Origin of the sequence: Acidipropionibacterium thoenii DSM 20276 (assembly GCF_000423445.1) — a bacterium.
GTDB classification, from domain to species: domain Bacteria; phylum Actinomycetota; class Actinomycetes; order Propionibacteriales; family Propionibacteriaceae; genus Acidipropionibacterium; species Acidipropionibacterium thoenii.
The window spans coordinates 57,672-276,911 of the sequence record NZ_AUHZ01000005.1 but is presented as its reverse complement, the minus strand read 5'-3'; the positions used below and the strand labels follow the sequence as shown (position 1 = coordinate 276,911).

174 protein-coding genes, 2 tRNA genes, 13 pseudogenes and 2 riboswitches are annotated in these 219,240 nt (G+C 67.8%); of the genes and pseudogenes, 84 read left to right on the top strand and 105 right to left on the bottom strand.

From position 1 onward, the window contains the following. Window positions 1-201 (bottom strand): helix-turn-helix domain-containing protein (locus G554_RS17045; RefSeq protein ID WP_154654119.1); only part of this gene is annotated, 201 nt, incomplete at its 3' end. Between the two features lie 151 nt (window positions 202-352). After that, a complete protein-coding gene (locus tag G554_RS13955; protein WP_051232139.1) occupies window positions 353-928 on the bottom strand; it encodes a TetR/AcrR family transcriptional regulator in 576 nt (191 codons plus the stop codon). 55 nt (window positions 929-983) lie between these two features. On the opposite strand from G554_RS13955, the gene G554_RS18480 reads away from it, so the two are divergent. Together G554_RS18480 and G554_RS18475 are read left to right on the top strand one after the other, a co-directional pair. Next, a complete protein-coding gene (locus G554_RS18480; RefSeq protein WP_051232137.1) occupies window positions 984-1,304 on the top strand; it encodes an MFS transporter in 321 nt (106 codons plus the stop codon). Continuing rightward, the gene (locus G554_RS18475) at window positions 1,301-2,347 is read left to right on the top strand and encodes an MFS transporter (RefSeq protein WP_281167932.1); all 1,047 of its coding nucleotides are present in this window, start codon (window positions 1,301-1,303) and stop codon (window positions 2,345-2,347) included. The genes G554_RS18480 and G554_RS18475 overlap by 4 nt, the downstream gene beginning before the upstream one ends. 108 nt (window positions 2,348-2,455) lie before the next feature. Here G554_RS18475 and G554_RS13945 read toward each other — a convergent pair whose 3' ends face one another. Next, window positions 2,456-4,945, bottom strand: coding sequence for a glycoside hydrolase family 31 protein (locus G554_RS13945; protein WP_051232133.1), 2,490 nt, complete (start codon window positions 4,943-4,945; stop codon window positions 2,456-2,458). Window positions 4,946-5,031: 86 nt separating this feature from the next. Further along, complete coding sequence (locus G554_RS0101185; RefSeq protein ID WP_051232132.1) at window positions 5,032-5,754, bottom strand: MgtC/SapB family protein; 723 nt, start codon at window positions 5,752-5,754, stop codon at window positions 5,032-5,034. Between G554_RS0101185 and G554_RS0101180 the strand changes: the two genes are divergently transcribed. Then, window positions 5,753-6,055 (top strand): DivIVA domain-containing protein, encoded by a 303-nt coding sequence (locus tag G554_RS0101180; RefSeq protein ID WP_027586474.1) that lies wholly within the window; start codon window positions 5,753-5,755, stop codon window positions 6,053-6,055. The two genes, G554_RS0101185 and G554_RS0101180, sit on opposite strands and share 2 nt — an antisense overlap. A gap of 4 nt (window positions 6,056-6,059) precedes the next feature. Here the strand turns inward: G554_RS0101180 and G554_RS0101175 are convergent, their stop codons facing one another. From G554_RS0101175 to G554_RS0101160, 4 genes are all read right to left on the bottom strand, one after another. Beyond that, window positions 6,060-7,775 carry a glycoside hydrolase family 13 protein gene (locus G554_RS0101175; protein WP_027586473.1) on the bottom strand — a complete coding sequence of 572 codons (1,716 nt, stop codon included), beginning with the start codon at window positions 7,773-7,775 and terminating at the stop codon, window positions 6,060-6,062. Window positions 7,776-7,913: 138 nt separating this feature from the next. Continuing rightward, window positions 7,914-8,813, bottom strand: a complete 900-nt coding sequence (locus G554_RS0101170; protein WP_027586472.1) for a carbohydrate ABC transporter permease — start codon at window positions 8,811-8,813, stop codon at window positions 7,914-7,916. Next, a complete protein-coding gene (locus G554_RS0101165; RefSeq protein WP_027586471.1) occupies window positions 8,810-9,784 on the bottom strand; it encodes a carbohydrate ABC transporter permease in 975 nt (324 codons plus the stop codon). The genes G554_RS0101170 and G554_RS0101165 overlap by 4 nt, the downstream gene beginning before the upstream one ends. A 23-nt stretch (window positions 9,785-9,807) precedes the next feature. Then, window positions 9,808-11,043, bottom strand: coding sequence for an ABC transporter substrate-binding protein (locus tag G554_RS0101160; protein WP_245569903.1), 1,236 nt, complete (start codon window positions 11,041-11,043; stop codon window positions 9,808-9,810). Between the two features lie 238 nt (window positions 11,044-11,281). Here G554_RS0101160 and G554_RS0101155 point away from each other — a divergent pair, with 238 nt between their 5' ends. Next, window positions 11,282-12,556 carry an ROK family protein gene (locus G554_RS0101155; protein WP_027586469.1) on the top strand — a complete coding sequence of 425 codons (1,275 nt, stop codon included), beginning with the start codon at window positions 11,282-11,284 and terminating at the stop codon, window positions 12,554-12,556. Between the two features lie 12 nt (window positions 12,557-12,568). Here G554_RS0101155 and G554_RS0101150 read toward each other — a convergent pair whose 3' ends face one another. Next, window positions 12,569-14,464 carry an ABC transporter ATP-binding protein gene (locus G554_RS0101150; RefSeq protein ID WP_027586468.1) on the bottom strand — a complete coding sequence of 632 codons (1,896 nt, stop codon included), beginning with the start codon at window positions 14,462-14,464 and terminating at the stop codon, window positions 12,569-12,571. Further along, window positions 14,461-16,419, bottom strand: coding sequence for an ABC transporter ATP-binding protein (locus G554_RS13940; protein ID WP_211220380.1), 1,959 nt, complete (start codon window positions 16,417-16,419; stop codon window positions 14,461-14,463). Before G554_RS13940 ends, G554_RS0101150 begins: the two co-directional genes overlap by 4 nt. Window positions 16,420-16,665: 246 nt before the next feature. Between G554_RS13940 and G554_RS0101140 the strand changes: the two genes are divergently transcribed. The 5 genes and pseudogenes from G554_RS0101140 to G554_RS13925 all read left to right on the top strand — a co-directional run bounded on the left by G554_RS0101140 (window position 16,666) and on the right by G554_RS13925 (window position 21,681). Next, the gene (locus G554_RS0101140; protein WP_084648204.1) at window positions 16,666-17,136 is read left to right on the top strand and encodes a low molecular weight protein-tyrosine-phosphatase; all 471 of its coding nucleotides are present in this window, start codon (window positions 16,666-16,668) and stop codon (window positions 17,134-17,136) included. Window positions 17,137-17,172: 36 nt separating this feature from the next. Then, window positions 17,173-17,991: pseudogene (locus G554_RS13935) on the top strand (type 1 glutamine amidotransferase family protein); the annotation flags it as partial. Window positions 17,992-18,029: 38 nt separating this feature from the next. Then, window positions 18,030-18,725: a response regulator transcription factor gene (locus tag G554_RS0101130; RefSeq protein WP_281167935.1), complete on the top strand. Its 696-nt coding sequence runs from the start codon at window positions 18,030-18,032 to the stop codon at window positions 18,723-18,725. Window positions 18,726-18,775: 50 nt separating this feature from the next. Further along, window positions 18,776-20,161: a sensor histidine kinase gene (locus tag G554_RS13930; RefSeq protein ID WP_051232150.1), complete on the top strand. Its 1,386-nt coding sequence runs from the start codon at window positions 18,776-18,778 to the stop codon at window positions 20,159-20,161. Next, entirely contained in the window at window positions 20,158-21,681 is a 1,524-nt protein-coding gene (locus G554_RS13925; protein ID WP_071162123.1) for a YibE/F family protein, read from the top strand. The genes G554_RS13930 and G554_RS13925 overlap by 4 nt, the downstream gene beginning before the upstream one ends. Window positions 21,682-21,726: 45 nt before the next feature. On the opposite strand, the gene idi is transcribed toward G554_RS13925, so the two are convergent. Beyond that, the gene (gene idi / locus G554_RS0101115; RefSeq protein ID WP_027586465.1) at window positions 21,727-22,272 is read right to left on the bottom strand and encodes an isopentenyl-diphosphate Delta-isomerase; all 546 of its coding nucleotides are present in this window, start codon (window positions 22,270-22,272) and stop codon (window positions 21,727-21,729) included. A 321-nt stretch (window positions 22,273-22,593) separates the two neighbouring features. Here idi and G554_RS0101110 point away from each other — a divergent pair, with 321 nt between their 5' ends. Both G554_RS0101110 and G554_RS0101105 read left to right on the top strand, forming a co-directional pair. Beyond that, entirely contained in the window at window positions 22,594-23,799 is a 1,206-nt protein-coding gene (locus G554_RS0101110) for a MarP family serine protease (protein ID WP_027586464.1), read from the top strand. 54 nt (window positions 23,800-23,853) lie between these two features. Then, window positions 23,854-24,126: a YciI family protein gene (locus G554_RS0101105; protein ID WP_027586463.1), complete on the top strand. Its 273-nt coding sequence runs from the start codon at window positions 23,854-23,856 to the stop codon at window positions 24,124-24,126. A 97-nt stretch (window positions 24,127-24,223) separates the two neighbouring features. On the opposite strand, the gene G554_RS0101100 is transcribed toward G554_RS0101105, so the two are convergent. Continuing rightward, window positions 24,224-24,643, bottom strand: coding sequence for a thiol-disulfide oxidoreductase DCC family protein (locus G554_RS0101100; RefSeq protein ID WP_027586462.1), 420 nt, complete (start codon window positions 24,641-24,643; stop codon window positions 24,224-24,226). A gap of 200 nt (window positions 24,644-24,843) precedes the next feature. On the opposite strand from G554_RS0101100, the gene G554_RS0101095 reads away from it, so the two are divergent. From G554_RS0101095 to G554_RS13905, 7 genes and pseudogenes are all read left to right on the top strand, one after another. Further along, window positions 24,844-25,944, top strand: coding sequence for an NADH:flavin oxidoreductase/NADH oxidase (locus G554_RS0101095; RefSeq protein WP_027586461.1), 1,101 nt, complete (start codon window positions 24,844-24,846; stop codon window positions 25,942-25,944). 240 nt (window positions 25,945-26,184) lie between these two features. Then, a complete protein-coding gene (locus G554_RS13920) occupies window positions 26,185-27,090 on the top strand; it encodes an HAD-IA family hydrolase (RefSeq protein ID WP_051232128.1) in 906 nt (301 codons plus the stop codon). A gap of 182 nt (window positions 27,091-27,272) precedes the next feature. Next, window positions 27,273-27,611 (top strand): annotated as a pseudogene (locus tag G554_RS18615) (DUF2252 family protein); the annotation flags it as partial. Then, window positions 27,577-27,939 (top strand): annotated as a pseudogene (locus tag G554_RS18610) (DUF2252 family protein); the annotation flags it as partial. The pseudogenes G554_RS18615 and G554_RS18610, both read left to right, overlap by 35 nt. A gap of 34 nt (window positions 27,940-27,973) precedes the next feature. Beyond that, window positions 27,974-28,651 (top strand): annotated as a pseudogene (locus G554_RS18010) (DUF2252 family protein); the annotation flags it as partial. Between the two features lie 195 nt (window positions 28,652-28,846). Then, window positions 28,847-29,398 (top strand): HdeD family acid-resistance protein, encoded by a 552-nt coding sequence (locus G554_RS13910; RefSeq protein ID WP_036923886.1) that lies wholly within the window; start codon window positions 28,847-28,849, stop codon window positions 29,396-29,398. 44 nt (window positions 29,399-29,442) lie between these two features. Then, window positions 29,443-30,570, top strand: a complete 1,128-nt coding sequence (locus G554_RS13905) for a S1C family serine protease (RefSeq protein WP_036923884.1) — start codon at window positions 29,443-29,445, stop codon at window positions 30,568-30,570. A gap of 30 nt (window positions 30,571-30,600) precedes the next feature. Here the strand turns inward: G554_RS13905 and G554_RS0101070 are convergent, their stop codons facing one another. Beyond that, the gene (locus G554_RS0101070) at window positions 30,601-31,698 is read right to left on the bottom strand and encodes a hypothetical protein (protein ID WP_027586460.1); all 1,098 of its coding nucleotides are present in this window, start codon (window positions 31,696-31,698) and stop codon (window positions 30,601-30,603) included. Window positions 31,699-32,028: 330 nt separating this feature from the next. Between G554_RS0101070 and G554_RS0101065 the strand changes: the two genes are divergently transcribed. The 3 genes from G554_RS0101065 (at window position 32,029) to G554_RS0101055 (ending at window position 36,009) form a co-directional block, all read left to right on the top strand. Beyond that, on the top strand, window positions 32,029-32,559 hold the full coding sequence (locus tag G554_RS0101065; protein WP_027586459.1) for a Dps family protein: 531 nt from the start codon (window positions 32,029-32,031) through the stop codon (window positions 32,557-32,559). Window positions 32,560-32,821: 262 nt separating this feature from the next. Next, the gene (locus G554_RS0101060; protein ID WP_245569907.1) at window positions 32,822-35,386 is read left to right on the top strand and encodes a multicopper oxidase domain-containing protein; all 2,565 of its coding nucleotides are present in this window, start codon (window positions 32,822-32,824) and stop codon (window positions 35,384-35,386) included. Next, the gene (locus G554_RS0101055; RefSeq protein WP_051232126.1) at window positions 35,383-36,009 is read left to right on the top strand and encodes a helix-turn-helix transcriptional regulator; all 627 of its coding nucleotides are present in this window, start codon (window positions 35,383-35,385) and stop codon (window positions 36,007-36,009) included. The genes G554_RS0101060 and G554_RS0101055 overlap by 4 nt, the downstream gene beginning before the upstream one ends. 45 nt (window positions 36,010-36,054) lie before the next feature. Here the strand turns inward: G554_RS0101055 and G554_RS0101050 are convergent, their stop codons facing one another. After that, window positions 36,055-37,185 (bottom strand): 6-phosphofructokinase, encoded by a 1,131-nt coding sequence (locus G554_RS0101050; protein WP_027586456.1) that lies wholly within the window; start codon window positions 37,183-37,185, stop codon window positions 36,055-36,057. A gap of 154 nt (window positions 37,186-37,339) precedes the next feature. Here G554_RS0101050 and G554_RS13900 point away from each other — a divergent pair, with 154 nt between their 5' ends. Continuing rightward, the gene (locus G554_RS13900; RefSeq protein ID WP_084648200.1) at window positions 37,340-38,119 is read left to right on the top strand and encodes a hypothetical protein; all 780 of its coding nucleotides are present in this window, start codon (window positions 37,340-37,342) and stop codon (window positions 38,117-38,119) included. After that, window positions 38,113-38,553, top strand: a complete 441-nt coding sequence (locus G554_RS0101040; RefSeq protein WP_027586455.1) for a hypothetical protein — start codon at window positions 38,113-38,115, stop codon at window positions 38,551-38,553. Before G554_RS13900 ends, G554_RS0101040 begins: the two co-directional genes overlap by 7 nt. Window positions 38,554-38,557: 4 nt before the next feature. Here the strand turns inward: G554_RS0101040 and G554_RS0101035 are convergent, their stop codons facing one another. Further along, window positions 38,558-40,021, bottom strand: coding sequence for an NAD-dependent succinate-semialdehyde dehydrogenase (locus G554_RS0101035; protein WP_027586454.1), 1,464 nt, complete (start codon window positions 40,019-40,021; stop codon window positions 38,558-38,560). Between the two features lie 76 nt (window positions 40,022-40,097). Then, on the bottom strand, window positions 40,098-41,522 hold the full coding sequence (locus tag G554_RS0101030) for a phosphoglucomutase/phosphomannomutase family protein (protein ID WP_027586453.1): 1,425 nt from the start codon (window positions 41,520-41,522) through the stop codon (window positions 40,098-40,100). A gap of 273 nt (window positions 41,523-41,795) precedes the next feature. Here G554_RS0101030 and G554_RS13895 point away from each other — a divergent pair, with 273 nt between their 5' ends. Further along, entirely contained in the window at window positions 41,796-43,919 is a 2,124-nt protein-coding gene (locus G554_RS13895) for an acetate--CoA ligase family protein (RefSeq protein WP_161626449.1), read from the top strand. 174 nt (window positions 43,920-44,093) lie between these two features. Beyond that, the gene (locus G554_RS0101015; RefSeq protein ID WP_027586452.1) at window positions 44,094-44,369 is read left to right on the top strand and encodes an acylphosphatase; all 276 of its coding nucleotides are present in this window, start codon (window positions 44,094-44,096) and stop codon (window positions 44,367-44,369) included. A 26-nt stretch (window positions 44,370-44,395) separates the two neighbouring features. Here the strand turns inward: G554_RS0101015 and G554_RS0101010 are convergent, their stop codons facing one another. Further along, complete coding sequence (locus G554_RS0101010) at window positions 44,396-44,722, bottom strand: hypothetical protein (protein WP_027586451.1); 327 nt, start codon at window positions 44,720-44,722, stop codon at window positions 44,396-44,398. 48 nt (window positions 44,723-44,770) lie between these two features. Further along, window positions 44,771-45,085 carry a hypothetical protein gene (locus G554_RS0101005; RefSeq protein WP_161626448.1) on the bottom strand — a complete coding sequence of 105 codons (315 nt, stop codon included), beginning with the start codon at window positions 45,083-45,085 and terminating at the stop codon, window positions 44,771-44,773. Between the two features lie 260 nt (window positions 45,086-45,345). On the opposite strand from G554_RS0101005, the gene G554_RS13890 reads away from it, so the two are divergent. Both G554_RS13890 and G554_RS0100995 read left to right on the top strand, forming a co-directional pair. Then, window positions 45,346-46,707 carry a hemolysin family protein gene (locus G554_RS13890; protein WP_051232120.1) on the top strand — a complete coding sequence of 454 codons (1,362 nt, stop codon included), beginning with the start codon at window positions 45,346-45,348 and terminating at the stop codon, window positions 46,705-46,707. After that, window positions 46,704-47,765 (top strand): hemolysin family protein, encoded by a 1,062-nt coding sequence (locus G554_RS0100995; RefSeq protein WP_027586449.1) that lies wholly within the window; start codon window positions 46,704-46,706, stop codon window positions 47,763-47,765. The genes G554_RS13890 and G554_RS0100995 overlap by 4 nt, the downstream gene beginning before the upstream one ends. Window positions 47,766-47,862: 97 nt before the next feature. Here the strand turns inward: G554_RS0100995 and G554_RS0100990 are convergent, their stop codons facing one another. Further along, window positions 47,863-49,587, bottom strand: a complete 1,725-nt coding sequence (locus tag G554_RS0100990) for an NAD-dependent malic enzyme (protein ID WP_027586448.1) — start codon at window positions 49,585-49,587, stop codon at window positions 47,863-47,865. 290 nt (window positions 49,588-49,877) lie between these two features. Here G554_RS0100990 and nhaA point away from each other — a divergent pair, with 290 nt between their 5' ends. Next, window positions 49,878-51,083, top strand: coding sequence for a Na+/H+ antiporter NhaA (gene nhaA / locus G554_RS13885; protein WP_051232118.1), 1,206 nt, complete (start codon window positions 49,878-49,880; stop codon window positions 51,081-51,083). A gap of 70 nt (window positions 51,084-51,153) precedes the next feature. Then, window positions 51,154-51,918, top strand: coding sequence for a sulfite exporter TauE/SafE family protein (locus tag G554_RS0100980; RefSeq protein WP_161626447.1), 765 nt, complete (start codon window positions 51,154-51,156; stop codon window positions 51,916-51,918). A gap of 14 nt (window positions 51,919-51,932) precedes the next feature. Here G554_RS0100980 and G554_RS0100975 read toward each other — a convergent pair whose 3' ends face one another. Beyond that, window positions 51,933-54,467, bottom strand: a complete 2,535-nt coding sequence (locus G554_RS0100975; RefSeq protein WP_084648197.1) for a YhgE/Pip domain-containing protein — start codon at window positions 54,465-54,467, stop codon at window positions 51,933-51,935. Then, complete coding sequence (locus G554_RS13880) at window positions 54,467-57,367, bottom strand: MMPL family transporter (RefSeq protein WP_084648196.1); 2,901 nt, start codon at window positions 57,365-57,367, stop codon at window positions 54,467-54,469. The genes G554_RS0100975 and G554_RS13880 overlap by 1 nt, the downstream gene beginning before the upstream one ends. Window positions 57,368-57,504: 137 nt before the next feature. Here G554_RS13880 and G554_RS0100965 point away from each other — a divergent pair, with 137 nt between their 5' ends. Then, window positions 57,505-58,128, top strand: a complete 624-nt coding sequence (locus G554_RS0100965; protein WP_161626446.1) for a TetR/AcrR family transcriptional regulator — start codon at window positions 57,505-57,507, stop codon at window positions 58,126-58,128. A 74-nt stretch (window positions 58,129-58,202) separates the two neighbouring features. Here G554_RS0100965 and G554_RS0100960 read toward each other — a convergent pair whose 3' ends face one another. From G554_RS0100960 to galE, 4 genes are all read right to left on the bottom strand, one after another. Continuing rightward, window positions 58,203-58,892 (bottom strand): HAD family hydrolase, encoded by a 690-nt coding sequence (locus G554_RS0100960; RefSeq protein WP_027586444.1) that lies wholly within the window; start codon window positions 58,890-58,892, stop codon window positions 58,203-58,205. A 102-nt stretch (window positions 58,893-58,994) separates the two neighbouring features. After that, the gene (locus G554_RS0100955) at window positions 58,995-59,840 is read right to left on the bottom strand and encodes an aldo/keto reductase (protein WP_027586443.1); all 846 of its coding nucleotides are present in this window, start codon (window positions 59,838-59,840) and stop codon (window positions 58,995-58,997) included. Between the two features lie 113 nt (window positions 59,841-59,953). Continuing rightward, window positions 59,954-60,109, bottom strand: a complete 156-nt coding sequence (locus tag G554_RS17465) for a hypothetical protein (RefSeq protein ID WP_154654117.1) — start codon at window positions 60,107-60,109, stop codon at window positions 59,954-59,956. Window positions 60,110-60,155: 46 nt separating this feature from the next. Continuing rightward, a complete protein-coding gene (gene galE, locus G554_RS0100945) occupies window positions 60,156-61,145 on the bottom strand; it encodes a UDP-glucose 4-epimerase GalE (RefSeq protein ID WP_027586442.1) in 990 nt (329 codons plus the stop codon). A gap of 152 nt (window positions 61,146-61,297) precedes the next feature. On the opposite strand from galE, the gene G554_RS0100940 reads away from it, so the two are divergent. From G554_RS0100940 to G554_RS0100915, 6 genes are all read left to right on the top strand, one after another. Beyond that, window positions 61,298-62,719 carry a sensor histidine kinase gene (locus G554_RS0100940; protein WP_027586441.1) on the top strand — a complete coding sequence of 474 codons (1,422 nt, stop codon included), beginning with the start codon at window positions 61,298-61,300 and terminating at the stop codon, window positions 62,717-62,719. Window positions 62,720-62,994: 275 nt separating this feature from the next. After that, a complete protein-coding gene (locus tag G554_RS0100935; RefSeq protein WP_027586440.1) occupies window positions 62,995-63,651 on the top strand; it encodes a response regulator in 657 nt (218 codons plus the stop codon). Between the two features lie 138 nt (window positions 63,652-63,789). Next, window positions 63,790-64,806, top strand: coding sequence for an ATP-binding cassette domain-containing protein (locus tag G554_RS0100930; protein WP_027586439.1), 1,017 nt, complete (start codon window positions 63,790-63,792; stop codon window positions 64,804-64,806). Beyond that, window positions 64,806-67,310, top strand: coding sequence for an ABC transporter permease (locus G554_RS0100925; RefSeq protein WP_027586438.1), 2,505 nt, complete (start codon window positions 64,806-64,808; stop codon window positions 67,308-67,310). The genes G554_RS0100930 and G554_RS0100925 overlap by 1 nt, the downstream gene beginning before the upstream one ends. Window positions 67,311-67,447: 137 nt before the next feature. Continuing rightward, the gene (locus G554_RS13875; protein ID WP_051232112.1) at window positions 67,448-68,263 is read left to right on the top strand and encodes an RNA polymerase sigma factor; all 816 of its coding nucleotides are present in this window, start codon (window positions 67,448-67,450) and stop codon (window positions 68,261-68,263) included. A 48-nt stretch (window positions 68,264-68,311) separates the two neighbouring features. Further along, on the top strand, window positions 68,312-68,830 hold the full coding sequence (locus G554_RS0100915; protein ID WP_027586437.1) for a DUF3592 domain-containing protein: 519 nt from the start codon (window positions 68,312-68,314) through the stop codon (window positions 68,828-68,830). 10 nt (window positions 68,831-68,840) lie between these two features. Here G554_RS0100915 and G554_RS0100910 read toward each other — a convergent pair whose 3' ends face one another. The 4 genes and pseudogenes from G554_RS0100910 to G554_RS0100900 all read right to left on the bottom strand — a co-directional run bounded on the left by G554_RS0100910 (window position 68,841) and on the right by G554_RS0100900 (window position 73,170). Beyond that, window positions 68,841-69,236, bottom strand: a complete 396-nt coding sequence (locus G554_RS0100910; protein WP_027586436.1) for a hypothetical protein — start codon at window positions 69,234-69,236, stop codon at window positions 68,841-68,843. A gap of 47 nt (window positions 69,237-69,283) precedes the next feature. Next, complete coding sequence (locus G554_RS18210; RefSeq protein WP_036923990.1) at window positions 69,284-70,981, bottom strand: formate--tetrahydrofolate ligase; 1,698 nt, start codon at window positions 70,979-70,981, stop codon at window positions 69,284-69,286. A 381-nt stretch (window positions 70,982-71,362) separates the two neighbouring features. Next, window positions 71,363-72,073 (bottom strand): annotated as a pseudogene (locus G554_RS18205) (Gfo/Idh/MocA family protein); the annotation flags it as partial. A 209-nt stretch (window positions 72,074-72,282) separates the two neighbouring features. Then, window positions 72,283-73,170, bottom strand: a complete 888-nt coding sequence (locus tag G554_RS0100900; protein ID WP_027586434.1) for a fructose bisphosphate aldolase — start codon at window positions 73,168-73,170, stop codon at window positions 72,283-72,285. 186 nt (window positions 73,171-73,356) lie between these two features. Between G554_RS0100900 and G554_RS13870 the strand changes: the two are divergent. Further along, window positions 73,357-74,704: pseudogene (locus G554_RS13870) on the top strand (MFS transporter). A 237-nt stretch (window positions 74,705-74,941) separates the two neighbouring features. Next, window positions 74,942-75,955 (top strand): ketopantoate reductase family protein, encoded by a 1,014-nt coding sequence (locus tag G554_RS0100880; RefSeq protein WP_027586431.1) that lies wholly within the window; start codon window positions 74,942-74,944, stop codon window positions 75,953-75,955. Between the two features lie 139 nt (window positions 75,956-76,094). Here G554_RS0100880 and G554_RS18200 read toward each other — a convergent pair whose 3' ends face one another. The 12 genes and pseudogenes from G554_RS18200 to G554_RS18605 form a co-directional block, all read right to left on the bottom strand. Then, on the bottom strand, window positions 76,095-79,457 hold the full coding sequence (locus tag G554_RS18200; protein ID WP_051232110.1) for an AfsR/SARP family transcriptional regulator: 3,363 nt from the start codon (window positions 79,455-79,457) through the stop codon (window positions 76,095-76,097). Beyond that, a complete protein-coding gene (locus G554_RS0100870; protein WP_051232108.1) occupies window positions 79,454-79,897 on the bottom strand; it encodes a TadE/TadG family type IV pilus assembly protein in 444 nt (147 codons plus the stop codon). The genes G554_RS18200 and G554_RS0100870 overlap by 4 nt, the downstream gene beginning before the upstream one ends. 71 nt (window positions 79,898-79,968) lie before the next feature. Continuing rightward, window positions 79,969-80,295, bottom strand: coding sequence for a TadE/TadG family type IV pilus assembly protein (locus tag G554_RS0100865; protein ID WP_245569902.1), 327 nt, complete (start codon window positions 80,293-80,295; stop codon window positions 79,969-79,971). A 149-nt stretch (window positions 80,296-80,444) separates the two neighbouring features. After that, the gene (locus G554_RS17905) at window positions 80,445-80,690 is read right to left on the bottom strand and encodes a hypothetical protein (protein ID WP_036923876.1); all 246 of its coding nucleotides are present in this window, start codon (window positions 80,688-80,690) and stop codon (window positions 80,445-80,447) included. A gap of 201 nt (window positions 80,691-80,891) precedes the next feature. Next, the gene (locus tag G554_RS0100855) at window positions 80,892-81,797 is read right to left on the bottom strand and encodes a hypothetical protein (protein ID WP_027586427.1); all 906 of its coding nucleotides are present in this window, start codon (window positions 81,795-81,797) and stop codon (window positions 80,892-80,894) included. A 118-nt stretch (window positions 81,798-81,915) separates the two neighbouring features. Beyond that, window positions 81,916-82,797 (bottom strand): annotated as a pseudogene (locus G554_RS13860) (type II secretion system F family protein); the annotation flags it as partial. Then, a pseudogene (locus tag G554_RS13855) lies at window positions 82,788-83,678 on the bottom strand (ATPase, T2SS/T4P/T4SS family); the annotation flags it as partial. The pseudogenes G554_RS13855 and G554_RS13860, both read right to left, overlap by 10 nt. Window positions 83,679-83,934: 256 nt before the next feature. Then, a complete protein-coding gene (locus G554_RS0100840) occupies window positions 83,935-85,992 on the bottom strand; it encodes a hypothetical protein (RefSeq protein ID WP_027586426.1) in 2,058 nt (685 codons plus the stop codon). A 43-nt stretch (window positions 85,993-86,035) separates the two neighbouring features. Beyond that, a complete protein-coding gene (locus G554_RS0100835; protein ID WP_036923873.1) occupies window positions 86,036-87,064 on the bottom strand; it encodes a site-specific integrase in 1,029 nt (342 codons plus the stop codon). A 190-nt stretch (window positions 87,065-87,254) separates the two neighbouring features. Then, window positions 87,255-87,392, bottom strand: a complete 138-nt coding sequence (locus G554_RS17460; protein WP_154654114.1) for a hypothetical protein — start codon at window positions 87,390-87,392, stop codon at window positions 87,255-87,257. Then, a complete protein-coding gene (locus tag G554_RS17455) occupies window positions 87,389-87,838 on the bottom strand; it encodes a hypothetical protein (protein ID WP_154654113.1) in 450 nt (149 codons plus the stop codon). Before G554_RS17455 ends, G554_RS17460 begins: the two co-directional genes overlap by 4 nt. Before the next feature lie 516 nt (window positions 87,839-88,354). Next, complete coding sequence (locus G554_RS18605) at window positions 88,355-88,606, bottom strand: helix-turn-helix transcriptional regulator (protein ID WP_036923871.1); 252 nt, start codon at window positions 88,604-88,606, stop codon at window positions 88,355-88,357. Window positions 88,607-88,746: 140 nt separating this feature from the next. On the opposite strand from G554_RS18605, the gene G554_RS0100815 reads away from it, so the two are divergent. The 5 genes from G554_RS0100815 to G554_RS0100795 all read left to right on the top strand — a co-directional run bounded on the left by G554_RS0100815 (window position 88,747) and on the right by G554_RS0100795 (window position 95,923). After that, complete coding sequence (locus tag G554_RS0100815; protein WP_154654112.1) at window positions 88,747-89,352, top strand: hypothetical protein; 606 nt, start codon at window positions 88,747-88,749, stop codon at window positions 89,350-89,352. Beyond that, window positions 89,349-89,570, top strand: a complete 222-nt coding sequence (locus G554_RS0100810; RefSeq protein ID WP_027586421.1) for a hypothetical protein — start codon at window positions 89,349-89,351, stop codon at window positions 89,568-89,570. Before G554_RS0100815 ends, G554_RS0100810 begins: the two co-directional genes overlap by 4 nt. 160 nt (window positions 89,571-89,730) lie before the next feature. Beyond that, window positions 89,731-91,866 (top strand): site-specific DNA-methyltransferase, encoded by a 2,136-nt coding sequence (locus G554_RS18195; protein WP_027586420.1) that lies wholly within the window; start codon window positions 89,731-89,733, stop codon window positions 91,864-91,866. Beyond that, window positions 91,863-94,436, top strand: coding sequence for a DEAD/DEAH box helicase (locus G554_RS0100800; protein ID WP_027586419.1), 2,574 nt, complete (start codon window positions 91,863-91,865; stop codon window positions 94,434-94,436). The genes G554_RS18195 and G554_RS0100800 overlap by 4 nt, the downstream gene beginning before the upstream one ends. 8 nt (window positions 94,437-94,444) lie before the next feature. Next, window positions 94,445-95,923, top strand: coding sequence for an ApeA N-terminal domain 1-containing protein (locus tag G554_RS0100795; RefSeq protein WP_027586418.1), 1,479 nt, complete (start codon window positions 94,445-94,447; stop codon window positions 95,921-95,923). 34 nt (window positions 95,924-95,957) lie between these two features. On the opposite strand, the gene G554_RS17450 is transcribed toward G554_RS0100795, so the two are convergent. Further along, entirely contained in the window at window positions 95,958-96,425 is a 468-nt protein-coding gene (locus G554_RS17450; protein ID WP_154654111.1) for a DUF1643 domain-containing protein, read from the bottom strand. Between the two features lie 109 nt (window positions 96,426-96,534). Between G554_RS17450 and G554_RS13850 the strand changes: the two genes are divergently transcribed. Next, window positions 96,535-97,977 carry a hypothetical protein gene (locus tag G554_RS13850; protein ID WP_211220376.1) on the top strand — a complete coding sequence of 481 codons (1,443 nt, stop codon included), beginning with the start codon at window positions 96,535-96,537 and terminating at the stop codon, window positions 97,975-97,977. Window positions 97,978-97,987: 10 nt separating this feature from the next. Here G554_RS13850 and G554_RS0100785 read toward each other — a convergent pair whose 3' ends face one another. Then, window positions 97,988-98,734, bottom strand: a complete 747-nt coding sequence (locus G554_RS0100785; RefSeq protein WP_154654109.1) for a hypothetical protein — start codon at window positions 98,732-98,734, stop codon at window positions 97,988-97,990. Window positions 98,735-100,615: 1,881 nt separating this feature from the next. Between G554_RS0100785 and G554_RS13845 the strand changes: the two genes are divergently transcribed. After that, entirely contained in the window at window positions 100,616-101,020 is a 405-nt protein-coding gene (locus tag G554_RS13845) for a hypothetical protein (RefSeq protein WP_154654108.1), read from the top strand. Here G554_RS13845 and G554_RS17030 read toward each other — a convergent pair. Next, complete coding sequence (locus G554_RS17030) at window positions 101,017-101,736, bottom strand: TIGR02391 family protein (protein ID WP_084648193.1); 720 nt, start codon at window positions 101,734-101,736, stop codon at window positions 101,017-101,019. The genes G554_RS13845 and G554_RS17030 overlap by 4 nt on opposite strands. An 89-nt stretch (window positions 101,737-101,825) precedes the next feature. Here G554_RS17030 and G554_RS16515 point away from each other — a divergent pair, with 89 nt between their 5' ends. Beyond that, window positions 101,826-102,599, top strand: coding sequence for a hypothetical protein (locus G554_RS16515; protein ID WP_154654107.1), 774 nt, complete (start codon window positions 101,826-101,828; stop codon window positions 102,597-102,599). A 23-nt stretch (window positions 102,600-102,622) separates the two neighbouring features. Here the strand turns inward: G554_RS16515 and G554_RS13835 are convergent. From G554_RS13835 to G554_RS0100745, 4 genes and pseudogenes are all read right to left on the bottom strand, one after another. Then, window positions 102,623-103,240: pseudogene (locus tag G554_RS13835) on the bottom strand (secretion protein); the annotation flags it as partial. Window positions 103,241-103,482: 242 nt separating this feature from the next. Then, window positions 103,483-104,406 carry a CpaE/TadZ family protein gene (locus G554_RS13830; RefSeq protein ID WP_154654106.1) on the bottom strand — a complete coding sequence of 308 codons (924 nt, stop codon included), beginning with the start codon at window positions 104,404-104,406 and terminating at the stop codon, window positions 103,483-103,485. Next, window positions 104,406-104,978 (bottom strand): SAF domain-containing protein, encoded by a 573-nt coding sequence (locus tag G554_RS0100750; protein ID WP_051232100.1) that lies wholly within the window; start codon window positions 104,976-104,978, stop codon window positions 104,406-104,408. Before G554_RS0100750 ends, G554_RS13830 begins: the two co-directional genes overlap by 1 nt. A 349-nt stretch (window positions 104,979-105,327) precedes the next feature. Next, on the bottom strand, window positions 105,328-105,969 hold the full coding sequence (locus tag G554_RS0100745; protein WP_027586412.1) for a hypothetical protein: 642 nt from the start codon (window positions 105,967-105,969) through the stop codon (window positions 105,328-105,330). 297 nt (window positions 105,970-106,266) lie between these two features. Here G554_RS0100745 and G554_RS13825 point away from each other — a divergent pair, with 297 nt between their 5' ends. The 3 genes from G554_RS13825 (at window position 106,267) to fumC (ending at window position 109,985) form a co-directional block, all read left to right on the top strand. Next, entirely contained in the window at window positions 106,267-107,586 is a 1,320-nt protein-coding gene (locus G554_RS13825; protein ID WP_154654105.1) for a chloride channel protein, read from the top strand. A gap of 81 nt (window positions 107,587-107,667) precedes the next feature. Continuing rightward, window positions 107,668-108,528 carry a hypothetical protein gene (locus G554_RS0100735; RefSeq protein ID WP_154654104.1) on the top strand — a complete coding sequence of 287 codons (861 nt, stop codon included), beginning with the start codon at window positions 107,668-107,670 and terminating at the stop codon, window positions 108,526-108,528. Window positions 108,529-108,578: 50 nt separating this feature from the next. Next, window positions 108,579-109,985: a class II fumarate hydratase gene (gene fumC, locus G554_RS0100730; protein ID WP_027586410.1), complete on the top strand. Its 1,407-nt coding sequence runs from the start codon at window positions 108,579-108,581 to the stop codon at window positions 109,983-109,985. A 123-nt stretch (window positions 109,986-110,108) separates the two neighbouring features. Here the strand turns inward: fumC and G554_RS0100725 are convergent, their stop codons facing one another. Continuing rightward, on the bottom strand, window positions 110,109-110,792 hold the full coding sequence (locus G554_RS0100725; RefSeq protein ID WP_027586409.1) for a suppressor of fused domain protein: 684 nt from the start codon (window positions 110,790-110,792) through the stop codon (window positions 110,109-110,111). A gap of 209 nt (window positions 110,793-111,001) precedes the next feature. On the opposite strand from G554_RS0100725, the gene G554_RS0100720 reads away from it, so the two are divergent. Then, window positions 111,002-112,357: a C1 family peptidase gene (locus G554_RS0100720; protein ID WP_084648192.1), complete on the top strand. Its 1,356-nt coding sequence runs from the start codon at window positions 111,002-111,004 to the stop codon at window positions 112,355-112,357. A gap of 406 nt (window positions 112,358-112,763) precedes the next feature. Here the strand turns inward: G554_RS0100720 and pyrB are convergent, their stop codons facing one another. Together pyrB and groL are read right to left on the bottom strand one after the other, a co-directional pair. Then, on the bottom strand, window positions 112,764-113,810 hold the full coding sequence (gene pyrB, locus G554_RS13820) for an aspartate carbamoyltransferase (RefSeq protein WP_036923868.1): 1,047 nt from the start codon (window positions 113,808-113,810) through the stop codon (window positions 112,764-112,766). Between the two features lie 270 nt (window positions 113,811-114,080). Beyond that, complete coding sequence (gene groL, locus G554_RS0100710; protein ID WP_027586407.1) at window positions 114,081-115,721, bottom strand: chaperonin GroEL; 1,641 nt, start codon at window positions 115,719-115,721, stop codon at window positions 114,081-114,083. 356 nt (window positions 115,722-116,077) lie between these two features. On the opposite strand from groL, the gene G554_RS0100705 reads away from it, so the two are divergent. Together G554_RS0100705 and G554_RS0100700 are read left to right on the top strand one after the other, a co-directional pair. Continuing rightward, window positions 116,078-117,127 carry a tetratricopeptide repeat protein gene (locus G554_RS0100705; RefSeq protein ID WP_027586406.1) on the top strand — a complete coding sequence of 350 codons (1,050 nt, stop codon included), beginning with the start codon at window positions 116,078-116,080 and terminating at the stop codon, window positions 117,125-117,127. Window positions 117,128-117,263: 136 nt separating this feature from the next. Beyond that, window positions 117,264-118,613, top strand: coding sequence for an ATP-binding protein (locus G554_RS0100700; protein WP_036923866.1), 1,350 nt, complete (start codon window positions 117,264-117,266; stop codon window positions 118,611-118,613). A 19-nt stretch (window positions 118,614-118,632) separates the two neighbouring features. Here the strand turns inward: G554_RS0100700 and G554_RS13815 are convergent, their stop codons facing one another. Beyond that, window positions 118,633-118,968 (bottom strand): DUF3263 domain-containing protein, encoded by a 336-nt coding sequence (locus G554_RS13815; RefSeq protein ID WP_425393321.1) that lies wholly within the window; start codon window positions 118,966-118,968, stop codon window positions 118,633-118,635. An 82-nt stretch (window positions 118,969-119,050) separates the two neighbouring features. Here G554_RS13815 and manA (G554_RS0100690) point away from each other — a divergent pair, with 82 nt between their 5' ends. From manA (G554_RS0100690) to G554_RS13805, 3 genes are all read left to right on the top strand, one after another. Continuing rightward, window positions 119,051-120,277 carry a mannose-6-phosphate isomerase, class I gene (gene manA / locus G554_RS0100690; protein WP_027586403.1) on the top strand — a complete coding sequence of 409 codons (1,227 nt, stop codon included), beginning with the start codon at window positions 119,051-119,053 and terminating at the stop codon, window positions 120,275-120,277. A 523-nt stretch (window positions 120,278-120,800) separates the two neighbouring features. Then, window positions 120,801-121,265 carry an S-ribosylhomocysteine lyase gene (locus G554_RS0100685; protein ID WP_027586402.1) on the top strand — a complete coding sequence of 155 codons (465 nt, stop codon included), beginning with the start codon at window positions 120,801-120,803 and terminating at the stop codon, window positions 121,263-121,265. Between the two features lie 565 nt (window positions 121,266-121,830). After that, entirely contained in the window at window positions 121,831-121,971 is a 141-nt protein-coding gene (locus G554_RS13805; RefSeq protein WP_154654103.1) for a hypothetical protein, read from the top strand. A gap of 298 nt (window positions 121,972-122,269) precedes the next feature. Here G554_RS13805 and G554_RS0100675 read toward each other — a convergent pair. The 4 genes and pseudogenes from G554_RS0100675 to cobT all read right to left on the bottom strand — a co-directional run bounded on the left by G554_RS0100675 (window position 122,270) and on the right by cobT (window position 126,027). Next, a tRNA-Thr gene (locus G554_RS0100675) sits at window positions 122,270-122,345 on the bottom strand. Window positions 122,346-122,528: 183 nt separating this feature from the next. Further along, window positions 122,529-123,302, bottom strand: coding sequence for a helical backbone metal receptor (locus tag G554_RS0100670; protein WP_051232097.1), 774 nt, complete (start codon window positions 123,300-123,302; stop codon window positions 122,529-122,531). A gap of 66 nt (window positions 123,303-123,368) precedes the next feature. Continuing rightward, entirely contained in the window at window positions 123,369-124,208 is an 840-nt protein-coding gene (locus tag G554_RS0100665; protein ID WP_027586399.1) for an adenosylcobinamide-GDP ribazoletransferase, read from the bottom strand. A 68-nt stretch (window positions 124,209-124,276) separates the two neighbouring features. Continuing rightward, window positions 124,277-126,027: pseudogene (gene cobT, locus G554_RS16510) on the bottom strand (nicotinate-nucleotide--dimethylbenzimidazole phosphoribosyltransferase). 314 nt (window positions 126,028-126,341) lie between these two features. On the opposite strand from cobT, the gene G554_RS0100650 reads away from it, so the two are divergent. The 5 genes and pseudogenes from G554_RS0100650 to G554_RS13790 all read left to right on the top strand — a co-directional run bounded on the left by G554_RS0100650 (window position 126,342) and on the right by G554_RS13790 (window position 131,145). Next, window positions 126,342-127,091: a cobalt-precorrin-6A reductase gene (locus tag G554_RS0100650; protein WP_027586397.1), complete on the top strand. Its 750-nt coding sequence runs from the start codon at window positions 126,342-126,344 to the stop codon at window positions 127,089-127,091. Between the two features lie 604 nt (window positions 127,092-127,695). Continuing rightward, window positions 127,696-128,496 (top strand): ABC transporter substrate-binding protein, encoded by an 801-nt coding sequence (locus G554_RS0100645; RefSeq protein WP_245569901.1) that lies wholly within the window; start codon window positions 127,696-127,698, stop codon window positions 128,494-128,496. A 76-nt stretch (window positions 128,497-128,572) separates the two neighbouring features. Further along, window positions 128,573-129,295: pseudogene (locus tag G554_RS18600) on the top strand (ABC transporter ATP-binding protein); the annotation flags it as partial. 395 nt (window positions 129,296-129,690) lie between these two features. Next, window positions 129,691-130,407, top strand: coding sequence for an ABC transporter permease (locus G554_RS13795; protein ID WP_051232096.1), 717 nt, complete (start codon window positions 129,691-129,693; stop codon window positions 130,405-130,407). Window positions 130,408-130,410: 3 nt separating this feature from the next. Beyond that, entirely contained in the window at window positions 130,411-131,145 is a 735-nt protein-coding gene (locus tag G554_RS13790; RefSeq protein ID WP_051232094.1) for an ABC transporter permease, read from the top strand. Window positions 131,146-131,170: 25 nt separating this feature from the next. Here G554_RS13790 and cobA read toward each other — a convergent pair whose 3' ends face one another. Genes cobA through cobO form a run of 3 tightly spaced genes read right to left on the bottom strand, consistent with a single transcriptional unit; the run spans window position 131,171 to window position 135,251 of the window. Then, the gene (gene cobA / locus G554_RS0100625; protein WP_027586394.1) at window positions 131,171-131,962 is read right to left on the bottom strand and encodes a uroporphyrinogen-III C-methyltransferase; all 792 of its coding nucleotides are present in this window, start codon (window positions 131,960-131,962) and stop codon (window positions 131,171-131,173) included. Next, the gene (gene cobBC, locus G554_RS13785; RefSeq protein WP_051232092.1) at window positions 131,959-134,643 is read right to left on the bottom strand and encodes a bifunctional hydrogenobyrinic acid a,c-diamide synthase/histidinol phosphate aminotransferase CobBC; all 2,685 of its coding nucleotides are present in this window, start codon (window positions 134,641-134,643) and stop codon (window positions 131,959-131,961) included. The genes cobA and cobBC overlap by 4 nt, the downstream gene beginning before the upstream one ends. Next, window positions 134,637-135,251, bottom strand: coding sequence for a cob(I)yrinic acid a,c-diamide adenosyltransferase (gene cobO / locus G554_RS0100615; RefSeq protein ID WP_027586393.1), 615 nt, complete (start codon window positions 135,249-135,251; stop codon window positions 134,637-134,639). The genes cobBC and cobO overlap by 7 nt, the downstream gene beginning before the upstream one ends. Window positions 135,252-135,294: 43 nt before the next feature. Then, window positions 135,295-135,428, bottom strand: a riboswitch (cobalamin riboswitch). A gap of 99 nt (window positions 135,429-135,527) precedes the next feature. Between cobO and cbiT the strand changes: the two genes are divergently transcribed. Next, a complete protein-coding gene (gene cbiT / locus G554_RS0100610) occupies window positions 135,528-136,133 on the top strand; it encodes a precorrin-6Y C5,15-methyltransferase (decarboxylating) subunit CbiT (protein WP_027586392.1) in 606 nt (201 codons plus the stop codon). A gap of 36 nt (window positions 136,134-136,169) precedes the next feature. On the opposite strand, the gene G554_RS0100605 is transcribed toward cbiT, so the two are convergent. From G554_RS0100605 to G554_RS0100590, 4 genes are read right to left on the bottom strand one after another with little or no spacing between them, the layout of a single operon-like run. Further along, on the bottom strand, window positions 136,170-137,018 hold the full coding sequence (locus G554_RS0100605) for an energy-coupling factor ABC transporter ATP-binding protein (RefSeq protein WP_027586391.1): 849 nt from the start codon (window positions 137,016-137,018) through the stop codon (window positions 136,170-136,172). After that, the gene (gene cbiQ / locus G554_RS0100600; RefSeq protein ID WP_027586390.1) at window positions 137,015-137,818 is read right to left on the bottom strand and encodes a cobalt ECF transporter T component CbiQ; all 804 of its coding nucleotides are present in this window, start codon (window positions 137,816-137,818) and stop codon (window positions 137,015-137,017) included. Before cbiQ ends, G554_RS0100605 begins: the two co-directional genes overlap by 4 nt. Next, window positions 137,815-138,237, bottom strand: a complete 423-nt coding sequence (locus tag G554_RS13780; protein ID WP_051232090.1) for an energy-coupling factor ABC transporter substrate-binding protein — start codon at window positions 138,235-138,237, stop codon at window positions 137,815-137,817. The genes cbiQ and G554_RS13780 overlap by 4 nt, the downstream gene beginning before the upstream one ends. After that, window positions 138,230-138,940, bottom strand: coding sequence for an energy-coupling factor ABC transporter permease (locus G554_RS0100590; protein ID WP_027586389.1), 711 nt, complete (start codon window positions 138,938-138,940; stop codon window positions 138,230-138,232). Before G554_RS0100590 ends, G554_RS13780 begins: the two co-directional genes overlap by 8 nt. 344 nt (window positions 138,941-139,284) lie before the next feature. Here G554_RS0100590 and G554_RS0100585 point away from each other — a divergent pair, with 344 nt between their 5' ends. Continuing rightward, window positions 139,285-139,938 carry a precorrin-8X methylmutase gene (locus G554_RS0100585; RefSeq protein ID WP_027586388.1) on the top strand — a complete coding sequence of 218 codons (654 nt, stop codon included), beginning with the start codon at window positions 139,285-139,287 and terminating at the stop codon, window positions 139,936-139,938. Between the two features lie 246 nt (window positions 139,939-140,184). Here G554_RS0100585 and G554_RS0100580 read toward each other — a convergent pair whose 3' ends face one another. The 3 genes from G554_RS0100580 to ngcE all read right to left on the bottom strand — a co-directional run bounded on the left by G554_RS0100580 (window position 140,185) and on the right by ngcE (window position 143,646). Further along, window positions 140,185-141,078, bottom strand: coding sequence for a carbohydrate ABC transporter permease (locus G554_RS0100580; protein ID WP_027586387.1), 894 nt, complete (start codon window positions 141,076-141,078; stop codon window positions 140,185-140,187). Continuing rightward, a complete protein-coding gene (locus G554_RS0100575; RefSeq protein ID WP_027586386.1) occupies window positions 141,075-142,100 on the bottom strand; it encodes a carbohydrate ABC transporter permease in 1,026 nt (341 codons plus the stop codon). The genes G554_RS0100580 and G554_RS0100575 overlap by 4 nt, the downstream gene beginning before the upstream one ends. 130 nt (window positions 142,101-142,230) lie before the next feature. Next, a complete protein-coding gene (gene ngcE / locus G554_RS0100570; RefSeq protein ID WP_027586385.1) occupies window positions 142,231-143,646 on the bottom strand; it encodes an N-acetylglucosamine/diacetylchitobiose ABC transporter substrate-binding protein in 1,416 nt (471 codons plus the stop codon). A 417-nt stretch (window positions 143,647-144,063) separates the two neighbouring features. On the opposite strand from ngcE, the gene G554_RS0100565 reads away from it, so the two are divergent. Next, window positions 144,064-144,945 carry a patatin-like phospholipase family protein gene (locus G554_RS0100565; RefSeq protein WP_036923951.1) on the top strand — a complete coding sequence of 294 codons (882 nt, stop codon included), beginning with the start codon at window positions 144,064-144,066 and terminating at the stop codon, window positions 144,943-144,945. A gap of 3 nt (window positions 144,946-144,948) precedes the next feature. Here the strand turns inward: G554_RS0100565 and hisC are convergent, their stop codons facing one another. After that, entirely contained in the window at window positions 144,949-146,037 is a 1,089-nt protein-coding gene (gene hisC / locus G554_RS0100560) for a histidinol-phosphate transaminase (protein ID WP_084648189.1), read from the bottom strand. 272 nt (window positions 146,038-146,309) lie between these two features. Here hisC and G554_RS0100550 point away from each other — a divergent pair, with 272 nt between their 5' ends. The 5 genes from G554_RS0100550 to lplAB all read left to right on the top strand — a co-directional run bounded on the left by G554_RS0100550 (window position 146,310) and on the right by lplAB (window position 149,590). Next, window positions 146,310-146,714 carry a GntR family transcriptional regulator gene (locus G554_RS0100550; RefSeq protein ID WP_027586382.1) on the top strand — a complete coding sequence of 135 codons (405 nt, stop codon included), beginning with the start codon at window positions 146,310-146,312 and terminating at the stop codon, window positions 146,712-146,714. Next, a complete protein-coding gene (locus G554_RS17970; protein WP_071162121.1) occupies window positions 146,711-147,004 on the top strand; it encodes an ATP-binding cassette domain-containing protein in 294 nt (97 codons plus the stop codon). Before G554_RS0100550 ends, G554_RS17970 begins: the two co-directional genes overlap by 4 nt. 33 nt (window positions 147,005-147,037) lie before the next feature. Beyond that, a complete protein-coding gene (locus G554_RS16915) occupies window positions 147,038-147,673 on the top strand; it encodes an AAA family ATPase (RefSeq protein ID WP_071162120.1) in 636 nt (211 codons plus the stop codon). Further along, window positions 147,670-148,395, top strand: coding sequence for a hypothetical protein (locus G554_RS13770; RefSeq protein ID WP_051232088.1), 726 nt, complete (start codon window positions 147,670-147,672; stop codon window positions 148,393-148,395). The genes G554_RS16915 and G554_RS13770 overlap by 4 nt, the downstream gene beginning before the upstream one ends. A gap of 145 nt (window positions 148,396-148,540) precedes the next feature. Then, window positions 148,541-149,590, top strand: a complete 1,050-nt coding sequence (lplAB, locus tag G554_RS0100535; protein ID WP_027586381.1) for a lipoate-protein ligase LplAB — start codon at window positions 148,541-148,543, stop codon at window positions 149,588-149,590. A gap of 27 nt (window positions 149,591-149,617) precedes the next feature. Here lplAB and G554_RS0100530 read toward each other — a convergent pair whose 3' ends face one another. The 17 genes from G554_RS0100530 to G554_RS0100450 form a co-directional block, all read right to left on the bottom strand. Beyond that, window positions 149,618-151,639 carry an oxidoreductase gene (locus G554_RS0100530; RefSeq protein ID WP_036923858.1) on the bottom strand — a complete coding sequence of 674 codons (2,022 nt, stop codon included), beginning with the start codon at window positions 151,637-151,639 and terminating at the stop codon, window positions 149,618-149,620. Beyond that, window positions 151,639-152,538: an SDR family oxidoreductase gene (locus tag G554_RS13765; RefSeq protein WP_071162119.1), complete on the bottom strand. Its 900-nt coding sequence runs from the start codon at window positions 152,536-152,538 to the stop codon at window positions 151,639-151,641. Before G554_RS13765 ends, G554_RS0100530 begins: the two co-directional genes overlap by 1 nt. Window positions 152,539-152,669: 131 nt before the next feature. Further along, on the bottom strand, window positions 152,670-153,842 hold the full coding sequence (locus G554_RS13760) for an acyl-CoA dehydrogenase family protein (protein WP_036923945.1): 1,173 nt from the start codon (window positions 153,840-153,842) through the stop codon (window positions 152,670-152,672). Window positions 153,843-153,871: 29 nt separating this feature from the next. Next, window positions 153,872-157,039 carry a 3-phosphoshikimate 1-carboxyvinyltransferase gene (gene aroA, locus G554_RS0100515; RefSeq protein WP_027586379.1) on the bottom strand — a complete coding sequence of 1,056 codons (3,168 nt, stop codon included), beginning with the start codon at window positions 157,037-157,039 and terminating at the stop codon, window positions 153,872-153,874. A gap of 226 nt (window positions 157,040-157,265) precedes the next feature. Further along, window positions 157,266-158,312: a LacI family DNA-binding transcriptional regulator gene (locus G554_RS0100510; protein WP_027586378.1), complete on the bottom strand. Its 1,047-nt coding sequence runs from the start codon at window positions 158,310-158,312 to the stop codon at window positions 157,266-157,268. 3 nt (window positions 158,313-158,315) lie between these two features. Beyond that, window positions 158,316-158,762, bottom strand: a complete 447-nt coding sequence (locus tag G554_RS13755) for a hypothetical protein (RefSeq protein ID WP_051232086.1) — start codon at window positions 158,760-158,762, stop codon at window positions 158,316-158,318. Then, on the bottom strand, window positions 158,759-159,532 hold the full coding sequence (locus G554_RS0100500) for an HAD hydrolase family protein (protein ID WP_027586377.1): 774 nt from the start codon (window positions 159,530-159,532) through the stop codon (window positions 158,759-158,761). Before G554_RS0100500 ends, G554_RS13755 begins: the two co-directional genes overlap by 4 nt. Window positions 159,533-159,656: 124 nt before the next feature. Continuing rightward, window positions 159,657-160,514 carry a PTS system mannose/fructose/sorbose family transporter subunit IID gene (locus G554_RS0100495; RefSeq protein ID WP_027586376.1) on the bottom strand — a complete coding sequence of 286 codons (858 nt, stop codon included), beginning with the start codon at window positions 160,512-160,514 and terminating at the stop codon, window positions 159,657-159,659. A gap of 11 nt (window positions 160,515-160,525) precedes the next feature. Then, on the bottom strand, window positions 160,526-161,341 hold the full coding sequence (locus G554_RS0100490) for a PTS mannose/fructose/sorbose transporter subunit IIC (RefSeq protein WP_027586375.1): 816 nt from the start codon (window positions 161,339-161,341) through the stop codon (window positions 160,526-160,528). 16 nt (window positions 161,342-161,357) lie between these two features. Next, window positions 161,358-161,849 carry a PTS sugar transporter subunit IIB gene (locus tag G554_RS0100485; protein ID WP_027586374.1) on the bottom strand — a complete coding sequence of 164 codons (492 nt, stop codon included), beginning with the start codon at window positions 161,847-161,849 and terminating at the stop codon, window positions 161,358-161,360. Further along, window positions 161,849-162,286 carry a PTS sugar transporter subunit IIA gene (locus G554_RS0100480; protein WP_027586373.1) on the bottom strand — a complete coding sequence of 146 codons (438 nt, stop codon included), beginning with the start codon at window positions 162,284-162,286 and terminating at the stop codon, window positions 161,849-161,851. Before G554_RS0100480 ends, G554_RS0100485 begins: the two co-directional genes overlap by 1 nt. Before the next feature lie 500 nt (window positions 162,287-162,786). Continuing rightward, entirely contained in the window at window positions 162,787-163,830 is a 1,044-nt protein-coding gene (locus G554_RS0100475) for an NAD(P)H-dependent glycerol-3-phosphate dehydrogenase (protein ID WP_027586372.1), read from the bottom strand. Window positions 163,831-163,920: 90 nt separating this feature from the next. Then, entirely contained in the window at window positions 163,921-165,495 is a 1,575-nt protein-coding gene (locus tag G554_RS0100470; protein ID WP_027586371.1) for a xylulokinase, read from the bottom strand. Window positions 165,496-165,542: 47 nt separating this feature from the next. After that, window positions 165,543-166,040: a PTS sugar transporter subunit IIA gene (locus G554_RS0100465; RefSeq protein WP_245569900.1), complete on the bottom strand. Its 498-nt coding sequence runs from the start codon at window positions 166,038-166,040 to the stop codon at window positions 165,543-165,545. A 67-nt stretch (window positions 166,041-166,107) separates the two neighbouring features. Then, the gene (locus G554_RS0100460) at window positions 166,108-167,364 is read right to left on the bottom strand and encodes a PTS transporter subunit IIC (RefSeq protein WP_027586369.1); all 1,257 of its coding nucleotides are present in this window, start codon (window positions 167,362-167,364) and stop codon (window positions 166,108-166,110) included. A gap of 24 nt (window positions 167,365-167,388) precedes the next feature. Next, window positions 167,389-167,691 (bottom strand): PTS sugar transporter subunit IIB, encoded by a 303-nt coding sequence (locus G554_RS0100455; protein ID WP_027586368.1) that lies wholly within the window; start codon window positions 167,689-167,691, stop codon window positions 167,389-167,391. Window positions 167,692-167,697: 6 nt separating this feature from the next. Continuing rightward, window positions 167,698-168,756 carry an alcohol dehydrogenase catalytic domain-containing protein gene (locus tag G554_RS0100450; protein WP_027586367.1) on the bottom strand — a complete coding sequence of 353 codons (1,059 nt, stop codon included), beginning with the start codon at window positions 168,754-168,756 and terminating at the stop codon, window positions 167,698-167,700. A gap of 284 nt (window positions 168,757-169,040) precedes the next feature. Between G554_RS0100450 and G554_RS0100445 the strand changes: the two genes are divergently transcribed. The 5 genes from G554_RS0100445 to G554_RS0100425 all read left to right on the top strand — a co-directional run bounded on the left by G554_RS0100445 (window position 169,041) and on the right by G554_RS0100425 (window position 175,539). Further along, a complete protein-coding gene (locus G554_RS0100445; protein ID WP_027586366.1) occupies window positions 169,041-170,951 on the top strand; it encodes a BglG family transcription antiterminator in 1,911 nt (636 codons plus the stop codon). Between the two features lie 39 nt (window positions 170,952-170,990). Then, window positions 170,991-171,632 (top strand): class II aldolase/adducin family protein, encoded by a 642-nt coding sequence (locus G554_RS0100440; RefSeq protein WP_027586365.1) that lies wholly within the window; start codon window positions 170,991-170,993, stop codon window positions 171,630-171,632. A 228-nt stretch (window positions 171,633-171,860) separates the two neighbouring features. Then, complete coding sequence (locus G554_RS13750; protein ID WP_071162118.1) at window positions 171,861-173,078, top strand: pyridoxal phosphate-dependent aminotransferase; 1,218 nt, start codon at window positions 171,861-171,863, stop codon at window positions 173,076-173,078. A 418-nt stretch (window positions 173,079-173,496) separates the two neighbouring features. Beyond that, window positions 173,497-174,654: a hypothetical protein gene (locus G554_RS16505; protein ID WP_154654102.1), complete on the top strand. Its 1,158-nt coding sequence runs from the start codon at window positions 173,497-173,499 to the stop codon at window positions 174,652-174,654. 309 nt (window positions 174,655-174,963) lie between these two features. Beyond that, window positions 174,964-175,539 carry a hypothetical protein gene (locus G554_RS0100425; RefSeq protein WP_027586363.1) on the top strand — a complete coding sequence of 192 codons (576 nt, stop codon included), beginning with the start codon at window positions 174,964-174,966 and terminating at the stop codon, window positions 175,537-175,539. Between the two features lie 76 nt (window positions 175,540-175,615). On the opposite strand, the gene G554_RS0100420 is transcribed toward G554_RS0100425, so the two are convergent. The 3 genes from G554_RS0100420 to G554_RS18190 all read right to left on the bottom strand — a co-directional run bounded on the left by G554_RS0100420 (window position 175,616) and on the right by G554_RS18190 (window position 180,322). Beyond that, window positions 175,616-176,809: a cobalamin-independent methionine synthase II family protein gene (locus tag G554_RS0100420; protein WP_027586362.1), complete on the bottom strand. Its 1,194-nt coding sequence runs from the start codon at window positions 176,807-176,809 to the stop codon at window positions 175,616-175,618. A 123-nt stretch (window positions 176,810-176,932) separates the two neighbouring features. Beyond that, window positions 176,933-180,022, bottom strand: a complete 3,090-nt coding sequence (locus G554_RS13740) for a pyruvate carboxylase (protein WP_281167934.1) — start codon at window positions 180,020-180,022, stop codon at window positions 176,933-176,935. A 12-nt stretch (window positions 180,023-180,034) separates the two neighbouring features. Next, entirely contained in the window at window positions 180,035-180,322 is a 288-nt protein-coding gene (locus tag G554_RS18190) for a biotin carboxylase N-terminal domain-containing protein (protein WP_245569899.1), read from the bottom strand. A gap of 370 nt (window positions 180,323-180,692) precedes the next feature. Next, window positions 180,693-180,874, top strand: a riboswitch (cobalamin riboswitch). Window positions 180,875-181,029: 155 nt separating this feature from the next. Between G554_RS18190 and G554_RS0100410 the strand changes: the two genes are divergently transcribed. Next, a complete protein-coding gene (locus G554_RS0100410; protein WP_027586361.1) occupies window positions 181,030-181,992 on the top strand; it encodes an L-lactate dehydrogenase in 963 nt (320 codons plus the stop codon). Window positions 181,993-182,070: 78 nt separating this feature from the next. On the opposite strand, the gene G554_RS0100405 is transcribed toward G554_RS0100410, so the two are convergent. Further along, the gene (locus tag G554_RS0100405; protein WP_027586360.1) at window positions 182,071-183,027 is read right to left on the bottom strand and encodes an L-lactate dehydrogenase; all 957 of its coding nucleotides are present in this window, start codon (window positions 183,025-183,027) and stop codon (window positions 182,071-182,073) included. Between the two features lie 326 nt (window positions 183,028-183,353). On the opposite strand from G554_RS0100405, the gene G554_RS13735 reads away from it, so the two are divergent. Then, window positions 183,354-184,724, top strand: a complete 1,371-nt coding sequence (locus G554_RS13735; RefSeq protein WP_051232082.1) for an MFS transporter — start codon at window positions 183,354-183,356, stop codon at window positions 184,722-184,724. 95 nt (window positions 184,725-184,819) lie between these two features. Here G554_RS13735 and G554_RS0100395 read toward each other — a convergent pair. From G554_RS0100395 to G554_RS0100365, 7 genes are all read right to left on the bottom strand, one after another. Next, window positions 184,820-184,893, bottom strand: a tRNA-Ile gene (locus tag G554_RS0100395). Window positions 184,894-185,086: 193 nt separating this feature from the next. After that, on the bottom strand, window positions 185,087-185,917 hold the full coding sequence (locus G554_RS0100390) for an aldo/keto reductase (protein ID WP_027586359.1): 831 nt from the start codon (window positions 185,915-185,917) through the stop codon (window positions 185,087-185,089). Window positions 185,918-186,083: 166 nt separating this feature from the next. After that, window positions 186,084-187,070, bottom strand: coding sequence for a Gfo/Idh/MocA family protein (locus G554_RS0100385; protein WP_027586358.1), 987 nt, complete (start codon window positions 187,068-187,070; stop codon window positions 186,084-186,086). Window positions 187,071-187,177: 107 nt separating this feature from the next. Continuing rightward, window positions 187,178-187,852, bottom strand: coding sequence for a DUF3566 domain-containing protein (locus G554_RS18555; RefSeq protein WP_051232080.1), 675 nt, complete (start codon window positions 187,850-187,852; stop codon window positions 187,178-187,180). Continuing rightward, a complete protein-coding gene (gene gyrA, locus G554_RS0100375) occupies window positions 187,845-190,553 on the bottom strand; it encodes a DNA gyrase subunit A (protein ID WP_027586356.1) in 2,709 nt (902 codons plus the stop codon). The genes G554_RS18555 and gyrA overlap by 8 nt, the downstream gene beginning before the upstream one ends. Window positions 190,554-190,741: 188 nt before the next feature. Beyond that, complete coding sequence (gene gyrB / locus G554_RS0100370; RefSeq protein WP_027586355.1) at window positions 190,742-192,841, bottom strand: DNA topoisomerase (ATP-hydrolyzing) subunit B; 2,100 nt, start codon at window positions 192,839-192,841, stop codon at window positions 190,742-190,744. A gap of 399 nt (window positions 192,842-193,240) precedes the next feature. Next, the gene (locus tag G554_RS0100365; RefSeq protein WP_027586354.1) at window positions 193,241-194,206 is read right to left on the bottom strand and encodes an N-acetylglucosamine kinase; all 966 of its coding nucleotides are present in this window, start codon (window positions 194,204-194,206) and stop codon (window positions 193,241-193,243) included. Window positions 194,207-194,380: 174 nt separating this feature from the next. On the opposite strand from G554_RS0100365, the gene G554_RS13730 reads away from it, so the two are divergent. Continuing rightward, window positions 194,381-197,041 carry a glycoside hydrolase family 2 protein gene (locus tag G554_RS13730; RefSeq protein WP_051232078.1) on the top strand — a complete coding sequence of 887 codons (2,661 nt, stop codon included), beginning with the start codon at window positions 194,381-194,383 and terminating at the stop codon, window positions 197,039-197,041. Between the two features lie 115 nt (window positions 197,042-197,156). Here G554_RS13730 and manA (G554_RS0100355) read toward each other — a convergent pair whose 3' ends face one another. The 8 genes and pseudogenes from manA (G554_RS0100355) to dnaA all read right to left on the bottom strand — a co-directional run bounded on the left by manA (G554_RS0100355) (window position 197,157) and on the right by dnaA (window position 208,164). Further along, on the bottom strand, window positions 197,157-198,401 hold the full coding sequence (gene manA / locus G554_RS0100355) for a mannose-6-phosphate isomerase, class I (protein ID WP_027586353.1): 1,245 nt from the start codon (window positions 198,399-198,401) through the stop codon (window positions 197,157-197,159). A 77-nt stretch (window positions 198,402-198,478) separates the two neighbouring features. Further along, window positions 198,479-199,090, bottom strand: coding sequence for a DciA family protein (locus G554_RS0100350; RefSeq protein WP_027586352.1), 612 nt, complete (start codon window positions 199,088-199,090; stop codon window positions 198,479-198,481). A 193-nt stretch (window positions 199,091-199,283) separates the two neighbouring features. Continuing rightward, window positions 199,284-200,450, bottom strand: a pseudogene (recF, locus tag G554_RS13725) (DNA replication/repair protein RecF); the annotation flags it as partial. A 45-nt stretch (window positions 200,451-200,495) separates the two neighbouring features. Beyond that, complete coding sequence (locus G554_RS0100340) at window positions 200,496-201,140, bottom strand: DUF6226 family protein (protein ID WP_027586351.1); 645 nt, start codon at window positions 201,138-201,140, stop codon at window positions 200,496-200,498. Between the two features lie 161 nt (window positions 201,141-201,301). Then, entirely contained in the window at window positions 201,302-202,462 is a 1,161-nt protein-coding gene (gene dnaN / locus G554_RS0100335; protein ID WP_027586350.1) for a DNA polymerase III subunit beta, read from the bottom strand. A gap of 208 nt (window positions 202,463-202,670) precedes the next feature. Next, window positions 202,671-205,280: an ABC transporter permease gene (locus tag G554_RS0100330; protein ID WP_027586349.1), complete on the bottom strand. Its 2,610-nt coding sequence runs from the start codon at window positions 205,278-205,280 to the stop codon at window positions 202,671-202,673. Window positions 205,281-205,340: 60 nt separating this feature from the next. Then, on the bottom strand, window positions 205,341-206,198 hold the full coding sequence (locus G554_RS13720) for an ABC transporter ATP-binding protein (RefSeq protein ID WP_084648187.1): 858 nt from the start codon (window positions 206,196-206,198) through the stop codon (window positions 205,341-205,343). Window positions 206,199-206,718: 520 nt separating this feature from the next. Next, window positions 206,719-208,164: a chromosomal replication initiator protein DnaA gene (dnaA, locus tag G554_RS0100320; protein ID WP_027586348.1), complete on the bottom strand. Its 1,446-nt coding sequence runs from the start codon at window positions 208,162-208,164 to the stop codon at window positions 206,719-206,721. Window positions 208,165-208,628: 464 nt separating this feature from the next. Between dnaA and rpmH the strand changes: the two genes are divergently transcribed. The 8 genes and pseudogenes from rpmH (at window position 208,629) to G554_RS13700 (ending at window position 217,744) form a co-directional block, all read left to right on the top strand. Beyond that, window positions 208,629-208,763 carry a 50S ribosomal protein L34 gene (rpmH, locus tag G554_RS17020; protein WP_084648186.1) on the top strand — a complete coding sequence of 45 codons (135 nt, stop codon included), beginning with the start codon at window positions 208,629-208,631 and terminating at the stop codon, window positions 208,761-208,763. A gap of 23 nt (window positions 208,764-208,786) precedes the next feature. Continuing rightward, the gene (gene rnpA, locus G554_RS13715; protein ID WP_071162117.1) at window positions 208,787-209,272 is read left to right on the top strand and encodes a ribonuclease P protein component; all 486 of its coding nucleotides are present in this window, start codon (window positions 208,787-208,789) and stop codon (window positions 209,270-209,272) included. 4 nt (window positions 209,273-209,276) lie between these two features. Beyond that, window positions 209,277-209,525: pseudogene (gene yidD, locus G554_RS13710) on the top strand (membrane protein insertion efficiency factor YidD); the annotation flags it as partial. A gap of 324 nt (window positions 209,526-209,849) precedes the next feature. Next, window positions 209,850-210,935: a membrane protein insertase YidC gene (yidC, locus tag G554_RS0100305; protein WP_027586347.1), complete on the top strand. Its 1,086-nt coding sequence runs from the start codon at window positions 209,850-209,852 to the stop codon at window positions 210,933-210,935. Window positions 210,936-211,373: 438 nt separating this feature from the next. Next, complete coding sequence (locus G554_RS0100300) at window positions 211,374-211,925, top strand: Jag family protein (protein ID WP_027586346.1); 552 nt, start codon at window positions 211,374-211,376, stop codon at window positions 211,923-211,925. 892 nt (window positions 211,926-212,817) lie between these two features. Continuing rightward, the gene (gene rsmG, locus G554_RS0100295; RefSeq protein WP_027586345.1) at window positions 212,818-213,450 is read left to right on the top strand and encodes a 16S rRNA (guanine(527)-N(7))-methyltransferase RsmG; all 633 of its coding nucleotides are present in this window, start codon (window positions 212,818-212,820) and stop codon (window positions 213,448-213,450) included. 2,127 nt (window positions 213,451-215,577) lie between these two features. Beyond that, window positions 215,578-216,561 carry a ParA family protein gene (locus G554_RS13705; RefSeq protein ID WP_051232073.1) on the top strand — a complete coding sequence of 328 codons (984 nt, stop codon included), beginning with the start codon at window positions 215,578-215,580 and terminating at the stop codon, window positions 216,559-216,561. A 205-nt stretch (window positions 216,562-216,766) separates the two neighbouring features. Continuing rightward, window positions 216,767-217,744 carry a ParB/RepB/Spo0J family partition protein gene (locus G554_RS13700; protein WP_425393322.1) on the top strand — a complete coding sequence of 326 codons (978 nt, stop codon included), beginning with the start codon at window positions 216,767-216,769 and terminating at the stop codon, window positions 217,742-217,744. Between the two features lie 146 nt (window positions 217,745-217,890). Here the strand turns inward: G554_RS13700 and G554_RS17900 are convergent, their stop codons facing one another. Next, window positions 217,891-218,469: a DUF3817 domain-containing protein gene (locus tag G554_RS17900; RefSeq protein ID WP_051232069.1), complete on the bottom strand. Its 579-nt coding sequence runs from the start codon at window positions 218,467-218,469 to the stop codon at window positions 217,891-217,893. 4 nt (window positions 218,470-218,473) lie between these two features. Then, on the bottom strand, window positions 218,474-219,205 hold the full coding sequence (locus G554_RS13695) for a type 1 glutamine amidotransferase (protein ID WP_051232067.1): 732 nt from the start codon (window positions 219,203-219,205) through the stop codon (window positions 218,474-218,476). Window positions 219,206-219,240: the final 35 nt, after the last annotated feature.

Sequence of the window (219,240 nt, the reverse complement as noted above, 5' to 3'; positions counted from 1 at the left end):
CCGGTTCGGTGACGAGGTGGGCCTCGAACTACGGTCGATCAACGGCAGCCCTGCCCGGTACCTGTCGGCCCACCGCTTCACCGTCGCGGGCGAGCACTGGAACCGTTCCGCCGCCCGCCGCAACGACCAGCCCTGTTCCACGACGAGAACAGCAAGACGACGACGCCCTTCCGGTGTCAAGGGTGCGTTAGCGTGAGTCACGAAGACCTCCGTGGTCAGGAGAGTGAGTGTGGTAACCCATATCCTGCCCGGAGGTCTTCGCTACCTCACCCGTTCACAACCTCCCGGGGAAGTACACCTAGCGGGCTGCCGGACGCCGCCCTCGTCGCCACGACCGAGCACCTGGGCGCCGTCAGCCCAACGCCGCCAGTACCGCCCGCGAGTGCTCCCGGGCGAAGCCCCGGTCCAGAAGACCCTCCTCGGCAGCTGCGTACAGCGGCCCCACGATCCTCAGCCGCAGGTGGTCGATGTCGGTGTCGTCGGGCAGCTCACGCCGGCCCACGGCGCGACGCAGCGGTTCCTGCTCGCGGGCCACCTGGCCCTGCCAGAACCTCGTCCGGAAGACCTCCCCGAAGGCACGGTTCGTGATCGCCTGAGCCCTCAGCGACAGAAGCACTGCGCCGGCGTCGTCATGAATCAGGAAGTCAGTGAGGTTGGCACACATCTGCGTGACGTCACCGGGGAGGGAGCCGGTGTCGGGGAGGTCGAGTGTGAGCTCGGTGTCACGGATGACCACGTCCAGCAGAACAGCGTTCTTGTCGCGCCACCAGCGATAAATGGTCTGCTTGGCCACCCCGGCGCGTCGGGCGATCTCCTCGATGGTGGTCGCCTCGAGGCCGACGGCGACGACCAGATCATCCGCCTCCTGGAGGACGTTTCGACGCGCCTCCTCGCTTCGTCCATAGCGATTGCCGGTGTGCACGACCATGGCATGAGGATACCAAAACTAGACGCAACGTCGCGTCTAGATATACCTTGCGGTCATGCGTTCACTCCGCACCCTGGCCTTTCTGGTGGCCGGCTGCTTCTTCATGCTGAATCTCGACGGCACGATCGTCATCACAGCCCTGCCAGTGATGTCGCAGGATCTCGGGGTCACCACCGCCGAGTCCGGCTTGGTCGTCACCGCGTACCTGGTCGCGCTGGCGGCCTTCATCCCGCTCGGCGGCTGGCTGCTGTCCCGTATCGCGGCGAAGTGGTTGTTCACCGGCGCGGTGGCGCTGTTCACTCTGGCATCGCGGGGGCGTCGAGCCTGGCCGGGCTCGCCAGTTTCCGGGTCCTGCAGGGCATGGGCGGGGCGGTGATTCTTCCGGTCGGCCGACAGCTGGTGCTTCGCGACGCCCCGCTGGACAGGATCCAGGCACTGATCGCCTACATCGTGTGGCCCAGCCTCGTCGCCCCGGTGATCGCACCTCTGGCGGGCGGCCTGATCGTCACCCATCTCTCCTGGACCTGGATCTTCCTCATCAACGTACCCCTGGGCGTGGCCGCCTGCGTGGTCTCGCTGATGGTCGTGCCGGCCGAGAAGGAGCCCACCGACTCGAGGTTCGACCTGCCGGGATTCGTCATGTCGGCACTGGGCCTGGGCGGTGTCATCTGGACCGCCCACCTGCTGTCGGGCGGCTCCCTCACCCTCCTCACCGCCCTGTCGGGGGCGGCCTCGCTCGGGCTGTGCGCGATGACCGTCCACCACCTCCGGCGCACCGACCACCCGCTGGTCGACCTCGATGTCTTCCAGGATCTGGTGTTCGCCTGCTCCCAGGGCGGGCTGGTGGGCTTCGCGATGCTCGTCGCCGCGGTGCCCTTCCTGCTGCCGCTGCTCCTGCAGACCTCGTTCGGGTGGAGCCCGGTGACCGCGGGAGTGGTCGTGATGTTCGTCTTCGTGGGCAACATCGCGATCAAACCGTTCACCTCGCCCATCCTCAACCGCTTCGGCTACCGGAGGGTGCTGCATGCCTCCACCGCAGGTCTCATGGTCACCGGGATCGCAGTCTTCTGTCTGCCGTCCACCTTCCCCACCTGGATCCTGTGCACGATGGCACTGCTGACCGGAGTCGCCCGGTCCAACGGCCTCACCGCACTGTCGACGATCACCTTCGCCACCATCCCGGCGAACCAGCGCCGCGCGGCCAATGTCCTGGCCTCCCTCAGCCAGCAGGTCGGTGCCGCACTGGGAGTCGCGCTGGCAACGATGGGGCTGGCCCTGGGTGGCAGCCTCGCCCACAGTGCAACATCGCAGATCGCCTTCGTCGTCGCCGTCGTCGTGACCGCGCTGCCCACCGCACTCGGATGGCTGGTGCTCAGGCGACTTCCAGAGCACGCCGGAGATGAGCTACGCACCCACTGAGGCGGCACCGCTCTGGATTGCTGGCCAACTGTGACCAGGGCACTGGATGCGTGGCGTGGGCGCTGTTCCCCAGCCCGGCGGACAGCCGGGCCGGCGCCCGGCCGCAGCTCAGTGGCCCGACGACTCGGTGGTTGCCAGGATCTCGGTGAGGGCCGAGATCAGCTCGGGGCTCGCGGCGTCGTAGTCGTGCACCTCGTAGAGATGGCCCAGCGAGGACCGGCCCAGCGAGGTGATCGCCGCGAGCGCCGCCCGGCCGCGCTCGGCGACCAGCCGGTAGACCTCATCCTTGAGAATGAAGCCCGTCTGGGCATCGGCCAGCAGAGCCTCCACGGCGGCCAGCGAGTCCGGCTGACCGGTGGTCGTCAGCAGCCTCGAGCGGATCACCAACGGTCCGGCCGGCTGGCCGGCGGCCTCCCCGGCTCGCACCCGGACCGTCACCCGGCTCTCTGCCAGCTCGACGCCGGTCAGCTCACCGCCCTCGACCTCGAAGGTCGCCCCATCGGCCACCGAGAACCCCAGAAGTGTCAGGGTCCAGTCCCGCCGGTCGGCCAGATCGTCCTCGGCCGGAGTGATCCTCAGGACCCCGGCCTGGGCGTCCAGCTCGAGGACGGTCCGCTGCCACTCCCCGTCCGGGGTCTCCTCCTCCAGATCGAAGCGCCCCGACGCCCCGGCGGCCACCAGCACCTCCAGCTGCGGGAACAGCGTGCGAATATCCAACGACTCGCCGGGAGCCACCAACGGCAGGAAACCACCGGCCCGCAGCAGCACCGGTATCGACTCCAGACCCCGCCACATCCGGTAGCCCTGCCCACCGTCGTAGGACCGGCCGGTGACGATATCGGTCCAGCGACCCTCGGGCAGCCAGACATCGGCGTGCCCCTTCTGCAGCACCGGGGCATTGGGGCCGATGATCGGGGCCACCAGGAGCTGGGAGCCGAAGAGGAACTCGTCGATGATCTTGTAGGCCTGCGCCGAGTGGTCCTCGTAGTAGACCGGCTCGACGATGGAGCGTCCGTCGCGGTGGGCGCGCAGGTTCATGGCATTGAGGTAGGGCAGCATCCGGTGACGCAGCCGGAGATGCTCGATCATCGCCTGGCGTCCGGGCTGGGAGTACTTCCACGGCTCCTTGCCCGAGAACCGGGAGCTGCTGGAGTGCAGCCTCATGACCGGGGAGAAGACGCCGAACTCCACCCAGCGGGTCGCCAGCTCGTCGTTCTTGTAGCCCTCCATGTGCCCACCGATGTCGTGGCTCCACCAGCCGTAGCCGATATTGGCCCCGGCGGCGGTGAATCGCGGCTGGAAGGCCAGCGACTTCCAGGTGATCAGGGAGTCGCCGGAGAAGCCGACCGGGTAGCGGTGGGAGCCGGGCCCGGCGTAGCGGGAGAAGATCAGGCCGCGGTCCATCTGGGTCGCCGAGTCGACGTAGTGGCCGTGGTTGAGCACCCACAGCGGGTCCATCCCGGGGATCTTCGAGTAGGGCCCCGACTGCCAGTCGATCCACCAGAAGTCGGTGCCCATCTTCTCCAGGCCGCGGTGCAGCACGGAGAAGTAGGCATCCATGAAGGCCCGATCGGTGACGTCGAAGTCCACCGGATGGCCATCGGCAGGGCGCCCCAGTGCCTGACAGATGGCCGGGTAGGGCTCCTCGAAGGCCCGGATCCCGTCGGCCGGGTGGACGTTGAGGGTGGTCTTGAGGCCGCGGCGGTGCAGCTCGGCCTGGAACTGCTGCGGATCGGGGAAGAGCCCCCGGTCCCAGGTGTATCCGGTCCACCCCGAACCGAACTTCGGGTCGATATCGGTCAGATGCCAGTCCATGTCGATGACCGCGACCGAGAACGGCACCTTCTCGGCGTCGAACCGGTCCATCAGCTCCAGGTACTCGGCCTCGTCGTAACGGTGGTAGCGCGACCACCAGTTGCCCAACGCGAACCGCGGCAGCAGCGGCTGCGAACCGGAGATCGCGAACAGATCGCCGACGGTCTCGACGTGGTCGTGGCCCCCGGCGAACAGGTAGAGGTCCTGGGATCCGGGTTCGGCATGGCGGGCGGCCAGTCGGCCCTCGGCGTCGAAGACCATCGCCTTCGAGTCGTCGATGACGGCGTATCCCAGTTCGCTGACCACTCCGGGCTCCAGGTCCACCGGCCCATCGGCGACATCGAGGGTGCGAGCCGCCCCGCCCATATTGCCGTCCAGTTCCGGGAAGGGGTGTCCGGTCCTGGCGAGACGCCGGTGGGAGGGCAGCGACAGGTCCTGCTTGTAGCGCCACACCGAGTGGTAGTTGGAGATCCCGCCGCGGACCGCCGCGCTCAGCCCGTTGGTGGTGAAGGGGCCCCGGTCGTAGTCGAGCACGTAGTAGTCGGTGATGATCCGCAGGCCGGTGTCGGTCGGCAGGATCTGGTACTCGAAGGCAGACAGCTCGCGGTTCAGGGCGAAGGTGGTCGGCCGGTCCTCGAAGTGGCCGGAGGGAGACCACTCCAGCCGGATGACGCGCGGGGTCAGCGGGGTGAGCCGGTAGTGCTCGCCCTGCAACAGGGACGCGGCTGCCGAGTCCGGGGTCACGGCAGGACCGGCGGGTGAGACGGCATCTTCGACGCTCATGGGATGTTCTCCTAGCAGTTCGGTCTGACCGGAACGAGGTGACCCCACCACCCTATCGATGGGGCCCGTGGTGCCATCTCGGCGGCTCACTCGGTCTCCGGGTCCGCCACCACGTCCACCGACAGGACGCCCTCGGTGCCGGTGAGCCCGGCGACCAGCGTGGAGGTCTCGCGCGGACCCTTGAGCTCCAGTATCAGCCGGGCGTTGTCGGTGCCGGGCACCGCTCTGGGACTCGCCCGCGAGACCGACCATCCGGCGTCGGTGATCCGCGACAGCAGCTCCCTCAACAGACCGTGGCCATCCAGATATCTGACGTCCAGGTGGATCCTCACCGGCTCCCGGTTGAGGAGGCCGTCCTCGACGAGACCCAGCCCCAGGGTGATGACGAAGTGCAGGACGGTGACGACGACCGCCAGCAGCCACAACCCGGCACCGGCCGCCATCCCGATCGCCGAGGACTCCCAGACCGAGGCAGCGGTGGTGAGCCCGCGCACCCGAGAGTGCTGGGTCATGATGAGCCCGGCCCCCAGGAAGCCGACCCCGGAGACCACCTGGGCGGCCACCCGGGAGGGGTCGATCCGGATGTCGCCGCCCAGCAGCGGCACCAGGTCGAAGAATCCGTACTTGCCGACCTGCAGGAACAGTGCTGAGGAGACGCCGACGATGGCCTGGGTGCGGAGCCCGGCACCCTTACCGCGCAGGCTGCGCTCCAGGCCGACCAGTGCGGTGAGCACGAAGGCCAGCAGCAGCTCGGCCAGCTGGGTCCAGCCCTGCCCCAGTGCGATCTCAAGAGGATACTGGGTCACCATGTTCCCATTCTCGCGATCCAACCGGCCCCCGCGCCAGGTTTTCCCCGGACCGATCACCGTCGAGGAGATCCGCTCGGTCCGCTTCGCCAAGGGTGGCCGTTCGGACTACCGGGCAGAGCAGGTCGACGACTTCCTGGACGCGCTGGTCGCCACGGTGGCGGCCGGTGAGCCGATCGATCAGATGGTCCACCGGCCGAGGTTCAGGCTGTCGACGAGGTTCGACGGCGCCTATCTCGCAGACGACGTCGACGCCTTCATCGACAGCCTCCAGGGGCGTCCGGTGGCCCCCCGGCAGAACTGAGCGCTCAGTCCTGGCGAAGCCAGGCGGTGGTCGCCCCGGGCAGCAGCTGCTGACCGTCCTCGTCGGCCGCCAGGTGCCCGCTGGCGACCAGCAGCTCGCCGGTCGGAAGAGCGACGGCCTCGGCGCCGAAGTTGGTGAGGCACAGCCATCCGCCGGGACGCCGGAAGGCCAGCACATCGCCCTGGGACAGCGCGTCATCCCATTCCAGGCTCTCCGCCGCCTGACCGTCGCCGGTCACCAGGTCCGCGCGCACCGCCAGCGCTTTGCGGTACATGCTCAGAGTCGAGTCCGGATCGGCCTCCTCGGCCGCCACCGAGTCGGCGGCGAACCAGGCGGGCTGAGGAAGGTGCGCCCCGGCGGCTCCGAAGCCGAAGGAAGGGCCCTCGCTGGTCCAGGGGATCGGCACCCGGCAGCCGTCGCGGCCCAGACCGTCGTAGTCCTGGCGCCCGCCATGGAAGAAGGCCGGGTCCTGGCGCTGGTCGTCGCCGATCTCGGTGACCTCGTGAAGACCGAGCTCCTCGCCCTGATACAGGTAGGCGCTGCCGGGCAGGGCCAGCACGAAGAGCGTCGCCGCGCGGGCCCGACGCACCCCCAGATCCCGGTCGAGCTGGTCGGCGGGAGCCCCGGCCAGCATCCACTCCGCGCCCTGCTTGACCTTGCGGCCGTTCAGCGGGGCCAGCCCGTAGCGGGTGGCGTGCCGGGTGACGTCGTGATTGGACAGCACCCAGGTCGACGAGGACCCCGACAGCTCCTGCTGCTCCAGGTTCGTCGACACCACCCGGCGGAACTGGGCGGCGTCGAAGTCGGCCGTCAGCAGGTCGAAGTTGAAGGCCTGGCCGAGCGACTCGGGCCGGGCGTAGCGGGCCCGGCGGGCCGGATCGTCGAGCCAGGCCTCGGCCACCGCGGTGCGCGGGGGGTCGTACTCGTTGAACACCTCGCGCCACTCGGCGTAGATGTCCTGGACCTCGTCGCGGTCGATGGTCGGATGGGTCCCGTCGATCGGCATCGCTGCCAGCTCGGCGGCCGAGGGGAGCACCTCGGGCAGATCCTTGGCCAGTGAGTTGGCGACGTCGATCCGGAAGCCGTCGACCCCCCGGTCGGCCCAGAACCGCAGGGTCTTGAGGAAGTCGGCGTGGATCTCGGGATTGCTCCAGTTCCAGTCGGGCTGCTCGATGGCGAAGCTGTGCAGGTACCACTGGCCGTCGGGCACCCGGGTCCAGGCCGCCCCGCCGAAGGATCCCTTCCAGTCGGCCGGCGGGATCTCGCCGTGCTCGCCCAGTCCGTCACGGAAGATGTAGCGGTCGCGAGCCGGTGATCCCTTCTCGGAGGCCAGTGCCTCCTTGAACCAGGGATGCTGGTCCGAGGAGTGGTTCGGAACGATGTCGACGATCAGCCGGATACCGGCCTCATGCAGCTTGGTGCTCATCTCGTCGAACTCGTCGAGGGTGCCGATCCGCGGATCGACATTGCGGTAGTCGGCGACGTCGTAGCCCCCGTCGGCCAGTTCGGAGGGGTAGAAGGGGCTCAGCCAGACGGCGTCCACCCCCAGCTCCTTGAGGTAGTCGATGCGGGAGATGATGCCGGCCAGGTCGCCGATCCCGTCCCCGTTGGCGTCTGCGAATGAGCGCGGGTAGATCTGGTAGACCACGGCCTGACGCCACCAGTCCGGGGAGTCGGCGGGAATGCGGAACGGGGACTGTTCTGCCTGCGTGAGGGTCACGGTGCTCCTTCTGGGGTTCATTCGAGGATCAAATCAAATCTATCTCGGGTCGGATCTGGCGAGAGTCCGGCCCTCGCCCGCCGCCGGAACGCGACGGGCTCTGACCGGCCCCCGGGGGGGTGAGGGCGCCGTAGCACCTCAGCCCTTGACGGCTCCCTGGGTGACTCCCGACATCACCCAGCGCTGGGTGAAGATGTAGACGATGACGGCCGGGGCCATCGCCATCAGGTAGGAGGCGAAGGAGACGTTGTAGTTGTTGGCGAACTGCGTCTGGAAGATGTTCTGGCGCACCGGCAGCGACTGGTGGTCCGCATTGGAGATGATCAATGACGGCATCATGAAGTCGTTCCAGGCGTAGAGGAAGGCGAAGATGCCGACCGTGGCGCTCATCGGCGCCAGCAGCGGGAAGATCAGCTGCCAGAAGGTCTGCCAGGTGGTCGCGCCGTCGATGTGGGCGCTCTCCTCGAGCTCATGGGGAATCGAGCGCAGGAAGGTCGTGAACAGCAGCACGCTGAAGGCCAGCTGGAACATCGTCGCCAGGATGATGACCCCCAACGGGTTGTCCAGGTGGACCAGGCCGGTGAGCCGGACCTGAGGCAGCGCCACCACCGGGAAGGGGATGAACATCGCCGCCAGCACGTAGAAGAAGGTGTAGCGGAAGAACCGGCGGTCCCAGTTGCTGACGATCGCGTAGGAGGCGAAGGCCGCCAGGAAGATCGTCAGGAGCACCACACCGGCCGTGATGACGGCCGAGATCCCCAGGCCGACCGGGGTGTTGGTCATCGTCCAGGCCTGCTTGAAGCCCTCCACGCTGAAGGGGTGGGGCAGGCTGAAGGCCTTGCCGTCGACTGCCTGGCTGGTGGACTTGAAGGCCATCGAGACCGTCACGTAGAGCGGGATGAGGACGGTCAGGGTGCAGATCGCCAGGATGATGGTGACCGGCCAGTTGGGCCGCTGCAGGGTCGCCCGGTCGGCTCTCCTGCTGGACCTCGGCTTCTTACCCACCGCTACCGGCGGGACAACGGGGAGCGCGGTCATTTCTTGTTCCTTCCACGCATCAGAGACAGCTGGAGCAGTGAGACCAGCAGGGTGAAGATGAAGAACACCGTGGCATTGGCCATCTGGTAGGCGTAGTCGCCGTTGGTCAGGCCGTTGACGATGTTCATCGCGACGCTCATCGTCGAGGTGCCCGGGCCGCCGGCCGTCAGGCCGACGATGATGTCGTAGGCATTGAGGAAGCCCTTGAATCCCAGGATGGTGTTGATCACCACATAGCTGGACACCAGCGGCAGGGTGAGCTGCATCAACTGCTTGAACTTGCTCGCCCCGTCGATATCGGCGGCCTCGTAGATCACCTCGTCGACAGACATCAGCCCGGCGATGTAGATCAGCAGGGTGCCAGGGATCGCCTGCCAGGCGGTGACGACGACCACCGCGAGCCAGGCCAGGTCCGGATTGGTGAGGAGGCTCTCCTTGAGCAATCCGATCCCCAGCGCCTGACCGATGGCCGGGACGGCATTCGAGAAGACGAACTGGAAGACGTAGGCGATGACGATTCCCGAGATGACCATCGGGATGACGAAGATGGTCCGCATCGCCACCTTCGCCCGGATCCTGCCGGTCAGCCCGACCGCCAGCAGGAAGGACACGATGTTGACCACCACGACGGTCACCAGCGAGAAGCCGACGGTGAACAGGTAACTGGCACGGATCTGGGGATCGCTGAACATCGCGACGTAATTGGCCAGTCCGAGGAAACGCCAGTTGCCGACGCCGATGAAGTTGGTGAAGCTGTAGAAGATACCCATCACCGCAGGCAGCGGGATGGCCAGGGTGAAGACGATGAGGGTCGGAATGGTCATCCACCAGAAGACCGGCTCGACCTTGTGGTGCTTGCGTGCGAGCTGACCGGCATCCCGAGGACTCGAGGTGGAGGCCGCGGTCGGGGCCGAGCCGGCCCGACGAGGGGCCTCAGGCGATGGGGCCGCCGGCAGTGAGGTTGTAGCCATGACAGAACTCCTTGGTTTCCGCGCTACTGGCGACGGGCAAAGCGCGCCCAGTCCGCGTCGATGACGGCCAGGACGCCCTTGGGATCGGCGCCCAGGATCATGCTCTGGGCCAGGTTCGGGATCGGGATCGCCTGGGGAATGACATACGAGGGGCCGGCGTACATCTGGCCGCTCTGGTAGTAGGACTGCACTCCGGAGACCCGCGGATCGTTCTGGGCCGCGGAATCGGTCAGCGGCCCGTAGCCCAGCTGGGAGGCGTTGTAGGCGTCGATGATCCTGGGCTGGAAGAGGTAGCTCATGAAATCCTTGGCCGCCTGTTGATGGCTCGACTGCTCGGGGATCATGGCTGCCAGGTCGACATTGACCGCGACCTTGAGGTTCTTGGGGTCATTGGTCATCGGCAGCGGGAAGGTACCCAGCTGCGCCTTCGGATTGGTCTTGGCGATCTCGCTGAAGGCCCACGGGCCCTGCAGGTACATCGCACCCTTGCCCTGGGCCATCGCGGTGTTGCCATCGCCGTAGATCCGGGAGTTGGCATCGGCATTGCTGTAGGTCCTGGCCAGCACCATCATCTTCTGCATCCCCGGCAGGAAGTTCTTCTGGAAGGAGACCGCCGAGTCGGGGCCGACATCGGTGCCCTGGGCATCGAGTCCGTTGAAGAAGGACTTCAGATCCACCGAGCCGCCCGCCGCGTAGTCGAACCAGCCCTGGGAGACCGTCCAGGAGTCGAAGAAGGTGCCGTAGAAGGGGATGATGCCATGGGCCTTGAGGGTCTTGCAGACCTCGATCAGCTCGTCATAGGTCTGGGGGACCTCCAGGTTGTACCTGGCGAAGATCTGCTTGTTGTAGATCACCCCGGCAGCCATGATCGAGTAGGGCACCGCGCTGGTGCGGCCAGGGCACTCGCCGACGCCGTCGACCAGGGTCTTCACCGCAGGACGGACCCGCTTGGCCTCGGCGGTCTCGGACAGGTCGATGGTGGCGCAGTGGGTGACGTAGCGGGCCGCCTGGTTGTTGAAATTGGCCAGCAACAGGTCCGGCGGGTTGCCCCGGACGAAGCCGGCCGCCGTGGTGCCGATCCCGGAGGTGTCCATGACGACATGGACCTTCTTCTGGGAGGCGTTGTAGTCGTCGACGACCTTCTGCATGTAGGGGATCCCCTCACGCTTGTTGAAGGCGAAGACGATGCGCTGCTGACCGCTGGCGGAGCAGCCCGCCAGGGCTGTACCGGCCAGCGCTGCGGCAGCGACGACAGCCACCAGGCGCCTGATGCGAGAGGCGAGGGCACCGCGACCCCGGCGCCCCGTTGGCGAAACTGATGGTGCGTGGGGTGATGGCATTCGAACAGATGATGGTTGAGGCACGTTGAGGCCACTCCTGCCGACATCGATGGCGACACTTCTGCGATGAGTAGATTCAGTGACTAGATTCAGTCATCGAAGAAACTGATGTGCATTAGCATGCCTGATGTCATCACACAGCGCAAGGGGCAGATCGATGAGTGTCACCGAGGCGCCGGCCAAGCCGCCCGCCAGTACCCGGGCGGTGCTCGACTTCGCCTGGGATGCCGGGAAGTTCCGCGCCGATGACGCGATAGCCGCCACCGGCCTGACCCGTTCGACGGTGCTGGCCGCCCTCGACTCGCTCATCGACATCGGCCTGGTGGAGGAACTGCCCAATGGCCGGCAGGCCCCCGGTGCCAGGGTCGAGATGGCTCTGTCGACCGGTTCGCGCGGCGGATCGCGGTTGGGCAGGCCTGCCCGGCGCTTCCAGCTGCGCGCCGGGGCCGGGGTCGTCATCGGGGTGGACGCCGGCTGGGCTCACCTCACCACCATCGCCGCCGACCTCTCCGGCCACCAGCTGGCCCGCGAGGAGGTCGATGTCACCGAGGCCGACCGGGAGTCGCCTGATCGCCGCCGCGATCTCGTCCTCACCGCCATCGACGGGGTGCTGGCGACCGCCGGCAGAGCGGTGGACGAGGTCGTCTCGGTCGGGCTGGGGGTGCCCGCCCCGGTCAACGGGCAGGGCATCTCGCCGCCGCATCCGCTGCATTTCTGGGAGCACATGAACCCCGGCCTGCAGGCCACCCTGGACGAGCTCTTCCCGGCGGCGCGGGTGGAGAACGATGCCGCCCTGGCGACCATCGCCGAGGGTGCTGCCGGGGCAGCTCGCGGCTACCAGAACTTCGTCGCCGTGCTGGTGGGGCGCCGGCTCGGCGCGGCGGTCTTCCTGGAGGGCCAGATCGTGCGCGGAGCGCACGGGGCGGTCGGTGAGCTCGGCGGGCTCTCGCTGGTCGCAGGGATCGGCAACACCACCGGACTGGGCACCCGGGCCGAGGAGTGGGCCGCCACTGCCCTGGCAGAGGGCCGGATACCGGCCGACCATCCGTGGGCCGAGCTGGGCGCCGATGAGTTCACCGCTGAGAACCTGCTCGCCAGCGCCAGACTGGATGATCCGGTGACCGGTCCGCTGTTGACCGAGCTCGGGCTGACGCTGGGCAGGATCTGCAGCGTCCTGGCTCATTTCTATGATCCGGAGGCGATCGTGCTGTGCGGTGCGGTGACCGGTGCCCTCACCGAGGTGCTACGCATCGCCCGCTGGTACGCCGCCCAGGAGGCCCAGGTTCCGGCGCCGGCCATCCTGGTCTCCCAGCTGGGCGGCGACGTGGTGGCGATCGGCGGGCTGTCGGCCGCCCGCGACGCGGCACGCCAGATCGTGGTGCCCACCCTGCTGGCCCGCCAGCAGCAGGAGGCCCGGGCCTCCGGCGAGTGAGGCCGGGGCCCCTCAGGCCAGCGAGGCCTCCCATGCCCGGTGCAGGTCGGCATACCGGCCCCCGCGCAGTTGCAGTTCGGCCGGGGCACCGTCCTCGATGATCCGGCCGTGCTCCAGCACCAGCACCCGGTCGGCGATCTCGACCGTCGACAGCCGGTGGGCGATGATGATCGCCGTCCGGTCGGCCAGGATGGTGCGCAGCGCCCGCTGCACCAGCCGTTCCGAGGGGATGTCCAGGGAGGATGTCGCCTCGTCGAGAATGAGCACCGCCGGGTCGGCCAGGAAGGCGCGGGCGAAGGCCACCAGCTGACGCTGGCCGGCCGACAGCCGACCGCCCCGCTGGGAGACGTCGGTGTCGTAACCGTCGGGCAGCGCCCTGATGAACTCCTCGGCGCCGACGGTACGGGCGGCCTCCCGGATCTCGGCGCGGCTGGCATCGGGGCGTCCGAAGGCGATGTTGTCGGCGACGGTGCCGTTGAAGATGAAGTTCTCCTGGGTGACCATCGTGATGTTGCGGCGCAGATCGGCGTCACTGAGCCGCTCCAGCGAGGTCCCGTCCAGTTCGACCGACCCCGAGGTGGGGTCGTAGAACCTCGACAACAGCTTGGCGATCGTGGTCTTGCCCGCACCGGTGGTGCCCACCAGGGCCACCGTCTGGCCGGCCGGGATGTGCAGGTCCAGGTCCGGGAGCACCGGGCGCCCGGCGGCGTAGCTGAAGACCACATGGTCCAGGTCGACGCGACCCTGGGCGCGGCCATCGTCTGCCACCGCCACCGGATCGGAGGGTTCGGGGACGCCGGGCTGCTCGTCGAGCACCCCGGACAGCTTCTCCAGGGCCGAGGAGGCCGACTGAAAGGTGTTGTAGAACTCGCCGATCTGTCCCAGCGGCTCGAAGAACTGGCGCAGGTAGAGCAGGAAGGCGGCCAGCACGCCGACGGTCGCCCAGCCCCTGATGACGAACAACCCGCCGACCAGCAGGACCATCCCGATGGTGATGTTGCCGATCACCGCGATACCGGGCATGAAGATCGCGAACAGCCGGAAGGACCGCACGTTGATCCCCCGGTAGCGGTCCGACAGGCCGGTGAAGATCTCCTGGTTACGCGGTTCGCGCCGGTAGGACTGGACAGCCTTGATGCCGGTCATGGTCTCGACGAATTGCATGATCACCTGGGCCGAGGCGTTGCGCACCTTGCGGAAGGTGCGGCTGGACTCGCGGGCGAACCAACGGCCCAGCAGGGCCACGAAGATGATCGAGGTGAGGCAGATCAGGCCGAGCCGCCAGTCCATCACCAACAGCATGATGCTGGTGCCGACCAGGGTGAGGACCGCCGAGATGAGCCCGTCGAAGCCCTCCTCCATCAACTCCGCGATGGCGTCGACGTCATTGGTCATTCGGGAGACCACCCGCCCGGAGGTGTAGCGGTCGTGGAAGGAGACGTCGAGGCTCTGGAAGTGCCGGAACACCCGGCGTCGCAGTTCCAGCAGGAGGTCCTGGCCGATGCGTCCGGAGATCCTCAGGAAGGTGATCCTGGTGATCACCTGGATCACCAGGGCCGTCGCCATCGCCACCACGGTCTCGATGAGGTAGCGCGGCGAACCGCCTGCCATCAGCGGCGGGATGCCGTAGTCGATGCCGCGGCGGACCAGCCACGGGGAGGCCAGTCGAGCCATGTTCTCGACCAGCACCATCGCGATCAGCAGCCAGACCAGCGGCTTGTAGGGGCGCAGCAGATCCCACAGCAGGGCGCGGCTGCGCGCCTTGAGGAAGCCGGAGGCCCTCTGGGAGACCTCGGCGGCCTCCTCATTGGCGACGCCGCGCCAGGCCATCTCCTGATCGGCCTCGGTGGCACTGGTGGACGCCGCGCCGGGAGCCTTCTGGGCGGTCGAACCGGAGTTGTCACTCATCTCTGAGACTCCCATCCAGCAGTACTCGATCCAGCTGTCCTCGAACGGCCGGGGGTGGCATCGGCCATCGCGGCCTCGGCGTCGTAGTCGGCGCTCAGCAGCTCCCGGTACTCGGGAACGGTGGCCAGCAGTTCCGAGTGCGTGCCGACATGGGTGATGGTGCCCTGCTGGAGCATCGCCACCCGATCGGCCAGCAGCACCGTGGAGGCGCGGTGGGCCACCACGATCGCGGTCACCCCCACCAGCACCCGCCTGAGCGCCGCCTCGACCAGCGCCTCGGTCTCCATGTCCAGTGCCGACAAGGTGTCGTCGAGCACCAGGATCCGGGGTTGCACGATCACCGCCCGGGCCAGCGCCAGCCGCTGCCGCTGGCCGCCGGACAGGCTCATCCCCTGCTCCCCGATCCGGGTCTCCAGACCCCACGGCAGGTCGCGCACGAAACCGGCCTGGGCGGTGTCGATGGCCGACCAGATCTCATGGTCGGTGGCATCGGGGCGGCCGAGGGTGAGATTCTCCCGGACACTCATCGAGAACAGCGTGGCGTCCTCGAAGGCGGTGGCCACGATCGAGCGCAGGTTGACCACCTCCAGGTCGCGGATGTCGACCCCGTCGATCCGGATCGCCCCACCGGTGACATCGGCCAGCCGGGGCACCAGAGCGGTCAACGTCGTCTTCCCCGATCCGGTGCCCCCCACCAGGGCGACCGTCTGACCGGCCGGGATGTCCAGATCCAGGTGGTGCAGCACGTCGTCATCCCCATCGGGGTAGCGGAAGCTGACATCGTCGAAGGTCAGCCCGCCGGCCACCCGGTCGAGGTGCTCGGGGCCGTCGGTGATGGTCTCGGGGGAGTCGAAGATCTCGCAGATCCGGTCGGCGGCGGTCATCGCGTCCTGGGACATCGACAGCAGGAAGCCCAGCGAGGCGACCGGCCAGATGAGGCTCATCATCAAGGTGATGAAGGCCACCAGGGTGCCCAGCGACAGCCGGTGCTGGGAGGCTGCCAGGGCGCCCAGACCGAGCACCACGATGAGGGTCAGGCCCGGGATAGCCTCCAGGAATGTCCAGAACTGCGAGGTGAGCCGGACCCGGTCCATGCTGGTCCGGTAGAGGGTGGTGGATTTTCTGTCGAACCCCCGGTAGACGTGCTGGGAACGACCGAAGGCCTTGATGACGCGCAGGCCATGGACCGATTCCTCGACCACCGAGGCGACGTCGCCGTTCTGGTCCTGGATAGCCCGCGACAGCCTGGTGTAGCGACGCTGGTTGACCAGGCACAGTGCCGAGATCGGCAGCGCCGCGACGATGACGACCAGCCCCAGCGGCCAGTACATCCTCATCAGCAGGGTCGTGACGATGACGATCTGGAGGAAGTTCATCAACAGGAAGAGCATCCCGAAACCGAGGAATCGGCGCACTGTCGAGAGGTCGTTCATGATCCGGCTGAGCAGCTGGCCGGACTCCCACTGGGCATGGAACCCCAGCGGCAGGCGCTGAAGTTTCGCGTAGAGGTCCAGTCGGATGCCGGTCTCGGTGCCCAGCGTCGCGCGAGCCACCACCCAGCGGCGCCAGAACATGAACAGCGCCTCGACGATGCCGATCCCGATCGCCGCGGCACCGAGTGTGAACAGGCCGGGCCGGTCGGAGTGGGCGATCGGGCCATCGATGATCCGCCGGGTGATCAGCGGGGTGACGATTCCGGCCAGGGTGGAGGCCAGCGCGAAGACCACCATCAGCACGAACCGGGTGGCGTAGGGCTTGAGGTAGGGCCGGAACCTCAGCAGGTTGTCCATGTGATGGTCGAGCGAGTGCTGTGGCCGCGGGGCGACGGCAGGCTGACGGGTCAGGGCGTCACCGTAGAGAACGGCCACCTCGGTGCTGATCGGAACCGCGGAACCCGCGCTGGCCTGACCGCCGTCATGGGGCGCGGTCGGGGCGATGGGGGCACGAGAGGGCATGGCTGACTCCTGGTGGATCTACGGGTGGGGACCGGGCGGCGCACGGACGGGGCGCCGACGCTCAGGAGTGGTTACGCATGACCCCCACGCTATGCCCGATCGGCTCTCAGTGCCAGACGAGACCTCGCGGCCCACCACCCGAGGGGCTCCTCGGACCGGCGCCGGACCGTCGGTGCGGACCGCTACCCTCATCACTGTCAGTACCCTCGTCAGGGTTCGCAGAGTTGCCGACCGAGAGGCCCTCCGATGTCCACTCCCCCGTCCGTGATCTTCGTGTGCTGGGGCAATATCTGCCGCTCCCCGATGGCCGAGCGGGTGGCCCGCCGGTTCTTCGCCGACGCCGGCGTCCCGGCCGGTCTGAGCAGTGCCGGAGTGAGCGATGAGGAGGGTTTCGCCCCGATGGACCGCCGTGCCAAGGCGGTGCTGGAGGCCCACGGGTACGACGCCACGGGCCACCGCGCCCATCAGATCAGTGCCGCCGAGATCGCCGGGGCCGACCTGGTCATCGCCGCCGAACCGATGCACCTGACGATGCTGAGGAGGATGGCCCCCCATGCCACCAATCTGCGGCTGATCTGCGACTATGACCCGGCCAGGAAGCGCGGCACCGCGCTGCCGGACCCCTGGTACGGACCCGACCAGAAGTTCAGCGACACCCTCAACTCCATCGAGGCGGCGATGCCGGGGATCGTGGACGCCGTGAGGCGGTTGTCCTGAGAATCCCACCGACAGCGTGACCGATAGAGTTGGCCCATGAGTTTCTTCCTGGTGGGCGGCGGCTACGACGAGACTCCCGAGGGTGCCGTCGAGCACGAGATGGACGATGTCTACGACGCCTTCGTCGCCCAGGCCCGGCCCTTCGGGCCCTCGGCGCGGATCGGCGTGGTGGTGCCCGACAGCTCACCGCTGGCGAACCGGCAGGCCGAGTTGCTGGCCGGCATCGTCACCTCCCGCTGGCCCGAGGCGCAGATCCTCACCATCCACCTCGACGGCGCGGCCAGTACCCTGCCCGAGGACATCGACACCCTCGGCGGCATCATCGTCGGCGGCGGGCAGGTCGCCGACTACCTGGCCGGCCTCGGCCCGGCCGCCGAACAGCTCTCCCGGCTGGTGCGCGGCGGCGCCCCCTGGCTGGGATTCTCGGCCGGTGCGATGGTCACCGCCGTCACCGCACTGCAGGGCGGATGGAGACTCCAGGGCAGACAGGTGGCCCCCGAGATCCTCTCGGAGGGATTCGAGGAGCTGTCCCTGGTTCAAGGTCTCGGCCTGGTGAGCATCACCAGCCTGGCCCACAACGACACCTGCTCGGGCGACGGCCTGCTGATCTCGGCCCTGGAGGCCGGTCTGCTCAGTTCTGCAGTGGCCATCGACGAGGGCACCGCGCTGGTCGTCCAGCACTCCTCGGGCCGCACCCAGGTGATGGGTTCAGGGCTGGTGCGCTGGTTCACCAAGACCCCCCAGGGGGTTCAGGTGCGCTGCGAGCGCAGCCCCCACAAGGAGCTTCCGCCACCCCCGCCGGCACCGCGGTTCGAGGGTCTGGCGCGGGTGGCGGCCGCCGCCCGGGCCGCCCATGCCGAGCACGGTGAGTGAGGAGGTGGCAGGCTATGGCCATGCACATCCTGGTGGTGGACGACGACAGGGCAGTCCGCGAGTCCCTGGCCCGATCCCTGCACTACAGCGGGTACGAGGTCGACACCGCCAGTGACGGCGTCGAGGCCCTCGCCAAGCTCAGCTCGATCCACCCCGCCGCCGTCGTGATGGACGTCATGATGCCCAGGCTGGACGGCCTTGAGGCCACCCGGATGCTGCGTCAGAACGGCAACGACGTCCCCATCCTGATCCTCACCGCACGTGACGCCGTCGGCGACCGGGTCGACGGGCTCGACGCCGGTGCCGACGACTACATGGTCAAGCCCTTCGCCCTCGACGAACTGCTGGCCCGGCTGCGGGCGCTGACCCGGCGCTCCCGCTCCGAGTCCGAGATGGGCGAGGATGCCTCGGAGATCCTCACCTTCTCCGACCTGAGCCTGGACCCGCAGACCCGGGAGGTGAGCCGTTCGGGACGCCGGATCAGCCTCACCCGCACCGAGTTCGCGCTGCTCCAGGTCTTCCTGCAGAACCCGCGCAAGGTGCTGGAGCGCAGTTGGCTGCTCCATGAGGTGTGGGGTTTCGACTTCCCCACCACCGCCAACTCGCTGGAGGTCTACATCGGCTATCTGCGCCGCAAGACTGAGCAGGACGGCGAGCCGCGCCTCATCCACACCGTCCGCGGGGTGGGCTACGTGCTGCGGGAAGCGGCTCCGTGATCTCACGCTGGTGGCGTCGGCTGCTCGACTGGCAGCCACGCATTCCGCGCATCACGATGGGTCGCCGGGTCACCATCCTGGTGACCTTCAGCGTGGCAGTGGCCGTGCTGGCGACCAGCATGGCCGGCTACCTGATGACCCGGCTGTCGCTGTACTCCCAGCTGGACAACCAGCTCACCGCGCTGGCCCGTTACATGTCCACCCCGATCAGTAATGGCGCCAGCGATTTCGGCGAGCTCAACTCCGGGGCGCTCCAGGTCTCCGAGGTGACGGTCACCCTGGTGAGGGCCGACGGGTCGGTCCAGAACACTCCCGGGGCCGTCGTCACGGTACCGACCGGCCCCGAGGAGCTGGCCGTCGCCCGCACCCAGCAGGGCACCTCTGCGCGGACCATCACTGACTCCAGCGGGGTGCCGACCCGGATCGTCTCGGTGCCGCTGACCATCAACGGGGACGACTACGCCCTGGTGATGGGGCGCTCCCTGGACAGCACCGAGGCCACTCTGCACTCGTTGTGGCTGGTGCTGTTGGCGATCGGGCTTCTCGGCATCCTCATCACCGCGATCACCGGATACCTCGCGGCCCGCTCGGCGACCCAGCCGATCCTCGACCTCTCCCAGGCCGTCAAGAGAGTCACCCGGACCGACAAGCTGGACCCGATCCCGGTGCGTTCCTCCGACGAGCTGGGCCAGCTGGCCACCTCCTTCAACACCATGCTCTCCTCGCTGGCCAGCTCCCGGGACCGCCAGCGCCGACTGATCGCCGACGCCTCCCATGAACTGCGCACCCCGCTCACCTCGATGCGCACCAATGTCGAGCTGCTGCTGGCCGACCAGAAGACCGGGATGCTCCCGGAGACCGCCCGCGGCGAGATCCTCACCGACATCGCAGCCCAGTTGGGAGAGTTCTCCAGCCTGATCGGCGACCTGGTCCAGCTCTCCCGTGACGACGCCATGTCTCGCACCCCCGAACCCCTGGAGCTGTCGGAGGTGGTCACCAAGGCCGTCGAGCGGGCCCAACGCCGGGGCCCCGGCATCACCTTCGACGTCTCGCTGGCACCCCACCCGATGATGGGCGATCCCGCCACCCTGGAGAGAGCCGTCACGAATCTGCTGGACAACGCGGTGAAGTTCTCCCCTGCCGAGGGCACCGTGACCGTTCAGATGGTCGATGACAAGGTGATCGTCTGGGACCAGGGGCCCGGCATCGCCGAGGAGGATCTGCCGCACATCTTCGAGCGGTTCTACCGCTCCGACCGGTCCCGCAACACCCCGGGCACCGGGCTGGGACTGTCGATCGTGGCCCACACCGTCACCTCCCACAACGGCTGGATCAAGGCCTCCCGGGCGCCCGGCGGAGGAGCCATGTTCACGATGAGCCTGCCGGTCGTGGCCCCGCCGAAGTCCGAGGAGCATGACACCGCGGAGGCCGAATGAGCCACGTCCCAGATCGACACTCCCAGCCCCCGCACAGCGATGGCGGCCACTCCCACGGCGGTCATCTGAACTCCCGGACGGCTCCCGGTTCACCGGAGCTCGCCGCCCGGGAGCGATCGGCCCTGGGCCGGCTGCTGCTGGTGCTGGCACCACTGTTCCTGGCCACCGTGATCGGGATGATCGCGCTGTGGCCGCACGACGTCTCCTCCCATCTGCAGTCCGACACCGCCGCCTGGAACGCGCCGGGAGTCAGCATCGTGACCGGCACCATCGAGTCCGTGCACGAGGGATCCTGTCAGGGCACCGCCGGATCGACCGGGACGCCCAGCGGTGAGGTCTGCGCGGCGGCCGTCGTGCGGGTGGATGAGGGGGCCGACGCCGGTCGGACCACGACCATCCAGTTCACTGCCGCGGTGACCTCCTCGGGGATCAGGTCCGGCCAGGTGATCCGGATGTACAAGTCGCCGGTCCCGCAGACCGGCCAGAACGACTCGGCCACAACCGCGACCGGTGTCTACCAGTTCTACGAGTTCGAGCGGACCTGGCCGCTGATCGTGATCGCCATCGTCTTCGTGGCGGTGGTGGCGCTGGTGGCCCGGCGTCGTGGGGTGGCGGCCATCGTCAGCCTGGTGGTGGCCTTCATCGTCATCGCCAAGTTCATGCTGCCGGCCCTGCTGGTCGGCTCCCCGCCGGTGCTGGTGGGGCTGGTGGCCTGCTCGGCGATCATGTTCGTGGTGATCTACCTCACCCACGGGTTCTCGACGCGGACCACCACCGCCTTGTTGGGGACGCTGTTCGGGCTGCTGCTGTCGGCCGGACTGGGCTGGTGGGCGACCAGGGCCAGCCATCTCACCGGGGTGACCAGCGAGGACGACTTCATCATCACCGCCACCGCCCCGAACCTGGCGCTGTCCTCGGTGATCGTCTGCGCGATCATCGTGGCCGGACTGGGCGTCCTCAACGACGTCACCGTCACCCAGGCCTCCTCGGTGTGGGAGCTGGCCTCCTCGAGTACCAGTCGCCGCGATCTCTACCGCCGGGCGATGCGGATCGGGCGCGACCACATCGCCTCGAGCGTCTACACGATCGCCTTTGCCACCACTGGCGCGGCGATGTCGACCCTGGTGCTGCTGAGCATCTATGCCATGCCGCTCAGCGATGTGCTGCGTTCCGAGACCTTCTCCGAGGAGATCGTGCGGACCCTGATCGGCTCGATCGGTCTGGTGCTCGCCGTGCCGTTGACCACCGCGATCGGTGCGGTGCTGGCCTGGCGGACGATGCGCGAGGGTTCCGACCGCGAGGAGACGCCGCAGAGCGATCGGCAACGGCGGGCCGACGCCCGCGCCGGATCGGCACCCGCCCACCCTGTCGCCTCGGCCACACCGGCCGAGCCGGGCGATCGGGCAGTGACCGACCTGCCGGTCGTCGGGGACCCGTCCATCGGCCGGGCCCCCCGCCACAGAATGGTCGAGGAGGACTCGGACGCCGCCTTCCGGCGTCCCACCGACGACCGGGTCTGAGCCTGAGCACAGAGCTCCCCGCGCCCCGGCACCCGAACCCCACGATCAGGGCAGCTGGGAGCTGATGTCCTCGCCGAGTTGGCGGATCTGCAGCACCGACCAGGGGCTGAGCAGGGCCGGCATCGTCGTCACCGTGCGGTGCAGGTCCTTCCAGCCCACCCACGAGATCTCCTCGACCTCATCGGGGTCGGGGTAGAGCTCGACGATCTCCTCGGGATCGTCCAGGGTCGCCAGGTAGACCGGGCACAGCTCGTTCTCGACGATCCCGGAGGCATCGGTGGCCCGGTAGGAGAAATCGGGGATGACGCAGTTCAGCGAGTCCCGGTTGAGATCCAGTCCCAGCTCCTCGCGGACCCGGCGGACGATGGCGTCGGCGATCTTCTCGCCCGGGCGCGGATGACCACAACAGGAGTTCGTCCAGACCCCGGGCCAGCTCACCTTGCTGAGCGCCCGGCGGGTGATGAGCACCCGGCCGCCGACGTCGAAGATGTGGCAGGAGAAGGCCAGGTGGCGAGGGGTCGACCGGGTGTGGACCGCCAGGCGGGGGGCCTGGCCGATGGAGTGCCCTGCCTCGTCGAGGAGCACCACCATGTCATCGGGGTCGCCCGGGCGATCAGTATCGCCGGAGCGATCGGGGTCATCGACGGCCCTGACGACCTCCACCTCGGGGGCTGGTCCTGCGCCGGACTCGTTCGGGCTCGTCATACCCACAAAACTACATCATGTAGCATCACCTTTTCCGCCCCATCGGCGATCCTCACCCGGCCCCGCCACCGCCGGCTGTTCCGAGGACCCGAGCGCCATCCCGGGCTCACTCACAGCTGAGACCCAGCTCTTCACAGGAACGCATGTCACTCTGGAGGATGCCGCCCAGATCGCCTGGATGGTCTCGTCCGGCAGGAGGATGACGTCATGACCGGTTCCCTCGTACTCGACGGCTTCCTGATCCTCGTCCTGATCGGCCAGGCGGTTCAGGGCTACCGCCGCGGCGCGGTGGTCGGCGTCCTGGGTCTGGCGGGCCTGGTGCTGGGCGCCTGGGCCGGGCTGTGGTTCTCCGGGCGGATGTCCGGCTGGCTGGCCACCGAGGGGATCAGCGGCCTGGGCAGCGGGCTGATCCGTATCGGCGTCCTGCTGGCCGCCGCCGGTCTCGGCCAGGCGCTGGCCACTGGGATCGGCCGGCGTCTCATCCGAGCCAACCGGATTCCCACCCTGCGCGCCTTCGACTCCCTGGTGGGGGCCGTCGTCGGGGTGGTGGTCACGGCTCTGATGGCGACCGTCGTGGCCACCGCGGTGCGGCCCCTGGTCCAGCCGTCCTGGTCCAGGGCGATTGCCGAGTCCCAGGTGCTCGACACCACCGACCGTGTCATCCCCGACGCCGTCAACCGGGCCGCGGTGCGAGCCGTCGGGACCCTGGTCGACGGTTTCCCGAGGGTCTTCTCCGGGCTGGAGGTCGAACCGAACATCCCCACCGAGACCCCTGACGACTCGGTCACCGGTACCGCCGGGGTGCAGCGGGCGGCCAGCAGCATCGTCAAGGTGCGCGCCGTCTCGAGGCAGTGCTCGCAGTCCTCGGAGGGCAGCGGATGGGTGAGTGCCCGCGACCGGGTGGTCACCAATGCCCACGTGGTGGCCGGCTCGAACTCTGTCTCGGTGCAGGTCGGCGGACGAGGCCTGGCACGCCAGGCCACCGTGGTCGCCTACGATCCGGACCTCGATCTCGCGGTGCTGGAGGTGCCCGGTCTGGACGCCACCCCGCTGTCGATGTCCTCGGCACTGTCCGCCGGCGATCAGGCGGTCGTGGCCGGCTTCCCGTTGGACGGGCCCTACACCCTCTCGGCGGCGCGGGTACGGGGCACCATCGAGGCCCGCGGCGACAACATCTACTCCACCGCCACCGTCACCCGTCAGGTGATGGCGATCCGGGCCACCGTCGAGCCGGGAAACTCCGGAGGGCCTCTGCTGACCCCTGCCGGGACGGTGGCGGGCACCGTCTTCGCCCGCTCATCGACCGACTCCCAGACCGGCTATGTGCTCACCAATGCCGCCACTCGGGCGATGATCACCCAGGCGGCCACTGACACCACTGCGGCCTCGACCCAGGCCTGTGCAGTGAGCTGAGCCGGCTGCAGGGTTGGTCCTACCGTTCGGGCCGGAGTGGTCTACCATCACTTCATGGCTGTTTTCATCGTCGAAACCACCTATGTCCCCGAACTCAGCGAGAAGCGTCTGGCGGCGCGTCCGGCTCACCTGGAGAACCTCGACCTGATGCGCGAGCGCAAGCAGCTGGTCAACGCCGGCCCACTCAGCGACGGCTCCGGCGCGGTTCTCATCTACTCCGTTCCCGACCGCACCTTCCTGGACCGCTTGCTGGACGCGGATCCGTACCCCAAGGACGCCGTCAAGGTGGCCTCGGTCCGGGAGTGGAAGCCCAACTTCAGCATCTGACCCGCTGGCCCTCGGGTCAGCTGTCAGGGTCTGTACTCGCAGGGTGTCCGCCCGGTGGGGCCAGCACGCTGGTTCCACCGGGTCGGCCCCGCTGCGCTCACAGCCGGCAGGACTCCGATCCGCCCGGTAACCGGTACCTGTTGGCGGCCACCCACGCGTAGATCCGGCCCGCCAGCGGAGCGATCAGCGGTGCGGTGATGATCCGCCCCAGCCAGCTCCACGGCGCCTTCGCGCCCTCCAGAGCCTGGCCGATCGCCGCTGCCGCCCAGACCACGCTCCCGTCGCCCAGGACCAGGGGGATCTCGCACCGCGCCCGCGCGGCGTCGACCCCCAGGGCATCCAGATCGGCCTCGGTCATCGGAATCACCGCAGCGGTCGGGTGCGCCGTGGCGTCTCCTGCCGCCTGACCCCGACCCGCTGCCAGTATCTGCTGGAGAGCTCCCGCCACCCGGGTGCAGAACCCGCAGTCGGGGTCGTAGAGCAGGACTCCCTGCGGCGGCGGTGAGGTCAGGGTCATGTCTCCAGTCTGCAGTGCCCGCCCTCTCCCCCACCGATGCACGAAAGGTCGACGGCTGCAGTGGAAGATGGCTGCCACCGTCAACTTTCCCTGCATGGGTGACCGGAAGGTGATGGCCCCAGGCCAGCGGTGAACAGAACCGTGCCCAGCCGGCGTCAGCTCGGTGCTGCCTGGGTTGTCATTGGTGGTGAGATGGAAACATGACACGTCCTGTACTTTTCCAGCCGCTGGAACTCCGCGGCCTGACCCTTCCGAACCGAGCCTGGCTGCCGCCGATGTGCCAGTACTCCGTGGAGGCCCAGGACGGAGTGCCCGCCCAGTGGCACCTGCTGCACTACGGCTCCTTCGCGATCGGGGGCTTCGGTCTGATCATCGCCGAGGCCACTGCGGTGAACCCGGAAGGACGGATCAGCCCCTACGACACCGGGTTGTGGAACGGCGAGCAGGCCAGCGCCTGGCGCACCGTCACAGACGCCGTCCACGCGCTGGGCGGGCGGATCGGCGTCCAGCTCGGTCATGCCGGACGCAAGGCCTCGACCTCGCGCTGGTGGCCGGGATACCGCAACGAGGTCGTCCCGGCCTCCCAGGGTGGCTGGACCCCGGTCGGGCCGACCAGTCAGCCCGGTGACGGCAAGGAGTTCGTCGGCGAGGCGGTGCACGCCCTCACCGAGGACGAGATCCTGGCGATCATCGACGACTTCGCGGCAGCGGCCCGGCGAGCTGTCACGGCGGGCTTCGACGCGATCGAGATCCACAGCGCCCATGGCTACCTGCTGCACCAGTTCTACTCGCCGCTGTCCAACACCCGCACCGATGGCTGGGGCGGGGATCTGGACGGCCGGCTGAGGCTTCCGGTCGAGGTGGCCCGCGCGGTGCGGGCGGCGATTCCCGACGACATGCCCCTGCTGACCCGACTGTCGGTGACCGACTGGCGCCCCGACGGCTGGACGGTCGACGACTCGGTGGAGCTCACCCGGCGACTCAAGGAGGTCGGGGTGGATCTGCTGGACGCCTCCTCGGGAGGCAACTCCTCGGCCAGGATCCCGGTGGCACCGGGATACCAGGCCCCGATGGCCGCCCAGATCCGCTCGCAGGCTGACATCCCGGTCTCGGCGGTGGGGATGATCTGGGAGCCGCAGTTGGCCGACAGTCTGATCGCCGAGGGCAGTGTCGACGCCGTGCTGATCGGCCGGGGGGCGCTGCGCGACTCCAACTGGCCACTGCGCGCCGCTCATGAGCTCGGTCTTCCCAACGACCTGGCCCCCTGGCAGCCTCAGAGGTTCCGTGGCGCCTGGCAGTGAGACCGGGCCCGGCCGGCACCGGGAGGACGGCTCACAGAGGTGGAACTACACGGCTGGGATTTGTCCCCAGGCTGGGGACAAAGCTGTGGATAACTTCGGGAAGCCGTGTGCACAGTCCTCAGATCCGGATCATTTCCGCTAGTCAACAGCCTGTGTGCGGAGTGGACCCGGGATTCGCCAGCAGCTGGGACAATGGCGACATCCACAACTTCTCCACCACTGCTGCGCCCGGGAGCCGCCATGAACCTCGGATCTCTTGCCACCCAACGGTTCGACGCCGTGATCCTTGACCTCGACAACACCCTGGTCGACTCCCAGCAGGCCCTGCTCACCGCTTTCGGCACCTGGGCCAGGGAGTACGCCATCCCTGCCGATCAGCTCATCGGGAGGACAGGCTGGCGTACCCGCGACATCGTGGACGCCACCATTGACGAGCCCCGCCGGGCGGCGGCGACGGCCAGGATCGACGAGCTGGAGCTGACCACCACCGACGGCATCACGGCTGTCCCGGGCGCCGCCGACGCCCTGACCGCACTCCACGAGGTCGCCGCGGTCGCCACCTCCTCACGGCGTCCGGTGGCCCTGGCCAGGCTGACCGAGGCCGGACTCGAGCCGCCCCGGGTGCTGGTGAGCGGCGAGGACGTCGAGCGCGGCAAGCCCGAGCCCGATGCCTTCCTGCTGGCCGCCCGACGACTGGACGCCGATCCGGCCCGCTGCCTGGTCGTCGAGGACGCCCCGGCCGGGGTGGAGGCCGCCCGCCGGGCCGGTATGTCGGCCCTGGCACTGACCACCTCGACCCCGGCAGCCGAGCTGCCCGCCGACGCCGTCGTGGCCGATCTGTCCCAGGTCACCTTCAGAGTCGGGCAGGCCGGTGCCGGCCTGCTACCGGCGCCCGGCCGCGACGTTGCCAGGTTCCTGCGCAAGGACGGCAGGATCAGCCAGATGCCGACCAGGAAGGCTCCGCGGCTCACGGTTCTGGGGTTCGCCGCAGACCACCTCCCGGTCGGCATCCGGCTCACCGAACCCGAGGTCAACGCGCTGCTGCGGCCCTTGGACGATGACGTCGCCCTGCTGCGGCGTCACCTGGTCGATGAGGGCCTGGTGGGCCGCCCACAGCCTGGTGTCTACCTGCGCCCGAGGTCCTGACCGGAGGACCGGCTGGGGGGCGTCCCGAAGAGCGCGCTCCCGTGCCCCGGGCCAGCCGGTCGTCGTCCCCTGATGAGGATCCGCGGAAGCACTCACACCCCGAAGATCGCGACGATCCACATCCACCGACAATTCCCGACCGCTGGTTGATCACAACGACACAGCCGGCAGATGATCTGGCTATGAGGACACCTGAGAGGCCGGGACTCCAGCACACTGCCAGCTCATCCTTCGACGATCGCATCAAGCGGGGCCGGGCGGCGCGCGATCGTGCCGACTGGGCCGGTATCGCCCAGGTGAGCACCTCCCACCGTGACCCGATGGGCATCCTGACTCAGCAGAACGCGAACCGGGTGCAGTCCCTGGTGCCGCTGCGCACCGAGCGGATGAGCGTGAGCCCCTTCACCTTCTACCGGGGCACTGCGGCACTGATGGCCGCCGATCTCGCCCGGACCGCTGACAGCGGAATCCTGGTGGCCTCCTGCGGTGACGCCCACGTCAGCAACTTCGGCTTCTACGCCTCCCCCCCAGCGCAGCCTGGTGTTCGACCTCAACGACTTCGACGAGGCGGCCTGGGCGCCGTGGGAATGGGACCTCAAGAGGCTGGTCGCGAGCATCATCATCGCCGGCCAGGCCACCTCGCGGGACAAGGGTGTGGTGCGCAAGACGGCCGGCGAGACGATCACTGCCTATCTGGATGCGCTCCGCGGTGCGCTGGCGACCAGCCCCACCGAGCGCTACTTCGCCCACTTCGACGCCGAACAGCACACCCAGGGATTGGACAAGGGCTCCCGCGAGGTGCTGAAGGACGCCATTGGCGATGCCGAGAGGCGCACCGGGGACCGCGCCGTGAGGAAACCTCACCAGCGAGGGCGAGGACGGTCACCGGCGGTTCCTGGCGAGACCCCCGGTCCTCACCCCGATCGACAGGGCGACAGCCTCCCAGCTGACCGACGACCTGAAGCAGTACCGGGACTCGGCCAGCGAGGACATCCACCTGCTGATGGAGCACTACGGCCTGGCCGACATCGCGCAGCGGGTCGTGGGCGTGGGAAGCGTCGGCACCCGCTGCTACCTGGCACTGTTCGAGGACGGCGACGGCCACCACCTGATCCTCCAGGTGAAGGAAGCCATGCAGAGCGTGGTGCAGCAGTATGGCGGGATCGCCCAGCCCGACTCGCTGCAGGAGATCATCACCACCCGGGGCGAGGGCGCCAGAGTGGTCGGTCTGCAGCGCGTCCTGCAGGGGCTCTCCGACCCCTTCCTCGGTTACATCGACCGTGAGGAGCGGGGATACTACGTACGCCAGTTCCATGACATGAAGGGCAGCATCGAGATGGACACCCTCAAGGACAAGCCCTTCCGCCGGTACGGGGTCGCCTGCGGGCGGGTACTGGCCAGGGCTCATTCCCAGTCGCCCACCGCCGCCGAGATCCTCGGGTTCGCGGGACGGGGAGGCAAGCTCACCGAGGCCATCATGTCCTGGGCCGTCGACTACGCGAAGACCTCCCGAGCTGACTTCGATCTCTTCACGGCAACCGCCCAGCAGGCCGGAGCCTGAGTCCGCCGATCCCGAGCATCGTGCGCAGCACCTGTGCTGCCCGGTCGAGCTCCGATACGCTCATGGCAGGACCCCTGTTTGAATGGGCGTTTCGACACCCCCCCGAGAGGCTCCAGCCCCACTATGATCGGGAATCAATGGGGGCGTGCAGGACGTGCAGGAAATGTGCAGACCCGCCAACTGAAGGATGCAGAAATGTCGGAGTCATTCGTTACCGGTCTTGCCGAGAGCACTCGGCGATTCGTCGCCATCACGGGATTGGTGGCGGCGCTCGCCGGTGTGGCGATTCTGGTGTGGCCGGGTCACGCCTGGAAGGCGATCACAGTGGTGATGGCGATCTACGCGATCATCGCCGGAATCGTCTACGTCGTCGTGGCCGCGATGGGAAGGAGCCTGGGAACCGGCGGCCGCATCGGTCATGGGCTGCTCGGCCTGCTCTACATCGTTGCGGGGTGCGTCGCCTTCGGCCAGCTCAGTCAGACCGCGGGCTTCCTGGCGATCTTCATTGCCGTGATGATCGGCGTCATGTGGGTGATGGAAGGCTTCGTGGCGCTGTTCGTGGTGAGCACCGAGGGATCCTCCGCATGGACCATCATCTTCGCCATCATCTCCATTCTGGCCGGCCTCTCCTTGGTCACCAGCCCGGTGTGGGGTGCGGTGTTCCTGTGGTGGCTGCTCGGCCTCTCCCTGGTGGTCCTCGGCCTCCTCAACGCCTTCCGCGCGATTCTCTCCAAGCCAACGGCCTGAGGCACATTCAACTGTCCTGACTGGCCTCAGGAAAAGGAAGGGCCATGACCGGCACGAGTGATCCGCAGGGGAGACGCCCTCCTGCGTCCCCCAGGCGATTCGAGATCTCCTCGACCGCGCTGGCCGTGATGGCCGGACTACTGATCCTCTCCCTGATGGCCTCCGGGACGGCCCTGTGGATGGTCCTCTCGAACCGTTCCACGGCGGCTTCGACATCCCCCGCTGCGACGTCAGCGACCGATGCGGCCGAGTGCAACGCCGTGACGATCGCCGACACCGTGCTCCCCAGCGTCGTCACGATCCATCTCACCTCCTCCTCGGGCCAGTCCAGCAACGGCACGGGATCGTTCATCGACGAGAAGGGGAACATCCTCACCAACGACCACGTGATTGCCGCGGCCGCCAACGGCGCCACGATGACCGTGCTGCGCTCGGACGGCGTCCAGTCCCCTGCGCAGCTGGTGGGACGGGTCCCCCGACTGGATCCGGCGGTCATCAGGACCGATCCCGACAAGGACACGGTGATCGGCACCGGCACCTCCTCGACCCTCAACGTCGGTCAGTCGGTGGTCGCCCTCGGCGCCCCGCTGGGCCTGTCGGGGTCGGTGACCCGCGGCATCATCAGCGCGCTGGGTCGCCAGATGCCCCTTCCGGACGCCTCAGGGGAGCTGAGTGCCTACCTGTCCGACGTCATCCAGACCGATGCCGCGATCAACCCCGGCAACTCGGGGGGACCCCTGGTCGACTGCGACGGCCGCCTGATCGGCGTCAATACCGCGATCGCCACGGTTCCCACCGCCGAGGGAGCCAGCGGCGGGGGCAGCGTCGGACTGGGATTCGCGATCCCGGTCGACACCGCGATGGCGGTGGCCAAGGAGGTTCTCAGGACGGGTTCCTTCACCCCGGGCTCCCTCGGCATCTCGGTCGTCCCGCTCGACGAGAGTTCCGCGGCGAGTGCCCACGGCCTCTACGTCAATGCGGTGACCGCCAACGGTGCCGCGGCCCGGGCAGGGCTGAAGGTGGGCGATGTCATCACCGAGTTCGACGGTCAGAAGGCCCGATCCTTCGAGGACCTCGTCATCGCGACGGTGCGCAAGAGAGCCGGCGACGTCATCAAGGTCAGCTACACCAGGAACGGCCAGAGCCCGACTGTCGCTGTCCGGCTGACCTGATCGGTCCGCCGTCCCGCCTGACCGACCGGGTCAGCCGACCACCGGAGCCGCAGCGAGCGGGGTGCCGAGTCGCACCGCGATCACCGGGCGGAAGCGGTCATAGAGGACCACCACCAGGGTCAGCAGCAACAGGAAGAACGACCCGGCGGTGAGGAAGTAGGCCGGGCGGGTCGGCAGCAGGGTGTTCGCCACTATCACCAGGCCCAGGTTGATGAGGTACTGGATCACGAAGCCGATCACCAGCGGATGACCGCCGACACCGAGCCGGGCGAACAACAGCCCGATGAAGGAGTTGACGATGATCAGCGCCGTGACGCTCACAGTGATCTGCAGTGGCGTGGCGGTCACACTGGGAACGATATTGGCCAGCACCACCGACAGCAGCGCCACGATCGCGATCTTCTCCGCCAGCCAGGAGGTGAGGAGCCTGCCGCGCCTGACCTGCTCGCGCACCTCGTCGACCCCTTCGGGAAGCGGCCCGGCCATGAACTGCCAGCCGTGATCCGCCGGGTCCAGACGCGGTCGGAGGACGAACCAGAGGACCGCGAGCAGCACGATCAGGCCGATCAGCACCGTGGGGGCGAACCAGCTCACATCGCGCCAGGTATCGGTGAAGTCGAGCTGGAGGACGTGGATCCACAGCTCCTGAGGGATCTTGATGACCACCCAGATGGCGGCCGCCGCCAGGATCCAGAACCGGCGCGACCGGCTCTGCGGATTCCATCGGAGGCGGACCACCTCGTAGCAGATGAAGTAGTACTCGAAGGTGTTCGGGAAGACCAGCAGAAGCCATCGGTGGACGCCACCCGACAGTTCGAAGATGACGGTGCCGATCATCCGGTAGAAGTACAGGAAGCGGGCGATCTCGGCGGCCGGACGGTTGGTCCAGTTACGCATGATCGCCAGATAAGCCAGCGACAGGTAGTAGATGTCCAGAGCCTTGTCAAAGCTCTGGTAGTGGGTCAGGTCCAGACCGGTGAAGAGCTGGAACAGCGTCTGATCGATGCCGTCGAGCACCAGACAGGCCAGGATGCCGGGCAGCGGACACCTGGAGATGAGCAGCGGAAGCAACAGCCGGCCGGCCACCACCAGCCAGAAGATCGTCAGATCTGCGCCGCTCCCAGACATTCGGGGACATCTCCTCCGGGTTGGTGCCGGCCGTTGTGTGCGGGCCGAGCGAGATCACCAGGTACGATGCCACCCCGGCATCCCACCGGGGGCCGGGCCCATCAGGTGGCGTCCGGATGTGGCACCTGCCGGTATCCAGGGCAGCTGGCCGAGGAGGTCGCAGGAAAGCCCTCGTTCCCGAAAAACCAGCCGAGGAGCCCGCGGTACGGAATAGTGGGACCGGCCGATGCGTTCTACCTGAACGAGACGGAAAGCATGCCGACGTGCTCGCGCCCCTGTGGCGCCGAGCACCGAGGCTCCACATACGTTGAAGACATAAGGAGATCGTCAATGACTGAGCAGACCATCACCGTTCCGCAGCCCGCTGGTGACACCCGGACCAAGCTCGAGAACGCCGAGAAGGGTTTCGTGGCATCGAAGGAACTGAGCGACAGCCTCCAGGAGGTGCTCGTCGACTTCATCGCCCTGAGCCTGGTCGGCAAGCAGGCCCACTGGAACCTCGTGGGGCCGGGATTCCGCAGCCTGCACCTCAATCTCGACGAGGTCGTCGACATCGCCCGCGCGGGCTCCGATGACATCGCCGAGCGGATGCGCGCCCTGCACGCCACTCCGGACGGCCGTCCCTCGGTGGTCGCCGCCCGCACCTCCCTGCCGCAGTTCCCCCAGGGTGAGGTGAGCACCGATGACGCCATCAACCTGATGGTCGAGGCCATCGAGTCCACCACCGGCACGATGCGCGCCGTCCATGACGGAGTCGACGAGGCCGATCCGACCTCGGCCGACATCCTGCACGGCTACATCGAGAAGCTGGAGCAGCAGGCCTGGTTCGTGGGTGCCACTGCTCGCACCCCGAAGAACTGATCCTCAGCACACCGCTTCACAGCAGACACAGGGGCGTCGCCGGAGTTCATCTCCGGCGGCGCCCCTGTGCCGTCAGCGCACCGGGTCGGATGATATTTTCGATGAGTTGATCATCGAAAAAGGAAGTGCCGTGTCCCGTCCCTCCCCTCGCCGCGCCTGGCACCGCAAGGCCTCGCGCCCGGTCTCCTTCTGGTTGGTGGCCCTGGTCCCGGTTCTCCTCGCCGGACACTGGATCCCCCAGTCCCGCTGGCTGCTGGTGCACATGGTCGCCCTGGGAGTGGCCACCAACTCCATCCTGGTGTGGGGCCAGTACTTCACCGAGTCGATCCTCCACGAGCGGCTCCACGAGGCCGACAGACGCGTTCAGGTGGCTCGCATCGACTGCCTCAACCTCGGCGTGCTGGCCTGCTGCGTCGGCATGGTCGGCAGTTGGCCGTGGGTCGTGGTGGCCGGCGCCGCAGTGGTGGGCCTGACGCTGTGCTGGTACGCCCTGGACCTCGCAGGGCAGGTCCGCCGGGCGCTGCCAGGACGATTCGACGCCACCGTCCGGTTCTACTGCGCTGCCGCCTGTCTGCTGCCGGTCGGCGCGACCTTCGGCGCCATCATGGCCTTCTCCCCCACCGAACCCTGGCGGACCCGACTGCTGCTGGCCCACCAGGGTGTCAACATCCTCGGGTTCGTCGGGTTGACGGCGATCGGCACCCTGGTCACCCTGTGGCCCACCGTGCTGCGCACCCAGATGGCCCCAGCCCAGGACCGACACGGCCGGATCGCCCTGACGGTGATGTGCTGCGCCGTGCTGGTGGTGACCACCGGAGCCCTGGGGGGCTGGTGGTGGATGCAGGCCGCTGGTGTGCTCGCCGAGCTGGCCGGACTGGCGATCATCGGCCTCGACCTGGGGCGATGCGCGCTGCGCCGGCCGCCGCGGGACCTGCCCGGCTACTCGATGGCCGCGGCGTTGGGCTGGTTCGCGGTGTGGCTGTGCTGGCTGGCCTGGACACTGGTGACCCGACGCGGAGATCTCATCCAGGACGACCTCACCGCCCTCACGGTGCCGGTCGTGATGGGTTTCCTGATGCAGCTCCTGATCGGCGCGATGAGCTACCTGATGCCGATGGTGATGGGCGGTGGCCCCTCGATCGTGCGCGCCACCAATGCTCGGATGCACACCCTGGGAACCCTGCGGGTCACGCTCGTCAATGCCGGCCTGCTGATCTGGGTGTTCGGCTCGAGTGGCTCCACCCGCCGGATCGGCCTGGGGATCTCGGCCGTCGCGATGGCCGGGTTCCTGGCCGCGACGATGGCGATGGTGGCGACGGGGGTGCGTCTGCTGCGCGCCAAGGCGGCCGGCGAGACCGCCCCACCGGCACCCGCAGAGTGCGCGGATCACTCCGCAGACGGGGGTTCAGGCACCGCAGCCGGCACGACGGGCCGTCTGGGGAGTGATCCGCGCTCCGTCTCCCCGGCCCGGACCGCCCCCACCGATCGCCGGTCCTTCGTCGAGGCGGCAGTCGGGGCCGGCCTGGCCCTCGCCACGGTAGGAGTGGGCGGTCGGATCGCGGGGCATTCCGGTCAGAGCGGCTCCACGGCTGCCGCCCGGATCCGGCCGACCGGGCACACCACAACCATCGATGTCACCGCCAGGGACATGCACTACCATCCTGCGACCCTCTCGGTGCCGGCAGGAGACCGGTTGGTGGTGCGACTGTCCAATGCCGATCAGGGCCAGGTCCACGACCTGTACTTCGCCGGCGGAGCCCACTCCCCCCGGCTGCGCCCCGGCCAACGGGCCGAGGTCGACGCCGGTGTCATCACCGGCCCCACCCAGGGCTGGTGCACCCTGGTCGGCCACCGCTCGATGGGAATGGAGCTGGAGGTCCTCGTCGAGGGCTCCACCACCTCCGCCCGCTCGCCGGAGTCCTCCTCCGCGGTGGGACTGTCGCGCCGCAGGGTCGACCTCAGCCAACCTCCGGGCCGCGGGTTCAGCGTCCGCGATCCCCGGCTGCCGGCCCTGCCAGCCGGCCGCAGCCACCAGATGACGCTAACCGTGCGCGAATCAGTGCAGGAGGTGGCCCCGGCCACCACCATCGCCGCGATGACCTACAACGGCCGGGTGATGGGTCCGGTGATCCATGCGCGGATCGGCGACGCGATGGCTGTCCACCTGGTCAACCGGGGGACGATGGGCCACTCCATCGACTTCCACGCCGGCACCGTGGCCCCCGATCGGCCGATGCGCACGATCTCTCCGGGAACCTCCCTGGACTACCGCTTCACCCTGCCGCGCGCCGGGGTGTGGCTCTACCACTGCTCCACCATGCCGATGAGCTCCCACATCGCCTCGGGAATGTTCGGGGCAGTCATCGTGGAGCCCCATGACCTTCCCAGCGCCGACCGCCAGTACGTGCTCGTCCAGTCCGAGACCTACCTGGACGCCGCCAACGGGGTCGAGGTCAATGCCGACAAGATCGCAGCCGAGATGCCCGACCTCACGATGTTCAACGGACATGCCAACCAGTACGTCTTCACACCCCTGACAGCCAGGGTCGGCGAGCGGGTGAGGATCTGGGTGCTGGCCGCCGGCCCCAGCCGTGGCATCTCCTTCCATGTCGTGGGGGGCCAGTTCGACACGGTCTTCAAGGAGGGCGGCTACCTGTTGCGCCGTGACAACCCTGAGGGAGGTGGTGCGCAATCCCTGGATCTGGCCAGTGCGCAGGGAGGATTCGTCGAGCTGGAGTTCACCGAACCGGGCCGCTACACCTTCGTGAACCACTCCTTCGTGGAGATGGAGCGCGGCGCCCGCGGACTCATCGAGGTGACGCGATGATCGCCGGTGGCTCCTCGCAGCAGCCTGCCTCGGACCCAATCCCCTCGCACCGACTCACCGATCCCGGCGCCGACTCCGCCGCAGAGCGGGTCGTCGAGGCCCTGAGACGCCGGGGCGGGATGGCCTCGGCCCCCGAGATCGGTCACGACCTGGGGATCCACTCCTCGACCGCCCGGTTCCACCTGAACCACCTGGTGACCGCGGGCCGGGTGCAGGCAGGCCGGGAGAACCGGGCCTCCCGCGGCCGGCCACGGACCCTGTTCACCCTGGTGTCCGAGCCGACCGAGGGCCCGCGGTCCTATCAGCTGCTCGCCGAGGTGCTCGTCTCCCATCTGTCCCGGCAGCCCGACCCGGCCCGAGCGGCCGTTGAGGCCGGCAGGCAGTGGGGACGCCGCTTCGCCGGCCACGATGTCGTCTCTCTGCTCGAGGGCATCGGCTTCGCCCCGAGCACCGATCAGCAACGACCCGGCCGGATTGCGCTGGGGCACTGCCCCTTCATCGACCTGGCTGTCGAGCACCCGGAGGTGGTCTGTCCCCTTCACCGCGGCGTGGTGGAGGCCGTCGTCGGTCACCAGGTGAGACTCGAGGCCCACCCGGGAAGCACCTGCTTCGTGACGGCATAGGGCCTCTCGGCCACACCGCGGAGGAAGGGGCCGTCGCTGGCCGGATCAGCCGTCTCCGAGGTTGGTTCCGACCTCGCGGGCCGCCTCCACCCAGGGATGGTCGAGCGGCACGTACTTCACCTTGCCGCCGACCTCCTTGAGAGGGACGGTCCCGGTCCCGGTGCCCTTGGCGGCCACCATGATCCCGAACTCCCCGTCCTGGACCAGCTGAGCCCCCTTGGTGCCCAACCGGGTGGCCAGCAGCCGGTCCTGGGCGCACGGCGTCCCGCCGCGCTGGACGTAGCCGAGGATCGTGACCCGGGACTCCAGACCCGTGGCGGCCTCCAACTGGCTGGCCAGTTTGAAGGTGTTGTCGCGCATCGAGCGCTCCAGGTCCCGCTTCGCCTTCTTCGCCGCGGCCCTCGTGGAGGGGTTCCTGGTCTCGTCGACGAGCGCCTGGGCACCGGACAGGGCGAGTGCATCGGGCTCATCGCGGGCCCCCTCGGCCACCGCGATCACCGAGAAGGTCAACCCCTGCCTCCGACGCTTCTCCACCGCCTCGACGATCGAGTCGATGTGGTAGGGCACCTCGGGCAGCAGGATGACGTCGGCGCCACCGGCGATCCCCGATCCCAGCGCCAGCCAGCCCGCCCGGTGGCCCATGATCTCGGCCAGGATGATGCGGTGATGGGAGTGGGCGGTGGAGTGCAGCCGGTCGATCGCCTCGGTGGCGATCTCCAGGGCGGTCGAGAAGCCGAAGGAGTCGTCGGTGCCGACAATGTCGTTGTCGATGGTCTTGGGCAGGTGCACCACGTTGAGCCCGGCCTTGGAGAGCTTGTAGGCATTGCGGGCGGTGCCGCCACCACCCAGGGTGACCAGCGCGTCCAGCTCGAGCTTCTGGTAGTTCTCCACAATGGTGGGGATCATGTCGCGGGTCTCCCCGTCGACGACCATCCGGTTGACCTTGTCCCGGCTGGTGCCCAGGATCGTCCCGCCGATCGTCAGGATTCCGGACAGCGCCCGTCCGTCCAAGGTGATGTACCGGTTCTCGGCCAGGCCGCGCACGCCGTCCTGGAAACCGATGAGATCCATCTGGAATTCCCGGATGGCCGCCTTCCCGAACCCGCGGATGGCGGCGTTGAGGCCCGGGCAGTCACCTCCGGCAGTGAGAATGCCAACCTTCTTCTTCTTGGACATGGACTCCTCCTGAGTGTGTGGGCGTCATCCTGCCATGCCGGAGTCGCCGCGTCATGAGGACGTCGACGCCGCCCCCCATCCGATACTGCCGAGATAATTAAGAATAAAGTCTTAATCATCCGTCAGTTAAGTTGTCTGGCTTATCATGGTGCTCATGTACGGATGGGCCCTCACCATCGACCAGCGGCACAGCCGGATCTCCCCGGACGCCGTCCCCCGCCTGCTGGCGGCTCTGGCCGACCTGCCCGTCCTCGATCTGGGGCCCGAGGCCCCGCACCCGTCGGGAGTCGACGCACCGTCCCAGGAGCCGTTCCGCGCCCCCCGCTGGGATCTCCTGCCGGAGCGCACCGCAGGCGACGAGGTCCAGGCCTTCACCGCAGACCCGGCAACTCTGGTGGCTGCCACCTGGACGGTCTGCGGAGCGGGGCGATGGTGGTGCGGTATCGGGATGGGGCAGGTCGACACGCCCCTGCCGAGTTCCACCCGGGAGGCCACTGGAACCGCCTATCTCGCGGCCCGAGACGCGGTCACCGCCGCTAAGTCCAGCCTCGGGGGGATGGTGGTGCGCAGCGGCCCGCCGAGCCCCACATCGCCGTCGGCGGCAGCGACGCCCTGCGCCCAGCAGGTCCGCTTCATCCGGGCGATGGAGGTGGTCTCCGATCTGGCGGGTTCGACGACTCCAGCGGTTCGTGAGGTCTGCGCCCTCTACGATCGCGGTATGACCACTGCCCGGGCAGCGCAACAGGTGGGCGTCTCAGCTGCGGCGATCAGCCAGCGCCTTACCCGGGCGCGGTGGTCCTTCCTGCGCCGGACCCGGGAACTGGCCATCGACCTGGCCACCGAGGCCCTGGCCAGCATCGTCGCCGGATCGCCGCAGCAGTCTGCGTCGCCGGCCGAGCGGCCTTCTGCAGGTACCGCGGGCCGGTCATCATGATCAGCCACCTGCTCATCATCGCGGCACTGGCCATTCTGGCCGTTCCCGGCGGAGCCCCTGTGGTGCGGGCGATGTTCTGGGCGGCGACCCCGCAGGCGGAGCGGCCGGGATCGTTGTGGACGGCGATTCGTGGCACCGGTGCCCATCACGACGGGGTGCTGCGCGGTGGCCGTTGGATCGGCTACCTGGAGCGACTCGGCGTGATGACCGCCCTGCTCGCCGGTTATCCACCCGGCATCGCGGTGATCGCCGGGGTCAAGACCCTGGCCCGCTACGCCGAACTGCACTCCCTGCCCACCCCTGGCGCCGAGCTGGGTGCAGCCCGGCGCCAGTCCCTGGCCGCCATCGAGCAGTTCATCGTCGGCACCATGACCTCGTTCATCTGGGCAGTGCTGCTGACCCTGCTCGCACGGTGGCTGTGGACGCTCTGGTGAGTGATCAGAACGGGTTCGGCAGTGCCATGTAGATGGTCTCCAGGTACTCCTCGATCCCCTGGTAGGACCCCTCACGACCCAGCCCGGACTCCTTGACCCCGCCGAACGGCGCCGCCGGGTTGGAGAAGACGCCGACATTGGCGCCGATCATCCCGACCTCCAGCTCATCGCCCATCCGCTGGATGCGGTTGATGTCTCGGGTGTAGACATATCCGGCCAGCCCGACCGGCACGCTGTTGGCGATCTCCAGGGCCTGCTCCTCGGTGCCGAAGGTGGTGATCGGCGCGACCGGCCCGAAGATCTCATTCATCATCACATCGGCATCGGGGGCCACCCCGGAGATCACCGTCGGCGGGTAGTAGTACCCCTTGCCGGACCCGATCTCGCCGCCGAGCAGCACCGTGGCGCCCGCGGCCCGGGCCGACTCCACCAGGGAGTGCACATTGTCGCGGTCCTTGCCGGTGATCAACGGGCCGACCTCGGTGGCCTTGTCCATCGGGTCGCCGTAGCCCACCTTGGACATCCCGTCGGTGAGCTTCTCGGTGAACTCCGCGGCCACCGACTCGTGCACGATGAACCGGTTGGCGGCCACGCACACCTCACCGTTGTTGCGGATCTTGGCGGCCAGCGCCCCGCTCACCGCGGCATCAACATCAGCATCGTCGAAGACGATGAAGGGGGCATTGCCGCCCAGCTCCATCGAGGTGCGCAGGACATGCTCGCTGGCCTGCTTGAGCAGACCGCGTCCGACCGGCGTCGACCCTGTGAACGACACCTTGCGCAGCCGCGGATCGGCCAGGACCTTGTCCGTGACGCCGTGATCACGTCCGGTGATGACATTGAGGACGCCATCGGGCACCCCGGCCTCCTGCATCGCCTTGGCGAACAGCAGGGTGGTCAGCGGGGTATTGCTGGCCGGCCGGATCACCACCGTGCAGCCGGCCGCCAGCGCCGGGCCCGCCTTGCGGGTGGCCATCGCCAGCGGGAAGTTCCACGGAGTGATGAGCAGACAGGGCCCGACCGGGCGCTTCAACACCAGCTGTCGGAGCGAACCCTCGGGCAGGACGCCGTAGTCTCCGCGGATCCGCACCGCCTGCTCGGAGAACCAGCGGAGGAACTCGGCCCCGTAGGTCACCTCTCCGTAGGAGGTGGTCAGTGGCTTGCCCATCTCCAGGGTCATCAGCCGGGCGAAGTCATCGGCCCGCCTGGTGATGATCTCGAAGCCGCGACGCAGGATCTCGGCACGCTCACGCGGAGCGGTGGCAGCCCAGGAGTCCTGGGCGGCGACGGCGGCGTCCAGTGCCTCGACACCCTGGTCGGGACCGGCGTCGGCGATGGAGGTGAGCACATCCTCGGTGGCCGGATCGATGACGTCGAAGGTGCGGCCACCGTCGGCGTCGACCCAGCTACCGCCGATGAACAACTGTGAAGGTAGATCAGAAGGAAGCGAGCGGTCGAAAGTCGTCATGACCCCACGGTACGACCACTTGCGGCCCCGGGACAGTGCACCTCAGGAGTTCCGGTATCTGGTCTGCCCGATCGTCTCAGGCCAGGCCGTACTCGGCCACCACGGCGTCGATGCACCGCCTGGCCAGATCCGCATCGGGCATCTCGCAGAACACCCGCAGCAGCGGCTCGGTTCCGGAGAACCGGACGATCAGCCAGCCGCCGTTGTCGAAGTAGACCTTGATGCCGTCCATATCGGAGATGTGGTGGACCGGTACCTCGAACTCGGGCAGGTCCTGGTCGACGTAGATCCGCTGCTTGAGGGCCTCCTTGACCGCCGGATCGAAGGAGAAGTCGTCCTCCACCATCTCCAGGGAGCCGTAGCGCTCGACGATGTCGGCGTAGATCTGGGACAGCGGCTTGCCCTTCCTGGCGATCATCTCGACCAGCAGGGTGCCGGCGTAGACGCCGTCCTTGCCGGAGATGTGGCCCTTGACGGTGAGGCCGCCCGAGGACTCGCCGCCGATCACCGCGCCGGTCTCGGCCATCTTCGACGAGACCCATTTGAACCCGACCGGGACCTCGTAGCACTTCTGTCCGTGGGCCTCGGCGACCCGGTCCAGCAGGTGGGTGGTGGCCAGGTTGCGCACGCAGGGGCCCACCCAGCCCTTCTCCTCGAGCAGGTAGTTGTACAGCAGCACGAGGATCTGGTTGGGGTGCAGGAAGTTGCCGAGATCGTCGATGATGCCGAGCCGGTCGGCGTCCCCGTCGGTGGCGATCCCCAGGTCGGCGCCGCGCTCCACGACCACCCCGGCCAACGCCTTGAGGGTCTTGGAGTTGGGCGAGGGCAGCCGTCCGCCGAAGAGCGTGTCGCGGCGCTCATGGATGGTGTCGACATCGCACCGGGCGGTCAGCAGGATGGTCTGCAGACAGGTCTTGGAGACCCCGAACATCGGGTCGAGAACGACCTTGAGGTGGGCGTGCCGGATGACGTCCAGGTCGACCTGGTCGAGGATCGAGTCGATGTACCAGTTCATCGAGGTCTGGACCCTGATGAGTCCCTGCTCGACGGCCCGGTCGCGCGGCATCGTCCTGACATCGGCCTCGCTGAGCTGGTTGACATGATCCTGGAGGGGCCCGGTGACCTCCACCTCGGCGTCCCGGCCGCCCTCGGTGAAGACCTTGATGCCGTTGTAGACGGCGGGATTGTGGGAGGCCGTGACGGCCAGTCCGTAGGCGCAGCCCTTGTCGCGGACGGTCCACATGATCATCGGGGTGGGGGCCGGGCGGTCGATGAGCCGCACGTGGACATCATTTGCGGCCAGCACCTCGGCGGCCCACCATGCGAACTCCGGGGAGAGGAACCGCTGGTCGTAGCCGATGACGACGGGTCGGTCGGCCACCTTCTCGTGATGGATCCGGTCGGCCAGCCCCTGGGCGAGGCGCTGGACGTTGGTCTTGGTGAAGGTGTCGGCGATCACAGCTCGCCATCCGCCGGTACCGAACTCGATCTGATCAGCCATGTCAACGACGCTAGTCGCAGCCGCGCAGGTTGAGGTACGGCTGATCGCCGAGGTTGATCGACTCGTGCAACCCAGCTGAGCGATCGATCACGAATCGATCCGAACGGCCGGCCCATGGTCATTGGTCCGACCAAAACGGGACCCCGGAAATCGGCCCGGAAAACCCGATGTTAGTGTGCTGGCGACGCGGTCCTGCGAGCCCGCTGGCAACACTTTGACATGGAGGTCTTAGCAATGAGTGGCGAACTGGATTGTCTGTTCACTCCGCACCGCGTGGCGGTCGTGGGAGCGGGCACCAAGCCCACCAACCTCGGACACATGGTGGTCCGCAACCTGCTGAACGGGAACTTCGACGGGGTCGTCTACCCGATCAACCCCAAGCACGAGTCGATCGGCGGGGTGCCCGCCTTCCCGAGCGTCGGTCAGACCCCGGAGGCCCCCGATCTGGCCGTTCTGTGCGTCCCGGCGGTCGGCGTCCTCGACGTCGTCAAGCAGTGCGCCGAGGCCGGCGTCAAGGGAATCATCTGCATGGCGGCCGGGTTCCGCGAGGTCGGACCCGAGGGCCGTGCGATGGAGGACCAGGTCGTCGCCATCTGCCGCGCGAACGGCATGCGGCTGCTCGGGCCGAACTGCCTGGGTCTTCAGGTCCCCGGGCGCCGGCTCAACGCCACCTTCGCCGCCCACATGCCGGTGCCGGGCAATATCGCCCTGGTCTCCCAGTCCGGTGCGCTCACCGCGGCGATCATCGAGTGGGCCATCGGCAAGGGGATCGGCTTCTCCAAGCTGGTCACCCTGGGCAATGCCGCCGATGTCGAGCTGGCCGCCGTGCTCGACTACCTGGCCGATGACAAGGACACCCACTCCGCGGTGGTCTACGCCGAGTCGATCTCCGACGCCCAGGCCTTCACCGCCGCCGCCAAGCGGTTCACCGCCAGGAAGCCGCTGGTGATCTACAAGGCCGGCCGGTTCGCGGCATCCGCCAAGGCCGCCGTCTCCCACACCGGTGCGATGGCCGGCGCCGATGAGGTCTACAACGCCGCCTTCCAGCGGGTCGGCGCCACCCGGGTGCTGAGGATCTCCGACCTCTACCACACCATCGAGCTGCTCTCCGCCGACCGGATCGCCCACCAGCCGACGCTGGCCGTGGTCACCAATGCCGGGGGCCCCGGCGTGATGTCGGTCGATGCGCTGTCGGAGCGCGGCGGGAGACTGGCCGAGATCTCCCCGGCGACCCTCGATGCCCTCAATGAGGTGCTGCCGACCGCGTGGTCGCATGCCAACCCGATCGACGTGCTGGGCGACGCCCCCGCCGCCCGGTACGAGGCGGCCATCAATGCCGCGGTCACCGAGGAGGACGCCGACGCGGTGCTGGTGATCCTCACCCCCCAGGCGATGACCAATATCATCGGCTCCGCCGACGCCGTCATCGCCGCCGCCCACACCACCGACAAGCCGGTGCTGGCGGTGTGGATGGGCGGTGGCGCCGAGAACGAGAAGGCCATCAGGAAGCTCACCTCAGCCGGGATCCCCACCTTCGAGTTCCCCGAGAACGCGGTCGACGCCTTCGTCAATGGCACCGTCTCGCAGCGCCACGCCGACCAGGCTGCTGCTCCGGTCGCCGCGCAGACCGACGACCTCACCCCGGACCGGGAGCGCGCCGCCGCGCTGATCGCCTCGGTGCCCGAGACCGGCCTGCTGCCCGAGACCGAGTCCAAGGAACTGTTCGACGCCTACGGCATCCCGGTGGCGCTGCCGAGGCTGGCCACCTCCGCCGACCAGGCCGCCGCGCTGGCCGACGAGATGGGCTACCCGGTGGTCGCCAAGATCGCCTCCCCCGACATCACCCACAAGACCGACGTCGGCGGCGTGGTGGTCGGCCCGAAGAATGCCGAGCAGGTGAGGGCCGCCTTCGAGCGGATCGTCGCCAATGCCAGGGCCGCCAAGCCGCAGGCCCGCATCGACGGCGTCGTCATCGAGCAGATGGTCGGCGCCGGCAATGCCGAACTGATCCTCGGATCGACCCGCGACCCCTCCTTCGGCCAGACCATCATGGTCGCTGCCGGCGGCACCTCGGCCGAGATCCTCAAGGACTCCGCCCTGCAGCTGGCCCCGGTGGACGCCGCACTGGCCCGCGAGATGGTGGAGTCGCTGCGGATCTGGCCGCTCATCAAGGGCTACCGAGGCGCCGAGGGTGCCGACGTCGACGCCCTGGTGAAGGTCATCACCCGGTTCTCGACCCTGGTGGCCGAGCACCCGGAGATCACCGAGACCGAGATGAACCCGCTGACGGTCTCGCCCTCCGGTGCGATCGCCCTGGACGCCCGGGCCGTCATCGACCTGGATGCCCTGGCCGACCCGCCGGCCCGGTACTCGCATCTGGGGATCCTTCCCGAGTGAGGCGGGCCGAACTCGGCTGAACTCGACGCGACCCGGGCGGGCCCACCCGGAGGTGAGCATCTCACCGACGGATGGGCCCGTCCGGGGCTCGGCAGACCGCGACCGGCACCGCTGCCAGCGGCCGGTTCACCTCATCGGGACCGCAACCCGGGCTCGAGGGGGCACGATGGAGGAATGAGCACCGTTCACGTCCATGTCATCGTCCGCGGAAAGGTCCAAGGGGTCGGTTTCCGCTACTTCGTCCAGGAGACCGCCGAGGCGCTGGCCGTCTCCGGCACCGTCCGCAACTGCGCCGATGGCACCGTCAAGGCCGAGCTGGAAGGCCCCGACCAGGCTGTCCAGGCTGTCGTCGACCGGTTGAAGCAGGGCCCGCGGATGGCGCGGGTCGATGGTGTCGAGACCATCCCGGGAAAGGCCACCGGGGTCACCGGCTTCCAGGTGATCGGCTGAGACGAGGACGGTCGGCGGGCCGACCGTCAGTCGGACCCGGCGGCCGGAGCCGGCCAGCTCGCCGAGATGAACCGGCGGGCCTCGGCGACGTCGTCGCGGCTCAGGTCCTTGCGGTCCTTGCCGACCACCGAGGCGGTGATCGTGGCCACCAGATCCAGCAGGCGGGTCCGTTCCTGCTCGTGCATCCTCAGGTAGCCGCTCTCCTTGCCGGAGAGCTGGTGCCCGTCGGACAGCTTGTCGATGGTTTTCTGCAGTTGCACCAGCCACAGCTGAAGAGCTCGCAGCACCAGGGGCAGTTCAGCGGCCAGCGCCTCGCCCACCACCGCCCGGTCGACCTCGTAGTGATCCGTCATGTCTCTCACCGTAGCGGCCGATCGGCCGGAGCCTCCGGGTCGCCGGCCTCATACCGCGAACCGGGCCAGCGCCTGGGCGAACATCCCATCGGGAACCCGGAGGTCGGCACGGCGCCCGCGGACCTCGATGACCATGTCCATCTGGGACTCATTGACCAGCACGCTGGTGGTGATGCCACTGGCCACCTCCATCCGGATCACGGTGCCGCCCGGAGAGGTCCGGGAACTGCGATAGCGGTCGCGCACGAAGCGGTCGGCGTCCCGGGCCGATCCGGCGTCCACGGCGTCGATGGCCCCCCTGACCCGGGCCACCGCGACCGCCAGCACATCGACCACGCCGTCCCCCTCCGCCATGCTGCTCACCTTCCTCCCGGCCACTGCTCACTCAATCCTCACGCACAGCGCAACACCCGTCGACGGTGCCCGCCGCCCAGCACCGGTCGGCCCACGCACACCTCGGCTGTCACAACCTGCCCATACACTGACCTTCATCATGGACAGTGACAGTTGCAGCCGACAGTCGGCTGAACCTCCTCCCACCCACTCGCCCGCCGCAACCAGCTCGCCGGGGCCGCGACCGGCACGGCTGGATCCAGCACACTCCCGGCACTCAGGGGTCCGGCATGTGGCTTGAGATCGCGTTGCTGATGATCGGTGTCGCACTGACCGGTCTGACCGCAATCTTCGTCTCCTCCGAGTTCTCGCTGGTCGCCCTCGACCAGGCCGCTGTGGAGAACCACGCCGAGCGCGGCGACAGGTCGGCAGCCCGTGTGCTCACGGCGATGAAGTCGCTGTCCACCCAGCTGTCGGGCGCCCAGGTCGGCATCACCCTGACCACCATCCTGTTGGGCTACACCGCCCAGCAGGCCGCCGCCAGGCTGCTCACCGATGCCCTGGGGCATGCCGGCCTGGCCACCGCGCTGGCCACCTCGATCGGCGTCATCGTCGCCGCGGTCCTCATCAACCTGTTCTCGATGCTGTTCGGAGAACTGGTCCCCAAGAACATCGCGATGGCCCATCCGCTGCGCACCGGCGGCCAGGTGGCACCGGTCCAGATGGCCTTCACCGCCCTCTTCAGACCCCTCATCGCAGTGCTCAACGGCACCGCGAACTGGGTGCTGCACCGGATGGGTATCGAGCCCCAGGAGGAGATCTCCTCGGCCCGCTCGGCCTCCGAGCTGGCGGCGATGGTCCGCCACAGCGCCGATGAGGGCACCCTCGATGCCTCGGCGGCGACGCTGTTCACCCGATCCATCCACATCGAGGAACTCACCGCCGTCGACGTGATGACCGACCGCGGCCTGGTCCGGACCCTTCCCGAGCAGGCCACCGCCGCCGACGTCATCTCGCTGGCCGCCGAGACCGGCCACTCCCGGTTCCCGGTGCTGGGTGCCGGCACCGACGAGATCCTCGGTCTGGCCAGCGTCCGGCGGGCGGTCGGCGTCCCCTGGAAGAGACGCGCCGAGGTGCCGGTGATCTCCTCCTCCCTGCTCGACCCGGCCCCCCGGGTCCCCGAGACCCTCGAGCTGCCCCAGCTGCTGGTGCAGCTGCGCGACGAGGGCCTCCAGATGGCGGTGGTCGTCAACGAGTACGGCGGGGTCTCCGGCGTCGTCACGCTGGAGGACGCCGTCGAGGAGATCGTGGGCGATGTCGCCGATGAGCACGACCAGCGCCGCGCCGGGATCCGCTACCAACCCGACGGCGCCATCCTGGTACCCGGTCGGCTGCGCCCCGACGAGCTGGCCGACCGCACCGGCGTCAAGGTCCCCGAGGACGGCCGCTATGAGACCCTCGGCGGGCTGGTGATGTCGGTGCTGGGCAGGATCCCGGTGATCGGCGACGAGGTCTGGACTGACGACGACATCCAGATCGTCGTCACCCGGATGGTGGGACGCCGGGTCTCCCAGGTCCTGGTCCGGCCGGCACCCGAGGAGCCCTCCGGCACCGCCCACCGGTCCGCCAACGGCGCCCGGGAGGACTCATGAGTCCGCTGGCCGGCATCCTCATCACCATCGCCCTACTCGGCGTCAACGCCTTCTTCGTGGCCGGCGAGTTCGCCACCACCTCCTCCCGGCGCTCCCAGATCGAGCCGCTGCTGGAGGAGGGCAGACGCGGTTCGGCCAAGGCGATGTACGCCCTGGAGAACGTCTCCCACATGCTGTCGATCTGCCAGTTGGGGGTGACGGTGGCCTCCACCACCCTCGGTGCAGTCGCCGAGCCAGCGATCGCCCATCTGCTGGCCGACCCGCTGCACGCTCTGGGACTGCCCTCGCAGAGCGCCCACATCGTCGCCCTCGTGGTGGCCCTGATGCTGGTGGTCTTCCTCCACGTCGTCTTCGGGGAGATGGTGCCCAAGAACATCTCCCTGGCGATGCCCCCGCAGGCACTGCTGATCCTGGCCCCGCCGTTGGTGGTGATCGGGCGGGCCGCAGCCCCGGTGATCTACCTGATGGACCATGTCGCCGACTGGTTCGTGCGGCTGGCCGGCCTGGAGCCGCGCAGCGAGATCGCCGCCACCTTCACCGCCCAGGAGGTGGCCTCGATCGTCGAGCGCTCCGAGCAGGAAGGCAAGATCCACGACGAGCTCGGTCTGCTGAGCGGCTCCCTGGAGTTCACCGATCACACCGTCCGGGACGTCATGGTCGGCCTGGACAAGCTCGTGACCTTCTCGGTGGGCCAGACCCCGGCGCAGTTGGAGCATGAGGTCTCGGTCACCGGATTCTCGCGGTTCCCGGTCACCGAGGCCGGCGTCATCATCGGCTACCTGCATGTCAAGGATGTGCTCTACGCCACAGGGGTCGAGCACGACCAGCCGATCGGACGCGACAGGGTCCGGGAGATGGACCGGGTACCGGTCGGCGACGAGCTGGAGGACGCCATGCGCCAGATGCAGCGCACCGGCATCCACTGCGCAGAGGTGGTGGACACCGATCAGGGCGACCACTCGGGAACCACCGAACAGGTGATCGGCGTGCTGTTCCTGGAGGACATCCTCGAGGAACTGGTCGGCGAGGTCCAGGACTCCCTGCAACGCAGGTTCTGACCTCGGGCCGGTCACCGATCCCCCGTCGGGTGCCGGGACGGTGCCTGGCAGCAGGCTGCCGGTGGCCGAGCGACCACCGGGCGGGGTCGGGGACCCCTCAGGCCGCGATCACCCGCGGATACCGCGGCTGCCACATCGCGTCATAGATCGCCTGGACCGGGTTGGAGCCGAGATCGACGGTGGCCAGACCCTGGTTCTGGGCGGCCGCCACCACCGCCAGGGCCACCTTGGCCGAGATCGCCCTCAGGCTGGACATGCTGGGCAGCAGGGCCGCCCCCTTGGCGTGCGCATTGACGGTGGAGGCCAGTGCGGTGGCCGCCGCGGCGATCATCCCCTCCGAGATCCGGGAGGCCCGGCAGGCGATCGCCCCCAGCCCGATGCCGGGGAAGACCAGCGCATTGTTGGCCTGGGCGATCCGGTACCTGGTGCCGTCGAAGGAGACCGGGTCGAAGGGCGACCCGGTGGCGATCAGCGCCCTGCCCTTGGTCCAGGAGATCAGGTCGGAGGGGATGGCCTCCGCCTTCCTGGTCGGGTTGGACAGCGGCATGATGATCGGCCGGTCGCAGTAGCCGGCCATCTCGCGCACCAGCGGCTCGGTGAAGCTGCCGGCCTGGGCCGAGGAGCCGATCAGGATGGTCGGCTTGACGTTGCGGATGACATCGGCCAGCTCGTAGTGGCCCTTGATGTCGAGCTTCCAGCCCTTGAGCTCGGAGCTCGCACGGGCCCAGGGCTGCTGGAAGTCGCGCAGCTTCAGACCCTCGCGCAGCAGCCCGCGCGAACCCAGCCCCCAGAAGTGGCTGCGGGCCTCGTCGGCGTCCATCCCCTCCTCGACCATCACCCGGCGCAGCAGGGATGCGATCCCGATGCCGGCCGTACCGGCCCCGTGGACGACGATCCGATGCTCGGGCAATGGCGTCCCGGAGGCCTTGATGGCGGCCATCAGAGCAGCCACCACGACCGCTGCGGTGCCCTGGATGTCGTCATTGAAGGTGCAGTAGTCGTTGCGGTACTTGGCCAGGATTCGGGTGGCGTTGGCGGCGCCGAAATCCTCCCAGTGAATCATCGCCTTGGGGTAGAGCTTGTGCGCAGTGGTGACGAACTCCTCGATGAAGTCGTCATAACGCTCGCCACGCACCCGGGCATGGCGAGCTCCCAGGTAGGCCTCGTCGTTGAGCAGTTTGAGGTTGTCGGTGCCGGTGTCGAGCACGACCGGCATCACCCGGTGCGGATGAACTCCGGCAGCGGCGGTGTAGACGGCCAGCTTGCCGACCGTGATGGCGACCCCGCCCACCCCCTGGTCCCCGATCCCCAGGATGCCCTCGGAGTCGGTGACGACGATGAGGTCCAGGTCGTCGGGCTGGTGCCCCATCGCCGCCAGTGATCTCTCCACCGTCTCGGGCTCGTCGATCGACAGGAAGACGCCGCGCGGGCGCTGGTACCAGTGGGAGTACTCCTCGATCGCCTGGCCGATGGTCGGGGTGTAGACGATCGGCATCATCTCCTCGATGTGAGCGGCCAGCAGGGCGAAGTACAGCACCTCATTACGGTCGTGCATCGCATTGAGGAAGAGGTACTTGCTCAGCGAATCGGGCTGGGCCTGGTACTGCCGGTAGACCCTTTGCAGCTGGCCCTCCAGGCTCATCACCCCGGTCGGCAGCAGCCCCTCCAGGCCGAGCTCCTCGCGGGTGGTGCGGCTGAATGCCGAGCCCTGGTTGATGACCGGGCTGGCCAGCACCTGATAACCCCGGGCCATCACCTTGACGAACTCCCCGGACCCGTCGCTGCCGAATTGGAACTCGTTCGGTTGGAAACCGGTTGTCATAGCGCTCTCATCTCCGAAAGTCTGTGTTCCATCCGGCGGTGCGGCGATCGTCACCGACGGGTGGGGACGTACACCCGCCAGTCAACCACGGCCGGCCCGGCGGTGCTGGCGGGGGGCGATGATGGCACCGCCAGGGTGCTGCCCGTCGGCCGGCCGGTACCCCGGGTCATGGTGTCCGGAAGCTGTCCTGCCGGGCTCTGTTAGGGTGGCCCCGGTGCGTCGGGAAGTCTGGTCGACCGCCCCGGTTGCTCCGGGGTGCTGTCGACCGAGCTGTCCTGCCAGGAGCCCCGATGACCATCCCGATCCCCTCTCTCGCGGCACGGCTGCGCGTCCTGCTGTCCCGGGAGACCACCGGCGGGGTCCTGGTGATCTGCGCGGCCGGGTTCGGCCTGGTGCTGGCCAACTCGCCGGCACGCGACGGCTTCGGCCATCTGGCCGGCTCGTCGCTGGGCTCTCTCACCGTCGACCAGTGGGCCCAGGACGGCCTGCTGGCGCTGTTCTTCCTCACCGTAGGGTTGGACCTGATCCAGGAGATCCGGGTCGGGGGCCTGCGGGATCCGCGGCGCGCGGCGGTTCCGATCCTGGCGGCCTGCGGCGGGGTGGCGGCCCCGGCGCTGGTGTACTGCGCCGTGGTGGCCCCGGTGTCGGGAGCGCAGTTCGTGCACGGCTGGGCGATCCCCACCGCCACCGACATCGCCTTCGCCCTGACGGTTCTGGTGCTGGCCGGCCGGGGGCTGCCCGATGGGCTGCAGCGGGGCCTGCGGATCTTTCTGCTCACACTGGCGGTCGTCGATGATCTCATCGGGATACTGGTCATCGCGATCTTCTACTCCCATGCCATCGCACTACCGGCCCTGCTGGCTGCGGCGGCCTGTGTGGCGGTCTTCGGCTGGCTGGCTCGACGCCGTCGGATGGCCTGGTGGCTGATGGTGCCGGTGGCGGTGCTCGCCTGGTGGTTCATGTACCGCTCCGGGGTTCACGCCACGATCGCCGGGGTGGCCCTGGGCCTGGTGGTGCCGGCTGTCCGGCGCCCCGATGAGACCGTCTCGCGGGCCACCCGGACCAGTCAGCTCGTCCAGCCCTTCTCCAATGCGGTCGCGCTGCCGGTCTTCGCGCTCTTCGCCGCCGGGGTGCCGGTGCTGGGGACCGGGCGGTCGGGAGGATCGGGCCCGTTCAGCCACCCGGTGCTGTGGGCGGTGGTGGCGGCCCTGGTGATCGGTAAGCCGCTCGGGGTGCTGGCGGTCACTGCCGGCCTGAAGCGCTGGAGTCGGCTGGAGCTGCCTGAGGGGGTCACGATCCGCGACCTGCTGCCGGTCGCCCTGCTGTGCGGGATCGGCTTCACGGTGGCGATGCTCATCGCCGGGTTGTCCTTCGACGCGCAGCCACCGGACGGCGGCGACCTGGTCGATCAGGCGCGGATCGGCGTGCTGGCCGGATCGCTGATCTCCGCGCTGCTGGGCGGGGTCATGCTCCATCACGACTCCCGGCGCGGCTAGCCCGGCCTGCGGCGCGAGAGCCACCGGCCCCGAGCACGCCCACCGTATGCTGATCCGGGGAGAGTGGTTCATGGATATCTCGGTGGCCTCCGCGGCTCTGCTGTTCCTGGCCGGGGCGGCGGCCGGTCTGGTCGGCTACATCGCCGGGCTGGCCTCGCTCATCAGTTACCCGGCGCTGCTGGCTCTGGGCCTCAACCCGTTGGCCGCCAATGCCACCAACACCCTGGCCCAGGTCGGCGCCAGTGCAGGTGCCACCCTCAGAGCCGGCCGCCAGGTCGGCCAGGCGGGGGCCGCCAGGACACTCGAGCAGGTCGTCATCGCCGCGATCGGCGGGGCAGCCGGCGGGGCCCTGCTGGTGACCACCGGGGAGAGGGCCTTCGAGGCGCTGGCCCCCTGGCTCATCCTGTTCGCCTCGCTGCTGATCCTGGCCGCCCCCCTGCTGTGGCGATTCACCTCCGGGGCCGGCACACAGAAGACCTCCGGCTGGGTCGTCTATCTCATGGTGCTGATCCCGGTGTGCGTCTACGGGGGCTACTTCGGCGCCGGATCCGGGGTGGTCTTCCTGGCCGCGACCCTGCTGCTCGGCAGCCAGGAGTACCGCCAGACGATGCTGATGAAGACCGTGCTGCTCGGCGTCTCCAACCTCACCGCCTCGATGGTCTTCGTCTTCTTCGCACCGATCGACTGGTTCGCGGTGCTGGTGATGTTCGCCGGCCAGACGGTCGGCGGCACCCTGGGCCCCGGCGTCCAGCGCCATGGGCCCAACAACCTCAGCCGCTGGCTGATCGCCGCCGGCGGTGTCTTCCTGGCCTGGTGGGTCTGGCACCGGGGCTGAACGACGCCGCCGGCTCAGCTCGCCTCGGCGAGCACCTTCGCGACGGTGGTCCGCCTCGCCCGGTTGACTGCCAGCAGACTGGCCACCACTCCGATCACCAGCCACAGAATGATGGTCAGCAGCGCCCCGAAGCTCGGCAGGTGGCCGGCCAGGATCGCGGTGACCGCCTCCATCGCCGGTTTCAGCGGCGAGATGCCATGGACCCAGCGCACCCAGCCCGGCACCGCCGAGACCACCCCGACGGCGGCCGCAGCCGCTACCAGGACCACCGCGATGAAACGTCCGACAGCATGCAGCCAGCCCGCCAGGGCATGGTTGACGACCAGGAACATCGCCCCGATCAGCAGCAGCATCCCGAACAACCCGAGCCCTCGCACCGCCGAGACGCCGGTGGCCACGGTGGCCAGCAGGGCCAGTCCGGCCGAGCTCACCAGGATGACCCCGGTGCCGGTCGACAGCGAGCTCCACAACAGCGACAGGGTCGACCGCGAGGAGGTCAGCACCCGCGACGGCACGGTGCGTGCCACCAACCAGATGCCCAGTGCCCCGATCCACAGACCGAGGATGAGGATCAGCCCGACCACCCAGGCCGAGGTGCCATTGGGGGTGGTGCTCGAGGAGACCGGAGCCGACACCACGTCCGACAGCTTGGACCGGTCGGAGGCCGAGTAGCTGGGTACCTGGCTGGCGCCCTTGGCGACCTGGGTGGCGAAGGTGTCGGACCCCTTGGCGAGTTTCACCGCCCCCTGGGAGAGCTTGACCTGGCCGTCGTAGAGCTTGTCGGCCCCGGTCGACAGCGAGTGGATCCCGCTGGTGAGCTGGCCTACGCCGGCCACGTACTGCTGGGTGCCGCTGGTCATCGCAGGCATCTGCTGGGCCAGGGTGTGGACCCCGGCGGTGTACTGGCCGACCCCTGAGGTGTACGTCGAGACTCCCGAGGCCAGCGTCCCGACCCCTCCGGTGTAGGTCGACACACCCGAGGTGTAGCTGGAGACGCCCTGGGACAGGGTGTGCACCCCGGCGGTGTACCTGCCGACCCCGGTGGAGTAGCTGGAGGCGCCGTCGGAGACCTTCTCGGCCCCGGTGGCCAGCTGGTGGACGCCGTTCTTGAGGTCGGTGAGCTTCTCGCCGATCTGCGGGGCGCTCTTGAGCAGGGTGAGCAGCTGGTCGACTCCCCCGCCGATCTTGGAGGCATATCCCTGCACGGTGCTGTTGAAGGTGTTGGCCTTGCCCAGCAGCGAGTCGGAGTCCGAGGAGCTCCCCATCGCCGAGGCCGCCTGGCCCATCCCGGCCCTCACCCCGGCAGCCACCTGCTCCTTGGCCTGCGGGGTCTCGCAGGACTGCGGATTGCGCTGGCAGACCTGCGCCACGATCTTGTTGACCTGGTCCTCGCTGGGGTCGGCCATCGCGGCCTGGTAGGACTTCATCCCCGAGTAGATCCCGGAGCTGGCCTGGGAGATCTGGCTGGCCCCGGTCTTGAGCTGGCCGAGCTGATCCAGCTGATCCTGGCTGACCTCGGGCACGTTGACCGAGATCTTCTGGACCTGACTGTCCATCTGGGACAGCCCGTCGGAGACCTGCTTGGCCCCGGAGGCCAGCTGCGTGCCACCTGCATTGAGTTGAGCGCCGTTGGAGTCCAGGGTCTTGGCCCCGGAGGCCAGCTGGTTGCCACCGGACACCAGTTTCCCGCTGGAGGCGTTCAAGGTGGCGGCTCCGGAGGCCAGCTGCTTACCGCCTGCGTTGAGCTTCGAACCGTTGGCATCCAGCAGGGCGACCCCACTGGCGAGCTGGTTGACCCCGACCAGCAGCTTGCTGCCGGCTGCCGAGAGCTGCTGGCCGCCCTGATCGAGCGTGCTGGCACCGGTGGCCAGCTGCTGGGTGCCGCTGGTGGCGCTCTTGATCCCGGTGGCCAGCTGCTGGGTGCCGTCATTGAGCTGATCGGCGCCCTTGCTCACCGAGACCATCGAGTCGCCGAGCTTGTTGAAGCCCAGGTAGATGTTGTCGAGGTACTGGCTGTTGAGGGTCTTGTTGAGAGCGGTCTGGGCGGCCTGGGCGGTCATCGTGGCGATGGTGGAGTCGGTGACCGGGGAGCTCTCGGAGGTGGCGACCGTCACCACTGCCTGGCGGGCGGAGTCCCCCTTGTTCGCCGAGTAGGAGGTGGCGTCCTTGGAGAAGGTCTTGGGGATCGTGATGGAGGCGACGAAGGTGCCGTCCTTGAGCCCGGCGGCCGCCTCATCGGCAGAGGTGAGCTGCCAGCTGATCGGCCGGCCGTCGGTGGTCGCGGTGCCCGAGGAGATGAGCTGGCCGGACAGCTGGCGGCCCATGGGCACGAACTGGCCGTTGAGGGTGACCCCGGCGTCCTGGTTGACGATCGCGGCGCGGACCTGACCGAGCCGGTCGGTCATCTTCCAGGTGGTGCCGATCAGCGCCCCGGCCACGATCAGCGGCACCAGCACCAGGGCGATGACCGAGGCCCAGCTCAACGTGATGGTCGAGTGGGAACGCTCGGCCTTCGGCTGGGAGGCCGGGGAGAACATACGGCGAGTCATCAGTTCGCTCCTTCAGAGAAGGCAGGCAGATGGTCAGAGGGGGAGGACGCCGTCCGGCCGGCGTCGGCAGGGTCGGACTGGCCCGCATCGGACTGGGCCGCATCGGACTGGGCCGGATGGGACTGGGCTGGGCCGGGCGATGTCTGGGAACTGGTGAGCTCCCCGATTCCGTCGGGCTTCAACCACTCCAGTCTGGCGGCGCGCTGGGCGCCGAGCAGCACGCCGGTGCGTCCGGCCGCCCGGGCCCGGGTGCACAGATGCTCCAGGGCAGCCCGCGACTCCGGGTCGACGACCCGGTCGGCGTGGTCGATGACGGCCAACCGGGTGGAGGGGTGCAGCCCCTCACGCAGCCGGTCGGCCAGCCCGTCGGGCTCGGCGGCGTCGACGAAGGTCACCAGCCGGCGTACCCGAGAGGCCCGATCCGGCAGCAGCTCACCGGCCGAACGGCAGTTCCCGGCGTCCAGGTCCAGCCGTCCCGACAGAGCCAGCAGCAGTCCGGTGACAGCGCCGGGCGGCCCGTAGACCGCCTGGACCTCGCCGGGTTCGACGTGGGCGCGCACATCGCTGAACAGCCCGTTGACGGCCAGTCCCTCGCCGTGCACCGCCTCGGTGTGGTCGGCAGTGGGCCAGTCGGCCAGTTCCGCCTCGCGGCGCACCGCCTCACCCTCGATGTCGAGAACCGGAAGGTGCTCGTCGAGCCACTTGGGCAGCCACCAGGCCTTGTCGCCGAGCAGGGTCAGCACCGCCGGCACGAAGGTCATCCGGACCAGGAAGGCGTCGATGACGATGCCGACGGCCAGCGCCAGGGCAATCTCGCGCAGCGCGTGCATGCCCTCGGGGATGAAGAACACGAAGACCGAGAACATGATGAGGGCGGCGGCGGTGACGACCTTGCCGGAGGCCACGAATCCGTCGACGACGGCCTGCTTGGCCGGCACCCCGTGGGTGTAGATCTCACGCATCCGCGACACCAGGAAGACCTCGTAGTCCATCGCCAGGCCGAACAGGATGCCCATCACCACGATCGGCATGAAGGAGATGATCGGCACTGCGGAGTCCATGTTGATGATGTCGAGCCCGATACCGCGATTGAACACCAGCTGGGCGGCGCCCAGCCCGGCACCGGCCGACAGCAGGTAGCCGACGGTGGCCTTGATGGGAACCGCGATCGAGCGGAAGACCACGGTGAGCAGGATCAGGCACAGCCCGACCACGAACAGTGCGAAGGGCAGCATCGCGCTGCCGAGCTGGTTGGAGACATCGATCTGGATGGCGGTCACACCGGTCACACCGGTGTCGACGCCGTACTGGTCCTTCCACTTGGCCTGCTGGTCGCGCAGCCTGCCGACCAGCTCGGAGGTCGCCTCATCGGAGGGGCCGGTGGTGGGGATGACCTGGATCATCGCGGTGTCGACGTTCTGATTGGGGATCGCCACCGGCACCTGCTTGACGCCGGGAAGGGCCTGGATGTCCTTCTTCAGACCGTTGATGACCCCCATCGGGTCGGCGGAGTTGACGATATCCGCGGTGACGATGATCGGGCCGTTGAAGCCGTCGCCGAACTTGTCGGTGAGGGTGTCGTAGGTCTGGCGCGAGGGGGTGCCCAGGGCATCCTCGGCGGCCGAGGGCAGCGAGAGGTGGAGGTCCTTGACCGGGATGGCCAGGGAACCGACCAGCACCACGACGATGAGGATGGTGGCCACCGGCACCTTAGTGACGACATGCACCCACCAGGCGAAGACGCCGCCATGGGAGGCCTTCCCAGCAGGGGCGGCCTTCTGGTCGCCCGCACCTGCCCGGCCCTGCGCAGAGGTGGCCGCATCGGCCTGCTCGCCGTCCTTGGCCTTCGCGGCCCTGGCCTTCCGGCGGCTCCTGCGCGGGGTCATCCGGGTGCCCATCAGCCCCATGAAGGCGGGCAGGATGGTGAGCGCGATGGCCACCGCCAGGGCGACGCCGATGGCGGCGAAGATGCCCATCACGGTGAGGAAGGGGATGCCGGCGATCGCCAGGCCGACCAGGGCGATGATGACCGTGGCACCGGCGAAGACGACGGCTGATCCGGAGGTGGCCACCGCCCGGGATGCCGAGGTCCTCGGCTCGACCCCCTCGGCGAGCTGGTCACGGTGCCGCGACAGGATGAACAGCGCGTAGTCGATTCCCACCGCCAGGCCCAGCATCACCGCCAGCAAAGGGGTGGTGGAGTTGATGGCCGTGAAATTGGCCAACAGCATCGTGATGCAGGTGGAGATGCCGACACCGACCAGGGCGGTGATGATCGGCATCCCCGCAGCGATGATCGATCCCAGGGTGAAGAACAGCACGATGAGCGCGACCACCACACCGAGGGCCTCGGTGACCCCGATGGTGGGGAAGGTGGCGCCGAAGGCCTGACCGCCGACATCCACCCTGCTGCCGGCGGGAAGAGTCTGCTCGATGCGCTTGCCGGCGTCCTGCAGGGCCTGTTTCTGGGCATCGGGGAAGGTGGCGGAGGTCTGGTTGCCGACATCGACCTGGATGACGGCGGCGGTCTTGTCCTCGCTGACCATCCCGGTGACGTACTTGTCCCAGGGCGAGGTGACACTGTGGACGAAACTCAGCCTGCCGAGCTCGGTGACCCCCTTCTCGATCTTCGGCCGGTTGGCCGCCGAGTCCACCGAGTCCCCCTTGGGGACCACGACCACCACGTCGGCGGTGAGGTCGGCGGCCTGGGGGAAGGTGGCCTTGAGGTTGTCCATCGCGGTCTGCGAGGGGGCGCCCGGAATGGTGAAGGTGTCCTCGAAGGATCCCGCGAAGGCTGCGGTGAGCCCGCCGAGCAGTACCAGCACTGCCAACCAGATCGCCAGAACCGTCTTGGCCCGGCGGAAGCACCAGTCGCTGAGATCGTGCAGGAAGGAGGACATCGTCACCTCTGGGTCGTGATCGGATACATGCCCGTATCCGATACAGAAGTGTATGCGATACACTGTCGTATGCAAACCGACGGAGACCGGTTGTGACAGGGCTGAACACGGGCCCAGGGAGGCCAATGATGACCGATGTGGCGACGTCCCACGAGCAGGTCAGCACGCGACGGGCGGCCACCAGGGAGAGGCTGGCGTGGGCCGCTGTGCGGGTGATAGCCCGCAAGGGGGTCGACGGCGCCTCGGTGGAGGAGATCTGCGAGGAGGCCGGGTTCACCCGCGGGGCCTTCTACTCCAACTTCGAGTCCAAGAACGAACTGTGCATCGACGTCCTGCACCGCTCCATCGATCAGACGATCATGGCGCTGGCCACCGAGCTGCCGCGGGTCTCGGCCACCGGGCTGCCGATCGAGCGCAAGCTCGGGCTGGCGATCAAACTGTTCACCAGCACGGTGAGTTCGGATCCGGAGACGATCCTGGCGATCAACGAGATCCGCCTCCAGGCGGCCCGTGATCCGGAGCTGCGGCCGGCCTACCGGGCCCTCACCGAGTCCTGCACACCTGCCCTGCGCGAGCTGGTGGCGGAGGTGATTGCCGCCAACGGTGTCCAGCTGGGGATCTCGGTGGACGACCTGCTGGCGATCATGCGCACCGTCCACGACCAGCAGATGATCGAGGCGATCATCGCCGGGCACCCGGCCGACCACGTCGAGGTGGAGCGCCAGATGTCGACCCTGCTCGGGGCCCTGATGAGGGTCTGAGTTCTGCTCCGGTACCTGCTGCCGGAGCCGGTCGAACCGTCCCGTCGGCCCGACAGGTGGTCACCGGCAGCGGCTCACCCCATCGCCGAGTCGGCGGAGACCACCGAGGGCACCTCCGCGACCGAGCCGAGCAGGAAGTCGGCGCCGACCGCCTCCATCGTCTGACCGTCCCCGGCGCCGGTCAGCACCCCCGCCGAGACCGCACCGGCGTTGCCGGCGGCTTGGAGATCCACCACGGCGTCCCCCACTGCCAGCACCTGGTGGACGTCGATCACCATGGTGCGCTCCATCGCCCGATGGATGAGATAGGGGGCGGGGCATCCGGAGCTGACGTCGTCGGCGGTCACCACGGTGTCGATGAGGTGACGCCGGGCGGGCCACCAGCCCAGCGACTCCATCAGCGGGGTGAGCGCCTGCTCGTCCAGATCGGTGGTGAGAGCGACCCGGATACCACGTTCCTGGAGCTGCGCGAAGACCGATGCGGCTCCGCCGATCTCCTGCGGGGGCTCGCTGGACCAGGCATCGGCCAGGATCTCCTTGAACTGTGCCAGTTGCCGGCGAGCCACCCCGGGACGCGGCCGGACCCCGCCCAGCGACATCAAGGCCGCGATCGCGCTGACCCGCTCGATCCCGGCCCAGGCCTCGACGTCCTCGGCGCTGACCTGCGCCCCGGTCTCCTCGACCGCGGTGCGCAGCGCCCTCGACACCATCCCGCCGTCGTCGACCGTGGTGCCCACCACATCGAAGGTCACCAATGAGATCATCGCCGCTCCCTCTCTCCGCTGCTCGCTGACATCCACCCGAACCCTATGCGCAGGGCCCGGGGCCGCTGCACGACCCGATCGGGGGCCCTCGCCGACCGGCCCTCAGAGCGTCTCCAGGGCAACCGGCGTCTCCGGTGCCGGGAAGGCGGCGTCCAGCTCGGCCAGGTCCTGCTCCCCGAGGACCAGGTCCCCGGCCGCTGCATTGGCGGCGGCGTGCTCGGCCGATCCGGTCCGCGGGATCGCCAGCACATCGCCGGACCGAACGGTCCAGGCCAGCGCCACCTGTGCGGGGGAGACGCCGTGGCCCTGGGCCACCCGCTCCAGGGCGTCGAGCCCCGGGCCGGGCTGGAGCAGTCGGGCCTGCTCGATCGGGGAGTAGGCCATCACCGGGATGCCGTGCTCGGCCAGCAGCGGGAACAGCTCCAGCTCCGGGCCGCGGCGGATGAGGTTGTAGAGCACCTGGTCGGTGGCGCAGCCCGGCCCACCGGTCTCCCCGAGCAGCTCGGAGATGTCGGCGGTGTCCAGGTTGGAGACCCCCCAGGAACCGACGCTGCCCTCCCGCATCAGATCATCCATCCCCTCGATGACCTCGTCGAAACGCACCTGGGAGACCCGCCAGTGCAGCAGGTACAGGTCGATGTGGTCTGTGCCCAACCGCTCCAGGGACCCCTGGCAGGCGCCGATGATCCCCTCACGGGAGGCGTGCGAGGGCAGCACCTTGTCGACGATGAAGAGCTCGTCGCGGACCGATCCCAGGGCCTCGGCGACCAGCTGCTCGGCGGCCCCGTCGCCGTACATCTCGGCGGTGTCGACCAGCGTCATCCCGGCGTCGACACCAGCCCGCAGGGCCGCGATCTCCTGGTCCCGAGGGGCTCGGCCTTCTCCCAGGTACCAGGTTCCCTGGCCGATCGCGGGAAGTTCCTGGTCCGACATCGTCACTGTGCGCATGGGGGTGCCTCCTGGATCGGCTGGGTCGGCGTCGTCCTTTCGGCCCACCATATGTGGCGTCCCGGCACCGACGAAGTCCCCGGAGGTTCGGCCTGCCGCAGTGGTGAGGCGGCTCAGAACCAGCGGGGATGCGGATCGGCCGAGGAGACCCCCTCGGTGGCCACCGCCCACAACTCGGCACGGTGACGCCGCTGCCGGGCGCCGATCTGCCCGCCGATCACGGCGCCGACCACCAGGGCGGCCAGCCCCCACCACCACTTGTGCCTCATCCTCGCCCTCCTCCGGGCCGTGGCCACCACAGTCGACCGGGAGCGGTCAGTACCCCAGGATCTTCTTGCGCTCCGGAAGCCAGGCGATGGCGTCACGGATCCCGTCGGCCGGGGTCAGCTCGGGGGTCCATCCCAGCAGGTCCTTGGCACGGTGGGAGACGGTGTAGGCCCCGGCCACGTCGCCGGGGCGCGGCGGCCCGTAGACCACATTGAGGGGCTGGCCGGTGCCCTCCTGGAAGGCGTCCACCAGCTCCTTGACGGTGACGCCGTTGCCGGTGCCGATGTTGAAGACCTGGTAGGGGTCCTCGGCGGTCACCTCGTCGAGGTGCTCCAGCGCGGCGACATGGGCCCGGGCCAGATCCCAGACGTGGATGTAGTCGCGGATCCCCGAGCCGTCGCGGGTCGGCCAGTCGACCCCGGTGACGGTGAAGGTGGACTTGTCCATCCAGGCGTCGATCATCTTGCCCAGCACGTGGCTGGGGTGCTCGATCTGCTGGCCCGAGCGCAGCTTGGGGTCCGAGCCGATGGGATTGAAGTAGCGCAGCGACAGGGCCTTGAGATCGGAGGCGTGGGCGGCGTCGCGCAGGATGTACTCGACCATGAACTTGGTGGTGGCGTAGGGGGAGCCCGGGTCCAGAGCGGAGTCCTCGGAGACCTTGAACTCGGCATCGGTGGCGTAGATGGAGGCCGAGGAGGAGAACAGGATCCGGTTGACTCCGTTGCGCGCCATCGCCTGGAGCAGCTTGACCGTCTTGCCGACGTTGTTCTCGTAGTAGGCCAGCGGTTCCGAGACCGACTCGGGGACGATGATCTTGGCGGCGCAGTGCACCACGGCGTCGATCTGGTTCTCGGAGAAGATCGTGTCGAGCAGCTGCTGGTCGGCGACGTCGCCCTGGTAGAACGTGCGATCGGTGACGAACTCGCGGCGTCCGGCCGACAGGTTGTCGAGGACGACCACCTCGTGGCCTGCCTCCATGCAGGCCGACCCGACCGTCGATCCGATGTATCCCGCCCCGCCGGTGATGAGAATCCGCATCCTGACCTGTGCCTTCTTCCTCGATGTCGACGCCACTGGGGTGCCGCTGGGTTGTCCGAGGTGATCGTCAACCCTGCTGGTCACCCCGGCCCCAATCCTATGGCCCAGCCTGGGGATCAGCTGATTGAGGGCCATTCGTACACTGGGAGCCGATGAGCACCAGCGGGCGTGACATGACGACCCCCGCACCGCAGGACAGGTCCGGGAGCGGGGTTCGCGCGCGCCTGACGAGGTTCTCCCCGAGCCTGTTCCCCGCCGGGTTCCACACCGCGCGCTTCCCCACCGGCCGGGGCGGTCGCAGTGCCGGCCGCTCGGGCGAGCAGTTGTCGATCCCCGGGATGGAGGAGGTCCTCAATCCCAAGATCGACGACGGCCGGCCCCAGGACACCGAGCGTTCGCTGTGGATCGACATCACCGTGGTGGTGGCCCTCACCGTGCTCACCGTGGTGCCCTATGTCACCTCGGTGATCCTGCATCCCAGCGTGGAGTACGTCGCCGCCCTGGTGAGCTCGATGATGATGGTCGCCTCGGTCTCGATCCGGCGCGACCAGCCGATCATGATGCTCGCCCTGGTGAGCGTCGGGGCCGGCATCCAGCTGCTGCTGGTGCCCTGGCCGGTGCTGTCGATCCTCACCATCCCGATCGCCTCGTACTCGGTCGCCCGCTGGGTGGACGGCGCCCAGTCGCGCTGGGTGCTGTGGGTCGGTGCCCTCGGCGCGATCCTCGGACCGGCCCGCTGGCATGCCGCGATGACCGCCGACTACCCGAGCGATGGCGGGACCCCGTGGATGCTGTTGTTCCTGTCGATGACGGTCTGCGCCGGTCTGGTCATCACCCCCTATGCGGTGGGACGTCGGCTGCGCGAGGCCGCCCTCATCGAGTCCCAGCAGCGGATGGCCAAGGCCGAGCGGTACCGCGCGATCCTGGCCGAGCGGGAGCAGGACGCCCACGTCATCGAGGAGCGCACCCGCAATGAGATCGCCCGGGAACTGCACGACATCGTCGCCCACTCCTTGTCGGTGATGATCGTCCAGGCCGAGGGGGGCAAGGCGTTGGCCGCCAAGAAGCCCGAGAAGGCCGCCGATGTCCTCGACATCATTGCCGACACCGGTCGCGACGCCCTGGTCGAGATGCGCCGCATCGTCGGGGTGCTGCGAAAGGACCCCTCGGAGAAGGCCGCCTACTCGCCCTCTCCCGGGCTGACAGACATCCCTGAGCTGGTCGAGCACTCCGGTGAGCGGATCACCCTCACCGTCACCGGGCAGCGCCCCGAGGTCTCCGAGGCCCTCGGGCTGACCGCCTACCGGGTGGTCCAGGAGGCGGTCACCAATGTGCTCAAGCATGCCGGGCCGACCGCACATGCCGAGGTGGCGGTGCACTACCGCCAGACCACGATGAGTCTGACCATCACCGATGACGGCCACGGCGAGACGATCCAGGGGGATGGACGCGGTCATGGGCTGCAGGGGATGCGGGAGCGGGTGACCTCGATGGGTGGTCAGCTGGAGACCGGGCCACTGGCCGACCACGGCTTCCGGGTGCATGCCCTGTTGCCGCTGGGAGCCTGTCGATAGGCCCCCGGGGTCCGCGCTCCGGTCGGGCTCAGCCGTAGGTGTCGGGCCGGTCCCCACGTTCGTCCTCAGATCCGACGTTCGTCCTGGAATTCCAGGACGAACGTCGGATCTGAGGACGAACGTGCCTGGGGGCGGGGAGGAGCTGCCGGGCCCACCAGGAAGGACGACCGTGCCTGGGGGCGGGGAGGAGCTGCGCCACCGACTCGACCACGCGGTGGCCACCACGGCGGGCGGCCTCAACTACGATGCGGGATGGATCCCAACCCGGAGGTGCCATGCCTGAAGCGATTCGCGTGCTGCTGGTCGACGACCAGTCCCTGGTGCGCTCGGGATTCCGGATGCTCATCGAGGCCGAGGACGACATCGAGGTCGTCGGCGAGGCCTCCAACGGTGCCGAGGCCCTGGACGTCCTTCGCACCACCCCCGCCGACGTCGCACTGATGGACATCCGGATGCCGGTGATGGACGGCGTGGAGGCCACCCGGCGGATCGCCGCCTCACGGCTGGAGACCAAGGTGATGATCCTCACCACCTTCGACCTGGACGAGTACGTCTACGCCGGACTGAAGGCCGGGGCCTCCGGATTCCTGCTGAAGGACGCCCGCCCGGCCGAGCTGCTGTCGGCGATCCGCAGCGTGGCCGCCGGGGAGGCAGTCGTCGCCCCCTCGGCGACTCGCCGGCTGCTGGACCATGTCGTCCCGACGCTTCCGGAGAGCCCCGAACAGAACCAGGAGCGGCTCTCGGTGCTCACCGACCGGGAGACCGAGGTGCTGGTGGAGATCGCCAAGGGCGCCACCAATGCCGAGATCGCCCAGACCCTCTACATGGCCGAGGGCACCGTCAAGACCCACATCGGCCGGCTGCTGGCGAAACTGGAGTGCCGGGACCGGGTCGGTCTGGTGCTCTTCGCCCGCGAGGTCGGGCTGATCTGAGGCCCCGTCGATCCGGCTCCCGGTGGCCACCGGCCGCCCGATCGGGAGTCGGCGGACCCTCCCCCCAGTTCTCCCCCAGATCGACCTCTGCGCGGCGCGCACCCTCGTCCGGCCACCGGCTCGCCATAGGGTGGGGCCATGTCGACTCCGCCACGCCGTTCCTCAACTCCCGATCCGTCCGCCGGCTCGCCCCAGACCCCCGGGTTCGAGATGCCGCTGCCGGCGCCCCGGCGCGGCGATGCCGATCCCCAGTACGCCGATCCCCAGCAGTACCCCCAGTACCAGCAGGCAGCGGGACAGCCCGCCGCCTCTCCGCAGGCCCAGACGTCACCGGCCCAGCCCTGGCAGACCAGCCCGTCCAGTGCCCCCTCGCCCACCGGTCTCGACCCCTCCGGACCGCCTCAGCCGGACCCGAACCGGCCCGGCCTCCGCCAGGACGCGTCGGCGGCCCTCGGCGTCACCAAGGTCTACGGCTCCGGACAGACCCAGGTGGTGGCACTCAACAATGTCTCGGTGCAGTTCGCCAGGTCCTCCTTCACCGCGATCATGGGCCCCTCCGGCTCGGGCAAGTCGACCCTGATGCACTGCCTGGCCGGGCTGGACCGGATCTCCTCGGGCCGGGTCTTCCTGGCCGGCAATGAACTCAGCACGATGGCCGACAAGGCGCTGACCCGCACCCGTCGTGACCAGGTCGGGTTCATCTTCCAGTCCTTCAACCTGTTGCCCACCCTCACCGCCAAGCAGAACATCCTGCTGCCCCTGGACCTCGCCGGCACCAAACCCGACATGGTCCTGTTCGAGCAGCTGGTCGATGGCCTGGGGATCGCCGACCGGCTCGACCACCGCCCCTCCGAGCTGTCGGGGGGCCAGCAGCAGCGGGTGGCATGCGCCCGGGCGATGATCACCAAGCCCTCGGTGGTCTTCGCCGACGAGCCCACCGGCGCCCTGGACTCCAGGTCCGGCACCGCTCTGCTGGAGTACCTGCGCCACTGCGCCTCCGACCTGGGCCAGACAATCATCATGGTCACCCATGACGCCCGGGCGGCGTCCTACTCCGACCGGGCACTGATGCTGCTGGACGGCCGGATCGTCGATGACATCGACTCCCCCACCGCCGAGACGGTCGGTACCGCGATGGCGAATCTGGAGGCGTGATGCTGAGAAATGCCATCCAGGAGGTCCGCTTCCACCCAGCCCGTTACGTCGCCACCCTGGTGGCGATCGCCATCTCGATCGGCTTCATGGTCGGCGTCTCGGTCTTCATCCGTACCCAGTCCACCGCCATCGGTGAGCAGCAGTCCCTGGCCACCTCCAGGGCCGACGTCGTCGCCGACATCGGTGCCACCTCCGAGGACATCTCCACCGATGCCGTGACCAATGCCATCAAGGGAGTCTCCGGGGTGGCGGCCGTCGAGCCCTCCTACCAGGTCTCCCAGATCATCCAGAAGGGCGACAAGTCGGCCCAGGCGACCTACTACGCGGTACCCTCCGAGCGGTTCCGGTGGGCCGACCTGGCCGAAGGCTCCTGGCCCACCTCCACCAGCCAGATCGCGATCTCCAAGGAGGCCGCCGGGAAGCTCGGGGTGAGCCTGGGCGACACCGTCACCAGCGGCACCGCCGAGCTGACGGTCTCCGGCATCACCAACGACCCCCGCTCGCTGTTCGCCCAGACCGTCTACGCGGCCCCGGCTCTGTTCAGCGGAGCCGGCACCCAGCCGGCCCTCTGGTTGATCGACGTCGACTCCGGCTCGGATCCCTCCCAGGTGGCCGACGCCGTGCGCACCGCGGTCTCGAAGCTTCCAGGCATGCCCTCGGCGGGAACCCAGCCGGGCGATCTCCAGGTCGAGACGGCGCCGGTCTACCGGGAACGGGCGGTCACCGCCCTGACCGGTGACTTCAACGTCTTCAAGTACATGCTGATGGTCTTCGCCGGGGTGGCGCTGATGGTCGGGATGATCATCATCTTCACCACCTTCCTCATCCTGCTGGCACAACGGCGCCGCCAGATCGGCCTGATGCGTGCCGTCGGAGCCTCCGGCGGCCAGGTGCGAGGGCAGTTCTTCGTCGAATCGGTGATCATCGGCGCAGTGGGGTCCCTGCTGGGTGTCGGACTCGGCATCCTCATCGCCCTGGCCGGGGCCGCCTACACCGGGGCGCTGAGCTTCGGACTGGTGCTGCCCTGGTCGGATCTGGCCATCGAGTTCGGGATCGGGGTGGTGGCCACCGTGCTGGCCGCCTTCATCCCGACCCTGCGGGCCACCCGCGTCGCCCCCCTGGAGGCGCTGCGCCCGGCTCCCACCGTGGAGACCAGACGCACCTCCATCGTCCTGGTGACGATCAGTGCGGTGATGCTGGCCGGCGGGGCCCTGCTGACCTGGCGGGCGCTGCACGTCGACAGCTGGAACATCGCCTGGGCGCTCGGCGCGGTCGCCGTGCTGGGCGTCGCGATGCTCATCTCGACGCCGGTCTACGTGCCCTGGGTGATCAAGCTCCTCGGGATGGCGCTGCGACCCTTCGGTGCCACCGCCCGGCTGTCGACGGCCAATGCGGTCCGCAACCCTGTGCGCACCGCCCTGACGACCGGCGTCCTGATGCTGGCCGTCGGCATCATCGTCACCCTCCAGGTCGGCACTGCGACCACTCGCGAGAGCGTCCTGGACCTCATCAACGAGGAATTCCCCGTCGACCTGAGCGTCACCGCCCCGGCCACCATCTACGACCAGAGCACCGGGGCTGCCACACCGGCCACCTCGGTCGCGCTGCCGGCCGCCGTCATCACCGATTTCGGCAAACTGCCGAATCTCAAGGCCAGGACGTCGTTGCCGGGCGCGCTGATGACCCTCGGCGATTCCCAGTCGAAGACCCTGGTGATGGGGGCGGACCCCGCTCAGCTCCAACCGGTCACCCCGGCCACCGCCGATGAGCTTCAGGCCGGGCGGATCCTGGTCGGTGGCGGCGCCGGGCTGAGCAATGGCGAGAAGGTCGAGGTCAAGGGGGACAAGGGCACCCTCAGCCTCACCGTCCAGATCTCCAAGGCCTTCGACACCCCCGGGATGGCGATGGTCTCGACCTCCGACCTGTCCAGGCTGACGGCGAACCCGAGAACCGCGGCCGTCTGGGCGGCGATGTCCGATCGCAGCGACATGGCCCAGACCTACTCCTCGATCGTCACCATTGCCCAACAGCATCCCGAGGTCCAGATCGGTGGCGGCGCGCTCTACGCGGCGATCATCGAGCAGATCCTGCGGATCCTGCTGATCGTGATGACCACCCTGTTCGGGGTGGCCGTGGCGATCGCCCTGATCGGGGTGGCGAACACCCTGGGGCTGTCGGTACTGGAGAGACGCCGCGAGTCGGCCCTGCTGCGGGCGATGGGCATGCAGCGCGGATCGCTGCGCCTGATGCTGTTCTTCGAGGCGGTCCAGATGGTGATGGCCGGCGTCATCGTCGGCGTCATCGCAGGCGGGTTCTTCGCCTGGCTGGGGATCACGTCGATCTTCAAGATGTCGGGGGCGCCCATCAAGGTCACCTTCGCGATCGACTGGGCGACCACCATCGGACTGGTGCTGATCTGCTTCGTGGCCGCCTCGTTGGCATCCATCCTGCCGGGACGCCGGGCCGCCAGGGCCACTCCGACCGAGGCTCTGGCCGAGGAGTAGGGCCGGGCACCCCAACACCCGACAAGCAGCACCCGACAACACATCGGCGCAGATGGGATACACCTGAGGCCGGTGTGACAACACCTGTGACAACACCTCCTTGATGGTCTGTGAGGACCCGTCAAGGAGGTGTTGTGATGTCTGCCGCAGCCACCCTCACCGAGGCCGTCCCAGCCGGCCCGGTGCCTCACCCGGCCCGGACCGCCGATCGGGGCGGGTCCCCGCCGGCCCGGCGTCAACCCAGGAGCCGGCCACGGCGTCCCCCCGACCCCGGGTCCACCGGGCAGCGACTGCGGCGGCAGTGGCTGGACTGCCTCGACCAGCCCTGGGCCGGCGAGGCGATCACCGAGCTGCCGGTATCCGCCGGGACCCTGCCCCACCAACTTCCCGACGCCATCAGGGCCGACAGGTCTGTGGCCCACTCCTGCATCCTGGCCGCCCAGGGGGATGGCCCGACCGCCGAGCTGGCATGTCAGGCGCTGCTCCAGGTGCTCTTCCCGATGCTGGTGAGAATGGCATCCCGGGACCCCGACCCGCGCGAGGCCCTGGACGACTACCTCGCCGCGGCCTGGATCAGGATCAGGACCGTGAGGGTCGGGCCGGCCACCACGGTCCCCACCGGTCTGGGTCTGGACGCCCTGCACGCGGTGACCACAGCCCGACGGCGGGTCGAGAGTCACGAGATCCCGCAGCAGATCCCCGACGTCGAGGCTCCCCCGCCGCAGCACCGCGAGAGCGGCCGGGCTGTGGCGGTGCTGGAGGCCGCGATGTCGATGGGTGTGCTGTCGGGGTCCCAGCTGTCGGTGCTGGCCAGTGTCTACTTCTTCGGGATGAGCAGCGCCGATGCGGCGGCCGCCCACCAGATCAGCGGCCAGGCGCTCCGGGCGCGGTGCAGTCGTGCGGTGCGGACGATGCGGCGCCATGCCGCAATGCTGCGCGAGTACCTGGAGTGACGCGCCGTGGGCCCTGCTCGGCGACCGCCAGGCCGTACTGTGGGAGTCATGAAGAGATGGCCCAAGGTGCTCGGAGTGCTGGCCGTGCTCTACCTGCTGGTGGTGAGCTGCCTGTTCTTCGCGCTGTCGCAGCGCCAGTCGGTGTTTCTCCAGCACGGGCAGACGGTGCAGGGAAAGGTCGTCGGTTTCGGCCACCCCTCCAGTAGTGGCGCCGGCCCCTTCCACGCCTCGATCCCGACGTCGGCCAACCGGGTCGCGGTGGTCGCCTACACCACCGACGGCGGTGCCACCCGGCTGATCACCAGCAATCCCTACAGCAGGTCGAAGGCCTACACCCTGGGTCAGCCGGTCACCCTGGTGATTCATCACGCCGCCGACCCCAGCGAGGAGGTGGCGGTCATCAAGGACCACAACGAGACGGGGCTACGAGTGCTGCCCTATGTCTTCCTGGCGGCGGCCCTGCTGCTGGCCTGGTATCTCGGGCTCCATCGCTACCCGGGAATGCTGAGGCGACGCCACCAGCTCCGGGCGGGCCGGCCGACCCCGGCCGCAGAGCTTCCGGCCTGAGCCGCTGACCTCAGTCTGCCGCCAGCCGCCAGGCCAGGAACTCCTTGAGATAGCCGGTCTCACCGTCTCGTCCACCGCGCCCGACATGCAGCGGAGGTAGCGAGGACTCCAGCTTCACGCCGCGAATCCGCTCCCTGAGCCCGCCGGGAACCACCAGCTGAAAGTACTCGCCGTGCTCCCCGATGGCCAGGCTGTGGCTGGCGTTGAGATACCAGCCGCGCCGGTCGGTCCTGGCGGTGTGACCGTCCAGAAGCTGCGCCTGGAGCGGTTCGATGGCCAGCCCCTTCTCGCGGGCGGAGACCACGAAGGCATCGATGAGCTGCTGGGCTGCGGCACCCTCGCGTCGCCGGTCCTGCTCCTGGAGCTCCACCCGGCGGCGGGCGTCCTCGGCACGTTGATTGGCCATGGGGACAGCTTAGGTTGAGGCGTCGATCGTGATACCGACGGGCCGACTCAGGACAGCCCGACGGTATTGCCCTGGGCGTCGATGTCGATCCGCTCGGCCGCCGGATGGCTGCTCAGCCCCGGCATGGTGCGCATCTCGCCGCAGATGGCGTAGACATATCCGGCCCCGGCAGCCACCCTGACCTCGCGGACCGGCAGTGTCCAGCCGGTCGGGGCGCCCTTGAGCGCCGGGTCGTGTGACAGCGACAGGTGGGTCTTGGCCATCACCACCGGGAAGGATCCGTAGCCCAGCTCCTCGAAGTGGGTCAGTTCCCTGGCGGCCGAGGCCGACAGCTCGATCCCGTCGGCACCGTAGACGCCGGTGGCGATGGCCTCGATCTTGTCGGCCAGCGGGGAGTCGAGCCGGTAGCTGTAGCGGAACCGGGTCGGCTCCTGGCAGGCCGCCACCACCGTCCGGGCGAGTTCGGTGGCCCCGGCACCGCCGTCGACCACATGGGTGGAGGAGGCGAAGTGCGCCCCGCACTCCTCGGCGATCCGGCGAACGGCGTCGATCTCGTCGGGATGGTCGGTGGGGAAGACGTTGAGGGCGACCACCGGCGTCACCCCGAAGCTGCGCACGATCTCGATGTGCTTGCGCAGGTTGGGAGCACCGGCCCACACGTCGTCCGGATTGTCCAGGACCATCCCCGGGGGAAGCGGGTTGCCGGGCCTGACGGTGTAGCGCCCGGAGTGGAGTTTGAGGGCGCGGACGGTGGCCACCAGCACGGCGGCGTCCGGATGCAGCCCCGAGACCCGGCACTTGATGTTGAAGAACCGCTCGGCCCCCATGTCGGAGCCGAAGCCGGCCTCGGTGAGCAGGTAGTCGGCGCAGCCGATACCGACCCTGTCGGCGACCACCGAGGAGTTCCCGGTGGCGATATTGCCGAAGGGTCCGGTGTGGACCAGCACCGGGGTGTTCTCGGTGGTCTGCATGAGGTTGGGTTTGAGGGCGTCCTTGAGGATCACGGTCATCGATCCGGCGGCGTGCAGGTCCTCGGCGCTCACCGGCTGCCTGTCCCGGTTGTAGCCGATCACGATCCGTCCCAGCCGGGAGCGCAGATCCTGCAGCGAGGTGGCCAGCGAGAGGATGACTCCGACCTCGCTGGCGGCGGTGATGTCGAAACCGGTCTGGCGGGGCTCCCCGTCGATCCGGCTGCCCAGGCCGACGATGACATTGCGCAGTGCCCGATCGTTGATGTCGACGACCCGGCGCCAGGAGATCGAGTGGGGTTCGATGTCGAGCTGGTTGCCGTGGTGGAGGTGGTTGTCGATCATCGCTGCCAGCAGATTGTGGGCGGCGGTGATGGCGTGGAAGTCGCCGGTGAGGTGGAGGTTGAGCCTCTCCATCGGCAGCACCTGGGAGCGGCCGGCGCCGGCCGCCCCGCCCTTGATTCCGAAGGTGGGGCCCATCGAGGGTTGGCGAAGGGCCAGCATGGACCGCTTGCCGATCCTGGCCAGGCCCTGGCCGATGCCGACAGCGGTGGTCGTCTTGCCCTCCCCCAAGGGGGTGGGGGTGATGGCGGTGACGACGACGTACTTGGCCCGGGGGTGGTCGGCATTGGCGTCGATGACGCCGAGGCCGACCTTGGCGACCTCGCGCCCGTAGAGCTCGAGGTGCTCCTCGCCGATGCCGGCGCGGGCCGCCACCTCCCCGATCGGGTCCAGGTGGGCGGCGCGGGCGATCTCGAGGTCCGACGGCATGGCCATGGGGCCATCTTTTCGCCTCGACCAGCCAATGTGAAACCCGTCCGTCGCACCGGACGGGGAGGGCCTCACGCGATGGGCACTGCGGGGACCGGAACGGATCTCCCGGTGCGCACGGCCGCCAGTGCGGCCTGGGCCAGCTGGACCGCCGCCACCCCATCGGCGGCGCTGACTCGGGGTTGCGGCCCCCCCGGCGATCGCACCCAGCAGCTCGCGCAGTTGCAGGGCATAGGGGTCCGCTGCCTCATCGATGGTGGGCAGGGATCCGGCCGCCGGACCGCCCGCCGCCGGGTCGGATCGCTCGACCCCATCGCGCGAGGAGTGGTTCAGGGTGCCGCGAGTGCCTGTCACCGAGTACTCGGTGGTGAACTCCAGGTTCGGCGGGCCCCAGACTCCCGAGCACTGCGAGACCGCCCCGCCGACGTGGTTCATCATCACGTGGGCCACCTCGACCGGATCCCCACCGATCGTGGTGACGGTGCGCAGCGCCGAGATCTCGGCGACCGGCCCGGCGAGCCACCGGGCCTGATCCAGGTCATGGATCATCTGGTCCATGATGATCCCGCCGGAGGCCTCCGGATCAGCGAACCACCTCCGGCGCGGAAAGGAGCCGGATCGGATGAACCGCAGCACGGCCGGATCGCCGAGACTCCCGCAGGCCACTGCGTCCTTGAGCGCCGCGTAGCCGGGGAAGTAGCGCACCACATGAGCCGGGTAGAGGTGCAGCCCCCTCGCTGCGGCGAGATCGGCCAACTCCTGGGCGTCGGCCGCGGTGCGAGCCAGCGGCTTCTCACAGATGACGTCCTTGCCGGCCTCCAGGGCCGCCCTCACGACGTCACGGTGGGTGGGAGTGGGGGTGACGACGTCGACCACATCGACCCTCTCGAGCAACTGGTCGAGTGACCCTGCGACCTCCATCGGGGCCAGGGCACTGATGTGTTCCGGAGTCGACCGATCTGTCACCGGTTGCTCGGCCAACAGCGCCTCGGCTCCCGACCTGCTGAAGATCACCACCCGGCTGCCCAGCTCGCGCAGGGTCGGCAGGTGGGCGCGGCTGATCCCCCCGGCACCCACCAGGCCGATCGCCGGCCTCATATCGCTCATGGACACCATCCTGCGCCCCGGCCGTCCAGCTGCGCCACCCTCTGGTGGTCGAACCAGGAGGGTGGCCCGCCGCCCAGCGGTATCACCTGGCCGCCTGCCGGCTGGGCCCGTGCCGGCCGACCGCGAGGTGAGGTCGGATCCTGGCGGCTGCACCGACCAGGATCCGACCTCACCTCGCGATCTGTCTGCTGCGGACCACCTCAGGTCAGCGATGCCTGGTAGATCGCAGCGATCGAGGCGGCCAGCGTCGCGTTGAACTCCTCATCGGTCTGGGAGTCGAACAGCCCCTCCGACAGCGCCCGGGAGAAGCTGGCGATCAACCCGTGGTTGCGCGCCAGCAGCTTGTCCGCCTCGTCACGGCTGTAGCCGCCCGACAGCGCCACCACCCGCAGCACGGCCGGATTGGCGATCAGCGGGGCGTAGAGGTTGTCGACGGTCGGGATGCTCAGCTTGAACATCACCGGTCCGGGGAATGGATCGGACTCGAGCCGCTTGGTGATCTGCTCGAACAGCAGAGCCTCGCTCTCGGACTTGTCCTTGGCCGTGATGGTGACCTCGGGCTCCAGGATCGGCACCAGGCCGGCCTCGCAGATCTGATGTCCGAACTCGAACTGCTGGGCGACGATGGCGTCAATCCCCTGCGGGTTCGCCTCGTCGATCACCGAACGCATCTTGGTGCCGAAGATGTGGGCCTCCACCGCCCGGTCCAGCAGCTCGGCCAGGCCCGGGATCGGCTTCATCACCTTGACGCCGTCGGCCGGCTCGGCCAAACCCTTGTCCACCTTGAGGAAGGGCACGACGTTCTTGGTCTCCCACAGGTAGTCGGCTGCCGGCTGCCCGGCAAACTCGCGGCCCATCGTCTGCTCGAAGAGGATCGCCCCCAGGATGTGCTCTCCGGAGAAGGCCGGGCTGGTGACGATCCTGGTGCGCATCGCATGCACCAGGTCGAACATCTGCTCATCGTTGACGTAGCGGTCCTTGTCGATGCCGTACAGGCGCAGGGCCTTCGGGGTGCTGCCACCGCTCTGGTCCAGGGCGGCGATGAACCCCTGCCCCGACTTCATTCTGTCGAACTGTGCTTGGTTCATGAGATCTCCTTCGGATTCTCTCGGTCGCCGGGGGCTGACGCAGCCCCCGCGAGGCTCATCGCGGTGCTGTCTGCACCCCACTATATGAGAACAGTTCTCATCCTAGCGACTGGGGTGACGCCTCCTCGCGCAACCCTGTCCATCATCTCGCCTAGGATCGGTGTGCTCCAGCCCTTCGCCGGGAAAATCTGGGAGTTTCGACAGAGAGGACACCGGGTGGCCTTCAGCGAGGGACTGCGCCGACTGTGGCGGCTACCCCGGTTCCGCCGGATCCTCGGCGTCCGGGTCTCCACCCAGGCCGCGGACGGAACCCTCCAGGTCGGTCTGGCCTCCTATGTCCTGCTGTCTCCTGAACAACAACCCGACGCCTGGTCGATCGCCATGGTGCTGGCCATCACGATGCTGCCGTTCTGCATCATCGGTCCCTTCACCTCGCTGGCCCTGGACCGCTGGCCGCGCCAGCGCATCCTGGTCGGCACCGACGGGCTGCGCTGCATCATCGCCCTGATCGTCGGAGCCCTGGTCTGGGGTGGGGCACGGCAGAACCCCGCCCACATCAGCCTGCTGCTCCTGCTGCTGGTCGCGATGAGCCTCAACCGGTTCCTGCTGGCCGCCCTCACCGCAGGCCTGGAGCACACCATCGACCGCCGGGAGTACCTCACGGCGTCCTCCATCATGCCGATCATCGGACCGCTGGGAATGATGATCGGGGTCATGGTGGCCGCCGCGGTGAGAGTGGTCGGCGGTCACTGGATGCCGGTCCACCATGCCGACACCATCATCTTCTGCATCGCCGCGGTGCTGTTCCTCCTCTCGGCCCTGCTCGGCACCCGGTTCGGCCGCGACGAGCTGGGACCCACCACACCCGACACCAGCCGGACGGCCTCCCAGGTGGTGCACGGCGTCATCGATGGCTTCGGGCACCTGCGCGCACTGCCGCATGTGAGTGTGGGCCTGGGGCTGATCGGCGCCCAGCGGCTGCTCTTCGGCGTCTACTCGGTGGCCATGATGCTGGGCTACCGCAATTACTTCCACGCCAAGGCCGACGTCAATGCCGCGATGGCCGACATGGCCTCCTGGGGGGGTGGTGATGGGGGCCGGGTTCGTCCTCTCGGCGGCCTTCATGCCCAGACTGGTGCGATCTCTGGGGATGCGAGGGGCTCTCATCGCGCTGATGGTGGCGACCGGCCTGGTCCAGGCCCTGCCCGGCGGCATCCTGAACCGCTGGGCGCTGCTGGCGGCCTCCTTCTTCGTCGGGCTCTTCGCCCAGTCGCTGAAGGCCGGCGTCGACACCGTGTGCCAGGCCCACATCGACGAGGCCTACAAGGGCCGGGTCTTCATCGTCTACGACATGATCTACAACGCGCTCTACGTGGGTGGAGCTGTCCTGGCGGCGCTGGTGCTGCCGGTCCACGGCGTCTCCCATCCGGGACTGCTCGGGCTGGCTGCGGGATACCTATTGGTCGCAGCCCTGTTCGCGGCAGCCAGTGGACGCCACTCGAGGCTGTACGACCGTGGGACCGGACGGAGCTGAGGCGGGTCCGGACAGCAGGCGCCATGGAGGGTCGCATGATGAGACCGGCCGCCCACCTGTTGGACGGCTCGTACCGTATGGGTCATGAGACAGACACCGCAGAACGCCGGCGAGCTTATTAGATAGCGCGTCCACCCGCTGATCGGCGAGTGCGACGCGCATCCCGTTGTCCCTGTTCGGGGACGGCGGGTTTTTTGTTGCCTGTCACATGCCCCACCATCCAGAAGGAAGACAGAGATGAAGTACACAGTCATCGGTGCAGGAGCCATGGGATACCGCTATGGAGTGCTGCTCCAGGAGGTCGCGGGCATGGATGTCGACTTCATCGACACCTGGCAGCCGAACATCGACGCCGTGCGCCGCCAGGGCGGGGTCTACGTCTCCCGTGACCACCAGAACCGTCATCTGGTGCCGATCCGGATGTTCACCCCCGAGCAGTACGACGGTCAGCCCGATGTCTGGATCGTCTTCGTCAAGCAGATGCAGCTCGACGACGTGCTGTCGCGCTGCGCCCATCTGTTCAAGCCCGGCCAGTACCTGTTCACCGCGATGAACGGAATGGGCCACCTCGACAAGATGCGCCATTACTTCCCCGACGACAAGATCGTGGCCGGCACCGCGCTGGTCGCCACCGTCCTCAATGGACCCGGCGACGTCGACTTCATCGGTGCTCCTGGTGCCGGGACGATGCACATGGTCAACTACACCGAGCAGCCCGACGACACGACCCTGGCGATGGAGAAGGACTTCAGGGCCGCCAACCTCAACCCGGAGCTCACCCGCAACCTCTACGGCACCCTGATGGCCAAGGTGATCTTCAACTCCGTGGTCAACACGCTGTGCTCCATGTTCAGCGCGACGATGGGCCAGTACGCGGCCTACGACGGGGCCGATGCCATCACCCGCACCCTGGTCGACGAGGCCTACGAGGCCTGCGAGCGGGCCGGGATCCGGCTCATCAACACCCGCCAGCAGGAGGTCGACTCGGTCAACTACGTGAGCAAGATCGGCAACCCGCTGCACTACCCGTCGATGTACCAGGACTTCTCGAAGGGACGTCCCACCGAGGTGGACTACATCAACGGGTACATCGCCCAACTCGGCCGCGAGCACGGTTACACCTGCCACGTCCACGAGTTCGTCACCCAGGAGATGCACCTGGCCGAGGCGATGCGGGACGCCAAGGCCCGCGACAAGGCCGCCGCCGAGAAGCCGCAGGACGACGCCGAGCCGGCCCTGGCCGCCGTCTGACGCTGGCCTCCCGCTGCCCGTCGACCGACGACAGATGCCCCGCCGGCCCTGCCCCGGCGGGGGACGTCGGATCGCTCTGTCTGCGACGCCGCCACAGGCCCGCCTCCGGTTGCGGGCAGCGGGCGGCGTCGTCGCGATGTCAGACCACTCGGGCCCGCGGCCTGCCCTCCATCACCTCCTGCAGGAGGACGACCGTCTCCTCGGACAGGTCGACCCCGAGACGCCGGGCCCGCCGTGACAGCAGGTAGACCAGCCGCTCCAGTTCGGCCCGTTCGCCGGCCAGGTGGGCCAGCCGGATCCGCGCCGCGAGCAGCTCCTCGTCCTCGGGGCAGCAGACCAGCGCCCGGGCCAGTGCCAACCGCGCGGTGTCCAGCTCTCCAGCCGCTATCGCGCGACGGGCCCGTTCCACGCCGATGTCGCGGACGGTCTGCATCATCTCCACCCGCCATTCCTCGGCCCAGTGCCACTGGCCGGGAGCGGCATCGGCCAGCGGTGCTCCCCGGACCAGGTCCAGGGCTGCCCGGAGGCTGGCGTCGGGGGCCCTGGCGATCCCCCCGGTGATGAGCACCTGGAGTCGCTCCCAGTCGCTGGCGACGGCGTCATCCAGCTCGATGACGCCGTCATAGGCCTCCGGGAGGTAGAGCCGACCGGCATCGTCACGTCCCAGCCATCGGCGCAGCCGCGAGAGGTTGGAGCGCCGGGTCGGCTCGGCGACCAGCAGGCCCTCGCGCATCCGGGTGGAGGTGGATCCCGGATGCCAGAGAATCCATCCACAGCACTCCAGGGCCTGGCGGACACCCCTGGAGGGCTCGGGACCCCGGGCGCCGACGAGATCGACCGGGCCCAGCAACCGCAGCATCGGGGTGGTGAGGCCGGCCGAACCTCCCGGATCCAGCTGGGGGACGCCGTCTGCGGTGATCGACACGGTGACCTCCCTGGAGATGCTGACTTCTGTCTGACTGTCTGAGCCGGATCTGGAAATTGCTGGCGGACCGGACCTGGAGGTCGTCGTGGTGGGTCGACCTGCAGTCGGGATGGGGGCCGTGTCCGCTCGTCGCGCCACCTGCCCCTCCCAGGTCGTCGATCCCCCGGCCGACAACTGGCTCGACTGCTCACGGAACGAGTCATCGGGAGGCATCTGGCGGCGAGGCGACCCGGCTCCCGGCGGCGACTCCCCGTGCCACCAGCCGGCCGGTTCGGTGTCGGTGCGCGAGGCGGTCGCCAGCAGATCGACGACTCCTCGGCGTACCGGTGCACCGACCAGCTGAGCGGCGAAGGTGAGATCGCCCAGGGTCGCCGTCTCGTCGGCATTGACGCGGACCAGGTCCGACCCGTCGATCTGCTGCCCGCCCGAATCACTGCTCGGCACGGGCACCGGGCTGACGACCACCACACCGGCACCTCGCAACAACCTGGGATCGGGTAGTCCGCTGGGAGCGGCATCCAGCAGGACGACACGCTCCACCGGAGGCCACTGAGTGAACAACGGCCGGGGGATGTGCACGGTATCCATCAGGTCGTCGGCGATCTCGTCGAAGCCGACGACGGTGACGTTCTCGTTGCCGGTCTGGCTGAGCCATGACAGCGAGTCACCGCAGGCCAGCACCTCGAGACCCTCGCTCCACCAGGTGCAGGTCAGACTCAGAGCGATACCGGCCACCAGCTGCGCCGCATCACCGCGCGATCCGTCGATCCCGAGCCATCCCGAGGTCTCGGCCAGGTCCAGCAGCACAGGGGCATCACTGGGTGTGACCCCGTCGTCTCCAGAGCGGAGCCGGGTCCCCAGCACGACGGTGGTCGGTGAGATCTCCGGGGCGACCCCACCCTCGGGGAGCTCGGTCCCGGCAGCCGCCGGAGGGTCTGCCAACCCTCTCCCTGGCGGCGAGGGGTTCTCGTCGGCCATCTCGGGATCCGGCTGCTGTGGCCCTGAATCCTCTGGCCCTGAATCCTCTGGCCCTGAATCCTCTGGCGCAGACCCGGGCCGACTGGTGGCCACGACATCCGAGGCCACCTCCAGCATCGCGCGCAGCCCGGCAGCCGGCTCACCGATCACCGGCACCCTGCGACCGAGCGGGCGACTGAACAGCTGTCTGCGTCGGCCGACCACCAGGGCTCCGGCGATCCCTCCGGCCAGGAACAGGCTCAATCCGGCCAGTGCGGTGCGCACCGCCGAGAGATCGATCGGTTGCGAATCGACCTCTGCCCCGGTCGGCGGTAGCTCTGCCGACCCGACCCCGCTCGAGGCCGGTGGGGCAGCGGTTGCCTTTCCGCCCGGGGTTCCACGATCCGACGAACCGGCCGCCTCGCCGGGCGCGGTGGAGGACACGGTCGGGGCCCCGGTGCGATGTGACGCGGACCGCTCGGGCGCTGGCCCCTCGGGTCCGGCCCGTTCAGGTTCGGCCTGCTCGGGCGCAGAGTCGGCAGGAGCAGTCCGGGTGGGCGCGGGAGAAGCCGGGGTCGAGGCTGGTGCCTGCCTGTCGTCCTGCTCGCGCGGCTGGCTCGCGGCACCACCAGGTGCCGGCGCACTCCCACCGTTGGGTGTGCCGGGCCGGTCCGCCGGGAGGATCAGTCGCCAGCCGATGTCGATGAGGTCGGGATCGGCGATGCGGTCGCGGTTGAGGTTCCAGATCTCGGGCCATCGCTCGGCATCTCCCAGGTGCCTCAGTGCCAGCCCGCTGAGAGTGTCTCCACGTCGGACCACGACCCTGGGCCCCTCGCCGGCCGGCCGGCCCCCGTCTCCGCTGGATGGCAGAGCGGTCGGCGTCTCCCCGGCCGGGGGGACGGCGGGGATCGTGATGGTGCTGCCCACCGGCAGGTGAGCCGGGTCCAGCCCGGGGTTGGCCGCCGCGATCCTGCGCCAGGCCGTGCCGTCGCCGTACCAGTACTGGGCCACCGACCAGATGGAGTCGGTCGGTCCCACCCGGTGGTGTGCAGCACCCGGCTGGGCCCGACTGTCGACCTGGGACACCGGCATGTCGATCCGCCGACCCTCCGCAATGCCTCCGGCAGTGGCTCCCGAAGCGACCTGTCGGGAAGCCTCGCCGCCACCTGCTGCACCCGTGGCGACGACCCCGTCGACGCCATCGGGAGTCATGGTTCTGGTCATTGAACCGGCCTGGGAGGAGGGTTCGGCACCGCCCAGCGGGGCCAGCAGGGCCAGGCTGGCAACCAGCATCCCGGCAGCCAGCCCCTGGACCTGTCCGAACCCCGGAATCCTGATCCGCAGGCGCGAACCGCTGACCATCTCGAGGATCTCGGCCACCACGCAGACGGTGAACACCAGCCAGGCGAACCAGCCGACCACCGTCGCCATGCCAAGCAGCAAGGATCCATCATCGGGGGCGCTCAGGGACGCCGGGGTGAGTCTGCTCAACTCCTCGGCCCGGCCCCAGGCCACCAGTGCGACCGGTGACCCGACCACCAGCGCCACCAGCAGTGCTGTCGAGCCCAGTCCGACCAGCACTGTGCTGAGACGGCCTCGCGGCTGATCGATCGTGGTCATGATCCGCGCTCCCTGTGGCTGTCGACCGGGGCCTCGGCCTGCGCCGAGATGTGGAAGCTGCCCGGCAGACCGGGCAGCAGGAGATCCGACATGGTGATGGTGCAGCCGACCCGCGCACCGACGACCCCGGGGCTGCCGACCGGGACGCTGAGCCCGGAGGCATCGATGCCGACCTGGAGGTTGCGGCAGTCGGTTCCGGCCAGATCGGCTCGCGCCACCTGGGTGCCCGCCGAGACTCCCGCCGCGGGCCCGGCGGCCACCGAGACCGCACGAGCGGCAGTCTCGGCGGCCGACTGGGCATCTCCTCGCACCTGATGGACCCGCCAGGAGGCGGTGGTCAGTGCCGCGAGCAACACCAGGGCCGGGATGAGCAGCGCAACCTCCAGGCTCACCGCACCGCGCTCCGAACCCGATCCGCGTCGCAGAGGTGCAGTGTCCACCGGGCAGGTCTCCTGGCGGGCACCGCACCAGGAGCGGCATCGCGAGGAATGTGCTCGTGCCACAGGCATCATCACGTCCCCTCCTTGATGGCCACCGCCGCGGCGGAGAGCCGGACCGAACCGGCGTCCAGGAAGATCGGCGCACTCCCGGTCACCTGGGCGCGTACCAGACCGTCTGCCTCGCTGAGGCGGACGGTGATGGCCCGCACCCCTGAGGGAGCCGCGACCTGTCGGGCGGCGTCCAGGGCGTCGCCGGGCCGGGATCCGGCGAGCGCCTCGGCCCGCACCGCGGCTCGGGCCGCCTCGGTGACCGCGGACCGTGCCTGCATCACGACCGCCGCCTGGATGATGCCGAGGATCGCGATCATCACCACCGGCCAGACCAGCGCCCACTGCACGGACTCGGAGATCCCGCGCTCGTCGCAGCGAGGTGCGAGAGTTCCCGGCCGGCGTCCAGCCGACAGGGCCCGACGAACCGGGAGAGCAGGCCCTGACCGGTCGCAGGATCCAACTGCCTCACCCGATGCGGGGGGCGGCTCCGGACGGGTCAGCCGGGAAGGTTCCCCCGGACGTAGGTGGTGACGGCCGTGATGACGATGGTCGCCACCGCCACTGCCCCGACCAGCAGGATGGCGTTCTCGGTGGACTGACTGAGCCCCCGCTCGTCGGCGCGACGTGGAGCCGGCCACAGTCCGGCCAGAAGCGGTGCCAGGATCGCCCACACTCGGGCGGTCTGATGCGGGGTGGTACGGGCCTGGGCGAGGCGGCCTGGGCTGGGAGGTGAGGGGGTCATGATGAACTCCTGAGGTAGGTGGTGTGACGTCTTGATTACTGGCAGTGACCACAGCAGTCGCTGTGTCGTCGGGGATGCCGGGGCCCATTGCGAGACCGGGATCCATCACGGTGCAGGGGTCAGTAGAGGGCTGGGGCGAGCTGCGGTGGCCCGCGGGGCCGGGCTTGTTGTGGACCCTGGGGTCCGCTGTCCAGGTCATGGTCATGGCGAGACCCCCGACAGGCTCAGCAGGGGTGGAGTGAGAAGAATCAGACCGAGCACCAGGACCGGAACGACCATCCACACTGTCATCGACTCGGAGATGCGGTGGGCAGCCAGCTTCTCCTGGCTGAGGTGGGCGTTGCGCATCTCGGCGGCGCGGGCACGCAGGGTGGAGACCAGCGAGGCACCCTGCTCGTCGAGGGTGAGGACCTCGACGAGTTCCCCCAGTCCGGGCAGGTCGAGCTCCCTGGAGAGCCCTTCGAGCCCCGACCACGGTGTCTGCTGCTCCAGGCGGGCACGTTCCAAAGTGGCGCGGATCCGCAGCATCACTGGATGATCACTGATCTGGGAGGCCTCCAGCACAGCCCGGGAGGCCGATTGATTGGCCAGCCGCGACAAGGTGACGAGGTCGACGAAGGTGAGCACCGCCTCGGCGGCGTCCTGACTGACCTCCCGCTGCTCGGACCGCAACCTGATGTCGGGTAGAAACCAGCCGGCGGCTCCCAGCGCCAGGCTGACCAGCACCGGCGTCACCGGGAGTGCCATCCCGAACAACTGGCCTGACAGCTGGGCGATCACTGGCACCATCAACCCACCGACAGCCCACACGGTCTTCTCGACCAGCAGATCGCCGACCGAGCGCCCCTGCAGTGACAGCACCCGTCGGGTGCGTTCGGAGACGGCGCCGATCCGGCGGGTCGCCAGCCAGGCCCCGAACCGGTCCAACCGGCCGGCTCCAGGCGGCAGCTCGGCCAACGGGTTGGGAACAGCGCGCCGTCCGGAAAGTTGCGCCAGACCGTCGGACAGCCGCACCGGGGCCGGCCGGCGCCCCGCCCAGATCAGCAACGGGGAGCAGACCATCGCTGCGCCGGCGATCACCGCGAGTGTCAGGGAGGGTGCTACCACCATCACGAGATCAGGCATCCTCGACCCCCAGACGGGGTCGCGCGAGCCGGCCGGCCGACTCCAACTGGCCAGCAGCTGCCCGTTCCGATCCACCCAGGGCACCTCCTCCGCCCCGCACACCAGGATCAGTGGAGCCGGATGTCCTCACCAGGATCCGCTCCCGGCGGCGCGGCCTCGATCTCTTGGCGAGTACGGCCAGGGCCGCGGTGTAGATGAGGGCGTAGACGCACAGCAGCACCTGGCCCACCAGGGTCGAGTAGGGGGCGAAGAAGTCGCGTCCGAACATCAGCGCCGCAGCCAGCACCAACCCGATCACTGCACTCACCTGGCGGACGACGATCCGCGGCTTGGCTCTCTCGGTGGCGATCTCGCGCATCGCACGGGTGCGCTCCTGGAGGGATTCGGCCAGCGCCGACAGGGTGGTACCGGCTCCGGTCCCGCCGCGCTCGGCGGCGATCACGACTGCGGCGATCACCTGGTCCGCGTCGGCGCTGTCCAGGTCGTCGGCCATCCCTTGGAGTGCCAGCCGAGGTGGCCAGCGGGAGTCCAGCCTGGTGACCAGGGCGGCGAGCGGTTCGGCGAGCACCTCGGGGGCCTGCGCCCGGGTGGCCCTGATGGCGTCGACCACCGACTTCCCGGTGGAGGCCGATCCGCAGACCAGCCGTACCCAGCGCTCCAGCCCTCGCAGCTGGTCCAGTTCAGTCTCGGGCGGGTCGGCCAGCAGCATCGGCAGGCCGATCACCAGAGCCGGGACCAGCACCAGACAGATCGGCCAGCCGGTGAACAGGTAGCTGCTGACACCGGCGGCCAGTCCGGCTGTCCACCGGATCCGGGCGGCCCGAGAGGCCGTCCGCCACTTCTTGTCCACATTTCTCCACAGGCTTGTGGATTGCCCTGTGGACAACTTTCTGGGCCGTGGGATCGTGCCGATCACGGCCATCGCCAGACCACCGGTGATCATCGCCGCCAGCACTGCGGCTCCGAACGCGTTCATGACCAGGCTCCGATCTCGGGCTCCACAGCGACCAGCTCGGCCAGCAACGCCGGGTCCGGATGGAAGACGGTTGCAGAGGCTCCGTCGGAGCCCGCCAGATTGCCCCCTGAACCGGGAAGACCGCCTGCTGAGTAGGTGAGATGGGTGATCGGCCGGCCTCCCTCCACCGCCCCGGTGAGCTGGCGGATCTCCGAGATGAAGCGGCGTCGGACCCCGCCCCGCCAGGTGTCATCGACCAGGACCACGTGCACCAGCAGGGTGATGTTGTGGGCGATCTGTCGGTAGGCCTCCTCCATCGTGAGCACTCCGCCCTGAGCGACCCGGGCCGCCAGCCGGTCCATCGTGGACGCTGCCGAGTGGGAGTGGGTTGTGGACAACGTGCCGGCGCCGGTCTGCATCGCCTCGAACATCGCCCCGGCCTCCCCGCCGCGCACCTCGCCGATCACCAGCCGGGCGAGATTCTGGCGCAGCGCCTCGGGAACCAGATCGGCGACCGTGTACTGGCCCACGACCCGCCCATCGACCCTCTCGCCCAGCCCCACGCTGGACTGCAGAGCGATCATGTTGCGCTGCGAGTCATGCAGGTGGGTGAGCAGCTCGTAGTCGGTCTCCAGGGTGCCGAATCGCTCGGTGTGCGGGATCGCATCGACCAGGGCGCGCAGCAAGGTGGTCTTACCTGCGCCTTGATCCCCGGAGATGACGATCGAGCGGCGGGCACGCACCGCTGCGCGCAGCAGCACGGCGATCTCCCGGGGCATCATCCCGGTGGCCGACAGCTCCTCCAGAGTGATCTCGGTCAGGGTGTGATGACGGATGACGATCGAGGGCCGATGCGCCAGGCCGTAGCCGATGGCGTGCAGCCGGTAGCGGTCGCCCAGGGCCACCGTGGGAAATTCTCAAAACCCAGCTCTCCAGTTCTCGAAACCTCGAAGAGCACCGATTCAGCCCCTCCAAGGCATGCTCGCGAGGCATTCGACGGCTCATTCGAGCGCTTCGCGGGGAACTCCAGACGCGGGGACCCCCTTGGGGCACCCCACTAACCACAACGACAGCACGACGGCCAGACCACCTCTCAAGGAAGCGGTCTGGCCGTCGTGCTCTTCAGTTACTCGTTGGGTTTACCCACCACCGGGTTCCACCCGGTCACGCTGCCATGGGCGGTGCGTTCTCATCGACAGTCCACTCATAGTCGTCGTCCTCGGGCTTGTAAGTAGCAGTCGGGATGACGAGCTTCGGGGGCTTGGGCTTCTTGGGCTCTTGCTCGGCCCGCAGGAAGGCTTCGACGGCGCGGACGTTCTCGGAGGCAATCATGAAGGCCAACAGGACCGATTGTGCTGCCAGGCCGCGCATCGGACGGCGAGCGCGGTCGGCGATGGAACCACCCTCGGGGTCCTTCATCCAGCCGTTGCGGGCCTCGTTCATGGTGCGGGGGTAGGAATAGGCCCGCTTCCACTCGTCGGATTGCCACACCAGAGCCTGGGCGTACTTGGCCTCAGCTTCGACGGGGATGGTGATGCCGGAGGCATTGGTGCAGACCCTGCCGGGGTGGCTGGGCAGATTGCTCTTCTGGATCGGGGTTCGGGCGCCTTTGATGGTGCGGGGCGGCTCCTTCTTCAGCGGGCAGGAGACAGTGGCCCCTGGGCCTGACGCCGGGCACTTGAAGGCCTGCGAGCCGTTCTCACGTGGCGCCTCGCGAGGCTTGAGGAGGAAGCGCTGGCGGTAGTCGATCAGCTGGCGCCAGCGGGCCTCGGCGCGCGCAAACTCGGCGCGGGCCTCGTCCTCCGCCTTCGTGGTCTTCTCCAGTCGCAGCTCAGCAAGGCTGTTGTCTGCCTTCGGCGCATCCAAGCCATCAGCACCGACGCGCGGTTTCTGGAGCTGACGCTCGGCCTTCTGGCGGGCAGTCATGGCCTGGGTGAGCTTCCCCTGGGCTTCATGGAGGTCGGCAGTGGCGTTCTTGTGGAGCTTGGGCATCGCTGGGCAGTACCAGTTGCCGTCCACGAGTTCGGCTCCGCCGAAGTGACCCATCACGCCGTGAGTGTCACGGCGCAGGTCACCCACGATCTTGTAGCCCGCCTGGCGCAAGGGGATGTTCCAGTCCTCGGCTTGGGCATGTGGATAGTAGTCGCGGTCACCCACGACGTAGCCTCGCGGCAGGTCACTGTTCAGCACGTTGCGGAGGGCTCGCATGGCGCTCTGGCGGGGCTGTCGGGCAGGCTTGTCCAGGCCCATGCCGAGCACCAAGTGCGGGAACTGGGGATCAGCGCCGGGCTTGGCCATGAAAGCCAATTGGGCGTCCAGCGCCCACTTCGTGTCCGCGTGGCCGTCATGGCGGTCGAGATGATCGTGGCTGCGGTTATGCCACCCACCGTAGGGCTCTGAGGACACCTTGCGCTCGCTCTGACGACCCTCAGTCCACCGCTCGGCGAGCGGCTTCCACTTCGAACCTGCGGGCACATTCTTCCGGTTCGCCTTGGCGCGTGCCATGCGCTGCTCTTGGATGAGCGCGTCACGGTTGTCCGGGCCGAAGCCTCCGTTGCCACGCTTCACCAGCGGAATGTGTGTGCCGTCGACGGCAATGGTCCCATCCCAGTTCTTCATCAGGCGGTCGGGAAGTGCCTCAACAGTCGCCCAGATCAGGGCGTTGCTGAACTCGTCCAGGCGGGCGAGGCGGCGGTCTTCCAACTCCGTGTCGCGGGCGGCCAAGACCTCGGCGTACTCGCGGTAGGTCATGCGGTGGTGACGCTGCATGTCCGGGTGGGGATCGAGCACAGCCAGCACTCGGCGCACCGCGCGATACACGCGCAAATAGACGCTGTGCCGGTTCTGCTGCCAGCGGTGGTCGGTGCGGTCGATGCCGAGACGCTTCAGGGCCTTGTTGGTGAGCCGGTGCCTCACCAACTCCTCGATGCGGACAGCGGTCAGTTTCTGCCCCTCCAGGGCGACGATGGCCAGCAGCACCAGGGCCTGTTCATCGGTGAACTGCGAGGGTCGTCCTCCCTTGCGAGGGTCGAAGCCATCCTCGGCCCTCCACCGCTCCAGTCGCTCCACCAGGCCTGCTCCTCGGACCAGGATGGCAGCGTTGTCCACCTGCGGGGCGTGGACTGGCACGTGGCGCCGGTCCCCCGAGTGGACTCCGGGCACGTCGAACAGGTGGGCGAGGGTCTTGCCCTCCCCACTGTTCGACGTGCCGTTGGTGGTCATGCTGGTTCCGTTCCGATGAAGTGCTGGATGGTGCGGGGGTGGCTCAGCCCTGGAGGCGAAGCTGGCGTGCTTCCTGACGGGCCTTCTGGCCCGCGCGGGAAGTGCGCTTCTGGGCACGCAGCTCGTCACGCAGCAGCGCGCGGTACTCGGAGGTCTCGAACTCCCGGTAGTGGTAGAGCCACTTGTCGAAGCTGCGGAGGTTCACCATCCCGGCTGCCTGGGCGATGATCTGGGGCGGAATCCCCGCCTTGATGTGCTCCACGATCCAGGTGGCGCGCATCCGGCGCGTCTGGGGCTCGACCGAGCCGGAGCGGTTGCTGCTCTGCACGAAGGCAGTGATCACAGAGGGTTTGGCGTTCATACGTCCAGGAGCGAAGGCGTAGGACTCGGGGTCGACCGGCTGCACGTTGGCGACCAGCTCCCGCAGGGTGTCCTCCCACTCTGCGAGGACGGGCACGGTGCGCTCGTAGGCGCCGCGCACATGCAGCAGGACGCCCTCTGCATCCGCCTCGATGTCGCTGACTCGCAGGGCAGCCACCTCGTTGGTGTAGAGCCCCGCCCCCACGGTGAGGGACAGCAGGACTTCCGCCTTGTGCCGCCGCATGGCAGTGGACTGGCCTCGGGCCCAGCCGACGACCTCGGCCAACTCTGCTGCCGAGTAGGGCTGAGGGTTCCAAGCCGACGAGTAGGACGTCTCGTTCGGGACCACGGGGAACTCGGAGTTGATCTCCTTCGCGATGGACTTCAACCGAGCCCGGTACATCTTCTTGACCTTGACGGTGTACTGCCCGCACTGCTGGTCGATCCACTCGCTGATGACGTCGAGGGTGAAGATGGCCGTGCGGTCCAGGTCATAGCCCGCTGTGCGGTGCGCCCAGGCGACCATCATCGCGACGATGGTGATGCGGCGACGGGCTTCATCGCCGGACGGCGGGAGGGAGTCAAGGACCGCCTCCTGGACGAACTCCCGCACGGCCAACCAGTCGTGCAGGTCGACGTAGCGAGGGACGTAGTTCCTCACGACGTGGGTGACATCCTCGGGAGTCACGGGCGTGATCTTGTCTTGGTTCATGCCAGCAGAGAACCAAGCGGGATGGTTTGCAGGCGAAGGTACCGGTGGCCTCCCCACGTAGTAGCCGGGCGTCAGCAACTCCCGCTGCTTGTCAGCGGCAGGTCCGTGGGTGCGACTGATCGGGAAGGAGATGAGGTTGGGTGTGCTTCGGGGAGCCGTCTTGGGGGCTCGCCGGAACTGGGCGCGCAGGTCAGCATCCATGGCGCTCCACCTCCTGGGCGGCATCGTTGTTCTGCATGAGGGCGCACGAGTCCAGCCAGCCGACCTGAGCCAGGTCAGCGGTGATGATGGTGGGGAACTCCGTGCGCGCCGTTCGGCGCGTGGTCACGGTCGGGAAGGTCCTCTCAGGGAGTCGGTAGCCCGAAAGAGGCCGTAGCCCAGCGACTCGACTTCGCCTCGCCGTTTCAAGCGACCCAGCGCAGCATCGACCTGGGGACCCGTGATGTCGACGCCCCCGACTTCGCCCTGGATGACCGCCACCTGCTGCTGGACCGCTGCCTTGATGGCGTAGGAGCGCATAGCTCCCTTGTCTCGCAGAGCGTTGCGCACCAGGGCAGCCAAGCTGGGCACTCCAGCGGCTCGCACACGCGCCGCCATACCCGGGTGAGCCTGAGGGGCGACAGCGCGAGGGGCGCCCATGAGTCGGCGCATCTCGGGCCAGTCCAGGTTGGTGTGGACCGGATGACCAGCTCGCTGTTCCGCGACGATGCGCTGGTCCAGCGTGCGCAGGTCAGCACGGATGTGTGCTTCCAGCTGCTCCAGGGGCTCAGGCATGGGCTTCCTCTTTCGGACTGTCCCCCGCTCGCCGGGAGACACCCAACTCTCACCTCCCAACCCGTCCGAACCGTGCCCCGGCCCAGAATCCTGGGCTTTGTGTAGCACCTTCACCGCAAAGGGCAAGGCATCAGCCAGGCACCGCTCCAGCGCCGGGCCGAAAACCGGATGCAGACTCGCCCGATCCAGTTCGTCCAGACCCACCCATCGCTGACCCACCAGGGTCATCCGCAGGGTTTCACGGCCCATCCCCAACTCCTGGGCCCAGCGAGTCAGTGCTTCTCGGCGTTCGCCGCCACTGGCTTCCCCAGCGGCGAGAGTCCGCTGCTCGGGGTCATCCATCACCGAGAGGAGCGCCTCTGTGAATGCCACAGCGAGAGCGTCGGCGACGGTCTGCGGTTTCAGTAGTCCGCTGCGCACAGCCTGTTCCCATTCGCCCGGGCCGGTCCATCCCCGTACGTCACGCGGGCCCCTCACGGCGCGCGCCCGTAGGTGGGGCGGCACGAGCAATGCACGTCAGCAGCCCTGCTGCTCGGGTTCCCACACTGGAGCAAAGAGTTCGTCCAAGGTGGCGCCCCAGACCCGCGCCAAGATCAGCCACGTCCGCAGGTCACCGGAGTACGTACCCGCCGCGATGTTCAACAGTGTCCTCCGCGAGAGGCCCGACAGGTCCGCCAGCTCGTCATACGTCAGGCCAGAGCGCTCCCGCCAGACATTGAAGACCAGCCTCAACTGACTCAGGTCAGGGGCCGGGGGCGAAGTAAACACCCTTGTTATTGAACGTTTCGGCCTCTACTCAGCGCAGTGCAGGCACTTGCACTATCTGGTGCAGGGTGCTTCACTAAAAATCGTTGCTAGCCCACAGGGACCGTCACGATGCCGGTCAATTCCGCAGGTAGGGAGTCAGCATGGTCGACGTACGAAGCGCGGCTGGATGGATCGGTGCCGGAGGCGTGGCCTGGGCCGCTGGTCAAGCCGTCGAGGGGCGAGCTTTCATGCAGGCCGCCGCGAAGATGAATGCCCAGATCGGTGACGACATCGACTACCTAGCCCGTCACGGCAGGCTGCCAGACACGCCGCCAGCCCTACCCCTCCACGGGGGCCTAGTCGCCTCCAAGCCCCGCATCATGGCCAAATGCTTCGCGGGCGGCGCAGGCATCGCCTTCCTGAGCGCCGCGCTCCTCAGCTTTCCCGTCCTCGCCTCTCATCACCCCACCAGCGGCAGTCCCATCGCACAGGCTATCTTCGGCGCTCTGGTCACAGGTTTCGGTTCTGCCATCCTCCTGGGCTGGCTCATCGGAGCCGTGCTTTGGATCGTCTTCGGCACCAAGGAGAACGCACGGCGCTCCGCCAACGTGGTGCTCCAGCACTTCCAGGACTACTGGCGCGTGCGCGAGCAAGCGCGGCTAGCCCTGACCCAGGGGACTGACTTCGACCTCGTGGGCGCCAGACTCAGGAGCTATCACATCGCAGACGAACCCGACGACGTTCTCTTCGGATCGGGGTTGACATGAGCACTCGCAAGATCACTGGCCGCAGGCGCCCCATCCTCACCCCCGAGGCGCATGCCGCCCTGATGGCACTCGACGCTCAGATCGCCGCCGAGGATGCAGAGGACTGCCGCCGCGAACGACGACGCATCAAGGCCGGGCTCCCCGAACCACCGCGCGAGAGCATCAAGACGTTCCCCGGCTGGGCCAACGTCGGAGCCAGTGACCGCCAGAGTCTCTAATCCCCGAAACCAGCAGGATCACTCGCGAGCCACGGGACGAGTCGGCCTCTCCCAACGCACGAGACGCTAATCGCCCATGATCCGAGAGAGTGTCGGTCCACGCCTCTATCCTTGCCGGGACGGTGTTTCACACTGTCTTGAAAGCTCGAAGGGGACATGAATGTCACGACTGACAGACCTACTGCGTCAAGCACGCGCGACCGACCCGCAGCTGAGCAAAGACCTCGAAGCAGAGTTTGCTGCCCTGATGAAGCGCCGCACGTTCGGTCTCGTCTTCGAGAAGCATCAGCCCGAGGCCGTAGACCTGGCCGGGCGCCCCATCCGCGTCGGCGACAAGGTGCGCGTCCTCCCCCCGAGAGGAGAGCTGACCAAGGGCGACCAGCGACTCTGGAAGGTGAAGCGGATCGAGCGCGTAGATGGTGCGCGCGTTGCCCACCTCGAAGAGATCGACACTGACACCCCACAGCACCACGTCGTGCTCCTTGAGGACCTCGTGGTGGTGGCCGAGTTCCGAGACCGCATCTTCCCTGGCCTCGTGGAAACAGGCCGCGTCGAGCGCAGTGGGGACAAGCCCTTCCACACGGTCATCAACGCCGAGAATTACCATGCGCTGGAGATGCTGACCTACACACACCGGCACTCCATTGATGCCATCTACATCGACCCTCCGTACAACACCGGAGCCAAGGACTGGAAGTACAACAACGACTACGTGGCGAGTGACGACGACTACCGGCACTCCAAGTGGCTGGCGTTCATGGAGCGACGGCTGGAGATCGCGAAGGAGTTGCTCAACCCAGACGACAGTGTGCTCATTGTCACGATTGATGAGAAGGAGTACCTGAGGCTAGGCCTACTGCTGGAGCAGACGTTTCCCGAGGGTCATATTCAGATGGTCACCTGTGTCATCAACCCCAGTGGAGCTTCCGGAACCGGTTTCTCTCGGGTAGACGAGTACATTTTCTTTGTCCGACTGGGCAATCGGGAGCCCGTGAAATGGTCGGACGATCTACTGAACGTACTAGGCAACAGGGACGGGCGTGTCAAGAATGGACTCAGTTGGGAGTCCTTTCTCCGAAGCGGCGTGGGAAACACCCGCGAGGCGCGGCCTAACCTCTGTTACCCGATCCTAGTCAATCCCACGACGCTGAGCATTGAAGGGGTCGGCCAGCCCCTCGTGGGCGCCGCCGAGGACCGCCCCAAGGAAATCGATGGCTTCCCGGCTGCATGGCCAGTGAGAAGTGACGGGTCGTTGGGAATGTGGCGACGGGACGCCGCAGGGCTGCGCTCCTTGGTGGACAAGGGGTACGTGTACGTCTCGGGAGAGGATGCTGCGCGTGGGACATGGAGCTTGAAGTACCTGCTCTCCGGCACAATCGCTCAGATTGAGGACGGATCGCTTTCGGTCACTCGGCCCCATCCTTCTGCGCCTGTCCAGGCGAGTGACGAGTGGCGCACGCTACGTGTCGGCAAGACCGTCTGGAACCGCTCACAGCACAACGCTGGAAAGCATGGATCAGACCTGGTGCGAGCACTGCTCCCGAAGCGTCGCTTCCCTTTTCCCAAGGCGCTATATGCGGTGGAGGATGCTCTGCGCTTCTTCGTGGCTGACAAGCCCGATGCCACTGTCCTCGACTTCTTCTCGGGCTCAGGCACGACCGCGCACGCGGTGATGCGCCTGAACAAGCAGGACGGCGGGCATCGCCAGTGCATCTCGGTGACAAACAACGAGGTCGGCGCGGACGAGCAGAAGGCCCTTCGCAAGCAAGGCTTACGCCCTGGCGACCCGGAGTGGGAGCAGTGGGGCATCTGCGACTACATCACCAAACCCCGTGTCACTGCTGCGATCACGGGCAAGACACCCGAAGGTGACCCGATCAAGGGTGACTACAAGTTCACCGACGAGTTCCCTATGGCCGAGGGATTCGAGGAGAACGCCGCGTTCTTCACCCTCACCTACGAGGCACCCCGCGACGTACGCCACAACAAGGCGTTCGAGCGCATGGCTCCGATGCTGTGGCTAAGGGCGGGCTCGCGGGGGCGAATCATCACCGACTTGGGCACCGACGGCTGGGACGTCGCCGAGGCGTACGGCGTCCTGGAGCACATCGACCGCCTGCCGGAGTTCGTCGCGCGCGTGGAGGACGTCGAAACCGTCGAGACCGTCTTCATCGTCACGGACTCCGACGCAGCCTTCCAGGCAGCCTGCCGCGACCTCCCATCGCGTGCCACCGCCGTTCGGCTCTACGAGAGCTACCTGCACAACTTCACCATCAACCGGAGGGCCGGGGCATGAGGTACACCCTGAAGGACTACCAGGACACCGCTGTTCGGCAGATTCTCAATCAGCTGAGGCGAGCGCGGGGCAATTACCACAGCTACGACTCGCTGTCCGAGTTCGCGCTGGCCGCCACGACGGGCGCTGGCAAGACGGTGATGGCTGCTGCCGTGATCGAGGCGCTGTTCTTCGGTTCTGACGAGTTCGATACTGAGGCCGACCCGGGCGCCACGGTGCTGTGGTTCTCCGACGATCCGAGCCTGAACGCGCAGTCGCGCATCCGGATTCAGGCGGCAGCGAGTGAATTGGACTCCCGCTTACAGATCATCGAGAGCAACTTCTCCCAGACCACGTTGGCGCCGGGGATGGTGTACTTCCTGAACGCCCAGAAGCTCCGCGACGGCGGCAACCTCGTCCGAGGTGCAACCCCCACTGACCCGGACATGCCCGCGCTGTTCGAGCGCACCGATCTGGGGCAGCAGACGATCTATGAGGTGATCCGCAACACGGTCGCGGAGGAGGGGCGCACCCTCTACTTCGTGCTCGATGAAGCGCACCGTGGCATGAAGACCGCCCGAGACCGTACGAGCATCGTGCAGAAGCTGATCAACGGCACCAACGGTGCGCCTCCCATGCCCATCGTGTTCGGCATCTCGGCGACTGTCGAGCGCTTCACCAAGGCGATGGAGCAGATTCCCAACCGGGATGCGCTGCCGTGCGTGGAGGTAGACGCCACCTTGGTGCAGCAGTCGGGCCTCCTCAAGGACGACATCGTGCTGACCATCCCCACCGAAACGGGTGCGGTCGACACCACTCTCCTCCGCAAGGCCATCTCCAAGGTCAAAGAGTCCACCGATGCGTGGTCCGCGTACGCGGACCAGCAGGAGGAGAGCGACCGCGTGGTGCCGCTTCTCGTGGTGCAGGTCGAAGACAAGCCGACCGAAGCTGAACTGGCACGCATCCTGGACGTCATCTACGAGGAATGGCCCGAACTGGACTACGACGCCATCGCCCACGTCTTCGGCACGCACACTGATCTGCTGGTGGGTCAGCAGCCAGTCCCATACATCGAGCCCCAGCGAGTGCAGGACGCCACGCATGTGCGTGTTTTGCTGGCGATGGAAGCCGTCTCTACCGGCTGGGACTGCCCGAGAGCCGAAGTGCTGGTGTCGTTCCGCACCCGCAACGATCCGACCTACATCCACCAGCTGCTGGGCCGCATGCTCCGCACGCCGCTGGCCCGGCGTATCCCCGGCAACGAGGTGCTGAACTCCGTTGACTGTGTGTTGCCGAATTTCGACCGGAAGACCGCCACTGCCATCGCGCAGATGCTGATGAAGGGCAAGACGGCTCTCGACCCTGATGACACCAGCACGGACCCGGATGAGAAGTCTCGCCGCGTGCTGTTCGACCCCGTGCAGCTCGTCCCCAATCCTGAGGTGCCAGAGGGCGTGTGGAGTGTCCTGGAGTCCATCCCGTCGCTCACGGTGCCGAAGACACACGTAAAGCCCATCAAGCGTCTCGACGCCCTCGCTGTAGCCCTGTCGAAGGATGGGCTGATCGAGAACGCTGTGGCGCAGGCGGAAGCGCACCTGTGCGCTGTGCTGGACGGACGGGCGGTGCAGTACAAGGCCCAGGTGGACCAGGCCCGGCAGGACGTGTTGACGGTCTCCGCTGAAGAAGCCCGGGGTCGGCTGGGCAAGGAAGGGTTCCGCTATTCGCCCTTCACCATTGATGCTGATGACCGCGCCATTGAGGACGCCTACCAAGGGGCCGGGCGGCTGCTGTCCAAGGCGCTGGCGGGAGCCTATGTGGCTCATCTGGTGTCCCAGGATGAGGACGGTGACCTTCGCGAGGCGGAGATCGTCACGGCCTCCCTCGGGCGTGTGCCCAGCATCATCACCGACGTCGAACACGAAGCTGATGCTCTCGTGCGGCGGTGGCTCAACGACACCCGCGTGGCACGCAAAGCCCTGCCCGATGACCGCCAGGCCGATTACGACCGCATCGAAGGCATGTCTACCCAGCCCGAACGGATCGCTCTCACCGCTCCCAAGGTGGCCCAGGCAGACCGCCAGGTCCGCGAGCCAGATGGTGCGGAGCGGGAGCTTCCGACCTATCGCCTTCACCTGATGGCAGCTGAGGACGGCACAATCCCGGTTGACCTGAACGGTTGGGAGCAGCAGGTACTGGCGTCCGAAGCGAACCAGTCAGGGTTCGTGGGCTGGTATCGGAACCCGTCTCGGGCCACGAAAGAGTCCCTCGCCATCGCCTACAAGGATGGCACTGGCGAGTGGAAGGCGCTGCGCCCGGACTTCATCTTCTTCGCAACGCAGCATGACGGGACGGTTGTCGCTGATCTGGTGGACCCTCACGGACATCATCTTTCGGATGCTCTTCCGAAGCTGCGCGGCCTAGCGGACTTTGCTGAGCAGTACGGATCGGAGTTCCGGCGAATTGAGTCGGTCGCCGAAACGGGTGGCAAGCTTCGCGTGCTCGACCTGACCAAGGCGAACGTGCGCAACGCTGTGCGGGATGCCACGGACGCGAAGGCCTTGTACGAGGCCGACCTGGCCAGCGACTACTGAGACAAGCCGTGGCCGACTACCCATACCTGCATGAGCACCGCAGCTGGAAGGGCTCATGGTGGCTCCCTGAGTCGCCCGAGATGAAGTTCGCGGGGTTTCTCGACTATGACCCGGGGGAAGGCCTCACTCTTTCCTTGGTGGGGGGCTTCGATGACCGAGTTACCCGCCGCGAGAGCGATGAGATCATCACCGTCTTGGCCTCCCGCGAGACTTTTCCCGTGATCCATGGGAGCGCTCAAGGGCTAAACCTGACGCTCTTCGACGCGTTCGCAACGGGAAGTATCTCCTATGGACTGGGCTTCTTCGACGGGCCCTCGGAGCAGACAATCACTGCCAATGCCCTACTCGTCGGAGTGCACGCCCCAAAGCGTGACGATCTTCTCTTCGAGAAGGTCGTATTTGGTATCTCCGACTTGTGGCGATGGTGTGCTCAGAGCGCGGCAACAGCCACCCTTTGCGCGGACAAGGAGGGATCTTTGACGGGTGCCGGAACGGTCTCTATCGCCCCAGTGGAGCCGTTGACCGCCCAGTTCACCGATGCCTCCGTCACCCTGTCGCACACCCTGCGACTTCCCCACCTGGATGTCCTCGCCGGAGGTGCACGTGGGCGCACGGAAGACCGCCCCGTCATGTCGGTCAAGGCCCTTCAAGTCCAAAGCCTGGATATGCTCCTCGAAAGTGTCTGGGCTCTCAAGGATTTGGTTTCGCTCGGCGTTGGACGAGGCTGCGCCGTGCAATGGCTGCGTCTCTACCTGCCGCCACCCGATCCTGACGCACCGCTCGATATCTTCAACCAACCGGCAGGGGTAGATGTCTACCTGCGGGTGGCTGAGACTAGCGATCCTGAAGCCCTCGTCTCCGACCCCTATCGAATGGTGTTCACTCTTGCGGACCAACAGTTCGAGGACCTCATCCCGCGATGGGAGAAGGTGCGAACTCAGTTCCGCACGCCCTGCAATATTCTTCTCGCGCCCAGTGCCCCTGGGGGCTATGTCGAGAACCGCGTCACAATGGCCGTGACCGCAGCAGAATCCTTCCACAAGGGGCTGGGTGAAGAACCCAAGGAAACACGAACCGACAAAATCACCCGCCTCGAACCCGCCAGAGCAGTGCTGCCGGACGCGGACTGGAAATGGCTGTGCAGCATGGTGCCGGGGGGATTCTCTCTGAAGCAACGCCTGCGCAGCCTTGCTGATCGGCTTCCGTCCACCGTGCGCCCTCTGATCCTTCCCGATGTTGAAGCGTGGGTGAAGGCGGCAGCCGCCGCTCGAAACGACCTCAGTCACGCTGGGCAGACCCAGAGCGACTTACTCCGTCTGCACGCTGTGGCCAGCGTTACAAGGGCAGTGGTCTTGCTGAACATCCTCAGCGAGCTAGGGCTTGACGAGGAGAACCTTGCCACGGCATTGGAGCGAAGCGCTGAACTCGAAAATGCCTGTCAGCAAGCTCACAAGAACTTTCCTGCGGCTCCAATCAACTCCGATTGAGGTACAGCCGGACCTTAAGGTGAACGCTGCACTCTTACGAGCGTTGTTCCAGCACTAGTGGAAGGGCTTCTTCAAAAGTCAAACTCGGATATGTCCGGTGGGTGTGGCGCTGCCAGCGAGAAGGATGGCGAGCTTCACCACCTACCCACCAGACGGGGAGCCCTGCCAGTGCGATCTGCTCGTCCATCCACGCGACTTGATCTCGGAAGTGCTGCCGCGCCGATCCGCTGGGCGCTTGCTTGCCATGAGCCAAGAGCACGGCGCCTGCCGAAGTGAGCCCCTCTTGCAGCAAGGGGCGAGCCTGTAGCCAGCCATCCGCCGTAGCGCCCACAGTGCTCAGGTCTCCCGTGCGGTAGGTCGGAAGGGCGAAGAGGTTCGCAAGACGCACCTCCGAGTAGCCCAGAACCTCAGCGGCCAAGGCGATTCGACCCATGGTTCGCTGACCGCTGGTGCCGAGGGGCGGATTGCTCCCAATGGTCAGCAGGACGCCTTCGGGGTTCATTCCCCAGAGCCTAGAGCAGCACGATCTTCATGCTCTCCAGAAAGTGTCAGTCATATATGGGTCAATTGAGCCAAAGACCAACGCACCCGAGAAGGGACGCAGCCAGGACATGCGCTTCAGCGAGCAGCACCAGATCACCCGAGACAGCTCGGAGGATTGGTTCGACGCCAACGTCGAGATGGACTCTCCGCTCTACGTCGACCCCTTCTTGATCTTCGAGGACGAGAGTGTCGAGTGGGCACCAGCCCATGAGGAGCTGATCGCGTTCTTCGATGCCACCCTGGACATGCTCGCCCTCGCAGAAGGCGACAAACGCTCCATGCACTGGGAGAAGGCAGAACGCTTCCTCCTCTTCCCCGAGCCAAAAGAGTTTGCCCTCGGGCTGTCCATGGGCCACCCCGTGGGCTCAGGCATAGGGCCGGATCTCGCCCGTGACATGTGTGAAGGCCTGGAGTTCTTCCGCCTTCACGGGAGAGGTTCCGACGAACGACTCCTCGCCAAGCTGGCCGTCCTCGTGCCAGGGATGGGGGTGGACCGCATCAGCGATATGGTCTGCAACATCCTCAAGGAGCGCTTCATCACCTACACCCAGGGCATCTGCAACAACTTGGGGGTCCCGATGACGGAGTTCACCGTTCCCAATGCACGCTGGACCGGGAAGAGCTGTCGGTGGTCTTCAGCCAAGACTGCGCTACCCGCCAGCCCGACGTTCAAGGGCGGCGTCATCCTGACTCCCGAGCGGTTCCTGAAGGACATCCCCCGCGTCACCGCCGAAGGCTTCTGGAACTGGGCGGAGGCCAACGAAGCACAGTCGTTGCGATGGGAGCTGAACTACGACCTCGCGAAGTCGCTGAGTCGGAGCGACAAGGCTCAGCGAGGCCGAGAACTGGCTCATCGAGACATTGGCATGCTGGAGCGCTACGTCGCCCAGGCTGCCGCCGAAGTAAGTCCCTACGACGTCTCGCAGGACCCCAGGGGCATCGTTCGCTGGGAAGAAGCTGGACGCGAGATTGCTAGGGCTTCCTTCGTGCCAGAGGCCCCTGAGACTCAGGGTGACTTCGAGGGCTGGCTCCTCGCCCTCGCCGAGTCCTTCAAGGGGGCTGTCGAAGACAACGGACTCTGGCGGGCCCTCTGGAACGACGGCTGCACCAAGCACCGTCCTGAGAACATCGCCCAGGTGATCGCCCGCAGTACCTGGATCGAGCACTGTCGCGCTCGCAACGTCGATCTCTCTCGGGAGGCCGACTGTGGACGAGGGCCAGTCGACTTCAAGTTCAGCCGTGGCTGGCAGATGCGCGGGCTCTTGGAGGTCAAGCACATCTCCAGCGGCCAGTTCGTACACGGGGCAGAGACACAGCTCCCTGTGTACTTGAAGGGCGAGAAGGCCCCCTTCGGCATCTACCTCTGCATCGGCTACGCGGACAAGGACTTCACGGACGAGCGCCTAGGACTGGTCCGGGACGTGTGTACCGCCATCACCAAGGGAGGCAAGACCCAGATCGTCCCGATCTTCGTTGACGCGCGCCCCAAGCTCTCTGCCAGCAAGGCCTGACGACAGACCCTCACCATCTCGGCCAGCGCTGCTCCTGGGGCCGTCCAAGCCTCCGACGCTCGGCATGGCTGAGTTCCGGGACCTCCCCCGAGGGCAGTGCCATGGTTAGTGCTGGGTCGAGCGTCGCCAGGTGTTCTCGTGCCCAGGCAATGAAGGCGGCTGCCTCGGGCTCGCCGTGCTGCTGCTCCAACGCATCGAGGTAGGCCCGCACCTCTTCGGAGCGTTTCCATGCGTCGACTTGGCTTGTGAGGGAGGCTTCCCACTTCTCGTAGCGGGAGCGCCGCTCGGCCAGCTCGCGGCGGGCGATCTCTTCCAGTCGCCGCTGTTCCTGCCAGCGCCGCTGCTGTTCTTCGCGCTCTCGCTTCGCCTCACTGGCCCGCTGGACAGCCTGAATGATCACCGGGACGAAGCTCGCCAGCGTCCTGCTCTTCGTCTCGGCATATCTCGTCCCGCCGCCTTTGGGCTTATCGGTGTAGACCCGGAAGCAGGAGACGCCAGTGCCCACATGGTCATAGGTGGGCGCCCAGACGTACTCGTTGCGCCGCTTCTTGGCCTGCTCCTCTGGCGTCAGTTCATGAGGGACGCGCTTCATCGCCTCCCCGATCTTCACCCGCACTGGTGAGTATCCAGCATCCAAGGTGACCAGCAGCTCGCCCAGGTAGATGCCGTAGGCGTGGGAGCGCTTGCGTGGCTGGGTGTGACCCTCGATCTTCAGTCCTGCCTCCTTGGCGGCCAGCACCAGCTCGTGGGCAGCCAAGATGGGGCGCTCTCTGACCGCTGGGTCCTCGGGGAGCGCTGCTGGGTGCCTCCAGAGGGAGCGCACCGCAGGGTGGAGCCTCGGGCCTAGTCTGTCCTCCAAGGAGACCAGCTCGGGCTCTGCGGTCGTGGTCTCTGCGGCTGCGACATCGGGCTTGGGAGGCGGCTCCACCTACGCAGGCTCCTGCACTGGCTCGCTGGTCTGCGCTAGACGAGACGTGGCCTTGGAAAGCTTCGGCGCGGGAGCCTTGGCCGGTGCCGGCGGCAGGGTCCCGTGCTCGCAGAAGTATCGTCCCGCCTCGGTGGGCGTCACTCGGTACTGCCCGCCCTTGCGGCTGATGGTGACCAAGCCCCGGTTCTTCAAGGCGACGGCGCTGGCCTTCCAGTTGCCTGGGGGCGGAGGCTCACTGTGGGCGCTCACTGCCCAACGGAGTACCTCTAGCTGGTTTGGATTCAGCTCACGATCCATGTTCCGTAGTCTGGCGTGTGACACGCCATTGGCAAGGCGGTGACCCGCGAGTGCCGCCATCACCTACTTAAGCCTTCTTGGAGGCCCACTGCACCCGAGACACTCCCAACCCGACTCGCTCAGCGAAACTGATACACCGTCGTTCGTCCCTGTGCAATAGTCAGATGATCCTCGACACCCATGAGAGTTGACAATTCCACCTGACTCGGAAATCGAACGCGAATTCCACTCACCCGTGAGAGCAATTGGCCATCCTTATCGTCAGTCTTGATAGACAAGCCCCGAAACCACCATCCAGAGAGAGAGAACGAATGGCCCACGCAGCAATCAAGAACTACTCGTGCACCACTAGCCAAAACCCCCAGATTCCCACGGGGGCATGGTTCCTCAGCTCTCAAACAACGTGGCAAATTCAGCCTGCACTGTGGCCATTCATTTCTGCTTTCTGCGTGACTCGACCGCACGGCCCCGCTAATCTCATCACAGTGCTCTCCGAGTGCGCACTTCTTATGGAGTACACGAACTGGCACGGTGGCTACCCTCTCAGCTGGGCACCTTCCGCCATGTCGTGCCCGGCCCATATGTCTAGATTCCTTACGGAGTCATTGGGGCTTTGCATCTCCATAGAGTCAGCCGCCAGCTACGGGTGGACTCCCTTTCATGCCCTTTGGGACGCCGATCGTTTGCCGCGTGGCTTCCCTCTCTATGCCGGGAGCGGCAGCAGGCCTGACTTCCTGATCCAGACGCCAAGTGGTTGGCACGGCATCGAAGCCCGTGGACGTGGCGAGCGAGGCCCCATCGGAAATCCTCGACCCATCACGAGGCAACTGCCTAAGCTGACCGGACTGGAATCTTGGTCCAAGCGCTTCACCCCCAACCCCTCATGGTCGATGGCGTGGTCCTGGGTCACGCAAGCAGGAACCAATGTGGACCACTTCGATCCCGGGGACCCATTCCTCATCGCACCAACCGACGAACAGGCGATCTGGGACCGGATGCAGGAAGCCGCTGACGATCTTTGCAGTACAGAGGACCCGCGGGTCCATCGAACACACGCGTTGGGACGCGAGGTCTCTGTGTCCACGCGCCCAGTATCGGCCAATCGAGAGCTAGGGGGTCAGGGCTGGCGGGATGAGATGCACCTCACCGTCGTGGCCTGGAGCCGCAGGCTGGAGGCCAGGGAGTTAATGGACCTCGCAGGAGATTCCGAATCGTCAGGGAGTGCGCCCCAGCGAGGCTGGGACCGGACAGCCGTTGGGGCGTTCATGGCCACCGCAATCACCCCCCAGCCTCCAAAGCTAGAGGGAGAGGACCTCGTCCAATCCATTCTCAAGCCCGCAATCCGGCGATCCCTGAACCACTATGACTTGGGCTAATTTGGAAGAATGGCCGTGGGAGGGCGCCGTCCAGGATGTGTTCGCAGAACTCCTCATGCTCCACGGGTGGCAGATTGATCGCCTAGCGAATACAGCCTCCCGCGAGCATGGGGTCGACGTGATTGCCCACAAGGGCGAACGGCGCCTGGGCGGAGAGGTGAAGGGCTTTCCGCTGGAGGGCTACGCGGACCCTAAGCGGGTTGGTGAGAAGAAGCGGGCCAAGCCCAACGGTCAGGCGAAGATTTCTTTCGGCAAAGCGATCCACGCCGCGCTGATCCTGCGCGACGCCCAGCCTTCATGGGAATCACTCGTCGTCCTGCCTGATACTCCCCGCTATCGCGAGCTGCTAGGTCAGACCCAGCGAAGCCCAGGGTCAGCGGAAGTCCATGTGGTCTTGGTGACCAAAGAAGGCGGCTACAGCTGCCAGACGTGGAGCGCCTAGCTAACTGCCTGCGAGTTCCGGCGTCGTTCGGCCCTACCGACGATTCGTAGCAGCAGGTCCGCTAGCTGGATCACCTCTGCGGCCTCCATGGGGTCCTCAAACCGGACTGTCCGGTGACTGGCTGGGTTCTTGTATGCGCCGATGGCACCAGCGAACAGGTCGGCCATAGCCTGCTGTTCTCCTCCTTCAGCGTCGGCGTCGACCAGCACCCCACCCTTTGGGCTGAACGCCTTGCGCATGAGAGCGACGCCCAAGAGTTCGTTGGCCTGCTCAGCGACCCGCCGCACCTCAACTTCTACGGCTTTCATTGCCGCGAAGGAAGCGGTCTCATAATCACCCAGAGCGAAGTTGGTCTTGGCTGATGACAGCGCCGGATGAAGTTCTCCCGCCAAGCGTTCCCCGGCCCACACTTTCGCAGCAGCAGCTGGGTCTTGTGCTGCTTCTTCCCCCAATGCTGTGAGCCGCTGCCAAGACTTCCCGCCCGGATTGGATGAGGACGGGCCGATCAGAGCATGTGCTTCGAGCCAAGCCCACGCATCTGACAGGCGCTCCAACAACGCGTCCAGGTCTGGTGGCTGAGGGGCGCCATAGCCACCTTGGTTGCGGAAGCCCTGAACCAGGTTGTTGAAGTTGACCTGCTCACGCCGGAGGGTGGCCAGCAACTTCATGGCCAAGTCAGGGAGGGGCAAGTTCCGGATGTCTTCAAGGGGGAGCATGCCGGAAGCCTACGAGTGAGGACTGACAACCTGCTGGGCTTCAGAGAACAGAACCACTGTCGGCACTGCGCGGCCCTACGTTGTCGGTCATGGATGATGATGAGGAGCTTCGCTGGGTCCGGGTGCCAAGAGGCACGCACCTGTCCCGATCTCGCGGCACACCTGGAGCTGACCGGGACCTGTTGCGTGATGACCTCACCAACGCGGTTCTCGGCCCCACCGAGTCACGCCCTGCCTCCTACAGTGACCTCCCGGGCTACGCAGTCGCGGACGACATGGATGTAGACGACAGCTCCGAGAGGCCCTCCATTCCGGCATTGATATTCGAAGCGGGCCTTCAAGGTGTCATGGATGCGTTCGACCAGTTCTGGCAGGAGAACGGCGACGAACTGACCGAGCGTGCGATCAGTCACGTCAGGGCCAAGTCACGCCTTGTCTGGGAGCACCGCAGATTTCGACGGCACCAAAGCGACCCAACGGAGCTAGTTGAAGTCAGTCGCAGCGTCGACGTACCTGAACCGGACACTGAGCGACCCACCATCACCAGCGACGAGCTGAAGGGGTACCTCGCCCAGGCCGCAGCAGCTGAAACCTACGCCGTCCAGCTCCGGGCTGCCCTAGCCGAAGTCGACATCAGCGACTCGGAACAGCTCACACCCGAACTCCGGGAAAGCATCGCTCTGGCGCTCGACAGCGGCTTCTCCCCTCCCAGAGCCTGCCCTCCAGTCGTTGCTGGACTTCCTTCAGGACTCACCCTCATTCGCTACCTCACAAGCTCTTTCGCATCAGGCCGTGCGGACCTCAGGGGAAATCCAATTGAGTGCCGGGGGAAGCACCATCTCTTCGACCCCTGCATCCCCTAGCTAAGAGGGTTTTGAGAATCTCCCACCGTCATGGTCGGGTGGGCGTCGTCGAAAGGCCGCGGCGGACTGGCCGACTCCCCGAGGAATCGAATCGCCTCCACCAGTTCCTGGTCGGAGTCGGCCACCGGAGGTCGCTCCTCGCGGTGCCCGTCGGGGAACTGCACCAGTACCCGGTCACAGCCGTTGATCTCGATGTTCTCCGCATCCGGAATCTCGAACAGCGGCTGGAGCCTGCCGTATCCGAAGATCGCGTCGCTGACCACCTGGACGTGGTGGGACTCGATGTCGAGGGACCACAGCGCCTCGCCGGTGGCGGCCAGCCGTTCTGCGTGGGAGTGCACCACCTGCCGGATCACCGACTCGCCGAGCATCCGCAGGTCCTCGGACTCCAGGTCGACGCCGTGCAGCTCCCGATGGTTGACCCGCTCCCGGCTGATCCGCTCGCTGGCCTCACGGCGCAGCCGGACCACCAGACCCCAGTCCACCGGGCCCGGGTCGCCTGGGCCGGAGAACCGGCCCGTGGCTCCTGGCAGCAGCGGACGTTGCGCCCTCCAGCCCGGCACGCCAGTGATTGCCGCGCCCGCGGCCAGAGCGGCTGGCCGGCCATTCCGCGGCGGGCCCGACGGCCCCGGTGCTGGCATCACCGGATCCGAGGACACCCCGAAGGAGGGCGGGGCGCAGAAGCCGGAGACGCCGATCCTGCCAGCTGGCCGGGCCGGGACCGGAGTGGACTCAGGGATCGCGGCCACCCGGGCGAGCACCTCCGACAGGGGCGGCCCGGCACCGCCGACCGGGTTGGACTGGATGGCGGGGTCGGACGTGCTGGCGGGGCCCGATGGGCTGGCGGGGCCGGCGGGGCCGGCCGCAGGACGGCGTGGCAGGTTCATGGCCTCGTCCCCTCTCCCACCGGCGCAGAGATCTCCGGGGGGAGGTCCTCGCCCCCCGGCTGCGCATCGACGTCATCGGCGGACAGGGCGATCACATCGTGTTCGGCGATCCCGGCATGCTGAGCCAGCTGCTTGTGCAAGGAGCCGGCGGCGTGGCGCAATGACGAGACATAGCGGCCCCGGCGCCACCGGTGCGGGATCGATCCCGACACCACCCCGACCCCGTCCGACAGCACCGCCGCGGCCCGCGGATCGGCGACCACCTCGGCCAGCACCTGTAGACCGAACTCGGCCTGGATCTCACCGGCCGAGTAGGGCTGACCCGCCCCGACCAGGATCAGCCCCACCGAGGCGGTGGAGGCCTTCGCGATGGTGTCCAGCTGTTCACGGTGCAGGCTCAGGCCGGCCAGCGGCCGCAGCCCGGTCCGTGACACGACCCCCAGCACCGAGGCCCGGGCAGCCAGTTCGGCCGGGATCCCGCCGGCCGGGCCCGAACCGGCGCCGGGGGAGGACACCCGGCCGAGGTCGACGATGACATCGACGCCGGCCCGGCCCAGTTCGGCCAAGGATGCGGCCAGATCCGGCCAGATCCTCTGGAAGAGGGCCGGCTGGGCGGGATGGCCGAAGCCGGCCAGATAGTGGACCAGGGGCTCCTCGGCCCCATCTGGATGCGGCAGCGCGATGAGCTCTGACCACAGCGCCGAGGTGAGTTCACCACCCTGGCGATGGCACCGGGCCAGCTCCGCCAGACCTGCCCCGGTGCGCCCGCGACCACCCAGGTAGCCGGCCTCCACAGCGTGGTTGGGGTGCGGATCGGCGTCCACCAGAACCACCTCGCGCGGCCACCACAGAGCCAGTCCCAGAGCGGTGGAGGTGACCCCGGGGGCCCCGGCAGCACTGCACAACAGCAGGATGGCCATCACGGCCCCCTGACGATCACGGCGACCCGGTCACGCGCCGCCAGGTCGGCGATGACGGCGGCGTCGGCCTGTTTGACCTGGACATCGAGCAACCAGCTGGTGCGGTCCTCGGCACGCACCGGGCCCTGCGAGACGGTCGCCTCGAAGGTTCGCGGGATCCCGCTCGCCGCCCCCTGCGCATCGGCATCGGCCACCTCCACGACACTGATCCGGGTCCCGGCCGGCATCGAGGAGGCGGGCACCCGTCCGCCGGGCAGTTTGAGGCCCAGCTGGGCAGTCCCGGCGGGCACCGGCAGGTCCCCGACCGCTCGGGCTCCCGGCAGAGCACCGCGAGGCAGGTCGACCAACGCCGAGTGGCCGATCAGTTGGTCGAGCTGGGAGGCGGGCAGCGTCTCGACCTGGTCACCGACCGAGATCGAGACGACGCCGAGGTCGCCGTGGCGGATCTGCTCACCGCGGGCCACATCCCTGGTCATCACCAGCACCGACTCGGCCCGACTTGCCTGGGTCCAGGCGAAGGCCCCGCCGAGGGCCCCCAGTACCGCGCACAACACCCCGGCGACGATGAGCATCGGGGAGCGCCGGTTCGGCAGCGGCCGGAGATCGGGGCGGCCGCTCAGCGTCGACGGCTGCTGTGGCTGGTTCCGGGCCGATCCGGAGGTCGAACCAGCCGGCCGGGCGGAGCCCCTCCGGCTCCCCGCGGCGGGGCGGCCGCCAGCATCACCGCGACCCGCGGAGTGGCGCTGCGTGGTGCCTGTCGACATGCGCAGAAAGGTAAACTCAGGCCCCCACCCGACTCAAGCAATCGTCGCCAAATCTGTGGACAACTCCCGTCGATGTGGTGAAGTCCACACCCCCGGTCGGGTTGTCCACAGAGAAATGCCGAGTTGTCCACACCCCGGTGGACAATTGTGGACAGTGTCAGAGCAGGTGAACTGAACCCTTGAGGGTCCACGACAGGCTGGCATCCTCGCTGCCCGAGTTGTCGCTGACCACCACTGCGGCGGTGATCTGCAGCAGCTCGGCCTTCTCATATGCGACGTTCTGACCGATCATGAAGGACTCACCGGGGCCAAGCACATAGGGCGGCCGGGCGGTGCCGTCCTTGAACGGGGTGGTGAACAGCTTGTGCCGGGCCATCAGTTCCGGGGCCCGGACGCCGACCAACCCCTGGTTCCACGACCAGTCGGGGTAGCTGGTGGTCAGTGAGACCGTGCCGATCCCCAGATTGATCGGGTCCTTCGAGATATTCGTGACGACATATCTCAGCAGCACGATCGGGTCACCCTTGGCGATCAGCGGCTGACCATCGGAGACATCCACCATCTCCGAGTCGGTGGGCGCCTTCGCAGTGGCGACCTGGTAGACGATGATGCGGATCCGCTTGTCGGAGACCTCACCGAGGCGGGTACCGGTGCTCACCACGGGGACCGCCCACGCGGCGTCCTTCCAGGGGCCCTCCGCTGTCACCGAGGGCGACGGACTGGGCGAGGGGGAGACGTCGGGGGTCGAGGAGCTGCAACCGGTCACCATCAGTGCCGACAGCACAGTGGCCACAACCATCGGGATGATGCCGCCCGACCGCCGTCGCGATCCCGTCCCCCGCTGTGTCACACTCACTCCCGCTGATCGCGAACTCCACCTGATTCACACCCGATGTTCACACCCGATACCTGGCGGATCGCAGCAGGGTACCCCGTCATGATCGCACACGCACGGTGAGGCCTCACCGGCGTGAGCCCGAACCGGCGGAGCCGGGAATCGCTCGATGAGGTGGCAGACCCCGCGATGCTCACAGCGCAGTTCCCGTCTGCCGACACGCATTCGGGGGCCGAGTCCGTAACCGGTACGGTCTGAGGCGTGTCCCGTGCCCTTCGCATTGTTGTCGCGGTGCTGCTCGCCGGTCTGCTGGCCGGTCTCGCGGGAGGCCTGCTCAGCCTCACCAACGTCGGCATCGAGACCCTGGCGATGGGCGACCACTACTTCGTCGACCCCACCGGGGTCGCTGGCGTCCCCCTGTGGCGGCGCCTCAGCGCACCTCTCATCGGTGGTGTCATCGCGGGCCTGATCTGGTGGCGGCTGCGGCGCCGCGGCCCGATCGCCTCGGTGAACCAGGCGGTCAGGGTCGGCTCCACCACCCGGCTCACCCCCGCCACCCTGATCGACGCCCTCGCCCAGCTCATCGTGGTCGGCTCGGGCACCTCGCTGGGCCGCGAGACCGCACCTCGTCAGGTCGCCGGTTTCCTCGGCCAGACGATCTCCGACCGGATCAAGCTGGGACCGGAGGGACGCCGAACTGTCATCGCGACGGCCTCGGCCGCAGGTCTGTCGGCGGTCTACGACGTCCCGGCGGCGGGAATGTTCTACGCCTTGGAGCTGATCCTCAAGCCGGACCTCAAGACCAGGCGGGGTTGGCTGGAGGTGCTGGCGGCCGCCGGCGTCTCGGTGCTGGCGACCATGACGGCCTGGTTGTTCAACCACAACCATCCGATCTACCGGCTGCCCAGCCTCACCCTGTCGGCGCCGATGCTGGGCCGGCTGGCAGGGTGGCTGGTGGCGGTCGCGGTGATCGCCCTGGTGGTCGGTGCCGCCTTCGGATGGACCAATGACGCTGCCAAGTCCCGCACTCCCCCGGCCGAGCGGGTGTGGTGGGCGGTGCCGCTCGGTTCGGCCCTGGTCACCGCCATCGCCGTGGCCATCCCCCAGGTTCCCGGCAATGGCCAGATCGTCGTCCAGACGGTGCTCACCCCGCCGGGCGTGCCGACCGGGGTGCTGGCCGGTGGGGTGGTGCTCGGCGGCGTCCTGCTGATGGGAGTGGCCAAATGGGTGGCCACTCACATCGCCCTCAGACTGGGCGCCAATGGCGGTCTGCTGACCCCCGCACTGGCACTGGGCGCCTGCCTGGGGGCCGCGGTCGGCCTGCTCTCCGGTCATCGCAGCCCCTCGGAGATCGCGGTGCTGGCGGTGGTCGGGGCCGCCTGCCTGCTGGCCGTCACCCAGCGGGCCCCACTGTTCGCGGCGGCCTTCGCCCTCGAACTGGTCAAGGCTCCGCCGGTGATGATCGCGGCCACCGCCGTCGGTGTCGCCCTCACCTGGGCGGCCCGGTGGCTGGTACTGCGCAGTTGGGCCCGCTGGAGGGCTGTTCGGATACTGCGCCCAGGAGCCCCATCCGGCCACTAGCTCGTGAGTCGGCGCACCGCCACGACCTGTGCATCCCCCCACCCGCACCGGCAGGCCGCCGACAGCCGGTAGAATCTGTGCATGGCAGCCAATACACCCGGACGCCGTCGCAACACTGTGGGCGTCCTCCTGATCGCACTGATCGCGATCACGATCATGGTCCGCAACGGTGGCGGCACGGTGATCTGGGTCATCCTCTGCGGCCTGCTCCTGCTACCAGCGATCCTCGCCACTGGAACAGCTGCCAGAACACGGCGACTCTCGGCCCGCATCAGCCAGGAGCAGCACCAGCAGGGCTACCAGCAGCAGAGCCTCGGGGGTCCCCAGCACACCACGCAGCCCTTCACCCAGGCGCCGCCGATGGTGGTCCAGCCCTACCAGACGCTGGGCTACCAGCCCACCGGTTACCCGGCGCCGGCATCTGTGAACTCCGGCCACCAGAACTCAGCAGCCCGGCGGGTCGTCGCGAGAGCCTCCGACCCCCGAACCCCGGCGCCCCGCAGACCGACCCAGCAGCCGGCATCGGCCACCGTCGGCTACTCCGCACCCGGCAGCGAGATCGACCTGGATGACGCCGTCTCCCGGATGCGGCCAGGCTCCGACATCAGCCTGGATGACGCCGTCTCGCGGATGCGGCCAGGCTCCGACATCAGCCTGGACGACCTCGCTCTGCCGGGATCCCCCCGCCGGTCGGGGAGCGCACGACCGGCCCCGGCACGATCGCATCCTGCTCGACCGTCGGCACCCACCCCGTCGAGTGCGATCCGGTCGGGTTCCGGCGGATCCAGCGCCATCGGCACCTCGCTGGCCTCGGCGAGCGTGCTCGGTTCCAGCCTGACGGCGTCATCCCTGTTGGGGTCGGGCAGCTGTCTGCTGCAGAACGCACTCCAACCGACCACCGTGACCCACTCCAGTGGGGCCGGCGCCGATCCGCACCGCTGAGCCGGTCCCCGGCCGACCGGACGCCGAGGAGCCTCAGTAGGCTGAGTCCCATGGCAGAGATGCGTGAAGAGAAAGACAGCATGGGCACGATCGAGGTGCCTGCCGATCACTACTGGGGGGCCCAGACCGAGCGTTCCCTCCACAACTTCGAGATCGGGCGCGACACCTTCGTGTGGGGCCGCGACATGATCCGTGCCCTGGGCACCCTCAAGAAGTCCGCCGCGCTGGCGAACAAGGAGCTCGGTGAGCTGCCCGGCGACGTCGCCGACCTCATCGTGGCCGCCGCCGACGAGGTCATCGCGGGCAAGCTCGACGCGGAGTTCCCGCTGGTGGTCTTCCAGACCGGCTCGGGCACCCAGTCGAATATGAACACCAATGAGGTGATCTCCAACCGCGCCATCGAGATCGCCGGGGGCCAGAAGGGCTCCAAGACCCCCGTCCATCCCAATGACCACGTCAACCGCGGTCAGTCCTCCAATGACACCTTCCCGACCGCGATGCACATCGCCGTCGTCACCCAGATCAATGAGCGGCTCTATCCGGCCGTCACGCAGCTGCGGAACACCCTGGACGCCAAGGCCAAGCAGTACGACGACGTCGTGATGGTCGGCCGCACCCACCTGCAGGACGCCACGCCGATCCGACTGGGACAGGTCATCTCCGGCTGGGTGGCCCAGCTCGACTTCGCCCTGGACGGCATCCACTACGCCGACTCCCGGGCCCGCGAGCTGGCCATCGGCGGCACCGCTGTGGGTACCGGCCTCAACGCCCACCCGAAGTTCGGCGTCACCGTCGCCAAGCACGTCACCGAGGAGACCGGCCTGGAGTTCACCCAGGCGGCCAACCTGTTCGCCGCACTGAGCGCCCACGACGCTCTGGTGCAGGTGTCGGGATCCCTGCGGGTGCTCGGCGATGCGCTGATGAAGATCGCCAACGACGTGCGCTGGTACGCCTCGGGCCCCCGCAACGGCATCGGCGAGCTGCTCATTCCCGAGAACGAGCCCGGCTCCTCGATCATGCCCGGCAAGGTCAACCCGACCCAGTGCGAGGCCATGACGATGGTCGCCACCCGGGTCTTCGGCAACGACGCCACCGTCGGTTTCGCCGGTTCCCAGGGCAACTTCCAGCTCAACGTGTTCAAGCCCGTGATGGCCCACGCCTGCCTGGAGTCGATCCGACTGCTGTCCGACACCTGCGTGTCCTTCGACAAGCACTGCGCCTACGGCATCGAGCCGAATATGCCGAGGATTCAGGAGAATCTGGACAAGAACCTCATGCAGGTGACGGCCCTGAACCGCCACATCGGCTACGACCTGGCCTCCAAGATCGCCAAGAACGCCCACCACAAGGGGATCTCGCTGCGAGAGTCCGCCCTGACGGTCGGCGGTATGAGCGCCGAGGACTTCGACAAGTGGGTGGTTCCGGCCGACATGACCCACCCCTCGGCCGCCGAGTGAGGTAGTCCCGACCGCCGACCACCGGTGGTGGCCGGCGCAGCAGGCCTCCTGCAGAATAGTCCGCCGGTGCCGCACGCAGATCCGTGCGGCACCGGCGGACTGTTGTGTCCGGGACCGGTGGGCTCAGACCACCGACTTGCGGCGCAGGTCGGAGTAGGTGACCTGGTGCTCGTCCAGCAGGTTGGCGAAGGCGTCGTAGTCGTGGGACTCCATCCACCGGCGCTCGGCCTCGGTGATCGGCATTCCCACCAGCCAGTGCACGGTGAGCTGCTCGTCGATCGGCACCGAACCCAGCTCGGTGGCGGTGAAGGGGTGCGCCCACATCAGGTGCGGGGTGGTGGTGTCCGGGTCGTAGAGGGAGACGACGTCACCGAAGACCACTCCGGGGGCCATCATCCAGTGATCCTGCAGCACCGCGAAGGCGCATGATCCCAGCACCTTGCCCATCACATCGGAGCCGGGCAGACCGACCGTCATCAACTCGGCACGGATCTCGACGGTCTCGCCCGAGACCATCGGCAGTGGATTGTGCTCGGTGTGCAGGGTCACGGTGGACCACGTCGTCCACCCCGGCACCGGGGCGTTGCGACAGGTCAGGACGTCGACTCGGGTCCTGGCCCCGGCGTCGACCATCCCCTCGACCTCCGGCTCACCGCCGATCGCCTTGACCGCAGCCTCGACCACCGCCGGGCCGGTGGGCGGCAGCGCCTCCGGGGAGGCGACGTCGGCCGGAAGATCCTTGGGATCCACCGGATCGAGTCCGCCGGGAAGTCGTGCGGCATCCGAGATGTGATCGTCATTGCTCATTGCTCGATCTTATTGCGGGTCGAGGACAGGGCCACGGTGACCCGCGACCCCCACCTTCCACGACATCACCGCCAGCACCGATCGGGGTCCATCACCGGCACCCTGCCGGTCGACCTCATGGGCGGTCCCGCGGGGCGCCCAGGGGTCCCGGATCCGACCGGCGGGGACTGTTTTCGGAGTTCTGGGGTCGGTGAGATACAACAGAGACCATGACCACTCTCACGACTTCTCACACATCCGCCGGGACCGTCGGCCAGGAGCTCCTGGACAAGGTCGCCGAGGCCGATCTGGACCCGAGCCTGAGGTTGGCCCTCAACGCCGTGACCCGCTCGGGGATCGACGAGTCGGCCCTGGACCGAGCCAAGATCGTCGGCACCCCCAAGGTCGTCTCCAACCGCCTGGACAACTGGGCGGTCACCGCCCAGATGCACTCGGGACGCTGCTGGTTGTTCTCCTCGCTCAACCTGCTGCGCGCCACCGCCCGCAAGAACCTCGGCGTCAAGGACTTCGAGTTCTCCCAGAACTACGCGATGTTCTGGGACAAGTTCGAGCGCGCCAACTTCTTCCTCAACGACATCATCGCCACCGCCTCCGAGTCGCTGGACTCCCGCCTGGTGCAGTTCATGCTGCGCGAGGTCGAGGGTGATGGCGGCCAGTGGGACATGGCGGTGTCGATCTACCAGAAGCACGGCGTCATCCCGAAGCAGGCGATGCCGGAGACCCAGCCCTCCTCCAACACCCACCGGATGGACACCCAGCTCCAGACCCTGCTGCGCCGCAGCGCCCTGAACCTGCGCGAGCTCGCCTCCTCCGGGGCCGGCCCCGAGGACCTGGACGCCGCCCGCGAGGGTGTGCTCGCCGATGTCTGGCGGATCCTGGTGATCAGCCTGGGCAACCCGCCGTCGACCTTCGAGTTCGGTTGGCAGGACGACGACGGGCAGTACCACACCGATGGCACCCTCACCCCTGCCGAGTTCTACCAGCGCCACGTCGGCATCGATCTGTCGGAGTACGTCTGCCTGGTCGACGACCCTCGCAGCGAGCACCCCAAGGGCCGGGCCCTGACGGTCGAGCACCTGGGCAATGTCGTCGGTGGGCGGGACATCCGGTACATCAATGCGCCGATGGACGTCATCAAGAAGCTGGCCGCCGACACCATCGTGGCCGGCGACCCGGTCTGGTTCGGTGCCGACGTCTCCCAGCAGTCCGACCGCACCTCCGGCCTGCTGGTCGGGGACCTGCACGACTACTCCGGGCTGTTCGGGGTGGACCTGTCGACCACCAAGGAGGAGCGTGTCGTCTCCGGGGAGTCGGCGATGAACCACGCCATGCTGTTCACCGGCGTCGACATCGCTGATGGCCTGCCGCGCCGCTGGCGGGTGGAGAACTCGTGGGGGGATCAGCCCGGCGACAAGGGCTACTTCACGATGGACGACAGCTGGTTCAGCAACTACGTCTTCGAGGTCGTGGTTCGGATCGACTCACTGCCCGAGGATCTCAAGGCCGCCGTGACCGAGGAGCCGCTGGCCTTGCCGGCCTGGGACCCGATGGGGACCCTGGCCTGAGAGTCGCGACCCCCGGTATCCGCCGAGAGTCGCGACCCCCGGTATCCGCCGACGGCTGCGCAGATCACTCCCCAGACGGGGTTTCTTGCAGAGATCGCTGCAGAAACCCCGCTCTGGGGAGTGATCTGCGCAGGTCTGGGCGGCCTCAGGTGCGCAGCGGTCGTCTGCCGGCCCGTGGCCGGGCGACCGGTCTCGCTGCCCGACCTGCCTGCCGACAGGCGCAGCTCCCCTGCCCAGACAACCGCGTTGATCCAGTTTCTCCTCGTTGATCCCGTTGTAGCTGGATCAACGAGGAGAAACTGGATCAACGTCGAGGTTGGGGAGGGGGAGATGGGGAGAATGGGTCACCAGGCCCATCCGACAGCCTCAACTCAGCCCCAGTCCAAACCCGGCCGACACCCTCAGCTCAGTCCCAGTCCAGGGTGGCGTCCCAGCTCTGGTTCTTGGTGGCCGCCTTCACGGCATCGGCCGAACATCCCATCGCCACCAGGAAGATCGCCATCCGGATCCGCAGCCCGTTGTCGGTCTGGTGGAAGATCGACAGGCCGGGCAGCTCGTCGACATCGGTGGACAGATCGAAGGAGTCCATCCGGGAGTCGCGCGGCAGCGGGTGCATGATGATGATCTCCTCGGCGTCGGCCTCGTGCAGCATCGCCCGGTTGAGCAGGTTCCCGGTGACATTGGCGCTGGTGAGCACCTCCTCGGTCATCCGCTCGCGCTGCACCCGGGTGGCGTAGACGGCATCCGCCCCGGCAACCGCCTCGGTGGCCGAATCGGCCTCGACGATGCGATGACCACGCTCGACGACGTAGCGCTCGATATCGACCGGAAGCTCCAGGCTGGGCGGGCTGAACAGCCGGAATGTGATGTCCCTCGACAGCGTCAGCAGCTTCATCAGGGAGTGCACGGTCCGGCCGTACTTGAGGTCACCGACGATGGCGATGGTGGCACCGTCGACCGACTTGCCGCGCCTCCCGAGCTCGGTGCGCAGGGTGTAGAGGTCCAGCAGCGCCTGGCTGGGATGCTCCCCGGTGCCGTCGCCGGCGTTGATCACCGGCACCACCGAGGCGCGGGCGAACTCGGCCACCGAGCCCTCGTCGGGATGGCGGACCACCATCACATCGGAGTACCCGGAGACCACCCGCGAGGTGTCGCTGATCGACTCCCCCTTGGCCATCGAGGAGAAGGTGAAACCGGTGGTGGTGGTGACCTCGCCGCCCAGCCGCAGGAAGGCCGACTCGAAGCTCAGCCGGGTCCGGGTGGAGGGCTCGAAGAACAGACTGCCCAGTACCGCCCCGTCCAGCACGGTGCATCGCACGGTGCCGGCAGCGATCGGGTCGACCACCTCGGCGAGCTCGAAGATCTGTCCGAGCATGGCCCGGTCGAGCTGCTGGACGCTCAGCAGATGACGTCCCGGTCCGAAGGGAGGGAACTGATCGGGGGTCCTGGCCATGGCGGGGCTGCTCCTTCGGCTGGATGACAGGTTGGGTGACAGGCTGGCTGCTCATGCACTCGCTCAGGGTGCACTGCGGGATTCGCCGGCAGCTTATCGCCCACAGCTGGGAGACGCCGCCCGGGCCAGAACTCAGAACCTCCGGACAGCGTCAGGAGGCGGCCCCGAAACGGGACCGCCTCCTGGGGCTGTGACCTGAGACCGGCCACCCGACTCCCCGACCCCGACAGGGGATGCGAGGGGGTCGGCTGCCCGGTCAGCAGGGCTGGATCACATCATCCCGCCCATGCCACCCATGCCACCCATGCCGTCATCACCGGCACCGGCGGGAGCCTTGGCGGGCTCGGGCTTGGTGGCGATGACCGCCTCGGTGGTGAGGAACAGGGCCGCGATGGAGGCCGCGTTCTGCAGGGCGGAGCGGGTCACCTTGGCGGGATCGATGATCCCGGCCTTGACCATGTCGACGTACTCGCCGGTGGCCGCGTTGAGGCCCTGACCGGCAGGCAGGTTCGCGACCTTCTCGGCCACGACGCCACCCTCCAGGCCGGCATTGACGGCGATCTGCTTGAGCGGGGCGGTGCAGGCGTCGAAGACGATCTGCGCGCCGGTCGCCTCGTCACCCTCGAGGCCGGAGACCTCGGCAGCCTGGGAGGCCTGGATCAGGGCGACACCACCGCCGGGGATGATGCCCTCCTCGACAGCGGCCTTGGCATTGCGGACGGCGTCCTCGATGCGGTGCTTGCGCTCCTTGAGCTCGACCTCGGTGGCCGCGCCGACCTTGATGACGGCGACGCCGCCGGCCAGCTTGGCGAGACGCTCCTGGAGCTTCTCGCGGTCGTAGTCGGAGTCGGAGTTCTCGATCTCGGTGCGGATCTGGGCGACCCGGCCGGCGATCTGCTCGGAGTCCCCGGCACCGTCGACGATGGTGGTCTCATCCTTGGTGACCCGCACCGAACGGGCGCGGCCCAGCAGGTCGAGGGTGACGGCGTCCAGGGACAGGCCGACCTCCTCGGAGATGACCTGGCCACCGGTGAGGATGGCGATGTCGGCCAGCATGGCCTTGCGACGGTCTCCGAAGCCCGGGGCCTTGACGGCCACCGACTTGAAGGTGCCGCGGATCTTGTTGACGATCAGGCCGGCCAGGGCCTCACCCTCGACGTCCTCGGCGATCACCAGCAGCGGCTTGCTGGACTGCATGACCTTCTCCAGGACAGGCAGCAGGTCCTTCAGACCGGAGATCTTCGAATTGACGATGAGGATGTAGGGGTCGTCCAGGACGGCCTCCATCTGCTCGGTGTCGGTGACGAAGTACGGGGAGATGTAGCCCTTGTCGAAGCGCATGCCCTCGGTGAGCTCGAGGTCCAGCCCGAAGGTGTTGGACTCCTCGACGGTGATGACGCCTTCCTTGCCGACCTTGTCCATCGCCTCGGCGATGACGTCGCCGACGGTGGTGTCAGCGGCCGAGATCGACGCGGTGGCGGCGATCTGGTCCTTGGTCTCGATGTCGATGGCCATCTCGGCGAGCCGGCCGGTGATCGCCTCGACGGCGGTCTCGATGCCCTTCTTGAGGCTCAGCGGGTTAGCGCCGGCGGTGACATTGCGAAGGCCCTCGCGGACCATCGCCTGGGCCAGCACGGTGGCGGTGGTGGTGCCATCGCCTGCGACGTCGTCAGTCTTCTTGGCGACCTCCTTGACGAGCTCGGCGCCGATCTTCTCGTAAGGATCGGCGAGCTCGATCTCCTTGGCGATCGAGACGCCGTCATTGGTGATGGTGGGGGCGCCCCAGGACTTCTCCAGGACGACATTGCGGCCCTTGGGGCCGAGGGTGACCTTCACCGCGTCGGCAAGGGTGTTCATACCCCGCTCGAGCCCGCGGCGGGCCTCGATGTTGAATTCGATGAGCTTAGCCATGTGTTGGGGAGTCCTCCGCTCCTGCGGGCCGTTGGGCCCTGGACGTCAGGTCTGCATATATGTGCATGTGCGGGATCCTCCGACCCCGCGATGTGCGGCCTCCCGAGATGCCCGCGACGGACGATCTGGTGATCTCATCACCGGAAGGAGTTCGCTGCCGCCGGTGCTCGCAACACCGGCCACTGCGATGGCACTCTCGTAGTTCGAGTGCCAAGGTCATTTTTAGCACTCGACCCAAGGGAGTGCAAAGGCCTGGTCACTGCGATCCGGGAGCACTGCCGGCAGCCGCCCGGGATCCGCCAGCCGCACTGCAGGCACAATGGGAGCTGACCCAGTTCCTGCCGGGAGGAGATCAGATGGATGACGACGCCGCTCTGGGCACCGCCGCGCAGCTCATCGATCTCGGCCAGGACGCCAATGCACTGCGCTACATCGGTCCGGTGCTGGCCCACGATCCCGACAATCCGCTGGCCCGACTCTACGAGGTGATGGCTCTGGAGGGGGTGGACGCCGATCGGGCCCGTCTCCGCGGCCAGGCGCTGGTGGCCGACCACCCGGACTGGGCGGAGGCCTGGGTGCAACTCACCTTCGTGCTGGCCCACCACGCCACCCCCGCCGAGGCGGCGACCGCGGCCGGCCGAACCCTGCAACTGGATCCCGACAACATCCAGGTCCATCTGTCGATGTCGGACTGCCTGTTCAACGCCGAGCAGTACCAGGCCAGCCTGGAGGCGGTGGACCGGGCACTGTGGCTGGGAACCCAGCTGTGGCAGGCCCAGGTCCGTCGGGGGTACTGCCTGTTCATGCTGGGGCGCCGGGTCGAGGGTCTGCAGATCGTCCGCCGGGTGGTCGGCGAGCACCCCGATGAGCCGGAGGCGGTCAAGGCGCTGGCGGCCCTGGAGGCCGATTCCGGCAATCATCAGCGAGCCCTGGACCTGGCAAACCGGGCCGCCAATGAGGCGATGGGACAGAAGGGCACCGCCGAGGTGGCCCACCGGATCCTGCTCGGCTCTCTCAACCGGGTGATTCTCACCTGGTTGGGGACAGGCCTGGGGCTGTCGATCATCTGGGGCCAGATCCTGCGCAGCGGTCCGAGCTGGGCTCCGATCGGGGCGGTGCTTCCGGTGATCCTGGTGGCGGCGCAGGTGCTGGCCTGGCCGAGGCTCTCGCGCGGCCAGACCCGGCGGAAGGTGGTCTCCATCCTGCGCGGCGACAGCGGCGTGCTCCTGGTGATGGGATGGGGCCTGCTGTTGTACTGCCAGACGATCTACTCGACGGTGCGCTGGCTGTTCGATCGCCAGTACCACAACCCACTGCCGATGCTGGTGCTGGTGGCGATGGTGGGCCTGATCGTCTTCGGGCTGGTCGGACGGCTGAGGAAAGCGGTGACCACGCGGACCCGCTGAGCCCTCGGCCCGCTCTCCCGGTGGCACCACCCTCGGTGGCAGGGCCCGGCGTCGCTGCGCCGCTGACAGCCGAGCACCGGTCCAGCCCGACCAAGTACCCTCGCTGGCAGGACCGGAAAGCTCATCAGGAGACGCCGTGAATCCATTGATCGAAAGCCTGCGTCGCGCCGTCGAGGCCGCCCCCGACGACGTCCCGCTGCGTCTTCATCTGGCCGGGTTGCTGCTGGACGAGGGGGACGCCGCGGCGGCCATCGCCGAGTGTGGGAGGGCCCTGGTGGCCGACCCCAACAGTGCCGATGCCCGGGCGCTGATGGGCCGGGCGCTGGGCCAGCAGTCCGCTCCCCAGGATCCGGCTGCCCGACCGGCCCCCCGGCGTTCCGGATCCCGGCCGGACGCCGTGGAGTCGACTCCCCCGCAGGAGGACCCGACGGGATCGGAGAGGTCGGCGTCCTCCCCCGATGACCCGGATCCCCAGACCCCCGACGGCCCGAACGCTCAGACCCCTGACCACCAGGGCTTCGACTGGTCGGCCGCCGAGCAGGAGGTCTCCGACCTCGTCGAGCCGATGTTCCTCGGCGACCAGCCGGCCGAGCTGGGCGAGGGCACCCTCGACGTCGAGAGGCCCGACTTCGGACTGGCCCAGGTCGCCGGGATGGCCTCGGTCAAGGACCGCATCAATGCCTCCTTCCTGGCGCCGATGCGCAACCCGGAGATGCGACGTCTCTACGGCAAGAGCCTCAAGGGCGGCCTGTTGATGTACGGCCCGCCGGGCTGCGGCAAGACCTACATCGCCCGTGCGCTGGCCGGCGAGCTCGGCACCGGGTTCCTGTCGATCTCGATCTCCGATGTGCTGGGGCCCTACATCGGCCAGAGCGAGGAGTCGGTCCACGAGCTGTTCCAGTTCGCCCGGCAGAACGCGCCGATGGTCGTCTTCCTCGACGAGGTCGACACCCTGGGAGGACGCCGTTCGCAGACCCATGGTTCAGCGGCGATGCGCTCGACGATCAACCAGTTGCTGGTGGAGCTGGACGGCGTCGACTCCCTCAACGACTCGATCTTCGTGCTGGGAGCCACCAACCAGCCCTGGGACATCGACCCGGCGCTGCGCCGCCCCGGACGCCTGGACCGCACCATCCTGGTACTGCCCCCCGATGAGTCGGCGAGAGCGGCGATCTTCACCCTGCACCTCAAGCAGCGTCCGGTCGAGGCGATCGACCTGGCCTCATTGGCCAGGCGCAGCGAGGGGTTCTCCTCGGCCGACATCGCCTACGCCTGCGACATGGCCGCCGAGCACGCGCTGATGGACAGCGTGTCGTCGGGGCGCACCCGGATGATCACGATGGCCGATCTGGGAGCTGCTCTCAAGCAGGTCCAGCCGTCGATGAACTCGTGGTTCTCCTCGGCCCGCAACATGCTGGAGTACGGGTCCGACGACGGCACCCACGCGGAGCTTCGGACATACATGAAGTCGCACCACCTGATGTGAACCCCGACCCGGGTGGACCTCAGCCCAGACGACGGGCCGATCTGGCCTGCCGACTCCCCTCACGGACCCGCCTCAGCCGGTTGACCAGAGCCGGTGCATAGCCGGCGGCGTCGGGATCGTCCAGCAGGCCGTTGAGCCGCTGGTGGTAGCGCGGCGAGGAGATCTCCAGCCGGTCGTGGATGACGGTGGCCTTGTCACCCGACAGCCTGCCGTGCTGCCAGGCGTCCTCCAGATCGAGGATGGCGGCGTCCGCCGGATCCAGTACGTGGACCTCCGGGCCGGCGACCGGACCGGGGGCGGCGGCGTCCTCCCCCGGAGCACCGCGGTTCTCGTCCTGGCCGGCAACCTCACTCACGGCCTCCAGTGTATGGGCGTGCCATGATGGGAGGGGCTCGAGCACAACGAGGTGCCCGGGAACACAGTGAGAAGGGGACACGATGGAGCGCCTCGGGGGCACCGTCCAGAACTATGCGTGGGGGTCGACCGACGCCATCGCACGGATTCTGGGAGTAGAACCAGACGGCAGCCCGCAGGCCGAGTACTGGCTGGGAGCCTATGAGTCCTCCTCCTCCACACTGGCCGACCGGACGCCGTTGGCGGACCACCTGCGAAGCCATCCCGAGGAGCTCGGCGAGGCCTGCCGGACGTTCTTCGGAGACCGACTGCCCTTCCTGCTGAAGATCCTGTCGGCCGCCAGACCGCTGAGCCTCCAGGCCCATCCCGACTCCCACGACGCCTGCACGGGGCTCGACGACGAGCAGGCCGGCGGGGTCTCTGCCGGCGAGCGGACCTTCGTCGATGACTGGCCACGCCCGGAGCTGATGGTGGCGCTGAGCGAGGTGGAGGCGCTGTGTGGTTTCCGGGAACCGCGCCGGACCCGCGAGCTGCTCGACGGACTGGGGGTGCGAGCCTCCCTGGACGCGGTCTACGGGCCGCTCACCGAGAGATCGGGAGCGGCGGGGCTGGCCGAGGTCTTCCTGGACTGCCTGGCCGGTGACGGCTACCGGCTGGAACTGGTCGGCGAGGTGGTCTCGGCCGCGGTCAACCATCTGGACGACGCCGGGGAGCTCGGGCTGTTCTCGCGGACTGCCGTGGAGCTCGACGAGCACCACCCCGGTGACCCATCGATCCTGGCCGCGCTGCTGCTCAACCGCGTGCATCTGTCCCCCGGTCAGGGGCTCCGGGTACCGCCGGGGACGATGCACACCTATCTTCGGGGCACCGGGGTGGAGGTCGCCGCGAACTCGAACAACACGGTGCGCGGAGGGCTGACCGCCAAGCACATCGACGTCGACTCGCTGGTGCGGATCGTGGACTTCAGCTCCGGGCCTCCGGCGGTGGTCGAGCCGCACGCGGATGGCGACTCCGAGGTGCTCGCCGAGTATCCGACCGGGCGTCCGGAGTGCCGGTTGTGGTCCATCCGGCTGCGGCCCGCAGGTGCCCGGCTGGTTCCTGCCACGCTGCTGCCGGCAACAGATCAGCCCCGGATCGTGATGGTGATCGGCGGCCACCTCGTCTGCTCCAGCGCTGCCTCCACCGAGGAGATCGTGCGCGGCCAGGCGCTGTGGGTGCCGGCCGGTGAACAGGTTCAGATCCAGGGCAACTGCGACGGATTCGTGGTGAGCTCGGGGCTGGACCCCGATGGGGTGGGCCTGCGGATCTGAGTCCTGGCCCGCGCTGGCGTGGGGCCCCGGATGCCCCGGGTCGCCCCGCGGACCTCTGTCGGGGTCGGAACCGTCGGAGTGCTCCAGGGCACCGGCCCGCAGGCCGTCTCGGAAGGGCTCCGTGGCCTGCTGGACAGCCCGGTCCGGTGGCCGGCCCGGATTCGTGCCCGCCGGAGTGATCCATCTGAGCCTGCCCGCGCGACAGTAGGGCATGGAGACCACCACCGCCAGCGACGCCGAGCTGCTGGCCCGGATCAGCTCGGGGGACGAGTCCGCCCTGCGCGAGCAGGTCGTCGCCCGGTACGCCGGGTCGACGCTGAGCGCCGAGGAAAAGCTGCTGATCACCGTGGAGCACGGCGGGATGGTCGGTCGCCGGGGTGGCGGCGATGGCGGCGATGGCGGTGGTGCTGTCCGGCGACGGGCGGATGCCGCGTGTCCACCCTCCGCGCAGGCGCCCGGTGCCGAGGCACGGAATGTCACCGGAGACAGTGGCCCCTGCGGCGCACCGCGCAATGATGGACCCATGACGCAGAAGATGAATGTCGAGAGCTTCAACCTGGACCACACCAAGGTGGCGGCACCCTTCATCCGGGTAGCCGATGTCAAGCATCTGCCGGCCGGCGACACCCTGACGAAGTATGACGTGCGGTTCTGCCAGCCGAACGCCGCGCATCTGGAGATGGATGCGGTGCACTCGGTGGAGCACTCCTTCGCCGAGTGCGTCCGCAACCACAGCGACTCGGTGATCGACTTCGGTCCGATGGGATGCCAGACCGGTTTCTACCTCATCATGGTCGGCGAGCCGGATGTGCCCGCCACCTGCGATCTGGTGGAGGCCACCCTCAACGACATCCTCGCCCTCCAAGCTGTGCCTGCCGCCAACACCACCCAGTGCGGCTGGGGAGCCCATCACAGTCTGGAAGGTGCGAAGGAGGCCGCCCGGCAGATGCTGGCCCACCGGTCCGAGTGGCAACAGGTGATGGCCTGAGGCGAAGACCACTCCGCTCAGTGATCGGGGGAGGTCCCGGTACCTCATCAGCCCGGCCGCAAGTCGTGGTCAGTCGCCAGGAGAGGTGGCTCCATCACACGATGGATCCACCCCCGGGACCCCCGGATCGATCAGCTGGCAGTCCTGAGGCAGGCATGGCGTCCTGCCCTGCTACCTGACCTCCAACCTGATTCCGTCCTTCTCGCACTCCGCCTTCACCTCAGCGCTCGGACGGTTGTCCCTGCCACATTCGAACCCCTTGAAGTTGCCAATGTGTCCACTTCCCTCCACGGGACCCGTCAGGTAACCGTTCAGGATGGCGTTGGCCTCATCGCAGCCGATGGTGCCCGAGGCCACGTACAGCTGGCCCTGCAGGTACTGGGTGCCCGCACCGTGCAGGGCACCGCATGCTCCGTCGGCTCCGGGCTGGTCGGATGCCGAATGGGTCTGCTGTGTCGTGGTCCCGGATGCGAGTCCACCTGCCGATGGTGTGAGGGTCGCAGACGTGGTCGCTGATGGCGTGAGGGTCGCAGACGTACTTGCCGATGGCGTGAGGGTCGCAGACGTGGCTGCGGACGAGGCAGTGGTGGCGGCCGCACTGATGGCCGGCGTACTCGTCGTCGAGACGCTGCTGGGACCGCTGCACCCTGCGAACAGCACGGCAGTACCGACGAGCCCGAGGACGCCGATGATCCCGGTTCGATGAGGCATTTTCATAGCCTTGACATAGAACTTCATAGCTTGAGCATAGGTAAAATGTGAACTGCTGTCGGGGTGAACCGGGAAATCGTTGCCGTCATGGCAACGGAGCTGCGAGCAATGCCCTTGTGGGGGTGCGCACTGCTGGAGACCTCGGGGCAGGGCTCCACAGCTGGGTGGTCGAGGTCGGCGCGGAGGGGGTCACGGCAGCCAGGACTGAGTCATTCGAGGACGTCTCGAGGACACGGTCTGTTGTGGAATGTCGTGACGTCCTCAGGAAAACGGTGTCTGACCAGGTGTTTCGGTGGAGCCTCTGACAGGAATCGAACCCGCGACCATCGCTTTACAAGAGCGGCGCTCTACCAACTGAGCTACAGAGGCATCGGATCTGCGCTCGACCCGTCGTGGCGCCTCGCGAGAACCAGCTCACATTGTGACAGCAGGACGCCGGGGGGCGAAATCCGCGCCGCAACGACCCTCCCGGACATCGGGCCGAATACCCGATGCCGGTAGCCATCGGCTGGGTCCTCGGGTCGACCGCGGTACCCCGCGGATCAGCACGGCTCAGCGGATGGCGTCCTCCAGGTACTGCCGGGCACCCACCATCGTCGGCCCGTACCAGGCCAGCTTCTGGCCATCGACCAATCGGACGTCCAGCCCGGGGAAGGCCTCCGGGCCGTCCTCGGCGGTGAAGTGGTAGGGCTCATCGGGCAGCACGATCCGATCGACGTCCAGCCTCTGCAGGGTCTCCAGGTCGACGTGCGGATAGCGCGTCCCGTCGTCGGGCAGCGCAGCCAGACGCACCCCGCAGCGGGCCAGCGAGTCCTCGATGTAGGTGGTGGCCCCGGCACACATCCACGGGTCCCGCCAGACCGCCACCACCGCGGTGAGCTCGGGGTCGGGCACCGGCGCCGACCAATCCCGCCGGGCCTGCGCCAGCCAGTCGGGCTCGGCGACCCCCAGCGCCTCGGTGAACAGCCGATCCAGACTCGTCACCGCCTGGTCGACGCCGTCGATGCTGGTCACCCACACCGCGATCCCGGCCTCGCGCAGCAGGTCGACGTCGTGCTGACGGTTCTCCTCGCGGTTGGTGACCACCAGATCCGGATGCAGCTCGGCAATGGCCGCCCGGTCAGGGTTCTTGGTGCCCCGCACCCGAGCCACCTGGTGGCCTGCGCGCTCATCGATGTCGGTCGGCCGAATGCACCACTGGGTGCAGCCGACCAGCTTCTCGGGGCAGGTCAGCGCGATGGCCTCGGTGATCGAGGGCACCAGACTCACCACTCGACCGGCGGGTTCAGGCAGATCGACGAGGGTTCCGCAGTCATCGGCAGTCATGTCCCCACCCTGCCACTCACTGAACCGTTCCGATCACCGCACCAGCCCCATCACCACAGCGGCCGATCACCACAGCAGGGCCGCGCCGATCGCCAGCAGCACCCACAGCACGCACTGGGTGGTCTCGTTGAGGGAGCCGAAGCAGTCCCCCGTCATCCCTCCCAGACGCCGCACCAGATGCCGCGTCCACCCCATCGCCCAGCCGAGCGCCAGGCCGGCGCTGATCACCACGAGCAGGGTCCCGGTCCACCCCGCGACCAGCCATCCGATCGCTGCCCACACCAGACCCAGACAGCCCAGATTGACCGAGGCGGCGCCGGGCCGCGTCACCCCGGCGACCAGCGAGCCGAAGCCGCCCGGACGTGCGCAGGGCACCTGTGGCAGCGTCGCCAGCAGAATCGAGGCCCGTCCGACCGAGGGACCGATGAGGATCAGCAGCCCCACCCGCCACCAGGCGCCGGCTCCCTGGCCGGCAGCGGTTCCGGTGAGGCTGGTCAACGCGCCCAGGTCGACCAGCAGCACCATCAGCAGGCTGATCACCCCCATCGGCCCGATGTCGGACTGCTTCATGATCTGGAGGGCCCGCTGGGCCCCGGCCCGCGATCCCAGCCCGTCGGCGGTGTCGGCCACCCCGTCGAGATGGAACCCCCCGGTCGACGCCGCCAACCAGGCCAGCGCAAGCACCCCGGCCAGCCAGGATCCGGCGTCGGCCGCCAGCACTGCGCCGGCGATCAGGCCGGCGACCATCCCGAGCAGCAGTCCCATCCAGGGGAAGGACCGGATCGCCCGGGTCGCGATCCTGCGGTCGATGGTCGGCAGCACGGGTGCCGGGATGATCGAGAACAGCGCGAAGGCCGACACGATGCCCAGCAGTGGGCCGGGGATCCGGGCGCGGGCCGCGGTCATCTCGGGGCCCCGGTCGACAGCCGCACCGGTCTGCGGCGACTCTCCCCCGCCGGGAGGCGGCATCTGACTCATGCCCACCTCTTGGGAATCCCGGCCACGCACAGCCACACCTCGTCGCAGGCCCCCGCGACGGCGGCGTTGAGTCTGCCCAGCTCGTCGCGGAACAGTCGTCCGGCGGGAGTCTCCGGGACCACTCCCATCCCGACCTCGTTGGAGACCAGCACCACCTCGCGGGTGGTGCGGTGGATGGCGTCGACCAGATCGTCGACCCGGGAGTGCAGGGCGGGCTGCCAATCGGCATTCCCGGCCTCGGAGCTACTCCATGCGCCCACCTCGTCGAGCTCGCGGGTGATCCACACTCCGAGGCAGTCGACCAGCACCGCGGAGTCGGCTCGACGTCTCAGCTCCGAGGCGATCTCCAGGGTCTCCAGGGTCGTCCAGGAAGCCGGCCGACGCGCCCGGTGGAGCCGGATCCGCTCCTCCCACTCGGGGTCGTCGGGGTTGCGTGCCGAGGTCGCGATGTAGGTCACCTCGGAAAACGGGGCCATCCGACCCTCCGCCCAGGTCGACTTGCCCGACCGGGCACCGCCGAGCACCAGGGCACGGATCGGGCGGGTCCCGACCGGGGTGGGGATGTGCACCCCGGTCATGCCCGGACGCCTTCCTGGGCTGTCGAGCCGGCTGTCGGGTTGACGCCGTCGGCCGGAAGGTCGGTCTCCCCGGTCACCTTGATATCGGTGACATCGGCGTCGGCGAAGGTCGCCATCTCGTTGAGGATGTGGGCCGAGGCCTGCACGATCGGCAGTGCCAGGACGGCCCCTGATCCCTCGCCCAGGCGCATCCCGAGATCCAGCAGGGCCGGCAGCCCGAGCTTTCCCAGGGCTGCGGTGATTCCGGGCTCCGCGCCGGCGTGGCCGGGGACCAGGAAGTCGGCGGCAGCCGGGGCGATGGCGGTGGCCAGCAGGGCCGAGGAACAGGCGATGACTCCGTCCACCACGACCGGGACCCGGTGGGCTGCGGCACCCAGGATGAGTCCGGCCATCGCACCGTGCTCGAACCCGCCCACTCTGGCCAGCGCCTCGACCGGTTCCCCGGCATCCGGCTGATTGATCTCGAGGGCCCGTTCGATGACCGCCACCTTGTGCTGATGGCGGGCGTCGTCGGCACCGGCGCCGTGGCCGGTGACGGTGGCCGCCGGCAGCCCGGTGAAGACACTGATGAGTGCCGATGCGGGGGTGGTGTTGGCGATCCCCATCTCCCCTGTGACCAGGATGTCGGCGCCCTCGGCGACGGCCTCGTCGGCGGTGGAGATGCCGATCTCCAGGGCCTTGACGGCCTCCACCAGGCTCATCGCCGGGCCCCGCGAGATGTCATCGGTGCTGTGCCTGATGCACTTGTCGCGCACTCCGCAGCCGGCCGGCAGATCGACCGCGATGCCGACATCGGTGACCCAGACCTCGGCCCCCATCTGGCGGGCCAGCACGGTGACACCGGCCCCGCCTGCCGCCATGTTGACGGCCATCTGGGCGGTGATCTCCTGCGGATCGGGGGAGACCCCCTCGGCCCAGACCCCGTGGTCCCCGGCGAACAGCCCGACCACCGGGTGACAGGGCACCGGCGTCGGAACCTGGCCGCTCATCCCGGCCAGCCGGATCGACAGGTCCTCGAGCCTGCCCAGCGAGCCCTCTGGCTTGGTGAGGATCTGCTGGCGGGCGGTGGCAGCGGCCAGCGCATCGGCGTCGGCCGGGCGGATGGCTGCCACCGCGCGGGCGAGCACCGACCGGGGTGGCAGCGAGGCGGGGAGTCGGGTGTCGGCCATGCTGGGAGTCTCCTTGATCTGGACGCATGGCCTGGCCCGGGATGCCGTGTCCTCGCAGCTGACCCGGAGCCGCCTCGGCCTGCGCCCGAGGGGTCTGGAGGGTCGCAGGTGCGACCCACGATCCGCCGGTGATGACCTGGCTCACGTCGGGCGCGGGCTTCCTGGGCCAACCGGCGCGCGGTGTGACGCGTGCCGTCGACCCGGTGCTCGCGCACAGCGCTCACAGTGGCGGGACCGCCCCGGAGTCGCACCGGAGTTCCACCTGGGACCGACGCCGATTCTCCCACACCGGTCGAGCTGCTTGGATGGGCACCATGGACGTTCTGCTCCTCGGCGGCACCCGGCTGGGCCGGGAACTGGCCCAGCGGCTGGTCGACGACGGGGTGGACGCCGTCACCTCGCTAGCGGGGGTGACCGCTTCCCGGCGGGCACTTCCCGGAGCGGTCCGGGTCGGCGGTTTCGGGGGCGTCGGGGGCCTCGAGAGGTATCTTCGTGACCACGAGGTGAAGGCCCTGGTCAATGCGACCCATCCCTTCGCCGCGGCAATCTCCCGACATGCGGCTGTGGCCGCCCAGCACCTGGGCCTGCCGCTGATTCGCCTGCAGGCGCCCAGTTGGCGAGCCCTGCCCTGGTCCGTTGAGTGGACATGGGTCCCCGATCACCAGGCGGCCGCCCGGGCCGCGGCGTCGCGGCCGGGTTCCATTCTGCTCACCGTGGGCCGTCAACCCGTCCCCTACTACCTGTCGCCACTGGCGGACCGCAGGGTCACCGCTCGCTGCATTGATGCCCCCGACGGGCCACTGCCTCCCGGTTGGACAGTCCTTCAGGAGAAGGGGCCGTTCAGCGCGGAGTCCGAGAAGAGCCTGCTGACGGGGTTCGACCTGCTGGTGTCCAAGGACGCCGGCGGATCCGGACCCGATTCCAAGCTGATTGCCGCCCGGACGCTCGGCACCGCAGTGGTGATGATCTCCCGGCCGACCTCCTCGGCCTACGGCGAGGAGGTCGCCACCGCTGAGCAGGCCCGCGACCGGCTCGGCCGGTGGCTGCCGGGCAGCACCCGCTGAGACGCCTCAGCGTCGCCGCGATCAGATCCGCTTCGTCGACGACATGGCCCGGGGTCGCGGCCATCTGCCCGGGCTGGCCCTGTTGTCTGGCCGGCGAGACCGGGTACGTTACTGGCCATGGCACACCAGCAGACGCTCACCATGTCGGGGATGGCGCGCGTCGCCATTCCCAGTTGTCGCATCTGCGATCAAGGCCCCCAGCTGCGAGGCCAGCTGTAGGGCCGTTCATCCAGCGGCCGGTTCAGGGGACCACGGCATTCGCTGCTCGACCATGTCCACGAGAACGACTCCAAAGTTACATAGTTCGTAACATTCGGACCATATGGACGACACATAGGGGGCTGTTGAATTCCTACTGAATGGCTAGCCATCTCGGGCGCACTACCATCAGGAAACGTGGTGGGATCACCTCTTGGAGTGCCCGTCCCAGTGAACTTTTCTACCTTCTCAGCTTTCATTGGAGGACATCATGGGTCAATCTCGCCTGGCGTCTGCGATAGGCGCCGTCGTCATCAGTGGACTTCTTCTCACCGGCTGTTCTCAGCCCGGATCATACGGTTCTGGCGATTCGTCCGGTGGAGATTCCTCATCCACGACGATCACCGTGGGCTCGGCAAACTTCACCGAGTCCGAGATCCTCGCCAACATCTATGCCACAGCTCTCAAGGACTCCGGGTACAAGGTCAAGGAGAAGCTCAACATCGGTTCGCGAGAGGTGTACATCCCGGCACTGACCGACAAGTCGATCGACCTGATCCCCGACTACTCGGGCAACCTGCTGTCCTATCTGGACGCCTCAACCACGGCCCGTTCCGCCGAGGAGATCAACAAGGCCCTGCCCGGCTCGCTCAAGGCCAAGGGCCTGGCGATGGGAACTCCTGCCAGCGCGGAGGACAAGGACGCGGTGGTCGTGACCTCTGATACCGCATCCAGCTGGTCGCTCAGCTCGATCGGCGACCTCGCCTCGCACAACTCCCAACTCAGCATGGGAGGAGCCCCCGAGTTCAAGACCCGCGCAGTGGGCCTGCCCGGACTCAAGAAGAACTACGGCGTCGTCCCGTCCAGCTACACGACGATCGCCGACGGCGGCGGCCCGGCCACCGTCGCGGCCCTCAAGGACGGCAAGGTCAAGGCCGCCAACATCTACACCACCAGCCCTGATATCCCGGCAAACAACTTCGTCGTGCTCAAGGACCCGAAGAACAATTTTCCGGCCCAGAACGTGACCCCCGTGTTCCGAGATGGAGTTCTTGACGCGAAGGCCCTCAAGGTCGTCAACGGCGTATCCGCACAGTTGACGACCGAGGATCTCACAGAGTTGAACAGCGAGGTCTCCGGAAGCTCCAAGATGGAGCCCTCTGCTGCGGCCGAGAAGTGGCTCAAGAGCAAGGGTCTCACCAAGTAATGTCGGCAAGCGGTGGGCACGGTGAACTGTGCCCACCATCCGTACCTGTTGGTGTCAGCTGGGAGAAGAGGTCACAATGATCGAATTCAATCATGTCACCAAACAATACCCCGACGGTACCGTCGCGGTTGACAACCTCAGTCTGAAAGTGGAAAAGGGTTCGCTGACGGTATTCGTCGGTCCCTCCGGTTGTGGCAAGACGACCTCCATGCGGATGGTCAACCGCATGCTGGAACCCACCCTGGGCCAGATCCGGCTGGACGGTGTCGACGTCGCCCAGGGCTCGGCTGTGGAGCTGCGACGCGGAATCGGCTACGTCATCCAGAACGTGGGCCTGCTGCCCCACCGCACGGTGGTGGACAATGTGGCCACCGTGCTGCTGCTCCAGGGAGTTCATCGCAAGGAGGCGAGATCGCGGGCTCTGGACGTGATGGAGCGCGTCGGTCTGCCGCTGGAGCTCGCGCGACGCTTCCCGGCGAGTCTGTCGGGAGGTCAGGAACAACGTGTGGGGGTGGCCCGAGCTCTGGCAGCCGATCCCCAGGTGATGCTGATGGACGAGCCGTTCTCGGCGGTGGACCCCTTGGTGCGCGAGGAGTTGCAGCGCGAACTGCGTCGGCTCCAGGCCGAACTGCACAAGACGATCATCTTCGTCACCCACGACATGGACGAGGCCATGCTGCTCGGAGACCGGGTCGCTGTGTTCGGCGGGCACGGAACGTTGCAGCAGTACGCCCCGCCAGAGGAGATCCTGGCGCGCCCGGCAACCGAGTTCGTGGAGTCCCTGGTGGGTCGCGACAGGGGCTACCGGGCACTGTCCTTCCTGGACGCCGCCGAGCTCTCGACTCGGCCGGCTCCGGTGGTGTCGATCGCCGACTCGGCCACCGCGGACCTGCCGGACTCGGGCTGGTTGCTGGTGACGACTCAGTCAGGACACCCGATGGGCTGGCTGGACGCCGCGCACCAGCGCTCCTTGAACGGAGCGGAGCCTGGTGCCGAGGCGCTGGCGCCGCTGGGCTCCCAGCTCATCGCCGGGGGCAGTCTTCGACAGGCACTCGACGCCGCCCTGTCGTCGCCGTCTGGTCAAGGAGTCGTGGTGAACTCCGATGGTGTCGCGACCGGCGTCATCGGTGTCGACGAGGTGGCTGCCCGGCTGGCCCAGGTTCGGGCCGCAGAAGCTGCAGTCGGGGCGAACCGATGACGGCCCCTCTGGAACTCCCGCACTCGTTGTGGGCCATCGACAACTGGGACACCGTCTCCGAGATGCTGGTTCAGCACATCTGGCTGGCCATGATCCCCATCGGCGCGGGCCTGATCATCGCGATACCTCTGGGTCTTCTGCTCTGTGACTCGCCGAGGGCCCGTGCCGTCAGCATCTTTGTCGCCAGCGCCATCTACACGGTGCCCTCGCTGGCCCTGTTCCTCATCATTCCGGGGATCATCGGCACTCAGCTGCTGTCTCCGGTGAATGTCGTGGTGGCGCTCTCGCTGTACTCCACATGCCTGTTCCTGCGCTCGGTCTTCCAGGCGCTGGACGCCGTTCCTCGAGCTGTTGTGGATGCCGGCGTCGCGATCGGGCACTCGCGGGTCCAACGCAAGCTGCGCATCGACATGCCGCTGGCGATCCCGGTACTCACCGCCAGCGCCCGGGTCGTGGCTGTCACGAATATCTCGCTGGTCACGGTGGGGGCGGTGATCGGCGTCGGGGGCCTTGGTGGACTGTTCACCGCCGGATACCAGCGCAACTTTCCCGAGGAGATCATCACCGGCATCGTGCTCACCATTCTGCTCGGCCTGCTCGTGGACCGACTCATCGCACTGATCGGCTGGTGGCTCGCGCCCTGGGCGCGCCCGGAGTCGAGGAAGAGGCCCCGCCGGCGCGTCGTCGCGCACCTCGTCACGACAGAGGCATGAGCGATGCTCCAAGATCTGATCTCATTCCTGGGTTCACCCGCGAACTGGTCCGGAAGTGACGGTATTCCGCTGCGCATCGTCGAGCAGCTGTGGTACTCCCTGCTGGCAGTGGCGATCTCCGCCGTCCTCGCGGTCCCGGTGGGACTGGTGCTGGGACACACCCGGCGCGGCGAGTCCCTGGTCGCCGGGATCGCCAACAGCGTCAGGGCGCTGCCGAGCCTCGGGCTGATGACGCTGCTCGTCCTGCTGCTGGGCCTGGGCCTGGTTCCTCCGATTCTCGCGCTGGTCGTTCTCGGCATTCCGCCGCTGCTGGCCGGCAGCTACGCCGGGGTTCGCAATGTCGATGCCTCGACCGTCGACGGCGCACGGGCGATAGGCATGTCGGAGTTCCAGGTGCTGCTCAAGGCCGAGGTCCCCAATGCCCTACCGCTCATCGTCTCGGGCCTGCGCAATGCCAGCCTCGACGTCATCGCCACCGCGACCATCGCCGCCTACGTCAACCTCGGCGGGCTCGGCCGCCTCATCTTCGACGGGATGGCCGTCTACGACTACGGACAGGTCGCAACCGGTGCTGTGCTGGTAACCAGCCTCGCCCTGTGCATCGACGCCATGCTGGCCGGACTGGTGCGGGCAGTGCAGCCGGGCCGGCGGGTCCGCGGACGGGACAGCCGCGAGATCTCCCTGCTGCTGCGCGATCGGGCCGGCGACGCGGCGGCATCGGCGGTGACCTCCGATTGAACAGCGGACTTCCGGGAATCCCCGGTCAGTGATCTGAGAGCCTGCGGGCCGCCGCGCTGGTGTGCTCCAGGTCCAGCCCGGCGACCTCGCCGACCACCACGATGGCCGGTGGGCGAACCCCGGCCGCGGCCATCTCATCGGCCACCTTGGCGAGCTCCGTGGTGATCACCGACTGGCCCGGCAGTGAGGCCCTGCGCACCACGGCGACCGGAGTGCTGGGGGACAGTCCGCCACCGATGAGATCGGCGGCGATCTGGTGGATGTGGGCCACCCCCATGAGGATCACCAGGGTGGTGCCGCAGCTGGCGAGCTGGCCCCAGTCCAGCACCGAGCGCGAGTCTCCCGGCGCCACATGGCCTGAGACCACGGTGAATCCCTGGACCATGTGCCGGTGGGTGAGGGGGATGCCCGCCAGCTCCGGCCCGGCAACAGAGGAGGTGACGCCGGGAATCACCCGGACCGGCACACCGGCCGCGGCACAGGCCTGCCACTCCTCGCCGCCGCGCCCGAAGACGAAGGAGTCGCCACCTTTGAGCCGGACCACTCGCCGACCGGCCCGGGCGTGTTCGACCAGCAGCTCGTTGATCCTCTCCTGGGGGACATAGCGCCCCTGGGGCGCCTTGCCGACCGGAATCCTCTCGGCCCTCGGCGCCTGCTCGAGGATCTCCTGGGGGGCGAGCCGGTCGTAGAGGATGACGTCGGCCTGACAGACCGCCTGGTACCCGGCCAGGGTCAGCAACCCCGGATCTCCCGGGCCACCGCCCACCAGGGTGACGGTGCCTGGGACCAGGTCGGGCGCATACCTCGGGGTGGTCATCTGATCTCCTTGTCGTGGTCCTCGAACGGGGTGCCGGTGGGCGTGCGCAGGCCGGGAGGTTCGGCCGATGGAGCGAGCTCCCGGATCGCTTCAGCGAGGCGGGCATGGATCTCGGGGTCCCGAACGGCCAGTCGGATCCAGGTCGGCCCCAGCCCGGGGAAGGTCTCGCCACGGCGCACCGCGAACCCGCGGTCGGCCAGGCGCTGCCGAATCGAGTGCACGGGGTCGATCGATGAGGTGTCGGCCAGCACGAAAGGAGCACCGGAGCCGACGACACTCAGGCCGATCCGCCGAAGCTCGGCGACCAGGTCCTCCCGCAGCGCCGGGAGCGCCGTGACCAGTCGGTCCCGATGGGCCCGGGCGGCCTCGCTGCAACAGGCGATCATCGCGGCGATCGCCGGGGTCGAGACCGACCACGGGGGCTGCTGGGTGGCCAGCTGCGCGACCAGCTCCGGGTCGCCGACGAGATATCCGGCGCGAATCCCGGCCAGTCCGTAGGTCTTGGTGAGGGACCTCAGCACCACCAGACCCGCCATCTGCGGCCCGATCACAGACTCGGTGCCGTCGGTGGCGTCCATGAAGGCCTCATCGACGACCAGCACCCGTCCCGGCGCCAGCAGGCTGCGCAGCGCCTCGGCCGGATGGAGGACGCCGGTCGGGTTGGTGGGATTGCCGACCACCACCAGATCGGCGTCCCGAGGCACTGCGGCCGGGTTGAGGCTGAAACCGTCGGCCGGGCCGAGCAGCAGCCGGTCGACCTGGTGACCTGCGGCTCTCAGTGCCGCCTCGGGCTCGGTGAACTGGGGATGGATGATGACCGGGTGGTGCGGGTGCAGGGCCCGCGCCAGCAGCACGAAGGCCTCCGCGCCGCCGGCGGTGGGCAGCACCATTGCGGGGTCGACGCCGTTGAGGCCGGCCAGCGCCTGACGGGCCGGCTCCGGGTCGGGGTAGCTCTGCCACGTCGAGGAGGTCTCGGCGATGGCGTCGACGAGCCAGTCGGGGGTGCGATCGACCCGGACGTTGACCGCCAGGTCGACCAGCCCGGGGGCGACGTCCTGGTCGCCGTGGTGGTCGAGATCCGGCTCGGCCCCAGGGCGGTCCTCGGCCAGACCGGCGTGGGATGCCGCGGAGAGGTTCCCCGGTGCCTCTCCCCGACCTCGGGCCGTCGCCTGCGTCGACGCCGTCCGGTAGCGCCAGGCCTCGGCCGCGAATCGGGCGGCACAGCCGGGTTGACCGGCCCAGTGGAGGTGCAGGTAGGAGGCGTGCACGGTCGGCCGGCCCACCGCGGCCGGGTCCTGGGACACCCCTTCCAGACGGGTCGAGCCGTCGGGCATCGCCAGGCTCCAGGCCGGGGTCGAGATGCCGCCCGCCTCATCGCCGCCTGTGTCGATGGCGCTCACACCGGTCCGGTGGAACTCGTGCCCGACCACCCGGTCCCCCGCTGCCGCCAGCAGGGTCTCGGCCCTCGCGACGGCGTCCCGGTATCCCATCGTCAATCGTGGACCCATCGCCGCGGCGAGATCCAGCACCCCGGTCATCGGATGTCCGTCCAGGGTGCGGCACAGCATCAGCAGGCCGGCGCACTCGGCGACCACCGGCATGCCGGCCGCCAGATGGCTGCGGATCGATGCGTGCAGGGATCGGTTGGCAGCCAGCTGGTCGGCGTGCATCTCGGGGAAGCCGCCACCCAGGTACAGCCCGCACACTCCTTCGGGCAGGGCAGGGTCGGTGAGTGGGTCGATGTCGGCCACCCGGCAGCCGGCCGCCTCCAGGAGTTCGGTGGTCTCGGCGTAGCGGAAGGTGAAAGCCCGTCCGCCGGCAATCGCGATCAGCGGTGCAGGGGCGATCAGAGGTGCAGGGGCGATCGGCGAGGACTGCGGCTGCGCAGCGCCGGCATCGGCCGGGATCACGGCCGCCAGATCCTGCCATGATCCACTGCCGCGCAGCGCCCGCCCCGGATCCCAGGGTCGGGTGGCCAGGTCTGGCGCCGAGTCGGCGATCCTCAGCACGGCATCCAGGTCGACGTGGTCACCGATCAATCCGGCCAGCGCCTCGATCTGGCGGGCGGAGGCGTCGCGTTCGGCGGCCGGCACCAGACCGAGGTGGCGGGAGGGCACGAAGATCTTCCTGTCACGGGGGATCTCCCCGAGCACCGGGATCCCCAGGCCCGCGATCCCGCGTCGGATCTCTGCGCCGTGCCGGACCGAGGAGACCCGGTTGAGCACCACCCCGGCGACTCTCACCTGCGGATCGAACCCCGCCAGACCGGCGACCACCGCCGCGTGGGTCAGCGAGGCATGGCAGGCGTCGACCACCAGCACCACCGGGGTCCTGGTGAGCCGGGCGATCTGGGCCGAGGATCCGGCACCATCGCCCAGACGCCCGTCGAACAGCCCCATCACCCCCTCGATCACTGCGAGATCGGCAGGATCAGGAGTCATGAAGCCGTGGGCCAGCAACGGCGCCATCAACCCCTGCCCGCACATCACCGAGTCGAGATTGCGGCCGGGCCGGCCGGCAGCCAGGGTGTGGTAGCCGGGGTCGATGTAGTCGGGCCCCACCTTGAACGGCGCCACCGTGCGCCCGGCCAGACGCAACGCCGCCATCAGCCCGGTGGCGACTGTGGTCTTGCCACCTCCGGACGCCGGGGCGGCAATCAGAACTCGAGGGATCCTCACCATTCGATCCCCGCCTGACCGCGCTGACCGGCGTCGAAGGGATGGCTGATCTTCGTCATCTCGGTGACCAGGTCGGCGGCCTCGATGAGCTGCTGGGGGCAGTTGCGCCCAGTGATGACGACGTGCTGGCTGCCGGGCCGGTGGGTGAGCGTGTCGACCACCTCGTCGATGTCGATCCACCCCCAGTTCAGTGCGTAACTGAACTCGTCCAGAAGGTAGAAGTCCAAGGCCTCATCGGCCAGCAGTGAGCGGACCTGACGCCATCCCTCCCGGGCCGCCCCGGCGGGGTCCGTCCCTGCGGAGAAGGCCCTGGTCCACGACCAGCCGGTCCCCATCGTCTCCCAGACCACGGGCCCACCCTCGCCGGTCGCGTCGTGCAGTCGCCCCAGCGCTTCCAGAGCGGCCTGCTCGCCGGGGTGCCAGCGTCCGGACTTGATGAACTGGAAGACGCCGATCGACCATCCCTGGTGCCAGGCGCGCAGCGCGGTGCCCATCGCGGCCGTCGTCTTGCCCTTGCCGTCGCCGGTGTGGACCGCCAGGACGGGGCGCAGCCGTCGCTGGCGGGTGGACAGCCCGTCGCCGGGGTCGGCGGTGGTGCGTGCGCGCGGCATCGATTCCTCCTCGCGGGTCCTCGCCCGCATCGCGTCCCCCGTTGGCGAACGGGGAGGACCGGCAGGGATGACCTGACTTGCGCTGATGCGCTCACAGTGGCGGGACCGCTCCGGAATGGGGGATGGACGCCATCCCCGGCACCGGGATTCCTCCCGACCGGCCGATCGCGATTGTGTCACATGAGTCCCCGGGCTCCGCGCACCCCCTCCCCCGCCGGCGATCGGCGAGCCGGGCTCGGGCGCGGCCCGGACAGCACCTCTCGTAGGGTGTGGGCCATGACCCACGACCCCGACGCCGCCCTGCTGGGGCGCTCCCCCGGCCTCGGCGAGGAGCACTTCGTCCACGACGGCCTCATCACCAAGCATCCGGTGCGCGCGATCGCCCTGGCTGCGCTGCGCCCGATGCCGGGCCAGGTGCTGTGGGATCTGGGCACCGGGGCCGGCTCGGTCGCCATCGAGTGGTGCCGAACGGACCCGAGCTGCCGGGCGATCGGCGTCGAGCGCCGCTCCGACCGCGCCGCCAATGCGCGGGCCAATGCGCGGGAGTTGACACTGCCCGGCCAGTTCGAGGTGATCGAGGCCGACCTCACCGATCTGACCGACCTGGCGGGCAGAATGTTCCACCTGCCGGCCCCCGACGCCATCTTCATCGGGGGCGGAGCGACCCGGGATCTGGCCGAGCACTGCCGTGAGGCACTGCCGACAGGCGGCCGGTTCGTGATCCACGGGGTCACCATCGAGGCCGAGACCCTGCTGACCGGGTTGCACGCCGAGTGGGGCGGGGAGTTGACCCGGATCGGCATCGAGAACGCCGACCTGATCGGCCGACTGCACGGCTGGAAACCGGCTCGCACCGTGGTGGCCTGGAGCTGGACGAAGTAACCCCCGGTACGCGACCGGGGGTTGCCCGGGTGCAGCTCAGGGAACCCTCGCGTTGTGCTGCTCACTCACCAGTCGCACGACCTCGTCGAGATTGCGTGGACGGCCCGGCAGACCCAGACGCTGCGCCAGGGCCAGTGGCCAGGGCAGTTCCAGATGGGCCCGTTCGATGAGATCGGCATCGCCCAGCAGCTCGTCGACCGGTCCCTGGACCACCCTGTGGTCCACCACCACGATCGCCTCGTCCGCCCAGCTCAGCGCCCGGTCCACGTCATGGGTGGCCATCGCCACCGTCGTGCCGGACTCCCGCAGCCTGTCCAGCGCATCCATCATCTGGACCACCCCGGCCGGGTCGAGCCCGGCGGTCGGCTCATCGAGCAGCAACAGGTCAGGGGCCATCGCGACCGCCCCGGCCACCGCGACCCGCTTGCGCTCACCGTAGGACAGCTGGTGGGTGGCGCGGTCGGCAAGATGGTCGGCTCCCACCAGGATCAGCGCCCGTTCCACCCGGGAGCGGACCTGGTCGACGGGCAGCCCCAGATTCATCGGACCGAAGGAGACGTCCTGGACGACGTCGGCGCTGAACAGCTGGTCATCGGGGTCCTGGAGCACCAGCTGGACCTCCCGGCGGTGCTCCCGAAGCGCCCTACGGTCGTGGCGCACCACGATGCCATGGCGGCTCAGGGTGCCCGACACCGGACGCAGGGATCCCGACAGGCAGCTCAGCAGGGTCGTCTTCCCGGAGCCGTTGGCGCCCAGGAGGGCGACCCTCACCCCTCTGCGCAGGGTGATCGCGACGTCCCGGAGCACCATCGGACGGCCGGGGTGGGTGGCGCACAGCGCCTCGGTGCTCAGCAGGACATCAGCATCCGCATCGGGGCCGGTCATCTCCATAGCCTTCCGGCGATCGGCCAGCAGGCAGCCCAGGACCCGACGATCACCAGAACGGTGATCGTCCTGAACCTCCAGGAGCCCGTCCGCTGGACCGACAGGGTGAGCAGCGCGGACTCGAAGCCCCGGTTGACCAGCCCGTCGCTGAGCCGGTTGGCCCGCGACCAGGCGCGGATCCCCACCGACCCCATCAGGGCGGCGGTGTTCTCCCAACGGCGCCGCAGACCGTGCCAGGGGCCCGCGGGGGCGTCGCCCAGCCGAGCCCGCTGGGCCTGATGGGAGGCCACCACGGTGTCGAGCAGGACGAAGATGAGGCGGTAGGTCAGGCTGGCGATCTCCAGCAGGGGGTCCGGCACGTGGAGCCGGCGCATCCAGGTGAGCAGGTCGACCATCGGAGTGGTGAGGGCCAGCACCATCAGCGCCAGGGTGCCCGCCATCCCGTGGGCGAACAGATTGGCCGCCTGTCGGGTGGACGCCGGTCCGATCGAGAAGGGCCCGCCCTGCCACCAGACGGCGGTCTGGTCGGGGGACCCGCCGACGCTGACGAGCACCGAGACGCCGCCCAGCAGCAGGAAGACCAGCGGCGCGGAGATCGCCTGCCAGAGCACCTTCGGCCGGATCCGGGCGAGCAGCAGGATCGCCACCACGGCCACCGCCGAGACGAACATCGTGCCGGGCCAGGCCGGGGTGCACAGCGCGGTGGCGACCAGCCCGAGGGACAGCGCGACCTTCTCGCCCACCGGGCGGGACCGCCAGGGGGAGTCCCAGGCGGCGTCGTCCAGGGATGTGATGGTCATCTCGCCGCCGGGTCAGCGGGACGGTCGGCGACCTCACCGGTGTCAGGCATCTCGTCAGGCAGCCGGGAGGCGGCCATCGTCTCCTCCTGGGCCTTCTTGCGACCACTCATCCGGCCCAGGGCGAATCCGGCGATGCCGGCTCCCAGCGCCGCCTGGAGGGCGAACAGGCCCGACTGGACCTCGCTGGAGTTGGGCTCGAAGACCGGCTTGATCCACTGCTTGGCGCCGGCCTTCTCGGCGGCCTGGGAGGCGGCGTCATCGGTGCCGGCGAAGCCCTCACCCGCGCCAGCAGGTTTGCGACCCCCCACCACCAGGCTGACGACGAAGATCGCCACCAGGATCGCCAGCAGGAGAGGGGTGACCCACTTGTGGGTACTGGTGAGGAAGTTGCCGCTCTGCTTCTGGACGGTCTCAGACATCGGCGGACTCCTTCACCGGCAGGTCGGTGGCCGGCTCGGGGCCGCCGGACAGCACGCCGAGAGCGCGCAGCTGGGGGCCGGCCGCCTTGGCCAGGAATCGGAACAGCAGGATGCCGAGCACCCCTTCGGCCAGGGCCAGTGGGACCTGGGTGATGGCGAAGATGCCGAGGAACTTGCCGGCCGCACCCATGATCCCGGTGTTCGGGTCGGGGAAGGCGATCGCCAGCTGGAAGGATGTGACGCAGTAGGTGCTGAAGTCGGCGAAGACCATGCACAGGAAGATCGCCAGGGCATCGGGGCCGCCCAGCCTCTTGGTGAGCCGGTAGAAGCCGTACCCGACCCAGGGTCCGGCGATCGCCATCGAGAAGGTGTTGGCGCCGAGGGTGGAGATACCACCGTGGGCGAGCAGCAGGGCCTGGAAGATCAGCACGATCATGCCCAGGAATGCCATCACCGGCGGCCTGAAGAGCACCGTCCCGACGCCGGTGCCGGTCGGATGGGAGGACGAGCCCGAGACGCTGGGCAGCTTGATGGCCGACAGCACGAAGGTGAAGGCGCCGGCGGTCGCCAGCAGGAGCTTGTTCTCGGGGTGGTCCCTCACCTGGCGGATCACCTCGCGAGCACCGTGGATGACGAATGGTGCGGCCGCCGCGTACCAGACGGCACACTCGGTCGGCGAGAGAACTCCCTCTGCGATGTGCATGGTGAGTTCGCTCCTTTCTCGGGATCAGCGTCCCGTCCTGGAAAGGATCGACGCCGTGGCCTTCTGACTCCCACCCTCGCGGGGTGCTCACAGTGGCGCGACCGTGCCGGATCTGTCCGGCTTCCGCCACGTCGTCGATGCGTTGTTCAGTTGGAGGCCGCCCTCGAGGCCGCGATGGTGTCCATCTGGCGTCGAGGAGTTCGACCGGGACAATCCAAGCACACCGGTATGCCGGTCCTCCGGGCGCCCCGGCCCTGAGGGTCGCGCGGCCCCGGCGGCCGGCCCCCGCTACGCTCGACCCAGGCCGGGGCACCGGTCCCCTCCGAGCAGACGAGGAGCCACAGGTGGGACACGCCTATGTCAACAACGGGGCAGACATCTACCGGGAGTCCTTCCGGATCATCCGGGCCGAGGCCGACCTGTCACGGTTCCCGGCCGACGTCGAGCACGTCGCGGTGCGGATGATCCACTCGGCGGCAGACCCCGCCATCGCCGCCGACATCGCCTTCACCCCAGGTGTGGTGACGGCGGGCCGCACCGCGCTGGAGGGAGGGGCCGACATCCTGTGCGACTCCTCGATGACGGCCACCGGCATCATCCGGTCCCGGCTGCCGCGCGACAACCAGGTGATCTGCCACATCAAGGAGCCCCGGCTGGCGGAGCTGGCGAAGGTGGGGCACACCACCAAGACCTGTGCGGCAGTCGACCTGTGGGCCGCCGATGGCCGGCTGGACGGCGCAGTGGTGGCGATCGGCAACGCCCCCACCGCACTGTTCCGGGTGCTGGAGGTGATCGCCCGGACCGGACAGCGGCCGGCCGCGGTGATCGGCATCCCGGTGGGATTCGTGGGTGCTGCGGAGTCCAAGCAGGCCCTGGTGGACTCCGATCTGGGGTTGGAGTACCTCACCCTGCTGGGGAGGCGGGGCGGCTCTGCGATCGCGGTGGCCGCGATCAACGCGATCTCGTCGTGGGACGAGGTGGACAACGCCCACATCTGAGGGCACCTGGCCGACTGCACCCCGACGGCGTCGACCCGCTCCCGAACCCCTGAACCCTGCCCCGGACCCCCTCAACGACGTTCGTCCTGGAATTCCAGGACGAACGTCGGATTTGAGGACGAACGTGGAATGAAGTGGGTGGAGACCACCGGGCCTGCCAAGAACACCCGGCCACCACACGGACCAAGCCTCCTGCCAGGGGCCGTCCGGCCTGCTTCCCGGGGCCCCCTGCCGGACCTGAGTCAGCTACTTCATCGTGCCCTGGGACACCGAGCCCTGCAGCTGGCGCTGGAAGATGATGTAGACGATCAGCACCGGCAGCACCGTGAGCACCACCGAGGCGAACAGCGCTCCGAAGTCGACCTCGTAGTTGGTCCTGGCGGCGAAGGCGGCCAGTCCCTGGGAGAGCACGTAGTTGCTGGTGTTGGTGTTCAACGCGACCGGGATCAGGTACTGATTCCACAGCCCCAGGAAGTTGAAGATCGCGACCGAGGCGAAGCCCGGCTTGGCCATCGGCAGCATCACCAGGAAGAAGGTCTGCCACTCCCCCGCGCCATCGATCTCGGCTGCCTCGTAGATCTCATTGGGCAGGGTCTTGAAGAAGGCGAACAGGAAGAACACCGTGAACGGCAGCGCGAACGCCACGTAGGTGATGATGAGGCCCGGCTTGGTGTTGAGCAGACCGAGGTTCTTCAGGGTGAAGAACAGCGGCACGACGGCCAGGAAGATCGGGAAGGTGTTGCCGGCCAGGAACAGCACGTAGATGACCTTGTTGCCGTAGAACCGGAAGCGGGCCAGCACATAGGCCGACATCGCGCCGAAGACCATCACGAGGATCAGTGCCGAGAACACCACGATGACGGTGTTGATGAAGTAGTCACCGATACCGGCAGTGGTCCACGCATTGCTGAAGTTCTTCCACTGCATCTTCTTCGGCAGGCCGAAGGGCGAGGAGAAGATCTCGCTGGTGGTCTTGAAGGCGCTCAACAGGGTCCACAGCAGCGGGCCGATGACGACGATCGACCAGATGATCAGCAGGACGTGGGAGACCGTCGAGACGGCCTTGTCACCCTTGGTCGCCTTGACGTGGTGAACCGCGACCTCATCTGCCCTCAGGGGGGCGGTCAGTGTAGTGCTCATGCCAGGGTCACCGTGTCCTTGCCGCCGGTCAGACGGTTCACCAGACCGACGATCCCGGCGAAGATCATCGTCATGAGGGCGATCACGACGCCCATCGCACAGGCGACGCCGTACTGACCCTTCTGGAAGGCGGTGGAGAACAGCTGCTGGCTCATCACCAGGGTCGAGTTGTCAGGGCCACCGAAGGGGTTCAGCACACTCATGTAGACGAAGGCGTCCAGTGACGCTATGCCCAGGTAGATCCAGGCGGTCTGGACGTTGTCACGGATGAGAGGCACCGTGATCGAGATGGCTGTTCGGAACCTGCCCGCTCCGTCGATCCTGGCCGCCTCGAAGATCTCGGCGGGAATCGACTTGATCCCGGCCACGAACAGCAACATGTAGAAGCCGATGTAGGCCCACACCATGATGAAGATCGAGATCGGCATGGCGGTCGACTTCTCGCCGAGCCAAGCGAACTCGTTGGCGGAGGAGATCCCGGCCTTGGTCAGCAGGCCATTCACCAGGCCGTGTGACGGATCGAAGATCTGGCCCCACATCAGGCCGATGACGACGGCCGGCACGCAGTAGGGGAAGAAGGAGACGATCCGGTAGAACCCTGAATGGCCCAGGCCTCTGGTCTGGCCGTAGCTCGATCCGCCGACCGTCAGCAGAATCGCCAGAATCAGCGACAGCACGATGGTGACGACGGGGACCAGGATTACCAGGACGACGTTATTGATCATCGCCCGGGTGAACAGATCGTCTGTGAGGATCTTCGTGTAGTTGAACAGACCCACGAAATCGAAGGTGGCGGAGAATCCGCCCCAGTTGGTGAGTGAGTAATAGAACGCCTGGATGAAAGGCGACACGACGAAAATCAGATAGACGGCCAACGGCAGTCCGAGAAAGACCACGAAGAAACTGACCTTGTCGAAAGTCCACGGGCGGTGTCGGCGACGTCTGGGGACGGCAGTCGCCCTGACCGGTGTGTCTTCCAACGCGACCCCGGCAGCTGTACTCGGGGGGATGGCTGCACTCATGTCTCACTCAATCTCTGGAGGACGGAGAGGGCCGCCCGACCCGAGAAGAGGACGGGCGGCCGACGAGAGAATCTCCGGGGGACGCCGGGCAGACCACTGAAGGCCTGCCCGACCGTCCCCTGGATCAGTCTCACTTGATGGTGATCTTCTCGACCGAGGAGTCGTTGGCGACCTTGTCCGAGATCTTCTGCATGGCGTCGGTCATCTGCGCCACCGAGGACTTGCCGGCCAGGAAGTCGTTCCACACCACGAGGTGCTCGGTGTTGACGCCGTAGTAGTCGACCCACTGGATGTTGAAGACCTTCTCACCGGCTGCATTCAGCATCTTGGTCAGCGACACCAGAGCGGTCGAGCCGAAGCCGTCGGCCGGAACGGTGTCCTTGACGACGGTCGGGGACAGGATCTTCTCGGCGAAGTTCTTGGCGGCCGCCTCGGAGAGCATGGCGCGCATGAACTCCTTGCCCGCTCCCGCGTTGACGCCCTGCTTCGGACAGATGAAGGGCTCGCCCGGGGCGGCATTCATCGCCTCGTAACCCATCACCGGGGAGTCGTCCAGCACGAACTCCGGGGCGCCGGTCATCTTGAAACCGGCCTTGGTCTGGGACTTCATCTCGTTCTCGATCCAGGAGCCCGAGGGGTACAGCAGGGCTGCCTGATCGTTGGACCACTGGGCCTGGGCGGCGGTGAACTGGGTGCCGGCGCCGCCGGGCTTGACGAATCCGGCGTCGATGATCTTCTTCAGCGCGGTGAGGGCCTGCTGGATGACGGGCTGCGACCAGGCCTTCGGCTTGAGATTCTCGATGGCCAGACGGACCTCATCGCCACCCTGCTTGTACGCGGTGCCGAGAATCAGGGTGCGGTAGTAGGTGGCCGCCTCCTTGCCCCAGCAGAACAGGTACTTGCCCTTCGCCTTGGCCTTCGCGCCCAGCTGATAGGCCTCATCCCAGGTCTTCGGCGCGGTCCAGCCGTTGGCCTGGAACAGCGAGTCGGAGTACCAGACGGCGTAACCGCTCATCACGTAGTTGAAGATCGCGAACTTGTCGCCGCGGGTACCCATCTCCTTGACGCCGGGGTACAGCGTGTCGGAGATCGTCTTGCCCTCGTAGTTCTTGGCGCTCATGAGATCGTCGAAGGTGTCGAGCTGGCTGAGGATCGACGAGACGCCGATCGAGTTGGCACCGGAGTTGTCGATGACGTCCGGGGGGTTGCCGGCGACGAACCGCGGCTGCAGCTCCTGGGAGATGTTGTTCGAGGGCTTCACCGAGACGGTGAGCTTGGGCCACTTCTTCTTCATCTGGGCGGCGGCGAACTGGGCGTACGAGATGCCGTAGCCACCGTTGAAGATGACGGCATCCAGCTTGCCCGACTCATTGATGCCGAAGGGGTTGTCAGCGGACTTGGCACCGGCAGAAGGGGCCGAGGAGGAGTCGCTGCTGCTGCCACCGCCTGCCGCGCACGAGGCCAGGGAGGACGCCAGGGGCACGACTGCGGCGGCGGCCGCTGCTCCCTTGAGGAATCCTCGACGATTGAAGGACGACTGGGTCATGTCTTTCTCCTTGGTTCAAGCTCACCCACGCTGGCGAGCAATGAAATCATCGCTCAGTGCTCTCAGGAGGGCCCTGCGTCCTGAACAGTAGTGAGGCCCCGTAGTCGGCTACAAGCGGCGAAGTGGCTTGCAACCGAACCGTTACGTCGCACTCACATAGTGCGTCATCAAGAGGTGATCTGGCGCCGATTCGATCGCACCTGTTGAGCGAATCGCTCGACGGAGATGCTCCTCTGAGGCTGCACGGGATTCCGTCGCCAGACGCTCAAACCCCTGAATTGCGACCATTTCGTGATCTTCCTGATCGGCCGGTGGGAGGCGGGCGTGGTGAGCGTTTCGGTGAGCGACAGATGAGCGAATGGACAGCGCCGGCTCCCGCGTCCCCCGGCCGTGATGTCGGGTGGCAGGATCACCGGCATGGGAGTTTTCACCGTCGACGACGTCGCCCTGGTGCTCGAGGGCGGTGGGATGCGAGCCAGCTACTCAGCCGCTGTGATCGTCAAGCTGTTGCGCGAGCAGGTCAAGTTCCCCCACGTCTCGGGCATCTCTGCGGGCTCGTCCCACGCCTCGAATTATCTGTCGAACGACCCGCAGCGCGCCCGGGCCTGCTTCGTGGAGTTCTCCGGGGACCCGAATTTCGGCAGCCTGTGGACCTTTCTCACCGGCCGGGGACTGTTCAACTCCGAGTACATCTACCAGCACACCTGCGGGGCGGGACAGTCACTTCCCTTCGACTACCCCGCCTTCCAGGCGAATCCGGCGGCCTTCCGGATCGGGGCGACGCGCACCTCCGACGGCTCTCAGCGGTGGTTCACCCGTGACGACGTCGGGTCCATGCCTGAACTGATGACCATCGTCCAGGCCTCCTCGACGATGCCGGCGCTGATGCCTCCGGTGACCATCGACGGGGTGGAGTACGTCGACGGTGCGATCGGCCCCAACGGCGGCATCCCCCTGGACATTGCGCGCAGCGACGGCTTCGAGCGGTTCGCCGTGGTGATGACCCGGCCCCGCGACTACGTCAAGAGGCCGCCTCGCGACATCCGGGCGCTCAATCGGATCTTCCGGCGTCGCCCGGCGGTGGCCGAGGCACTGGCGGGCCGGTGGCGTCGCTACAACGCCACCCGCCAGGAACTGTTCGACCTGGAGAGTGACGGGCGGGCGATCCTGTTCTTCCCCGAGACGATGCCGATCAACAACCGGGAGCGCGATGTGGCCAGGCTGCGGCGCTGCTACGGGCTGGGGATGGGCCAGATCAACCGCGAGTGGCCGCGCTGGCGGGAGTTCCTGGGAATCTGAGGATCAGACCCGCGCGGCAGGCCTGGTGGCCTCGACGGCCCTGGCGAAGGCGGCCAGACCCCGATCGTTCTCCTGTCGACTGCCGATGCTCAGCCGGATCCCCTCACCCTGCCAGCAACGGGCGAAGACGTGCTCGGCGCGCAGTACCTGGTCGATCCGGGCGGTCTGGTCGGCGGTGGGCAACCACACGAAGTTGGCCTGGGAGTCGCCGACCCGCCAGCCCTGGGCGCGAAGCTCCTGGGTCACCCTGGCCCGCTCGGAGACGATTCTGTCGACCCTCTCGGCCAACTCGTCCTCATGCTCCAGCGAGGCCAGTGCGGCGCGCTGGGCCACATTGCTCACCGCGAAGGGCACCGCGACCCGGCGCAGGTCCTCGCACAACTCGACCGATCCGATCGCATATCCGACTCTCAGTCCGGCCAGCCCATAAGCCTTGGAGAAGGTCTGCAGGGCCACCACATTGGGGTGACGGGCCACCATCTCGACCCCGGAGACCGCGTCGGTGTCCCGGTTGAAATGGACATAGGCCTCGTCGATGGCGACCACGACGTCGTCGGGGACCTGCGCCAGGAAGCGCTCGACCTCATCGGTGGCCAGGATGGTGCCGGTCGGGTTGTTGGGGGTGCACAGCAGGATCAGCCGGGTGCGGTCGGTGATCCGGGCGGCCATCGCGTCCAGGTCGTGGTGCAGGTCTGGTCCGAGCGGCACCTTGACCGGCGTCGCCCCTGCGACGACCGTCATGATCGGGTAGGCCTCGAAGGAGCGCCAGGCGAAGATCACCTCGTCCCCCAGCCCCGCCGTGGCGTGAATGAGCTGGGTGGCGACCTCGACCGAGCCCGCACCCACCGCGACCTGCTCGCGGGTGACGCCGTGGCGGGCCGCGATCGCGGCGCGCAACTGCTCGGCGCCCATCGAGGGGTACCGATTGATCCCGCCGGACGGGTCGACCATCTGCGCGGTGATCTCGGCCACCACCGAGGGCAGCGGCGGATAGGGGTTCTCGTTGGAGGACAGCTTCACGGCATTCGGCCCCTCGGCTGCCCCCTGCTTGTACGAGGGCAGTGACCTCACCACGTCACGTCTGCTGGTCAACGACGTCCTCCTCCACTGATCGGGCACCCCGGAGGTACCGATCTCGAGCTTCTCACATCGGCGCGACCGACTCCACAGCCGCCCCGTCACCCGCCGGGCAGCGATCCAGGGAGGTGCCGGTGACGGTCCCGGTGCCGGATCGACCGCTGCCGCCGCGCCGAGGGTGGCAACCCGGGGGTCGCAGTGGCGGTTCCACCGCGTCCTCGGTCCCCCTCTTGATTCTCATCATGTTCCATGGTTCATTAGTTGAGTAACTAACCACGGAGGTGGCCATGACCGCTGATCCAGGCGACGGACGACCGATCTTCCTCGCCCTCGCCGACCAGATCGCCGACGACATCCTCGCCGGTGTCTACCCGGCCGGCAGCCGGGTGCCATCGACCAATGAGCTCTCCGCCTTCTACCGGATCAACCCCGCCACCGCGGGAAAGGCGCTCAACCGGCTCGTCGACCAGCAGGTCCTCGAGAAGCGGCGGGGTCGGGGAATGTTCGTCACCGACAACGGCGTCGAACTGCTCCGGCGGCAACGCCAGGAGCAGTTCACCGACAGCTACCTGGCACCTCTGCTGGACGAGGCCCGGCTGGTGGGCCTGTCCCCCGACGACATCATCAACCAGATCCACCGCCTGACCGCCGGAGACAGCCTCCCGGCGAACCACGGAAGGAGTATCCGATGACCACCACCGAGGCCCCCTTCGACCCGGCAGCCGCCGACGGCATCACGATCGCGGGACTGTCGAAGTCCTACGGTCGCACCGAGATCCTGCACGGGATCGATCTGCACCTCCCACCGGATCGCATCTACGGTCTGCTGGGGTCCAACGGGGTCGGCAAGACGACCCTGATGTCCATCATCTCCAATCACATCTTCCCCAGCTCCGGCCAGGTCCTCATCGACGGCCAGGCCCTCGCCGAGAACGCCGCGGTGCTCGAGAAGACCTGCTTCATCCACGAGGACCAGCGCTGAAACGACGACTTCACCCTCGACATCCTGCTGAGGGTGGCGCCCGGATTCTTCACCCGGTGGTCGGACCGGACCGTCGGGGAACTCGTCGAGAAGTTCCGGCTGCCGCACAGGACCAAGCTCAAGAAGATGTCCCGGGGCCAGCGCTCCGCTCTGGCCATCACGATCTCCCTGGCCTCGCGGGCTCCCTACACCTTCCTCGACGAGCCCTACCTCGGGCTGGATCCCGGTGCCCGCTCGATCTTCTACGCCGCACTGCTCGAGGAGATCGCCGAGCTGCCACGGACCGTCATCATGTCGACCCATCTCATCGACGAGGCGGCCTCCCTGATGGAGGACGTCGTCCTGATGCGCAACGGTCGGGTGGAGATGCACGCCGATGTCGATGCGATCACCTCCGAGGCGTTCATCCTCCGAGGTCGCCAGGTCGACGTCGCCCGGCTGATCGGCGGTCTGGAGGTGCTCTCCCGGCGGTCGATGGGCAGCATCGCCTCGGTGATGGTGCGAGGCCGGCACAACGGCGGCCTCCATCGCCGGGCCGACGAGCTCCATGTCTCGATCGAGCCGGCCGGTCTCCAGGAGCTGGTCGGCGCCCTGGACGGCACCGCCTCGAAGGCCCCAGACCCGCACCCCACCGAGCCCGACCACGTGCTGAGGGGAGTCCACTCATGAACAGCCCGGCCAGACCACTGAGATCATTCCGACTCACCGTCTACTCCGCGGCGAACGTGCTCCTGGCGCCGCTGGCCATCCTCGGGCTGGTGGTGGCGGTCTCCGTCGTCATCGTCCTCATCATCGGCATCCAGGCCGGATTGCCGCTGACCCAGGAGGCCTCCATGGAGATGACCCACAACATGGGGGCACTGCTGTCGATGCCCGGCTTCCTGATCGCCCTGGGGGCGCTGACCGTCAACAGGCAGTTCGCCACCGCGCTGGCCTTCGGGTCGACCCGGCGCGACTTCTGGCTCGGCAGTGCGCTGGGATTCCTGGTGATCTCAGTGGTCACCGGGATCGGGAGCATCCTGCTGCTGTGGATCGAGAAGGCCACCGACCACTGGTTCATCGGCGCTCGTGCTCTGGATGTCTACATCCTGGGTCAGGGGAACGCCTGGCAGACCTTCCTCACGATCACCGCACTGTGTCTGAGCTCACTGTTCCTGGGAGCGGGTTTCGGGACGGTGTTCCGGGCCTGGGGGCCCCGGGTGGTGGTCGTCACGGGGATCGGTATGGGCGTGCTGCTGTGCGGCGGCCTCGCGCTGGCGGTGTGGCAGTCGGACTCCTGGGTACCCGTGCTGGCACCGTTGGGGGCATGGCTGGTGACCATCGGCACCGCGGCGCTGGGACTGATCGCGGCTGCCGGCAGTTTCGTGGTGAACCGCAGAGGCACCATCTGAGCCCCAGCGCCCGCCCAGCCCTGCCGCACGACAGTCACGCCGCACGACAGTCACCCGGCACAGGGACACCCGCCCGCACCCCCACCGGTGCGGGCGGGTGTCGGCGGTATCGGCACCGCCCGGCCCGCGTGGCATGCTTCGGACCATGCACGGTGAGTACAAGGTCCCCGGTGGGAAGCTGATCGTCGTCGACACCGAGGTCGCCGACTCCCGATTGAAGGATCTGCAGATCTCGGGCGACTTCTTCCTGGAGCCCGACGACTCCCTCGACCGGATCACCGCCTCCCTGCAGGGGGCGCCGCTGGAGCTGACCGCCGCCCAGCTGGCCGCCCGGGTGGCGGCCGCACTGCTGCCCACCGATGTCCTCTTCGGGATCACCCCCGAGGGGATCGGTATCGCGGTCCGCCGGGCCCTGGGCCGCGCCGTCGACTGGGATGACATCGATTTCGACGTCATCCACGGCCCGGTCGTCGACCCGATGATCAACGTCGCGATGGACGAGACCCTGGTGGCGGAGGTCGCCGCCGGTCGGCGCAGGCCGTTCATGCGACTGTGGGAGTGGAACGCCCCGCAGGTGGTGATCGGCTCCTTCCAGTCCTATGACAACGAGATCAACCAGGAGGGGGTGGACCGTTACGGCATCACGGTCTCACGCCGGGTCACCGGCGGCGGGGCGATGTTCATGGAGCCGGGCAACTGTGTGACGTACTCCTTGGTGGTCCCCCAGGCGCTGGTCGACGGGCTCAGCTTCGCGCAGTCCTACCCGATGCTGGACGAGTGGGTGATGGAGGCCCTGGAGCAGGTCGGCGTCCATGCCCACTACGTGCCCCTCAATGACATCTCCTCGCAGATCGGCAAGATCGGCGGCGCCGCCCAGAAGCGGTTCAGCAACGGCTACATGGTCCATCACGTCACGATGGCCTACGACATCGACGCCCAGAAGATGATGGAGGTGCTGCGGATCGGCAAGGAGAAGGTCCGCGACAAGGGCCACCGCTCCGCGGTGAAGAGGGTCGACCCGATGCGGTCCCAGACCGGGATGGAGCGCTCGCAGATCCTCGACGTGTTCTACCAGCACTTCAAGGAGAGCTACCGGGCCCAGGACGGCACCATCACCGATGAGGACCTGGCGGTCGCCGAGGAGCGCTGCCGGACGAAGTTCTCCACCTGGCAGTGGACTCACCGGCTGCCCTGATCGGACTCCCGTGCCGCTGGAGGGGACTCACCCCACCAGGTCGCGGACGGCCTCCAGGGCCTCCCGGGTGGAGCGGGCGGCGTTGAGGCCGCCGGCGTCCCTGGCCCCTCCGACGCTCCGGTGCGGGATGGACAGACTCCCGGTGAGCACCCGGGGTTCGGATCCCACCGCGACCACCAGGGTGTCGACCGGCACATCTCGCTGCTCGGTCACCTCATCGGACTGGGACGATCCGACCTGGCCGGCACCGGCCGGCCCCGATGGGGTCGCGGGCACCCGGACCTCCACGGTGGCCACCGCCCGGCGGACCCGTACCAGTCGTGCGTTGTTCCACATCTGCGCGCCGGCGGTGCGCAGCTCGCCGAGCCCGATCCAGCGGGTGCTGGGGCTGGTGCCGGCGGCGAATCTCCGGGAGCCGCGGCGGATCAGGGTCACCCGGCCGGCCCGCGGTGCCAGGGTGGCCGCCACGTCGACGGCCACCCCTCCCCCGCCGATCACCAGCAGGTCGCCCAGTTCAGTCCGCGCACCGGGACCGGACCCGGCGGGCTGCGATCCCGACCCGCCGCTGTCCGCGAAGATCTCGAGGGCCTCGCGATAGCCCAGCACCGTGCACGAACCGTCGGTGTCGATCTGGACCCTGCGCGGCCGGACCCCGGTGGCCAGCAGCGCGGCGTCGAAGCCGGCAAGCTCCTCCAGAGCGATCCGCCGACCCAGCACCAGATCGCCGCCGAGCTCGACGAACCGCCGGGCCAGTGCCCGGGCGGCCGCCAGGTAGTCGCTCTTGCCGCTCACCAGGCCGGCCAACCTCAGCTGTCCGCCCACCTCGGGGTCGGCCTCGAAGAGGGTGACGCGGTGCCCCCGACGGACCGCGTCGAGGGCCCCGACCAGTCCGGCCGGGCCGGCTCCCACCACCGCCAGGCGGCGGGGCTGCGGGGCGGTCGCCAATGTCATCCGCCCCTCGCGGCCGGCTCTCGGGTTCACCAGGCAGGAGATCGGTCTGCCCCGCATCGAGTGGTCGATGCACTCCTCGTTGCAGCCGATGCAGGGGATCACCGTCCGGCCCGCGACCGCCCCGGTGACCACATCGGGGTCCGCCAGGAAGGGCCTGGCCAGGGCGACCGCGGCCAGCCGGGTGCTCTCCAGGGCCCGGCGCGCCTCGGCCAGCGAGCAGATCCGGTTGGAGCCGATCACCGGGGTCCCGGGCAGGTGGGCGGCGACCCTCTCGTCGACGCTCAACCAGGCCCCGTGTGGGACCGAGAACTGGACCGTCGGCACCGGGGACTCGTGCCAGCCCACCCCGACCGAGACGGCGTCGGCGCCGGCCGCCACCACCTCCTCGGCCAGGTCCAGGACCTCCTGGCGGGTGGACGATCCGGTCATCAGGTCATCGCCGGAGATCCGCGCGATCAGCGGCAGTCCGGTGGCGGCGCGCACCGCGGAGACCACCTCGCGGGCGAATCGGCGACGCCGGTGGGCGTCCCCGCCCCAGGCATCCTGGCGCAGATTGGTCAGTGGGGAGCAGAAGGCGTTGATGAGGTAGCCCTCGGAGGCTGAGATCTCGATGGCGTCGTAGCCGAGCTCTTCGGCATGGGCGCCGGCGCGGGCGTAGCTGCGCAGGGTCTCGGCGATGTCGGCCTCGCTCATCTGCACGGGCACGACTCCGCGGGCGGCCCGCCAGGCCACCGGGGAGGGAGCCACCGGGGGCACCGGCACGCCGTCGGCGTCGGGGAGCCCGGCCGAGTAGCGACCGGCATGGAAGAGCTGGACGGCGATCAGCCCGCCGGCGGCGTGCACCGCCTCGACCGACCGTCGCAGCGGGGGGTCGAGGGCGGGGTCGCCGAGCACGATGTCATCGGGCACCGAACGGCCGCGCCCCTCGACGGCGTAGCCGCCGGTGACGATGAGCCCGGCCCCGCCGCGCACCCGCTCGGTGTAGAAGGCCGCCAGCCGCTCGCCGTCCCGCTCGAAACCGGTGTGCATGCTGCCCATCAGTACTCGGTTGGGCACCTCCAGAGGGCCGAGCCGCCAGCTCGTCAGCGGATCGGTCATCAGCTCCGGGGAGCCTCTCCCGAGGCATCGCCGGAGTCCCCGTCGGCCCCGTAGCTGGGCATCGTGACGGCCGAGTCCGCCGGCAGCACGGCGTCTCGCAGCGGAGAGCTGGTGTCGGCCCAGTAGGGCGGGGCGACGACGGTGATCCCGCCGTCCACGTTGAGCACCTGACCGGTGATGTAGCCGGCGTTGGCCGACAGCAGGAACTCCATCGCCGCCGCCATGTCGGCGGCCTTGCCGGGCCGGCGCAGCGGGATCTTGTCGATCACCGACTGCACCGGAGCCATCCCCGGCACCCGGTTGTAGAAGAAGTCCAGCGAGTCGGTGTCGATGAGCCCGCCGTTGACCGCGTTGACGGTGATGGCGCGCGGGCCGTACTCGACGGCCATGTAGCGCACGAAGGCCTCCTCGGCGGCCTTCGCGGCGCCCAGCAGGGCGTAGGTCGGGAAGGCCCGCTGGGAACCGTAGCTGGTGACCGCCAGGATCCGTCCACCGTGGGGCATCATGGCCGCGGCCCGCTCGGCACCCAGCACCAGGGGGCGGACGTTCATGTTGAAGCCGCGCTCGAAGTGCAGGGCCTTGATCCCGTCGACCGGCTTGAAGGCGCTGGCGGCGGCATTGGAGACGAAACCGGTGATCGTCGGGTAGCTCGCAGCCACCGTGTCGAAGAGCTTCTCGATCCCCTCGACGGTCTCGATATCGGCCTGGACGGTGATCCCGTCGCCGCCGGCGGCCCGGACATCGGCGAGGGTGCGCTCGGCCATCTCGGCGTTCTTCTTGTAGTTGAGCACCAGACGGTCGCCGTGGGCGGCCAGTCGCAGCGCCAGCTCGCGGCCGATCCCGCGGGAGCCCCCGGTGATCACCACGACATTGTTGTTCTCGGTGTTCTGCTCAGTCATTCAGAGTCCTCTGGTTGAGAATGTCCCGGTGTGGGATGGACGCGGTATGGGATCGAGGCGGTGCCGGATCCAGGCGGGGCCGGATCGAGGCGGGGCCGGACGCCGGCGCCGCGACACCGTGCGACAGACCCTCAGGCCACCGGGACGTCGTCGGCGTAGCGGGCGGTGCCGTCCAGCACGGAGCGGGCGACGATGAGGGACTGGATCTCATTGGTGCCCTCCTCGAACCGCTGGGCACGGGCATCGCGGTAGACCCGCTCGATGGTCTCTCGCTTGAAGTAGCCGCGCCCGCCGAAGACCTGCAGGGCGTTGTCGGTCACCTCGGCAAGCATATCGACGGCGGTCATCTTCGCCGCGCTGGACAGTGCGCCAGCATCCGGACGGCCGGCCTGGTAGCCCCGTCCGGCCTCCAGGACCAGGGACCGTGCAGCCAGGATCGAGGCATGGTTGCGAGCCAGCAGGAACTGGATGGCCTGGCGCTTCGCCAGCGGCTTGCCGAATGTCACCCGCTGCTGGGCGTACTCCACCGCGAGCTGCTGGGCCCGCTCGGCCAGACCGACACAGCTCATCGCCACCGAGATCCTGCTGGGCAGCAGGAAACCGCCCAGGGCCACGGCCAGTCCCTGGCCCTCCTGGCCGACCCGCGCCGAGACCGGCACCGGGACGTCGTGGAAGTGCATGATCGCGTGGTCGGTGCCGGCGATCCCCATCGTCTGGGAGTCGTCGATGAGCTCGACCCCGGGCAGTCCGGTGTTCGGCACCAGAAGCGCGACGGTGCCGTCGTGGCCGGTGGTGCCCTCCAGGCGGGCGGTGAGCAGCCAGTAGTCGCAGGTCATCCCGAAGGTGATGAGGTGCTTCTCGCCGTTCATGTAGTAGACGTCGCCCTCGCGGCGCAGAGTGGTGCGGATGTCGGCACCGGTGCCGGAGTCGGCCTCGGTGAGGGTGAAGGCGATCCGCTTGTCCCCCTTGACGGTGGGGATGAGGATCTGCTCGCGCTGCTGGTCGTCGACGTAGTCGACCAGGGCGCGCCAGATGCCATTGTTGACGTGCACCAGCATCCGGATCGAGGCGTGCAGCCGGGAGAAGTACTCCATCAGCTCCAGGAACCTCTCGAACCCGACGCCACGGCCGCCCAGCTCCTCGGGTGCCGCCAGGGACATCCAGCCATGGCCGCGCAGCTCGTCGACCAACTCCTGGGGGACCGCGCCGCTGCTCTCGATGCGCTGGGACCACTCCTCGCCGGGGCCCGCGACCCATTCGGCGATCTCGGTCCTGAGGGCCGTGAACTCTGTGTCGCTCATCATGGCGTTCCCCTTCATGTCCTGACTGGTCATCAGTGCTTCCGTTCCACCGTGAGATGCCTGGCCTTCTCACGCAGGATGTTCTTCTGGATCTTGCCCACCGTGTTGCGCGGCAGTGCGTCGAGGTACTCCAGGCGCTCCGGCCAGTAGTACTTGGACAGGCCGTGATCGAGCAGGTACTTCTGCATCTGCGCGAAGGTGGGCCCCTCGACCCCGTCGGCGGCGACCACGAAGGCACAGGCCCGCTCGCCCAGCCGGGCGTCGGGCATCGCGACGACAGCGACATCGGCCAGCCCGGGGTGCTGGTAGAGCAGGTTCTCCACCTCGACGACGGGAATCTTCTCACCACCGCGATTGATGATGTCCTTGACCCGCCCGGTGATGTGCAGGTAGCCGTTCTCGTCGATGCGGGCGAGGTCACCGGTGCGGAACCAGCCGTCCGGGCTGAAGGCCTGCTCCGTGAGATCGGGACGGTCGAGGTAGCCGACGAACAGGGTCGGCGAGTCGATCTCGAAGTTGCCCTCCTGATCGGTGGGCAGCACCACACCGTCCTCGTCGGTGACCCTCAGCCGGATCCCGGGCAGTGCTCTCCCATCGGCCCCCTGGGCCAGCGCCGGGTCATCGGTCGGTGCGGCCAGCGCCGCCAGTGAGCTCTCGGTGGAGCCGAAGGCTCCCAGCACCGAGCAGTTCAGGACGCCGGCCGCCCCACGCGCCAGGGCCCGCGGCACCGCGGCGCCGGTGGCCACGAAGATGCGCAGCGACTCGGGGGCCGGGGCGCCGTTGCGGACCGCGTCGACGAGGTCGTCGAGGAAGGGCGTGGCGGCCTGGACGAAGCTGGCGTGAGCCTTCGGGAAGGCCCGATCCAGGGCGATGTCGACATTCCAGACGGGCTGGATGACGGCGGCCACCCCCAGCTGCCAGGCGAGCATGACGCCGTAGAGCAGGCCGGTCTGGTGGGCGATCGGGGTGGGGACGTAGATCCGGTCGTCGGGGCCCAGACCCAGGTGCTCGATCTCCAGGGCGGTGGCCAGGGCGGGTCCGAGGTGGTCGTGCTGGACCCCCTTGGGATCACCGGTGGTGCCGGAGGTGAACAGCAGCTCGGCGAGGTCGTGGGGATGGGGGGCCAACGCGGCGAGCAGGTCGGCGTCCGGCTGCTGTCCGCTGATCGCCTCGCGATAGCTGCTCCAGGTCCACTGCCGGGAGCGGGGATCGGAGACCAGGCTCGCCGGCAGGGCTGTCGGACGGGATCCGGCCGGGGCCAGATGGCCGCGGCGGTCGGCGGCGTTGACGACGACGACGTGCTCGAGCTGGAAGTCGGTCCCCTCGGCGGCCTCCAGCAGGTCGGCCGGGCCGTGACGGTGCCGGAACTCGTCGGTGACGAAGGCGACCCGGGCCCTCGACATGCCGATGATCTTGGCGATCTCGTGGGCACCGAAGACCGGCATGATCGGGGTGATGAGGGCGCCGATCTGCAGGACGCCGACGGCGATCGTCTCGAACTCGACCCAGTTGGGGACCTGGATGGCGACGGCATCGCCCTTGACCACGCCCATGTCGAGCAGGGCCATCGAGACCTGGTCGGCCTCGGCCTGGAGCTGGGACCAGCTGATGGTGACCGGCGTCGGGTCGCCGACCTCGATGACGGCCGGGGCGTCGGGCTGGTCGATGGAGAGCCGACGGACCCGATCGGTGAGCACCTCGCTGGCCAGTGTGAGGCCCTCGGGGATGTCCCGCCGGGAGTCCCGCCTGGACCGGGCCGGTGCGGCGCCGGAGTGGGTGTGGGGGCTGTCTGTGCTGCCGGCGGCTCCAGCGGGGCCGCCGATGGTGCTCTGTGATGAAACAACGGACATGTTCATACCGATGCGGTGCATCTCCTCGAGAAAGGTCGGATACGAGATCCGGTAGGCGCGTGGATAGGTGAGGGTGCTGGGGCTGGTGGCGCGTGTGGCGGCCACCGCCAGCGACATCAGCACCCGGTGGTCGTTGAAGGAGGACAGCTCGGCGCCGTGCAGGTGCTCCGCGCCGGGACCGGGGCGCTGTCTGATGCCGGTGATGCGCAACTCGTCCTCACCTTGGCTCAGGTGGGCGCCGAGCTTGTTGAGTTGCAGCATCGCTGCCACCCGGTCGGTCTCCTTGAGCCGGATATGGCTCACGTTGTACAGCCGGCTGGTGCCCTCGGCGAAGCAGGCCATCGCCGAGAGCACCGGGAGAAGATCGGGGACGGTGCCGCAGTCCAGTTCGATGGGCCGCAGCGGGGAGCCGTCGCTGACCACCCGAGCCAGGCCGGTGTCGGGGTCCCGGAAGAGATCGACCCCCATCTGCCGGGCGATGTCGAGGAAGTGCCCCTCGGGGTGGTCGGTCTCGCAGCCGCGGACCACCCGTTGACCGTGGAACAGCACGTCGGAGGGGTGGATCGCGGCGGCGGCGACCCCGAAGGCCGAGGCGCCGATGTCGGAGGGCACCGTGTACTGGGCGGGGTGGGCGCTCTGGTCGGCCGGGATGTGGAAGGTCAGCCAGTCGTCGTCGTGGTCGACCCGCAGCCCCCAGCGAGCCATCATCGTGATGGTGAGCTCCACATAGGTGCGCTCCTTGAGGGGCCCGCCGGTGATGTGGACGGTGGTGTCCGAGGTGGCGAAGGGGGCCAGCAGCAGCACCCCCGAGAGCCACTGGGAGAGCGTCCCGGGCATCTCGACGTGGCCGCCGGAGGGCCGGTGGGGCTCGACCCTCACCGGCAGCCGCCAGTCCTCGTGCAGCGTCTGGAGGCTCACGCCCATCTGGAGCAGCGCCCGCAGCAGGGCCTCGATGGGGCGGTTGCGCAGGTACTTCATGCCGGTGACGGTGACCGGGCGGTCGGCCAGGCTGACCAGTCCGACGAGGAAGTAGAGGGAGGTGCCCGAGGAGCCGACGTCGATCAGTCCGTGGGGGGCGTCGGTGCCGGCGTGCTGGTAGTCGGTGAGCCGGGGCCGCCCGGCGCAGCCGTCGACGATGTACGCGTCGCCGCGCTGCTCGATGCCGACGCCGAGCGCCCGCAGCGCGTCGATCGTCCAGCCGACCTGACGGGTGGTGGAGACGCCCCTGATCCGGCTCCGCCCGTCGGCGAGCGCGGCGAGGATGAGAGCGCGGTGGACGTGGTACTTCGAGACGGGGATGTCCAGGTATCCGTGGAGCGGCGAGGCCGCTGGCTGCACTTGAAGTCTCAAGAAACCCTCCTCCTGAGAATGGCCGGGGCACCGTGAGATCGGTGCGATCGGCCGCAACCGAGTCGTTACTTGTTGGTTACGTATCCGTAGGTAGGACCGATGACGAGGCTACGCCTGCAGGGCGGGGGGTTGTCCAGTGGGGAGTCGCGCTGCCGGATCGAGACGCCTCAGCGGAAGCCTGCGGGCGTCGATCCCGGCGGACGGACAGCAGGGAGAGACCGGACCCTCAGGCCCGCAGGGTGCCGAAACGGGAGGCCGGGATCTCCCCGGATCCGCGGCGCAGCAGAGTGGGCCGGACGACGATGTCGCGGGCGGGCAGGGAGCAGCCGCGCATCCGCTCCGCCAGGCAGGTCACGGTCGCCCTGGCGAGCTGGTCGATCTCCTGGCGCACCACGGTCAACGGCGGGTCGACCAATGGGGCCATCGGCATGTCGTCGAAACCGACGAGGGCCACGGTGTGCTGAAGTCCGTTGCGCTGAAGGGCCTCCAGGGCGCCGATGGTGAGGTCGTTGCGACAGACCAGGACGGCGGTGAAGGACTTCCGGGAGTCGATGAGAGCCTGGAGGGCCTGGCGGCCGTCGCTCGGCGTACGCACCCCGGTGCAGACCAGCCCACGGTCGACCGGGCAATCGGCCTCGCGCATCGCGTCGAGGTATCCGGCCAACCGATCCTGGGACGGTTCGATGGATGTGAGATCACCGAGAAAGGCGATCCGCCGGTGCCCCGAGGAGATGAGGTGCTCGGTCGCGATGTGCGCGCCGAGCCAGTTGTCGGTGGTGACGGAATCGACCGCCAGACCTCGGGGCCGGCGGTCCACACAGACCACCGCCAGTCCGGAATCCACCACCCTCTGCAGATAGGACTGGTCGGCCAGGGTCGGCACCAGGACCAGGCCGTCCACCTGATGGGCCACCAGGTCCTTGACCACCCGACGCTCCCGCTCGGGCTCCTCGTCGAGGCTGGCCGCCAGCAGCGCGACGTCCTTGAGGAAGTCCGAGCGCTCCATCGACCTCAGCAGCTGGGAGGAGAAGGTGTTGCCCAGGTCCTGGGCCACCACCGCGATGCTACGCGTCAACCGGTCGCTCCGCCGGAGACCGGCCGCGGCGACATTGGGGGTGAAGTCGAGTTCGTGGATCGCCCACTCGACCCGGGTGCGGGACTTGGGAGCCACCTCGGGAGATTGGTTGATCACCCGCGAGACCGTCTTGATCGACACACCGGCCAGCTGCGCGACGTCGCGAATCGTGGGACGACGGGTGCCGCGAGGGGCCACCGGTCAGCGACCCTTCCGGGCGTTGCCTGCCTGTCGCCGCTCCGCCCAGTCGAGATAGTCGGAGACCGCCTTCTTGCTCTCGGGACGCAGCGCCTTGTTGTCGCGCAGCATCTGCGTGCAACGGGCCACGATGAAGTCCAGGTACTCGCCGTTGCGGCTCCGGTTGTACTGCTTCTTCGCCTCGGCCAGGTCCGAGAAATCACCGGTCGCCTGACGCTCCAGCATCCGGCGTCCCAGGATCGCCATGATGGCGACGGCCAGGCACACTGCCATGGCCCACGGGCTGAGCAGGTAGAGGACCCCGCTGAGCACCATCAGTCCGGTGACCAGCTTGCTCACCCCGTAGGTGTATCCGCCGGGGCCGTACTCGCCGCGCACCCACTCGGCCGCGGCCGCGCGCCGCTCCTCCTTGCTGAGGCGGTCCTCCTTGTCGCCCATGATGGCCATCATTGCTGCTCCTTGAGAATCCGGTCGATGAGTTGGGCGGCGCAGTCGACGCTGCCCTCGCACTGCGCCCGCACCTGCGCCGGCGAGTCGGTCAACGTGATGGGGTGGTCGGCGACCTCGTGCATGGACAGGTCGTTCCATGAGTCGCCGATGGAGTATACGTCGCCGTGTCCGGGAGCGAACTCGTCGAGAACACGTCGCAGGCCGGCCCCCTTGGAGACTCCCGGGGGCACGACATCGAGGAAGTTCTGGTTGCGGTGCACCTCGGCCCGCCCGTCGCACAGTTCTCGTAGAGCAGGTTCGACCCGGCTCATCACCGACGGGTCGGGAATGAACAGCGGAATGCCGAACAGCTCGGTGTGTCGGAGTCTGTCGAGGTCGCCGGGGTAGGCCCGCGGCACGATCGAGGAGGTCTGGGCCACCCGGGAGAAGACGACGTAGTCATGCTCGATATCGGAGGCGTAGAGCACCAACTGCTCGCCCTCCACCAGAGCGGCGATGTCGTCGAGCAGGCCCTGCTGGTGCGCGGTCACCGCGAGCGGCCTGAGATCACCGTCAGTGATGACAGATCCGGTGAAGGCGATGACGAAGTCGGGGGTGGGCATCCCGGCGTCGTGCCAGACGAGCCGCACGGCATCGACGGACTTGCCGGTGTCCAGCACCAGGATGTTCCCGGACCTCTTCCAGGTCGCCAGCGCCTCCCGGTCGGCGGGGTGGACCCCGTCCTCGAAGACCACTGTTCCGTCAAGGTCGGTGGCAAGCACGGTTCTCATGGGGCCTCAGTCCCCCGGCCTCGGTGCCGGGATCGTGGTGGAATGAAGTGATGGGGGCCAGGGCTGAACCGGGCCCCGGTGCGTATCGGCACCGGGACCCGGTCAGCAGCGTCCCGCAGGGGCCTCAGCCGAGGAATCCGGTCCAGTAGCCCAGGATACCGACGGCGAACATGCCGAAGATGATCCAGATCGGGTTGACCTTCTTCTTGAGGATCCACATGCACAGGAAGGTCAGCAGCAGGGCGACCAGGCCTGGCAGCAGGGAGTCCAGGATGCTCTGCAGGGTGGTGACCACCTCCTTGCCGTCACTTCCCTTGTACCGGGAGATGACCAGCGGGAAGTTGATCGTCGTCCATTTGGACACCAGGGCGCCCATCACGAACAGGCCGAGCACCGAGGCGGTGGCGGTGAGCTTCTTGAGCTGGCCACCTCCGAGATCGGAGACGATGGCCGTGCCGCGCTCGTAGCCGAGCTTGAAGCCGTACCAGCGCGTCAGCATCCGGATGATGTTGATGACGACGAAGAACAGCAGGGGTCCGACGACCGATCCGGTGACCGCCATCGAGGCGCCGAGAGCCGCGAGCACGGGTCGGGCGGTGCCCCAGAAGATCGGGTCGCCGACGCCGGCCAGTGGCCCCATCAGACCGATCTTGACGTTGGTGACGTCGGCGTCCTGGATGGGCTCGCCCTTGGACTTCTGCTCCTCCATCGCCGAGACGACGCCGAAGATCGGCGAGGCGATCCACGGATGGGTGTTGAAGAACTCCAGGTGCCGCTTGAGGGCCTCGGCCTGATCGTGCTTGTCAGGGTAGAACCGCTTGATCGAGGGGATCAGCGAGACCGCCACCCCGATCGCCTGGAAGCGCTCGAAGTTGAACGATCCCAGCATGAAGGTGGACCGGAGGTAGATCGACCGGTAGTCCTTCTTGGTGAGCGCCCCGACGGGAGCCTCGCTGGTCTCGGGAACAGTGTCTGTAGTCATGGGTGTCCTCCTCAGTCCAGCTCGTCGTCGAGATCGTCATCGAGAGCGGCTGATCCGCCTCCGCCGGTGGCGGCAGCGGGCATCTTGATCTGGTTGTGGTACAGCGGGTTGAGCTGCACATAGATCACGGCGAGGCAGGCGCCCATGATGCCCAGGCCGACCAGGTTGAAGTCGGTGAACGAGGCCACCACGAAGCCCAGGAAGAAGAAGGGCATGAGGGCCTTGGCCTGCATCATGTTGATGACCATGGCGTAGCCGACGACGACGATGAATCCGCCGGCCACCTGAAGGCCACCGGTGACCACATCGGGGATCGCGTCAAGGGCGTTCTTGACCGCATTGGTGCCGGAGACGGCGGCCACCACGGCGGTCGGGATGGCCACTCGCAGACCCTGCAAAAGCAGGGCCGTGAAGTGCATCAACTCGACGCCTCTGAAGTTGGCTTTCGCCGCGAAGTTGTCGGCTTGATGTTGGAAGAACACATTGATGGTACGGACGAAGATCGTCAGCACCTGGCCGGCGGCGGCCAGCGGGACGGCGATCGCGATGCCCTCCGCGACCCCCTGACCACTGGAGATGACGACGACCGCGGAGATCGTGGAGGCCAGCGCGGCGTCCGGGGCCATCGCGGCGCCGACGTTCATCCAGCCGAGGGCGATGAGTTCCAGGGAGCCACCGAGGATGACGCCGGTGTGAAGATCACCGAGGACCAGACCCATCAGGGTGCAGGCCACCAGGGGACGGTGGAACTGACGCTCATCGAGCACACTGGCCATACCGGCGACCAGGGCCACCAGGATGACGAGAATCATCTGAACTGCAGACATCTGCTGATCTCCCGTCCTAGATGAGCTTCGCGGAGCGGAGCTTGTCCATCATGTTGGCGCGGGAGCTGGAGGGGACCTGCTGGACCTCGAGCTTGATCCCACGCTTGTCGAGCTCCTGGAAGGCCTCGATCTCGGCGGGGCCGACGGAGACCGACTCGGTGACCCGGGTCATCCCCTCGCGGTAGGTGATACCACCGACGTTGACCTTGTCGACGGGCAGTCCGGCGTCCATCAGCCGGATGACGTCCTGGGGGGACTCCACGACGACGAGGGCGTCGAGGTCCTTGTACTTCGGGTTGTTGTAGACCCTCATCATCTTGGCGAGGTCGAGCACGAAGGTCTTCGTGTTCTCCTTGCCGACCTGCAGCAGCAGGGTCTTGCGGATGTCATCATGGGCAGCCTGGTCCGAGACCGCGATCATGGTCTGGACGCCCACCGTGTTGACCCAGTTGTTCGCGATCTGACCGTGGATCAACCGGGAGTCGATGCGCAGCAACTTGATGTTCATCAGAGTTCATCTCCTTCATCGTCCTCGGCATCGCTGGCCGAGGTGGTGTTCATATCGCTGAACGTGCGCACTCCGGAGGTACCGGAGGTGCGGGCCTGCTGCACCAGCGCCGGAACGTCGGTGAGCACGGCCCGGCTCATCAGGACCTCGACGAGCATCGGCAGGTTGACGCCGGTGACGACGTCCGTGCCGGGGTGAGCGGCCGCGAAGCGCGCCGCTGCGTTGAACGGGCTCCCGCCGAACAGATCGACCAGGAAGAGGACATCGGAGCCGAGTTCCTGACTTGCCTCCTCATACTTCTTGAGAAGGTCATCCGGCCCCTCCGACTTCGAGAAGGTGACGGCTCTCACATCTTCTGAGGGGCCGGCGATCATCTCGGCGGAGGCCAGCAGTGCCGGGGCCATTTCGCCGTGTGCGGCGATGACCAGAGCAACCATCCTTGGTTCTCCTTGCGTGTATCGGAGCACCACGGCCCCTGGGGTCACCGGGTTGTGGCCCGGAGTCATCCGATCACATTTATGACAACGTTGCCAGTGGTGACTCCCCGCACCACCGCAACATTTCTCGCCAGGGCGGTCGCCAGGGACTGCGGAGATGGCCCTGAGCAGAGAGAACGCTGCCCGTAGCGCGATTGAGACGGGTTTGTCACGAATTGATAACAATCCGCGAGGATTGACGAGAAGCGCCCCCAGTTGGACGTTCCGGAGCCCTCGCGGACCTCGACGGAGACACCTCTGCGCCGGCCATGACACGTTGAGAGACGCGGAATGGCGGCACCGGCCGGACCGGGAGCCTTAGCACGACCCGGAACCGAATCAAGCCGGCCGGTGCGGGTCGACAGCTCTGGCCGACCCGCGACCGGGCCGGACACCACCGCCCGCCGGACGGGTCCCGGCGGTGGTGTCCGACGGCCCGCCTGGCCGGCGGACAGGAATCGTCAGGGCTTGACGGGCTTCACGGCGGCAGCCACCGCCGAGTAGACGTCGTCGACCCCGCCCCGCAGGATCCGGGCGACCGTGTGCAGCAGCGGCAGCTCCTGCTCATCGGCCCCGAACTGATGCGCGAAGGCGACCGCCAGAGGTGCGGCCGGGTAGCCCTCCACGGTCTGCTCCAGCCGGTTCATCTCCGCCAATGCGCCGTCCGGCGTCTCCCCCTTGCCGAGCCGGACGCCGTAGAGCTTGTTGCGGCCCGACAGCCCGGTGACCTCCAGATCCCCGACCCCGGCCAGTCCGTAGGGGGTCTCGGCCTTACCCCCGGCCGCCGACACCAGTAGCGACATCTCTCGGACCGCCTGGGCGAAGGCGGCGGCCTTGAGGTTGTGGCGCGGCACCCCGGTGGCCTCGCCGAGCCCGTCGGCGATGCCCAGGGAGATGGCGTAGACATTCTTCAACGCGGCGCACAGCTCCACCCCGATCTCGTCATCGCTGGGCCGGATGCCGTAGGTCTCGGTGGCGGCCTCGCGGGCCAGCGCCTCGGCGACCGACAGATCGAGGGAGGCGTAGGTGGTGGCGGTCACCTCGCCGGCGGCGCACTCATTGGCCTTGACCGGACCACCGATGGCGACCAACGGGGGCAGTGAGACCCCCTTGCTGTCGGCGATCGAACGGATGGCATCGGGCAGCAGTTGGATCCTGCCCTCCGGATCGGTCCAGAACCCCTTGGCGGTCAGGCACAGCGCCCGCAGACCGTCGATGTGCTCCAGGGCCATCTCGGTGACCTTCGGCAGCCCCTCCGAGGTGACGGCGATGTCGACGACATCGGCTCCCGCCAGCGCCTCGGCCAGCTGGCCGGAGCGGAAGGTCTTGATCCCCGGTGCGGCAGGGACCTTGATCCGCGGATGGGGGCGGCCGGCCTCGACGGCGTCCAGCAGGTGGTCGTCGAGCCAGGTGCCCCACAGGTGGACCTCCCAGCCCGCTTCGACCCAGGGCTTGCAGAGAGCGGTGCCCATGGCACCGGCTCCCAGGACGGTGAAGATCGGCATTGATGATGTCCTTTCGTGAGTATCCGGTCCAGTCTCGCGCAGCACCCCCGGCGGACGCCGAGGGGGCTGCGGCTCGGTGGTGGTGGCGGCTCAGCTCTCCACCTTCGGCGACTCCGGTTTCGTGCTGGGGTAGCGCTCACTGAGGATGTGGAGGTCCTCGAAGACGTCCTGGAGCTGCGGGTAGAGGCGGCGCTGGACCGCGGCGACGTCCTTGTACTGGTCGTGCAGCGAGGTGTCGGGTTCGGTGGTCTCACCGAAATGAGCCATCGCGGTCGCGGAGGTGGCGACGTCGTGGGAGCCATGGGCGCCGATCGCGGCCATCGCCAGCACCGCGGCGCCCAGGGCCGAGATCTCGTCCTGGACGCAGGTGGTGATCGGCAGACCGGCGGTGTCGGACATGATCTGTCGCCAGAGCGTGGAACGGGTGCCGCCACCCATCGCGCGCAGAGTGGTGATCCTGACGCCGGTGCGACGCTCGATGGAGTCGAGATTGGCGCGCATCTCGAAGCCGATGGACTCCAGGATGGAGCGGTACATGTGGGCTCGCGAGTGGGTGCCGCGCCATCCGACGACGGCCCCGCGGGCCACCGGGTTCCAGAAGGGCGACTGCACCGCGTTCCAGTAGGGCAGCGTGATGAGGCCCTCGCAGCCCGGCGGGATGCTGGCCGCCGCGGCGTCCAGGGCCGGGTCGGGAGCGCCCAACAGCTTCGGGTCGCCCAGCGCCTCCCGGAACCAGCCGGCCAGATATGAACCGGAGGACTGCAGTACCTCGAAGACGTACTCGCCGGGGATTCCGGAGACCAGCGTGCGCACCCCAGAGTCGTAGGCGTAGGTCGGCGACTCGACGCCGGCGTTCACCGCGGTGCCGAGGTTGAGGTAGGCGATCTCGGGGTTGATGGCGGCGGCGCCGATGCCGGCGGCCTGGCCGTCGCCCAGGCCGGCCACCACCGGGATCGGGCCGGGCAGGCCCCACTGCGAGACGAGTTCGGGGCGAAGGTCGGCGATCGGCTGGGCAGGGGGGACCAGGTCGGCCATCTGGTCGCGGCGGACCCCTGCGATCTCGAGCAGCTCCTCGGCCCAGGACCGGTCCTCGATGTCGAACAGGCCCAGTGAGTCGGCGGAGGCCTCCGAGGTGGCCCACCGGCCGGTGAGGTTGAAGGAGATGTAGCCGCCGACGTCGATGATCTTGTCGGCCTTCTCCAGGACCCCGGGCTCGTTCTCCTTGACCCAGGTCATCTTGTAGATGGCGGGGGTGACGCCGGCCGGCTTGCCGGACAGCTCGTGGACATGCTCGGTGCCGTAGCGGCGGATCTGGTCGGTGGCCCGGCCGTCCAGCCACAGGATCCCGTTGCGCAACGGGGTGCCGTCTGCGGCGAACGGGGCGAAGGACTCGCGCTGCTGGGTGATGCCGATCGCGGCGACCCGCTGTCGGTCGGCGGGGGTGAGTCGGGAGAGCACCTCGCCGATGGTGTCGCGGGAGGTCTCCCACCACCGGATCGGGTTGTGCTCGTACTGGTCCATCGCGGGGGTGTGGAGCTGGATCTCCCGCTTGGCGGTCTCCCAGACATTCCCATCGACGTCGACGACGATCGCCTTGGTGGACGTGGTCGAGGAGTCGATGGCCACCACCAGGGGGCCCTCGGAGCTGCGTGCTTCTGCTGACATCGGTGTCCTTTTCCTGTCCTGGTGGCGGCAGTGCCACTCCTGCAATTCTAGAGGCTCGGTCGAGCCAGCCCGAGCTTGGCCTTCACCAGCGCTGCGATCTCGGACGGCGAGGTCGACGCCCTCAAGGACGCCATGAACTCCGCGTCCTGAATCGATCCGATGATCTGTTGGAGCACGTCCAAGTGATTCTCTGCGCCACCAAGAGCCAGCATGATCACGACGTCCACAGGGATCTCGCTGTCGTCAGTCCCCGCCATCTCCTGGAACCCCACCGGCGTGGAGAGGGTGGCGATGGAGACCGAATCATTGATGACATGCTCGGGATCGGTGTGCGGTATGGCCACACCACCATTAATGGGAAGCCCAGTGGGGTAATTGGCTTCCCGATCGATGAGCCCTTGAAGGAAGGTCTCTCTTGTCCTTCCATTCGCCTGAAGCCGCCCTGCCATGAGGGAGAGAAGCTCGTCGCGACTCGCCACCTCGACGCCGACATGAACCAGTTCGGGCCCAATAAGGTCACTCATAGTTGTGAAAACTCCTGCCATGGTACGAAGAGTATCTGACCAGCTCCCACGATCCCTTTGACCATGGGAGCCGGCCGAGACACCTAAATCAGAAGATTCGGTTGAGCGTTGAAATGATGACGTTCGGCAGGTTATACCCGAAGAATGCATCGGTCACCGATCCGTTTACCTTGACCCCGGTAGCGTGCATCATCGCAGTCGCTTCGGCGGCGAACACACTTGCGCCCCACTCCACGAAGAAGAGGAAGATCGCACCGATAATGAGCGAACGGAACATGTTTCCCTTGCAGGCCAGCACGATCATCGGCATCATGTACACGATCACCGTGAGCATTCCGACGGGGAAGTAATTCATCCCGGGGATGATGAAAGCAAACGCGATCGCCAGCGGGATCATCAGCACCGTGATCGTGATTGCGGTTGGATCACCGAGAGCCAGTGCGACATCCATACCAATGTTGAGCTCGCGCTCGTTTCCGTCCTTGTCCTTGCCGAGGTGGCGCTTCATGAACGCCTTGGCCCCCTCGCCCACGGTCGACAGACCCTCCATCATCACCGAGACCATGCGCGGCAGCAGCACCAGAACGGTCGCGATGCCCATGCCCATGATGAGGACACCTTCCCAGGGCTGGCGGGTCATCAGACCCAGGAAGACGCCGACGATGAGGCCGATAAAGGCGGTATCACCGAAGAAGCCCAGCTTGTCGCCAACCTTCTCCATCGAGATGTCGATCTTCCGGAGGCCCGGAATCTTGTCGATAACCCAGTTCAGCGCCAACGCGAGCGGCCACGCCGATGTGATGAAGGACAGTGTCGAGCAGGTGGTGCCGGTCAGCCCGTAATACTTCTGCCAGCTGGGGGCGACACGCTGAGCCACAAGGAGACAGATCACCGACAGCACCAGGACAGTCCCCAGCCCGATCCACGGATTGCCGGTGAGAGCGTAGGCCAGAGTTCCCGGGACCAGGAAGTGAATGAAATTCCAGATGTCCACGTTGAGCACGTTCGTCCACTTGAGGAGGATCATCACAACGTTGATGAGGACCACCAGGAGAATCGCGGGTGCTGCAAACGGGACGCCGAAGGATGCGGCGCCGACCGCTGCCCAGCCAACGTCAACGGTAGTGAAACCACTACCCATGCGGCGATAGTACGAGATTGCTGGCTCCACCGATGCCATCAGGAAGTTGATGACGATCGTCAGTCCAGCGAAGCCGATCCCGATCATCAGGCCGGCCTTGAGGGACTTTCCGAACGGCATTCGGAAAATGAGGCAGAGTATCAACATCACGATCGGCAGCATGACCACCGCACCGATGTTGAGAATGCCATTGATGATTTCCATGATTATTGTTTCCCTTTCAGGGGATCAGGACTCTTCGATCACTTTTCGACAGGTGTCGACGATCTCCTGCTTGATGGCATCCTCATTGATCCCTGAGATGAGTCCGAAGACCTGAACCATCGGCTTGGTCAGGGGCTTGCCATAGCGAGTGGTGAGCATGATCACGTCGACGCTGTCCTGGAGGGCGGCCAACTGGCCCACGGTACCCTTGGTGATCTTGGCCGGAATCTTTGCCTCTTTGAGGATCTCCTTGACCTTCTCCTGAGCGACCGTGGAGGTCGCAATTCCTGATCCGCAGGCGATAAGGATTTTAACTTCGTTAGCCATGACTCTTCACTGCTCTTTCTGGTTGGGCTGGAGAACGACCTTGAGGGCCTCTCCGGTTCGCGTCAGTTCGATCGCTTCGTTGATCTTGCTGAGGGGTAGAACGTGACTGATGATCTTCTCGGCCGGGAACCTCGGGTCGATGGCAAGCTCGAAGGCCTTCTGGACCTGCATGCTGCTGGCCCCGTAGTGGCCGTATATCCACAGGCTCTTGTAATGGACCATGTTCGAGTCGATCTGGGCGAGCCTGCCCTTCGGCACCCCGCCGAAGAAGACCGCGGTACCGCCCGGCCGTGCCATCTCGAGGACCTGCTGCTGACCGATCGTGGTCGGATTGGCGGAGATCGCCTTGTCGACGCCGCGGCCGTTGGTCACGCGCATCACCTCGTCGACAGCGTCGAGGACGCTGGAGTCGATCGTGTGGTCCACGCCGAAGGGAGCCGACTTGTCGAGCCGGGCTTGGTTGATGTCGATCAGGATGACTTTCGCAGCTCCGCGCATCCGGCTCAGGACCGACAGGAAGGCGCCGATAGGTCCGGCTCCCAGGATCGCGACCGTATCGCCCAGCTTGATGTCGATGTTCTCGGCGCACGCGTAGGTGGACGACAGCGGCTCGGCCAGGCTGGCATGTACCGCAGAAACCCCTTCCGGGACCAGAAAGGTTGCCCCGCGCTCCACTCGCTTGGCGGTGTAGGACAGATACTGGGCGAAGCCTCCCGGTCGCGTCACATAGGACTCCACGTCAATGCACTGGTTGCTTTGGCCCGCTCGGCAGTACTCGCACTTCAGGCAGTGCGCCTCCGGGTACACGTAGATCATGTCGCCCACCCGGTACTTGTCGACTCCCGGTGCCACCTCCTCGACGCGGCCGACAACCTCGTGGCCGTAGATGAAGGGGTAATCACCCTTGCGTGAGTCCGTGGTCAGATTCCGGATGTCGGATCCGCACAGCCCACAGGCCTCAACCCTGAGGACGAAACCCCCGTCCGGACACTCGGGTCGTGGGACCTGTTCGAAACGGATGTCTCCTGGGCCGTACATCAAGGCGGCATCCATAAGCTCTGCCATCCCGGTTGCTCCTTTCCTTCTGCAGCATGGGGGCGGCTGTGCCCCCGTGCTCACCTCGGCCCGGCGTGGCCGGGGGGTGCCTTCGGTCTGCAACAGGATGGTGCCCGTCACAAGCAGTGACGCACAGTTGCGTTCCTGCCACCGGGCAGGCAAGCTGCGCCGAGCGGTTGGCTGGCAACCGCTCTTGCCACCCATGTGGCAGGACGATGCTGCCTGCCGGCTGGCAAATCGATGGTTGAGCCCGCACCCTGTTGCCCTTGTAAACTTCGATTCAGGTGTTCCCAGTGATTTTATTCTCCGAACGGCAAGCATTGTTGCTGCAACTTCTCAGCGAGGTGGATCAGGCCACAATAGGCGCTGACCTCGCTGCACTTCTTGGCGTCAGCACACGGACTCTTCGCTATGACATATCAAGGATCAATGGCGTAACCAAGGTCGACATAATTGAGGCCACTCCAAAGGGATACCGGTTGAGCCGGCCGCTGTACAACGACTTTCTTGCCCGGAACTCCAGGCTCGCCACTCAACTCGATCACCATGAGCGAATACTGCTCTATCTCATGGAGACCCCGAGCACCGATGTCTACGACATCATGAGAGACTGCTACCTCAGCGAGTCTGTGACCCGGGCGGCGCTTCAGCGATTGCGGCCGCAGGTGGAGTCGAGCCAGCTCGTGCTCACCGTCAAGGGCCCGGCAGTAAGACTGTCGGGGCCTGAGATGTGCTTCCGGAAGCTCCTGGGCGACCTCGTACACAATGCCATGGATGTGTCCGTCGGCCAGACGGAGAAGATTGATCGGTATTTTCCTGATATCAGTCTTCAAGAAGTTGGGGCGCTACTCCAGAATCTAGTAGCAGCACGTGGTCTGGAGATTGACGACATCAGGATGAGCAATGCTGTGGTCAATATCGCCATCTGCCTCCAGCGGTGCAGATTCCCGATCGCCGATGATACCGACTCCCGGGTTGAGAGAGTCGAGATGAACCCAGCCACCGAGGAACTCTCCAGCGCACTGATCGACGCGCTCCTGGAGAAATTCCCGGCGCATGCGCCGCTGCCGGCTGATCAAGATCATCTGCGCATGATTATCGGCGTCGCGCTGAACCCGCATGAGGACTGCGTCAGCCATCCAACCGAAAGGACAAGCATCAGCGATGCGGTCCGCGTCTGCTTGGACGAGACCACTGATCACTTCAACCTCACTGTGACCAGCGAGAAGCTCTATGACAGCGTTTCCGACCACATGGAACGGCTGGCCCTTCACACCCGGGTTCTGCCATACTTCCGTAACACTCTCCAGGAATCACTTCGCACACGATCGCCATTTCTCTATGACGCCGCGGTATATCTTGCTGATCGGTTGGCCAAGATGCTGGGGATTGCTTTTCCCGATGATGAGATCGGCCTGCTGGCCATCTACCTCGGACTGTACTCCGGGCCCGTGGCACCCGACGACCACACGATCACCGCTATCGTGATCTGCCCTCGTTACCAGACCCTGCGCGATTGGCTGCTGGCCGGGCTGGTCGAGAGATTCGGGGATCGACTCCAGATACTCGACATTGTCTCCACCAAGGGCGAGGCCGATACCCAGGATGTCGATCTGGTGATCTCCACTATCGATGAGGCAAGCCGTGTCCATCCCTGCGTCCAGGTCAGTGCCCTGCTGTCGGACCTGGATCTCAGTGCCGTGGACCACGCGCTACTGCGTGCCGCCAAGCAGAAGTCGCGCTCCCGTATCGCTCAGTCCGTGCGCAGGTTCCTGGATCCGGAACTCTTTTTCACCGGGGTATCCCCGAAGAGCGCGAAGGAGGCGATCGACTTCCTGTGCAGTGCATTGGAGGAGCGTGGCGTCGTCCCCGCGGAGTTCCGCGACAGCGTGCTGCTCCGCGAGACCTACTCGCCCACCGCTTTCGCCCGGAGGTTCGCTGTCCCCCATGCGATGGACTTCCTCGCCCACCAGACCAAGGTTGCGGTGCTCATCCCCTCAGCACCGATCAACTGGGAGTCCGCCGACGCGAGCCTGGTCCTGATGCTGGCTATCAACGGCGACGACTATGAAGATTTTATTCACTTCTATCAGCCACTCATCAGCCTTCTTTACGATCCCAACCTGTATTCAGAACTGCGCCGTGTCACGACATATGAAGAGTTCATGAATTTCTTGGACAATGAGTTGTCCGAGACCGAGTAGCCAGATTCACTGTGAGCACATTACTAGGAAAGGGCATAGATGATTCTCGAAGAGGAGCGTCAAGCGGTCGTCAACGCTTGCCAGGAGATGCAGCGCAAGGGCCTTGTGGTCGGTACTGCGGGAAACGTCTCCGTACGCGTGGGCGACAAGGTCGCCATCTCACCCTCAGCGGTGGAGTATGAGGATCTCACTGCTGGGATGGTCGGCGTTCATGATCTCGACGGGAAGGTGATCGACGCCCAGCTCAAGCCGTCCAGCGAACTGCCTCTGCACCTGGCCGTCTATCACTCCACCGATGCCGGCGGTATCACGCACAACCACGCCCCGGCGTCCACAGCGATGGGACTCGTCTGCGAGACGATCCCGTTCTCGCACTACTACTCGGCAATGTTCGGCGGGCCGATCCGCGTCTCCCCGTATGCCGATTTCGGCACCGACCAGCTGGCCCACAATGTTGCCGCAGCTCTGCAGGGCCGATCCGGGGCACTGATGAGCAACCACGGCGCCATCACCATCGGGCCGACCCTCGACAAAGCGCTGTCCCTGCTGCCCTACCTTGAGTACATCTGTGAGGTCCAGCTGCGTGCAATGTCCACTGGGCACTCCGTCAAGGTGCTCACCGATGACCAGATCGCCTTCCAGGTGGAGGCCATCAAGGGATACAAGCCCTCCAAAGCCTGAGCCCAGGAATCGAGAGCATCTGCGGTCGGGGGTTCTCGGCACGTGCCGAGAACCCCCGACCGCACATGCTCGCGCTCACCACGCCGGCGAGGCGAATGGAGCCCAGCGGAAACCAGACTGCAAGCCGGCATCACGGTGTCATACGGGCGTAACGACGATCAGCGACACTTCTCCGTGACCGCTGTGGGAGGGCCACAGTCAGGGGACGCAGGAAAGGCACCACAGACAATGAAGCCGATCAGCACCACCGCCGCCAACACCCCTCTGTCCCTCATCCGGGTCATCTTCAACCAGATCATCGGGATGGACGACGTCATCTCCTTCGCGGTCGGTGAGCCCGACTTCGCCACCCCTCCCGCCGTCATCGCAGCCGCCAGGAAGGCTCTGGACGGCCGTATCGGCTACACCGACAACTCCGGGGTCAGGCCGCTGCGCGAGGCCGTCGACGCCGAGTTCCGGCGCTACGACCAGATCGACTACGACCCGAGCACCGAGATCATGGTCACCAACGGCGCCATGGAAGGCGTCTATCTCACCCTGGCCACTCTCACCAACCCCGGCGACGAGGTGCTGGTCACCGACCCGTGCTACGCCAACTACCAGGGCGCCGTCGTTCTCAACCAGTGCACCCCGGTCTCCGTCCCGACCCGCGAGGAGACCGGCTTCTGCTTCGAGGAGGACTCCCTGAGGCAGGCGATCACCGAACGCACCAAGGTGATCATGATCAACTCCCCGGCCAATCCGACCGGCACCACGGCCTCCCGCGAGAACCTCGAGATGATCGCCCGGGTGGCCATTGAGAATGACCTCTACGTGCTCTTCGACGAGGTCTACAAACACCTGCTCTACGGCGACCAGGAGTTCTTCAACATCGCCCGGATCCCGGGAATGAAGGAGCGCACCTTCTGTGTCGACTCGGTCTCCAAGGCCTATGCCATGACTGGCTGGCGGGTCGGCTTCATCTGCGGTCCCCAGGAGATCATCGGCTACATGCCTGCGATGCAGGAGTGCCTGCTGAGCTGCGTCAACTCCCCTGCCCAGACGGCCGCTGCCTGCGCGCTGGCCGGCGATCAGTCGGTGGTCGAGACGATGCGCCGCAGTTACGAGCGGCGTCGCGACCTCATCGTCGACGCCGTCAATGCGATCGAGGGTCTGCACTGCCCGACGCCGGGAGGCGCCTTCTACGTCTTCGTCAACATCGAGGCGACCGGCCTGTCCTCTCGCGACTTCGCGATGCGGCTGCTGGCCGAGCAGAAGGTCGCGGTGGCCCCCGGGATCGACTTCGGCGCCCTGGGCGAGGGCCACATCCGGCTGTCCTACGCCACCTCCGAGGAGGCGATCGTGGAGGGCGTCAGGAGAATCGGCGTCTTCGTCGCGGCACTGCTGGAGCAGTCCTCGCGAGACCGGGCAGGTCGGCCGAAGCAGCCTGCGGCGCTTCTGGGCTGACGCCCTCCGGCCCCGGACAGGTGGACACCGGGGACGGACGTCCCCTAGGCAGACAGACCCTGGACAGGTGGACCCTGGGCGGGCGTCCCCCGGACAGGTGAACCCCCGGGACAGGCGTCCCCCGGACTGGTGGGCGCCGGGGCAGACGTCCCGACCGCACAGACCCTGGACAGACGTCGCCGACCACTCCACCCCGGCCACGTTCGTCCTCAGATCTGGCGTTCGTCCTGGAATTCCAGGACGAACGCCAGATCTGAGGACGAACGTGGGATTGAAGGGCAGGACCCGGTGGTTTCTATTGTGGACGGTGACCGCACACCGACGATGAGGAGATCAGATGTCAGCCCAACCGCCTGATGATGGACGACCTCAGGACAACTCCTACGGTTCCGCTGGAATGCCGCCTTCTGGATCACCAGTGCCCCCGCCCTGGACCCCCGGCCCGGGCCAGCCGCAACCTCAGCCAGGTTCACCGCAGGGAGGATGGCAGCGCGGTCCGGATCAGCGGCCCTACTCCCCGGGCGGCTCCCAGCAATCCCAACAGTCCTGGCAGCCGCAGCCGACACAGCAACCTCAACCGGTCCAGCAGTCCCAGAACCCATTGGGGCAGTACCCGCAGTCCGCGAACCCCCAGGGCCACAACCCCCAGGGTCCCCTGCAGAGCCCACCACCCGACGGCCTCTCCCCCCGGTCATGGATGCAGCGCTACCCGCGCCTGGTACTGCTCGCCGGGACGGTGCTGAGCTTCTTCGCGTTGCTCGGGCCGTGGACGGTGTACACGCTCCAGGGGACGGGTACGCAATCAGTGAGCTACGCCGGCCACGGACTCAACTGGGCGACCTCGGTCAGGGAGTCGGCAGGCCCGGTGAGCGCCGGGGCCTGGAACACCCGTCTGGTCCTCACGCTGCTCGTGCTCATCGGTCTGGTGATCCTCGGGGCGATCGCGCTGGCCCTGGACAAGGAACTGCCCCGCTGGTGGGACCTCGCCAGTCTCATCGGGGCCGGCGTGCTGACGGTCCTGATGATCCTCGGGCTGGTGCAGGCCACGCAGATCTCCAACCAGTACAGGACCCCGAGCCAGTTACTCCAGACATCGTCGCGGATGGGGATCGGCGTGTGGCTGTTCATGGTCACCGTGGTGATCACCCTTGCCGGGGCTCTCTGGCAGTACCTGACCACTCGGCGTGGGGGTGCCCGGCCGGCGTCGGCCGGAGGGCCCCAGGGCTACCCGGCTCAGCAGAACTACCCAGGCCAGCAGGGGTATCCGGGCCAGCAGGGGCCGGCTCCGCAGCCCCAGCAGCCTGGCGGAGTTCAGCCCTACCCCGCTCGACAGCCCGGCCCGAACCCGCAGGCAGCCCACAGTCAGCAGCCGGGCCCCGCCCAGCCGCCGTACGGGCAGCAGTCCTATCCACCTCAACAGCAGCCCACCCCGTACCGACCCGGGCCACCGGAGCAGAACCCGTGGAGCGCAGGTCCCGACCAGGATCCGTGGGGTGGCCACGCCGATCGGCCCGGGCAGACTCAGACGCCGGTCCCTCCGCCGGACAACGGTGGTTCCAGCCCCAGCGCGACGTGACCGCGGCGCGCTGAGCCGCCGCGGCTGCGCGGACCAGTGGTCCGGCGTCACCGAGGTATGGGGGTCCCGGCAGTCGGGGTGCTGCGGCCTGATCGGGTCCCGCCCCCTGACCGCCGGGATTCTCGCGTCCTGAACCTCGACAGCCCTCCGTGCGAGGCCGCACTGCTGCCGGCACCAGGTGCCGGTCTCAGCCCGTGTCCAAGGGGTCGTCCCGCGCGCAGCGTCCTGGCCACGCCAGGGGGTCCTACCGTGGGGCTTGCGAGAACAGGCTGCGAGACGCCGCCGATGCCGTCAGACCGAGGAGATCGAATGTCAGTGCAAGGGCCGGTCGATGGCTTCTCACCCCGGGAGTGGCTGCGATCCGGTCCTCGCCTGCTCCTGCTCGCCGGGCCGGTGCTGGCCTTCTTCACACTGCTGTGCCCCTGGGTGGTCACGCGGATGAGCAACGGCGACTCGGCCCCCTTCACCCAGGTGACACACGGGCTGGACTGGACGATTGTCGGCGACTCATCGCAACAGATCAGCGCAGAACTCTGGAACGCCCGACTGGTCCTCACCGTGGCGGTACTTCTGGGGATGGTGATCCTCGGCTCCGTCGCGCTGGTCCGCGACAGGCGGCTTGCCAGCTGGTGGGACACCGCCACCCTTGTCGGATCCTGGCTCCTCATTCTCCTGACGATCGCCGGGGTCGTCCAGACACTTCAGATCACACACCGCCCCAGAGACGTATCGGAGCAGGTCAGGATCGTCACCAGGGCCGGGCTCGGCCTGTGGCTGTTCGTGGCCGCCGCGCTCATCACATGGGTCGCTGCCCTCTGGCAGTACAGACGCAGCCACGGCATGGATGCCCGACCCGCTGTCCCGGGGTGGCACCCGGCCGACTAGAGGACGCAGCACGACCGGGCTCAGACCCGGGTCACGGGGGCAGACGCCGGGCCCTGGTCGCGGAGGTCGGGCGTCCTCACCCGACCAGTGCGGCTCCTGCTGCGAGGGATTCCAGCTTCGCCCAGGCGATCGACGGGTGGACCCGTCCTCCCAGCCCGCAGTCGGTCGAGGCGATCACCCGGTCGGGGCCGACCGCGTCGACGAATCGTTGGATCCGTTGGGCGACCAGCTGGGGGTGCTCCACGACATTGGTGGAGTGGCCCACCACGCCGGGGATGAGCACCTTGTCGGAGGGCAGCTTCACGTCGTGCCAGACCGTCCACTCGTGCTCGTGGCGGGCGTTGGCGGCCTCGAAGGAGTAGCCGTGGGCGTGCACCTGCAGCACCTTGTCGACGATCTCGGCCAGCGGGATGTCGGTGGTGTGCGGGCCGTGCCAGGACCCCCAGCAGACGTGGAAGCGGACCTGGTCGACGGGAATCCCCTCCAGGGCCTGGTTGAGGGCGTCGATCCGGACCTGGATGTAGTCGCGGTAGTCCGCGACGCTGGGAGCCGGGTTGATCTGATCCCAGGACTCGGCGATCGAGGGGTCGTCGATCTGGACGGTGAGCCCGGCGTCGGTGATCGCCTTGTACTCCTGATGGAGCGCGTCGGCGCAGGCCTGCACCACCTCGGTGTCGTTGGCGTAGTAGGCATTGGAGATCCGGGCGGCAGAGCCCGGGGACAGCGCGGCGAGGAACCCGTCGGAGACATTCAGACCGTTGTCCGCCAGTGCCGAGAGCAGCCCGTCGATGTCACGGCGAACGGCGTCCTGCCCGATGTAGCGGAGCGGTCCGGTGATGGTCGGGAAGGCGGTGGCTCTCTGATTGGCGATGTGGATTCCGGAGCTGGGGTCGGTGTAGGCGTCGTGGAAACGGACCCAGTCCCGCCGCTGGGAGAAGGGCGCCAGGCGCACCTTCCCGCCGGGGGCTGGCGGGGCCATGTCGAAGCGGGAGTCGGTGGTCATCTCCAGGCCGCCCAGCCGTGAGAAGGAGTAGAACCACCAGGCGCCGTAGTCCACCGACTCGGTCATGATGTGGCCGTACTCGCCGTCATTGATGACGCTCAGGCCGATCTCGTGCTGACGACGCACGACGTCGCCGACGGCGGACCGCAGGACGGCAGCGAAGGCCTCCTCGCTCATCCCGGGATCCTTGCGGGCCCGTCGGGCGTTGGCCGCCAGCAGCTCCGGGGTGCGCGGCAGGGAGCCGACGTGGGTGGTCCGGATGGTCATCTGACAGTCCTCTCCGTGCCGGTCTCTCAGCCCCGACCCCTCAGCGCCGGGCAGCATCAGTGCGAAGGTACACCCGCGCCGTGGGCCCGACCCGGTGACGATGCCACCCGGATCTCCCTGCCCTCAGTCGATCACCACCAGGAGGTCCCCGCCCTCCACCGCCTGAGCCGGGCCGACGGCCCAGCGCGACACCACCCCGGCCACCGGGGTGGTGATCGCGGCCTCCATCTTCATCGCCTCGATGGTGGCCACCTGCTGACCGGCGGCGACCTCCTCGCCCACCTCCACCACCGGGGTGATCACCCCGGCGAAGGGTGCCGGGACCTGCCCGGGCACCGACCTGTCGGCCTTCTCGGCGGTGGGCACCGCCGAGTCCACCGACATGTCGCGCACCGCCAGGGTGCGCGGCTGGCCATTCACCGAGCACAGCACCTGGCGCATGCCGTGGTCGTCGGGATCGCCGATCGCCGAGATCCCCAGTTCCAGCGAGTGGCCCTTCTCCAGGACCACCTCGACCTCGCCGCCCTGCTTGAGGCCGTAGAGGAACTCGCGGGTGGGGATCACCGACAGCGCCGAGTAGGCCTCGAAGGCCTCCTCGTAGTCGCGCAGCGGACCGGGGAACAGCAGCCGGTTCAACGCATGGCGGGGGTGGGCCGCCAGATCGGCGGAGTCAGCCTCCGACAACTCGGCGACCACCGGCCGGGTCCGTCTCCCCGCCAACGCCTTGGTCCGGAAGGGCTCGGGCCACCCGCCGGGCGGAGTGCCGAGATCCCCGTTGAGGAATCCGATCACCGATTCCGGGATGTCGTAGCGGTCCGGGTGCTCCTCGAAGTCGCGCGGATCGGCGCCGCGTCCCACCAGGGCCAGGGCCAGGTCTCCGACCACCTTGGAGGACGGCGTCACCTTGACGATATTGCCGAGAATCCGGTTGGCCGCCGCATACATCTCCTCGACGTCCTCGAAACGATCCCCCAGGCCCAGCGAGTTCGCCTGCTGGCGCAGGTTCGACAGCTGGCCACCGGGGATCTCGGTGCGGTAGATCCGCCCGGTCGGCCCACGCAGTCCCGACTCGAAGGGGGCGTAGAGCTGGCGCACCGCCGCCCAGTAGGGCTCCAGGTCGGTGACCGCGTCCAGGCTGAGCCCGGTGTCGCGTTCGGTGCCCTCCAGGGACGCCACCAGTGCTGCCATCGGGACCTGGGAGGTGGTGCCGCCCATCGCCGCCGAGGCGACGTCCACGGCGTCCACCCCGGCGCTGATCGCCGCCAGCAGAGTGCCCAGCTGGCCACCGGCGGTGTCGTGGGTGTGCAGGTGCACCGGCACGTCGAAGTGGCTGCGCAGAGCTGAGACCAGCTTGGCTGCGGCCGGCGCCCGCAGCAGCCCGGCCATGTCCTTGATGGCCAGCACATGGGCGCCGGACTCGACCAGCTGCTCGGCCAGGTGCAGGTAGTAGTCGAGGGTGTAGAGGGTCTCCCCGGGGGAGGTCATGTTGCCCGTGTAACACATCGTCGCCTCGGCGACGGCGTGATCGGTCTCCAGCACCGCCTCGATCGCCGGGCGGATCTGGTCGACGTTGTTCAGCGAGTCGAAGATCCGGAAGACGTCGACCCCCGAGCGTGCCGCCTCGGCGACGAAGGCGCTGGTGACCTCCAGCGGGTAGGGGGTGTAGCCCACGGTGTTGCGGCCGCGCAGCAGCATCTGGATCGGCAGATTCGGCATGGCGGAGTGCAGCGCGTCCAGCCTGTCCCAGGGATCCTCCTTGAGGAATCTCAGCGCCACGTCGTAGGTGGCTCCGCCCCAGGCCTCCACGCTCAGCAGCTCGGGCAGGGTCCGGGCCACGATCGGGGCGGCGTGCAGCAGGTCGCGGGTGCGGATCCGGGTCGCCAACAGGGACTGGTGAGCGTCGCGGAAGGTGGTGTCGGTGACCGCCACAGCGGTCTGCGCGCGCAGGTCGGCCGCCCACTGGACCGGACCGACCTCCAGCAGATGAGATCGTGAGCCGGCTGGCGGAGCGGCTTTGAGGACCTCGGGCGGCAGTTCGGGGAGTCGACGCCGCGCCCCCGAGAAGTCGGCGGGGACCGAGCCGTTGGGCCGGTTGACGCTGACCTCAGCGAGATAGCTGAGCAGTTTGGTGGCCCGGTCGACCGGGATCTGAGCTTTCAGCAGATCGGGGCGAGCATCGATGAATCCCGTGGTGGCATGCCCGGCCAGGAACTCCGGGTCGGAGATCACCGCCTCCAGGAAGGGGATATTGGTCGAGACGCCGCGAATCCGGAACTCGTTGAGGGCTCTGAAGGCGCGGGCGGCGGCCTGGGCCAGGTCGCGGCCGCGGCAGGTCACCTTGACCAGCAGGGAGTCGAAGTTGGCACCGACGGTCGCCCCGCCGAAGACGACACCGCCGTCCAGTCGGACACCGACCCCGCCCGGGGTCCGGTAGACCGACAGCACGCCGGTGTCGGGGCGGAAGCCGTTGGCCGGGTCCTCGGTGGTGATCCGGCACTGCAGGGCGGCTCCACGGATGGTGATGGTGTCCTGGGCCAGGCCGATGTCGGCCAGGGTCTCGCCGCCGGCGATCCGCATCTGGGCCTGCACCAGGTCGACCCCGGTGATCTCCTCGGTGACGGTGTGCTCGACCTGGATCCGGGGGTTCATCTCGATGAAGACGTAACGGCCGTCCTCACCGAGCAGGAACTCCACGGTGCCCGCGTTGACGTAGTGGATGTGGCGGATGAACCTCAGTGCGTCGGCGCAGATCCGGTCGCGGAGCTCCGGGTCCAGATTGGGCGCCGGGGCCATCTCCAGGACCTTCTGATGACGCCGTTGCAGGGAGCAGTCGCGCTCGTAGAGGTGGATGGCCTCTCCGGCGGCGTCGGCCAGCACCTGGACCTCGATGTGGCGGGGATTGATGACCGCCTGCTCGAGATACATCCGGTCGTCGCCGAAGGCCGACTCGGCCTCGCGCATCGCCTCGACCAGGGCTGGGCGAAGGCGGTCGGGATCGTTGACCTGGCGCATCCCGCGGCCGCCGCCCCCGTTGACGGCCTTGACGAACAGCGGGAAGCCGATCTCTGCTGAGGCGGCCATCAAGGTGTCGATGTCGTTGCTCGGCTCGGAACCGGCCAGCGTCGGCAGGCCGGCCTCGCGGGCCGCGGCAATCGCCCGGGCCTTGTCGCCGGTCAGCTCGAGGACGTGCTGGGGAGGGCCGATGAAGGTGATCCCGGCGTCGGCTCAGGCCTCGGCCAGATCGGGGTTCTCCGAGAGGAAGCCGTAACCGGGGTAGATCGCGTCGGCCTCGGCGAGCCGGGCGGCCTCGATGATCCCCTCGACGTCGAGGTAGGCGCGCACCGGATGGCCGGGTTCCCCGATCTGGTAGGACTCGTCGGCCTTGAGGCGGAACTCGGCCTGCCGGTCCTCCTGGGTGAACACCGCCACGGTGCGCACTCCGAGCTCGGTGGCGGCGCGGAAGGCGCGGACCGCGATCTCCCCCCGATTGGCCACCAGGATCTTGGTGAACATGACAACTCCTATCTGCGGGTGGATCAACGTGTGGGCGGATGTGCGAGTGGGCCGTGGGATCTCACCGCTGATGGCTCAGCCCGCGCGCACCGGCGGCTGGGCGAGCAGCATCCTGCCGACCCTGACTGTGATCCTCGTCCAGGAACCAGCCGGGGCGGCAGGCGGTCTGATGTCCTGCTCCTGGGAGCGCATCGCCGTTGCGGCACTGTGCGCAGTTCCACCACGATTCCCTGCTCGAGCCGGGACCGGGACCCGACGCCTCGCGGCCCCGTCCTGGGGGACGTGGTGAGAACGCTAGCAGAGCCCTCCGGCGGCTCCACCGGCGGCGTGGCAGCAGGCAATGGGCGGGCCCGACCAACCGGGTTGTGCTATAGAGTTGCAGCTGGTCGATCGCCCGCGGGACGGGCGCCAGGGAACGCCGGTGAGATTCCGGGGCTGACGCGCAGCGGTGAAAGTGACGACGCCGGCGGCACACCACTGGAAGAATGTTCCGGGAAGGTGCCGGCGTCGGGTGATCTGAGTCCGAAAACCTGTCGACCGGAGTGCAGGATGTGGGTCCCCTCGCGTGGCGGCGACCCTCGAACAGGGAGGGAGTGGAGCACCATGTCTGGCCCCACCACCCCACCCGCCGGGATCCTCCATTGCCCAGAACTGCATTGCACTGCCGGAATGCGTTGTCACAGTGCGTTGAACAGAAAGGCGTCATCATGAGTTCAGCAATCCAGTCCAGGAGGCCTTCGAAGGTCTCGATCGTCGGGGCCGGGAGCGTGGGAAGCTCGATGGCCTACGCCTGCCTCATCAGGGGGTCGGCCGATGTCGTCGCCCTCTACGACATCGCCAAGGAGAGGGTCGACGCCGAGGTGGCCGATCTGGCCCACGGCAGCGAGTTCGTGCCCTCCCGGGTGATGGGTGGCGGAGATGTCAACGAGACCGCTAACTCCGACGTCGTGGTGATCACCGCCGGTGCCCGCCAGAAGCCCGGCCAGAGCCGGCTGGATCTGGTCGGTGTCAATGCCGGGATCATCTCGAGCCTGATGAGCCAGCTGGTGCCGCAGTCGCCCAATGCGATCTTCGTCATCGTCACCAACCCCTGCGATGTGCTGGCAGTGGTCGCCCAGCAGGTCTCCGGGCTGCCCGAGAACCGGGTGTTCTCCTCAGGAACTCTGCTGGACAGCTCTCGGCTGCGTTTCCTGATCTCCCAGTGGGCCGACGTCACCAGCCCGAATGTGCATGCCGTGATCGCCGGTGAGCACGGCGACTCGGAGTTCCCCATCTGGTCGACCGCGAATATCTCCGGTGTGCCGATCGCCGACTGGAAGGTCGATGGGGAGCGGGTTTTCACCGAGCAGGTGCTCGACGACCTGGGCCACGAGGCTGCTGAGGCGGCCTACAAGATCATCGAGGGCAAGGGGGCCACGAACTACGGCATCGGGCTCGCCGGCTCGCGGATCACCGAGGTGCTGCTGGGCGCCGGCCACGCCGTGCTACCGGTCTCGGCGATGGTTCACGGACTCTACGGGGTTCCCGACGTGGCGCTGTCGCTTCCGCGGCTGGTCTCCCGCGACGGGGTGGGGGCGCCGGTGCCGATTCCGATGAACCCCGACGAGATCAAGAAGTTCCAGGAGTCTGCCGAGAACCTCCACGACACCCTCGAGGCACTCAAGAGCTGAGCCCTGCCAGGACCGGTCCTCACCGGGCCGCGGCGGCTCGGGTGGAACCGGCTCCACCCGAGCCGGTTCCACCCAGCCCTACTCGGGCAATGCCGGGGATTTCTCCTGCATCTGCCGGATATGACCCAATGACGCGTCGAAGGCCCGCCTCTCAGCCTCGCTGAGATGAATGTTGACGACCTCCTGGATCCCGTTGACGCCGAGGATCACCGGGACCCCGGCGCAGATCCCGCGGTGGCCGTACTCCCCCTCCAGGCGCACCGATACCGGGATGATGGAGTGCTCATTGCGCACGATCGCGGCGATGATCGTGCAGGTCGTCGCGGCAATCCCGAACGACGTCGTCCCCTTGCCCTTGACGATCTGGAAGGCGCTCTGCTTGGCGTCGTCGAGCACGGTGTCGGGATCGATCCCGCGGGCCCTCTGGGGATTGTCCTCGATCGCGTGATCCAAGGGTTTCCCCCAGAAGGAGACCGCCGACCACGGCACCATCTGGGAGTCGCCGTGCTCCCCCATCGCATAGGCCTGGATGGACTGCTCGTCGACCCCGAAGATGCGCGCCAGTTCAAGACGGATCCGCAGCGAGTCGAGGGCCGTCCCGGTGCCGATGACACGTTCCCGCGGGAACCCCGACAGCCTCATGACCCGGTCGGTGATGACGTCGACCGGATTGGTGATGACCACGAAGATCCCGTCGAACCCGGCCGCCACGATGGGCGGGACGATGGTGTCGACGATCGCGCATGAACTGGTGAGGAAGGTGTCGCGGCCGGCCGAGGCGTCCAGCCGGGCCGAGGCGGTGATGACGACGATGTCGGCGTCCCCGCAGGCGGCGTAGTCCCCGGAGGTCACGGTCGAGCCGAAGGTCTGGGCCGAGGCGGCCTGGTTGAGGTCCAGCGCCTGGGAGGCGGCGACCTGCCGGGTGCGATCGACCAGCACGAGGTCGTCGACCAGTCCGGTGATGATGAGCTCGAATGCGGTCGCGGTGCCGACCTGGCCGGTGCCCACGATGGCGATCTTGGTGCGGGTGCGCATGGAACTCCTCATCTTGCCGACAGCACATCGATGACGGGACAACTGCTCAGCTGCGAGTCTGCCACTCACTGCAGCCCTGGGTCCTCCCCCAGATTCCCCGGGTCGCTGTTGTGCGACCCGCTGGCCACATACCGTGGTCTCCATGGGAACAGTAATCGTGATTGCAGTGGTCGTCGGCGGCGTCTGGTACTGGAAGAAGCACCGACGCCACTACTGATCAGCAGGCATCGCACAGCCACATCCACCAGCCATATCGATCGCCGGCACCGTTCCGCCGGTTCTCGCCTGAGGTGCGACCCCGCCCAGGCGAGTAACAATAGGGGTCGATGACAGACGCCGGGACACCCGAGGACCCACTCGACAGCTCTTCCGGAGGCGGCGCCGAGCCGGTCGCCTCCGGAACCCGACTCGCACCCGGCAGGCATCGGTCGCCGCTGACCGAGTTGGCGCTGCCGATCTACATCCCCTCGATCATCTGGGCGACCTCTTACGGGGCACTCACCGCGGTGATGGTGCTGGCCGCCCTGCAGATCGGTTTCAGCCAGACGATGGCAGCGGCGGTGGCCGGGGTCTCCGGGCTGGTCGGCGTCCTCACCGGGCCGTGGGTGGGTCGCGAGATCACCCGGTTCGGGGACCGGCCGGCCTTCGTCGCCGGCACCGCGATGGCCATCGCCGCCCTGCTGGCGGGGCTGGGCTCGATGCACTGGCCCTCCACCGGCTGGGCCAAGCCGGTGTATCTGGTCGCCATCGTGGTGCTGTCGGTCTCCAACAACATCTGGTCGCTGGCCCGGCAGTCCTATGTCGCCGAGTCGATCCCGATGGCCATGAGAGCCCGCGCGATGTCGATGCTGGGCGGGATGCAGCGAATGGGCCAGGTCATCGGCCCCGGGGTGGGCAGCGTCGCGATCGCCCGCTGGTCCTACCCGGGATCCTTCTGGGTGCAGATCGCGATGGCGGCGGCTGCAGTGGTCTTCGTGCTGGTCTTCACCCTGCCGACACCCCAACGGCTGGGCCAGGTGACCGGGACCGTCACCGAGGATGTGAATCCTGTCCGGCCGGCGCCGCGCGAGCATGCCGACCGGCGGGCCACCACCATGCTGGCGGTGAGCGTGGTGGTGCTGACCATCGTGCGCGCCAATCGCAACGTCGTCATCCCGTTGTGGGGCGCTGCGCTGCGGATCGCCCCGCACACCATCACCGCCACCTTCGCCGCCAGCGCTGTGATGGACTCGTTGGTGTTCTATCCCAGCGGCAGGCTCTCGGACCGGTTCGGACGCCGCGCCTCGCTCATCCCGACCCTGCTCATCATGGGCGCCGGGTTCGTCGGGCTGGCGATCTGGCAGACCCTGACCGGATTCATCGTGTGTGCCTGCCTCATCGGGCTGGGCAACGGCTTCGGCGCCGGCATCGTGATGACGATGGGTGCCGACCTGTCCCCCGATGTCAACCGATCGACCTTCCTGGGGATCTGGCAGTCGGTCCAGCAGGCCGGGATGACGGCGGGGCCGTTCATCGTCACCGCGATGGTGGCTGGCTTCGGGGTGGGCGCCTCGGTGTGGGTGACCGGGGTGCTGTCCCTGGTGGGGGTGGGATATGTCCTGGTGGCGGTGCCCAGGGCCTACGCCCGGATGGGGCTCACCGATCGTGGCCGGCCGCTGGTGAGCGCTGAGGCGTCCGCCCGAGCCGCGCAGGACTGATCCCGCGGCGCCAGCAGGGACGCGGTGACCACCCAATCTGCTGCAGGAACCGGAAGACCCCCGGCCAAACAGTGTTTGACCAGGGGTTTCGCCGGTGGGCCTAATTGGACTTGAACCAATGACCTCCGCCTTATCAGGGCGGCGCTCTAACCAACTGAGCTATAGGCCCGAACCGCTGCCGGTCTCCCGGCTGCGAGTGAGTACGTTACCGCACCGCTCCCGAGCGGTCCAATCCGCACCGTGGCGATGAGACGGGAGGACCTGACCTCACTGGTGTAGCGCGGTGCAGGACCGGACCTCCCACCGCGCCCCGGCCATCGGCGCAGCACGCCGATCGCCGCGGCGGGCGGCCCGGGACTGCTTCAGAACTCCTCGTACTCGGCCGGGTCCTGGTCGGCCAGACGACCGTCGGGGCGTCCCAGGGCGGTGATCCGGTCCACCTCACCGGGTGACAGTGTGAGATCGGCGGCCTGCAGATTCTCGGTCTGACGCTCGGGGGAGGCCGCCTTGGGGATCGGGATCGCGCCACGGGCGATGTGCCAGGCCAGCACGGTCTGGCCCGGGGTGGCGTCGTGGGCCTTGGCGATCTCGGTGATGACGGGATTGCTCAGCAGGTTGTTGCCGCGTCCCAGTGGGCTCCAGGACTCGGTGAGGATGCCGTGTTCGGCGTCGTAGTCGAGGGTCTCCTGCTGGGGGAAGTAGGGATGCAGCTCGATCTGGTTGACGACCGGGCGCACCCCGGTCTCCTTCTCGAGCCGCTCGATGTGCTCGGGCAGGAAGTTGCAGACGCCGATCGCCCCGACAACCCCGGCCTCACGGGCCTCGATGAGCGCCTGCCAGGCCTCGACGTACTTGCCGACCTTGGGATTCGGCCAGTGGATGAGATAGAGGTCGAGATGGTCCAGGCCAGTGCGGAACAGGCTCTCCTCCACCGTGTAGACGGCCTCGTCGTGGTCGTGGTGGCGACCCGGGAGCTTGGAGACCACCTGCAAGGAGTCGCGGTCGACCCCGGACTCCCGGACGGCCTTGCCGACCATGCCCTCGTTCTCGTAGTTGAAGGCCGAGTCGAGCATCGTGTAGCCGGCGTCGATGGCCCGCTCCAGGGTCTCCAGGCCCGATGCCCCGTTCAGCTTGTAGGTTCCGAAGCCGATCTCCGGCAGGGTGAAACCGTCGTATGCGTTACGCGTCCTCATGTCGTCCTTCCCACCGGGACCCCCTGAACGGCTCGTGCGAACTGTTCGTGCCGGCCGTGTGCCGGCCTGCCGGGATGGTCCCGGGATGTCGTGGCCCAGTGACTGCCACTGTAGGTCAGTTCCGGAACTGCCGGCTCCGGCCGCGGGTCGATCCGACAGCCGGAGCTCAGGCCTCCAGGCTGGGGTAGCTGACGCCGATCTGGCGCCGGATCTCGTCGAGGCCCTCCATGATCGCCACCGTCTCGTCGATGGGTTCGAGCTCCGAGTCCAGCCGTCCCTCGGCGATGTACCGCTCGGCGGCCAGCGCCTCGTACTGCATGCCTCGACCGTCGACCGGCGTCCGGTAGTCCTCGATAACGGTGCCATCGGTGGCCACCAGCCGGAACGTGGTCGCCGTGTACCAGACCGGATCGATCTCGATGCGGGCCCTGGTCCCGATGATCACCGCGGTGTTCGAGCCGACCCCTCGGGAGGACGACAGCGAGGTGGAGATCGCCCCGGAGGCGTGGGTCATCACGGTGGCCACCTCGGTGTCGGTGCCGACCTCCTGCAGGCGTGCCCGGGCACTGATCGAGGTCGGTGCACCGAGGATGTCCCAGATGAAGGAGATCGGGTAGACGCCCAGATCCAGCAGCGCCCCGCCCCCCAGCGCCGGGTCATTGAGCCTGTGGTGCGGGTCGTCGGTGATCAACTGGGTGTGGTCGGCAGTGACCGCCCGGATCTCGCCGAGGGCCCCGCCGGCCACCAGCCCACGGATTCGGATCATGGTCGGCAGGTAGCGGGTCCACATCGCCTCCATGAGGAACAGCCCGTCGGCGGCCGCCAGATCGCGCAGCTCGGCGGCCTGCGCGGCGTTGAGGGTGAAGGCCTTCTCCACCAGGGCGTGCTTGCCGGCCTCCAGCACCAACTTCGCATGCTCGTAGTGGTGGCTGTGCGGGGAGGCGACGTAAATGATGTCGACCTCGGGGTCGGCGACCAGCTCCTGGTAGCTGCCGTGCGCCCTGGCAATGCCGAAGGTGCCGGCGAAGTCACGCGCCGAGTCGGCGGATCTGGAGCCGACCGCGACCACCTCACGCCCCGTGGTCCGTAGGTCAGAGGTGAAGGTGTGCGCGATGCTCCCGGTGCCCAGGATTCCCCAACGAAGGCCAGTCATGTCCGAAGCCTACGACGCCGACTCCAGTCATCGACCGGAACGAGCCGTCCGGCCACGACAGGATGCGCTGTGCGCCGAGGGGATCGGCCCTCGGCCCGGGACCGGTCTCAGTCCTCTGCGAGGGTGACCTCGAGGCCGCCCATCACCTGGGCGGCCAAGTTGTAGAGGAAGCTGAACAGGGTGGCCAGGGCGGTGAACAGCACCGCGTCGACGGCCCCGATGATCGCGGTCAGGCCCAGCACCCGGCCGGTGTTGAGGTAGTCCGAGAGCTGGAACTTGTCCTGGGAGGTGGGCGAGGCGATGAGGTCGTTGACGGCCTTGTTCATCGAGTCGAAGGCGCCCGAGGCCCCGATGACACCCCAGACCACCCAGACGGCCACGAAGAAGATGATCGCCCCGGCGACCCCGAACAGCAGGGAGGTCTTCATCACCGACCAGGGGTCGACCCGGGAGATCCTCAGCCGCGCCTTGCGGGTGCGGCGGATCCCGTGGGAGCTGGCGGACCGGGCGGGAGCAGAGGCTCCCGCGGCGGCCGAGACCCCCCGCAGACCCGACTGCGGGCTGGCGGGGGCCTGGGGCTCGGGAGCGGAGTGGGTCGGCTGGGCGGAGTGCTGGCTGCCCGCAGGGGTCTGGCTCACACCTGACCCGCCGGCAGCGCCCGAACCGCGTCCAGCGCCCGGGCCGAAGGCCTCACGGGCGTCCTTGGCGGTCCAGTGAGTTGCGTCCGGGTCCTGGCCACCCGCCCCTGTACGCGGATTCTGCCGCGTCGTGTAGTCACTCACCGTCGTCCTCTCGGGTCGCGACGCCGTCTTGGTCGGGCACCACGGTACCGTCCTGCTCCGAATGCTGCTCGCCGGCGGTGGCCGGCGATCCGTCCCGGGCCGACGCCGGGGCCTCATCGGCGCCACCGGTGACGGCCTGATCCGAGGCGGCCTCGACGGCCTCCTCCTCGGGCTCCTCGTCGTCCCGCTCGGGGTTCAGAGCGATGATCGAGACGGCGTCGTTCCCCTTGACCGCCACGAACTTGACCCCCATCGTGGAGCGCCCCTTCACGGGGATCTCAGCCACCTGGGAGCGGGTCACCTGGCCGGAGTTCTTGATCGCCATGATCTCGTCGGCCTCGCTGACCACCAGCCCGCCGACCAGCGACCCACGATTCTCCGACAGCGCCATCGCCTTGATCCCGAGCCCACCGCGGCCCTGACGCCGGTACTCCGAGACCGCGGTCCGCTTGGCGAATCCGCCGTCGGTGACGGTCACCACGAAGCGGTCGTCCTCGGGCGTGTCGGCCGAGATGATCGACATCGACAGGACCTCGTCGCCGTCGCGGAACTTCATCCCGGTCACCCCGGAGGTGGCCCGGCCCATCGGCCGCAGCTGCTCGTCGGAGGCGGCGAACCGGATCGCCTGGCCCTTGCGGGAGATCAGCAGCACGTCATCGTCGGCGGAGCACAGCTCGGCGCCGATCAGCTCATCGTCGGCGGTGCGGAAGTTGATGGCGATGACGCCGGCCGCACGCGGCGAGTCGTAGGCGCTCAGCGCGGTCTTCTTGACCAGCCCCGCCCGGGTGGCCAGCAGCAGGTAGGGCTCGTCGGAGTAGCTGCGCAGGGTCATCACCTGGGTGATCTTCTCCTCGGGCAGGAAGCTCAGCAGTCCGGCGACGTGACCGCCGCGGGCGTCGCGGCCGGCCTCGGGGAGCTGCCACACCTTGGTCCGGTAGACCCGGCCCATGTTGGTGAAGAACAGCAGCCACTGATGGTTGGTGGTCGCGAACAGCTGGGCCACCTCGTCGTCGGCCTTCAGGGCCGCCCCCCTGACCCCCTTGCCACCGCGCTTCTGGACCCGGTACAGATCGGTCCTGGTGCGCTTGGCGTAGCCGCCCCGGGTGATGGTGACGACGACCTCCTCGTCGGGGATGAAGTCCTCCTCGGAGAAGTCCCCGTCGGCGGCGATGATGCGGGTGCGCCGGTCGTCGCCGTACTTGTCGACGATCTCACTGAGCTCGGTGGAGACGATCTGGCGCTGGCGGGCCTCGTGGGCCAAGATGTCCTTGAAGTCGGCGATCTGGCGCTCCAGCTCGGTGAGCCGGTCGATGATCTTCTGGCGCTCCAGGGCGGCCAGTCGGCGAAGCTGCATGTCGAGGATCGCCCGGGCCTGGATCTCATCGATGTCCAGCAACTGCTGCAGGCCGGTGGAGGCCGTCTCGGTGTTGGGGGACCGCCGGATCAGGGCGATCACCTCGTCGAGCATGTCCAGGGCCTTGACCAGGGCCCGCTGGATGTGGGCGTCCTTCTCGGCCTGGGCCAGCCGGTACTCGGTGCGTCGCCGGATCACCTCGAGCTGATGGGCGATCCAGTAGCTGATGAACTGATCCAGCCGCAGCGTGCGCGGCACATTGTCGACCAGCGCCAGCATGTTGCAGCCGAAGGTGTCCTGCAGAGCGGTGTGCTTGTACAGGTTGTTCATCACCACCCGCGGCTGGGCGTCGCGCTTGAGGATGATCACCAGACGCTGCCCGGTACGGGCTGAGGAGTCGTCGCGGATGTTGGCGATCCCGTTGATCCGTCCCGAGTTCACCAGGTCGGCGATCTTCTGGGCCAGGTTGTCGGGGTTGCACATGTAGGGCAGCTGGCTGACCACCAGGCACTGGTGGCCGGCCTTGTCCTCCTCCATGTCGATCACCGCGCGCATCGTGACCGAACCGCGACCGGTGCGGTAGGCGTCCTCGATCCCCTGGCGGCCCACGATGAGCGCCCCGCCGGGGAAGTCGGGACCCTTGATGCGGGCCATCGAGGCCTCCAGCAGCTCCTCCTGGGAGGCCTCGGGGTGGGCCAGCGACCACTGCACGGCGTCGTTGACCTCCCGCAGATTGTGGGTCGGGATGTTGGTGGCCATCCCGACCGCGATGCCGCTGGACCCGTTGACCAGAAGATTCGGGAACCGGGCCGGCAGGACGACCGGCTCGGTCTCCTTGTTGTCATAGTTGGGCTGGAAGTCGACGGTGCCCTGGTCGATGTCGCGGACCATCTCCATCGCCAGCGGCGCCATCTTGCACTCGGTGTACCGCATCGCCGCGGCACCGTCGTTGCCCTGGGAACCGAAATTGCCCTGCCCCTGGACCAGCTTGTAGCGCATCGCCCAGGGCTGGGCCAGCCGCACCAGGGTGTCGTAGATCGCCGAGTCGCCGTGCGGGTGGTACTTGCCCATCACATCGCCGACCACTCGCGAGCACTTGTTCCAGCCGCGGTCGGGGCGGTAGCCGGAGTCGTACATGGCGTAGATGACGCGACGGTGCACCGGCTTGAGGCCGTCGCGGACGTCGGGCAGGGCGCGCCCGACGATGACGCTCATCGCGTAGTCGAGGTAGGCGTTCTGGATCTCATCGCGGATCTCGACGGGCTGGACGCCGGTGTGGCGCCCGGTCACCAGGCCCTGGGTGTCGGCCTGGTTCTGCTCGTTGGGACCGGTCTCGTCGTCAGCCATGGAATTCCTTGTCAGTGATCATGCATGAAGTTGTTGTCTTCCGGCCCTCGGGCCCTGGTCGGAACCCGCCGGTCCGAGGGCCCGGGGCTCGGGTGGCGGACCCGAGCCGCGGCCGATGAGCGGGGAGGACGACCCGGCCTGCTGGGAACCCGCCGACGGCAGGCTTCGAGGGGTCCTCCCCCCGCTCCTCAGATGTCGAGGAAGCGGACGTCCTTGGCATTGCGCTGGATGAAGTGGCGGCGCTGCTCGACGTCCTCGCCCATCAGGATGGAGAACATCTGGTCGGCCATCGAGGCGTCCTCCAGGGTGACCTGGAGCAGGAGCCTCTTGTCGGGGTCCATCGTGGTGTCCCACAGGTCCTCTGCGTCCATCTCGCCCAGCCCCTTGTAGCGCTGGATCGGGTTGACCTGGGGCAGCTTCTTGCCATGGGCGATGCCGTCGTCGCGCAGCGCATCGCGCTCCTCGTCGGAGTAGGCCAGCTCGTGGGGGGAGTTGGTCCAGCGCAGCCGGAACAGCGGCGGCTGGGCGAGGTAGACGTGACCGGCGTCGATGATGGGCCGCATGAACCGGAACAACAGGGTCAGCAGCAGGGTCCGGATGTGGGCGCCGTCGACGTCGGCATCGGCCATCAGGATGATCTTGTGGTAGCGCAGCTTGTCGAGGTCGAACTCCTCGTGGACGCCGGTGCCCAGGGCGTTGATGATGCTCTCGATGGTCTCGGAGTTCAGCGCCCGGTCCAGCCTCGCCTTCTCGACGTTGAGGATCTTGCCGCGCAGCGGCAGGATCGCCTGGATCCTGGGATCGCGGCCCTGGGAGGCCGAACCACCGGCCGAATCGCCCTCGACCACGAAGATCTCGCACTCCCGGGGGTCGGTGGAGGAGCAGTCCTTGAGCTTGCCGGGAAGTGAGGTGGAGCCCAGCAGGCCCTTGCGGCTGCGCGCCATGTCGCGGGCCTTGCGAGCGGCCACCCGGGCCTGGGCGGCGGCCTGGGACTTGCGGACGATGTTCTTGCCCTCGGCGGGATTCTCCTCAAACCAGTCGGAGAGCCGGTCGTTGAGGACCTTCTGGACGAAGGAGCGGGCCTCGGTGTTGCCCAGCTTGGTCTTGGTCTGACCCTCGAACTGGGGCTCGGTGAGCTTGATCGACAACACCGCGGTGAGACCCTCGCGGATGTCGTCGCCGGAGACCCGGTCCTCGCGCTTCTTGATCAGGCCCCAGGTCTCCCCCCACTTGTTGACGGTGCCGGTCAGTGCCGCCCGGAAGCCCTCCTCGTGGGTGCCTCCCTCGATGGTGTTGATGGTGTTGGCGAAGGTGTGCACGCTGGTGGCGTAGGAGGTGTTCCACTGCATCGCGATCTCAAGGCCCATCCCCTCCTCGGGGCGGTGCTCCTCCAGGGAGATCACGGTGGGGTTGATGACCTCCTTGGATCCGGTGAGGAAGCGGACGTAGTCCTTGAGGCCCTGCTTGTAGCAGAACTCGTCATGCAGCGGCTCGCCGTCCTCGCCGACCCGTCCCTCGCGGCGGTCGGTGAGGCTGATGAACAGGCCCTTGTTGAGGAAGGCGTACTCGCGGAACCGGGTGGCCAGCGTCTCGTAGTCGAATGTCGTGGTGTCGAAGATCTCGGGAGAGGGCTGGAAGGTGGTGGTGGTCCCGGTCTTGTCGGTCTCCTCCAGCATCTCCAGGGGGGCGTCGGGATCGCCGAGGGTGAAGGTCTGGCGCCAGCGGTGGCCGTCACGGCGGACCTCGACGATGTAGTGGCTCGACAGCGCGTTGACCACCGAGGAGCCGACGCCGTGCAGGCCACCGGAAACCTTGTAGCCGCCATTGCCGAACTTGCCGCCGGCGTGCAGCACGGTGAGCACCAGGGTGACGGTGGGGATGTGCTCGACCGGGTGCTCCTTGACCGGGATGCCGCGGCCGTTGTCGGTGACCCGGCACCAGCCGTCGTCCAGCAGCTCGATGGAGATGGTGTCGCAGTAACCGGCCAGCGCCTCGTCGACGGAGTTGTCGGCGATCTCGTAGACCAGGTGGTGCAGGCCTCGCTCGCCGGTCGAGCCGATGTACATCCCGGGTCGCTTGCGGACCGCCTCCAGGCCCTCCAGGACCTGGATCTGCTCGGCGTCGTAGGCCCCGTCGACCATCGCGGGGGTGACGTCGGCAGGGGTCTCGGCGGCGATACCGGCCTCGCTGCGGTCGGCTGCGGGGGTGCCAGTCGTGGAGGTGACGTCGACCAGGAGGTCGTCGATCTGGGGGTCCTGGGACGATTCGGGGTTCGGCGACTGACTCACGGGCAATGCGCTCCTGTGTGATCTGGACGATTCCCGATCCAGTGATCGGGAATCATCTGAGAGAGGACCTCTCGGGTTCGGGAGCTGGCCCTGCGGCGTCTCCCGATATCGGTCCCACCCTACTCCTCTTCACCGCCGAATTCGCGTCACGGGCGCGCTCAGCGCAGCGGCTCACGGGTCGGCATTGACCTCAGGACGCCGTGAGGGCCGCTTGGAGTCCCTCGACCCCCGCTCCTGAGTCCGGGGACCACTGAGGGGGTTCAGTTCGGCAAAGGCGTCATCCGGATGGGTCGGGTGACTCTGCCGCCAGGGCTGCCCGAGACGCCTCCCCCAACGACTCCCTGGCAGGCTCGACCTGCCGGGGGTGCCGACCACCGCACCGTGATCGGCCGGCCGCGGTCAGTTCCGCCCGGACCGGTGCTGGACCGCCGGGTACAGCGCCGAGGTGGTCGGAAGATCAGCCAGCAGGGCGGCGCCGGCCAGGGCGGTGCCGGGGTGCTGGGCGATCCGGACCTCGGGGACCGCATGGCGAAGGTGCTCATCGAAGGAGCCGCAGATGATGGCCGAGCCGAAGACCTTGCCGACCCGGGCCACTGCCGGAGTGGTCCGGGGACCCAGTCCCACCACCCGCAGGGCTGCGGTGACCGACTCGGCCAGCACCCTGCCTGCCTCCCGGCAGATGTCTGCTGCAACGGGATCGGAGTCGGCATGCTCGGCGGTGATCCGTGCATACCGGGCCACCCGGGAGACCTTCTGCGGATCGGCCTGGACCTGGAGGTAGAGGGTCGACAGGTCGGGGAACTCGGCGCTCACCGGTCCGGTGAGGGTGGTCTGGGGGCCGCGGCCGTCATAGGCCCGCAGCACCGCCTCGATGGCGGCCCGCCCGATCCAGAACCCTGAACCGGCGTCCCCGAAGAGGTAACCCCAGCCATCAACCCGGGCGACCCGGTGGTCACCGACCCCCAAGGTGACGACGCCGGTCCCCGAGGCCACCACCGCTCCCAGCGGGACCCCGTCCTGGGTGCCGAGGGCCCCCAGATAGCTCGTCACCGAGTCGTGGGCCAGGATCACCTGGGCCACCCGGGGACTGGTGGCCTGGTCGATGCGGGCCACCACCTCGTCCGGATCGCCGTCGTCGGACCACCCGGAGGAGCCGACCGCAACCGTCAGATCGGTGACCGACTGCGGCAGGTCCTCGACCGCCCGGCAGATCAACTCGGCGAGCTGGGGTTCCAGCGGCCGCTGGGTGAACACCGGGCCGTACTCGGCCTCCGAGACCGCCGCCCCGGTCGCCATCGGGTCACCGGGAACCCATCGGGCCCGCGACCCGCTCTGGCCGCAGTCGATCGCCAGCACGTCACTCATCGTGATTCACCTCTCTGTGATGCGAGGTCGCCGATCGGACCCCGGGTGGCCGCATCCAGCCCCGCGCCGCGGCCCACCCGGCCCATTCTTCCGTCATCGGGCTGCCAGGATGCGGGTTCGACGAATCCCGATCGGCGACCAGCGGCCCTCGGCCCAGGCGCGATACTCGAGTCCATGCACACCTGCGCAGCGCCGCCCACCGTCACCGTCCTCGACTCGGGCTGGACCCTCAGCCATCTGGGCGGCGGCCGGGCCCCCTTCGCCATCCAGGAGCTTGCCGCCCGGGTGCCCGGCTGCGTGCACACCGACCTGATGGACGCCGGTCTGATCGCCGACCCCTTCCACGGCACCAATGAGCACCTCACCGACTGGATCGGCGTGTCGGACTTCCGCTACCGGTGCCGTTTCACCACCCCGGCCAGGGTCCCCGCCGAGGGCGATACCCAGGCCGATCCCGGCTCTGGCGAGGTGACGGACCCACAGCACGACGGCTGCGACCGGGAGCGCTGCGCACTGCGATTCGAGGGGATCGACACGATCGCCGAGATCACCCTCAACGGCACCCCGCTGGGCCGGGTCCGTGACATGCATCGCAGCTACCAGTTCGACGTCACCGACCTGCTGCTGCCCGCCGATCCCGCGGGTCAGGCCCAGCAGAACGTCCTGGACGTCGTCATCCATGCCCCACTCACCGAGGCCCGCGCGGCTGCCGGGCGGATGGGCGAGAGGCCCCAGGACGGCAACGCCCACCCCTTCAACGCGATCCGCAAGATGGCCTGCAACTTCGGCTGGGACTGGGGCCCCGACCTGATCACCTCCGGCATCTTCCGCCCGGTCACCCTGATCTGCTGGCACACCGCCCGCCTCACCGATCCGCTCAGTGTGGTGGCATCCCTGACCCCCGGACCCGCTGCTCGGGTCGGAACCCTGCGCGTCCGCCCCTTCGTCGACCTCGCCCCGGCCGTCACCGCCGCTGACGCCGGCCTGGCGATCGAGGTCACCCTCACCGACCCCGACGGCCAGCCGGTCGCCACCACCCGCCGGCGGCTGACCGGCACCGACGAGATCACCCTCGAGATCCCCGACCCGCAGCTGTGGTGGCCGGTCGGAGAGGGCGGTCAGCCTCTCTACCGGGTCGACATCCGCCTGCTGGCACCCGATGGCACCCTGCTGGACAGCCGCCGGCGCAGCATCGGCTTCCGCACCGTCGAACTGATCAACCGGGACGACGACCACGGCACCTCCTTCACCGTGCGGGTCAACGGCCGCGACCTGTTCCTGCGCGGGGCGAACTGGATCCCCGACGACGTCTTCGTCTCGCGGATCAGCCCCGCCGACATCGAGCGGGGCATCGCCGACGCCCTGGACGCCCACATGAATGTGCTGCGGATCTGGGGTGGTGGGCTGTTCGCCGACGACACCATGCTGGCCCGCTGCGACGAGGCCGGTCTGATGATCTGGCAGGACTTCCCCTTCGCCTGTGCGGCCTACGCCGAGGACGCCGAACTGGCCGACCAGGTCGCCGCCGAGGCCACCGAGAATGTCATCCGGATGGCCGGCCACCCCGCCCTCATCCTGTGGAACGGCTCCAACGAGAACGTCGAGGGGTATGTCCACTGGGGGTGGCAGGATCAGCTGGCCCCCGGCCAGACCTGGGGGCTCGGCTACTACACCAGCCTGCTGCCCGATGTGGTGGCGGCCTGGGACGGCACCCGGCCCTACACCCCCACCTCCCCGTTCAACCCCACCGACCTGATGGATCCCCGCAGTCCCGACCACGGGTCGGTGCACTCCTGGGTGGTCTGGAACCGGATCGACTACACCCACTACCGCGACTCGGTGCCCCGCTTCTGCGCGGAGTTCGGCTTCCAGGGCCCGGCCGAGCGAGCCACCCTGGCCGAGTACCTGGACGACGACCCGATGGCCGCCGACTCCCCGGGGATGGTCCTCCACGAGAAGGCCGCCGACGGACTGCGCAAACTCGACGCGGGCTTCGCCCCGCACCTGCCCGCGCCGACCGATTTCGAGGACTGGCACTTCACCACCTCGCTGAACCAGGCGCGCGCGATCGAGACAGGCATCTCCTGGTTCCGATCCTGGTGGCCGCGCTGCGCAGGATCGATCATCTGGCAGCTCAACGACTGCTGGCCGGTCAGCTCCTGGGCGGCGGTCGACAGTGCAGGACGCCGCAAGCTGCTCTGGTTCGCGCTGCGAGACCTCTACGACGACCACTTCCTCACCATCCAGCCGCGCGGCGAGGAGGTCGGCGAGCAGTCAGCGGCCACGCTCAACCGGGCCGGGGTGCCGACGGTGATCGCCAGCAACCTGGCCGGTGCACCCTGGCAGGCCACCCTAAGGGTGCGCCGGTGCCGGTTCGACGGCCAGCTGCTGGAGAGCTTCCAGTCGGCGATCGACGCCGACCCCAGGACCAACGTCACCATCGAGCTACCGGCCCGTCTCACCCGATCGGTCGATCCGACCCGGGAACTGCTGGTCGCCGAGCTGGCCGGCCGCCGTGCGCTGTGGTGGTTCGCCGAGGATCTCGATCTCGCCCTGGAGCCGGCCGCCCTGGAGATCGTCAGCGACGATCTCAGTATCACCGTGACGGCCCACCGGCTCGTCAAGGATCTCTGCCTGCTGGGCGGTCCCGGCGCCCGACAGATCTCCCGGGGCCCGCGCCGGGCCACCCTGCTGCCGGGGGAGTCGGTGACCTTCCACACCTACCCGCTGCCTCGTCCTCGCATCGTCGGGGGCCTCGGACAGCCCGCACCGTCGGTGTCCCGCAAGGACTTCCGCTGCGTCAACGACCTGCTCGAGGCCGCGCGGCGGGTCTGAGCCTCGCCCCCTGGCCGTGGCCTGGGCACAGTCTTCGAGCGGGCAGCCGCGCCCTGGCAGGCTGCCATCAGGGTGGTGGAGGACAGCCGCCCGACCCGGTGGCAGGTCTGCGCGGTCAGACTCCCGGAGCTGCCAGGAAGGCCAGCACCGGCTCGGTGGCACGGACCTGGACGGTCTCCCCGGCGGCCAGCCACGCGGCCTGGCCCGGGGCCACCTCCAGCTCCCGTTGATCGCAACGACAGATCAGGGTTCCAGAGGTGACCAGGATGATCCGACCCAGATCTGTGGCGGGCAGCTCCACCGGCGAGGTGCCGCGCTCCCCACTCGGTCCGGCCGGGGTCACCCTCCACAGCCGGAACTCCGGGTACCGGGTCCGGTACACCGCGATCCCCTCGCCGAGCGGCTCAGGGTCGGCGGGAACGATCTCACGGGGCTGCAGATCGGCGATCTCCAGCAGCTGGTCGATGTCGATGTGCTTGATGGTCAGCCCACCGCGCAGCACATTGTCGGAGTTGGCCATGATCTCGATGCCTGTGCCGCGCAGATAGGCGTGAATGGTGCCGGCCGGCTGGTTGATCTGCTGGCCGGGATGCAGCAGCACCCGGTTCATCAGCAGAGCCGCCAGGATCGACGGATCCGCCGGATGATCGGCGTCCAGCTCGATGGCGGTCCGGGCGATCTCCCCGGCCGGGTCGCTGCGGTCCGCTCCACCCCGTGCCACTACGGCACGGGCGGCGTCCAGGAGTTCGGCGAGAGCCTGGCGCACCCGGTCGGAGCCGGTGAGGCAGTCGCGGATCACGGTGGCCAGCCCGATGCGTGGATCGGCGTCGTGCAGGGGTTCCAGCACCGCCTCGACCGTCGGCATCGGGCCGACGGCCGAGATCATCTCCAGCGAGATGGCGGGGTCGCGGAAGCCGGCGAGGGCATCGAAGTCGGTGAGGGCGACGATCATCTCCGGCTTGGGCCAGTCGTCGCGGAACAGCCGGCCGGCATCGTCGAGCGGGACTCCGGCAGCGTTCTCGGCGGCGAAACCGGCCTCGGCCTGGGCCCTGGAGGGGTGGGCCTGGAGGCTCAGCGAATGACCGGCCGACAAGATCTTGACCAGGTAGGGCAGCCGGGGCCCGAAGGTCCGGCAGGAGGCCTCGCCGATCTCCTGGCTGTGGCCGGCGAGGTACTCGTCCAGGACCGTTCCTGACCCGGCGAGGTCGGAGGGGGCATCCAGGATCGAGGGGGCCGAGGCATGCGCTCCCAGCCAGTACTCGGCCCACGGGGTGCCGTCGGCGGGGATTCCGAGGATCTGCGGAATGGCATCCGTCGATCCCCAGGCGTAGTGCTGGACCCGTCCGGTCAGCGGCCTCATACCGGCTCCTTCCACGGGGCGGGCCCGTCCGCGCCCCACGGGGAAGTCAACCACTGCGCGAGGCCGCGCGCAGGCCCTCAGCCGTATGTGTCGCGGGGTCCGCGGCCCGGGACGCTGCGGATGCCGTGCTTCCAGCTCGGCGCGGTGGGGCCCTGGACCACCACCCGGGTGACGGTTCCCTCGCCGAGCCTGGAGTTGAGCTCGGCGACCAGGTTGGCAGCGATGGAGCGCAACGACGTCGCCCACACCGTCGACTCGGCCTGCACCGTCAGCACGGCGTCCTGGTATCCGACCGGGCGGGAGTGGCCGGCGTTGGCGGGGCCGACGAGTTCTGGCCAGCGGGCCAGCACCATCCGCAGGCTGATCTGGCGACCCCAGCCGCGGTCGGAGACCAGCCGATCGACAGCCTTGGCCAGGGGAACCGGGTCGCGCCGGTCCGGTCCCGATCCGGACCACTGCGCACTGCGCTGGCGGCGGCGTCTGCGCTGCCGGGTGACGCCCCTCGGCGGAGGCAGGGTGACGTCGTGATCGCTGCGCGGCCGTGGCGTCCCGGCCGGATCCCCCCGTGCCGACAGAGCGATGAGACGAGCCAGGTCGGTGCCCTCGTCGTCGTGGTCGGCCAGCGCGTCGAGGTCGGACTCGTCGGGGGTGTCCTCGGGGTCAGGGCTGGGAGTGCCCGGTTCAGTCATCGTCTGTGCCCCCCGCGGTCTGCTCGGCGGTACCGGTCTGGTCGTCATCAGGGTGATGCCCGGTCTGCTGCTCCTCATTGTGGTCCATCGCACCGACACTGTGCGCGTCGACATCCTCCCGCGCAGCACCGGCATCCTCTGCGGGGCCACCATGATCTGCAGGGCCGGCATCCTCCCGAGGTGCGGTGGCCGTCCCCTGCTCGGCGAGCACCTGACCTCCGCCGACCCGGAACCGGGCCCCGGCCAGCTGATCGGGGACGTCCTGGGGCACCGCGGCGGTCACCAGCACCTGGTCGGCGCCGATCACGCTGGCTGCCAGCCGGTCGCGGCGGGTGGCGTCCAGCTCGGAGAAGACGTCGTCGAGCACCAGCACCGGCTCGATGCCGTCGTGGCGCAGCAACTGGAAGGAGGCCAGCCGCAGGGCCAGCGCCAACGACCAGGACTCGCCGTGGGAGGCGTACCCCTTGGCCGGCAGCTCGCCGATCGACAGCAGCACGTCGTCTCGGTGGGGACCGATCAGGGTCAGGCCACGGACCAGCTCGTCGCGGCGTCTGTCGGCCAGCGCGTCCAGGAAACGCTCCGTGAGGGCACCGCGGTCAACCTGGGAGGTCTGCGCCGAGCCGGGCGGCGACCACAGTCCGTCGAGGTCGATACTGGCCCGGTAGTCGGCGCCGGCCAGGTCGTTGACCGGGGCGATCTCGCGGTAGGCCACCGAGGCCAGCGGCATCAGGTCGGTCAGGGTGTCCAGCCGGGCCGACAGCAGCTCGGCGCCGACGGTGGCCAACTGGTCATCCCAGATCTCCAGGGTGGCGCCGATCTCCGCGCCGGCCGAGGGGCCGCGTCCCGACAGCGACTTCAGCAGCGCGTTGCGTTGACGCAGCACCCTCTCGTAGTCGGCCTTGACCCCGGCCATCCGCGGCCAGCGAGTGATCACCAGGCCGTCCAGGAAGTCGCGCCGGTCGGCCGGATCGCCGCGCACGATGGCCAGGTCGTTGGGGGAGAAGACGACCGTCCTCAGCACCCCGAGGAGGTCTCGGGTGCGCGGCAGCGGGGCTCGGTTGATCCGTGCCCGGTTGGCGCGGTGGGAGTTGATCTCGATCTCCAGCAGCAGGGACCGGTCGTCGCCATGGCCGGCTCGGATCCTGCCCCGCACCACCGCCTGTTCGGTGCCCATCCGGATCAGCGGGAGGTCCTGGCGGACCCGGTGGGAGGCCAGCCGGGAGAGGTACTCGACGGCCTCCACCAGATTGGTCTTGCCCTGGCCGTTGGCTCCCAGGAAGATCGTCACCCCAGGGCCCATGGGCACGTCGGCGCGCACGTAGGACCTGAAATCGGTCAACCAGAGGCGCTCGACAAACATCTTGACGATCTTAGAAGACCAGACGGCGAGGAACCGTGGCCTGTCTCAGTCGAGCCAGGCCCTGCCGTGGTGGACCACCGAGCCGGCAGGCAGCTGCGGATCGTCACCGGAGCGCACCGCGTCGACGATCTCGGCGGTCTCGGCGGGGCCCTCACCCTCCAGCGACCAGTCCTCCCCGGTCGCCACGATGAGGAAGCCAGGTCCCGGTCCGCCCTCGGTACGGGGACCCACGACGACCACCAGGTTGCCGGTGAGCACCGAGATCACCAGGGCGTCCAGGTCAGCCAGCAGGGCCGCCGATCCGCGGTCGCAGGCGTCGCAGGCGCACTCGGGCAGTGAGCCGAAACCCACCGGATCGGCGCCGATGGCCAGTTGCACCCAACTCAGCTCACCGGTCCGCGAGACCGTGACCCGCAGCGCCAGGGTGCTGGGCCGTGGACTGGTCCACAGGCTGGCGAGCGTCGCCCCCGACTGCCTGGGTCCCTCGACCTCGACCCCCCAGCTGCCGGTGAGGTACTTGCGCCAGGCTGCCAGCCGCAGCGTCAGGGCCCTGAACCGGCCCGGGTCGGTGACTCTGCCGTACTCCTCCTCATCGGCCCGCCGCCCGGCGTGGGGATCGGGCCAGCAGGGGGCCCTCAGCCGGCTGAAGACAGCATCGACCGAGGAGATGACCTCGTCGATCTTGCTCATGCGTGCAGTCTGGCATGGGCCTTCTGCGCACTTGGCGGCCCCCCGTGGGATCTACTGCAGGGCCCGGGTGGTACAAGGGGCCCGGAACCGCCCGAGCGGGGATCAGCCGGAGATCGGCCCACCGGGACTCGGGACCGGTGGCCGGCCCCGACCGGTCGAGATCAGTTGGGAAGCCTCATCAGCATGATGACGTGGCGGTAGTCGGGCAACGGCTCACCCTCCAGGGAGTTGACTCCCCGCACCAGGCACGGCTTGCCCGGAGCGGTGAAGGAGAAGTCGACGAACGGGGTGTCCAGGGCCCCCAGCGCATCGGTGAGGTAGTGCGGGTTGAAGCCGGCTGCGGTGATCGTCGGATCGCCGCCCAGATGGTCGGTGACCACGGCCTGGATCGCCTCGGAGGCCTGGGCCTGGTCGCCGGTGGCCGCCGACAGGGCGACGTCGTCCTCGTTGATCCCCATCCTCAGCGAGGTGTTGCGCTCGGCGACCAGGGCGACGCGGCGTACCGCGGCCATCAGCTCATCGGTGCGCACCCGCACCGAACGGGTCGCCTTGATGTCCATCAGGTGGCGGACCTTGGGGAACTCGCCGTCCAGCAACCTGGTCGTCATCCGGCGGTTTCCACCGGTGCCATTGCCCTCGAAGCCGACCAGCCCGTCGCCGGTAGCCCCGGAGGACAGGTTGACGGTGACGTTCTCCCCGGCGGTCATCGAGCGGGCGGTCTCGTTGAGCACCTTGGCCGGCACCAGGGCGGTGGCCTCCAGGTCGGTGGCCGAGGGTCGCCAGGTGATCTCCTTCAGCGCCATCCGATAGCGGTCGGTGGCCAGCAGGGACAGCGTGTCCCCGTCGATCTCGACCCGGACGCCGGTGAACACCGGCAGCAGCTCGTCGCGCCCGGCGGCCACCACCACCTGGGCGACAGCCTTGGCGAAGACGTCGGCGGCCACCGTTCCGGTGGCCTCGGGCATCGCCGGCAGGGCCGGGTACTCCTCGACGGGCAGTCCCTGCAGGGTGAATCGCGCCGATCCGCAGACCAGCTCCATCCGGGCGGCGTCGGCGGTGATCTCGACCGGCTTGTCCGGCAGCGACTTGGCGATGTCGGCCAGCAGCTTGCCCGAGACCAGTGCCTGGCCGGGTTCGTCGACCTGGGCGGTCAGCGTCATCTGGCCCGTCGTCTCGTTGTCGGAACCCGACATCACGACGGTGTCGCCCTCGGCGCGCACCAGCAGGCCGGCGAGGATCGGGACCACCGGACGGTTCGGCAGGGTTCGGGCGACCCAGGAGACCGCGTCGGCCATGACATCGCGTTCCAGCCGGATCTTCACAGGATCGCCTCTTCTGATTGTCGGACTTGAGTCTGGGCACCACACATGGTGCAAGCGAGTCGATCATATCCAGCTCTCGGGGGATCCGCCTGCCGGTCGACAGCAACTCCACGGCAGTATCTGCTCCCAGCACGCCGCCGCGAGACGCCGCCGGCCGTCGGACCCCCACCTCCGCAGCGCCCGGCCCGCCGGTGGCCGCCGGCTCCGGCTACTCGGTCGCGATCGCGGTGAGCACATTCACCCGGGTCGCCCGCCGGGCCGGCCACACCGCCGCCAGCACCCCGACCACCGCGGCGGCCACCAGGAAGATCAGCAGCTGAAGCCAGGGCACCGACAGCACGGTGATCCCGTCGTCGACCAGCAACCGCTGCAGCACCGCCCCGAAACACACTCCCAGGATCAGCCCGACCACCGCCCCCAGCAGGGCGATCAGCACCGACTCCAGGGTGATCATCCGTCGGATATCGCGGCGTTTCAGAGCGATCGCGCGCAGCAGGCCGATCTCCCGGGTGCGTTCGATGATCGACAGCCCCAGGGTGTTGACGATGCCCAGGATCGCGATCACCACGCTCAACCCGAGCAGGGCGTAGATGAACACCAGGATCTGGTTCACCTGGGCCATCTGTTCGGCCGCGTACTCGTCGATGTCCATCACCGAGACCAGCGGCATGTCGGCGGTGGCCCGGTCCAGCCCGGCGCGCACGGCCTCCCGATCGGCCCCCGGGGCCAGGTCCACCGAGACGAAGCTGTCCTGGCTGCCCAGCCCGACCCGGTCGAAGGTGTCCTGGGAGGTCCAGATCCCGGCCCCCGACAGACCATCCCCGGAGCTGAACAGGCCGACCACGGTGAAGGTGATCTTCTTCTGCTTGTCGGAGTTGTAGCCGGTGAAGGTCGACCCGGTGTGCAGGCTGCGATAGCTGGCGGCGTCCTGGGAGACGATGACCTCCCCCGGCGACCGGAACATCCTGCCCGAGGTGATCTTCTGGGGGAACATCTGGTCCAGGTCGGAGGCCTTCATCCCGCCGACGGTGAACATCAGCTGGCGGTCCTGGCCATTGCCCTGGGCCTCCTGGATCCTCCCGTCGGCGCCCACCAGCTGGAAGATCGCGGTGCTCATCGCATGCACCGAGGAGACGCCGTCGAGCTTGGCGGCGTCGGTGGCCACCGCGGCGGGGAAGTCCTTGAATCCCTGGGAACCGATCAGGAAGTCCCCCCGCAGGCTCTGGTGCACCTGCTCGGAGATCGAGGCCCTTGCCGAGGCGCCGAAGACCGTCATCAGGCTCACCAGGGTCAGACCGATCATCAGGGCGGAGGCCGTCGCCGCGGTGCGCCTCGGCTGCCGGATGGCGTTGAGCTCGGCCAGCTGGCCGACCTCCCCGAAGACCGCACGGTAGCCGCGTCCGACTGCCCAGATCACCGGGCGTCCCAGCATCGGGGAGGCGATCGCCACCCCGATGGTGACCAGCCCCATCCCGATCCCGGCCCAGACGGCGTCGTGGCCAGGATGGCCGAACAGCCCCACCAGGATCCCCACCACCCCGACACCGGCCATCGTCAACCCCAGAGCCGTCCTGGCCCCGAGCCCCTGGAGCTTCTCGGACCGGGCCCCGGTCATCGCCTGGACCGGCGGCACCCGGGTGGCGCGCTGGGCCGGCAGCAGGGCCGCGGTCAGCGTGACCGTCAGCCCGACGATCACCGAGATCACCACGGCTCGGGGTGGCACCCGGATCGAGGTGACGCCGAGGTCGAACCCGGCCGTCGTCATGAAGGTCTTGATGAGCTGGGCGACGCCGATCCCGGCCAGCACACCGAGGGCCGATCCGGCCAGCCCGACCACCGCGGCCTCCACCAGCACCGAGTTGCGCAACTGCTTGCGGGAGGCGCCGATCGCCCGGTAGAGGGCGAGCTCACCGGAGCGCTGGGCGATCAGGATCGAGAAGGTGTTGAGGATCAGGAAGGCCGCCACCACCAGGGAGATCCCGGCGAAGATCAGCAGGAAGGTGTTGACGTACTTCAGCGAGTCGTTGATCTGGGAGCTGACCCGGTCGGCGATGGTCGCGCCATTGGTGGCCTTGAAGTTCGAGGGCAGGAATCCGTTGATGGCCTGGGCGACGGAGTCCCGGTCGGCGCCGGGATCGGTCTGCACGCTGACCCCGGTCCAGGCGTTGCGGTCGGCCCCGGTCCTGTTGATCAGGAGGGCCTGGGCCCGCGAGGGGGTGAAGAAGATGTAGGAGGCCCCGGCGGTGCCGCCGGTGCCCCAGGTGGCGGTGCCGACGAGGGTGGCGCGGATGGTGCCCTTGTCGGGGGTGACGACGCGCATCTGGTCGCCGAGCCGGTAACCGGACTTCTCGAGGGTGGTGGGGTCGACCACGATCTGGTCGTCGGCCCTGGGCTCGTGGCCCGATCTGAGGACGATTCCAGGTTGCCCGCCGTAGGCCGGCAGGGTGGTCCAGGCCATTCCCAGTTGGGGCGGGCCGAAACTGGCCAGCGCCTTGCCATTGGATCCCACCGCGTAGACGCCGGTGGCGGTGATCACCCCGACGGCACGGGTGACCCCGGGCACCGCGTTGATCTTGGCGACCATGTCGGAGCTGATCAGCGGATCGTCGGTATCGGAGCCGGTCACTGCGACGTCGGTGCGCGGTTGCACCTCGACATCGGCGACACTGCCCCGGACGATCCCCTCGAAGGATCCCTTGAGCATGTCTGTGAAGATGAAGGATCCGGCGACGAAGGCGACCCCGAGGACCACCGCCAGGGTCGACATCAGTAGCCGGGTGCGGCGTGCCCACAGTGACTTCCAGGTGGCTGTCCACACGGTGGCCGGTTCCTCCTCGGTGATGGCTGGATTGCTCTGATGCTGGGCGGTTCTCGGCGACTAGTTCGACAACACCGAGACGCCGGAGATCCCCGATCCCTGGCCCGGGTCCCCTGCCGGCCGACCCGTGGCCGGCCGGGGGCCCGGCAACGGCGTCCTTCCGGTGGGATGGCTGCTGACGCCGGGGCCGCGCTGGTCGAGCCGGGCCATCGTGTCCAGGACGTGGTCGCGGGTCGGGTCGGACAGGTCGTCGACGATCCGCCCGTCGGCCAGGAAGAGCGCCCGGTCGGCGTAGGAGGCCGCCACCGGGTCGTGGCTGACCATCACGATGGTCTGGGCCATCTGCTCGACGCAGGAGCGCAGGAAGGCCAGCACCTCGGCCGAGGAGGTCGAGTCGAGGTTGCCGGTGGGCTCGTCGGCGAAGATGATCTCGGGCTGGGCGACCAGCGCTCGTGCGCAGGCCACCCGCTGCTGCTGGCCACCCGACAGCTCCGACGGCTTGTGGGACAGCCGGTCGGCCAGGCCGACGGTGTCGATCACCGAGTCGAACCACGCGGGGTCGGGTCTGCGCCCGGCGATCGCCAGGGGCAGCAGGATGTTCTCCCTGGCGGTCAGGGTCGGCACCAGATTGAAGGACTGGAAGATGAACCCGATCCGATCGCGGCGAAGCTCGGTCAGGCCGTTGTCGGACAGCGTGGCGACATCGGTCTCACCGATGAAGGCCTGCCCCGATGTGGGCCGGTCCAGAGCTGCCATGCAGTGCATCAGGGTGGACTTGCCCGATCCGGAGGGCCCCATCACAGCGGTGAAGCAGCCCTGGTCGAAGGCCACGTCGACGGCATCGAGGGCGACGACCAGGGTGTCGTCGCGCCCGTAGGTCTTGGTGAGTCCTGCTGCGCGAGCGGCGGGTGCGGTCATCTGTCCTCCTCGTGCCGTTAGCTTAGGCGGGGTCCAGTGTGCCCTTGCCCGCAATCGAGTGCGGTCGGGGCCCTGGGCTGCGGTGCTGTGGACACGGTGATGATGCCGTCCGGCGAGGTTGTCCACCTGATCCACCGCGGTTACTTGGAAGATCTATAGATGTATCTCTTTCAGTAGTCATTATCACCGCTGTGGATCCTGTGGAGAACCGGAGTCCGTGCTTGTCAGACGCCGATCAGCGGTGTGGATGGCGGTGGGGACGCCGGTGCAGGGAGGCCCTCCCGCTGTGGACGCCCGCCGGCTGTGAACAGTGGTCCCCCGCTCATCCCCCGGTTGTCCACAGGCCGCTGTGCATTGTGGACGAGGCGTGGAGCGACGAGGAGGGGTGGTCGAGGCCGGGGTGGTGCGCCCGGGTCGATGACACTGCCGGGCCGTCGGCGGGTGGCGGGTCGCCAGTCGGACTGCCAGCGCTCGGGGAGGCAGGAGCGCAGCGACGAGGAGGGGTCGTCCCCTCCTTGGACTAATTCTGCTTGATGCGGTTGGTGAGCTCGGAGACCTGGTTGAAGATCTGGCGTCGCTCCCCCATCAGGGATCGGATCTTGCGGTCGGCGTGCATCACGGTGGTGTGGTCCTTGCCGCCGAACTCGGCACCGATCTTGGGCAGCGACAGGTCGGTCAGCTCACGGCACAGGTACATCGCGATCTGGCGGGCGGTGACCACCGTCTGGGTCCGGGAGGTGCCCAGCAGATCATCGCGGTTGATCCCGAAGTAGGCGGCGGTCTCGGTGATGATGCGGTCCACCGTCACGGGGGACTCCTGGCCGTCCGGGATGAGGTCCTTGAGGACCACCTCGGCCAGAGACATGTCGACCAACTGGCGATTGAGGCTGGCGAAGGCCGTCACCCGGATCAGAGCGCCCTCCAGCTCACGGATATTGGTCTGTATCCGACTGGCGATGAACTCGAGCACCTCGGCGCTGACCGACAGTCGCTCGGAGGCGACCTTTCGACGCAGAATGGCGATCCGCGTCTCCAGATCGGGGGGTTGGATGTCGGTGAGCAGGCCCCATTCGAAGCGGCTGCGCAGCCGGGGCTCGAGGGCCTCCAGGAGCTTGGGGGGCCGGTCGGAGGTCATCACGATCTGCTTCTGGGCGTTGTGCAGGGTGTTGAAGGTGTGGAAGAACTCCTCCTGGGTCTGGATCTTGTTCTCCAGGAACTGGATGTCGTCGACCAGCAGGACGTCGACATCGCGGTAGGCACGGCGGAAGTCGTTGGCGGTGTTGGTGCCGATGGCATTGATGAAGTCGTTGGTGAGCTCCTCGGTGGAGACGTATCTCACCTTGACGTTGTCGTAGTAGTTGACGACGTAGTGGCCGATGGCATGGAGCAGGTGGGTCTTCCCCAACCCGGAACCGCCGTAGATCAGCAGCGGGTTGTAGGACTTGCCGGGAGATTCGGCGACGGCGACCGCCGCGGCATGGGCGAAGCGGTTGGAGGCGCCGATGACGAAGGTGTCGAAGGTGTACTTCGGATTCAGACGCATCAGACCATTGGCCTCACCGGCCTGGCGTTCCTCGGTGCTCAGCAGCCGGTCCGAGAGGGCGTCCGGATCTCCGGGATTGACCTTGGGAACGAACTGGGAGGGCGGCAGATCCTCCTCCTCGTCGTCCTGGTCCGTCTCGGGGACGCCGAGCGCCAGCTCGATGTCAGGATCGATCGTGATCGCCAGATGGATGGGCCGACGGAAGTAGTCCGACAGCAGTTCCTCCAGCTCGCTGCGCATCTTCGTCTCGATGCGGTCCCGGGTGAACTCGTTGTGGACGGCGATCATCGCAGTTGAGGTGTGCATCGTCACCGGACGGCTGTTGGCCAGCCAGGCCTTGTTGGCCGGGGAGACCTTGCGCACGACGGAGGACCAGGCCGAGATGAGGTCGTCGGTGGGATCTCCGGGCTCCTTGGAGCTCATCGGTGGGGGCAGGATCGCGTCGGGGTGAGTGGCGGGAGAGACGCCGGGGTCGTTGCGGGACATCGGCCGACCATCAGCCCCCGGCCGGGACGCATCGTCATTGGCTCTCGCCTCCGTCATGCTCCCCCACCTTTTCCACACGGTTTTTCCACACCCTTGTCCACAGGACATCGTAGCGGGGGTCGGTCGCAGATCCGTGCCGTCACAGGATCCCCGCTCTCACCGCCCCCGCTGTCGCTGCTGCCATCATTGCTGGCCGGCGTCGGCGTGTCGAGTGGACTACGTCGATGTGATTCAATACGGGTTCGGCCGGAGTTGCCGAAAGGGGTGTTCGGCTCGTATCGTTTGAAAGTCGCCTTCTGTGGCGATTCCTTCCCCTGCGCCCGACCGGGCGCCCCGGGCACAGGGTTGCGGTTCCCGCCGTTTCCCCCGGGTGATCCTCGATACACAAGGGAGAATATCCCGTGAAGCGTACCTTCCAGCCCAGTAATCGTCGTCGCGCCCGCAACCACGGCTTCCGTTCCCGGATGCGCACCCGCTCGGGCCGCAACATCCTGGCGGCCCGTCGTCGCAAGGGTCGCGCCAGCCTGTCGGCCTGAGTCATCCCGGTCTGAGACGGCTCGTGCTGCCCGCCCGTTCCCGCGTGCATCGGCCCGGTGAGTTCCGTGCCGTGGTGCATCGTGGTGCCCGGGCAGGGCGACAGTCCGTGGTGGTACATGCCTCCAGGACCGCTGGTGCGGCCGTTCAGGCCGAGTTGTCCACAGCCGCTGTGGACAACTCGGCGGTATTCGCGAATGCCTTGGCCGGCCATGACGACCCTCCTCGCGTGGGTTTCATCGTGTCCAAGGCAGTCGGGAACGCCGTCACCCGTAATCGGGTGAAACGACGTCTTCGTCATATGAGCCGCGAGCTGCTTGCCACCACTCCGCAGGGCACCCTGCTGGTGGTGCGGGCGCTGCCTGCGGCGTCCTCCCATCCGGATGCCCTGGCGGCCGATCTGGCCTCGGCCTGGTCGCAGTCCTTGCGCAAGCTCGACCGATCCCGGTCGAGGCAGTCGGCGCAGTCGGTCGGCTCAACCCGGCCGGTCCGGCCGCACACCGAGCAGTGACGTGATGGACAGGATCGCGAGGTTCAGGCCCCTCACCTGGCTGGCAATCGGCTTCGTCAAGGCCTGGCGGCTGCTGCTGTCCCCGCTCTACGGCGATGTCTGCAAGTACTACCCGACCTGCTCGGCATACGGTCTGCGCGCCCTGCAGGTCCATGGCGTGTTCCGGGCGACACCGCTGATCGTGTGGCGGATCCTGCGGTGCAACCCGTGGTCCGATGGCGGCTACGACCCGGTTCCCGGGACCCCGGAGGCCCTGGAGCTGGCGGACAGTAAGACTGGGCACGAGGTGGGTGCGGCCGAGAGCCGGACCGGGGATGCGATGTCATCACCGGGCAGCCAGGATGCACAATGGGACACGGTGCAGGCCGACGCCGGCCAGCACCGTCCGGTGCCTCCTGAGTCATCAGGGCTCTCCGGGCCCGCCACTGTCCCCGAGTCCAGTGACTCGGACGATGCCGCGGATCGCACCGCGGCCCTGAACCACTCCCGGACCAGCCGGTCCGGGAAGTACCCGCACGTCGGCGAGGGATCGCCGTGCGCGGTGTACGCCCACTGATACCCCTGAGGTGAAGAACTGATGCTGAGCCCGCTGGTCATTCTTGGCCTGTGGAGTGGAATCCAATCGCTTGGCCACGCCGTCATGATTCCGCTGTACTGGGCTGTCTCCGGACTCCTTGTACTATTCCACAAGCTGTGGTCGCCGCTGTTCGGCGCCGATTCTGGTTGGTCCTGGACGCTGGCGATCGTCTTCCTCACCGTTGCGATCCGGATCATTCTGATCCCACTTTTCGTCAAGCAGATCAATACCTCCCGGCAGATGCAGCTCATCCAGCCGAAGATGAAGGCCATCCAGGAGAAGTACGGCGACGACCGACAGCGAGCCGGCGTCGAGATGCAGAACCTGTACAAGGAGGAGGGCGTCAACCCAGCGGCCTCCTGCCTGCCCCTGCTGCTTCAGATGCCGATCTTCCTGGCTCTGTTCCGGGTGCTGGACGGTGCCTCGCGCGGGATTCCCCGCGGCAAGTTCCTTCGGGACAACCCCGATCTTCTGGAATCGTTGCGGCACTCTCATATCTTCGGGGCGAACCTGTCGGGCCGCTTCCTGCCCCTCAACAATGGCTTCGGCGGTACCCAGATCGTCGCCATTGTGCTCATCATCATCATGGTGGTGACGCTCTTCTACACGCAGCTCCAGCTGATGCGGAAGAATATGCCTCCCGAGGCCCTCACCGGCCCGATGGCGCAGCAGCAGAAGATGATGATCTATCTCTTCCCGCTGATGTATCTGTTCACCGGCGTGAGCTTCCCGATCGGCGTCATGATTTATTGGTCGACGACCAATATCTGGACCCTGGGGCAGCAGGAGATCCTCATCCGCAGCAATCCGACTCCGAATACTCCGGCCTATGTCGACTGGCAGGAGAGGATGCGCGCGAAGGGGAAGGATCCCGACGAGGTCGAGCGCAGGCGTCGGGAGAAGGGCAAGCGCAAGATGGTGCAGGCCACCCCGGCAGCCGTCTCGAGTTCCGAGGATGGCGAGCATCCGGTCGTGGCTCGCCAGGGCGTGACCCGCCAGACCGTCCGCAAGGGCAGCGATGGCACCAAGCAGGTGGTGCGCCGTCAGCAGCCGGCCCGCAAGACCCGGGCCGATCGCAAGAAGTGACCGATGGCCGGGCCGGGACGCGATGCCGTGGGGGATCGGCCGGCGGGCCGGTGTCCACCGGCCATCCCAGATCCATCACAGCTGTCGGGAATCCAACGTTCACACCCGAGTGTGTGAGCCGCATAGTCTTGGGCGACCACGGGGTCGTCACCAGTTCGCGGGCCTATCCCCCGCTTGATGAAGGAACAACCAATGAGCGATGAGAGTGCACAGCCGGTTGCATCCGGTGAGGTCGATCAGCTGGACCATGAGCTGCCTGAGCAGTCAGATGTCAGTGGGGGCGCCAGCCCCGAGGTCACCGATGCCGCAGTGGCCACGCAGGAGACTGTGGACAGGGAGGACTCTGAGGCGGTCGAGGAGGCCGACACTGCTCAGAACACCGACGGCGTCGAGAAGACCGATGCCGCAGAGGAGACGGACACTGCGGAGGCTGACGGGGTGGATGTCGACGGGGCGGAGGCTGACGGGACCGTCGAGGCCGAGGACTCCACCGACGAGGACAGTGAGGCCTCCACCGAGACCGCCGAGGATGAGGATGAGGTGGATCCCTTGGACGAGGAGGGCGACATCGCTGCCGACTACCTCGAGGAGCTGCTGGACATCGCCGACCTGGATGGCGACATCGACACCTATGTCGAGGCGGGCCGGGCGCATGTGTCCATCGTGACCGACTCCCAGGTCCTGGTCGGGAAGAACGGCAAGGTTCTTGAGGCGCTGCAGGAGTTGGCTCGGCTTGCGGTGATGACTGAGACGGGTCATCGCTCGCGACTCATGTTGGACGTCGCCGGGTTCCGAGAGGTACGTCGCAAGGAGCTGCTGGTGCTGGCGGCCGAGGCGATCGCCTCGGTGAAGTCGACCGGCGAGCCCGAGCACCTGACGCCGATGAACCCTTTCGAGCGCAAGATCATTCACGACGCCGTGGCGGCTGCCGGGCTCACCAGCGAGTCCGAGGGTGTCGAGCCCAAGCGCCATGTGGTGATCTCGGTCTGAGGGATACCGACGCAGCCTGTCCGCGCTGAGGTGCGGTCGGTGTCGGGGGCACTGACAGCCCCGGAGGCCGGCCGGCCCGACGACAGTAGCGGACCCCGGTCTCCTCGGGGGCAGCCACTTCGACCGCCCGGACTGTGCCAGGACGCAGTGAGTCGCGGGCCTGCGGTCGACGAGATCTCGGCGGTCCCGGGAGATCAGGTGGGGGCGCCCCCCCGTCGAGCTTGCGTTGCACGTGGGAGAGCTGTGTGCAACCTGTGGCGGGAGGGATCGTGGACGGCAATTCCTTGGTGAGGAGATTCCAGTTCGCACCTCGGACGTCAGCGGAGACGAGCGGCCTGGTCGAGTGGCGATCGTGCCGCCATGTCGCAATCGCGTCGCGGAGCGTCCACCCGGATGATGCCCACCTTGCGAGCTGGCCGACAGTATGGTCGCAACCCCGGCGGGGCGGGCGGAGCTGTGGGATGGGGAGACGATGAAGATATATAGCGATATATCGACAAAGTGCTATGACGATTCCATCTGGCGATGGCGTAGAGGACACCGGAAGGTGCTCCTGAACCGGCGCTGCGCGCCCCGGTGGCCTGGCGGGGTGGGCGCCGTGCCTGGGCGGACCGGCGTCAGCCAAGGGGTTGGTGGATCAGCGCCGACTCTTGAGATCATGCGGCAGGGCGCGTGGCATCGGCACCACGATGTCGAGGACCCGTGGCCCTGGTTCGCACAGAGTCGGTTCCGCAGAAGCCCGTATCGCCGCGCGAGCGGAGAACTCGATTGGGAGAAGTAGTTGAAACAAGAAATAGCCGGATGATCTGGCTGCTCCGCCGCTGTATGGCATCTGCGCGGTAGTCGGAGCTCCCCTGGATCTCGGATGCGGATGGCGTGAAACTCGGTAAGGATGGACGGTATGGCAACAGCGAACCGCGACCTTCAGGTGGCACAGACCGTCTTTGGAGATGGATTTGAGCAGATAAAGCAGTATGTCGACATATTGACATCACGGGGAGTCGAGTGGGGAGTGCTGGGGCCGAAGGAGGCCCCGCGGGTGTGGGAGCGGCACATCCTCAACAGCACTGCCCTGGCCTCCCTCATTCCTGAGGCCTCGACTGTCGGTGACGTCGGAAGCGGTGCGGGTCTTCCTGGTATCCCGTTGGCGATCCAGCGGCCTGATCTCACGGTGACGTTGATGGAACCATTGCTGCGGCGGTCCAACTTCTTGACGCAGACGGTGATGGAACTGGGCCTCACTGATCGGGTGCATGTCGTTCGCGCGCGTGCTGAGGACTGTCACGAGACCTTCGACATCGTCACGGCTCGGGCCGTGGCGAAGCTTCCGCCACTGCTGGGGTGGACGAAGAAGCTCTTCATGCCCGATGGTCAGTTGCTCGCACTGAAGGGAGTCTCGGCCGAGGCTGAGGTGCAGAGCGCACAAAAGGTTCTGAAGGCGGGCCATCTCACTGCAGAGGTGCTGCAAGTGAGGTCACATCCGGATGCCGATGTTACTTACGTGGTGCGCATCTCGCCACGGTGAGCACTCGGCCGTAGTACTTCGGGGCATCGGGGCCGGTTGTCGGTAATGGGAGCTGCGACATGTCCGGCAGGCGGACCCGCTGATTCGTGCAGGGTGTTCCGGGTCTTGGCGGAGGTGCGTGAGTCCGTGGAACATGCCGGGATGGTCCAGATCCAGGGCAGTGTTTCACGTGAAACATGGTTCCGGACGACCACTGGCGTTTCACGTGAAACATACCCGCCGCCTCCGCCTCGAGGGCTCCGTCGTCGGCGGGTTCGCTCCCCCGGCGGGATCCATCGGAGCTGACAGGTGGCGCTGGCGCAGGGAGATCGAAGACACAGCAGGTGGCATGCGCACTGTCGGGATCCCAGATCATGGTGCGCCGCCCTTGCCCGGGTGTCAGAGGTTCCTTCCAGGGGGCTCCATCGGTCGCCCTCTGGACGGGCCGTAGAAGAACGTCCGACTGTCCCCGTTGGCCCCTCTGTTGAACGCTCACCAGCCTTAAAGGACGGGGCGGCGGGACCCCGGTTGGCCCGGTCCACCATCCAGTCCGGTTTGGCCTCCCACCCAGCTCCACGCGGGCCCGTAGGTGGATCTGCCCGTGGCGCAAGTCGGCCTGGTGTGCCAGCGATGCAACTCGGGACTTCGCCCACATCGGCCCGGGGCCCCCATCCAGGACAGCTTTCGTGCGGCCTCCCCACAACTAAGGCCACGTCGCGGCGCGCAGCGGAGCTGCATACGCCGAAGGATCAGGGCGGGTGCGCCTGCTGCTGACTCAGAACTGCGATGGGTGGACTTCGGATTGCGGTGCCCACCGCTCAGGTGCTCGAGACCAGGGCCGTGCCGCGGTGGAGCTCAGCGCTCGGGCCGATGCGGAACGCCGGCGCCTCCCCCCTGTTTCCCCATGGGTGGTGGAGTACTCGGCAGGCGGCCGGTGGGGTGGTTGCCGACCGATCGGGGGCCGGTGGGGTGGCCGCCACCCGATCTGGGGCCGCTCGGCGCACTCCCGACTAACGCCGACGAAGGGCCAGGAGAGGCGGACGGGCCTCATCCAAGGCTGTTCAGGTAAACCAGAGGCGACTGGATCAGACCAGACGGTTCGAGGTTGCAAGGCCTGGGGTAGGTGGACGAAGCGAGTCCAAGGACACAGAACTGGAACCACGTCTGTGAAATGGGTCGAGGACTCGAGAGATCAGGCGGAGACGAAGTGGGAGTCTGCAGACGGGACTCGGATGCGACAGCCAGACTTCGCAGCGTTCGCTATATGAGGGCGGCGTGCCACGTGGGTGCCCGGCGGGATGCAGGGGTTCGCAACGGACCAGCGCGTGGATACGGTCGCCACGCCAGCCCGGTCTGGGATGAGCGCCAAGGGATTCATTGAGTCCAGTCCGAACTCTGCGGGGATCGCGGTGACGCCATGCGACCACAGCCCAGGGCCCACAGGCGCTGCGGGGCAGTCACTGCCCGGGGCCCGCCGTATCGGGGCAGTCCCGTCGCGGGTGATTCCGATCCCACAGGCAGGCCGCCAGGCGTCGGGACAGGGTGGATCGATGGGGAGACGAGCGCAATCGATCCTGTGCTGGCATGCCTGTGCATATGTGGATAACTCACCAGTGCCGACCGCACAACGCGGGAGGGGGAGGAACAGGGACCACACCGGGCACGAGTCGGCACTGCTTCGTCCCGGAGGGCGGAGTCCGAGGGATGCCAGCTCACCTGAAGCGAGGGAGAGCGCCGACGGCCCAGGTCGTCCGGTGCCCGCATGTTGGCCGGCTATAGCGCTGTGACAAGGGAAGACATCAGGATTCCGGAGAGCTGATGGCGAGTCTGGGCCATCTCAGTGATCTCTGGGTTGGTGGTCTGAGAGGACGTCTTCGGCGTGTCCGCTGCTTCGTCGTCACGCCAATTCCGCTGCGAGGCAGCTGTAACGGTGCAGGCGACAGTGGCTGTGGAAAAGTGTGCAGGAGCGGGAAAAGTTGTCCACAGGGACTTGTGCGCGTGATGAAGTGACGACGCGCCCCGACTAGAGTGTCGGTCACTGGTTGGACCATCCGCATCTGCACCGGAATCGTCGATGTTTCACGTGAAACATCGACGGCTGGGCGGGCAGGATGGGGCGGCCGCTGACACCAGCCATCACCCCGAAGGATGCCCATGAAGGACGAGGTCCCCATCTACCAGGGCGCACCCAAACGCGCGTCCTTCGATGCTCCCGACACTCCTGGTCCAGACGCCTCAGAGTCAGAAGCAGCAGATGAAGCCCAGATCGCGGCACTTCCGCTGACTCTCCCCCGCCCGTCGTCCCCCAGAATCGTCGGGGTTGCCAACCAGAAGGGCGGCGTCGGGAAGACCACGACTGCCGTCAATCTTGCCGTGGGGCTGGCGATGAGCGGTCTACGGGTCCTGCTGATCGACGTGGATCCTCAGGGCAATGCCTCCACCGCACTGGGGATACCCCACGACATCGGCACGCCGGGCACCTATGAGGTCCTCGTCGACGAGGAGGAGATCTCGCCGCTGGCCCGGATGAGTCCGGAGACCCCCGGGCTCGAGGTGCTGCCCGCCACGATCGACCTGTCGGGGGCCGAACTCCAGCTGGCGCCGGCGCCGAACAGGGAACGGCGACTCAAGGACGCGATCGCGACCTATCTCAAGACCCACGAGATCGATTACGTGCTCCTTGACTGCCCACCGTCGCTGGGCCTGCTCACGATAAACGCCTTGGTGGCCGCTGATGAGGTCTTGCTGCCCATCCAGTGCGAGTACTACGCCCTTGAGGGAGTTACTCAGCTGCAACGGACGGTCGGGGCCGTGCGCCAGGCCTTCAATCCCGACCTTCGACTCACCAGCATCCTCATGACCATGTACGACAAGCGAACGAGGCTGTCAGCCGACGTGGTTGCGGAGGTCAGTACCCACTTCCCTGGTGAGATCATGGAGACTCTCATTCCACGATCGGTCCGGGTCTCCGAGGCTCCGAGCTATCAGCGTTCCGTGCTCACCTACGAGCCCAAGTGCACAGGTGCTGTCGCCTATCGCAAAGCCGCCGCCGAGTTCGCCAAGAGGCACTCCGACGAGAAGGACACGACCGTGAGATCGACGCCGAAGTCCATGTCTGACAGGAGGTCCTGAGATGGCGAAGAAGCATCAAGGAGGTCTCGGGCGAGGCTTCGGGGAGTTCTTCCAGACCTCGGCGACACGCGAGGAAGCATCCGCGGAGGAGACCCCCAAGTACCCTGTGACAAGCCAGAACGGTGCCGCCAGATCGCCGGAGGAGGGTTCGGCGGAGAAGGCTCCTGGGGCCGCAGCCAGATCGGCCAGCGGTCTCCCGACGTCGGTGACCGATGCTCGGATCAGCACCACATCCGAGGCAGTCCCGGGTACCCCTGATCGTTCCAGCCGATCAGTTTCGGTGCTGGATCCGCCGGAGCCTCGGAGCCCGCGCGGCGAGTCAGCGCCCCCGGATGACGAGCCGGCTCAGAGGGTCACGAGGGACACGGAGCTGGCCGACGGCTCGCGGCTCAGCCTCGTCCAGGTGAGCCGAATTCACCCGAATCCTCGTCAGCCGCGTCGCTCGTTCGACGAGGGTGCGCTGCTCGAGCTGTCCGAGTCGATAGCGGAGGTGGGGCTGCTGCAGCCCATCGTGGTGCACCCGGATGGTGCCAACTTCGAGTTGGTGATGGGTGAACGGCGCTGGCGAGCCGCCAGACTGGCCGGTCTCGATGCCATCCCGGCGATCATCAGGGGCACTGACGCGAAGGACCTCCTTCGCGACGCCCTCCTGGAGAACCTCCATCGCGCCCAACTCAACGCCTTGGAGGAAGCTGCTGCCTACCAGCAGCTCTTGGAAGACTTCGGCTGCACCCAGGACGAGCTGTCGCGGCGTATCAAGCGGTCCAGGTCGCAGATCGCCAATACCCTGCGCCTCATGAAGCTGCCTCGCTCCATCCAACGCCACCTTCTCGAGGGCACACTGACTGCCGGACACGCCCGGGCCCTGTTGGGGGCCAATGAGCCCGAGGAACAGATCAGGATCGCGGAGAAGATCGTCGATGACGGCCTGTCGGTGCGAGCCACCGAAGCCTTGGTGAAGGCCGCCAATGACTCCAGGACCGCGGTAAAACCCCATGTCAGGCGCAAACCGGGCGCCGACGAGGAGGCGACGGAGCTCGCCACCCGGCTTGCCGATGTCTATGACACCGAGGTCCGTGTCAAGCGGAGCAAGGGGCGCGGCACCATCGTGCTGGCTTTCGAGAGCGACGAGGACCTCGAGAGGCTGGTCGGGATCCTGGACAGGACCGATAAGGCTATATAGCCATATATCGATTTGTCGATAAATATCGTGCCGGCTGATCTGGTGCCAATGGGCCTTCGAGAGCCACCGGATCATGCTCCTGACAAGGATGATCTATTGCTTCCCGGAATGAAGGGTGGGCGTCGCTGAGCTGAGCATCATCCTGGTCAGTCGACGGGATGCTCCGCGTAGTAGGCCTCGGTCTCCGCGATCCGGCGCTGGACGTCGGTGCGGGCGTAGTACTCGGCCACGAAGGACAGGAAGGGTATGGTCCCGGCCAGCGCGATGACCGCCAGTCTCCACAGTGGCCAGCCGGCCTTGCGTCCCAGCATGTACGCGGTGATGAGGAGCACTGCATAGAGCCAACCGTGGGCCACGCCCACCACGTTGGTCATCTGAGGCATGTCGCCCCAGTACTTCAGCGGCATCGCGATGCATACCAGCACGATCAGCAGAGTGCCGACCAGATAGGCCATCACCCGGTATCGCAGCAGCGCTCCCTTGACCGCGGGGATCTCCTCGGGTGCGATCCACGGTTCGATGTCGTCGGGTGCCAGCTCGCCGGAGTCGTCGGCCACCCGGGATGGCGAATGCCCATCGGAGGCCACGTCGGCAACTGGGCCGGCGCCGCGATCCGGTGCCGATTCACGATCATCGGCGCTCTGGTAGAAGGCGTCGCTGGTGACGTCGTCCACCGGGTGCTGGATGGGGCGCTGGGTGGGTTGCTCGGAAGGCTGGTCTGGCACGTCCTCAGGCTACCCGGACGCGAGCAGGAGCCTCGAGCAGGTGGAGGAACCGGGTGCCGAGGTCCTGGGCAACCTGGTCGAGGGCGGGCTCGGCCTCGCCGACCTGGCGGGACGCCGCGATGGCCGCTGTCATCGGTGCTCGCTCCTGCCAGCCCGATGCTGCGGAGTGATCGATCCACCCCTCGAAGATCGCCTGATCCGCCTCGGGGTGGAACTGCACCCCCCAGGCCCGCTCGGCGAACTGGATCACCTGGGGTTGACCTGAGGGGTCGACGGCCAGCAGCTCGGCACCTGGCGGCAGCCGGACGGCGGCGTCGTCATTGAAGTGCACCACGTCTGCACCGTCGAGTCCGCCGACCAAGGGATCGTCGCGACCTGCCTCGAGCAGCCCCACCGGCGTCATCCCGATGGTGAGATGGTCGCTGCGGTGCACCGGACCGCCCAACGCGACGGTCGCCAACTGCAGTCCCAGGCAGACGCCGAGGAACGGCGTCCCGGAGGAGACGGTGGAGCGGATCAGGCGGCGAACCGAGGGGAGCCAGCCCCAGATGTGGTCGTCCAGGCAGTTCTGGGTGCCGCCCATCACGACCAGCGCATCGGCGCTGCCGATCGACTCGGGGACCGGCTGATGCCAGGCCTCGATCACCTCGAGGTCGCAGCCGAGGCCGCTCCAGACACTCCCGAGGCGACCGAGGGGACACTCCGGCTGATGAACGATGACGCGAACGCGAGCCATGCGGCAAATCGTAGGCAGGTCACCGTGTCGACCGT

Bases quoted from the DNA above. Each gene is read 5' to 3' on its own strand.
- G554_RS13955 (WP_051232139.1), bottom strand. From the start codon at position 928: ATGGTCGTGCACACCGGCAATCGCTATGGACGAAGCGAGGAGGCGCGT.
- G554_RS18480 (WP_051232137.1), top strand. From the start codon at position 984: ATGCGTTCACTCCGCACCCTGGCCTTTCTGGTGGCCGGCTGCTTCTTC.
- G554_RS13945 (WP_051232133.1), bottom strand. From the start codon at position 4,945: ATGAGCGTCGAAGATGCCGTCTCACCCGCCGGTCCTGCCGTGACCCCG.
- G554_RS0101180 (WP_027586474.1), top strand. From the start codon at position 5,753: ATGTTCCCATTCTCGCGATCCAACCGGCCCCCGCGCCAGGTTTTCCCC.
- G554_RS0101185 (WP_051232132.1), bottom strand. From the start codon at position 5,754: ATGGTGACCCAGTATCCTCTTGAGATCGCACTGGGGCAGGGCTGGACC.
- G554_RS0101170 (WP_027586472.1), bottom strand. From the start codon at position 8,813: ATGACCGCGCTCCCCGTTGTCCCGCCGGTAGCGGTGGGTAAGAAGCCG.
- G554_RS0101165 (WP_027586471.1), bottom strand. From the start codon at position 9,784: ATGGCTACAACCTCACTGCCGGCGGCCCCATCGCCTGAGGCCCCTCGT.
- G554_RS0101155 (WP_027586469.1), top strand. From the start codon at position 11,282: ATGAGTGTCACCGAGGCGCCGGCCAAGCCGCCCGCCAGTACCCGGGCG.
- G554_RS0101150 (WP_027586468.1), bottom strand. From the start codon at position 14,464: ATGAGTGACAACTCCGGTTCGACCGCCCAGAAGGCTCCCGGCGCGGCG.
- G554_RS13940 (WP_211220380.1), bottom strand. From the start codon at position 16,419: ATGCCCTCTCGTGCCCCCATCGCCCCGACCGCGCCCCATGACGGCGGT.
- G554_RS0101140 (WP_084648204.1), top strand. From the start codon at position 16,666: ATGTCCACTCCCCCGTCCGTGATCTTCGTGTGCTGGGGCAATATCTGC.
- G554_RS0101130 (WP_281167935.1), top strand. From the start codon at position 18,030: ATGCACATCCTGGTGGTGGACGACGACAGGGCAGTCCGCGAGTCCCTG.
- G554_RS13925 (WP_071162123.1), top strand. From the start codon at position 20,158: ATGAGCCACGTCCCAGATCGACACTCCCAGCCCCCGCACAGCGATGGC.
- idi (WP_027586465.1), bottom strand. From the start codon at position 22,272: ATGGTGGTGCTCCTCGACGAGGCAGGGCACTCCATCGGCCAGGCCCCC.
- G554_RS0101110 (WP_027586464.1), top strand. From the start codon at position 22,594: ATGACCGGTTCCCTCGTACTCGACGGCTTCCTGATCCTCGTCCTGATC.
- G554_RS0101105 (WP_027586463.1), top strand. From the start codon at position 23,854: ATGGCTGTTTTCATCGTCGAAACCACCTATGTCCCCGAACTCAGCGAG.
- G554_RS0101100 (WP_027586462.1), bottom strand. From the start codon at position 24,643: ATGACCCTGACCTCACCGCCGCCGCAGGGAGTCCTGCTCTACGACCCC.
- G554_RS0101095 (WP_027586461.1), top strand. From the start codon at position 24,844: ATGACACGTCCTGTACTTTTCCAGCCGCTGGAACTCCGCGGCCTGACC.
- G554_RS13920 (WP_051232128.1), top strand. From the start codon at position 26,185: ATGAACCTCGGATCTCTTGCCACCCAACGGTTCGACGCCGTGATCCTT.
- G554_RS13910 (WP_036923886.1), top strand. From the start codon at position 28,847: ATGTCGGAGTCATTCGTTACCGGTCTTGCCGAGAGCACTCGGCGATTC.
- G554_RS13905 (WP_036923884.1), top strand. From the start codon at position 29,443: ATGACCGGCACGAGTGATCCGCAGGGGAGACGCCCTCCTGCGTCCCCC.
- G554_RS0101070 (WP_027586460.1), bottom strand. From the start codon at position 31,698: ATGTCTGGGAGCGGCGCAGATCTGACGATCTTCTGGCTGGTGGTGGCC.
- G554_RS0101065 (WP_027586459.1), top strand. From the start codon at position 32,029: ATGACTGAGCAGACCATCACCGTTCCGCAGCCCGCTGGTGACACCCGG.
- G554_RS0101060 (WP_245569907.1), top strand. From the start codon at position 32,822: ATGGTCGCCCTGGGAGTGGCCACCAACTCCATCCTGGTGTGGGGCCAG.
- G554_RS0101055 (WP_051232126.1), top strand. From the start codon at position 35,383: ATGATCGCCGGTGGCTCCTCGCAGCAGCCTGCCTCGGACCCAATCCCC.
- G554_RS0101050 (WP_027586456.1), bottom strand. From the start codon at position 37,185: ATGTCCAAGAAGAAGAAGGTTGGCATTCTCACTGCCGGAGGTGACTGC.
- G554_RS13900 (WP_084648200.1), top strand. From the start codon at position 37,340: ATGTACGGATGGGCCCTCACCATCGACCAGCGGCACAGCCGGATCTCC.
- G554_RS0101035 (WP_027586454.1), bottom strand. From the start codon at position 40,021: ATGACGACTTTCGACCGCTCGCTTCCTTCTGATCTACCTTCACAGTTG.
- G554_RS0101030 (WP_027586453.1), bottom strand. From the start codon at position 41,522: ATGGCTGATCAGATCGAGTTCGGTACCGGCGGATGGCGAGCTGTGATC.
- G554_RS0101015 (WP_027586452.1), top strand. From the start codon at position 44,094: ATGAGCACCGTTCACGTCCATGTCATCGTCCGCGGAAAGGTCCAAGGG.
- G554_RS0101010 (WP_027586451.1), bottom strand. From the start codon at position 44,722: ATGACGGATCACTACGAGGTCGACCGGGCGGTGGTGGGCGAGGCGCTG.
- G554_RS13890 (WP_051232120.1), top strand. From the start codon at position 45,346: ATGTGGCTTGAGATCGCGTTGCTGATGATCGGTGTCGCACTGACCGGT.
- G554_RS0100995 (WP_027586449.1), top strand. From the start codon at position 46,704: ATGAGTCCGCTGGCCGGCATCCTCATCACCATCGCCCTACTCGGCGTC.
- G554_RS0100990 (WP_027586448.1), bottom strand. From the start codon at position 49,587: ATGACAACCGGTTTCCAACCGAACGAGTTCCAATTCGGCAGCGACGGG.
- nhaA (WP_051232118.1), top strand. From the start codon at position 49,878: ATGACCATCCCGATCCCCTCTCTCGCGGCACGGCTGCGCGTCCTGCTG.
- G554_RS0100980 (WP_161626447.1), top strand. From the start codon at position 51,154: ATGGATATCTCGGTGGCCTCCGCGGCTCTGCTGTTCCTGGCCGGGGCG.
- G554_RS0100975 (WP_084648197.1), bottom strand. From the start codon at position 54,467: ATGACTCGCCGTATGTTCTCCCCGGCCTCCCAGCCGAAGGCCGAGCGT.
- G554_RS13880 (WP_084648196.1), bottom strand. From the start codon at position 57,367: ATGTCCTCCTTCCTGCACGATCTCAGCGACTGGTGCTTCCGCCGGGCC.
- G554_RS0100960 (WP_027586444.1), bottom strand. From the start codon at position 58,892: ATGATCTCATTGGTGACCTTCGATGTGGTGGGCACCACGGTCGACGAC.
- G554_RS0100955 (WP_027586443.1), bottom strand. From the start codon at position 59,840: ATGCGCACAGTGACGATGTCGGACCAGGAACTTCCCGCGATCGGCCAG.
- G554_RS17465 (WP_154654117.1), bottom strand. From the start codon at position 60,109: ATGAGGCACAAGTGGTGGTGGGGGCTGGCCGCCCTGGTGGTCGGCGCC.
- galE (WP_027586442.1), bottom strand. From the start codon at position 61,145: ATGCGGATTCTCATCACCGGCGGGGCGGGATACATCGGATCGACGGTC.
- G554_RS0100940 (WP_027586441.1), top strand. From the start codon at position 61,298: ATGAGCACCAGCGGGCGTGACATGACGACCCCCGCACCGCAGGACAGG.
- G554_RS0100935 (WP_027586440.1), top strand. From the start codon at position 62,995: ATGCCTGAAGCGATTCGCGTGCTGCTGGTCGACGACCAGTCCCTGGTG.
- G554_RS0100930 (WP_027586439.1), top strand. From the start codon at position 63,790: ATGTCGACTCCGCCACGCCGTTCCTCAACTCCCGATCCGTCCGCCGGC.
- G554_RS0100925 (WP_027586438.1), top strand. From the start codon at position 64,806: ATGCTGAGAAATGCCATCCAGGAGGTCCGCTTCCACCCAGCCCGTTAC.
- G554_RS13875 (WP_051232112.1), top strand. From the start codon at position 67,448: ATGTCTGCCGCAGCCACCCTCACCGAGGCCGTCCCAGCCGGCCCGGTG.
- G554_RS0100915 (WP_027586437.1), top strand. From the start codon at position 68,312: ATGAAGAGATGGCCCAAGGTGCTCGGAGTGCTGGCCGTGCTCTACCTG.
- G554_RS0100910 (WP_027586436.1), bottom strand. From the start codon at position 69,236: ATGGCCAATCAACGTGCCGAGGACGCCCGCCGCCGGGTGGAGCTCCAG.
- G554_RS18210 (WP_036923990.1), bottom strand. From the start codon at position 70,981: ATGGCCATGCCGTCGGACCTCGAGATCGCCCGCGCCGCCCACCTGGAC.
- G554_RS0100900 (WP_027586434.1), bottom strand. From the start codon at position 73,170: ATGAACCAAGCACAGTTCGACAGAATGAAGTCGGGGCAGGGGTTCATC.
- G554_RS0100880 (WP_027586431.1), top strand. From the start codon at position 74,942: ATGAAGTACACAGTCATCGGTGCAGGAGCCATGGGATACCGCTATGGA.
- G554_RS18200 (WP_051232110.1), bottom strand. From the start codon at position 79,457: ATGACCACGATCGATCAGCCGCGAGGCCGTCTCAGCACAGTGCTGGTC.
- G554_RS17905 (WP_036923876.1), bottom strand. From the start codon at position 80,690: ATGACCCCCTCACCTCCCAGCCCAGGCCGCCTCGCCCAGGCCCGTACC.
- G554_RS0100840 (WP_027586426.1), bottom strand. From the start codon at position 85,992: ATGACCACCAACGGCACGTCGAACAGTGGGGAGGGCAAGACCCTCGCC.
- G554_RS0100835 (WP_036923873.1), bottom strand. From the start codon at position 87,064: ATGAACCAAGACAAGATCACGCCCGTGACTCCCGAGGATGTCACCCAC.
- G554_RS17455 (WP_154654113.1), bottom strand. From the start codon at position 87,838: ATGCCTGAGCCCCTGGAGCAGCTGGAAGCACACATCCGTGCTGACCTG.
- G554_RS0100815 (WP_154654112.1), top strand. From the start codon at position 88,747: ATGGTCGACGTACGAAGCGCGGCTGGATGGATCGGTGCCGGAGGCGTG.
- G554_RS0100810 (WP_027586421.1), top strand. From the start codon at position 89,349: ATGAGCACTCGCAAGATCACTGGCCGCAGGCGCCCCATCCTCACCCCC.
- G554_RS18195 (WP_027586420.1), top strand. From the start codon at position 89,731: ATGTCACGACTGACAGACCTACTGCGTCAAGCACGCGCGACCGACCCG.
- G554_RS0100800 (WP_027586419.1), top strand. From the start codon at position 91,863: ATGAGGTACACCCTGAAGGACTACCAGGACACCGCTGTTCGGCAGATT.
- G554_RS17450 (WP_154654111.1), bottom strand. From the start codon at position 96,425: ATGAACCCCGAAGGCGTCCTGCTGACCATTGGGAGCAATCCGCCCCTC.
- G554_RS13850 (WP_211220376.1), top strand. From the start codon at position 96,535: ATGCGCTTCAGCGAGCAGCACCAGATCACCCGAGACAGCTCGGAGGAT.
- G554_RS17030 (WP_084648193.1), bottom strand. From the start codon at position 101,736: ATGCTCCCCCTTGAAGACATCCGGAACTTGCCCCTCCCTGACTTGGCC.
- G554_RS16515 (WP_154654107.1), top strand. From the start codon at position 101,826: ATGGATGATGATGAGGAGCTTCGCTGGGTCCGGGTGCCAAGAGGCACG.
- G554_RS13830 (WP_154654106.1), bottom strand. From the start codon at position 104,406: ATGGCCATCCTGCTGTTGTGCAGTGCTGCCGGGGCCCCCGGGGTCACC.
- G554_RS0100750 (WP_051232100.1), bottom strand. From the start codon at position 104,978: ATGCTCATCGTCGCCGGGGTGTTGTGCGCGGTACTGGGGGCCCTCGGC.
- G554_RS0100745 (WP_027586412.1), bottom strand. From the start codon at position 105,969: ATGGTTGTGGCCACTGTGCTGTCGGCACTGATGGTGACCGGTTGCAGC.
- G554_RS0100735 (WP_154654104.1), top strand. From the start codon at position 107,668: ATGGCAGCCAATACACCCGGACGCCGTCGCAACACTGTGGGCGTCCTC.
- fumC (WP_027586410.1), top strand. From the start codon at position 108,579: ATGGCAGAGATGCGTGAAGAGAAAGACAGCATGGGCACGATCGAGGTG.
- G554_RS0100725 (WP_027586409.1), bottom strand. From the start codon at position 110,792: ATGAGCAATGACGATCACATCTCGGATGCCGCACGACTTCCCGGCGGA.
- G554_RS0100720 (WP_084648192.1), top strand. From the start codon at position 111,002: ATGACCACTCTCACGACTTCTCACACATCCGCCGGGACCGTCGGCCAG.
- pyrB (WP_036923868.1), bottom strand. From the start codon at position 113,810: ATGGCCAGGACCCCCGATCAGTTCCCTCCCTTCGGACCGGGACGTCAT.
- groL (WP_027586407.1), bottom strand. From the start codon at position 115,721: ATGGCTAAGCTCATCGAATTCAACATCGAGGCCCGCCGCGGGCTCGAG.
- G554_RS0100705 (WP_027586406.1), top strand. From the start codon at position 116,078: ATGGATGACGACGCCGCTCTGGGCACCGCCGCGCAGCTCATCGATCTC.
- manA (WP_027586403.1), top strand. From the start codon at position 119,051: ATGGAGCGCCTCGGGGGCACCGTCCAGAACTATGCGTGGGGGTCGACC.
- G554_RS0100685 (WP_027586402.1), top strand. From the start codon at position 120,801: ATGACGCAGAAGATGAATGTCGAGAGCTTCAACCTGGACCACACCAAG.
- G554_RS0100670 (WP_051232097.1), bottom strand. From the start codon at position 123,302: ATGACTGCCGATGACTGCGGAACCCTCGTCGATCTGCCTGAACCCGCC.
- G554_RS0100665 (WP_027586399.1), bottom strand. From the start codon at position 124,208: ATGACCGCGGCCCGCGCCCGGATCCCCGGCCCACTGCTGGGCATCGTG.
- G554_RS0100650 (WP_027586397.1), top strand. From the start codon at position 126,342: ATGGACGTTCTGCTCCTCGGCGGCACCCGGCTGGGCCGGGAACTGGCC.
- G554_RS13795 (WP_051232096.1), top strand. From the start codon at position 129,691: ATGACGGCCCCTCTGGAACTCCCGCACTCGTTGTGGGCCATCGACAAC.
- G554_RS13790 (WP_051232094.1), top strand. From the start codon at position 130,411: ATGCTCCAAGATCTGATCTCATTCCTGGGTTCACCCGCGAACTGGTCC.
- cobA (WP_027586394.1), bottom strand. From the start codon at position 131,962: ATGACCACCCCGAGGTATGCGCCCGACCTGGTCCCAGGCACCGTCACC.
- cobBC (WP_051232092.1), bottom strand. From the start codon at position 134,643: ATGGTGAGGATCCCTCGAGTTCTGATTGCCGCCCCGGCGTCCGGAGGT.
- cobO (WP_027586393.1), bottom strand. From the start codon at position 135,251: ATGCCGCGCGCACGCACCACCGCCGACCCCGGCGACGGGCTGTCCACC.
- cbiT (WP_027586392.1), top strand. From the start codon at position 135,528: ATGACCCACGACCCCGACGCCGCCCTGCTGGGGCGCTCCCCCGGCCTC.
- G554_RS0100605 (WP_027586391.1), bottom strand. From the start codon at position 137,018: ATGACCGGCCCCGATGCGGATGCTGATGTCCTGCTGAGCACCGAGGCG.
- cbiQ (WP_027586390.1), bottom strand. From the start codon at position 137,818: ATGACCATCACATCCCTGGACGACGCCGCCTGGGACTCCCCCTGGCGG.
- G554_RS13780 (WP_051232090.1), bottom strand. From the start codon at position 138,237: ATGTCTGAGACCGTCCAGAAGCAGAGCGGCAACTTCCTCACCAGTACC.
- G554_RS0100590 (WP_027586389.1), bottom strand. From the start codon at position 138,940: ATGCACATCGCAGAGGGAGTTCTCTCGCCGACCGAGTGTGCCGTCTGG.
- G554_RS0100580 (WP_027586387.1), bottom strand. From the start codon at position 141,078: ATGAGCACTACACTGACCGCCCCCCTGAGGGCAGATGAGGTCGCGGTT.
- G554_RS0100575 (WP_027586386.1), bottom strand. From the start codon at position 142,100: ATGAGTGCAGCCATCCCCCCGAGTACAGCTGCCGGGGTCGCGTTGGAA.
- ngcE (WP_027586385.1), bottom strand. From the start codon at position 143,646: ATGACCCAGTCGTCCTTCAATCGTCGAGGATTCCTCAAGGGAGCAGCG.
- G554_RS0100565 (WP_036923951.1), top strand. From the start codon at position 144,064: ATGGGAGTTTTCACCGTCGACGACGTCGCCCTGGTGCTCGAGGGCGGT.
- G554_RS0100550 (WP_027586382.1), top strand. From the start codon at position 146,310: ATGACCGCTGATCCAGGCGACGGACGACCGATCTTCCTCGCCCTCGCC.
- G554_RS17970 (WP_071162121.1), top strand. From the start codon at position 146,711: ATGACCACCACCGAGGCCCCCTTCGACCCGGCAGCCGCCGACGGCATC.
- G554_RS13770 (WP_051232088.1), top strand. From the start codon at position 147,670: ATGAACAGCCCGGCCAGACCACTGAGATCATTCCGACTCACCGTCTAC.
- lplAB (WP_027586381.1), top strand. From the start codon at position 148,541: ATGCACGGTGAGTACAAGGTCCCCGGTGGGAAGCTGATCGTCGTCGAC.
- G554_RS0100530 (WP_036923858.1), bottom strand. From the start codon at position 151,639: ATGACCGATCCGCTGACGAGCTGGCGGCTCGGCCCTCTGGAGGTGCCC.
- G554_RS13765 (WP_071162119.1), bottom strand. From the start codon at position 152,538: ATGACTGAGCAGAACACCGAGAACAACAATGTCGTGGTGATCACCGGG.
- G554_RS13760 (WP_036923945.1), bottom strand. From the start codon at position 153,842: ATGATGAGCGACACAGAGTTCACGGCCCTCAGGACCGAGATCGCCGAA.
- G554_RS13755 (WP_051232086.1), bottom strand. From the start codon at position 158,762: ATGATGGCCATCATGGGCGACAAGGAGGACCGCCTCAGCAAGGAGGAG.
- G554_RS0100500 (WP_027586377.1), bottom strand. From the start codon at position 159,532: ATGAGAACCGTGCTTGCCACCGACCTTGACGGAACAGTGGTCTTCGAG.
- G554_RS0100495 (WP_027586376.1), bottom strand. From the start codon at position 160,514: ATGACTACAGACACTGTTCCCGAGACCAGCGAGGCTCCCGTCGGGGCG.
- G554_RS0100490 (WP_027586375.1), bottom strand. From the start codon at position 161,341: ATGTCTGCAGTTCAGATGATTCTCGTCATCCTGGTGGCCCTGGTCGCC.
- G554_RS0100485 (WP_027586374.1), bottom strand. From the start codon at position 161,849: ATGAACATCAAGTTGCTGCGCATCGACTCCCGGTTGATCCACGGTCAG.
- G554_RS0100480 (WP_027586373.1), bottom strand. From the start codon at position 162,286: ATGGTTGCTCTGGTCATCGCCGCACACGGCGAAATGGCCCCGGCACTG.
- G554_RS0100475 (WP_027586372.1), bottom strand. From the start codon at position 163,830: ATGCCGATCTTCACCGTCCTGGGAGCCGGTGCCATGGGCACCGCTCTC.
- G554_RS0100470 (WP_027586371.1), bottom strand. From the start codon at position 165,495: ATGTCAGCAGAAGCACGCAGCTCCGAGGGCCCCCTGGTGGTGGCCATC.
- G554_RS0100465 (WP_245569900.1), bottom strand. From the start codon at position 166,040: ATGGCAGGAGTTTTCACAACTATGAGTGACCTTATTGGGCCCGAACTG.
- G554_RS0100460 (WP_027586369.1), bottom strand. From the start codon at position 167,364: ATGGAAATCATCAATGGCATTCTCAACATCGGTGCGGTGGTCATGCTG.
- G554_RS0100455 (WP_027586368.1), bottom strand. From the start codon at position 167,691: ATGGCTAACGAAGTTAAAATCCTTATCGCCTGCGGATCAGGAATTGCG.
- G554_RS0100450 (WP_027586367.1), bottom strand. From the start codon at position 168,756: ATGGCAGAGCTTATGGATGCCGCCTTGATGTACGGCCCAGGAGACATC.
- G554_RS0100440 (WP_027586365.1), top strand. From the start codon at position 170,991: ATGATTCTCGAAGAGGAGCGTCAAGCGGTCGTCAACGCTTGCCAGGAG.
- G554_RS13750 (WP_071162118.1), top strand. From the start codon at position 171,861: ATGAAGCCGATCAGCACCACCGCCGCCAACACCCCTCTGTCCCTCATC.
- G554_RS0100425 (WP_027586363.1), top strand. From the start codon at position 174,964: ATGTCAGTGCAAGGGCCGGTCGATGGCTTCTCACCCCGGGAGTGGCTG.
- G554_RS0100420 (WP_027586362.1), bottom strand. From the start codon at position 176,809: ATGACCATCCGGACCACCCACGTCGGCTCCCTGCCGCGCACCCCGGAG.
- G554_RS18190 (WP_245569899.1), bottom strand. From the start codon at position 180,322: ATGTTCACCAAGATCCTGGTGGCCAATCGGGGGGAGATCGCGGTCCGC.
- G554_RS0100410 (WP_027586361.1), top strand. From the start codon at position 181,030: ATGAGTTCAGCAATCCAGTCCAGGAGGCCTTCGAAGGTCTCGATCGTC.
- G554_RS0100405 (WP_027586360.1), bottom strand. From the start codon at position 183,027: ATGCGCACCCGCACCAAGATCGCCATCGTGGGCACCGGCCAGGTCGGC.
- G554_RS13735 (WP_051232082.1), top strand. From the start codon at position 183,354: ATGACAGACGCCGGGACACCCGAGGACCCACTCGACAGCTCTTCCGGA.
- G554_RS0100390 (WP_027586359.1), bottom strand. From the start codon at position 185,917: ATGAGGACGCGTAACGCATACGACGGTTTCACCCTGCCGGAGATCGGC.
- G554_RS0100385 (WP_027586358.1), bottom strand. From the start codon at position 187,070: ATGACTGGCCTTCGTTGGGGAATCCTGGGCACCGGGAGCATCGCGCAC.
- gyrA (WP_027586356.1), bottom strand. From the start codon at position 190,553: ATGGCTGACGACGAGACCGGTCCCAACGAGCAGAACCAGGCCGACACC.
- G554_RS0100365 (WP_027586354.1), bottom strand. From the start codon at position 194,206: ATGAGTGACGTGCTGGCGATCGACTGCGGCCAGAGCGGGTCGCGGGCC.
- G554_RS13730 (WP_051232078.1), top strand. From the start codon at position 194,381: ATGCACACCTGCGCAGCGCCGCCCACCGTCACCGTCCTCGACTCGGGC.
- manA (WP_027586353.1), bottom strand. From the start codon at position 198,401: ATGAGGCCGCTGACCGGACGGGTCCAGCACTACGCCTGGGGATCGACG.
- G554_RS0100350 (WP_027586352.1), bottom strand. From the start codon at position 199,090: ATGACTGAACCGGGCACTCCCAGCCCTGACCCCGAGGACACCCCCGAC.
- G554_RS0100340 (WP_027586351.1), bottom strand. From the start codon at position 201,140: ATGAGCAAGATCGACGAGGTCATCTCCTCGGTCGATGCTGTCTTCAGC.
- G554_RS13720 (WP_084648187.1), bottom strand. From the start codon at position 206,198: ATGACCGCACCCGCCGCTCGCGCAGCAGGACTCACCAAGACCTACGGG.
- dnaA (WP_027586348.1), bottom strand. From the start codon at position 208,164: ATGAGCTCCAAGGAGCCCGGAGATCCCACCGACGACCTCATCTCGGCC.
- yidC (WP_027586347.1), top strand. From the start codon at position 209,850: ATGCTGAGCCCGCTGGTCATTCTTGGCCTGTGGAGTGGAATCCAATCG.
- rsmG (WP_027586345.1), top strand. From the start codon at position 212,818: ATGGACGGTATGGCAACAGCGAACCGCGACCTTCAGGTGGCACAGACC.
- G554_RS13705 (WP_051232073.1), top strand. From the start codon at position 215,578: ATGCCCATGAAGGACGAGGTCCCCATCTACCAGGGCGCACCCAAACGC.
- G554_RS13695 (WP_051232067.1), bottom strand. From the start codon at position 219,205: ATGGCTCGCGTTCGCGTCATCGTTCATCAGCCGGAGTGTCCCCTCGGT.